Origin of the sequence: Shewanella sp., from assembly GCF_048265805.1 — a bacterium.
In the GTDB taxonomy this organism is placed as follows: Bacteria; Pseudomonadota; Gammaproteobacteria; order Enterobacterales; family Shewanellaceae; genus Shewanella.
On the sequence record NZ_JBLXAT010000001.1, the window covers coordinates 115,344 to 280,259 of the forward strand.

General features: G+C 49.4%; 148 protein-coding genes, 4 tRNA genes, 1 rRNA gene and 4 pseudogenes (1 of these 157 cut by a window edge). 63 read left to right on the plus strand and 94 right to left on the minus strand.

Annotation, left to right across the window (positions count from 1 at the left end; all coding sequences use genetic code 11):
• From ACN0TT_RS00455 to ACN0TT_RS00470, 4 genes are all read right to left on the minus strand, one after another.
• Window positions 1-275 carry the beginning of a TonB-dependent receptor gene (locus tag ACN0TT_RS00455; protein ID WP_417760185.1) on the minus strand. It extends 1,774 nt beyond the left edge of the window, so the window shows 275 of its 2,049 coding nt (coding positions 1-275); the start codon lies at window positions 273-275; the stop codon falls past the left edge of the window.
• Window positions 276-883: 608 nt separating this feature from the next.
• Window positions 884-3,130, minus strand: coding sequence for a DPP IV N-terminal domain-containing protein (locus ACN0TT_RS00460; protein ID WP_417760186.1), 2,247 nt, complete (start codon window positions 3,128-3,130; stop codon window positions 884-886).
• 235 nt (window positions 3,131-3,365) lie between these two features.
• Entirely contained in the window at window positions 3,366-3,824 is a 459-nt protein-coding gene (locus ACN0TT_RS00465) for a YaiI/YqxD family protein (protein ID WP_417760187.1), read from the minus strand.
• Between the two features lie 8 nt (window positions 3,825-3,832).
• Window positions 3,833-4,198, minus strand: a complete 366-nt coding sequence (locus ACN0TT_RS00470) for a hypothetical protein (RefSeq protein ID WP_417760188.1) — start codon at window positions 4,196-4,198, stop codon at window positions 3,833-3,835.
• Between the two features lie 355 nt (window positions 4,199-4,553).
• Between ACN0TT_RS00470 and ACN0TT_RS00475 the strand changes: the two genes are divergently transcribed.
• On the plus strand, window positions 4,554-5,117 hold the full coding sequence (locus ACN0TT_RS00475; RefSeq protein ID WP_417760189.1) for a cytochrome b: 564 nt from the start codon (window positions 4,554-4,556) through the stop codon (window positions 5,115-5,117).
• On the opposite strand, the gene ACN0TT_RS00480 is transcribed toward ACN0TT_RS00475, so the two are convergent.
• Window positions 5,094-5,351 (minus strand): hypothetical protein, encoded by a 258-nt coding sequence (locus ACN0TT_RS00480; protein ID WP_417760190.1) that lies wholly within the window; start codon window positions 5,349-5,351, stop codon window positions 5,094-5,096. The two genes, ACN0TT_RS00475 and ACN0TT_RS00480, sit on opposite strands and share 24 nt — an antisense overlap.
• Before the next feature lie 70 nt (window positions 5,352-5,421).
• Between ACN0TT_RS00480 and ACN0TT_RS00485 the strand changes: the two genes are divergently transcribed.
• Window positions 5,422-7,311: a M61 family metallopeptidase gene (locus ACN0TT_RS00485; RefSeq protein WP_417760191.1), complete on the plus strand. Its 1,890-nt coding sequence runs from the start codon at window positions 5,422-5,424 to the stop codon at window positions 7,309-7,311.
• 86 nt (window positions 7,312-7,397) lie between these two features.
• On the opposite strand, the gene ACN0TT_RS00490 is transcribed toward ACN0TT_RS00485, so the two are convergent.
• A complete protein-coding gene (locus ACN0TT_RS00490) occupies window positions 7,398-8,858 on the minus strand; it encodes a diguanylate cyclase domain-containing protein (protein WP_417760192.1) in 1,461 nt (486 codons plus the stop codon).
• Window positions 8,859-9,065: 207 nt separating this feature from the next.
• On the opposite strand from ACN0TT_RS00490, the gene ACN0TT_RS00495 reads away from it, so the two are divergent.
• From ACN0TT_RS00495 to ACN0TT_RS00510, 4 genes are all read left to right on the plus strand, one after another.
• Entirely contained in the window at window positions 9,066-10,253 is a 1,188-nt protein-coding gene (locus tag ACN0TT_RS00495; RefSeq protein WP_417760193.1) for an MFS transporter, read from the plus strand.
• A gap of 96 nt (window positions 10,254-10,349) precedes the next feature.
• On the plus strand, window positions 10,350-12,017 hold the full coding sequence (ettA, locus tag ACN0TT_RS00500) for an energy-dependent translational throttle protein EttA (RefSeq protein ID WP_417760194.1): 1,668 nt from the start codon (window positions 10,350-10,352) through the stop codon (window positions 12,015-12,017).
• Between the two features lie 220 nt (window positions 12,018-12,237).
• Entirely contained in the window at window positions 12,238-13,347 is a 1,110-nt protein-coding gene (locus ACN0TT_RS00505) for an efflux RND transporter periplasmic adaptor subunit (protein ID WP_417760195.1), read from the plus strand.
• Window positions 13,334-16,453, plus strand: a complete 3,120-nt coding sequence (locus ACN0TT_RS00510) for a multidrug efflux RND transporter permease subunit (protein WP_417760196.1) — start codon at window positions 13,334-13,336, stop codon at window positions 16,451-16,453. Before ACN0TT_RS00505 ends, ACN0TT_RS00510 begins: the two co-directional genes overlap by 14 nt.
• 401 nt (window positions 16,454-16,854) lie before the next feature.
• Here ACN0TT_RS00510 and ACN0TT_RS00515 read toward each other — a convergent pair whose 3' ends face one another.
• Complete coding sequence (locus ACN0TT_RS00515) at window positions 16,855-18,363, minus strand: putative bifunctional diguanylate cyclase/phosphodiesterase (protein ID WP_417760197.1); 1,509 nt, start codon at window positions 18,361-18,363, stop codon at window positions 16,855-16,857.
• 133 nt (window positions 18,364-18,496) lie between these two features.
• On the minus strand, window positions 18,497-19,339 hold the full coding sequence (locus tag ACN0TT_RS00520; protein ID WP_417760198.1) for an HDOD domain-containing protein: 843 nt from the start codon (window positions 19,337-19,339) through the stop codon (window positions 18,497-18,499).
• 428 nt (window positions 19,340-19,767) lie between these two features.
• On the opposite strand from ACN0TT_RS00520, the gene yegQ reads away from it, so the two are divergent.
• From yegQ to ACN0TT_RS00535, 3 genes are read left to right on the plus strand one after another with little or no spacing between them, the layout of a single operon-like run.
• Window positions 19,768-21,135, plus strand: coding sequence for a tRNA 5-hydroxyuridine modification protein YegQ (yegQ, locus tag ACN0TT_RS00525; protein WP_417760199.1), 1,368 nt, complete (start codon window positions 19,768-19,770; stop codon window positions 21,133-21,135).
• A 10-nt stretch (window positions 21,136-21,145) separates the two neighbouring features.
• On the plus strand, window positions 21,146-21,397 hold the full coding sequence (locus ACN0TT_RS00530; protein WP_417760200.1) for a YfhL family 4Fe-4S dicluster ferredoxin: 252 nt from the start codon (window positions 21,146-21,148) through the stop codon (window positions 21,395-21,397).
• Between the two features lie 37 nt (window positions 21,398-21,434).
• Complete coding sequence (locus ACN0TT_RS00535) at window positions 21,435-21,632, plus strand: hypothetical protein (RefSeq protein WP_417760201.1); 198 nt, start codon at window positions 21,435-21,437, stop codon at window positions 21,630-21,632.
• A gap of 70 nt (window positions 21,633-21,702) precedes the next feature.
• Here ACN0TT_RS00535 and ltaE read toward each other — a convergent pair whose 3' ends face one another.
• Window positions 21,703-22,722, minus strand: coding sequence for a low-specificity L-threonine aldolase (ltaE, locus tag ACN0TT_RS00540; RefSeq protein WP_417760202.1), 1,020 nt, complete (start codon window positions 22,720-22,722; stop codon window positions 21,703-21,705).
• Between the two features lie 229 nt (window positions 22,723-22,951).
• Between ltaE and ACN0TT_RS00545 the strand changes: the two genes are divergently transcribed.
• Complete coding sequence (locus ACN0TT_RS00545) at window positions 22,952-23,581, plus strand: trimeric intracellular cation channel family protein (protein ID WP_417760203.1); 630 nt, start codon at window positions 22,952-22,954, stop codon at window positions 23,579-23,581.
• A gap of 60 nt (window positions 23,582-23,641) precedes the next feature.
• Here ACN0TT_RS00545 and tpx read toward each other — a convergent pair whose 3' ends face one another.
• The 3 genes from tpx to ACN0TT_RS00560 all read right to left on the minus strand — a co-directional run bounded on the left by tpx (window position 23,642) and on the right by ACN0TT_RS00560 (window position 25,889).
• Window positions 23,642-24,211 (minus strand): thiol peroxidase, encoded by a 570-nt coding sequence (gene tpx, locus ACN0TT_RS00550; RefSeq protein WP_417760204.1) that lies wholly within the window; start codon window positions 24,209-24,211, stop codon window positions 23,642-23,644.
• A 47-nt stretch (window positions 24,212-24,258) separates the two neighbouring features.
• Window positions 24,259-25,089 carry a mechanosensitive ion channel domain-containing protein gene (locus ACN0TT_RS00555; RefSeq protein WP_417760205.1) on the minus strand — a complete coding sequence of 277 codons (831 nt, stop codon included), beginning with the start codon at window positions 25,087-25,089 and terminating at the stop codon, window positions 24,259-24,261.
• A gap of 251 nt (window positions 25,090-25,340) precedes the next feature.
• Entirely contained in the window at window positions 25,341-25,889 is a 549-nt protein-coding gene (locus ACN0TT_RS00560) for a DUF4136 domain-containing protein (RefSeq protein WP_417760206.1), read from the minus strand.
• A gap of 175 nt (window positions 25,890-26,064) precedes the next feature.
• On the opposite strand from ACN0TT_RS00560, the gene ACN0TT_RS00565 reads away from it, so the two are divergent.
• The 9 genes and pseudogenes from ACN0TT_RS00565 to ACN0TT_RS00605 all read left to right on the plus strand — a co-directional run bounded on the left by ACN0TT_RS00565 (window position 26,065) and on the right by ACN0TT_RS00605 (window position 34,656).
• Entirely contained in the window at window positions 26,065-26,385 is a 321-nt protein-coding gene (locus tag ACN0TT_RS00565; RefSeq protein ID WP_417760207.1) for a hypothetical protein, read from the plus strand.
• Between the two features lie 161 nt (window positions 26,386-26,546).
• Window positions 26,547-26,876: a stress response translation initiation inhibitor YciH gene (gene yciH, locus ACN0TT_RS00570; protein WP_417760208.1), complete on the plus strand. Its 330-nt coding sequence runs from the start codon at window positions 26,547-26,549 to the stop codon at window positions 26,874-26,876.
• A 24-nt stretch (window positions 26,877-26,900) separates the two neighbouring features.
• The gene (locus tag ACN0TT_RS00575; RefSeq protein ID WP_417760209.1) at window positions 26,901-27,461 is read left to right on the plus strand and encodes a YqgE/AlgH family protein; all 561 of its coding nucleotides are present in this window, start codon (window positions 26,901-26,903) and stop codon (window positions 27,459-27,461) included.
• Window positions 27,462-27,502: 41 nt separating this feature from the next.
• Window positions 27,503-27,931 carry a Holliday junction resolvase RuvX gene (gene ruvX, locus ACN0TT_RS00580; RefSeq protein WP_417760210.1) on the plus strand — a complete coding sequence of 143 codons (429 nt, stop codon included), beginning with the start codon at window positions 27,503-27,505 and terminating at the stop codon, window positions 27,929-27,931.
• 141 nt (window positions 27,932-28,072) lie between these two features.
• Window positions 28,073-29,977, plus strand: a complete 1,905-nt coding sequence (locus ACN0TT_RS00585) for a methyl-accepting chemotaxis protein (RefSeq protein ID WP_417760211.1) — start codon at window positions 28,073-28,075, stop codon at window positions 29,975-29,977.
• Window positions 29,978-30,180: 203 nt separating this feature from the next.
• The gene (locus ACN0TT_RS00590; protein ID WP_417760212.1) at window positions 30,181-31,641 is read left to right on the plus strand and encodes an aminoacyl-histidine dipeptidase; all 1,461 of its coding nucleotides are present in this window, start codon (window positions 30,181-30,183) and stop codon (window positions 31,639-31,641) included.
• 208 nt (window positions 31,642-31,849) lie between these two features.
• Window positions 31,850-32,548 (plus strand): annotated as a pseudogene (locus ACN0TT_RS00595) (PAS domain-containing protein); the annotation flags it as partial.
• A gap of 168 nt (window positions 32,549-32,716) precedes the next feature.
• Window positions 32,717-33,085 (plus strand): annotated as a pseudogene (locus ACN0TT_RS00600) (methyl-accepting chemotaxis protein); the annotation flags it as partial.
• Between the two features lie 236 nt (window positions 33,086-33,321).
• Entirely contained in the window at window positions 33,322-34,656 is a 1,335-nt protein-coding gene (locus ACN0TT_RS00605; RefSeq protein WP_417760213.1) for a methyl-accepting chemotaxis protein, read from the plus strand.
• A gap of 153 nt (window positions 34,657-34,809) precedes the next feature.
• Here ACN0TT_RS00605 and gabD read toward each other — a convergent pair whose 3' ends face one another.
• Window positions 34,810-36,252: an NADP-dependent succinate-semialdehyde dehydrogenase gene (gabD, locus tag ACN0TT_RS00610; protein WP_417760214.1), complete on the minus strand. Its 1,443-nt coding sequence runs from the start codon at window positions 36,250-36,252 to the stop codon at window positions 34,810-34,812.
• Between the two features lie 220 nt (window positions 36,253-36,472).
• Here gabD and ACN0TT_RS00615 point away from each other — a divergent pair, with 220 nt between their 5' ends.
• On the plus strand, window positions 36,473-36,802 hold the full coding sequence (locus tag ACN0TT_RS00615) for a DUF3634 family protein (protein ID WP_417760215.1): 330 nt from the start codon (window positions 36,473-36,475) through the stop codon (window positions 36,800-36,802).
• A 3-nt stretch (window positions 36,803-36,805) separates the two neighbouring features.
• On the opposite strand, the gene ACN0TT_RS00620 is transcribed toward ACN0TT_RS00615, so the two are convergent.
• The 9 genes from ACN0TT_RS00620 to ACN0TT_RS00660 all read right to left on the minus strand — a co-directional run bounded on the left by ACN0TT_RS00620 (window position 36,806) and on the right by ACN0TT_RS00660 (window position 45,781).
• Window positions 36,806-38,053, minus strand: a complete 1,248-nt coding sequence (locus ACN0TT_RS00620; RefSeq protein WP_417760328.1) for a class I SAM-dependent methyltransferase — start codon at window positions 38,051-38,053, stop codon at window positions 36,806-36,808.
• On the minus strand, window positions 38,049-38,855 hold the full coding sequence (locus ACN0TT_RS00625; protein WP_417760216.1) for a DUF1365 domain-containing protein: 807 nt from the start codon (window positions 38,853-38,855) through the stop codon (window positions 38,049-38,051). The genes ACN0TT_RS00620 and ACN0TT_RS00625 overlap by 5 nt, the downstream gene beginning before the upstream one ends.
• Window positions 38,852-40,129, minus strand: coding sequence for an NAD(P)/FAD-dependent oxidoreductase (locus ACN0TT_RS00630; RefSeq protein ID WP_417760217.1), 1,278 nt, complete (start codon window positions 40,127-40,129; stop codon window positions 38,852-38,854). Before ACN0TT_RS00630 ends, ACN0TT_RS00625 begins: the two co-directional genes overlap by 4 nt.
• 15 nt (window positions 40,130-40,144) lie before the next feature.
• The gene (locus ACN0TT_RS00635) at window positions 40,145-40,852 is read right to left on the minus strand and encodes an SDR family NAD(P)-dependent oxidoreductase (protein ID WP_417760218.1); all 708 of its coding nucleotides are present in this window, start codon (window positions 40,850-40,852) and stop codon (window positions 40,145-40,147) included.
• Window positions 40,849-41,304 (minus strand): nuclear transport factor 2 family protein, encoded by a 456-nt coding sequence (locus ACN0TT_RS00640; RefSeq protein WP_417760219.1) that lies wholly within the window; start codon window positions 41,302-41,304, stop codon window positions 40,849-40,851. The genes ACN0TT_RS00635 and ACN0TT_RS00640 overlap by 4 nt, the downstream gene beginning before the upstream one ends.
• Before the next feature lie 13 nt (window positions 41,305-41,317).
• Entirely contained in the window at window positions 41,318-42,763 is a 1,446-nt protein-coding gene (phrB, locus tag ACN0TT_RS00645; RefSeq protein ID WP_417760220.1) for a deoxyribodipyrimidine photo-lyase, read from the minus strand.
• Complete coding sequence (locus ACN0TT_RS00650; RefSeq protein ID WP_417760221.1) at window positions 42,760-43,653, minus strand: MerR family transcriptional regulator; 894 nt, start codon at window positions 43,651-43,653, stop codon at window positions 42,760-42,762. Before ACN0TT_RS00650 ends, phrB begins: the two co-directional genes overlap by 4 nt.
• Window positions 43,643-44,602, minus strand: coding sequence for a YbgA family protein (locus ACN0TT_RS00655; RefSeq protein WP_417760222.1), 960 nt, complete (start codon window positions 44,600-44,602; stop codon window positions 43,643-43,645). The genes ACN0TT_RS00650 and ACN0TT_RS00655 overlap by 11 nt, the downstream gene beginning before the upstream one ends.
• A gap of 255 nt (window positions 44,603-44,857) precedes the next feature.
• Window positions 44,858-45,781 (minus strand): DUF368 domain-containing protein, encoded by a 924-nt coding sequence (locus ACN0TT_RS00660; RefSeq protein ID WP_417760223.1) that lies wholly within the window; start codon window positions 45,779-45,781, stop codon window positions 44,858-44,860.
• A 399-nt stretch (window positions 45,782-46,180) separates the two neighbouring features.
• Between ACN0TT_RS00660 and ACN0TT_RS00665 the strand changes: the two genes are divergently transcribed.
• Window positions 46,181-47,731 carry a S10 family peptidase gene (locus tag ACN0TT_RS00665; protein ID WP_417760224.1) on the plus strand — a complete coding sequence of 517 codons (1,551 nt, stop codon included), beginning with the start codon at window positions 46,181-46,183 and terminating at the stop codon, window positions 47,729-47,731.
• Between the two features lie 284 nt (window positions 47,732-48,015).
• Complete coding sequence (locus ACN0TT_RS00670; protein WP_417760225.1) at window positions 48,016-49,032, plus strand: LLM class flavin-dependent oxidoreductase; 1,017 nt, start codon at window positions 48,016-48,018, stop codon at window positions 49,030-49,032.
• 73 nt (window positions 49,033-49,105) lie between these two features.
• Here the strand turns inward: ACN0TT_RS00670 and ACN0TT_RS00675 are convergent, their stop codons facing one another.
• Window positions 49,106-50,389: an MFS transporter gene (locus ACN0TT_RS00675; RefSeq protein WP_417760226.1), complete on the minus strand. Its 1,284-nt coding sequence runs from the start codon at window positions 50,387-50,389 to the stop codon at window positions 49,106-49,108.
• Window positions 50,390-50,500: 111 nt separating this feature from the next.
• Here ACN0TT_RS00675 and ACN0TT_RS00680 point away from each other — a divergent pair, with 111 nt between their 5' ends.
• Window positions 50,501-51,451 carry a LysR family transcriptional regulator gene (locus ACN0TT_RS00680; protein ID WP_417760227.1) on the plus strand — a complete coding sequence of 317 codons (951 nt, stop codon included), beginning with the start codon at window positions 50,501-50,503 and terminating at the stop codon, window positions 51,449-51,451.
• On the opposite strand, the gene ACN0TT_RS00685 is transcribed toward ACN0TT_RS00680, so the two are convergent.
• Window positions 51,429-52,268: a hypothetical protein gene (locus tag ACN0TT_RS00685; RefSeq protein WP_417760228.1), complete on the minus strand. Its 840-nt coding sequence runs from the start codon at window positions 52,266-52,268 to the stop codon at window positions 51,429-51,431. The two genes, ACN0TT_RS00680 and ACN0TT_RS00685, sit on opposite strands and share 23 nt — an antisense overlap.
• A 240-nt stretch (window positions 52,269-52,508) precedes the next feature.
• Between ACN0TT_RS00685 and ACN0TT_RS00690 the strand changes: the two genes are divergently transcribed.
• From ACN0TT_RS00690 to ACN0TT_RS00710, 5 genes are read left to right on the plus strand one after another with little or no spacing between them, the layout of a single operon-like run.
• On the plus strand, window positions 52,509-52,934 hold the full coding sequence (locus ACN0TT_RS00690) for a curlin (RefSeq protein WP_417760229.1): 426 nt from the start codon (window positions 52,509-52,511) through the stop codon (window positions 52,932-52,934).
• A gap of 12 nt (window positions 52,935-52,946) precedes the next feature.
• Window positions 52,947-54,431 (plus strand): hypothetical protein, encoded by a 1,485-nt coding sequence (locus ACN0TT_RS00695; RefSeq protein ID WP_417760230.1) that lies wholly within the window; start codon window positions 52,947-52,949, stop codon window positions 54,429-54,431.
• A gap of 44 nt (window positions 54,432-54,475) precedes the next feature.
• Window positions 54,476-54,853 carry a curli production assembly/transport protein CsgE gene (locus ACN0TT_RS00700; protein WP_417760231.1) on the plus strand — a complete coding sequence of 126 codons (378 nt, stop codon included), beginning with the start codon at window positions 54,476-54,478 and terminating at the stop codon, window positions 54,851-54,853.
• Between the two features lie 7 nt (window positions 54,854-54,860).
• Complete coding sequence (locus ACN0TT_RS00705) at window positions 54,861-55,241, plus strand: curli assembly protein CsgF (RefSeq protein WP_417760232.1); 381 nt, start codon at window positions 54,861-54,863, stop codon at window positions 55,239-55,241.
• A 5-nt stretch (window positions 55,242-55,246) separates the two neighbouring features.
• Window positions 55,247-56,023, plus strand: a complete 777-nt coding sequence (locus tag ACN0TT_RS00710) for a CsgG/HfaB family protein (protein WP_417760233.1) — start codon at window positions 55,247-55,249, stop codon at window positions 56,021-56,023.
• Here the strand turns inward: ACN0TT_RS00710 and ACN0TT_RS00715 are convergent.
• From ACN0TT_RS00715 to ACN0TT_RS00825, 23 genes are all read right to left on the minus strand, one after another.
• A complete protein-coding gene (locus ACN0TT_RS00715) occupies window positions 56,020-56,679 on the minus strand; it encodes a response regulator transcription factor (protein WP_417760234.1) in 660 nt (219 codons plus the stop codon). The two genes, ACN0TT_RS00710 and ACN0TT_RS00715, sit on opposite strands and share 4 nt — an antisense overlap.
• A 339-nt stretch (window positions 56,680-57,018) precedes the next feature.
• The gene (locus ACN0TT_RS00720; protein ID WP_417760235.1) at window positions 57,019-57,570 is read right to left on the minus strand and encodes a phosphatase PAP2 family protein; all 552 of its coding nucleotides are present in this window, start codon (window positions 57,568-57,570) and stop codon (window positions 57,019-57,021) included.
• A gap of 276 nt (window positions 57,571-57,846) precedes the next feature.
• Window positions 57,847-58,491, minus strand: coding sequence for a DsbA family protein (locus tag ACN0TT_RS00725; RefSeq protein ID WP_417760236.1), 645 nt, complete (start codon window positions 58,489-58,491; stop codon window positions 57,847-57,849).
• Between the two features lie 107 nt (window positions 58,492-58,598).
• A complete protein-coding gene (locus tag ACN0TT_RS00730; RefSeq protein ID WP_417760237.1) occupies window positions 58,599-59,132 on the minus strand; it encodes a GNAT family N-acetyltransferase in 534 nt (177 codons plus the stop codon).
• The gene (locus ACN0TT_RS00735) at window positions 59,132-59,476 is read right to left on the minus strand and encodes a hypothetical protein (RefSeq protein WP_417760238.1); all 345 of its coding nucleotides are present in this window, start codon (window positions 59,474-59,476) and stop codon (window positions 59,132-59,134) included. Before ACN0TT_RS00735 ends, ACN0TT_RS00730 begins: the two co-directional genes overlap by 1 nt.
• Before the next feature lie 313 nt (window positions 59,477-59,789).
• A complete protein-coding gene (locus tag ACN0TT_RS00740) occupies window positions 59,790-60,335 on the minus strand; it encodes a DUF3833 domain-containing protein (protein WP_417760239.1) in 546 nt (181 codons plus the stop codon).
• A complete protein-coding gene (locus ACN0TT_RS00745) occupies window positions 60,335-60,874 on the minus strand; it encodes a chalcone isomerase family protein (RefSeq protein WP_417760240.1) in 540 nt (179 codons plus the stop codon). Before ACN0TT_RS00745 ends, ACN0TT_RS00740 begins: the two co-directional genes overlap by 1 nt.
• A complete protein-coding gene (locus tag ACN0TT_RS00750; protein WP_417760241.1) occupies window positions 60,874-61,356 on the minus strand; it encodes a DUF2878 domain-containing protein in 483 nt (160 codons plus the stop codon). The genes ACN0TT_RS00745 and ACN0TT_RS00750 overlap by 1 nt, the downstream gene beginning before the upstream one ends.
• A 203-nt stretch (window positions 61,357-61,559) precedes the next feature.
• Window positions 61,560-63,095, minus strand: coding sequence for a phospholipase D family protein (locus ACN0TT_RS00755; protein WP_417760242.1), 1,536 nt, complete (start codon window positions 63,093-63,095; stop codon window positions 61,560-61,562).
• Between the two features lie 318 nt (window positions 63,096-63,413).
• Window positions 63,414-63,656: a hypothetical protein gene (locus ACN0TT_RS00760; RefSeq protein WP_417760243.1), complete on the minus strand. Its 243-nt coding sequence runs from the start codon at window positions 63,654-63,656 to the stop codon at window positions 63,414-63,416.
• A 465-nt stretch (window positions 63,657-64,121) separates the two neighbouring features.
• Window positions 64,122-66,299 (minus strand): formate dehydrogenase subunit alpha, encoded by a 2,178-nt coding sequence (gene fdhF, locus ACN0TT_RS00765; RefSeq protein ID WP_417760244.1) that lies wholly within the window; start codon window positions 66,297-66,299, stop codon window positions 64,122-64,124.
• A gap of 13 nt (window positions 66,300-66,312) precedes the next feature.
• Window positions 66,313-66,861 carry an electron transport protein HydN gene (gene hydN, locus ACN0TT_RS00770; protein ID WP_417760245.1) on the minus strand — a complete coding sequence of 183 codons (549 nt, stop codon included), beginning with the start codon at window positions 66,859-66,861 and terminating at the stop codon, window positions 66,313-66,315.
• A 207-nt stretch (window positions 66,862-67,068) separates the two neighbouring features.
• The gene (gene hycI, locus ACN0TT_RS00775; protein WP_417760246.1) at window positions 67,069-67,569 is read right to left on the minus strand and encodes a hydrogenase maturation peptidase HycI; all 501 of its coding nucleotides are present in this window, start codon (window positions 67,567-67,569) and stop codon (window positions 67,069-67,071) included.
• Window positions 67,562-67,966 carry a formate hydrogenlyase maturation HycH family protein gene (locus tag ACN0TT_RS00780; RefSeq protein WP_417760247.1) on the minus strand — a complete coding sequence of 135 codons (405 nt, stop codon included), beginning with the start codon at window positions 67,964-67,966 and terminating at the stop codon, window positions 67,562-67,564. Before ACN0TT_RS00780 ends, hycI begins: the two co-directional genes overlap by 8 nt.
• Entirely contained in the window at window positions 67,963-68,736 is a 774-nt protein-coding gene (locus ACN0TT_RS00785; RefSeq protein ID WP_417760248.1) for an NADH-quinone oxidoreductase subunit B family protein, read from the minus strand. The genes ACN0TT_RS00780 and ACN0TT_RS00785 overlap by 4 nt, the downstream gene beginning before the upstream one ends.
• On the minus strand, window positions 68,733-69,281 hold the full coding sequence (locus ACN0TT_RS00790) for a formate hydrogenlyase complex iron-sulfur subunit (RefSeq protein ID WP_417760249.1): 549 nt from the start codon (window positions 69,279-69,281) through the stop codon (window positions 68,733-68,735). Before ACN0TT_RS00790 ends, ACN0TT_RS00785 begins: the two co-directional genes overlap by 4 nt.
• 19 nt (window positions 69,282-69,300) lie before the next feature.
• Entirely contained in the window at window positions 69,301-71,031 is a 1,731-nt protein-coding gene (locus ACN0TT_RS00795) for an NADH-quinone oxidoreductase subunit C (protein WP_417760250.1), read from the minus strand.
• Window positions 71,024-72,619 carry a hydrogenase 4 subunit F gene (locus tag ACN0TT_RS00800; protein ID WP_417760251.1) on the minus strand — a complete coding sequence of 532 codons (1,596 nt, stop codon included), beginning with the start codon at window positions 72,617-72,619 and terminating at the stop codon, window positions 71,024-71,026. The genes ACN0TT_RS00795 and ACN0TT_RS00800 overlap by 8 nt, the downstream gene beginning before the upstream one ends.
• Before the next feature lie 17 nt (window positions 72,620-72,636).
• Window positions 72,637-73,287 (minus strand): hydrogenase 4 membrane subunit, encoded by a 651-nt coding sequence (gene hyfE / locus ACN0TT_RS00805; protein ID WP_417760252.1) that lies wholly within the window; start codon window positions 73,285-73,287, stop codon window positions 72,637-72,639.
• Between the two features lie 9 nt (window positions 73,288-73,296).
• Entirely contained in the window at window positions 73,297-74,736 is a 1,440-nt protein-coding gene (locus tag ACN0TT_RS00810; protein ID WP_417760253.1) for a hydrogenase 4 subunit D, read from the minus strand.
• A gap of 15 nt (window positions 74,737-74,751) precedes the next feature.
• A complete protein-coding gene (locus ACN0TT_RS00815; protein ID WP_417760254.1) occupies window positions 74,752-75,699 on the minus strand; it encodes a respiratory chain complex I subunit 1 family protein in 948 nt (315 codons plus the stop codon).
• Window positions 75,700-75,711: 12 nt separating this feature from the next.
• Window positions 75,712-77,733 carry a hydrogenase 4 subunit B gene (gene hyfB / locus ACN0TT_RS00820; protein WP_417760255.1) on the minus strand — a complete coding sequence of 674 codons (2,022 nt, stop codon included), beginning with the start codon at window positions 77,731-77,733 and terminating at the stop codon, window positions 75,712-75,714.
• A complete protein-coding gene (locus ACN0TT_RS00825) occupies window positions 77,733-78,350 on the minus strand; it encodes a 4Fe-4S dicluster domain-containing protein (protein WP_417760256.1) in 618 nt (205 codons plus the stop codon). Before ACN0TT_RS00825 ends, hyfB begins: the two co-directional genes overlap by 1 nt.
• Before the next feature lie 690 nt (window positions 78,351-79,040).
• Here ACN0TT_RS00825 and ACN0TT_RS00830 point away from each other — a divergent pair.
• Window positions 79,041-81,140 (plus strand): sigma 54-interacting transcriptional regulator, encoded by a 2,100-nt coding sequence (locus ACN0TT_RS00830; protein WP_417760257.1) that lies wholly within the window; start codon window positions 79,041-79,043, stop codon window positions 81,138-81,140.
• 16 nt (window positions 81,141-81,156) lie between these two features.
• Here the strand turns inward: ACN0TT_RS00830 and ACN0TT_RS00835 are convergent, their stop codons facing one another.
• On the minus strand, window positions 81,157-81,648 hold the full coding sequence (locus tag ACN0TT_RS00835) for a GNAT family N-acetyltransferase (protein WP_417760258.1): 492 nt from the start codon (window positions 81,646-81,648) through the stop codon (window positions 81,157-81,159).
• 36 nt (window positions 81,649-81,684) lie between these two features.
• A complete protein-coding gene (locus ACN0TT_RS00840) occupies window positions 81,685-81,999 on the minus strand; it encodes a hypothetical protein (RefSeq protein WP_417760259.1) in 315 nt (104 codons plus the stop codon).
• A 363-nt stretch (window positions 82,000-82,362) separates the two neighbouring features.
• Here ACN0TT_RS00840 and ACN0TT_RS00845 point away from each other — a divergent pair, with 363 nt between their 5' ends.
• The 3 genes from ACN0TT_RS00845 to ACN0TT_RS00855 all read left to right on the plus strand — a co-directional run bounded on the left by ACN0TT_RS00845 (window position 82,363) and on the right by ACN0TT_RS00855 (window position 84,685).
• Entirely contained in the window at window positions 82,363-83,478 is a 1,116-nt protein-coding gene (locus ACN0TT_RS00845) for a DUF418 domain-containing protein (protein ID WP_417760260.1), read from the plus strand.
• An 8-nt stretch (window positions 83,479-83,486) separates the two neighbouring features.
• Window positions 83,487-84,098: a DUF1294 domain-containing protein gene (locus ACN0TT_RS00850; protein WP_417760261.1), complete on the plus strand. Its 612-nt coding sequence runs from the start codon at window positions 83,487-83,489 to the stop codon at window positions 84,096-84,098.
• 89 nt (window positions 84,099-84,187) lie between these two features.
• On the plus strand, window positions 84,188-84,685 hold the full coding sequence (locus ACN0TT_RS00855) for an FKBP-type peptidyl-prolyl cis-trans isomerase (RefSeq protein WP_417760262.1): 498 nt from the start codon (window positions 84,188-84,190) through the stop codon (window positions 84,683-84,685).
• 32 nt (window positions 84,686-84,717) lie between these two features.
• Here the strand turns inward: ACN0TT_RS00855 and ACN0TT_RS00860 are convergent, their stop codons facing one another.
• Window positions 84,718-85,491 carry an ROK family protein gene (locus ACN0TT_RS00860; protein WP_417760263.1) on the minus strand — a complete coding sequence of 258 codons (774 nt, stop codon included), beginning with the start codon at window positions 85,489-85,491 and terminating at the stop codon, window positions 84,718-84,720.
• Window positions 85,492-85,927: 436 nt separating this feature from the next.
• Between ACN0TT_RS00860 and ACN0TT_RS00865 the strand changes: the two genes are divergently transcribed.
• The 7 genes from ACN0TT_RS00865 to ACN0TT_RS00895 all read left to right on the plus strand — a co-directional run bounded on the left by ACN0TT_RS00865 (window position 85,928) and on the right by ACN0TT_RS00895 (window position 91,766).
• Complete coding sequence (locus ACN0TT_RS00865; protein WP_417760264.1) at window positions 85,928-87,715, plus strand: aminopeptidase P family protein; 1,788 nt, start codon at window positions 85,928-85,930, stop codon at window positions 87,713-87,715.
• A 117-nt stretch (window positions 87,716-87,832) separates the two neighbouring features.
• On the plus strand, window positions 87,833-88,099 hold the full coding sequence (gene ybeD, locus ACN0TT_RS00870; protein WP_037443561.1) for a DUF493 family protein YbeD: 267 nt from the start codon (window positions 87,833-87,835) through the stop codon (window positions 88,097-88,099).
• Between the two features lie 87 nt (window positions 88,100-88,186).
• Window positions 88,187-88,843 carry a lipoyl(octanoyl) transferase LipB gene (gene lipB, locus ACN0TT_RS00875; protein ID WP_238894261.1) on the plus strand — a complete coding sequence of 219 codons (657 nt, stop codon included), beginning with the start codon at window positions 88,187-88,189 and terminating at the stop codon, window positions 88,841-88,843.
• Window positions 88,840-89,805, plus strand: a complete 966-nt coding sequence (lipA, locus tag ACN0TT_RS00880; protein ID WP_238894260.1) for a lipoyl synthase — start codon at window positions 88,840-88,842, stop codon at window positions 89,803-89,805. The genes lipB and lipA overlap by 4 nt, the downstream gene beginning before the upstream one ends.
• A 623-nt stretch (window positions 89,806-90,428) precedes the next feature.
• On the plus strand, window positions 90,429-90,749 hold the full coding sequence (locus ACN0TT_RS00885; protein ID WP_417760265.1) for a type II toxin-antitoxin system MqsR family toxin: 321 nt from the start codon (window positions 90,429-90,431) through the stop codon (window positions 90,747-90,749).
• Between the two features lie 17 nt (window positions 90,750-90,766).
• Window positions 90,767-91,297: a type II toxin-antitoxin system MqsA family antitoxin gene (locus ACN0TT_RS00890; RefSeq protein WP_417760266.1), complete on the plus strand. Its 531-nt coding sequence runs from the start codon at window positions 90,767-90,769 to the stop codon at window positions 91,295-91,297.
• A complete protein-coding gene (locus ACN0TT_RS00895; protein ID WP_417760267.1) occupies window positions 91,290-91,766 on the plus strand; it encodes a hypothetical protein in 477 nt (158 codons plus the stop codon). Before ACN0TT_RS00890 ends, ACN0TT_RS00895 begins: the two co-directional genes overlap by 8 nt.
• A gap of 268 nt (window positions 91,767-92,034) precedes the next feature.
• On the opposite strand, the gene ACN0TT_RS00900 is transcribed toward ACN0TT_RS00895, so the two are convergent.
• Entirely contained in the window at window positions 92,035-92,529 is a 495-nt protein-coding gene (locus ACN0TT_RS00900; protein WP_417760268.1) for a GNAT family N-acetyltransferase, read from the minus strand.
• Window positions 92,526-92,801, minus strand: coding sequence for a DUF1778 domain-containing protein (locus ACN0TT_RS00905; protein ID WP_417760269.1), 276 nt, complete (start codon window positions 92,799-92,801; stop codon window positions 92,526-92,528). The genes ACN0TT_RS00900 and ACN0TT_RS00905 overlap by 4 nt, the downstream gene beginning before the upstream one ends.
• Window positions 92,802-93,024: 223 nt before the next feature.
• Between ACN0TT_RS00905 and ACN0TT_RS00910 the strand changes: the two genes are divergently transcribed.
• On the plus strand, window positions 93,025-93,420 hold the full coding sequence (locus ACN0TT_RS00910) for a hypothetical protein (RefSeq protein ID WP_417760270.1): 396 nt from the start codon (window positions 93,025-93,027) through the stop codon (window positions 93,418-93,420).
• A gap of 30 nt (window positions 93,421-93,450) precedes the next feature.
• Here the strand turns inward: ACN0TT_RS00910 and rimI are convergent, their stop codons facing one another.
• Window positions 93,451-93,936, minus strand: coding sequence for a ribosomal protein S18-alanine N-acetyltransferase (rimI, locus tag ACN0TT_RS00915; RefSeq protein ID WP_417760271.1), 486 nt, complete (start codon window positions 93,934-93,936; stop codon window positions 93,451-93,453).
• On the minus strand, window positions 93,906-94,241 hold the full coding sequence (locus ACN0TT_RS00920; RefSeq protein WP_417760272.1) for a DNA polymerase III subunit psi: 336 nt from the start codon (window positions 94,239-94,241) through the stop codon (window positions 93,906-93,908). Before ACN0TT_RS00920 ends, rimI begins: the two co-directional genes overlap by 31 nt.
• Before the next feature lie 175 nt (window positions 94,242-94,416).
• Here ACN0TT_RS00920 and ACN0TT_RS00925 point away from each other — a divergent pair, with 175 nt between their 5' ends.
• Window positions 94,417-94,890: a Dps family protein gene (locus ACN0TT_RS00925; protein ID WP_417760273.1), complete on the plus strand. Its 474-nt coding sequence runs from the start codon at window positions 94,417-94,419 to the stop codon at window positions 94,888-94,890.
• 249 nt (window positions 94,891-95,139) lie between these two features.
• Window positions 95,140-95,898, plus strand: coding sequence for a hypothetical protein (locus tag ACN0TT_RS00930; RefSeq protein ID WP_417760274.1), 759 nt, complete (start codon window positions 95,140-95,142; stop codon window positions 95,896-95,898).
• A 115-nt stretch (window positions 95,899-96,013) separates the two neighbouring features.
• On the opposite strand, the gene ACN0TT_RS00935 is transcribed toward ACN0TT_RS00930, so the two are convergent.
• From ACN0TT_RS00935 to ACN0TT_RS00980, 10 genes and pseudogenes are all read right to left on the minus strand, one after another.
• Window positions 96,014-96,090: transfer RNA gene (locus ACN0TT_RS00935), tRNA-Trp, on the minus strand.
• Window positions 96,091-96,438: 348 nt separating this feature from the next.
• Complete coding sequence (gene deoD, locus ACN0TT_RS00940; protein ID WP_238894236.1) at window positions 96,439-97,149, minus strand: purine-nucleoside phosphorylase; 711 nt, start codon at window positions 97,147-97,149, stop codon at window positions 96,439-96,441.
• Between the two features lie 49 nt (window positions 97,150-97,198).
• Window positions 97,199-98,422: a phosphopentomutase gene (locus tag ACN0TT_RS00945; RefSeq protein WP_417760275.1), complete on the minus strand. Its 1,224-nt coding sequence runs from the start codon at window positions 98,420-98,422 to the stop codon at window positions 97,199-97,201.
• A gap of 18 nt (window positions 98,423-98,440) precedes the next feature.
• A complete protein-coding gene (deoA, locus tag ACN0TT_RS00950) occupies window positions 98,441-99,763 on the minus strand; it encodes a thymidine phosphorylase (protein WP_417760276.1) in 1,323 nt (440 codons plus the stop codon).
• 3 nt (window positions 99,764-99,766) lie between these two features.
• Complete coding sequence (deoC, locus tag ACN0TT_RS00955) at window positions 99,767-100,540, minus strand: deoxyribose-phosphate aldolase (protein WP_417760277.1); 774 nt, start codon at window positions 100,538-100,540, stop codon at window positions 99,767-99,769.
• A gap of 257 nt (window positions 100,541-100,797) precedes the next feature.
• Window positions 100,798-101,205: pseudogene (locus ACN0TT_RS00960) on the minus strand (nucleoside transporter C-terminal domain-containing protein); the annotation flags it as partial.
• A 222-nt stretch (window positions 101,206-101,427) separates the two neighbouring features.
• Window positions 101,428-102,297 (minus strand): annotated as a pseudogene (locus ACN0TT_RS00965) (NupC/NupG family nucleoside CNT transporter); the annotation flags it as partial.
• Window positions 102,298-102,464: 167 nt separating this feature from the next.
• The gene (locus ACN0TT_RS00970) at window positions 102,465-103,280 is read right to left on the minus strand and encodes a TatD family hydrolase (RefSeq protein ID WP_417760278.1); all 816 of its coding nucleotides are present in this window, start codon (window positions 103,278-103,280) and stop codon (window positions 102,465-102,467) included.
• Window positions 103,281-103,284: 4 nt separating this feature from the next.
• Window positions 103,285-103,458, minus strand: coding sequence for a hypothetical protein (locus ACN0TT_RS00975; protein WP_417760279.1), 174 nt, complete (start codon window positions 103,456-103,458; stop codon window positions 103,285-103,287).
• A 78-nt stretch (window positions 103,459-103,536) separates the two neighbouring features.
• Window positions 103,537-103,899, minus strand: a complete 363-nt coding sequence (locus ACN0TT_RS00980; protein WP_417760280.1) for a hypothetical protein — start codon at window positions 103,897-103,899, stop codon at window positions 103,537-103,539.
• Between the two features lie 300 nt (window positions 103,900-104,199).
• On the opposite strand from ACN0TT_RS00980, the gene ACN0TT_RS00985 reads away from it, so the two are divergent.
• Window positions 104,200-104,895: a hypothetical protein gene (locus tag ACN0TT_RS00985; RefSeq protein ID WP_417760281.1), complete on the plus strand. Its 696-nt coding sequence runs from the start codon at window positions 104,200-104,202 to the stop codon at window positions 104,893-104,895.
• A 238-nt stretch (window positions 104,896-105,133) separates the two neighbouring features.
• Here the strand turns inward: ACN0TT_RS00985 and prfC are convergent, their stop codons facing one another.
• From prfC to pnp, 3 genes are all read right to left on the minus strand, one after another.
• On the minus strand, window positions 105,134-106,723 hold the full coding sequence (gene prfC, locus ACN0TT_RS00990; RefSeq protein WP_417760282.1) for a peptide chain release factor 3: 1,590 nt from the start codon (window positions 106,721-106,723) through the stop codon (window positions 105,134-105,136).
• Between the two features lie 360 nt (window positions 106,724-107,083).
• Window positions 107,084-107,998 carry a lipoprotein NlpI gene (gene nlpI / locus ACN0TT_RS00995; RefSeq protein WP_417760283.1) on the minus strand — a complete coding sequence of 305 codons (915 nt, stop codon included), beginning with the start codon at window positions 107,996-107,998 and terminating at the stop codon, window positions 107,084-107,086.
• 149 nt (window positions 107,999-108,147) lie between these two features.
• A complete protein-coding gene (gene pnp, locus ACN0TT_RS01000; protein WP_417760284.1) occupies window positions 108,148-110,250 on the minus strand; it encodes a polyribonucleotide nucleotidyltransferase in 2,103 nt (700 codons plus the stop codon).
• A 196-nt stretch (window positions 110,251-110,446) separates the two neighbouring features.
• Between pnp and ACN0TT_RS01005 the strand changes: the two genes are divergently transcribed.
• The gene (locus tag ACN0TT_RS01005) at window positions 110,447-112,480 is read left to right on the plus strand and encodes a putative bifunctional diguanylate cyclase/phosphodiesterase (protein WP_417760285.1); all 2,034 of its coding nucleotides are present in this window, start codon (window positions 110,447-110,449) and stop codon (window positions 112,478-112,480) included.
• A 909-nt stretch (window positions 112,481-113,389) separates the two neighbouring features.
• On the opposite strand, the gene rpsO is transcribed toward ACN0TT_RS01005, so the two are convergent.
• The 14 genes from rpsO to rlmE all read right to left on the minus strand — a co-directional run bounded on the left by rpsO (window position 113,390) and on the right by rlmE (window position 126,504).
• Window positions 113,390-113,659: a 30S ribosomal protein S15 gene (gene rpsO / locus ACN0TT_RS01010; RefSeq protein ID WP_417760286.1), complete on the minus strand. Its 270-nt coding sequence runs from the start codon at window positions 113,657-113,659 to the stop codon at window positions 113,390-113,392.
• Between the two features lie 96 nt (window positions 113,660-113,755).
• Window positions 113,756-114,706: a tRNA pseudouridine(55) synthase TruB gene (gene truB / locus ACN0TT_RS01015; protein WP_417760287.1), complete on the minus strand. Its 951-nt coding sequence runs from the start codon at window positions 114,704-114,706 to the stop codon at window positions 113,756-113,758.
• Window positions 114,706-115,116: a 30S ribosome-binding factor RbfA gene (gene rbfA / locus ACN0TT_RS01020; RefSeq protein WP_417760288.1), complete on the minus strand. Its 411-nt coding sequence runs from the start codon at window positions 115,114-115,116 to the stop codon at window positions 114,706-114,708. Before rbfA ends, truB begins: the two co-directional genes overlap by 1 nt.
• 60 nt (window positions 115,117-115,176) lie before the next feature.
• Window positions 115,177-117,855 carry a translation initiation factor IF-2 gene (gene infB, locus ACN0TT_RS01025; RefSeq protein WP_417760289.1) on the minus strand — a complete coding sequence of 893 codons (2,679 nt, stop codon included), beginning with the start codon at window positions 117,853-117,855 and terminating at the stop codon, window positions 115,177-115,179.
• Window positions 117,856-117,885: 30 nt separating this feature from the next.
• Window positions 117,886-119,385, minus strand: a complete 1,500-nt coding sequence (nusA, locus tag ACN0TT_RS01030) for a transcription termination factor NusA (RefSeq protein WP_417760290.1) — start codon at window positions 119,383-119,385, stop codon at window positions 117,886-117,888.
• A gap of 26 nt (window positions 119,386-119,411) precedes the next feature.
• Complete coding sequence (gene rimP, locus ACN0TT_RS01035; RefSeq protein ID WP_417760291.1) at window positions 119,412-119,867, minus strand: ribosome maturation factor RimP; 456 nt, start codon at window positions 119,865-119,867, stop codon at window positions 119,412-119,414.
• A gap of 167 nt (window positions 119,868-120,034) precedes the next feature.
• Window positions 120,035-120,111 (minus strand) — tRNA-Met (locus ACN0TT_RS01040).
• 81 nt (window positions 120,112-120,192) lie between these two features.
• Window positions 120,193-120,279 (minus strand) — tRNA-Leu (locus ACN0TT_RS01045).
• A gap of 9 nt (window positions 120,280-120,288) precedes the next feature.
• Entirely contained in the window at window positions 120,289-120,624 is a 336-nt protein-coding gene (gene secG, locus ACN0TT_RS01050; protein ID WP_417760292.1) for a preprotein translocase subunit SecG, read from the minus strand.
• Between the two features lie 2 nt (window positions 120,625-120,626).
• On the minus strand, window positions 120,627-121,409 hold the full coding sequence (tpiA, locus tag ACN0TT_RS01055; RefSeq protein WP_417760293.1) for a triose-phosphate isomerase: 783 nt from the start codon (window positions 121,407-121,409) through the stop codon (window positions 120,627-120,629).
• A 179-nt stretch (window positions 121,410-121,588) separates the two neighbouring features.
• Window positions 121,589-122,926: a phosphoglucosamine mutase gene (gene glmM / locus ACN0TT_RS01060; protein WP_417760294.1), complete on the minus strand. Its 1,338-nt coding sequence runs from the start codon at window positions 122,924-122,926 to the stop codon at window positions 121,589-121,591.
• A 30-nt stretch (window positions 122,927-122,956) separates the two neighbouring features.
• On the minus strand, window positions 122,957-123,790 hold the full coding sequence (gene folP, locus ACN0TT_RS01065; RefSeq protein WP_417760295.1) for a dihydropteroate synthase: 834 nt from the start codon (window positions 123,788-123,790) through the stop codon (window positions 122,957-122,959).
• Between the two features lie 98 nt (window positions 123,791-123,888).
• A complete protein-coding gene (gene ftsH / locus ACN0TT_RS01070; RefSeq protein WP_417760296.1) occupies window positions 123,889-125,832 on the minus strand; it encodes an ATP-dependent zinc metalloprotease FtsH in 1,944 nt (647 codons plus the stop codon).
• Between the two features lie 42 nt (window positions 125,833-125,874).
• Window positions 125,875-126,504 (minus strand): 23S rRNA (uridine(2552)-2'-O)-methyltransferase RlmE, encoded by a 630-nt coding sequence (gene rlmE / locus ACN0TT_RS01075; RefSeq protein WP_417760297.1) that lies wholly within the window; start codon window positions 126,502-126,504, stop codon window positions 125,875-125,877.
• A 90-nt stretch (window positions 126,505-126,594) separates the two neighbouring features.
• Here rlmE and yhbY point away from each other — a divergent pair, with 90 nt between their 5' ends.
• On the plus strand, window positions 126,595-126,894 hold the full coding sequence (gene yhbY, locus ACN0TT_RS01080) for a ribosome assembly RNA-binding protein YhbY (RefSeq protein ID WP_417760298.1): 300 nt from the start codon (window positions 126,595-126,597) through the stop codon (window positions 126,892-126,894).
• Between the two features lie 109 nt (window positions 126,895-127,003).
• Here yhbY and greA read toward each other — a convergent pair whose 3' ends face one another.
• From greA to ACN0TT_RS01105, 5 genes are all read right to left on the minus strand, one after another.
• Window positions 127,004-127,480, minus strand: coding sequence for a transcription elongation factor GreA (gene greA, locus ACN0TT_RS01085; protein WP_238895618.1), 477 nt, complete (start codon window positions 127,478-127,480; stop codon window positions 127,004-127,006).
• A gap of 276 nt (window positions 127,481-127,756) precedes the next feature.
• Window positions 127,757-130,981 carry a carbamoyl-phosphate synthase large subunit gene (carB, locus tag ACN0TT_RS01090; RefSeq protein ID WP_417760299.1) on the minus strand — a complete coding sequence of 1,075 codons (3,225 nt, stop codon included), beginning with the start codon at window positions 130,979-130,981 and terminating at the stop codon, window positions 127,757-127,759.
• A 21-nt stretch (window positions 130,982-131,002) separates the two neighbouring features.
• Window positions 131,003-132,172, minus strand: coding sequence for a glutamine-hydrolyzing carbamoyl-phosphate synthase small subunit (gene carA / locus ACN0TT_RS01095; protein ID WP_417760300.1), 1,170 nt, complete (start codon window positions 132,170-132,172; stop codon window positions 131,003-131,005).
• Between the two features lie 153 nt (window positions 132,173-132,325).
• Window positions 132,326-133,144 (minus strand): 4-hydroxy-tetrahydrodipicolinate reductase, encoded by an 819-nt coding sequence (gene dapB / locus ACN0TT_RS01100; protein WP_417760301.1) that lies wholly within the window; start codon window positions 133,142-133,144, stop codon window positions 132,326-132,328.
• A 57-nt stretch (window positions 133,145-133,201) separates the two neighbouring features.
• Window positions 133,202-133,819: an FKBP-type peptidyl-prolyl cis-trans isomerase gene (locus tag ACN0TT_RS01105; RefSeq protein ID WP_417760302.1), complete on the minus strand. Its 618-nt coding sequence runs from the start codon at window positions 133,817-133,819 to the stop codon at window positions 133,202-133,204.
• 368 nt (window positions 133,820-134,187) lie between these two features.
• Here ACN0TT_RS01105 and ACN0TT_RS01110 point away from each other — a divergent pair, with 368 nt between their 5' ends.
• From ACN0TT_RS01110 to ACN0TT_RS01150, 9 genes are all read left to right on the plus strand, one after another.
• Entirely contained in the window at window positions 134,188-134,388 is a 201-nt protein-coding gene (locus ACN0TT_RS01110; protein WP_417760303.1) for a DUF1656 domain-containing protein, read from the plus strand.
• A gap of 4 nt (window positions 134,389-134,392) precedes the next feature.
• Window positions 134,393-135,253 carry an efflux RND transporter periplasmic adaptor subunit gene (locus ACN0TT_RS01115; protein WP_417760304.1) on the plus strand — a complete coding sequence of 287 codons (861 nt, stop codon included), beginning with the start codon at window positions 134,393-134,395 and terminating at the stop codon, window positions 135,251-135,253.
• 6 nt (window positions 135,254-135,259) lie between these two features.
• On the plus strand, window positions 135,260-137,314 hold the full coding sequence (locus ACN0TT_RS01120; RefSeq protein WP_417760305.1) for an FUSC family protein: 2,055 nt from the start codon (window positions 135,260-135,262) through the stop codon (window positions 137,312-137,314).
• Between the two features lie 295 nt (window positions 137,315-137,609).
• Window positions 137,610-139,919, plus strand: coding sequence for an FdhF/YdeP family oxidoreductase (locus ACN0TT_RS01125; protein ID WP_417760306.1), 2,310 nt, complete (start codon window positions 137,610-137,612; stop codon window positions 139,917-139,919).
• 245 nt (window positions 139,920-140,164) lie between these two features.
• Window positions 140,165-142,135 carry a M1 family metallopeptidase gene (locus tag ACN0TT_RS01130; RefSeq protein WP_417760307.1) on the plus strand — a complete coding sequence of 657 codons (1,971 nt, stop codon included), beginning with the start codon at window positions 140,165-140,167 and terminating at the stop codon, window positions 142,133-142,135.
• Between the two features lie 112 nt (window positions 142,136-142,247).
• Window positions 142,248-142,949, plus strand: a complete 702-nt coding sequence (locus tag ACN0TT_RS01135) for a hypothetical protein (RefSeq protein WP_417760308.1) — start codon at window positions 142,248-142,250, stop codon at window positions 142,947-142,949.
• Between the two features lie 294 nt (window positions 142,950-143,243).
• On the plus strand, window positions 143,244-144,674 hold the full coding sequence (locus ACN0TT_RS01140; RefSeq protein WP_417760309.1) for an ATP-binding cassette domain-containing protein: 1,431 nt from the start codon (window positions 143,244-143,246) through the stop codon (window positions 144,672-144,674).
• Window positions 144,675-144,852: 178 nt separating this feature from the next.
• The gene (locus ACN0TT_RS01145; protein ID WP_417760310.1) at window positions 144,853-145,311 is read left to right on the plus strand and encodes a DNA polymerase III subunit chi; all 459 of its coding nucleotides are present in this window, start codon (window positions 144,853-144,855) and stop codon (window positions 145,309-145,311) included.
• A 13-nt stretch (window positions 145,312-145,324) separates the two neighbouring features.
• Window positions 145,325-148,186: a valine--tRNA ligase gene (locus ACN0TT_RS01150; protein WP_417760311.1), complete on the plus strand. Its 2,862-nt coding sequence runs from the start codon at window positions 145,325-145,327 to the stop codon at window positions 148,184-148,186.
• A 197-nt stretch (window positions 148,187-148,383) separates the two neighbouring features.
• On the opposite strand, the gene ACN0TT_RS01155 is transcribed toward ACN0TT_RS01150, so the two are convergent.
• The gene (locus ACN0TT_RS01155) at window positions 148,384-148,698 is read right to left on the minus strand and encodes a DUF1289 domain-containing protein (RefSeq protein WP_417760312.1); all 315 of its coding nucleotides are present in this window, start codon (window positions 148,696-148,698) and stop codon (window positions 148,384-148,386) included.
• A 242-nt stretch (window positions 148,699-148,940) separates the two neighbouring features.
• Here ACN0TT_RS01155 and purT point away from each other — a divergent pair, with 242 nt between their 5' ends.
• Window positions 148,941-150,116, plus strand: a complete 1,176-nt coding sequence (purT, locus tag ACN0TT_RS01160) for a formate-dependent phosphoribosylglycinamide formyltransferase (RefSeq protein WP_417760329.1) — start codon at window positions 148,941-148,943, stop codon at window positions 150,114-150,116.
• Between the two features lie 182 nt (window positions 150,117-150,298).
• Here the strand turns inward: purT and ACN0TT_RS01165 are convergent, their stop codons facing one another.
• The 5 genes from ACN0TT_RS01165 to ACN0TT_RS01185 are packed head-to-tail and all read right to left on the minus strand — an operon-like array spanning window position 150,299 to window position 154,464.
• Entirely contained in the window at window positions 150,299-151,264 is a 966-nt protein-coding gene (locus ACN0TT_RS01165) for a D-2-hydroxyacid dehydrogenase (protein WP_417760313.1), read from the minus strand.
• 33 nt (window positions 151,265-151,297) lie between these two features.
• Entirely contained in the window at window positions 151,298-151,903 is a 606-nt protein-coding gene (locus ACN0TT_RS01170) for an outer membrane beta-barrel protein (RefSeq protein WP_417760314.1), read from the minus strand.
• 27 nt (window positions 151,904-151,930) lie between these two features.
• Window positions 151,931-152,704, minus strand: a complete 774-nt coding sequence (djlA, locus tag ACN0TT_RS01175; protein ID WP_417760315.1) for a co-chaperone DjlA — start codon at window positions 152,702-152,704, stop codon at window positions 151,931-151,933.
• A 50-nt stretch (window positions 152,705-152,754) separates the two neighbouring features.
• A complete protein-coding gene (murU, locus tag ACN0TT_RS01180) occupies window positions 152,755-153,429 on the minus strand; it encodes an N-acetylmuramate alpha-1-phosphate uridylyltransferase MurU (RefSeq protein ID WP_417760316.1) in 675 nt (224 codons plus the stop codon).
• A gap of 6 nt (window positions 153,430-153,435) precedes the next feature.
• Entirely contained in the window at window positions 153,436-154,464 is a 1,029-nt protein-coding gene (locus ACN0TT_RS01185; protein ID WP_417760317.1) for an aminoglycoside phosphotransferase family protein, read from the minus strand.
• Window positions 154,465-154,596: 132 nt separating this feature from the next.
• On the opposite strand from ACN0TT_RS01185, the gene lptD reads away from it, so the two are divergent.
• The 8 genes from lptD (at window position 154,597) to ACN0TT_RS01225 (ending at window position 164,098) form a co-directional block, all read left to right on the plus strand.
• A complete protein-coding gene (gene lptD / locus ACN0TT_RS01190; RefSeq protein ID WP_417760318.1) occupies window positions 154,597-156,912 on the plus strand; it encodes an LPS assembly protein LptD in 2,316 nt (771 codons plus the stop codon).
• Between the two features lie 111 nt (window positions 156,913-157,023).
• On the plus strand, window positions 157,024-158,328 hold the full coding sequence (surA, locus tag ACN0TT_RS01195; RefSeq protein WP_417760319.1) for a peptidylprolyl isomerase SurA: 1,305 nt from the start codon (window positions 157,024-157,026) through the stop codon (window positions 158,326-158,328).
• 5 nt (window positions 158,329-158,333) lie between these two features.
• Window positions 158,334-159,317 carry a 4-hydroxythreonine-4-phosphate dehydrogenase PdxA gene (pdxA, locus tag ACN0TT_RS01200; RefSeq protein ID WP_417760320.1) on the plus strand — a complete coding sequence of 328 codons (984 nt, stop codon included), beginning with the start codon at window positions 158,334-158,336 and terminating at the stop codon, window positions 159,315-159,317.
• 16 nt (window positions 159,318-159,333) lie between these two features.
• Window positions 159,334-160,140 (plus strand): 16S rRNA (adenine(1518)-N(6)/adenine(1519)-N(6))-dimethyltransferase RsmA, encoded by an 807-nt coding sequence (rsmA, locus tag ACN0TT_RS01205; RefSeq protein WP_417760321.1) that lies wholly within the window; start codon window positions 159,334-159,336, stop codon window positions 160,138-160,140.
• Window positions 160,141-160,186: 46 nt separating this feature from the next.
• Window positions 160,187-160,567, plus strand: a complete 381-nt coding sequence (apaG, locus tag ACN0TT_RS01210; protein ID WP_417760322.1) for a Co2+/Mg2+ efflux protein ApaG — start codon at window positions 160,187-160,189, stop codon at window positions 160,565-160,567.
• An 8-nt stretch (window positions 160,568-160,575) separates the two neighbouring features.
• Window positions 160,576-161,391, plus strand: coding sequence for a symmetrical bis(5'-nucleosyl)-tetraphosphatase (locus ACN0TT_RS01215; protein WP_417760323.1), 816 nt, complete (start codon window positions 160,576-160,578; stop codon window positions 161,389-161,391).
• Between the two features lie 68 nt (window positions 161,392-161,459).
• Window positions 161,460-163,490 (plus strand): methyl-accepting chemotaxis protein, encoded by a 2,031-nt coding sequence (locus ACN0TT_RS01220; protein ID WP_417760324.1) that lies wholly within the window; start codon window positions 161,460-161,462, stop codon window positions 163,488-163,490.
• Between the two features lie 233 nt (window positions 163,491-163,723).
• Window positions 163,724-164,098, plus strand: coding sequence for a winged helix-turn-helix domain-containing protein (locus ACN0TT_RS01225; protein ID WP_417760330.1), 375 nt, complete (start codon window positions 163,724-163,726; stop codon window positions 164,096-164,098).
• A gap of 409 nt (window positions 164,099-164,507) precedes the next feature.
• On the opposite strand, the gene rrf is transcribed toward ACN0TT_RS01225, so the two are convergent.
• Both rrf and ACN0TT_RS01235 read right to left on the minus strand, forming a co-directional pair.
• Window positions 164,508-164,623, minus strand: a 5S ribosomal RNA gene (gene rrf, locus ACN0TT_RS01230).
• Between the two features lie 73 nt (window positions 164,624-164,696).
• A tRNA-Val gene (locus ACN0TT_RS01235) sits at window positions 164,697-164,772 on the minus strand.
• Between the last annotated feature and the right edge of the window lie 144 nt (window positions 164,773-164,916).

A 164,916-nucleotide genomic window follows, 5' to 3' on the forward strand; every position in this document is an offset into this window, starting at 1 on the left:
AAGGAACCAGCAACGGCGACCACGTTAGGGATCTCAGACACGGCTTCAGTCACCGATTTATACTCGGTACTGTTCAGTATCTCTTCTGAAAGAACCGCCACTGAGGAACTGGTTTCTTTAAGGGATTTAGGGGCTTTCTCACCAATCACCACGATTTTTTCAATCGATTGCACGTTGGCAGGGACTGCATCATCGGCTAAAGCACATTGGCTGATAAAAGCGGCGGATACCGCTATAGCAAGCGGTAGTTTTCTATGTTGCTGGGGTTTGATCATCAGTTCTAACCTATCTGTTTCGGTCTATGTCAGCCTGCTCCAACCAGACAGCAGCATAAATAATCTGCTGAATACCACCATGAAGAAAAGGCTTATCTATTTTAAAATCAATTAGTTGCTTAGTACGTTTTCGCTTACGCTGCGGCTAATTTGGTTGGAACTAGTTTAATCTTTAATTAATACCCGTTAAATGAGTTTGATTCTCATTTGTGATCACACCCACGCGTACATCGATAAACACGTCATTATTTACCTTTGTTGCAGGCAACTTTTTACGTTAAAACCGTAACTAAGGGGGCCGTATCGATGCCGCTGACGCTTTGGCACAAGTTTCGAACGCGGTGTCTGAGTGTCTGAGTGTCTGAGTGTCTGAGTGTCTGAGTGTCTGAGTGTCTGAGTGTCTCGCACCCTAAGTCATCTCGAGCCTAGAACTAAGCTCTATTCCGAGCAGATATTTCGCCCATAACCGCCGATACCAAAAGGCGCATTGCTGATGCAGTTCCAAAAAACGCCGTCCAGCGGTAATCACTCTTCTCATCTGCGGTCATACCGTCACATACATTTTATCGGCTGATACACCTTACCAGCCGAGCAACTTTTGTGAATAATTATGGTGATAGAGCAGCATTCCCGTTAGGCGTATGACCTTGCTGGAGTTGCTCTACAAAAAACATAAACTGGCGCCGCTGCACATAATCAATCGGCCCAGTGGAACGCCCCACACTGTGCTCACCGCCGGGCACTTCGAGTAGATCAAAATCCTTATCGGCGTTGATCAGTGCATTGACCAATTGTAATGAAGACGATGGATCAACGTTACTGTCTTGCTCGCCAAAGATAATCAGCAACTTGCCTTGTAGTTTGTTGGCGTTGACCACTGCCGATGCACGTAAATAGCTGTCATCCACAGGCCAGCCCATCCACTGTTCGTTCCAACTCATTTTATCCATGCGGTTGTCATAACAGCCCGCGTAGGCCACGCCAACCGTATAAAAGTCAGGATGGAACAGCAACGCGCTCAAGGTACTTTGACCACCAGCTGATGCACCGTAGATGCCGACGCCTTTATCGATGTCATACCAAGGGTATTTTTTCGCAGCCGCCTTATGCCACAAAATGCGATCGGGAAAACCGGAATCACCAAGATTTTTCCACGCCACATCGTGAAATGCTTTGGAGCGATTTTTGGTGCCCATGCCGTCCATCTGTACCACGATAAACCCGAGGTTAGCTAACGCTTGCATCCCTATCACTTTGTCACCGCCGGAGTGATAACCAAACGGCCAAAAATCTTTTGGCACAAAGCTATCGTGTGGCCCTGCGTAGATATTCTCAATCACTTGATAACGCTTATTAGGGTCAAAATTTTGCGGCTTGACGATAATGCCCCAAATGTCACTTTTAGCATCGCGTCCTTTAGCGACAAACACCTCTGGCGCTTTAAAACCTGCCTTAGTCAACAAGCTGATATCGCCTTTGGCGACGGTACGCACTGGCCGACCATCCGCATGATTTAGCGTCATCACATTGGGTAAGTCGACCCGCGAATAACTATCGACAAAATACTGCATATCGCTAGAAAAACTCAGATGATGATTGGCGGGGACCGATGTCAGAGCGGTCAAACCAGTCCCGTCAAAATTGATGCGGTAGTAGTGGATAAAATACGGATCTTCACCTTGATTAACACCGCTGGCGGCAAACCAGATTTTGCGTTTAGCATCATCTACATGCACCACCTCGCGCACAGGCCATGCACCGCCAGTAATCTTATTTTTCACTTGACCACTGGCACCATCAAGCAGATACAACTGCGCCCAGCCATCACGCTCCGATAACCAAATAATCTCGCTACCTACGCCGTTAACTTCATGGGCATAGCTGCCGCCCCATTGATTGATAAAGGTGTCGGTTTGTTCATCCACCACTGTCCGCGGTTTACCGCTGCTGACATTGACCTCAATTAACTTACTGCGTTGATGGCCGCGCTCGGTGTAGGTGAAGGCGAAGATTTGGCTGTCTTGACGCCAGTGCAAATTTTCCAATAGGTAACCATTTGGAAAGCTATCGCGGGGGATGAAGGTTTGTTTGCCCGTTTCTGTATCAAACAGCACAGGTTGCTCAACATCAATCACATCGCCGGGTTTAGGGTAGAGCTGCTTAATCACTTTCGGTTGCAACTGCTCATCGGGTGACGACAACACCCGCGTGACATAACGCGCCTCGCCGGGAGTGACTTTTAACGCCAGCAGATAGCGAGAATCCGGCGACCATTGCAGCGTTTGTGCATCATAGAACTGCACGGCGCTGCCATCTTGGCTTAGCAGTTGTGGATGACCGTTGCTATCCAGCAGCTCGACATTATGCGCTTGAATATGCGCCTTGAACTTACCGTTGGGTGATGGCCGTAGCGGATTGTCTGCCGCTACCCGCAAGTCACGCACTTCGCCATCCGCAATCGGGCGGGAGTTATCCGTCACTGCCGCACAGCTGGCGTTAGTTAAGCTGCAATGCCATGGCTCATAATGTAGATAAAAGCCGATGCCATCCGCTTCATACCAAAAGTCATCAAAGGGCAACTGCCATGCTGTCACCGCTTCACCAGTTGCGCTGGTCATGCCCTTGGCGACCAGAGTTTGATCAAACGCCGCAGCTTTAGCGCCGCTGTCAGCATTCTCTTTAATAAATGCAAAACCACCGAGCACAGTTTTACGGTAGTAGAACTCATGGGAATCTGGCACCCAACGTGCAGGAAACGCAATATCGCGCGTCAGCCCTTGCCAGTTCTTACGCAGATCAACACTGGCTTGCAACTGCGCAGCGGATATCGATGTATCAGTCTCCAGCGCCTTCACAGGAAAAGCTGCAGCAATAGCGACCGAAAAGAGTGTTTTGATACAACAAGTTAAAACAAGAGGCTGGAATAATTTCATCAATGTGTCACTGTCGTTATTTTGGGCAAGGCTGAGCAATACAGCACATTACTGGTGGATAGCTATACCTTTTCACAATCGCATAATTTATACAAAAGTTTAACCGTTTCGAAATATGACAGATGGGAGGTGAGTTGCGAGATTCGAGCGGTAAAGCTCAGCTTTTTTGACGGGCAGCTTTCGCCAAAATCGTGTCGAGTTTATTGGCGAATGCTTGGCGGTCGGCCTGACTCAAGGCTGGCGGCCCCCCCGATTCAATGCCACTGGCACGCAAGGTATCCATAAAGTCGCGCATCGTCAGACGAGATTTGATGTTGTCGTCAGTGTATTGCTCGCCTCGCGGTGTCAGTGCCAACGCGCCTTTGGCCAGCACATCGGCGGACAACGGAATATCACTGGTGATCACTAAGTCACCCGCTCGCGCCCGCGCCACAATTTCGTTATCGGCCACATCGAAGCCTTTCATCACCTGCAGCGTGCTGATGAACTTTGATTTTGGAATACGTAGCGGCTGGTTTGCCACTAGCGTCACCATCACTTGGCAGCGCTCGGCGGCGCGAAACAGCACTTCTTTAATCACCACCGGACACGCATCAGCATCTACCCAAATATGCATCGACTGATTTACTCCGCTAATGGAGGCACTAAGCCCCACAGTAATACGGCTGACACACAGGCAACTAACAACGCCAGCTTACTATACAGATTCGCTTTGGCTGGTACCTTTAGTGCAAAACGCACCCGCAGCAACATCACCAACATAGTAAAACCACTCATGTAAGCGAGTTCGACTAAGTTAGCCAACGATTTACCGCGCATATCAACGGCAGACATCAAAGCCCAGATCAGGAATGGCACAAATAGTAAGCCCCAATCCCAAACAAACAGTTCAGCACGGCGCTGATTACGCCACCAAATAGCCAAGCCAACAATGGCGGTGGGCAACCCAAAAAAGGGATACCAAACAAATAATGCGTTGAGATGATCCATGAAATATACAACTCAGAAAAACGGCGGCGGATATTGTGACCTAATCTGCCCTGAATTCCTATTGTTGGCAGGAGTTGTGTGTCACGCCTCAACAGCAAGAGCTGGGTTCATCGACAGCAAACACCGAAAATCGCTACTTACCAAGGCTCTGCTAAACTGATGAATTGTAGTAGGAAGGTGCCGACGATTCAGCCAAGCTGAACTGAGTTACGCACTAGCATACACTGTGCTAATTCTCGTATACCAATGCAGATATCATCGAAAAAATACATCTATTACTTCAATTTAATGCTGTTTTTTTACGGCTTAGTCGAAGGTATTATGCAGCCAACTTAATGTTACAGGATGTAATTCAATGACAACTCAACGTTCTTATACGGGTATTGCTAAGTTGCTTCACTGGACGATGGCAATCGATATTCTGGTCGCTATGGCGATTGGCGCTTATGCCGCATTATTTATGAGCTACGGTATTGATGCCGCTCATGATGCGGCCAAAGGTGAAATGATCACACTGCACAAACAGATTGCTACTGTCAGTATCTTTTTGATTGTGCTGCGTATCATCTGGCGTGCCACCCATCGCCCACCAGAATTGGTCGGTATGAGTAAATTTATGCAAAAAGCAGCGCACGGTGGTCACCACTTGCTGTATTTGCTGATGGTATTAGTCCCTATTTCAGGATGGGCATTTAGTTCAGCAGCGGGTTACCCCATCCCAGTAGCGGGCTTATTTACGCTGCCACCGCTGTTAGATAAATCACCAGAACTGCAACCTGTGTTTGCCAGCATCCATGAAGTATTAACTTATGGCTTGCTGGTGGTGATTGTCGGTCACGTGTTCTTTGCGCTGAAGCACTACTTCATCGACAAAGATAAAAGCCTGCAATCTATGCTACCCGGTAAAATCAAAGATTAATGCTTTGATAAACCAAAAGAACGCCAGCGCAAGCTGGCGTTCTTGTTTACGCCACAGCGCCAATACCAGCACAACAACCAGCAAAACCACGCGTAGCAAATGTTCATCCACCGCCAAAGCATCGAAACAAACAGCAACACTTGCAGGCGGTTCGCGGCTTTCATTCCATAGGCTACAGCGGTATTGTGTCTGCGCGACACAGATTGCTTCAGCAATCACTAAACTAACCAGCAAGTGCTATGCCTTGCATCAAAAATAGAGGCGTCAACGAACGCCCACTAGATAATAAAAATCAGGAGCCCCTGTGAAAAATGCTGCTATCGCACTGGCAGTAGGCGCAGCTTTGGCTGGCATACAGTTTTCTGCCAAAGCCGAGGTGCCTGCACCAGTTGATCAACCCTATCAAGGCAATATTCAACTGCATGTTGATGCCACCGATTTGTCTCATCGTATCTTCAACATTACTGAAGTTATTCCGGCAAAACCAGGACAAATGACCTTACTGTATCCATCATGGATCCCCGGTCACCACTCGCCTACTGGCCCGATTGATAAAGTCGCTGGTTTTGAATTTAAAGCTAACGGCAAAGTGCTCGCTTGGGAGCGTGATGCGGGCAATGTGAATGCGTTCCACATTGATGTGCCAAAAGGCGCTAACAAAGTTGACGTGAGCTTCAAATTCCTGTCGCCACAAAATCGTGGCCAAGGCCGCGTGGTGATGACGCCAGAAATGCTCAACCTGCAATGGAACACCGTCGCGCTCTACCCAGCTGGTTACTACACTCGCCAAATTCCGGTAGATTCTTGCGTTACCTTGCCAAAAGACTGGCATTACGCCACCGCGTTGGAAAACAAAAGCAGCAAAGGCAACAGCTACTGCTTTAAAACCATCGACTTTGAAAACTTGGTCGATTCCCCAATGTTTGCTGGTAAATACTACAAACGCGTAGATTTGAACCCAGGTGCGGACACGCCAGTTCACCTGAACGTGTTTGCCGACCGCGCGAAAGATCTCGACATCAGCGATGAAGGCTTAAAAGCTCACCGCGAGTTAGTGCAACAGATGTACAAACTCTACGGTGCGCACCATTACAACCACTATGACTTCCTGCTGGCGCTGACCGATAAACTCGGTGGCATCGGCTTGGAACATCACCGTTCAAGCGAGAACAGTGCTAAGCAAGATTACTTCACTAAGTGGGATAAATCTTGGTTAGGCCGCGACTTGCTGGCGCACGAATTTAACCACTCGTGGGATGGTAAATATCGCCGCCCAGCTGAGTTATGGACGCCGACCTACAACCAAGTGAAACGCGATATGGGCTTGTGGGTTTATGAAGGCCAGACCCAATTCTGGGGTTATATTGTTTCTGCTCGCTCAGGCCTGATGAGCCAAGATAACACCATGGACATGTTGGCACTGCTCGGGGCCACCTATGATAAAGGTCGCCCAGGCATGCAATGGCGTACTATTTTGGATACCACTAACGATCCAACCATCGCCCAACGTTCGCCGTTGGCATTCCGCAACTATCAAATGAGCGAAGACTACTATCAAGGTGGTCAGCTGATTTGGTACGCAGTGGATGCCAAACTGCGTAATCTGACCAACAACAAAGTATCAGTGAACGACTTTGCCAAAGCCTTCTTTGGTGTTCACCCAGGTGCGTGGGATATCAACACCTATACCTTTGATGATGTGGTCGCGACGTTGAACGGTCTGCAACAGTATGACTGGGCAACCTTTATCAACGCCCGCTTGAAAGGCCATGTGAATCTTTCTGATTCCCTGAAAGATCAAGGCTGGCAACTGGTGTACAACGACACGCCATCTGCCGCAGTTAAAGCGATGGAAGACCGTTATAAACGTGTCGACTTTACCTACTCGTTGGGTTTTAGCACCAACAAAAAAGGAGAACTGAGTGATGTGTTGTGGGATAGCCAAGCATTCAATGCGGGGTTATCACCAAGCATGACACTGATCGCGGTAAACGGCGAAAGCTACAAAGCGGAACTGCTGCAAGATGCGGTAACTGACGCGAAAGATAGCAAAGCACCAATTGAGTTGCTGGTAAAAGATTTCGATCAATACCGCACCATCAAAATCGATTATCACCAAGGGCTGAAATATCCGCATTTAGTGCGTATCGAACAACAGCCAGACTATCTATCTCAGATATTGAAGCCACTGTAATCGGTTAGCGCAATTGCGCAACTAAAGGAACCAGCGCTTCCACTGAATAAGCCCGCATTAAGCGGGCTTATTTTTTATCTCATCAGTCATTCGGTCACATGCCAGATGACCCGATTACGTCCTTGTTCCTTAGCACGATATAACGCTTCATCCGCTTGATTCACCCAATGCGCAAGTTTGCCTTGTTCACCCACCATCACTAATCCGGCACTAATGGTCATTTGCAATCGTTTTCCGTCAAGGTTAAATGCCAGTTGCTCAACCCCTTGACGGATACGTTCGGCTAATTCATTAGCTTTAACTTGCTCGCATTGAGCAAACAACATCACAAACTCCTCCCCGCCCCAGCGGCAGATAATATCGGACTCACGCACATGACGACGGCAGTGCTCAACCAATCGCATCAACATTTGATCACCCACTTCATGCCCATGACTATCGTTAATCTGCTTAAAATGATCGATATCAACCAGCATCAGCGCTATCGGTAACGAGTGACTATGTTTACGCATAGTGCTAAATATCGCCTCTCCAGCGCGACGATTACTCGCGCCAGTCAGTGGATCAAAACTGGCGGCGCGTGCAAGTCGACGCTGAAAACCACTTTGAGTGAGCAAACTGACCAGTAACACAATCGCCGTCACCACTAATGCGATACCGATATTGATGAGAAACTGCAAAAATAGTCGCGTTTGCGAGCTATTCTCGCGCTCTTCAACCACTATGTACCAACCGAACTCCTCAACCAAACGCATATGTAAATAGACTTTGCCTTCACTATCATAGAAGTGATAACTGTTGCTCTCTTGCTGAAATAGCTTTGGATAAATCTCACTTATCCCTTCTCGCTGTGCCAAGGAGCTCAGATGGCTCGCATGACTTTGCAGCACCACGGTGCCCTCAGCATCAACAAAGTAAATGGTGCGTTGATATTTCTGCTGATAGCGCGTAATCAGCTTACGCACTTCATTGACAGATAGACCGACACCAGTAATGCCAATTTGATTGCCATCGTAGTCATATACCAGATGATCAATATAGATATCGGTGCGCTCCGGATGGTCTGGGTCATGACCAATATCAACGCGATAATATTGTTCTGCAGGTAACTGTTTAACTTGCTGATACCAATCTTTATTACCTGGCAACTGTGTAACATCGAGCACACGATCGGGCAGAAAGTAGCGGTTGTCTTTTTCCAACACGAAGAAGCTCAAGAAGGTACCAAAACGCTTATTAATCTCGGTTAAATAACGTTGCATTGGTTCTGCTGCTGGCGTGGTTTGCAATGCCCAATCACGCACAAAAGTGTCGTGCGCCATTAAGCGAGCAATGAAGATCGGCGTCACTAAATCACGTTGGATCTGGGAATAGACATTATCACTGGTCAATGGCAGCGAATTTTTCTCTATCTGATGAGTGACTGCTGAAGTGGCCACTTGATAGCTGCTCCAGCTCATCACAAAAAACACCGCAAACAACACGCCACAAAACAGCAGCAAAGTTTTGAGCCGTTTCTGCGCTAACCATTTTTCTGTTGCAGGCATTCAACCTCTCCAACAATGAGCGAATAAGCGGGCTAACTTATTCAAATCGCGATTAGAGAAGTAAAGCACAAAATTTCGCTTTGAGTTCTTACGCTAAGCAAAATCATTTAAGACGGTTAAGCAGTAAAAAGCGCATTTACAACAGCTATTCCCAAGTCCATGATAGGCTCCTATTCCTACCGTTACTGAGTTGTACGGAGTACCTCGTTGTTTTCCCAACACACATTATTTTCTCGCTTTGGCATTGTCATCCAGTCCATTTCATTGTTTTTAGTTTTTGCCACCGCAAATGCGACAGTGCCGCTATATCCTGAGTGGCAACACAAGATTGGCTTTTCTCACGTCGGTATTTCCGTCATTTTTATCGCCTATCACATTGGTGTGATCTTCGCGTTATTGACTTTTCGTAAAGCGACGCAACCGCAGACGATTAAGAAATTATTATTAGTGGGTTTAGGCAGCGCAATGCTGGCGGCGATTGGTTTTGCCAGCGCAAATATCATTGAGTGGTTGGTTATTTCCCGCATGTTCGTCGGTATTGCCAGCGGCATTTTTGCCAGTTTGGGGGTGGCGCAAATTCTGCGGATTGGCAACTACCTCAATGTTAGCTACACGCCGCTGTTAGTCACCGTTGCCACAGTGCTTGGTTTTGGTGTCGGCCCGCTATATTCAGGTATTACCGCTGACTTATCGACACATCATTTGCTGATTATTTTCGGTCTATTTTTCGGCGCAATGTTGATATGTTCACTATTGATTGTGACGGCCAGCAGTGACGGTGTGGCTGCCAGTAGCGCTACCCAACCACCGGCACCGGTTAACCTTGCCAAAGCGTTAATGGTGACAGGCATGTTTGCCGGTCCGTTTGCACTTTCAGGCTTGTTCCTATCGTTAGGTCCATCAATGATTTCGCGTCTCATGGACAACGACAGCCGCGCACTAGCGGGCACAATTCCTTTTTTGCTGTTCGGCTTTGGTGTCTGTGTGCAATTTGTATTGAAAAAACTCAGTTATCGACGGATGGTCATCTACAGCCAGCTGCTTTCGTACGCGGGAGCCATCGTTATTATTGCCGCTGAATCGTTGCACAGTTTGGTGTTAATGATGCTGTCAGCGCTGCTTATCGGCAGTGGTCAAAGTTTGTCGCAATTAGCGGGATTAACCATGATTAAATTGTGGCGACCACTTGGTACGCTGGAAAAATCGAGCGGATTCCTGTTCTTTGGTGGATATGCGGTCGCGGCCTGCTCCATCATGATGTTGGGCGAAGTATCAGCTCACTTTGGTTTGATGTCAGCAACGATTGTGTTTCTGCTGATCTGCCTATCAATAATGACTATCGCCTTTGCTAGATTCATTCAAGACACTGCAAGAAATTCCGCGTGTTCTTTATAGTAAGTAAGGCTTTTAATCTTAGTTAGACCGATGTCGTTGGCAGCCTCTCACGCAATTTAGTAAACTGCCGCCAGCAGAAAAAACATAGGAATGTTTATGGCACAATTTGTCTACAGCATGCTGCGGGTGGGAAAAATCGTTCCCCCTAAAAAGCAAATTTTGAAAGATATTTCATTGAGCTTTTTCCCTGGCGCCAAGATTGGTGTATTGGGTCTAAACGGCTCAGGTAAATCCACCTTATTGCGCATTATGGCGGGTATCGACACCGAAATTGAAGGTGAAGCACGGCCAATGCCGGGGCTGAAAATCGGTTATCTGCCACAGGAGCCACAGCTTGATCCTGAGCAAACGGTGCGCGAAGCGATTGAAGAAGCCGTGGGTGAAGCCAAAGGCGCACTGACTCGTCTCGATGAAGTATACGCCGCCTATGCCGATCCTGATGCCGACTTTGACGCACTGGCCGCTGAACAAGCTAGGCTAGAAGCGATCATCCAAACCACTGACGCCCACAACCTTGACCACATTTTGGAACGCGCCGCCGATGCGCTGCGCCTGCCTGAATGGGATGCCAAAATTGGCGTATTGTCAGGGGGGGAACGCCGTCGTGTCGCACTGTGTCGTCTGCTGCTAGAAAAGCCAGAGATGCTGCTGCTCGACGAACCGACCAACCACTTGGATGCCGAATCGGTCGCTTGGCTGGAAAACTTCCTGCATGAATATTCAGGTACCGTAGTGGCAATTACCCACGACCGTTACTTCTTGGATAACGCAGCAGGCTGGATTTTGGAACTGGACCGCGGGGAAGGTATCCCGTGGGAAGGTAACTACTCGTCTTGGCTGGAGCAGAAAGACCAACGTCTGCAACACGAAGCTTCAACCGAAAGCGCGCGCCAGAAAACCATTGCGAAAGAGTTGGAATGGGTACGCCAAGGCAGCAAAGGCCGTCAGTCAAAAGGTAAAGCGCGTATGGCGCGTTTTGAAGAGCTGAGCAGCCAAGATTACCAACGCCGTAACGAGACGAACGAACTGTTCATTCCACCTGGCCCACGCTTGGGTGACAAGGTGATTGAAGTGCGTAACCTCACCAAGAGCTACGGTGACCGTGTACTGATTGATGATTTGAGCTTCTCAATCCCGAAAGGCGCTATCGTCGGGATTATCGGCCCCAACGGTGCGGGTAAATCCACCCTATTCCGCATGCTGACTGGTGCGGAGCAACCTGACAGCGGTGAAGTGGAAATCGGTGATACCGTACAAATCGCCTCGGTTGATCAGTTCCGTGACGAAATGGACGACAAAAAAAACGTATGGCAAGAGATCTCTGACGGCCAGGATATCATCCGTATTCATGGCACCGAAATTCCAAGCCGCGCTTATGTTGGCCGCTTTAACTTCCGCGGTGGCGATCAGCAAAAGATTATCGGCAGCTTGTCAGGCGGTGAACGTAACCGCGTGCACTTGGCTAAATTACTGCAATCTGGCGGTAACGTGTTGCTGCTTGACGAACCCACCAACGACCTCGACGTAGAAACCCTGCGGGCACTGGAAGAAGCGTTAGTGGAATTCCCTGGCTGCGCTATGGTGATCTCGCACGACCGTTGGTTTCTCGACCGTATCTGTACCCACATTCTGGATTACCGTGATGAAGGTAAAGTGAACTTCTACGAAGGTAACTACACCGAATACTCAACGTGGTTGAAAGAACATTACGGTGCCGATGTGATTGAACCGCACCGTTTGAAATACAAACGTATGTCGAAATAATGCACTGATGCAGCGGGAGCCTAAGCTCCCGTTTTTTTACCGCTGACACACCTTGGACGCTGCGCAGGGCGCGCCACTGCTAGCTTTTTCTACAAATGTAAATAAATGCAGTTTTGCAGAGTATTTATTTACACTTTTCCCACCTAAGTCACTTAGCTTTTAGCCGCCGCTTCCATAGAATAACGCCATCGATCCAGGGGAAGATCTCAAGACGGCATTTATGAAAAAACTCATCACCGCGCTAATCATTTGTGCGCTAGGCAGCGCCGCCATTTATTATCGAACGCTTCAACCCCCAGCCAGCAGCAATGCGCATGGGGCTGAAGAACGCACCATTCCAGTAGTGACCGATATAGTCAGCGAACATCCACTCTCAGCCGATCTGCGGTTGATCGGCAAACTGACTGCAGAGCACTCCGTATTTATTGCACCACAAGTCGCTGGCAAAATTGAAAAGATTGCCGTCCGCTCTAACGAGCAAGTCAAAGCTGGGCAGACCTTGATTGTGCTGGATGACGCCAAAGCCAAAGCCGCCGTTATGGAGGCCGAAGCATACTTAGCGGATGAAGCACGTAAACTGCGCGAATATGAAAAACTGGCACACAGTGATGCCATCACCCAAACAGAAATTGATGCCCAACACGCTAGCGTGGATATTGCCGCCGCGCGCTTAGCATCGGTAAAAGCCGATTTGGATTATCACTACATCAAAGCGCCATTTGACGGCGTGATCGGCTTAATCAGTTTCAGCCGCGGTAAAATGGTGTCGCAAGGCGATGAGTTACTGACCCTAGATGATCTCAGTGAGTTACGGGTCGATCTGCAAATCCCTGAATCGCGTTTATCTCAGCTCAACCTCGGTATGGAAGTCGCCGCCGAAAGTGCCGCATGGCCGCTCGAAAACTTTGCTGGCAAAGTCACCGCCATCGATCCACGCATCAACGAAGAAACACTCAACGTGCGCACCCGCGTGAAATTTCGCAATCTGAGCCACAAGCTGCGGCCAGGCATGATGCTCAACACCACCATTCAATTTCCACCAGTGTCGATGCCCGTCATTCCAGTACAAGCCTTGGAATACTCAGGCACCAAACGTTACGTCTACAAGTTGGATGGCAAAAATATTGCTCATCGTACTGAAGTACACCTTGGCACCCGAGTGAACAACGAAGTGTTGATCACCGACGGCGTGCAGGTCGGCGACACCGTTGTGGTGCAAGGGCTAGTGAACATTCGCGATGGTATGCAAGTGAAACCACTGAAACCCACCAAGCCAGTCACCGAAACCGGTAAAACTGAAGCGCAGGAGCCAAGCGATGTTGCTGTCTGATGTTTCAGTAAAACGGCCGATTGTGGCCATTGTGCTTAGTTTGCTGTTGTGTGTCTTTGGTATCGTATCGTTTAGTAAATTATCAGTGCGCGAGATGCCAGATGTGGAAAATCCGGTGGTCAGTATCCGTACCTCCTACAGCGGCGCATCAGCGGCGATTATGGAGAGCCAAGTTACTAAAAATATTGAAGATCAATTAACAGGTATCAGCGGTATCGACCAAATCACCTCTACCAGCCGTAATGGTTCCTCCCGTATCACAGTGAACTTCAAAATTGGCTGGGACATCATGGAAGGCGTCAGTGACGTGCGCGATGCGGTTTCACGCGCGCAACGGCGATTGCCTGAAGAAGCCGATGAGCCCATTGTGTATAAAGATAATGGCTCTGGCCGCCCTGCTATCTATATCCGCTTACGCTCCAGCGAGATGGATCGAACCCAACTCACCGACTATTCGCGCCGCGTATTGGAAGATAAGTTTAACCTGATCAGCGGGGTAAGCTCGATCAACATCTCTGGCGGTTTAACGCAGGTGATGTACATCAAACTCAAACCAGAAGAGATGGCGGGTCGCCAAATCACCGTGAGTGATGTGATCACCGCACTCAACAATGAAAACTTAGAATCGCCCGGCGGCCAAATCCGTAACGATGCCACCACCATGACAGTGCGTACCGCGCGGCTATATATGCAGCCGGATGATTTTGATTATCTGCAAGTGCGCAGTTCAAGCGACGGTTCACCGGTATATCTGAAAGATATCGCCCAAGTGTACATTGGCGCCGAAAACGAAAACTCCACCTACCGCAGCAACGGTGTATCCAACGTGAGCTTAGGGATTGTGCCGCAATCCGATGCTAACCCGCTAGAAGTCGCCAAAGGCGTGCGCGCTCAAGTGGAAGCGATGCAAAAGTTTTTGCCTAAGGGCACTAGCTTAGCTATCGACTACGACTCCACCATTTTTATCGACCAAGCGATTGATGAGGTGTACAGCACGCTATATGTCACCGGCATTCTGGTTATATTGGTGCTGTACGTATTTATTGGCCAAGCTCGCGCCACATTGATCCCCGCGGTCACGGTACCGGTATCGCTAATCTCCGCCTTTATGGCGGCCTACTTCTTTGGTTTCTCAATCAACTTGCTCACCTTGATGGCACTGATCCTCGCCATCGGTTTGGTGGTGGATGACGCCATTGTGGTGGTAGAAAACATCTTCCACCATATCGAGCAAGGAGAATCCCCCTTAGTCGCTGCCTATAAAGGCACGCGCGAAGTGGGGTTTGCCGTTATCGCCACGACGGCTGTATTGGTGATGGTGTTTCTACCTATCTCGTTTATGGAAGGCATGGTCGGGCTGCTGTTTACAGAGTTCTCGGTATTGCTGGCAGTATCGGTGATTTTCTCCTCGATTGTGGCACTGACGCTGACCCCAGTATTGGGCAGCAAGCTCTTGAAACCACATCAGCAACACAGCGCCCTCAATCGCCTATTGGATAACCTGTTTAGCCGTTTAGAGCGCCACTATCGCCGCGGGGTGCAGTATTGTGTGAAACACAAATTTGTTGCACCGATAGTCATCGTCGCCTGTATCGGCGGTAGCTTTTCATTGATGAATAACGTGCCAGCACAGTTGGCACCGCCGGAAGACCGTGGGGTGATCTACGCCTTTATCAAGGGCGCCGAAGGCACCAGTTACAACCGTATGTCAGCCAACATGGACATCATCCAACAACGGTTAATGCCGATGCTGGGTAAAGGAGTATTACGCTCATTCAGCTTAGAAACGCCAGCCTTTGGTGGTGCGGCGGGTGACCAAACCGGCTTCATCATTATGCGTTTAGAAGATTGGAAAGTACGCACGGTCTCCGCAGCGCAAGCCTTGACGCAAATAACCCAAGCGTTAAAAGATATTCCTGACGTGATGGTACGCCCGATGTTGCCCGGCTTTCGCGGTAGCTCAAGTGAATCGGTACAGTTTGTCATCGGTGGCTCGGACTATCGTGAGCTATTTAAGTGGGCGCAGTTGCTACAAACAGCAGCTAATCAGAGCGGTATCATCACTGGCGCGGATCTCGACTATGCCGAAACAACGCCGGAATTGATGGTTCGAATTAACCGCGAGCGTGCCGCAGAACTGGGCGTAAGCGTGGCCGATATCGCCAATACCTTGGAAGTGATGTTGGGCGGTCGCCGTCAAACCACGTATGTAGAACGTGGCGAAGAGTACGATGTGTATCTACGTGGTGATGAAGAACACTTCAACAGCATGACCGATATGAGCCAGATCTATGTGCGTACTCGCAGCGGCTCGTTAGTGACATTGGACTCAGTAGCGCAAATCCGTGAAGAAGCCTCAGCACAGCGTCTAGCACACACCGATAAGAAGAAATCGATCACACTCGCCGCCAACGTGGCCGATGGGCACACCTTAGGCGAAGCGCTCAATTTCTTGGATAACTTGGTGATTGAAAAACTGCCGGGTGATATTAGCGTGAGCTACTCGGGTGAGTCCAAAGACTACAAAGAAAACCAAAGCAGCATTTTCATTGTGTTTGGCTTGGCCCTGCTAGTGGCTTATCTGGTACTGGCGGCGCAGTTTGAGAGCTTTATTAACCCATTGGTGGTGATGTTTACGGTACCTATGGGGGTATTTGGTGGTTTCTTGGGCTTATGGTTTACCCACCAAGGCATGAACATCTACAGCCAGATTGGCATGATCATGCTCATTGGTATGGTCACCAAAAACGGCATTTTGATTGTAGAGTTTGCTAACCAGCTGCGTGACCGCGGTTTGCCATTTGAACAAGCGATTGTTGATGCATCAGCCCGACGACTACGCCCGATTCTGATGACCGCCTTCACCACTCTGGTAGGCGCAATTCCGCTGATCCTATCAACCGGAGCAGGTGCAGAAAGCCGTATTGCGGTAGGTACTGTGGTGTTCTTTGGTATGGCGTTTGCTACAGTGATTACCCTGTTTGTCATTCCTGCGATGTATCACCTATTATCCTACAACACGAAATCGCCAGGTTGGGTGGAGCAGCAGTTGCAACAAGCGTTGGTAGAACAAAAGCCACCTGCCACTACCGCGAACGAGTCATAACGCGATTGTTTGCCAAAAGGAAAAGGGATGCCGTTAGGCATCCCTTTTTTCACTCAGGGTAAAAACCGACAATCTAGCCGGGAAGGTGTTGGCTACTCAATGGCAACCAACCGAATGTGGCGCCAATAGCCTGTAACCCTGACACTTGAGTTACAAACGTCACCAACATTCTGCGATATCAAAGCTCGTCCAAGTCACCTCAATATCATTGGCAAAGATTATACGCATAACAAAACAGTTATGTATAGTGTTATTCAGTAATATGTAGATAAAGTCATATAATATTGCCACTCAGCTGACCAGCTTGCGGATATCTGGGGATTTACGCACACTAATTGTTGATGGATTTTGGCTAGTTAGCGGGAAAACAGCAAAAAATGGCAAGCACTTATCGGAGCAGACTAGTCAGATGGCAATATTAAATCACCGTCCATATTTGAGAACAGGTGCAATTCTCTAGCATGGTAAACTAATTCAGCGGCACGCATCGGTTGCGAATAAATGAGTCCTTGGATCACATCCGCCCCCAATTTTACCAAGAGCTCACGCTGCTCAGCAGTTTCTACCCCTTCAACAGTAACGCTAAAGCCCAACTGATGTGACAGTTGAATACTACAGCGCAGGATTTTCAACGCGTTGGAGTTGGTGGTAAACAAGCCATCGAGAAACGCTTTGTCGATCTTGATTTCGTCTACAGGTAAGTCTTTGAGATAGGCCAATGAGGAGTGGCCGGTACCAAAATCATCAATAGCGACTTTAATCCCCAACGCTCGCAGCTCGCGTAACTTCTGCTGAGTATCGGCCAGATTAGCCACTAAGGTGCGTTCTGTCAGTTCTAGCGCCAGTAAGCGGGCATCCACTTGGTACTCGGCTAACTTAGCAGAGATTTTACTCACTACGTCCTGCTCAAAATCGCTGCTACTGAGATTGATTGCCACGGGTAGATGCACACCTTGCTGTTGCCAACGTGCCAACTGGGCGACCGCGCCATCTAACACCCAATCACTGACCAAGCCCAACATACCGGCACATTCGGCCAACGGAATAAATTCCGCGGGCGAGATGTGCCCGAGTTGCGGATGTTCCCAACGCATTAACGCTTCGGCTTGCACACATTGGCCACCAGCCAATGCCTGCTTTGGCTGGTAAACCAGATAGAGTTGTTGTTGCTGCAACGCTTTCGGCAAACTGTTAATTATGCTCATCTCGCGCTGATTGGCTTGATCATCCCCTTGCTGATAGTAAGCAATAAAAGGTGGTTGGATAGCCTTCTTCAGTGCCAAATCGACGCGCCGCAGCATCTGCGAAACATCGGCATGGTCGGTCGCTAATTGCAGCACGCCAATTTTTACTTTTAAACCGATAGGCGCGTTACCAACTAAATAAGGTTGTTGCACCAATTGCTGCAACGCCAATAGCTGCGGTTGTGCCACTTCACTTCCAAAAAACAGCAGAAACTCATCGCCATCCATACGGGCGATAAACCGCGGTTGCGGCGTAAACTGCCGTAGGCGCAGTGCCACCGCTTGTAGCACTTTGTCACCGGTATGAAAGCCAAACAGATCATTGACGAACCGAAACTGCTCAATATTAAGCAGCACCAGCGCGCCTTGGGTGAGCGGCATTAACGGCACTAAAGTCTTTTTAAGGCTGGCACGATTAGGTAAGCCCGTGAGGGGATCACGGCCAATATTGGCTGGCAGTTGGCGTAATAACGCTTTAAATGCGGTGTACAACGGCAGCATCAGCGCGGGCACATCGGCAAAGTCGAGTGACAGCGTCTGCTCGGTTTGTTCACGTAAATTATTGGCGAGGCGGTTGATAAAGCGCTTAAGCCGGTAATGTCGCCAAAGGCTTATGGCGGTTACCATGCTCAATAGCACTACCGCGCTAATTAGCAGGTATATCATCTATCCCTCAAAGCGACTCAAACCAACACCGGCGCTATTCTATTGCTGCAAATAGCGACAACACTTAATTGCTGCACTTTGCTTAGCCAAACGCAGCAATCAATTACCCCTTACAGCATAACGACTATTAAGATTAATGGTAGCTAGCTTTAATCGAATGATATTGCTCAAGGAATTGCTCATTGGCGAGATCATCAGGCGTCACCGGTAATCCTTTACTGACGAACACATCCAAGCGTTGCTCCAGTTCATTGCCCGCACGCAGCTCTCCGGCATAGAACGCAGCAGCACGGATAAAGTCGAGATAGGTGACATGGTCTGGTAGATAGTGCAAGTCAGCCCAACGTTCCACCACTTCGGTAACTTCTGGTGCAAAATCCCAACTGTTGAGTACCGCACGACCGATCGGCCCCTGCAGTTTTCTTACTAGCGCACGCAACTGCTCAACGCTAGAAAACAATTCAGGATGCGACTCCGCCTCAGTTAACACTGGCAGCGCACCAATATTGTGAACCAATCCAGCCAGCGTCAGCGTATCGTAGTTCAGCGGCGACTTGGGATGCTGCACTTTATACATCTGCAACATCGCGCAGGCGGCGGAGGTCACCTCAATTGAGGTGGTCCACACTTCGTCCATCACTTCCCATACCATCTCGTTGGTAGAAATGAACAGCTGTTCCATCGCGATAGACGTCACAATGGACTTAATTTGCGTTAAGCCAATACGGGTGACCGCGTTATTGATATTTTCCGCTTTGACACCGCGGCTATATAACGCGCTGTTAGCGACTTTAATCAGACGCGCAGAAATCGCCGCATCCTGACCAATAACTTCAGCCACCTCTTTGAGACCGGAATTTGATTGTCCGACAACTTCTTGTACGCGAATTGCCACTTCCGGCAGGGTTGGTAAAACCAGCGTATCGCTTTTTAATTTTTTAAGCAGACCGACCAACAGCTGGTGTTCAGTAGACATGCACGCCCCAATTGTTAGCTAGGGGCTGCTGAAAAAAATCAACAATAGTCAGCAGCCTCTAAATGTTAAAATGAGTTTATCAAGTATATCAGTTCTAAAAAGAATCAACGGAAAGATAATCCAATCACCGTTCGAATCCAACCATAATTATTAAGGATTTGAACCACCTCTAGCTTTGTCTCGCTAATGAATGACCAGCAGCAGTAAAAGTGATGCTCACGCCATCTATTAACATTACTGCAAGCAAACTGACGGACAACAGCCAGCAAAACTATGCCCTAGTAACCGCCAGCTATAAACCAGACTAATTTAATCAACTTTTTGATTTGCATCACTTGACCAATGTTCAGTAAAATGCCGCGCCTGCGGTGCTAAGCACTAAAACTGACATGTCGTCGCTGCCTAATTCACATCATTGAGAGAGTGTTATGTTCAAACCTGAGCTGTTGTCCCCTGCTGGGACCTTAAAAAATATGCGCTATGCCTTTGCTTACGGTGCCGATGCGGTTTATGCCGGTCAGCCGCGCTACAGCTTGCGGGTACGTAACAACGATTTCAAAATGGAAAACTTGGCCGCGGGCATTGAAGAAGCGCACCAACTGGGCAAAAAGCTCTATGTGGTAAGCAACATTGCTCCACACAACGCTAAGCTGAAAACTTATATTAAAGATATGGAACCTGTGGTGAACATGAAGCCAGATGCGCTGATCATGTCTGACCCAGGTTTGATCATGATGGTGCGTGAAGCCTTCCCCGAACAAGTGGTGCACCTGTCTGTACAAGCTAACGCCATTAACTGGGCGTCAGTGAAATTCTGGGAATCTCAAGGCATCAAACGCGTCATTTTGTCACGCGAACTATCGTTAGATGAGATCGAAGAGATCCGTCAACGCTGCCCTGACATTGAGCTGGAAGTGTTCGTTCACGGCGCACTGTGTATGGCCTATTCCGGTCGTTGCCTGCTGTCTGGTTACATCAACAAACGTGACCCGAACCAAGGCACCTGCACCAACGCATGCCGTTGGAAGTACGATGTACACGAAGCCAAAGAAAACGAAACTGGCGACATCATCGCCGCCAACCCAGTGCAGATTGAACAGCCACAACCGACTCTTGGTGAAGGCTCGGCCACTGACCGCATCTTCCTGCTGCAAGAAGGCAACCGCCCCGGCGAATACATGCCGGCGTTTGAAGATGAGCATGGCACTTACATCATGAACTCTAAAGATCTGCGTGCGATTCAACACGTTGAGCGTTTAGCGAAAATGGGCGTAAATTCATTAAAGATTGAAGGCCGTACCAAATCTTTCTACTACGTGGCTCGTACCGCGCAGCTGTATCGTAAAGCGATTGATGACGCGGCCTCTGGCCGTGGCTTTGACCCGAACCTGATGTTGCAATTAGAAGGTTTGGCACACCGTGGTTACACTGAAGGATTCCTGCGTCGTCACGTCCATGACGAATACCAAAACTATGATTACGGCTATTCTGTAAGTGATAGCCAACAGTTCTGTGGTGAGCTGACTGGCAAACGAAACGCGGCAGGCATGGCAGAAATCGACGTGAAAAACAAATTCAGTGTCGGTGATAGCGTTGAATTGATGACCCCGCAAGGCAACATCAGCTTGACCATCGAAACACTGGAAAACCGCAAAGGTGAACAGATTGATTGTGGCCCAGGTAACGGCCATACCGTCTATCTGCCAGTACCTGCAGAAGTCGATTTAACCCACGCAATTTTGCTGCGTAACCTGACTGAAGGTCAGGATACCCGTAATCCACATCAGGTAGGCTGAGACTCAGTAAATGGCGCTGTTAATCGACGATAGCTGCATCAATTGCGACATGTGTGAGCCTGAGTGTCCTAATCAGGCAATCAGCATGGGCGAAGAGATCTATGAGATAGATCCTGAACGCTGTACTGAATGTGTCGGCCACTACGACAAGCCAACATGTGTGTCGGTGTGTCCTATCGACTGTATCGACAATGATCCACAGCAAGTCGAATCGCAAGACGAATTGCTGATAAAATACGCCAAACTGACGGGTCGGTTGTAAACCTGCAACACGGCCACAAGTCACTAAGGAGACCAACATGAGTAAGCTAGTGCCACTGTTTGCCTTATTAGTACTGAGTGGCTGTGCCGATTTAAAACATGCCGGACAAGACATCGGCCATGCGACCAAAAAGACGACGACCGCTATTGGTCACGCGACACGTGATGCTACGCGCGAGATTGGTCATGCATCGCGCGATGCGGTGAAATCCGTCAAAGAGGAGCTGAACGACTAACCTCGGTCGCTCATCAACACAAAAAAAGCCATCGTTCATCGATGGCTTTTTTAATTGCTTCCGCAAATGACTATTTGGGTTGTGCTGCGAAAAACTGCTTCACTGCCGCAATCACTTTAGTTACATCGGCTACTGTCACGCCATGGTGTAGCACTAAGCGCAACCGTTTAGCAGCGGAGATACGGATCCCCTGCTCGGCTAAAGTTTCTACCAATAGCTGAGGCACCAATGCTGCTGGCAAATCTGCAAATACCATATTGGTATGTACTTCAACACTGCCCGCCAGCTCATCAATATCGGCTAAACCCGCTGCCAACGTTTGCGCATTGGCGTGGTCATCAGCCAAACGTTCAACTTGCTGCGTTAGGGCAATCTCGGCCGCAGCAGCCAAAATCCCCGCTTGGCGCATACCGCCACCCAGCATTTTGCGCCAGCGACGCGCCCGCGCGATAAAGTGTTCATCGCCCAACAACAGTGAGCCGACTGGCGCGCACAGTCCTTTAGAGAGACACACAGAAACTGAGTCAAAATGCTGGGCGATATCAGCAATTTTGATGCCTTGCGCTACCGCCGCATTGGCAATACGCGCGCCGTCTAAATGAATTTTTAAGCCATGGTAAAACGCCAACTGCTGCGCTTCAGCCAAATAATGCTGTGGCAACACTTTGCCACCAATGGTGTTTTCTAGGCTGAGCAATTTAGTGCGGGCAAAGTGGATATCGTCAGGCTTAATCGCCGCAACGACATCGGAAAGTGCAATCGTACCGTCCGGTTGATTGGTGAGCGGCTGAGGTTGAATACTGCCAAGCACTGAAGCACCACCCGCTTCAAACTTATAGTTGTGCGCTTGTTGACCACAAATGTACTCGTCACCACGTCCGCAGTGTGACATCAAAGCCAATAAGTTGGCTTGCGTGCCAGAGCTGGTAAACAGCGCATCCTCAAACCCCAACGTCTCAGCAGCGAGCTGCTGCAGTCGGTTCACACTCGGATCATCACCGTAAACATCGTCGCCAACTTCTGCGGCGGCCATGGCTTTACGCATGTCACTGGTAGGTTGGGTAACGGTATCACTTCTTAAATCAATCATTTCAATTAACTAATGCGGCCGAAAAACGTCACTCTACCGTGCTGCCAAGCAACTGTACAGTCGAGGGCTACGTTTCAGCAATACACCTTGCTTTGTTGCTATTTCCACCATGAGTCGACATGGGCCAATGTTGCATTAGATTTTCTTATCTAAAAATAAGAACTTTTCATTGTTCATTTAGCCTAGATTGCGCCAAAATGCGCTCCCTTTATTTTCGCGGATTGATGCAATGCAAGAGACGCAATTTGTCATGGTGTTATGGTTTGTCGGCATTATCGCAGAAGCGATGACAGGCGCCCTCGCCGCTGGCCGTAAACGCATGGATCTGTTTGGTGTCATGATTGTTGGCTGCGCTACCGCGATTGGCGGCGGTACCTTACGTGACGTATTGCTGGGCAACTATCCACTTATCTGGATCGAGAACTCCCACTTTCTGTTAGCCATTATTGTGGCATCATTAGTGACCGTGGTCGTGGCACCGCTGATGCGTTATCTGGCAAGACTGTTCCTGACCATTGATGCACTGGGGCTAGCGGTATTTTCAGTAATTGGCGCACAAAAAACCTTAGCTTTAGGTTTTAGCCCTTCAGTCGCCATTGTGATGGGGGTCATTACTGGCGTATTTGGTGGGGTAATTCGCGATATTTTATGTAATGAGATACCGCTAATCTTCCATAAGGAATTGTATGGCATTGTCTCCATTGTTACGGCAAGCTGCTATGTCATTTTACAGATGGCCGATGCCAATCCGTGGATCAGCTTAGGTGTGAGCCTGTGGCTCGGCTTTAGCTTGCGCTTATTGGCGATTCGCTTTAGCTGGTCGGCACCGACGTTTTACTATTTTGATAAAGCGCATTAGCACACGAACCATGCCCATAAAAAAGCGCCTCTTAAGGCGCTTTTTTGGTTTCAGAAGCATTTACTGGCTAATCTTCTTCAGCTCAGCCAACGCTTTATCATAATCTGGATGGTGTGACACATCAGATACCAACTCTTGGTATTGGATCTTGCCTTCGCTATCGATAATGAAGATAGCACGCGCTAATAAGCCCATATTCGGGATCATCAAACCATATTGCGCGGCAAAATCACGCCAAACGGAATCAGATAGCACTTTGATTTTGTCTACGTTTTCCACTTTGCAAAAACGTTTCTGGGCAAAGGGCAAGTCTTCACTGATTGTCAGCATCACCACGTTACTGTCAAAGTTAGCCACTTCTTTGTTGAAGCGCTTAGTTTGCAACGCACATACGCCGGTGTCTAAGCTAGGCACGGCACTGATCAGTACCGTTTTGCCTTTAAAGTCTGCCAGCGAGACTGGGGTAAACTTATCATCAACCACTTTAAAGGTTGGAGCGGGTTGACCGACATGGGGTAAGTCACCCGCTAGCGTGACCGATTTGCCGCCCATGGTCACTTCCGCTGCCATGGCTGACGTTGCCAATAGTGCCGCAAAAATCAAACTACTACTTTGCCAAACTTTTTTCATAAAACGCTCCCTTGAGGCAGCCAACTAACACTGACCGCCGTGAAAAATTAGTGAGTTTGCGCCGCAGGTATCTCTTTGACATGAACATCCATCTGCGGATATGGGATACCAATACCATGCTCATCAAAGGTCAATTTAATGGTCTCGAGCAATGCAAAACGTGTTGTCAAAAAGTCAGCCGAGTTGACCCAAGGACGCACCACAAAATTGATAGATGAATCAGCAAGGTCGTTTAACCCTACAGTGTATGCAGGGTCTTTCAACACCTTGTCATTGTTTTCGAGGATTTCAATCAGCAGTTGCTTGGCTTTCTTGATATCCGCATCGTAAGACACCCCAATAACCAGATCCAAGCGACGTGTGCTCATCATGGAATAGTTGGTGATGCTGCCGTTCATCAGTGATGAATTAGGCAAAGTGATAACTTTGTTATCTGGAGTTTTGAGGCGAGTAGCAAAAATAGTGATTTCATCTACGACACCAGCAACACCGCCCGCTTCAATATAATCGCCCGCACGACAAGGACGGAAAGTGACCAGCAGTACGCCAGAAGCAAAGTTAGACAGTGAGCCTTGCAGCGCCAAACCTACCGCTAAACCCGCGGCACCGAGAATCGCTACCAGCGATGCGGTTTGAATACCGAGCTGCCCCAAGGTTGCGATCACCGTAAAGGTGAACACTACCGCCCAAGCAAGATTACCGACAAAAAACGATACTGTCTTATCCACTTTGCGACTTAACACATTGCCCGTCACTCGCTTAGCCAATGACGCGAGATATTTACCTATGTAGAAAATGACAATGGCAAAGATGGCTTTGACACCATAAGCCATCACCAAATCAGGTAGGTGTTCCATAAAACTCTTTAGGTTTTCCATTCACATGCTCCTATATGAACCTTGCTCTCATCCACGTTGAATCTGTATTGAAGCGCTACTACAGGCAAACACCCGAGTTAACTTACCGCTTAGGCGATAAAAATTCACTCCAAAAGTCTCACCATGGTGTGATGTATTATAGTTATCCGCTATTAAAACCTAGTTTGCGATGATTAAATACGGAGTATTTGTATGGATATCAATAAAAAGGCTGGCAAATCACTGCCAGCCTTCGTTATCAAAGGGTTGTGCTATTTTGCTTTAGGCGGGAAGTTTTCTAACACGGCCTTAGCCGCTTGATTCACTTTATTGATGCGCTGTTCAGGCGTTTTGTATTCACGTACCACATTCTTAGCAGTACCACGCCATACTAATTGGCTCGATTTGGCATCAATTAAATCCAACACTAAGCTACCCACGTCGTACTCGCGTACTTGTGAGTACGAGTTGCTAGCGCCCCACCATCCACGATACCCGTAGGGGCCATAACCCATACCAGCATTGAATGTATCAACAGTGGCTCGCTTATCAATTTTGGTTAAATAGTTCACCAGCAATTGCGCTTCCTCTGGTGCGACTTTAACAAAGCCTTTTGCAGCTAACTCGTTATCGACGGCGTTATGTACGCGCTGAGACAGTAATCCATCATGTTGGTACTCTTCAGCTGACACTTTGTCATCAACCCAAGCATAGGTTTTATACTGCGAAAAATTGGCGGCGGGATCATAATCCCAGCCAGTATTGACCGATGCACATCCGGCCAAAACTAACGCTACGGCGGCTAACATTAGATATTTCATAAAAATCACCTAGTTGCTTTGATCGTCTATTGCGTAACCACACCAGCTTACCGCCAGCGCTACCAATCTACAACTGCAATTAAGTATCGAATAATTTCAGATTACCCATTGCATTTTTTATTTTTTAAATGATAATGATTATCATTAATTATGAAGCGTAAGGGAGTGCTGACTCATGGCATGGATTGTTAGCATGGTAATTATCGCTAGTCTGATGTTTCTGTTCACGCCGCAGCGCGCAACTCGCGAATCTGAGTCACGCGTTGCGGGGCTGAACGCCACCAACCAGCCCAAACTATTGATGATACTTCCCTTGCTGGTGATGACTTGGGTGGCAGTGAAAGCGTTTTCAATGCCCTTATCCTTTTTCAGCTTGGCCATGATCAGCTTTGCGGCAACGCCGATGGTGTTATTGATCCCCAAATGGCGTAACGCCCTACCGCCGCTGGCATTACTATCGCTAGTCAGCGTGATTCTCGGCATTGTGCTCAACTAAACAGCCGTACCTTCTTTCATCTTACTCCCTGCACCCTTGAGATGACTGCGCCGCTTCAATTGAAGCGGTTTTTTTATGCCTGTCAAAATCGGTTCATAGACTGCGGTTAAACATAGAAATCTGTTAAAATCGACGCATTATACGCAAAAATTGAGTATGTCATGAAGATAGATCCCAATGTGTTGCTGGTGTATAGCACAGATAAAGGCCGCATTGAGCAACCTCAAACGCCCGAGGAAGTGCCACAAGGTGATGGCGTTGTACGTATCCATCGCGACAGTAAAGGCCGTAAAGGCAAAGGGGTTTCGGTCATCACCGGTTTAGGGCTAAATGCCGATGAACTCAAACCGCTAGCGCAAAAGCTGAAAAAACAGTGTGGTTGTGGCGGCACGGTAAAAGACTTTACTATCGAAGTTCAAACCGATAATCGCGAACAACTAAAAGCCCTGTTAGAAAAGCTCGGCTATCAGGTAAAGCTTGCTGGCGGTTAGTCGCCAACTTTTAGGAGCTGTTAAATGGAAAGTTTGCAGAATCACTTTTTAATTGCCATGCCATCGTTGAACGACTCTTTTTTTGAGCGCTCACTCATCTACATTTGTGAACATGATGAGAAAGGCGCAATGGGAATTATGGTTAACCGTCCCATTGGTATTGATGTCGAAGAGTTATTGGCGCAACTAGAGTTTACTGACGAACAACAGTTGGCCGCCTCAGCCGACCAACAAGTGTTAGTCGGTGGTCCAGTGAATCCAGAACGCGGCTTTGTATTGCACACCACACAAGCTAACTGGGCTAACAGCAGTAAGATTTCTGACGACATTATGCTAACCACTTCGCGGGATGTGCTAGCGGCAATCGGCACCAACAAAGCCCCCAAACACTGTCTTGTGGTATTAGGTTATGCGGGTTGGAGTCGCAATCAGCTAGAAAAAGAGCTGGCTGAAAACTCGTGGCTCACGATTCCAGCCACCCCAGAGCTGCTGTTTGATACGCCCTATGATGAACGTTGGGAAGCAGCCACCAAATCCCTCGGGTTTGATCTTTGGCAGATGTCGACCGATATTGGTCACGCCTAATCGCACTTGTTAAAACGCGCTGTTGTAAGGAATGTGAGCGAATGTCGACCAACACCATTTTAGGGTTTGATTTTGGCACCAAAAGTATCGGTGTCGCCGTTGGACAAGCAATTACCGGCAATGCTCAACCACTAAAGGCGATTAAAGCCACTGATGGCACTCCAGACTGGTCACTGATTGAAGCGTTGTTAAAAGAGTGGCAACCGGAACTCGTGGTCGTTGGTCTACCGCTCAATATGGACGGTACCGAACAAGAGATGACCCAGCGGGCACGTAAATTTGCCAATCGCATCCACGGTCGCTTTGGTGTGCCTATTACCACACAAGATGAACGACTAACAACGGCTGATGCCAAGTCGCGCCTGTTCGAATATGGTGGCTATAAAGCATTGTCTAAAGGTCAGATCGATTCCGTATCAGCGGTACTGATTGTTGAGAGCTACTTCGAAAATCAACTTTTTAGCGAATAACCTCCATCTCCCCGTTTAATTAAAAATCTAACTTTCAAGAAGTTATTCAATTTTTCTTTTAACTGCCGATAATGAAATATCACCACTAGGGACTAAACTTAATTTTAGTCCCTATATTTCAGCTATATCGGAGCATTGTTCATGAGACAAATCGGATTAAAAAAAGCGCTGATGTTTTCCATTATGCTTTTAGTCGCAGTGTCCGTTGCGGTTTCTAGCGTTATTCTCTATTTGCAGCAGAAATCTTCGTTAACCACAGCCATCATCAACCAAAGCAGTAATTACGTTGATGGCCGCGCCGAAGTGATTGAGGCGATGATTAATGAAAAGGTCAACGGCATCCGCAAGATTTCCCAGCAATACAAAGACCAAGCGCTCAGCGGCACTCCCGATGAAATCATTGAGTTAACTAAGCTAGTTGCCAATGCGATGAACTCCAGCAGTACCGTGATTGCCTTTGATAATGGCGACGGCTATTGGAACCAAGCTACCCCCAGTTGGCCCAACCATAAATATAACGGCAATGTCACCGAACGGCCTTGGTACCAAAGTGCCATGAGAGCCACCGATGTGACAGTCACCGAGCCCTACCAAGGCACTGACGGCGCCTATTGGGTCACCATTGTTAATCGCATCAAAGGTGGGGCAATTTCAGTTGACTTAGAACTGTCCTTCTTAAACAAGTTAGTCACCCCATCGGCCGATATGCCGGGAGCTGTGGCGATTATTCTTAACCATGACACCACCTTGCTAGCCTCCTCCTCTGATGCCATTAAAACGGGTCAGAAAGCCGACCAGTACGCATGGTTCAAACAAACCGTAAATAGCGTGGTTAATAGCGACTCTACCATGGCGGACTACAGCTTGAATGGTGAAGAAAAAACCATGTTTTCCCATCGCATTAGCGTAGGTGATAAATACTGGTATTACGGCTTAGGATTAGAAAAATCAGTGATTTTTGCTGAGTTAGATAAAGCCCGCAACAATGCCATAATTGTCACAATTATTGCCACCGTATTGTGCGTGTTTATCGCGTTTAGCTTAGTCAATGTACTCTACCGTCCAATTATTTTGCTGCGTGACACCATACAGAGTTTGTCTAGCGGTAATGGCGATTTAACCCAACGGCTCGCCGTAAAAACCGATGATGACATCGGTAAAATATCCCATGGCGTCAACCTGTTCATTGCTAGCTTACAAACGATGATGAGCGATGTAAAAGACTCAACGCACTCACTGCACAGCAGCATTGGCCAATTGAAAAACCAAGCGGCAACCAACAGCGATATTTTGCAAAATCACGTTAAAGAGACCGAGCAGATAGCTACGGCAATTGAGGAGATGGATGCAACGGCCAACTCAATGGCCACCGATGCCGCCGACACCGCGAGATTGACCGAAGAAGCCAATCACACCAGTGAACAGTCGCGCGCGATTCTGTCTGCGTCGCAAGCAACTGTTATGGCATTGATATCTGACGTTGAAACCGCAGTAAACGATGTGCAAGCCATGAATGACCAAACGAAAAATATCAGCACGATTTTATCAGTCATCGGCGATATTGCAGAGCAAACCAACTTACTGGCATTGAATGCCGCCATTGAAGCTGCTCGCGCGGGAGAGCAGGGCCGCGGTTTTGCGGTAGTAGCAGATGAAGTTCGCTCACTGGCCACCCGCACAAAAGAAAGCACCGAAGAGATTGAGCAAGCCATTGAAAGCCTGCTTCGAGGCAGCCAGCGAGTGGTGAAATCTATGGATGAAACCAAAGCTCGCTGCCAAGAAACAGCAACAGGCTCAGAAGAAGTCTCGCAAAGCCTTGATACACTTATCGCCTTTATTGGCAACATCAGTGCGCTGAGCACCCAAATCGCCACCGCAGCAGAAGAGCAAAGCTGTGTGACCAAAGAGGTTAGCCGCAATATGTCGGCCATCAGTGAAATTGTGCAGGAACTGGATCAATCGGGTCAGCATTCGCTGGAAAATACCGCCAGTATTGAGCAAACCAATAATGCTTTGGTCAGCATTGTCGGGCGCTTTAAAATCTAAGCCGCAGCGCTAACCAAAGGGACAGCCATTCGGTTGTCCCTTGTTATCGCAGCACACTGCCAAACTGTTCATCTCAGTTTGCAGTTTTACACACGCTGTTCACCTTGCAAAAACACGAACATTTCTCACTTGTGATAGACTGAAGCCATCTTCGCTGAGACGACCTCAGCGACCATGTTAAATTCAGTTATCAGGAGTCCAATGTGTCTCAACTCAGCCAATTAGCCCCTCAGCCTTTGTGGCAATGGTTTGAAAAAATCTGTGCAATTCCTCGTCCATCAAAACACGAAGCCGCGTTAAGCCAATTTATCCAAGATTGGGCCAAGTCTCGCGGCCTAACAGTTATTGAAGATGCCACTGGCAATCTAATTATCCGTAAGCCCGCCACCGCAGGCATGGAAGATCGTAAAGGCGTAGTGATTCAAGCGCATATGGATATGGTGCCGCAAGCCAATGCAGATAAAGTGCATGACTTTACTAAAGACCCAATTGAAGCATGGGTTGATGGCGATTGGGTTAAAGCCAATGGCACCACACTGGGCGCCGACAACGGTATTGGCATGTCGTCAGCACTGGCCATTTTGGAAAGCACTGACATTCCGCACGGCCCATTAGAAGTGCTGCTGACCATTGATGAAGAAGCTGGCATGACTGGTGCATTTGGCCTGCAAGCTGGCGTACTGCAAAGTGATATTCTGATCAACACCGACTCAGAGCAAGAAGGTGAAATCTACATGGGTTGTGCTGGCGGTGTTGATGCCAGTTTTACCCTGCCGTTGCCTAAGCAAGCCACCAACAGCCAAGCACAAGCGTTTAAACTGACCATCTCTGGCTTGAAAGGCGGCCACTCAGGGGTCAACATTCACTTAGGTCGTGGCAACGCTAACAAACTGCTGGCACGCTTCCTGTTTGATCACGCCGATGATTTTGGCTTAGCACTCACTGATATCACTGGCGGCTCACTGCGCAATGCTATTCCGCGTGAAGCGCACGCAACGGTGACGGTGGCAGCCGATAAAGCCGATGCCTTAGCGTTAGCCGTTAGTGATTATCAAGCGCTGCTGCGCCAAGAATTAGCGGTAGCCGATGCCGACGTTAAGTTCAGCCTCAGCCCTGTTGCCCTGCCTAGTGAGCAATTTGCTACGGCAGCACAGAGCCAACTGCTGGCGCTTTTGCACGCTTGCCCTAATGGTGTGATCCGCATGAGCGATGAAGTCGAAGGGGTGACCGAAACGTCACTGAACTTGGGCGTTATTACCACCAACGCCGACAACATCGTGGTGTTGTGTTTGATTCGGTCACTGATCGATTCTGGTCGTGACAACATCTGCAGCCAGTTGGCCGCACTGGGTAAATTGGCACAAGCCGAAGTGAAATTCAGCGGTGCTTACCCAGGTTGGAAGCCGGACAGCAACTCGGAAGTGATGGCGATTGTGCGCGATACCTACCAAGATATTTATCACAAAGAGCCCGTCATCATGGTGATCCATGCAGGTCTTGAATGTGGCCTGTTTAAAGAACCTTACCCAACCATGGATATGGTATCGATTGGCCCAACCATTCGTTACCCACACAGCCCCGACGAAAAAGTGAATATCACCACGGTCGGACAATACTGGCAATTGCTATTGGCCGTGTTAGAGCGAATTCCAGTAAAAGCTTAAAAAGCAATATTTTTTAAGAACCTCCAGTCAATACTGGAGGTTTTTTATCCTTACAACTAGGCAAATATTCCGTTTAACTCCTAGACTAATATATCGACTAGCGCGCCGCATTAGGTCACTAATCAGCCAGAAGGAAATGACGATGTTCTGGAGAAAGAAGAGCAACAACGAGCATTCACTCAAAGCAGAACATGATGCACTGCTGGCGATGAGCCAATCAATTAACCAAAATTTAGCCACTGTTTCCTTCAATCCCGAAGGCAATATCATAGAGGTGAGTGAGCCATTCGCCAAGGTGATTGGCTACAACGTGGCGTCGCTGATTGGCATGCATCACCGTGAGCTGTGTTTCCACGAATTTGTTAATTCTCCCGCATATAGCGATCTTTGGAATCGGCTACGCCATGGCAAATCTTTCTCCTCACAAATCAAACGTCGTCATGCAGATGGCCGAGCATTGTGGCTAGACGCGACTTACTTTCCTGTTGTTCAAAACGGCAATCTGCTTAAAATCATGAAGTTTGCTTCAGACATCACCGAAAAATATGAAGACCTACTCGATAAAATTGCCTTGGCAGACGCACTGGATTTGTCACGTGCGACAATTGAGTTTGACCCGCAAGGCAATGTGGTTGACGCCAATCGTAATTTTCTCGATTTGATGGGCTACAGCTTGCATGAGATCAAAGGTAAACATCACCGCATGTTCTGCGATGACAAGTTTTACAGTAAAAATCCAACCTTCTGGAAAGACCTAGCATCAGGCCACTATAAATCAGGCGTATATCGCCGCTACAACAAACACGGCGACACGCTCTGGTTAGAGGCATCTTATAACCCGATCAAAGATCAAGACGGCAAAGTTTACAAAGTGGTGAAGTTTGCCAGTGATTTAACCAAACGGATGCTGCGTAACGAAGCCACCAAAGAAGCGGCTAATGTCGCACGTGAATCAGCCATTGAAACAACGGCCAAACTACAAGATGCCACTTTACTGCTAGGCAATGTGCAAGACACTTCTAATGCTAACTATCAGCAGGTACAACGTGCATCGTCAGCGATTGCTGAACTCAACGAGCAGTCGCGTAATATTGAGGCGATTGTGTCCACCATCAGTGGTATTGCCGATCAAACCAACTTGCTGGCGCTTAACGCAGCGATTGAAGCAGCCCGTGCCGGGGAGCAAGGCCGTGGCTTTGCCGTGGTGGCCGATGAAGTGCGGCAACTGGCAGCGCGTACTAGCGAATCCACTAAGCAGATCAGCAATGTGGTGAAACAGAATGGCGCATTGACTGAGCAAGCGACCAAAGAGATCTCCTCCGTTGCCGAAGCCACCACCAAAGGCAAGGAACAGATCAACGCGGTTAGCCAAGTGATGAATGATATTCTTACCAGCTCGCAAAACGTATCAGCTACTATCGCAGCGCTGCAAAACACCGATTAAGCTTACCGAAGGGGCATCTATAGTGCCCCTATCAAAATAGTGCTCGACTCAACATTAGCTATCACTGATAATACGCGCCGCCGATAAATTAGCCGAATAATTTTAGCAAATTCGAAAGTATTGGCTACACTCTTTATCCTAGATGACTGCCGTTGGTCATCTAGTTATCTCAATCAAAATATGCTTTTCAAGGACGGAACAATTTTGTTAACCAATCAACAACTTAAAGGGTTAATATGTTCTGGAACCGCCACCGTCTTCAGGCTGAACAGCAAGCCAAAGACCTAGCCACTCAGCACGCCTATTTAACAGCCGTTACCGACTCTATTGACAATAATCTTGCCAGTATCAAGTTTGAGTTGGATGGCACTATCATCACCGCCAGCCAACAGTTTGCTGATACCGTAGGATTCAGCATTGAGCAGCTGCGTACGATGAAACATCGCCAGCTGTGTGAACCTAATTACGCGCAATCGGCTGACTATCAGCAGTTTTGGCAGCGTTTACGCAATGGTCAGCCCTATAGTGGCGTGGTCGAACGCCGTCATGCCAATGGTCAACGCCTCTGGTTACAAGCGACCTATTTTCCCATCATGGAAAATCAGCAACTGACGCAGATTATGAAGCTGGCAGCGGATGTGACAGAGACACAGGAACAGCTGAAAAACCAACGCGCGATTTTCCAAGCGTTAGAGCATTCGCAAGCGATTATTGAGTTTGATACTCAAGGCCATGTGATCACCGCTAACGATAATTTCTTAGCAACCATGGGCTACCAACAGCACGAAATCATCGGTAAGCATCACCGCATGTTTTGTGATGATGCCTTTTACCGTAAGCAACCTAACTTCTGGCAGGAGTTAAGTGGCGGTAAGGTTTACAGTGGGCTGTTTAAACGTATCAATAAAGCTGGGCAGGAGGTCTGGTTAGAAGCCTCATATAACCCAGTAAAAGACTGTACTGGCAAGGTTTATAAGTTGATCAAGTTTGCCAGTGACGTCACCGAACGGGAACTCAGAGCCAGTGCCACAAAACGCGCTGCTGATGTGGCCCACCAGTCGGCGCTGGAAACCAACGCCGAAGTCCAACAAGCATTGAGTTTGCTGCAATCGGTATCGACCAGTTCACGCAATAATGTGCAGCAAGTGGAACAAGCAGCACAAGCTATTGCTAAGCTGAATGAGCAATCGCGCAATATCGACGCCATTGTTGCGACCATCAGCGGCATTGCCGACCAAACCAATTTGCTGGCGTTAAATGCCGCAATTGAAGCTGCACGCGCAGGAGAACAAGGGAGAGGTTTTGCCGTGGTGGCTGACGAAGTACGACAACTGGCAGGCCGTACCAGCGATTCCACCAAACAGATAGGCAGTGTGGTGCAACAAAATGGTGGGCTGACCGAACAAGCCACCAAAGAGATGCAAGGTATTAATCACATAACCATTCAAGGCCAGCTCCAGCTTGAGGATGTAGTGCAAGTAATGCACGCGATTTTGCTCAGCTCTGATCGCGTTGCTAGCACGGTAGCGGCATTATCCAGCGGAGATGAGCTCAGTATCGACTTTGGCTAGCGGCAGTGGCGGTTGGCTGAACGTTTTACCGCTAACGGAGCGTGATTGAGGCATGACGGATGATGCGTCATGTCGTCATGTGCATCAACAGCTCTCGTGACTAGAAAAGCAAACAGCCGCAACTAAGTTGCGGCTGTGGTTCTTATTAGCAGGTTATACCGACATACACAGATACTTCATTTCTAAGTAATCATCGATGCCGTATTTAGAACCTTCTCGGCCTAAACCGGAGGCTTTAATACCACCGAACGGTGCCACCTCATTAGAGATAAGCCCAGTATTGATGCCGACCATGCCATATTCCAACGCCTCAGCCACGCGCCATACGCGCGACAAGTCTTTGGCATAAAAATATGCGGCCAAGCCAAACTCAGTGTCATTGGCCATAGCTATCACTTCTGCCTCATCCGTAAAACGGAACAAGGGTGCAATCGGACCAAAGGTTTCCTCTTTCGCCACTTTCATCTGCGAGGTCACGTTAGTTAGCACGGCTGGCTCAATAAAATTGCCTTCAAGTGGCTTGCCGCCATAGGTCAACGTTGCCCCTTTCGCGAGGGCATCAGCAAGGTGAGACTGCACTTTTTCACAGGCTCTCGCATCAATCAGCGGCCCCACATCAACGCCTTGTTCAGCACCATTACCGACTTTTAGCTGCGCCACTTTTTGCGCGAGTTTGTCGGCAAATTCGTCGTAGACACTGTCGTGTACATATAAGCGGTTAGTACACACACAAGTTTGGCCCGCGTTGCGGTATTTCGACAGCATGGCCCCTTCGACAGCAGCATCAATATCGGCATCATCAAATACGATAAACGGTGCATTTCCCCCCAGCTCCAGCGACAGCTTTTTCAGCGTCGCGGCGCTTTGTTCCATCAGTTTGATGCCAACTGGCGTTGACCCAGTAAAGGTCAATTTGCGTACTACTGGGCTATCGCACAAGGTTTTACCAATGGCTGCGGCGTGCCCCGGCAACACGTTAAATACCCCAGCTGGAATACCTGCCAATTCAGCCAACTTAGCCAGCGCCAGCGCTGTCAGTAGCGTTTGTTCGGCTGGTTTAAGCACCATGGTACAGCCGGCAGCCAAGGCGGGCCCCGCTTTACGGGTGATCATCGCTGCCGGAAAATTCCACGGGGTAATCGCCGCACAAACACCAATGCTTTGCTTGATAACCAACAGACGTTTATCGGCCTGATGACCGGGTATGACATCGCCGTACAAGCGTTTTGCTTCTTCGGCAAACCACTCAATAAATGATGCGGCATAACTCACTTCGCCTTTGGCTTCTGCCAGCGGCTTGCCGCCCTCGGAGGTCATTAGCAGTGCCAAGTCGTCGGTATGTTCGGTGATTAACTCGAACCAACGGCGCAGCAGTTGTGCACGTTCTTTGGCGGTTTTGGCACGCCATGCAGGTAGCGCGCGTTCAGCCGCTTCAATCGCGCGTTGAGTTTCTGCCGCATCAACAAAGGCAACTTCAGCGATCTGTTCGCCAGTAGCAGGGTTCACTACAGGATGCGTCTCTTGCTTATCTGCGGCGACCCACTGGCCGTCAATGTACGCTTGGGTTTGCAGTAGTTGTGGATTATGCAGTTGCATAGAAGACTCCTATTATGGGCAGGTTTGACTCTGGCTGAATACCATAGCACAAACAAACTAAGCATCAGCTGAATAACCCGCCTTGCCAGCGTCCAACTGCTGGCAAATAAGTCGAAGGTAACCATAAGGTAAATTTGCTAACGCTATGTGATGAATTTAGCAGTCTATGACGGAATGCCCCGCTATATTTAGGGCATCTCTTTGATAGTGGAACTTCATTATGGCTAATCTGATTAAATTGCTGGCGCTTGCTGCCATTCTGTGGGTGATCTACAAACTGGTTTTTGGCCGCAAACCCAAAAACGTTATCTTTGAAATGCATTTTAAAAATGGGCATTTACAACAACATAGCGGCAAAATCCCTGAGCGATTTGCCAAAGAATGCCGCGCTATTGCCAAAAAGGGGAAGCTGAGTTGCGTTGTCAGAGCGCAAGATTCCCCCCCCGTAAAACTGCATGTATCACCGAGTGCTGGGGCGAAATATGCCGAGCAGATCCACGCAGCATTTCCGCATCAGCAATATCAAAGCAATAGCCCCGCCAAAGCCTAAACGTTAATTCATTGACTGTGGCCGATACTCTGCTTTGGCCGCAGTCAGGTGTACCACACTGATCGCCCTAGCCAAAAATGCCCCTTCGCAATAACTCAGGTAGAAACGCCACATACGAATAAAATCTTCGCCGTAGCCAAGCTGACGCACCGCAGGCAATGCCGTCACAAAGCGCTGCTGCCAATCGGCCAGCGTACGGGCGTAATCGCCACCAAAGTCATACAAGCTATCCATTACCATCTGCGTGTTAGCCGTCAGTTGTTGCGCCATCACCGTCACCGACGGCAAACAGCCACCGGGAAAGATGTAACGTTGAATAAAATCGACGCTGCGGCGGTAACTGGCATAACGCTGATCGGCGATAGTGATCGCTTGTAACAGCAGCTTACCGTGCGGCAACAACAACTCATTCAACTTGGCAAAAAAGCCCGGCAGATAGGCATGACCGACCGCCTCTATCATCTCAATTGAGACCACGCGATCGTATTGACCTTGTAACAACCGATAATCCTGCTGCAACAGAGTGATCTGCTCAGTAAGCCCTTCTTGTGCTATGCGCGCCTTGGCGTATTGATACTGCGCATCGGAGATGGTGGTGGTGGTCACTTGCACGCCATAATGTTTGGCGGCGTAGATAGCTAGCGCCCCCCAGCCAGTGCCAATTTCTAGCAACGTTTGCCCTGGCCGTAGATCCAGCCGCTCGCATATCAGTTGCAGCTTGTGTTGCTGCGCGGCTTCCAAGCCTGCATCGGCATGAGGATAGATAGCACTGGAATACAGCATCGAGTTGTCGAGAAATTGCTGGTACAAGCTGTTGCCCAGATCGTAATGCGCCAAAATATTGCGTTTAGATCCCGCCACCGAATTGCGACTAAAGCGATGCTTCAACAAGTGCAAGCTGCGACTTAACCAGCTAAAACGCTGTTCCACTTGGTCAAGTAGATGCAAGTTCTGCGCGAACAACTGCACTAACGCGGTTAAGTCATCACTGTGCCAAAATGCTTGAATAAACGCTTCGGCCGCACCAATGCTGCCGCCGAATAACAATTGGCGGTAACAGCGCGGATCACGAATATGCATCGAGGCATGCAGCGCCGCTTGCGGTTCACCAAACTGATGTGACACACCGTTTTCAATCACAGTAAGCCGCCCACCCTGCAATGCCGCCAACGCCTTAAACAGTAGTTTACGTGCTATTTTCTGCTGCCAATCTAATTTGAGCGCGGCGGGCTGGCTGGTCGATAACTCAATCTCGCTTAGTGGCATGAGAGGACTCCTTGGCGTTTGAATAATTAGGATGAGCAACAAACGGCACTTTGTAGCGCCATAATTTAAAAGCTTGCCAGTAAATCAGCGCAACAATGCGCAGCGTCATCAACGGAAAGCGCATCACATAGCGGCGAATGGCTTTGGCTGACATCAACTGACGCGTGAGTAACATACTCGCGCTAAAACAGGTTTTTCCAGAATGAGTATCTACGGCGGGACGCACGTTACGGATCACACATTGCAGTTGTTCGTTGGGCACATTGAAATGCCAGCGGTAGCCCATGTGGCTGTCCATAAACGGCGACACGTGAAAATCTTTCGGAGTCATCTCACGGCTGGCAAACGGCACCAGATAATAATGACGCTCATTCCAAGGCGTATTGCTGACTTCAGCCAAAATCCAGCGCAGTTGCTGCCCAGCCACACAGTAGAAAAAATTAACTGGGCTGAAGTACAGACCAAAATGGCACAGCTGTCCGGCATAAAACACTTGCTCGACCTCACCGCCACCTAAGGCAATCACCCGCTGCTGCACCCGTCGTTTTAACGCGGTAACGCTGTGCTGCGGCGGCTCGGTCAGCCCATCGGCGAGATGAACATCAGGATTAAAACTCAGTGGCCGCCAACGTTCAGGCCCAAACCAACGGCTCAATTGATACAACTGCGGCAGCTCATCAAGATTGAACAACGCCAAACCAAACGGATAGCGGAACTGATGGCGCACAACTTCTTGCCGTTGATGGCGCACTTCTCCGAGATAAAAGCCGCTGTCGATAACACTCATAGGTGCGCTCCAAAGCGTTGGCACACATCCAGCGCACTGCGCACACCATCTTCATGGAAGCCGTTGTACCAGTAGGCACCGACAAAGTGTGTGTGGCGTTTACCGCAGATCTGGTCGCGATGCTGCCGGGCTCGCAATCCCGCCATAGAAAACTGCGGATGAGCATATTGAAACCGTCGCAAGATTTTCTGCTCATCAACGCGTTCGCTTTGGTTGAGTGTCACCAAAAAGTTGGGCGAATTAGGCGGCAGGCACTGCAAGATATTCATGTTATAGGTCACGCATGCGGGACGCTGTTTGTCGCCATCTAAACAGTAGTTCCAGCTGGCCCACGCCGCGCGGCGTTTTGGCATCAGACTAGTATCCATGTGCAGCACCACATCATTCATCTGGTACGGCAAGGCACCAAGCACCTGTTTCTCTAGCGGATCGGCGTCACTTAACAGCGCCAACGCTTGGTCGCTGTGGCAGCCTAAAATCACCTCATCAAATTCATGCCACTCACCGTTGACTAACAGCGCCACGCCATCATCATGACGCCGAATACTTTGCACCGGAGAGTTAAGATGAATGCGGTCAGCAAAGGCTTGCGTCAACGGCGGAATATAACTGCGTGAGCCATTTTTCAGCACATACCATTGCGGCCGATTGCTTACATCTAATAAACCGTGATGGTGGAAAAACTCGATAAATGCTTGCAGCGGAAATTGGGCAATATCATGCAAGCTGGCCGACCAGATCGCCGCGCCCATTGGCAGAATGTAGTGTTCACAGAAGAATTCAGAAAACGCCTCCTGTTTTAAGAACTCGCCCAAGGTGTCATCGGGATAAACGCCATCGGCATAAATCGCTTTGCAGCGGCGATTAAAGCGTAAAATTTCGCTTAAAAAACGCCAAAATTTAGGCCGAAAGAAGTTGCGTTTTTGGGCAAACAAGGTGGCGATATTGTGGCCGTTATATTCCAACCCGGTCAGTTGATGCCGCACCGAAAAACTCATTTCTGTCGGCTGCGCCGCCACACCAAGACGCGCTAGCAAGCGTTCAAAGCGCGGGTAGGTGCGGTCATTAAACACAATAAAACCGGTATCAATGGCGTAGTGTTGCTTAATCGCATCGATATCCACCGTGGCGGTATGGCCACCAAGATAGTCGTTGGCCTCAAACAGGGTAATTTCCGCAGTAGGCGCCAGTAGATAACCACAAGTAAGAGAAGAGATGCCTGAACCAACAATGGCGATACGTTTAGGCGGTGACGATGCATCGGGTTGCGTCATAGTTTGGCTCCTTGGTTACATCCGATGTAAAAAGCGGTGTTGCCACGACATAGGCAGCAAAGACAGTAGCTTGAGACTCCAAATCAACCGACGCGGAAAGGCGATGGTCGTTTGTCGCCGTGCTAAGCCGCGACGAATACGCATCGACGCTTCAGCGGGCGTCATCAGCCACGGCATATTAAATTGGTTACGAGCAGTGAGCGGGGTCGCGACAAAACCGGGTTGGATTTCGCTGACAGCAATCGCACGTGAGGCGAGATCAAGCCGCAAACTGCCAGCGAGATAGTGCACGGCGGCTTTAGAGGCACCGTAAGCTTCAGCACGAGGAAATGGCAGATGCACCACCGCTGAGCCAGTCAACGCCAGCTGCCCACCGTCATTCAGTTTGGTTAACAACTGCTGCAAGCAGTAACCTAACGCGACTAAATTGGTGTTAATCACTCGCGCGAAAGCAGCACCATCAAACTGTTGGGTATCCAAATACTCGCAGGTGCCAGCGTTGAGGATCAGCAGATCTAACGCTTGATCAGGCAATGCGGCAAAGGCTTGTTCAACCTGCTGGGCGTCGGTGATATCAACGGCAATCGCGCTCACATTCACCAACTCACTCACAGCAGCAATGTTGCGTCCAGCCGCCAGCACCTGCCAACCGTCAGCGGCATAGTCGCGCGCTAACTGCAGCCCAATGCCTGAGGTGGCGCCAACTATCAGCACTTGTTTCATGTTTGTGCCCTCTTTTTGATCAGCCGTACCAATCCGCCCACCAGCGGCAGTTGCTCATATAACATCTGTCCAACATCAAAGTAGTCACGGTGGAAAATAATCTTGTCCGCCAGCGTCAAATGGCTCATACCATCGACTTCAATGAGCTTACCTGCCGCCAATTTGGGATGAGCAAAAAACATACGCCAGCTAATGGCTGCCTGTTCACCCGTCATCAACACCTGCTGAATATCAAAATGGATGTCAGTGATGTTGCGGTACAACCCCGCAAAATAATCCGTCAATAACGCTAACCCCTGCAGCTGATGCAGCGGATCTTGAAAACGAATGTCGTCATCGTATATCTCAGCCAGTAGCGCTAAATTATCTGCACGCAACGTGGGATAGATGTTGATGAATTGTTCCAATAATAGCTGCTGCGCCGAACTGGCGTGTCCACAAAAATTAGCCATCACTGACTCCTTGTTAGTTGGCTTTTTTCAGTACCGATAATCGGTCTAACGCCCGCGCTCTCGCAGCGCTATGTTCCACTATCGGGAGTGGGTAATCGCTCACCGTAAACAACTGAGCATGACTGCGTTGTTCTGGATGATGGATCTGTTTTAATGACCAATCCGCCACCTCCGGCACATATCGTTTAATAAAACTCGCATCGGGATCGAACTTCTCGCTTTGAGTCATCGGATTGAAAATACGGAAATAGGGTTGCGCGTCACACCCCGTGCCAGCCGACCATTGCCAACCACCATTGTTGGCGGCCAGATCGCCGTCCAGTAGTTGCCGACGGAACCAACGCTCACCACGGCGCCAATCGATCAACAAGTGTTTGGTAAGAAAGCTGGCAACAATCATCCGCAGTCGGTTGTGCATCCACCCTATTTGATTCAACTGACGCATGGCGGCATCGACTATCGGATAACCGGTGCGGCCTTCGCACCAAGCGGCAAAGTCCTCATCCGCCTGACGCCACTGAATATCACTACCAAGTGGATTAAAGCTCACTCCCATACACAGATGAGGAAAGGCCACCAGCAGATGGCGATAAAACTCACGCCAAACCAGTTCAGCTAACCAAGTGCGTGCGGGACTGGTGTCATCCACAATCGCTTCAGGAAATGTAGCCAACAGCGTCACTAAACATTGCCGCGGGCTAAGTACCCCCAGCGCCAGATAGGGCGACAAGCTGCTAGTGCCATCAATGGCTGGGAAATCTCGTTGCTGCGCATAGTCTTCCGCAGCTTGCAGGACAAATTGTTGTAACCGTTGCTTAGCTTCGCCCTCACCTGCGCGCCACGACTCACTGTTGCCGAGTGCCACCGGAAGAGTAATCGGCGCTGGCACACTGATAGCACTTGCCAGTGGCGCGGGCGGCGGTAGTGGCACAAACGCTTTGCGAGATGCCATTTCACGCCAACGTTTAAAAAATGGGGTAAATACTCGGTACATTTCACCACTTTGATTCCGTACCGAGCCCGGCGCTAACAAACAGTGCTCATCGGTAAGATTTAGCGGTAGTCCAGCATCCAGTAGCTGCTGATCGCGACGTTGCTCATTAATCTCTGGCTCACGTCCAGCGAAAATAGCTACCGCACGTTGTTGCTCCAGTTGTTGTTGCCACAGCAGCAAGACGTCCTCAAACGTGTCGCAACACCATAAGCTCAATTCAATGCCCAACATCGCTAGCGCTTGTTGCAAACAACGCAGATGCCGCTGCATAAAATCCAGTTGCCGTGGGCCAACATCGTGCCGTTGCCATTGCACTGGGGTGGCAATATATACCGCCTTTAATGGCAAGCGCTGCTGGCGTGCCATCTTGACCGCAGCGGTTAGGGCTTGGTTATCGGTGATACGTAAGTCCTGCCGAAACCAGATAAACACGGTCTTCTGTTGCTGGACGCTAGTTGAACTCATAACTGCAACTCCTTTGCTTGCGCTGGCCACGTGGCCAACTGCGTAACGCTATCCAAAACGGTTAAGCTGGCTAACTCGCTAACGGCCTGCTGCAACAGCGGTGCGTATGGCCCGCCGAGCGCGATGGGCACCGCTAGTTTTTGTGCTAATTGGTCTAAATGAGACAAGGTGCTTTGATGAGTGTGTGCCGCAGGCAGCGCTAACACAGCAAAAGGTTGTAGCCGCTCGCTAACGAGACTGAGCGCATCGAGGTTGTCGGCCAGCGTAAAACTGTGCGGCACAACATTTTGCGCCAGCAATGCTAATTGCCACAGCCACTGCTGATAGTCTGGCTGTTCGCCTAAGCTCACTAGCAGCAGATTGCGGCTTTTCTGGCGCATCACCGAATCACAGCGCAGTGCTAAATATTGCTGTAACTGCTGCTGTAACCAACTACGTAGCAGCTCTCCATCAACACGTGCAGCCAAGCCGCTATTCAAGGCGATTAGCCATTGCAACAGCTGTTCGCCACACAGCGGTAGCGGATACAAACTGGTAAGCTCGTCGAGCCGTTGTCGCAACGTGACCGCCTTCATCGCCAGCACGGCGTCGGTTAGGCCTTCTGTCAGTTGCAGCCAATCTTTATCAACTTCAACGGTTGCCGCGACGACTGGCGCCGCTTGTTTTAGTAGCGGTTTAACGCGACTAATTGCCACCCCTTGCTCCAACCAGTGCAAAATCTCTTTAATCTCTTCCACTTGCTCAGCGCTGTACAGGCGGTGACCTTTGGGAGTGCGTTGTGGCGTCACTAACCCAAAGCGGCGTTGCCATGCGCGCAGGGTGACCGGATTTACGCCGGTAAGCCGCGCGACTTCGCCAATGGTTAGGTTAAATTCAACTTCAGTAGCCATAACGCAGCTTTAACTCCTGTGGATGGGGATTGAGATACACCTGCTCGGCGATATACGGCGTGGGGTGCTCAGCTAAGTAGTGATTGATCAGCGTCAGTGGCGCTATCAACGGCTTGAGGCCATTGCGATAATCCATAATGGTTTGCGTCAGCTCCGCCTTTTGCGTCTTGCTCAAGCTACGTTTGAAATAGCCTTGAATATGCTGCAGCGCGCTAGTGTGATTTTTACGGCTCGCCTTCTGACGTAACGCCGCCATAAAACCTTGAAAATACTGCTCGGCCACTGCATTGATATCGTCACTGGAACGCGCTACCAATGGGCCGAGTTGGCGATAATGCGCCGGCGAATGTGCCATCAACAGGTACTTATAGCGCGCATGAAACTGCATCAACTTATGATGCGTTAAGCCACTGGCGAGCTGCCGATGCCAATCATGATGGGCGTACACACGGGTGAAAAAATTTTCACGAATAACGAGATCATGCAGTCGCCCTTCCTCTTCTACCGGCAACTCGGGCCAACGCGCCATCAAGGTTTGGGTGTATAAACCCACGCCATCTTTGATGCCATTGTTAGTACCATCTTTGTACACCGTTACCCGCTCCATACCACAGGTAGGCGACTTGGCGCAGACAATGTAACCACTGATGAAGTCCAACTGCTCAACTTTATCGTTGCTGAACTGCTGCAGTTTTTCGGTAACATCTAGGTTGCCATCAGCCGACTTCACGCTGATTCGCTTATCAGCCATACGATTAAGACGAATCGATTTACGCGGTGCGCCAAGACCAATGGCCATTTCTGGGCAAACTGGAACAAATTCAAAATGGGGCGTTAGTTCGTTCTGACAATAAGCAGAGCGCTTATGGCCGCCATCAAAGCGCACCTTTTCACCGAGCAAACAGCTGCTGATACCAAGACGGATCTGCTGTGGATCAAACTTGTACATTTATCTGCTCCTTGTATAACTTTGTATTAATTACGGCACAAAGTTGTACAAGGATCAAATTTTTGTACAAATATTTTTTCAAGCACAAAAAAAGCACCCGTAGGTGCTTTTATGACATGAGCGTCGAGCGCTTCACTCGCCTTTCACTCGTAACTCGTAGCTCGTAGCTCGTAGCTCGTAACTCGTAACTTACAGCTTATAGCTTATAGCTTATAGCTTATAGCTTATAGCTTACAGCTTACAGCTTACAGCTTATCAAGCCTTCTTCCGCTGGCCGACATATTCCAGCGCCAGCACCAACACTATGGCGGCGCAGGCGTAGATCAACGCCAACCACAACTGGTGCGAGTGTCCAGTAATATGCTCAAACGCCATCGGTGACAGGTTCTGCTGGGCGAAGGGGACTTGCTCACCATGGGAGTTGGTGCGCCACGTCAGCGTTTGCTTCCACGGCCAAATTTTACCGAGCGTGCCAAGCATCAAGCCGATGAGAAAGATAAAGGTGGCATCACGCTGACGTTTCAGCAGCATCGACAGCAGGTGGCTAAAGCTCAAAATGCCGCATACAGCGCCGACGGCAAAACACAGTAAGATATCGATTTGCAGGTCTTTTGCCGCCGCTAATACGGCCGGATACAAACCGATTAACAGCAAAATAAAGCTGCCGGAAATGCCCGGGAGAATCATCGCGCAAATCGCCACGGCGCCCCCCAAGAAGATATTGAGATAGGTGGCTTCCACGTTTACTGGTGACACCACGGTGATGCCCCATGCGACAACAACGCCAATACCAAATAATACAATGCGCGCCAGCGACACTTGCCCTTTCACTTGGCGCATCATATGCACTGCAGAAATAATGATTAAGCCAAAAAAGAACGACCATACCGGAATGGGTTGGTTGACTAATAACCAAGAGATAAGCTTCGCCAGCGTTAAAATACTGGTGAGAATGCCAGCAAATAAGCTCACTAAAAAGCCCGCGTTGATATGGGTTAATACCGCCTTAAATCCCTGCTGGCGAAATACCTTCCACAAGTTGGGGTTAATGCGACGAATGCTTTCCAGTAGGGTGTCATAAATACCGGTTATAAACGCAATCGTTCCACCAGAAACCCCAGGAACCACATCGGCTGCGCCCATGGCCAGCCCTTTAAAATAGGTTAATAAGTATTGCACCTTATATCCTTGAATCACTCAATCTGTAGCAAATTATACGGAGGTGAGCTGCAAATATTAATGCATGATGACGTCCGTTACTTTAACTTTTCCTAACAAACACTCTGTTAATTTATGAATTTGTGACAACCGATGTCATTCAGGGCATCCCTACGCGTCAAACTGGGATAATTAATAACTTTTCTAACGTAAAAACAATAACGTAACTATTTCCGCTTAATCATTACTCATTAATAAATTGCTACATTTGCGTGGCCGAATTCGCTTTACCATGGTGAAAAAAATCAGTTACAACCACCAAGGAGAGTTGGCCGCAACTTGTCACCCATCAGTTGCAACCACCTGCCGCTGACTTTCATTTCGCAATCAACAAATACAATTAAAATATTGGAGCTAACCATGCGTTTATTACCCATAGCAGCGGTTATTGCTGCTGCTCTCGCCACAACGCCGCTGTTGAGCAACCACGCATTCGCTGCTGAATCCGCCGCCACTAGCACCGCCGTGGCCGCAGTAAAAGATCAAGCTGTTACTACAGAGCATAGTATTCGTCTAAATGGCGATAAACTAGCGTATTCTGCCACGGCTGGCACGATGGTGATTCGCAACGACAAAAATCAAGCTGACGCCAGTGTCTTTTATGTGGCGTACACTAAGCCAGCTAAACATGGCGAGCAACGGCCGGTGACCTTTTTATTTAATGGTGGCCCCGGTTCATCCAGCTTGTGGCTACACATGGGCTCATTTGGCCCTAAACGCGTAAAAACTGAAAATGCCGCTCCCACAGGTGCCGCACCATATCAGCTGATAGATAACCAATATACCTTGCTCGATAAAACGGACTTAGTGTTTATTGACGCCTTTGGTACTGGGTATTCACGCGGCATCGCCGCTGCAGATAATACTGATAGCAAAGATGACCCAGCTAAACCCTTCTGGGGCGTTGATGGCGACGTAGATGGTTTTGCCCGCTTTATTACACGTTATATCAGTGAAAACCATCGCTGGAATTCCCCTAAATTTCTGATTGGTGAATCATACGGCACAGTGCGAGCCCCTGCACTAGCCAACAAGCTACAAGGTGATGGTATGGCCTTTAACGGCGTGGTGTTGGTGTCGAGTATTCTAAACTATGGTGCCAATGCACCTGGGCTGGATCGCCAATACATTGGGTTATTGCCAACGTTTGCCGCCACAGCTTGGTATCACAACAAACTACCCCACAAACCCGCTAAACTGAAACCATTCCTCGATAAAGTTCGTGCATTTGCTGATAACGAATTCACCCGCGCTTTAGCGCAAGGCTACCACCTACCAGCAGATCAACTGCAACATATTGCTGAGCAACTGCATGAATACACTGGCCTTGATGTCGATTACCTCAAACAAGCCAATCTGCGTGTGGGTCAATCACAATTCCGTAAAGAGTTACTGCGAGACGATCGCCGCACACTTGGGCGTTATGATGGTCGTTATCTTGGTATTGATGATGCAGCTAATGGCGAGACACCAGATAGCGATCCATCTGATACAGCCCCAAGCAGCGCATTTATTTCTACGTTACATAACTACTTAGAAACTGAGCTAAACTACACGACCACTGAACACTATAACGTCTTTAGTATGGATGCCTTCAGAAACTGGGATTGGAGTCATGCTCAAGGCTATAAAGGCAAAACCCGTTCCCCCTATGTGGTGAGAGACCTAGGTGATGCTATCCGTACCAACCCTGACTTACGTGTGTTATCGGCCAACGGTTACTTTGATATGGCGACACCGTTTCACGCAACCGAGTACGACTTAGCCCATATGAACCTTGACCCAACGTTGCAAGATAACGTTAAGATGACCTACTACCCATCGGGTCACATGATCTATCTTAATGAAGACGCCATGGCCGATTTCCATAAAGACGTGGCTAACTTCTACGATGCTGCGATGAAGAAGTAAACCGTAATCCCACTAACAGGCTCAAATGGGGCCTGTTAGTTTTACTCACGAGCAAATCCCTCTTTCTGCCCACTGCTACAGCACATCAATACATTTTTGCGACATCTCAAACTGTTCACTTTTTACCCACAAAACGTGAACCCCGCTACAAATATGCATTAATAACCACAATTAATGATTAATTATTCTTCAATCAAAATGGTATAACCCATAGAGACTCACTCTAAATCGCCATGGATTTTTTGTGATATCGTAAAATCACGTTTTACTAAAATGGATATCTCATGACTGTTTCATATTCAGTACTCGACCTCGCGCCGGTTGTCGAAGGCAGTGCTCCAACAGTTTCATTTGAAAATTCAGTGCAGCTTGCACAACTGGCAGAATCATTAGGTTATCGCCGCTATTGGTTGGCTGAACACCACAATATGCCGGGCATTGCCAGCGCTGCTACCTCGGTATTGCTGTGCCATATTGGTGACAATACCAGCACGATTCGCATCGGCTCTGGCGGTATTATGTTGCCCAACCACTCGCCGTTAGTGATTGCCGAACAGTTTGGCACACTCGCCACCCTGTTTGGCGACCGTATCGATTTGGGGCTGGGTCGCGCACCGGGTACCGACCAAGTCACCATGCGGGCATTGCGCCGCCAACCACAACAAGCGGTGGATAGTTTTCCGCAAGATGTGCTGGAGCTGCAGCACTATTTTGATGATCCCTCCCGCACCATCAATGCTGTGCCCGGCCAAGGGTTGCATGTACCGTTATGGTTGTTAGGCTCCAGCCTGTACAGCGCTCAATTGGCGGCACAAATGGGCTTACCTTTTGCGTTTGCCGCCCACTTTGCGCCAGATATGTTGCTGCAAGCGCTGCGGATCTACCGCGAGCAATTCAAACCGTCAGCCCAATGTCCTACGCCATACACTATGCTGTGCGTTAATCTCATTGCCGCTGATAATACCCGTCAAGCGGAATATCTGTTTACCTCGTTGCAGCAGCAATTTTTGCAACTCTACCGCGGCACCCCAGGCAAAATTCCGCTGCCACGGCAGCCGCTAACAGGTTATGAGTCGTTTGAAATTAACGCCATGGAGCGCACATTGAGCCGCTCTTTGGTGGGGAGTCCTAACCGGATACGTGCAGGTATTGAAGCGTTGCTAGAAGAAACGCAAGTCAATGAGTTGATGTTTAACGGGCCAATCACCGATCCAACCGCCCGCCTAGAATCCTTCGGAATTGGTGCGCAAGTGATGCAGGATATTAATGCTGGCGTACATACCAGCGAAATGGCCAAGTAACCCCACAAACAACCACAGCCCCAAACGGGGCTGTGGTTGTGACTAACGATTGCGGCGCAGTCAACTTACTCGATTAAAAGGCTTGCCCCTGCTCAGCATGTTTGGCGCGCCATACACTGACATACAGCAGCAACAAGCCAGCCAAGGCATAACTGCCAGTAAACATTACCACTGACGGCCAACCACCATGCTGCCAAAACCAGCCGCCGACAGTCCCTGAAATACTTGAACCCATGTAATAAAACAGCAGATAAAGCGACGAGGCATGGCCTTTAGCTTTTTTGGCATGCGCGCCCACTGAGCTACTTGCAGCCGAGTGACCGACAAAAAATCCGGTGGTGATTAATGCCACCCCGCAAACAATCATAGTAATCGCGCTAAACAGGGTTAGCATGGCGCCAGCGAGCATTAAAATAAACGCCGCAAACAGCAACTTAGTGCGACCGAATTTATCAGCTAAGCTCCCCGCCATTGATGATGACACAATGCCAAAAGCGAACGCTAAGAAGATCATACTCACTTGGGTTGGGTTAAAACCAAATGGCTCAGCAGACAAACGGAACGTGGTGTAGTTAAACAGCGTCACAAAGATACTGATCAACATAAAGCCCACCGCATACAGCTTCACCAAGCGTGGATTACGCAGATGACTCCTCCACGATGCCACATGAAAACCTAAGTTCAGCCCAGGTTTGCGCACAAAGTTGCGCGAATTAGGCAGGAGATACCAAAAGCCAATAGCAGAGATTAAGCACAGCAGGCCAAGCACGCCCATGGCCACGCGCCAAGAGGCAAACTCAGTGAGTAGCCCCATCGCCACCCGTCCCATCATGGCACCAAACGCAGTACCACCAACATAAAGCCCCATCGCTTTACCCAGATCTTTTGGAGCGATTTCTTCGGCAAGCCATGCCATCGCCACCGCAGGCACACCGCCTAACACAATCCCTTCCAACGCGCGGCCGAACAGCACACCATGCCATTCAGGAGAAATTGCCACTAAACAGTTCAATACCGCTGCGGCGGCCATCGAACAGAACATAAGCCCTTTACGCCCTAGCGCTTGTGAGAAAGCGCCAGCCAGCACAATTGCTATCGCCAAACAGCCAGTAGTCACCGACAGCGCTAATGAGCTTTCTGCTGGCGTAACACCAAAACTGCTTGAAAGATCAGGCAACAGCGGCTGCACACAATAGATGAGGGAGAAGCTAGAAAAACCGGCGAGGAACAGAGAGATACTGGCATTTTTAAACGCTTTGGTACCTTTTTCGATTCCGGCATAACTTGCGCTGTCAGCCGCAACAGAATCGGCGGTGGCGCTGACAGCGCTGGAAGGGCTAGGGTCAGAACTATTCATAATATCTACGACTTTTGGCTAATAAGTGGAGTCAACGCGCTTATTCTATGAAGCCAGCCTTAATAGTTCTAATATATAATAAATCCACTCTCGATATGTTTTGGATATAGCATGGAGCTACGTCATATCCGCTACTTTTTAGCGGTAGCAGAAGAGCACAATTTCACCCGCGCGGCTAACCGTTTACACATTGCCCAGCCGCCGCTTAGCCAGCAGATCCGCACCTTAGAACAGGAGATAGGCACGGCATTGTTTGTGCGTACCCCGCACGGGGCAGAGTTAACTGATGCGGGACACGCGCTATATCAACAACTGTCGGGCTTGCCGCAACAACTGCTGCATGCAAAAGATGTGGCACTGAAAGCGGCCAAAGGTGAAATAGGTAAATTGCGCTTGGGCGTGACAGGCACCGCAGCGCTGCATCCCGCCATTCCGGCGGTGATCCGCCAATATCGACGCCGTTATCCTGAAGTGGAGCTCACCATTGAAGAGGCCAACTCATTGGCCTTAGCGGAAGGACTTGCTAGCGATCGGCTCGATGCCGCAATTTTACGGCCGTCAGATTCCGATCCAACGCATCTGACGGTGCAACACTTTTTAGAAGAGCAGTTAGTGATCGCGCTGCCTGCATCTCATCCCATCGCCCGCGCCCACGAAACCATTGATGTGATTGACCTGAAAGATGAACCCTTTATTCTGACGCCGCGGACACTCGCCGTTAGCTTGCACGATGCTGTGGTACACGTGTGCCAAGAGGCGGGCTTCGCGCCGATTATCGGCCAACCTGCGCCGCAGATAGCTTCAATTCTATCGATGGTATCGGCCGAACTCGGCATCTCCATGTTGCCGGAATCGATGCGACAACTGTCAGTCAAAGGGGTGGTCTATCGGCCGATTAAGCATACGGCCATTAAAGTTGAGTTGGCGGTAGCGCATCGTTCGCTCAATCCAGCACAGTCTGCGATTAATTTTGCCGCTACCGTCAATCAGCAGCGGCTAGCACGTGAAGCGCTGTTAGCAGACAAGCCCACCAGCGAGGTTAACGCGCCGTCAACTCGTTAACCACTGGTTGATTCACTAACTTACGCTCGCCCCGGCTCACGGTTAAATATCCCGCGGGCGAGTTGTCAGTGCCGATAACGACCACATCCAAACGGTAGCGATATTTACCATTGCTAAACAGATAGTAGTGATTGCCACCATTGCCATCGTATTTCAGCTTACCGTGATGTAGCACTAAATCGGGTTGGAGATTCATATCCGCGTTAACGGGCCAAACGGCGTAACGCAGCTCACCATCCGCTAACGTATCGACTCGTACTCGATAATCTTTGGTCTGCCACAGCAGATTATTTAGTTTAATCGGCAATAATTCGGCCGGAAGATTTGCAGACATCCGCTGTTGCAACTGTTGCTGTGCCTCGTGACCAAACGGCTGTTGATAAAACTCAGGGTTATAAAATGAAGTTATCGCCACCGTGACCTGCTGACATTGGTCATCATCGCAAAGACCACTCAACCAAAATGCGCCATCACCAATGCGCGCACCGCGCCAATTGATACTTGGCGAGCTAGCACTCGCGATCACCTGTTGCCGCAATTTATCAGTAAACAGGTGCGGATAATATTCAACAAATTCTTTGGCATTATGCACCGTGACAGCAGGCTCGCTGCCACCTATGGTAACCGGGTAATGCACCACATCAGCCAATGCGGCAGCATCGTTAGCTTGCACGAGCGCCAAAACCTGCTGGCTGGCATCTTTCAAATAATTCTGACGTGAAGCACTGCTGGGATACGACAACGACGCAGCAGACAGCTGTGTTGCGTACATGATTAACCCAACCGTGACTGCTGCTAATACTCCCTTACTACTCATTTCCAACTCCCTAAGTCTCACCATGTAATTAATTGACCGTAATTCGAATATTTTTTGTACAAAACTAGGCCTTTTGGGCTATTCATTAAAAATTCAAATTCCACTAACACCATGATTTTTATCGGTTAAGTAAATCATTCTAACATTCATTCAAGATAAAAATCGCCCATTGTTCTAATTGTGCGACCGATGTAGCCCTATATGCTGGCTTTACAAAAAACGGATAGTTTGGACATCAGAGTGAAAGGAATTGCCATCATAGCACTGCTATTTGCCACCGTTTGTGCATCTAGCAATGCCGCCGATCTCATGGCCACCGATAATCAGCTCAGCCCAACTTTGGCCGCGCTGCTGGCACGACAACAGCTCGCCAATGTCACCTTAATTGGTCAACAAGGTACCGCTAACGACCTGATGTTATTTCAGGCTGGTCAGAACAATGTCGCCCTGCTGGATCAAGTCGGTGACAGCAACCAGATTACGCTAACGCAAATAGGCGCAGGCAACCAAACCAATGTGTTGCAGGCTGGCAGTGATAATCAAGCGACCCTGACTCAAATCGGCAACAACAACCAAATTACGCTGGGACAATGGGGTCAAACCTCTGGAATTACCGTTGAACAGCTAAGCAACGGGGCGGAAATATCCGTCCTTCAATATCGATAGGGAGAATCTCAAATGCTTACATTTAAGCACCGTAAACACCTGTTGGGTTTAGCCATCAGTGTTGTTTTATGTGGTCAAGCATACGCAGCCAGCAATGATGCGTCTGTTACTCAACAAACCCCACTGAATGCAGCAACGGGTAACATCGCCGTGGTAAACCAGGACGGTACACGCCACATCGCTGATGTTGAGCAAAACGGTCAAGCGAACGTCACCGATGCAGCACAATCAGGTGATTGGGCCGAGGCTTACATTTATACCGACGGTACCAGCAACGTTATCACCACCACCCAAACTGAAGATTGGCATGTTGCCCAAGTTGAAGTTGTCGGTAACGGTAACCAAGCCAGCGTGACTCAAGCGGATCTTTTCAACCAAGCGTTAGTTGTACAACAAGGTGACTACAACACTGCTGAAGTTGTACAAGATGGCGTAACCAACCAATCAACCACGATTTTGCTGGGTAACAACAACGATAGCTACCAAGAGCAAACTGGTACTGGTAACTGGACTGAAGCCAGCTTCCAAGGCAATGGTAACAGTATGGACAGCGTCCAAACTGGTAACTATAACGAAAGTGGTCTGATGGATGTTTACGGTAACCGTAACAGCATGACCATTACACAAGACGGTTCAAATAACGTCGGCGGTATTGTTACCGTAGAAGGTAACCGCAACACCGCAGTGGTTGACCAAGCAGGTGATGTGAACGCATTTATCGCTTATGACACCTATGGTAATGGCAACGATTTTGACGTTACTCAATATGGTGAATACAACGAGTTTATCGTTGAAACTGTTGATGGTAACAACAACAGCATCACTGCAGATCAAGAAGGCTATGCCAACTTAATCACCCTGCAAGATGGCTTAGTCAGCAACGGCACCTCGTTAGATGTCACGCAAGTTGGCGATCTGAACGATGCTTATATCGCTGTACAAAGCGGTAACGACCATGATGTCACTATTGTGCAACGCGGTGACTACAACATAGCAGACGCCTATGTATATGGCAGCGCTAACACCATTCAAGCTGCAAGCCTTGGTGATGAAAACACCACATTTACTCTGGTAGATGGCGCTGATAACACTGCGATCACTGTACAAATTGGTGACCTTAACGAATCAAACATCAACATTGGTGGCGATGACAATATCGTGCTCGTAGCACAAGTTGGCGATCAAAACCTCGCAGAAGTTGACGGTAAAGGCTCTTACGGTGCCGTGGTTGATGTAACCCAAGTAGGCGACGTCAACTTGGTTGACCTGATGGTGGCAGAATACAACAACACAGTGATTGTTAATCAAGTCGGTGATAGCAACGTCGTTCAAGGTATCGACGGCGGCGACTTCGCAGTGACTGGCGATGATGGTGTTGTCAGCATCTACCAAAACGGTACTAACAACTTAGCTATGGGCGCCCAAGCGGGTGCCAACAACTATATGCAAGTATCTCAAGTAGGCAGCCAAAACACTGCCACTGTTGTACAAAACTAAAGGTTGTAAGACCTACATCAGTGATGGTGTAGGTCTTTTTTGATATGAAGAAATGGTGGTTAATACTGGCGTTACTGCTAAGTAGCAGTATTCACGCACAAGAGATTGAGCTATCCGGCCTAGTCATGGATCGCACCCTAACTCGCTTTGGTAAGGACTTTGTCTTTTACTACTCAAGTTATTGGCGTGATGTACCACAGACAGGCGGGGTGAGCGTTGTGATTTATGAACAAGTCTATCCGCAAGCTGGCACCTATCTTTGGGTGGAGATAAATCAGAAGAAGATTTACCAGACCTATTTCGGCCGTCGCTATAACGATATCAAGCAAAAAGCTGAAACCGCGATTGTCATTTCGGTCAATCAACTCGCCCAGATTAAAGCCGACGCCATTACCGATGAACTGCTAAAACAAGGGTTGTGATCACATCATGAAAGCATTTCTTTTTACCCTATTTGCCCTGAGTATGTCTGCTCAAGCTACTGAATTAGTCTATACACCAGTCAATCCGAGCTTTGGTGGTAACTCGCTCAATGCCAACTTTCTGCTCAGCAAAGCCCAAAGCCAAAACAACCATACCGACGATGCTAACGAGTTGGGGTTTGAGGATCAGTTTCGTGCTGCATTGGAACGCAACATCATCAACTCTCTTACCCGCCGCATCTCCGATGGTGAACTGGTGGAAGGCTCTTATAACACCGGTGATTATCAGATCGATGTAGCAGGCGCTGGTGGCACTGGCGTAACCGTCACCATCACCAATCTCGCCACAGGTGAAGTCACCGTCATTACCATGCCATCTATGGGATAAGTACTATGCGTACCTTATTTTTACTTTGTTGCACAGCATTATTAGGTGGCTGTGCCGCATTTAACAACCCTCAACTTAACATTGCCGATGCGGAGATCGACCCGCCATCACGCGCAATGATTGAACTACAAAAAGAGCCTAAACCGCTGCACGCCATTCCCGTGTCGGTTTACGCGTTTCGCGATCAGACTGGCCAATATAAACCACAGCAAAACGTCAGTTCATTCTCTACTGCTGTCACCCAAGGTGGCACCTCAATGCTGACGCAATTGTTACTCGAGTCAGGTTGGTTTACCCCGGTAGAGCGCGAAGGCTTACAAAATTTACTGACTGAACGGAAAATCATTGGTGCCAGTCGTGAAAAAGGTAACGACCTGCCCAATTTGATGGAGTCTCGCATCATCTTTGAAGGGGGCATCATCAGCTATGAAACCAACGTTAACACGGGGGGAATTGGCTTAGGGTATTACGGTATTACCGCCTCGGAGTTGTACCGCGAAGATCAAGTATCGGTCTATTTACGCGCCGTTGATGTGTATACCGGACGAGTACTGCTGTCAGTGTCTGCATCTAAAAAGGTACTGTCGCAACAAGTTGACGCCAGTTTCTTCCGCTACGTCAGCCTCAGTCGGCTGGCAGAAGCAGAAGCTGGCTACACCACTAATGAACCGGTACAACTTTGCGTACGCCAAGCGATGGAAGCCGCCATCACTGGCGTTATCCATCAAGGCATTGAACGTGGCTATTGGCAAGCGAATGTAGCCGCAGAGGTCAAAGGTTAAATCACTGCTTGCGAAGCAAATTGGAACTGCTGCGCCCAGCGCAGCAGCTCCACGCGGTTGCGTGATTGCGTCTTTCTGAATATTGAAGAGAGATGCGCCTTCACCGTATGGGCACTGATATTTAAGTGCGTCGCAATCTCCTTGTTGCGCGCTCCCTCACCCACTAACTCGATGATGCGTTTTTCTTGCCGCGTTAACTGCATCAAGCAAGATGATGGTACGTCCTCATTGGCTTGGCGTTTAAACTTCAGCATTTTATCTAACAGTTTAGACAACTGCTCTCGGCCATAATAGAGCTCACCCTGCATTAAGATTTTTAGCGCATGCAGCACTTGGTCGAGTTGCTTGTCGGCACCAATAACGCCACGGATACCAGAGATTAACGCCACTTGTTGATCAACAATATGTTCGTCGACCCGGTAGAGAAAGACGGGAGCAAACTGTAATGCGTGTTTGACGACTATTGGCATAGTGTACTTATCAAGTCGCATGCCTTGAATTGAAATGGCTACCAAAGCGCCCTCGGTATCTAAAAGCGCCAACTGCTGATCATCCCGTATCACCTCTGTGATAAATCCCATGGATTGTGCCAGAAATGGTAACTGCCCAACGGTAGCACTTTCTGCTACTACGATTAATTTCTTAAACTCTTCCATGATTACCCCGAGTTTTATCTAGCTAATTATCCCTAAATCTCAGGTTTCGCCTTCCATATGCTTAAGGAAACCTGAAGGGGCATAAGTCTGACGAAATATTAACCTTTTTTCTACATTTTTGTACTAAGTTAGCCATTGGAACTAAGCCAAATGGGCTATATATCACTTAGACATGATGCCATTAACGAGTTAAATCGATGATGCGCACAGAAACAGCCAACAAACTGCGACATTTGTAAAAAAAATGATAATAAAAGATAGCAGCGTCAGTGTAGAGATGACTAATAAGGAGAAAGCAGCACTGCGATGAGACCAGCGCAGTGCTAAAGCGATGAGCAATTACCAGTTAAACGATACCGCAATCCCAGCCGCATCGCGGTCGACCCAAGGTGTTATTTGGACATTGTTATCAAACGCATCAGTGAAGAACCAGCCTGAAATAGAGCCAATCACCGCGCTGGCAGCGACATCGCCCCAATGGTGCTTGTCTGCCTCCACTCGACCATAAGCAGTTAACGCCGCCATACCGTACGCAGGGAAGCCATATTGCCAACCATAGCGTTTTTGCAGAGTAGTCGCCGCAGCAAATGCCATCGCGGCATGATTGGAAGGAAAGCTATCGTTATCGCTGTGATCTGGCCGTTGCTCATGGATCACTGATTTGGCCAACATGCTGGTGCCGGTTGCAACACCCACGCTGAGCCCAGCTTGTTTAACCCCTTGCCAATCGTCCTTATAAGCGGGAATGGCTAACGAGGCCGCTACTAATCCATAAGCGGTCACATCGCTGAAGGTATCCCAATTATCGTTGGCCTGAGCCGCAGTAGTCGTCAAAGCCGCAGCCAATAGTACTGTAGACCCCATTAATCCGCGGGTAACTCCGTTTATCATTTCACTATTCCTAAGTTGAAAATTATGGCGAGTTGCCTGTCGTTAAAGCACTTTGCGGGCCACACCTTAGCAAATACTTAAGGTGTGAGCGATAGCTTTGGTCGAACTGACTTATCAAGCCTAACTTGGGCGAAACTCATCGCGATGATAACGGTAGACTTGTAAAGAGAGTGGTAAGGTAACAGCGATGCTAAGATAGCAGAAGCGCTGAATTTGACGCGGTAAACAACGGGGAAATAGGAAGTTTGCCGCACCGACAAACTTCCACATGCAGGATTATTTTAGCTTGAGTAGGTAATCCACCAACGCCACGAATCGAGCTTCGGGCTCGGTTACACCGGCAAAGCCATCAAAGCGGAGCTGATATTTACCATTAACAATGAATACTGGCACACTTTTCAAGCCTAGCGCCTGCTGATCACGATAAGAGACCGACAGCTTATTCAATGTGGCATCATCATCCATCGCCTGCTCAAATTTTTTCGCATCGATGCCCTGTTTAGCCACATACGCTTTAATTTCAGTAAGATCGGGCAAACGCCGTTCCTCACTGGCAATCTGATGATAATATTCCATTAAATCATAGACTAACTTACCCTCCCCCATAGCTTGCAAGGCGTAATACACGTGGGCATCAAACACCCAGCGATCATTACCTAAACCGGGGCGACGGACAACGCTCACCTTTGGATGAGCGCTTTCAAACTGCTGCACCATAGGGTTCATAGCCCGACAATGCGGACAGCCCAACCAGAAATATTCCATCAAAAATGGCCCTTTAGCTTCGGGGGCTTTGATCGGCGCTTTAAGAACGGTGTAATCCACATCCGCTTTAAATTCATAGGTCTCAGCTTGCGCCAAGTTAACGCTGGCCAACCACGCCAGTACCACCGTAGCTAGCGCCAATAACTGCCGTTTCATCTTGTTAAAATTCCTTTAAAAAACATCGAATTTAATAGTGCCGAAATTCGCTAGACAAAGCTAGCCAACAAGCCACCGAGAAGTACTAGCTTTTCGTTAAAATTTGTTTAACTTGGCGAGGAGCTAAGCCATTTTTCCATGGTGAAATTGACCAACTGTTCACCGTTGCGTTCAACCACATTCTGCTGCCGCTGACGAAAGCCCTGCTTGAAGAAAAACGGCCGTGCGAGATAGGACGCCTCCACGTACAAACGTGGTAAAGCGAGCGCGATAGCATGTTGTTCAAGCACAGCATAAAGCGCACTAGCAATACCATAACGCTGGTAATTAGGAGCCGTGTACATGCAGTCGATATGACCATCATCGTCTAACTCAGCAAAGCCCACCACTTGCCCTTCTGCCAAGGCAAGCCAAGGTCGCTTTCGAGTTAGGCGTCGTTGCCACTTGGCATAGTCGATGGGATATGGCGCCCAAGCGTGCCGCTGAGCAGTTGAATAGACGACATCATCAATGCTATGCACTGCCGCATAAAATAGTTCGGCCACGGCAATAACCTCAGCTTGAATCACAGCAGACGTTGCCGAACTTAAACTGGCTGATGCGTCAGCACTCGCCGAATAACGCACAAGGGTGATGTCCATCAGTTGAAACCTTGTCGTAAGATCCGTTTGATTTTCGGGCGCAACAGCAACACCTCCAACAGATTGTGTACCGACCTTAACGCCGTCAATGCGCAGCCGATTAACGCGGCGCCCAACCACAGTAAGCCAATATTCACGGAGGTATTTTGCTGACAAAACATCTCGACAATGTCTGGTCGTGCCCACAGCGGTGCGACAAACATAAATACACAAATTAACAAGGTCAGAATTCGTAAGTGCCACAGCATACTCAAACGCGCCTCAATCACTAATCGGTCAATCTGGGTATCGTTTAAATACGCGCCTTGCGGCGTTTGATGTTTAACCCAATAAAAATGCTGCATAACAGGTGTCCGTCCTCCCTGACGTAAGTAGCTGGCGACATCGCTGATGCGGTATTGATGATAATTCAGTTCAATATACTTGCAACGCCGCCAGGAGTGTGCAGGCATTCTGCAAAAATTAGCGATAAATCAACATGTCATTGGCTAGCTAACGGCTGTTGACCGTTGCCATTTGATATAGGTGCAATAATTTGGTGCTGCTAGTGACACTTAGGCAACACAGCAAGCTAGATACACAAAGGTCAGCGTGGAGAGGGATGAACGTGTCGGGCTGAGACCGAGGTCAACAGCCCGCAAGAGCAGTTAACTCAAATTACTCCGCTTTACTAAAGAACAGCGTGACTTGGCCAAGGGTGACGCCCCACTTTGTGATTTTTGAAATATTAAACACATGCTTATCATCTTGGCGATACATCCAATCGTCAAAATGGACTTCCAGTTCATGCTCATCAGTTTTTAGCAAAAAGTCATAGCGCCAGCGCAACGCATTGCCGACCTCTTCACCTGCGGCAGTGCCGATAATATCGTCTGCGGTACCAAGATAACGGCCATCTGGCTGACGGGTGATAATCCACACGCGGGTAGAAGTTTCACCATCGTGATAACGAAAATCCTCATGTAGGGTGAGCGTATCGCCATTAACCTCGCCGCGGATCTTTACGTCAAAACGCCGAGTTTGTTTATTGGTGTAATCCTGCACCATACCCCACGCGGTTATATTCCCTTGAAAATAATCAAACAGCGCAAATTGCGGTGTACTAGCACGATAGTCGGTCAGGTCGGTACTGCAACTGCTCAGCAACATCACTGCGGCCGCGATCCCCCCTATTTTCCACCAGTCCCTGAAACGAATACGCATTAGCTTGCTCCTATGAGTTGTTGTCGTAATTTGGGATATTCAGTCTGCGGAGATAACCAGATGGCAATAAAAGCCTGATTCAATGCCGCCTCGGTAATCTGCCCTACCCGCTCGAACTGGTGTTGCCGCTTAGCTTGATAATAGAAGTGGCCACTGTTGCCAGCCGACACATATACCAGTTGATCCCCCTCAGTAACATTAGGAAAGATCGTGGCAAGTTGCCTTAGCCACGGCTCAATTTGCTCAGTGGTATAGCCCAATTTTTGCCATTGTTCGCGAGTAGCATCCAGCAGCTCTTGGGCGGAGATTTCACGTTGATAGCGGATCTGTAACGCCAACGGCGCTTGCAACCCCGCATATTGCCCAGATGGGGTGCGTAGCGTTGAATGATAAATATCAAACCATAGCCAGCTAAGACTCGCCTGCCCCACACTCGGCCATTGCGACCAAGTCGACGACGCTTGTGCCGACACCGCTAAGCTCATCAACAATGATAATAAGCCCACCGAGAACCCAAAAAACTTAACCTGCAGCTTCATCAACATTTCCCTCGTAACCACAACATAAAGGCCAGCAAGATGCCCCACTCACACAGCAATACCATGGCGGTTAAACTTTTACCAAACGGCAGCATCACGGCGTCGAGTTGTGCCCCAGCAAGATAGCTTAGTGCGCCAGCCAGCGCGGCTACCGGCACGCTCAGCAGCTTTGAGTGGCCTTGCAGCACCGGCAGTAACCACCAGCTGTACCAAGCAAACGCCAGCCACAACGCCATCAGCCAGATAGGCAACTTCGGGCTAGTAAATACCATCAGACCAGCCAATAAATTCACGCTATCTAACACGATGCCGAGTAACGCGATGCCTAAACACCACAACCAAGGTTGCCACCGCCATCGCAGAGTGAGCACACTCGTCAACAACACCAGTATCAACGTCCACCATTGCCAAGATTCACGTCCCAGCACCGCCAGAAACCATAAACTTTGGAACCATAGCGATGTCAGTAACAGGCCTTTCATCAACGAGCGCCTCAATGTAATGAATAGTCTTAGTAGCCATTTGGGCGAGTGATAAACACGCATTAACGCCGCCCAATGAAACTTTGGGTTGGCCTTATAGAAACGAATGTGAAGGGAAAATCGATCAGTTTTTCAGAGCAAGTACAGCGCTAGCACAATGTAAACACCTAAGTACCGTGGTGGTTATACTCCGCGAGCAGAGCCTAAAGTTGGCTTTCAATCGGTAACACCTGCAGTAGCCCCACCATAAACCGCTGCCACGCCGAGCTGTGCGGATCGCTATCGTAGCTGACAACTTGTCCTTGTTCGATGGTGGTCCAGTGCAGGTTGCCATCGGCATTGCGTTCAACGTGGTAGCTATTTTCCGGTTTGACACCGTCTTCCATAAACTCGGTCAACTGCTGTGCGAGTGCATCACTGTTGATGGCTAACACCGTTTCAGTGTTGATAAAGCTAGAGCGGGGGTCGAGGTTAAAACTGCCGATATAGACAGTACGGTTATCAAACACCATCGCTTTAGTGTGCAGTGCGGCGCGGGATTTTAACGAAACAATTTCCGTTCGGCGCGCCAAGGCATCCGGCCGTAACTCATACAAATTGGCGCCATTTTCGAGTAACTGTTCACGATGTTTAGCGTGGCCTGCATGTGCCGCGAGCACATCATTAGAGGCTAACGAATTGGTCAACACCCGCACACTAACGCCAGCGCTACTCAGCTGCTTTACCATTGCCATTGCCCGTTCACCCAACACAAAATAGGCTGATTCAATCAATAAGGAATGCTTAACTTGCTGTAGCTCTTGGTATAGCGCGTTGACGATTTTTGCCTCATCCAGCTGTGCCGGATCGTCCCAAATAAACTGACAATCGCCCCAACGTAACTGACCAACAATCTGCTGTAACTGATTGAACAACTCGGTGTAGTTGCTCGAAAGTGGATAGGGATAGTGATCTTGGCTTATTCGCTGACGCATCTGCAGCAACCTTTGTTTTTGCTCATCAACCGCGGGAAACTCCACCAGTGCGGAGATAGGCACAGACCATGTACCGTTCCAAAAATAGTCAAACTGTTCAGAGACTTTGCGTACCACGGGGCCCGCAGCCAATACGTCTAAGTCTCTAAAATTGGATTCCGGTGACACACTAAAATAATGGTCACCAATATTACGTCCCCCTACCACTGCAAGTGCGTTATCAATGATCATCGTTTTATTGTGCATGCGGTGATTCACTCTCTCTAAATCACCGAGAAAATCTGCCACATGGAAATCACGATTCGCGAACGGATTAAAAATGCGAATCGACACATTGGGTAGCGCATCTAATGCGACGAGCAGCTCATCACGCTCATGCAGATTATTGTCATCGAGTAACACGCGCACTCTGACTCCGCGCGCCGCCGCTCGAATCACGTTATCCGCCAGCAGCCTGCCAGTCGCATCCGCCTCCCAGATGTAATACTGCAGGTCTAGCGTCTTCTCCGCTAAGCCCGTCATCGCCACTCTGGCGGTGAATGCATCTGCACCGTTATCCACCAGAAAAAAGCCGGATTGCGGCGCATGTTGCACTGACACATCCGCCAGCACACGCCCAACCGCAGAGTGTTGGTAATCATTAGTGGCAAATGACGATGGCTTGTCTACATGTTCAGGAAGCGAGGAGCAACTGTTGAGCAGCGGCATAAGCAGCAGTAACAGCGCAATACGGAACAGAGGTGAGAGTGTCGTTGTTGAATACATGAGCTATCCATGGATGATGTTCAACTGCCTGTAACACAAGGTAACAACGACAAACCTTGCAGCGATTTTGCTAGCATAACGTTATTTCAACATACTGCACCGTTTTTGATCACACTTTGGCTGTTGATGGCAAAAACGATGCTGCTGCGTTGCGCCAAAAGCCGCTCTCACCATTCGGTGGTGTGCCACCACAGCGCATTATGCATGGCTCATCAGCCACTGCTCACATACACGCTATTGTCCGGCCGTCGTTACCGCTTAGGCCCAGCCATAACGGTTCCAGTCCACTAGAGGCATAGCATCACAGCGCTGACGACGTTAATTTTCCGTCGAATTGTCACAATGGTCAGCCATCATCTGTTCAAACTGCAATTTATAGAGATTATCATCCGGCAAGCTGACAATAAGCGGGGCATAAGCGTTATTCCACACCGTCGTCCATACACTACTAAGGGGATGTTCCGCGCCGAAATAGTGAGGGAAAATGATAAAGGGTGCGCCCAGATACGCCATCACCAGCACAGCCAGTGCAAAGACAGTTATAAGTAGTAGTTTTAACACACTAACTCCTTTTGTGTGTCACGGTTCCACAAGCATTCAACCCTTGAAAGCGCCGTGATGCCGCACATTGCATTAGCAAACTGACTCGCAGCAAGCGACTGTTTATCGTTGCAGTAAAGATGATGCCTCACCGCGGAAGTAAGTCATGTAAAACAGAAAGGTAGCTATGCTTGATAGGCTGTAATATGTTGGCAATTCACCGCCAAAACGCTTGTTCACTGCATAACCTAGGTGCTGATAAGCGACATCACCTCTAACCCTAACACTCAACAGCTGCGGTGTTATTCGATATTTATCACAAAGTGATATATCAACAGCTTAAGTCGTCCTAAGCGTTGCCAGCGATAGTTGGAAGTTACTGTCTTCATATAAAGTGGTAATTTCCCCGGTGGTGCCAACAAAAAAGGGACAGCGGCAGCTGTCCCTTTCACTTTGACGGTTATGTAGTTTTGCAATAATTGCAAATCATGCGATAGAGGCGGTCGCCGGCTTGGCCTCCTCTACGGCATTGCGTAAGCGCGCTTTCATTTCGCTATAGATCTGAGCTGCATGGTTTTCAGCCCAATGTTGATCTTCAATAGCAACAACTTTCACCGCGCAATATTTGGTTTCTGGTGTTGCGGTAACTGAGTCGACGTTATCTTGGGTTAACTCGTTACACGCGCCAATCCACCATTGATAGGTCATGTACACCGCATTGCGGTTAATACGCTCACTCACACTGGCACGACTGATCACTTTACCGCGGCGAGATTCCACCCACACCAGTTGCTGATCTTTAATCCCCAACACTTGCGCATCCGTTGGGTTGATCTGCACATATCCTGGTTCATCGGCTAAGGTACGCAACGCAGCACAGTTACCTGTCATGGAGCGGCAAGAGTAATGGCCGACTTCTCGCACGGTACACAGCACCATTGGGAAGTCTTCATCAATCACTTCACCCGGTTTACGCCATTGCGTTGCAAACAACTGACCTTTACCGGTAGGTGTGGCAAATTTATTGTCAGTGTACAGGATGGGTGTGCCCGGATGTTCTAGGGTTGGACATGGCCATTGTACGTGCCCCATTTCACCCATTTTGTCGTAGGTAACACCGTAGTAAATTGGGCACAGTTCACGCAGTTCGTCCCAAATTTCCTGCTCATCGTTATAGTGCATCGGGTAACCCATCTCGGTCGCAATTAAGGAGATGATGTCCCAGTCACGTTTAACGTTGTACTTAGGTTCAACGGCTTTGAAGAAGCGTTGGAAACCACGGTCACAGCAAGTGTAAACACCGCTATGTTCACCCCAAGAGGTCGATGGCAAAATCACGTCAGCGACTTCGGCGGTTTTAGTCATAAAGATATCTTGCACCACCAGCAGATCCAGCGCTTCAATACCTTTACGCACCATGCTCAAGTCCGCTTCGGTTTGTAGTGGATCTTCACCCATGATGTAATAAGCTTTGACCTTACCTTCCAGTGCCAGATGTGGCACTTCAGTAATTTTCACGCCGGGTTCTTTATCCATCTTGTCAGCATCGACACCCCAACGTTTAGCAAATTTCTCACGTACAGCAGCATCGGTTACTTTTTGATAGCCTGGGAACAGATCGGGCAGCACGCCCATGTCGCAGCCACCTTGTACGTTGTTTTGACCACGTACCGGAGCCACACCCGCGCCTGGACGACCGAGTTGACCCGTTAGCAAGGCCAGCGTAGACAAACTTTTAACGGTTTCAGTACCTTGACCAAATTGGGTTACCCCCATACCCCAGCAGATAATCGCCGTTTCGGCCTTGGCATAAGTGCGCATTGCTTGACGCACCTCAGCAGCAGGCACACCGGTAATAGGTTCGATTTTTTCTGGCGCGTAGTCTTTTACGACTTCCCACAAAGCATCAAAGCCTTCGGTGTAGTTAGCGACGTAATCTTTGTTATAAAGATTTTCTTCCAGAATGGTGTAAATGAAGGAGTTCACCATCGCCACGTTGCAACCGTTGTTCAGTTGCAAGTGTTGGTCGGCAATGCGGGCAGCTTCAATACGGCGTGGGTCACAAACGATGATTTTGGCACCGTTTTGTTTAGCTTTAACCACACGGCGCGCCACAATGGGGTGCGAGTCAGCACTGTTGTAACCGAAGATCAGCAAGCATTTAGACTTTTCCAAATCCCCCACTGATACGCTCATCGCGCCGTTACCTAAAGTGGTACGCAAACCCGCGACTGATGGGCCATGACACACACGAGCACAGCAGTCGACGTTGTTAGAGCCGAGCACTGCACGGGCGAATTTCTGCATCACAAAGTTGGTTTCGTTACCGGTACCGCGTGATGAGCCGGTGGTCATAATTGAACGAGGACCATATTTAGCTTTGATATCTGACAGACGATGCGCCACAAATTTGATCGCTTCGTCCCAGCTCACAGTTTCAAACGGTGCGCCTTTTTCGCGACGGATCATAGGTTCACGCAGACGTGGGGTGAGCAACTTGGTGTCGTTCAAAAAGTCCCAGCCATAGTAACCTTTGAGGCACAGCTCTCCTTGGTTAGTTTTACCATTGGCGGCTTCAACTTTGATGATTTTGCCATCATCTACCACCATCTGCATTTTGCAGCCCGCACCGCAATACGGACACACTACGGTTGCTTTTTCCATAAGTTCCTACCTTTTACGCGTAAACGTTGTGGGCACCGGCTTCAAGCGCGGTACGGCGACGTTTTTCAGCTGTCAGTTTTTCCAATTCAGCGCGATCAACACAATGCAGCGCTTCAGTTGGGCAGACCTCAACACAGGCAGGCCCTTCGGCGCGGGTATGGCACAAATCGCACTTGTGGGCTTGTGCCTTAGTGACTTGCACATTCACGGCGGCGCCAGTGTCACGTACGGTTTGGTAGGTTTTCACCTCCATCGCCCCGTAAGGACAAGCGACCACACAGGTTTTGCAACCGATGCAATGTTCTTGCAACACATGCACAAAGCCATTTTCAAGGCGGATCGCGTGGTTTGGACAAACATTGGCACAAGGAGCATCTTCACACTGACGACACGTCGCCGCGGTGGAGATATAAGCTCCTTTGATAACGTGAATACGCGGTGTGAAGTTAACTTCATTCAACGCGCTAACATCCCCATCAGAACGATGCGCCACAGCGCAGGCGACCTCACAAGTGCGGCAGCCGATGCACTTATTGGCATCTGCGAGAATAAATCGATTCATTGATCTTCTCCGTTTAACAAGCAGTTACTGCTTTGGTTCCTGCAGTTTCAAAGCACTTTGCTACACATTACTTCCGGCTTAGTAAGGCATAATCCAAGCCAACATTTTTATTATTAAAATTCATATAGTTACAAAAGAGTGTCGACATTAGCATCTTTTAACGGGCACAACTTTGATGTCGATTCGACAAAACTGACGAAAGTGACGTCACCACTGCTCCGATGTGTCGACCAGTTCCGCTATCTCACGCCAGCGGTTTTGTCGCAGCAGTTGCTCCAGTTGCGCTACCGCGTCAATCACCGCCGGTGACATGGGATAGCAAAATCCAACGATGTCTGGCTGAATGCCGAGCATCACCACCTCGTCCACCGCCTCTTTTAAGTCATCAATCAGATAATTCAGCGGCATCGAGTGCGTGCTCATCAGCATCATTTCGCTGATGCAGTCCGGGTCGACCGTGCGGATCTCGCCGGGGTTAAGCCCCATTTCGGTGGCGTCGATAACAATCAAGGTATGTGGCTTAAGTTCGCGAATGCGCACGGTTTCAGTTTCTGGCGCACTGCCACCATCAAGCACTAACCAATCGGACAGCGGTTGGGCGGCCAGCTTTTGCGCCAATAACGGCCCCGCGCCGTCATCCCCCATCATGCTGTTGCCAACACATAATATGATCTGGCGCGCAGTGGCGTTGTTGCTGGTGTTAGTCATTCAGCCTCCGCACAATCAGTTGGATCGCTGGTTCGTTCTGTATCATCTCCAGCATGGTCATGAGCTGATCACGCCAGTGCAAAAAGTCTGGCTCGACATCGTTCGCCATGGCCGCCAGCCCTTTAGCCAGCATCACCACATGGCTACTGTCGATAACGATCTCGCCATACTTGGGAATGCCGTCTAACTTGCGCCGCGCATCGTCATTAGGGATAAGCGTTAGCCACTCTAAATAACGTGGCAGCGGGCAGCTCATGGCGGGTTTGAAACAGTCGATCACCCCTAGGTGATGACCGATCGCCAAACCGTAATACACCAGTTGTTGGGTTTCCGGTTTGGCATCCTTGTCGTCAACAAACTTCTGATTCAGGATGAAAAAGGTGACTGTTTCACTCATGCGCGTAGCTCCTCGGTCACTTGTTGCAGATAGCCGAAAATCTCGCTCAACCGTGGGTCGGCTTGCTCGCCGAGATACTGCTTAAACGCCTCAAATGGATTGGGTGTCACTAGCAGATCCAGATATTGATTAGCGATCTGGCGGCCGTAGCGATAACCCGCTAGTTCGCGCGCTTTGCGTTCAACGGCTACGCGCAGCTGTGGTGCCACTTGAGGGTGCAGCAGTTGCGCGGGCTCACTATCAATAGCCGAAGGTTCGCGGGCATGAATTTTCTGCTCCAATAATCCGAGCGCCATGGCAAAGCCGTATAACGTCGCTTGCGGTGTGGGTGGACAACCGGGAATGTACACATCGACTGGCACAATTTGGTCAGTGCCGCCCCATACGCAGTACAGATCGTGGAAGATACCGCCACTGTTGCCACAGGCGCCGTACGACACCACGATTTTTGGATCAGGTGCCGATTCATACGCCCGCAGTGCAGGCACACGCATCGAACGAGTCACAGCACCCGTATACAGCAGAATGTCGGCGTGGCGTGGTGATGGCACCACTTTGATACCAAAACGTTCAGCGTCAAACAGCGGCGTAATACTGGCAAAAATCTCGATTTCGCAGCCGTTACAACCGCCGCAGTCCACCCGATAAACATAAGCAGAACGGCCGATATTTTTCAGCAATGCCGCTTTCATTTTGGCAATGCTTTCATCCACGGTCAGTGGCACTGGCATGCCATTGGCGTCACGGGTGTTTTGAATAGTCAGACTCATGATGCTTGCTCCCGTAACATACGACTGAGGGCAATCCGCTGCCCTTGGGTAATATTGTGCTGGCGTTTGCAGTGCGGGCAGGTATGTAGCTGCGCGTGCAGCTCGGCACTATCGGGATATTGTCCAGTCGCCAGTAACAACTGTTCGGCGTATTGCAGCTCTTTTTCCACCGCAAACGGCTTATCGCACGCAACACAATGTGCCAGCGGGAAGGCCGATTTCTGATACATATCTTCCTTGCGCCATACCGCCAGTTGTACCTCTTGGCTCAGCTCAATCGCCCCCGTTGGGCACACCTCTTCGCAGCGAGCGCAGAAGATGCAGCGGCCAAGAAACAGCGACCACTCCTGCATGCCCGTATCAAGATTAGTTTGCACTGTCAGCGCATTGGCTGGACAGGCATTCATGCACGCAGCACAGGCGATACACTGCGCCGGATTGTGCTCTGGCTTACCACGAAAGTTTTTATCAAAATCCGGCGCGGTCAGCGGGTCGGTGCCAGTTACTACGCCAACGCTCAGTGCTTTTTTTAAGAATTTCAGCATGTTTTGACTCCTTGGCGCGCTACTTTAGCGGTGAATTAGTGCGCTCGATGCCATAACGTTCCACCTCTTTATAAGGCACGGTTTTACTGGTGCGCTTATTCACATCGACGAAAGTGACGCGGTCGGTGCAGGAGTAACAAGGGTCGAGACTACCGATGATCAACGGCGCATCGGATACCGTGTTGCCACGCAACATGTAACGCAACGTGGTCCAGTTGGCATAGGTGGCGGCGCGACAACGCCAGCGGAACAGTTTCTGGTTATCGCCCGTCATGCTCCAATGCACATCATCGCCGCGTGGCGCTTCGGTAAAGCCAAGGGCAAACTTATGCGGTTTGTAGGTAAAGCCATCGCTTTGCAGTGGGCCACCGGGCAAGTTATCTAGGCCGTAGTCGATCATATTGAGGCTGGTAAACACCTCATTGATACGTACTTTCACCCGTGACAGCACATCGCAGCCCTGTTCACTGTGTACTTCCATCGGCAGCAAACCGTAACCCACAAATGCGTGGTCAAAACGGGCATCACGGGCGTGACCACTGGCGCGCACCATCGGCCCAACGTTACTGAAGTCGCGGGCGATTTGTGGGTCAAGCCGCCCCACCCCAACGGTACGTTGTTCCATGTTGGGTGTGCTCAGCAGCACATCGACTAAATCGTTCACTTCACGGCGCATCTCTTGCGCCAGCTTACGAGTGGTGATCATGTCGTCTTTCAGCAGATCGCGGCGCACGCCACCAATCAGGTTCAACCCATAGGTTTTACGTGAGCCAGTGAGTACTTCGGCCATCTTCATCGACACTTCACGCACGCGGAAGAACTGCATAAAGCCGGAGTCAAAACCGGTAAAGTGGCATGACAAGCCCAGGTTCAACAGATGGCTGTGCAGCCGTTCCACTTCCAATAGAATTGAGCGGATCATCTGCGCTCGCTCGGGCACGTTGATGCCGAGCGAGTTTTCCACCGAGGTGGAGTAAGCGGTGCTATGGGCAAAACCGCAGATGCCACAAACGCGGTCAGACAGGAAGGTGACTTCGTTGTAGCCCATGCGTGATTCAGCCAGTTTTTCCATGCCACGGTGCACATAGAACAAGCGATAATCGGCATCGACAATCCGTTCACCATCGACGAATAAGCGGAAGTGACCCGGCTCGTCCGACGTCACGTGCAACGGGCCAATCGGCACGATACGGTCTTTGTCGCTGCCCAGTTCATTCAAGAATGGGTAAGTTTCATCATCAGTAGTAGGCGCTGGACGTTGGCGATAATCCATGCTGTCTTTACGCAGCGGATAGAGATTTTCAGGCCAATCGTCAGGTAATACTAAGCGGCGTTCATCGGCTAGTCCGACAGGACGCAAGCCGTACATATCGCGCACTTCGCGTTCGCCCCACACCGCTGCAGGCACCCGTGGAGTGACGGCCGGATATTCCAAGGTGTTGGCGTCCACCAGCACTTTGACGGTGATCCAGCATTTCTCATGGGCTTCCATCGACAACACGTAATACACCGCATAGTGGCCGTTGAGTGTGCGTTCATCGTTACCAAACAGCACGCTGAGCCAACCACCGTGTTGGTAGTACAAGCTCTCAACCACCTCCGGCAACATATTGGTTTTGACGGTGATAGTTAGCTGATCCTCGGTTTGTCGTTCTTCTTCGAGGATGGCTGTTGGAAACTGCGCCCGTAGCTGCGCGATATAAGCGCCGCCGCGATTTTGGGCATTAGCAACAGTGGTTAGATTAGTCACGATACATCTCCTGCGCGGAAGAATGGGAAGAAGTGGCGGATGCCGTGGTGCTGTCGTCAGTGGCAGCGCCTGGCAGTTCGAGCGCACGCAGCTCATCAATGCCCGCCTGATCGCCATTTAGCACAATGGTGGTGGCTTGTTTCAGTAGTTGTTGTACAGGTTGTGGAATATGCGTGCCCATCAGCACCATTAACACCATCAGCACGGCCAGTGGCGCAGTGGTTAACCATCCCAGTTCGCCCTTGCTGACGTTATCAGGTTGTTTACCGAGTACGGACATCACAATCATGCGCACCAGCCCCGCCAGTACGATAGTCAGCAGTAGCAACAGCAAAATCACCAGCCACAAGTAGCCACCGCGAATACCGGCAGTTACCGTCATAAACTCACTGAGGAACAGGTTAAACGGCGGCATACCACCGAGCGCCAACGCGCCCCCCGCCAGCAGCGCACCAGACAGCGGCGCGACCCGCAGCAAGCCTTTAACAGCGTTCATATCACGGGTGCCATATTTCAGCAGTACGTTACCTGAACCGCAAAACAGCAAGGTTTTGCCCAAGCTATGGTTGAGGGTGTGCAGCATGGCAGCAAAGATGCCCAGTGGCCCACCAATCCCCAGTGCAACGGCAATCAAGCCCATGTTTTCCACACTGGAGTAAGCCAGCAGCCGTTTCATATCGCGCTGTACCAAAATCAAGAAGGCCGCCACAGCAACCGACAATAGGCCGAACACCAACAGCAAACGTTGTGGGAATTCAGGGCCGATAGCGGCGCTGATCAACATGGCGTAACGAATGATCACTAACAGCGCGCAGTTGAGCAGCACGGCGGACAGTAACGCCGAGGTTGGACTTGGCGCTTCAGAGTGCGCATCGGGCAACCAAGCATGCATCGGGAACAGACCCGTTTTGGTACCAAAGCCGATCAGAATGAAGATAAAGGCAAGGTGCATCAGGCTGCTATCAAGCAGATTGGCATGTTGCAGCACTTCACTCCAAAAGATGGCATCGCCCGGATTGGGCATCACGTTGGCGGCATTGGCGTACACCAGCACCGTACCGTACAGGCCAAAGGCCACCCCGACCGTACAGATGATGATGTATTTCCACGCCGCTTCCAGCGAGGATTGCTGACCGTATAAGCCCACCAAAAACGCCGAACTTAAGGTAGTGGCTTCAATGGCCGCCCACATCAAGATCAGGTTGTTACTGGTGATCACCAACAGCATGGTGAACAGAAACAGGTGGAAGAAGCCGTAGTAAGTGCCTAAAGATTTTAGGCTCACTTCACCCTCTTCCAACTCATGGTTCATATAACCGATAGAGTAAATCCCGGTGATAAAACCAATCACCCCAAGAATGGCGAGAAACAGCGAACTCAAGCTATCCAGATGCAGCCAGTTATGCCCAGCCAGTAGTTCGCCTTGCTGGTATACCGTCCACACGGCGTACAGCGAGATCAGCAGCAACAAACTGGAGCCAATCGTGTGTACCGCCGTCAATACTGGTCGAGCGGCGCCCACCAAGCGGCAGCCAAAGGCCACTAACGCTGTGAGCAATGGAATCGCCAGTAGGATGAGAAACAACATAAAAGTATCCATAGTCATCACCCTTTCAACGAAATCAGTTTTTGTACATCAAGGGTGTTCATTGTGCGGTAGATGCGCCGCGCCATCAGCGCCATGATGATCACTGCAAAGATGGCGTCAGTGGCGATACCAATTTCCACCAACTCCGGCGCTTTATAGGCCAGCAGCGCCAGCGTTAAATGCGCGCCGTTTTCCATCAGGCAGTAACCAAATACCTGCTTGAGAATGTTGCGTTGGCTAACAATGCACAGCAGCCCAATCAAGAAATGCCCCAGTGACACTGCCAGCACAGGTTTGAGGTCAGCCAACATCGGCAACTCAACCGGTGCGGTGGCAAAGTAGCTCACCAACACGATGGCGGCGGCAATCATCATCAGCAACGCCGTGCTGATAACGCCACCGTCAGCGTTAGGGTCGGCCATCTTGCGAAAGGCGCGATACATAATCAGCGGCACCAGCACCACCTTGGTAATAAAGGCGCTGATTGACCACATATACAGCTCGTGAGCATCAAACAACGAGGCAAGGCTCAGGAAAATGCCCACCAGCACCAGTGACTGCAGTGCATAAAGCCCCGCCGACACCGTAGGTTTTTTGGCGGCTATTACCATCATCGAAGTGACGATCATCAGCCCGGCCAGATTGTTGACAAGAAGTGTTCCAGTCATGGTGATTCCTCAATTTAGCCAGTTGGCTGCAATAACGCTGGATACCAGCGACATCACAATCAGCACTAACAACACCAGTTTCATCGACAGCGGTACCGGTTGCGCACTTGCCAGCTCAGGCGAAGGCTCTCCGGGCACGGTGCGACCAAACCACATCAATAACCAGGCGAAGCTAGCCACTGATTCAATCAATGCCACAATCAACAGCGGCATCAGCCACCAATGTTCACCAGTCAAACTAAAGCCCGCAGCAAACAGTGGGAATTTGCTGAAGAAGCCGTTAAACGGTGGCACCCCAGCAATCGCCATCGCCGCCACGCAGAAGCCAATCCCCAGCAGTGGCGTGCACTTCAACATGCCGCACAGTTTTGGCAGCATGCGAGTACCGCAGGCATAGCTGAGCGCCCCGGCCACCAAGAAGAACAAGCTCTTGGCGTAAGCGTGGTTGAAGATGTAGGCAACGCCCGCATCAAACGCCATCTTCGAATTGAAAGTGGACATGGATAACGCGAGGAAGATGTAAGACAGCTGCGCGATGGTGGAGTAAGCCAACAGGCGTTTCATATCCTTTTGGGGCAGATACATCAGGAAGCCATACACCATAGTGATCGTCGCCATCACCACCCCAACCACGCCGATTTCATGCGGTACCGAGTCAGATGACATAATGGCGCGGGCAAAGATGTACACACCCACTTTCACCATAGATGCAGCATGTAAGTAAGCACTCACAGGAGTGGGCGCTTCCATCGCATCTGGCAGCCACATATGCAGTGGCAGTTGCGCGGATTTACCCCAAGCGGCAAACAGAATACCTCCGAACACCACCAGCTTATCGGCATCGGTCAACTGCGCGATGGCGGTTAACTCAAAGGTGCCGGTTCTGGCAAATAACCATGCCGCCGCCAGATACAAACCGACTGAGGCGATGTGCGTCACAATCAAGGCTTTCAGCGCCGAGCGCAGTGATTTCGGACTTTGGTAATAACCAATCAAGCCCCAAGAACAACCACCAGTGATTTCGAAAAACAGCAGTTGGCCAAGGATAGTAGATGACAAAGTTAAGCCCGCCATCGCGCCGATAAAGATCAACAGCAGCGCGTAGTAACGGTTATTACCATCGTGGGGATGCTCGCGGTTTAGCGCAGTCAAATAACCGCAAGAGTACAAGCTGATTAAAAAGCCGAGCGATACCACCGCAAAGCCAATCAAGGTACTGACGCGGTCAATCACAAACCCGAAGATTTGGGTATGACCAAAGCTATACAGCGGAATAGTGACATCGGTTTTACCACTGCCCAAATAACTCAGTGCTAACCAACCCATGCCAAGGGTGGCCAACAACGCAAATGCCGTACAAAGCACTTTGGCATAACGTTGCGGCGATAAGGCGATCAGCAGCGCCCCGATAAAGGGCAGTAGCATGGTCGCAAGCGCAATAGTTTCCATAGAATGCTGGTCTCCTTACAACCCAGTGAGATAGAACACGAACGCCAGCACCGCGATGCCGAAGCCCAGCCAAGTAACGCGCCCTGTTAGCAAGAACCGGCCACGCGCTAAGGTGTTTTCAATCACCGACGCAATCACAAACATCAGCAGCAGTTTGAGTAAAAACGCCACAGTGCCCACAACCACGCTGACGACGCCGATATCTGCGGCTTTGCCAAAGGGCACGAAGATCGCTAAAAACAAGCCAGCAACCACCACCTGCTTGAGGCTAAGGCCCCATTTCACTAGGGCTAAACCTGAGCCTGAGTATTCAGCCAACGGGCCTTCTTGCAGCTCCTGCTCCGCTTCGGCTACATCAAATGGGATTTTGCCCATCTCAATAAAGGCCGCGAAGGCACAAGCAATCAGCGCCATAGCGGTGGCGGTGGGTGCATGCCAATGTTCTGCCGCAAAGCTGCTGCTGATATTGCCGATATTGGTTGAACCCACAATCAGTGCGACCACCAGCAAACTCAGCATCAAAATCGGTTCCACCAACACCCCAAGCGTTAACTCGCGGCTAGCACCAATACCTGCAAAGGTGCTGCCGGAATCCAACCCAGCAAGTGAAAAAAAGAAGCGAAAAATAGCGAACATGTACACCACAGTGATTAAGTCTGCCCCGGCCGCAATCGGCGCTGTTTGGCTAACTAATGGCAGTGTTGCCCCAACGGCTAACATGGTGCCAATCAGCACAAACGGCATCACTCGGTAGATGTTACCGCTGCAGCTTGGTGCGACTTCTTGGCGCGTCAGCAATTTGAAAATATCGCGGTACTCCTGCAACACACCCGGTCCTTGACGCGAATGCATTTTGGCGCGAATGACGCGAGAGACACCGGAGAACAGCGGTGATACCGCCATCAGCAGTACCGCTTGCAGCAATCCGGCCAGCAGCGTTACCACAAAGGAACTTTGAGTCATCATCATCTCCTCCTACGCCATGGTGACCAGTAACAGCGCCACCAATGCAGCGACCACGTACAAGCAATACACGCGGAAATCACCGTACTGAATGAGCTGCACTACGCGACTCAACCGCTGTACAGCACCAACCACTGGCATCACAATGTGGTCATCCCATACAGGTTCCACTCTGGCCGCCGCGTCGGTAGTTGCATCTAATGAGCGATGGAACATCGGTGCGGGGTCGAGGGTTTTACGCATGCGATACAGTGGGGCAAACAACACTTTCAGCGGCTGAGCAAAGCTGCCCGCTGTCAGTGACATACGTTGTTCATAACCGTAACCGCAAGCCCAAGGGGTGCCACGTTGGATAAAGTTGAGCCGATTGTTTTTGCCGGTGAAGCTAAACAGCAGCAGCGGCAGTAATGGCAGTGCCAACAGCATGATGAACAGCAGTGGCGTATTGAGGCTGGTTTGGTTTACATCACCAGGGAATACCGTAGCCGCGGTGGCCACACTGGTAGCGGTTTGGCCACTTAGCTCAGCCGCAATCTGGGTGATCATGGGGGCCACTTGCGCCGCCCCGATGCCGAGCACAATACACAGCAGCGCGAGCAGCCACATGGCAATCGTCATCGACGCAGGCACCTCAGTGGCACGCTCCACTTGTTCACTACGTGGCGCACCGCAGAAGCAGATACCGTAAACCTTAACGAAACACATTGCCGCCAACGCCCCAGTAATCGCCAACATCACAATGGCGATAGGCCCCGCCAGTTGCAGACCGATGCCACCCGCTTTACTCATGGTGAACAGTGATTGATAGGTAAACCATTCGCTGACAAAGCCATTGAGTGGTGGCAGTGCCGAAATCGCCATACAACCCATCAGGAATGCCATCGCGGTGCGAGGCATTAACTTGCCAAGGCCGCCCATGATCTCCATGTTTTTAGTGTGAGTGCGATAGATCACCGCTCCCGCGCCCAAGAACAGCAATCCTTTAAACAGCGCATGGTTGATGAGGTGGTACAAACCACCGAGCAACCCGAGCAACGCCAATAATGGATGGTTGGTTGCCATGCCAATCATGCCAGCGCCTACGCCCATCAAAATAATGCCGATGTTTTCCACAGTGTGGTACGCCAGCAAGCGTTTGATATCGTGCTCAGCCAAGGCATACAACACCCCAAGCACTGATGACACGGCACCAAAGGCCAACACCACAATGCCCCACCACGCTTCGGTCGCGCCGAGCAGGTCGATACCCACTTTGATAATGCCGAACACGCCGATTTTGACCATCACGCCAGACATCATCGCGGACGCATGAGAGGGTGCTGCGGGGTGCGCCCGTGGTAACCAGCCATGTAGCGGTAACATCCCCGCTTTGGCACCAAAACCAAAGAACGCCAACAGGAACACCGCCGAAGCTTCACCCACTGGCATATCTGCCGCACGAAACGCGGCAAAGTCGAGGCTGCCCGCGTGGCGATACATTAAGAAGAACGCCAGCATAATCAGCACTGAGCCCGCATGCGCAATCAGGAAGTACAGCAAACCCGCGCTAACCGCCTCATCGTCTTGCTCTGAAATGACCAAGAAGTAAGAACTCAGCGACATCGCTTCAAACAGCACAATAAAGTAGAAGGCGTTATCCACCGCCACCAGCGCGACCATTGATGCGATAAACAGGTTCATAAAGAAGCCCATCGCCCACGCGCCTTTGCCGCGATACTCTTCCAAATAAGCAAAGGAGTAGATGGCGCACACCACGGTGAGAATGGAGATCACCAGCACCATAAAGGCGGCCAGTAGATCTAAACGCAAGGTCAAGTGCGCAAATGCCGCAAACGGCCCCGCATATTCCGCGGTGACGGTTTGACCGCTAAGCAGCACTGGCAGCGCGCAAAGCACTCCCGCCACGCCACCCAGCAGCGAAAACGCGCCACTGAGTTTAATCGCCAAGCCTTCATTGCGATTCAGTAGCAATGACAGCAGCGAGCCTATCAAAAACAGCAGCAAGGCTGTGCCTAACCAACAGATAGCTGTCATTATTTGTTTCCTCCCGCCGCAGTTTTTGGCGCCGATGTCACTGGCCATTCCACCAAGTTGCTCACCGCAGTGAGCTGACGCTTGCGATCGCTCGCCAGCGCTAATGCTTCATCGCATACCACCATGATGGCTTTGGTTGGACAGGTTTCGACGCAGGCTGGTCCCTCAGCACGGAAACTGCAGAGGTCACACTTCACCGCCACGGAACGGATGCCTGGGCGCCAATCCAATAGCGGACTGACGCTAGGTGCCGGCCGTGGTGGTAATGCCGCTAACGGTGTGGCGACATCATCAGCGATGTTGATTGGTTTGGAGCCACTCAAAGTGATTGCCCCAAACGGACAGGCAATGGCGCACAGCTTGCAGCCGATGCAGCGGCTCTCGTTGAGTACGATGGCTTCGCCCTCATGGCGAATTGCGTTTACCGGGCACACAGTGGCACACGGCGCATCCTCACATTGGTGGCACATATGCGGCGCCGACTCATCGACACTGCGCATGATCACTAACCGAGGTGCAGCCTGTAACCCTTGTTGCTTGTGGGCCTCTGAACACGCCGCCATGCAGGTATTGCAGCCGAAACACAAGTTGGGATCGGCAATGACAAAACGGTTCATATACTCTCTCTAAGCACTTCATCCCGAGGCGTGAGTCACTTCGTCACTTTTGACGACAACGCCATCAGTGACGAAGCTGTCGACAGCAGTGATTGACTGCAAAAACATCGAGATAACTTCCCATAACACCGACAAAGAACACTGCTCTGTTGCGGGTTTACGCTAAGTAAGCGCTCGCGAGAAAGCGGGTTTGTCGGACATGCGGCTTAGTCATGCTGATTAAGCCAATGTCCATAGGGAGCATTTTCTGCGCCAAGTAAGAAAATAAACAAAATATTCAATAAAAACATACAATTGAACACAAACCAATGGCAAAACGTTGTGCAACAGCCGTCGTCAGCAACCGCAAGGGTAACTGGCCTCGTCGTCATGTAGCGTGTTATTGATTCATGGTGAGATTAATTAGCGAACAATTATCAATTAAAGTTGGCAGCGGGTCGCATTTTGTCGCTTGCGCTTATGCTTAAATAATGTCTCGCCGTTGCGGTACGACCAGTGAGCAAGCGTTTATGACCGCAGCGACATTTAAGGAAGGCACGAATAAGCCATAGTGACACTCTGAGTGGGGGAACATTTGGAGTGAGATACCGTTAACTTGAGTCCTGCAGCGATAGGTCAACGTTAATTCACATCAAGGGCTAGCCATACTTCCTTAGTGAGTAGGCCGACAAAAAGGGGACGACGTCGACTATGACGCAACGACTTGAGTATCTGCATGAACAAAAAAACTGTTTACGCCTGACCCATCAATTACTGGATCAGTCGAGTGTTGCTCAGTTACTGCAATCGATGAATGCCTATCTGCATGAATCCCCTGCGCCTTATCAATGCAGCGTGCTGGTGGACGATCCGCTAAATGGCCCGCTGCTCTACCGCCAAACGCAAGATGACGTGCAATGTTTTAGCGATGAGATGCTAGCGAACGGCCCACTGCGACTGATAGCCGCCACCCGCGCACCGCTGCATTTGTGTGCGGATGAATATCAACAACGCTATCCCGCCCTGTATCGTCTAACCAATACTCCAGCTTTTTGTGATGCCCTGCTGCTGCCGATTTTGAACCATCGCCGCCTACTGGGATATTGCGAACTACGCCGCGCTGACGGCCGCCGTTTTGATAGCGAAGATGTCGCCTGCGCCGAATTGCTGAGTGAATCACTCGGGGTCGCGCTGGAACATCTACAAGCGCGTTTATCGCTGGGGCTAGAGCAACACCAGCTCTGTGAAGAGCGCGACGATTTTCATGTACTGGTCAACGTAACCAACGCGGTGATTACCGAGCGTTCAGTGGAATCTTTAGTGGAGAAAATTGCCCACGAAATCCATGTTTACTTTGGCATTTGTGCGGTGAGTGTGTGCTTACCCGATACCGACCCATCACTGCTGAATCTATATAACGCCTTCTTTACCGAACCTGGGCGGCCACAGCGCTCTCATCTGCGCATTACCGCCGCCAACAGTATCTGTCAGCGGGTGCTGGAACATGGCGAGATTGAGTTGTGCGAGCTGGAGGCCGACGATCCGCTAGCGCGAAACGAAAACCTACTGTTTCAATATTGGCCCGCCGATAGCCATGAGCTGTGCCTCGTGCCGATTAAGTTTGCCGGCCAAATGCTCGGCGTACTCAAATTGGCGCAGGCCGATATGCACTGTTTTCAAGGCTCACGACTGCAACTGCTGGCACAAATTGCCGAACGCACCGCCATCGCGGTAGATAACGCCCGCGCCTATCAAGAGATCAACCGCCTCAAAGATAATCTGATGCGGGAAAATCACTACCTCAGTGAGCAAGTTGAAAGCCTCAGTCATCAGCAGTTTGATGAGATCATCGGTAGCAGTCACAGCATTCAAGCGGTGCTCAAGCAGGTAGAAATTGTGGCCAGCACCGACTGTTCGGTATTGCTGCTTGGCGAAACCGGCACCGGCAAAGAGGTGTTCGCCCGAGCGATCCATCGTCTCAGCCCACGGTCGCACAAACGCATGGTTAAAATGAACTGTGCCGCCATGCCTGCGGGGTTGCTGGAAAGTGACCTGTTCGGTCATGAAAAAGGGGCCTTTACTGGGGCCAGTAAAGATCGCCAAGGCCGTTTTGAAATGGCGCACCACAGCAGCTTATTTCTTGATGAAGTGGGCGATATGCCACTGGAACTGCAACCCAAATTGCTACGGGTACTGCAAGAGCAAGAATTTGAACGAGTCGGCGGCAACCGCTTAATCAATGTCGATGTCCGTTTGATTGCCGCCACTAACCGCAATCTGCAAAAGATGGTGGTGGATAAAGAGTTCCGTAGTGACCTGTTCTACCGCCTCAATGTATTTCCTATCCGTTTGCCATCGCTCAACGAGCGCCGTGACGATATTCCGCTACTGACCAAGTTTTTTGTCAGCCGCGCGTGCCAACACATGGGCCGTAATATCGATAGTATTCCCACCCGCGTGCTACGCCGTCTGCAAGAGTTAGAGTGGCCGGGAAATATCCGTGAATTACAAAACGTGATTGAACGGGCGGTGCTACTGAGCAGCGGGCATACATTGCAGTTGCCACCAGAGATTGAAAGCGCTAACGATAACGACGCTAACTTTTTGCGGGTTACGCCCTCACCGTTAGCCACACCGAAACGCAACAATGAAGAGGACGATGAATATCACCGCATCATCAATGTGTTGCAGGAGACCAACGGCATTGTTGCTGGCCCACGCGGGGCCGCCCATAAGCTAGGGCTGAAACGTACCACCTTGCTGTCACGGATGAAGCGCCTCGGCATCGATAAAGACGCAGTGTTGGAATAACGCTGCAATGATGGGGTTACACACCCACCACATCACTGCGGCGCTCCATCAGCACCACATCGCGCCATTCACCATTGAGCTGGCCGAATTTTTTATGCACACCCAGTAGTTGAAAACCGTTGCGGCGGTGCAACGCCACGCTGGCTTGGTTTTCAGGAAAAATGCCCGCTTGTAATGTCCAAAAGCCCTGCTGTTCCGAGTCCGCGACCAAACGCTGTAACAGCTGATGCCCAACGCCTTTACCACGTGCGTTCTTGGCAATGTAAATACTGACGTCGGCCACACCGCGATACACAGGCCACGAACTTATTGCCGATAACGCTGCCCAGCCAACCACTTGCCCATCCAATACCGCCAGCAATCGACATCGGGGCAGCATGTATTTGTCCCACTCGGCCCAGCTCAACACAGAGGTTTGAAAAGTGGCAAAACCGAAATCGATGCCCTGCTGATAAATGGCTTGCACCGAGGCGTAGTCTTGCGGCAATAACGGTTTCACCTGCAACATATTCGGGGTTCTCAGATAATTGCGTGGCAGTAAGCCCTACGCTTGCAGCGTCGCGGCAACGGCAAAGCCGATCACTAGCACCATAATTGGCAAGCAGCTTAAACAACGTAGTTGCCAAACCAGTTGCCCAAGATGCTGGTCGTCACAATGAGCTAACTCACCATGTTGAATGGCGTCCACCAGCACCCGATGTAACTCATCTTGCGGTTGTTGCTGGTATAACAACTGCGCAGTGTGGCCATAATACTGCTGCACATACTGCACCAGTTGCTGTCGCCTAAATTGACGTAATCCTAAAATAACCGCCACCAGTACACTGGACAGCGTGATATAGATTTCAACGTAATTCATGGGTCCCTCTCATGTGTTGACTGCGCCCGCTAAAGCGTCAACACTCCGTGCTAGCAAGACGTTCCGAGATGTCTAGTCGATGTCCTTTAGCCGCAAATGGTGCAGCTAAGCGGATGTACAAGTTAGTGGCTTGCGCCCACAATTAATGCGATCTACCACAGGTTTTACCACCTTGTTTGTGTAACTATCGCGCGATATTTTGCCAACGTCACAGCAGGCTGGTCGCTCGCAACATCGCCGCCGTTAAACACAGATAAAATCCCCAAGCTGAACCTTCCAATAACATGGCGCGGGATTTGTTCGCACCGCAGGTAACGCTCGGCTATGATAGTGACTCACATGTTTATTTAGCCGAGTTATCAATTGCCTAGCTCTAGTCGCATTCACACCCTCGATATAACCCGCGGTGTCGCCGTGTTGGGTATTCTGCTGCTGAACATCTTTGCCATGGGCGTGAGCTACTATGACTACGTGCCATTTAACCAACCAAGTTGGAGCGATAAACTCGGCCAAGTGCTGTACTACTTTGTGCTGCGCGATCGTTTTATCACACTATTTGCCATGCTGTTTGGGGCGGGGCTGTACCTGCAATGGCGCAGTTTTGACGGCCAAACCGCCCTACTCAAACGGCGACTTTACTGGTTGCTACTATTTGGATTACTGCATCGTATTTTTGTCTGGCCGGGCGATATTCTATTTAACTACGCGATTTGCGGCTTAATCCTATTGCGTTATCTGTCGCTGTCGCCCCAACAGCAGCTATCAATGGCGCTGAGGTTTATCGCCATGGGTATCTTACTGACGATAGCCTCCTCGTTACTGCTGTATGACTTCACCCCAGTATCACGTGAATCAGCCGAGTATCTCGACAGCTTTGCGGCTTGGACGGGGAGCTATCAAGGGCAACTGCAAATGCAGTGGACGCTGGCGCTGGCGGATGCATTAATCTTTCCACTCACTTACATGTGGTTGTTATTGGGGCTTATGCTGCTGGGCTGCTACGGCTTCCGTCAGCACTGGTTTACCGAGGGGCTAGCGCAACAACGAGCTTGGCTGTTGCCTTTGTCACTGCTGCTTTCTGGCATCGCCTACCCCATTGGGCTACAGCACAACGCTCACCTGCAAGCACTGTCAGAAGCCTTGCTCAGCCTAGCCGCCATGCCGATGTCACTGTGGTTAATTCATTGCATTGCTCACAGCCAAGCGCAAGGCCAGTTAGCGCAACGGCTGCAGGCGGTAGGGAAAATTCCGCTGAGCTTATATCTGCTGCAATCGCTGCTGGGCACTTGGCTACTGCGCGACCTAGCACCACAGCTCAATTTGAGCCTCAATTGGTTTGGCTATATTGGCATCGCCCTGTGCGGTTGTTTGCTGCAACTCTGGCTGGCACCGTTATGGTTACGTTACTTTGCCCAAGGGCCATTGGAATGGCTCTGGCGCCGCTTAGCATTTGGCGCCAGCTATCAACCCCATAGATAAGGATTAAGATGAAAGGCAAAGGCCATTTAAGCCAATGGAATGATGAACGTGGCTTTGGTTTTATCACCCCAGTGAACGGTGAGCAGCAGGTATTCCTGCATATTAACGCGATGGCAAATCGCAGTCGCCGCCCGACAGCGGGCGAATTACTCAGTTACGATTTAGCGCAAGATAAACAAGGCCGCTGGCAAGCACTCAACGTCATGACCATTAGCGACAAACAACAACGGCAACAGCCAAGTAACCGCCGCCGTCACCAGCAAAAGCAACGCGGCAAGAGTCAATATTTACTGCTGTTTTTCAGTCTGTTGGCGCTGGCCAGTTGGCAGCATTGGTTGCCGATATACGCGCCAGTTTGGTATTTGCTGCTCAGTCTGGTGTGCTACATCACCTATGCCGTTGATAAACGCGCCGCCAAGCAAGACCGTTGGCGCATTGCCGAAAGCACCTTGCAACTGCAAGCTCTGTTAGGTGGCTGGCCTGGCGCACTATTCGCCCAACAACGTTTGCGGCATAAGTCTGTTAAAGCGGCTTTTCGGCGGGTGTTTTGGCTATGCGTATTGCTCAATCTGGCGGCATTGTTCGCCTTGTATCACTACCGCAGTTGGCTACCCGCGTAGTTATATTAACGCGGTTTAATCAATGCCATTTGGCGCAATTCGACGACGCTGGTAACATATCCGCTCTTTTTATGTTGCAGGAACTTGCTATGAGAATTGTGCTGGCCGTTATCATTATCGCTTCGGTTATTTTTTACTTTTTTATTGATCGGCAGCAGCGCGTAGGAATGCAAGAGACGATTGAAGCAAGCCAAGCATTCTTGCAAGCCAATAAGACGCAAGACGGCGTCATCACTACCGATTCTGGCCTGCAATATCAGTACCTGCGTCATGGTAATGGCACCGTGCATCCACAAGCCACCGACACCGTTAAAGTGCATTACGAAGGCCGCCTGATTAACGGCCGCGTTTTTGATAGTTCATACGCCCGAAACGAGCCGATTGAATTTCCACTCAACAAAGTGGTGAAAGGTTGGAGCGAAGGGGTACAGCTGATGGTTGAAGGCGACACTATGCGCCTGTTTATTCCTGCCGAGCTTGGCTACGGTAACCGCGCTGCGGGCCCTATCCCAGCAGGTTCGACCTTGATATTTGATGTTGAGCTGTTAAAGATTAACCCGACGGCAGAACCGCCTGCGGCTAAGTAACCAAGATAGGCGCGGACACACCCGCGCCTTCCTCAGCACTGCAGCAACATAGTGTGTAACCCACGGCACACAATGGTTTCTGAATCATCAACGCGGCTTATTTGGCAATGGCTCAACGCTGCTGGCATCGCCATCTCTTTAATGCTCGCCACACAGCCTTTGTAATAATCCGCCTGATTTAAGGTACTGCCCGCCAACCAGATCCGCTGCGGGTTAAGCAGATTGACTGCCCACGCAATTCCCATTCCCAGATAGGCGCCAGAACGATACAGCTCCACCGGGTTGCGGAAACGACGTTGACGAATCGACTCCCCACTCGCCATTTGATCTAAGCTGAATTCGCCCGATTCTGTCATTACTCGGCAGTTACCTAAATCGCCAGCAATGCCCTCAGCCCCAATAAACACTTGGCCGTCAAACGCCACAGCCATGCCCATGCCAGCCGAACAGCCGACTAAGATCTCGCAGCGATATTTGTTGCTGGCAACCGCATGCAGTGCCGCTTGTACGTCGTTACTGAGCAGTACACGGCTAGCTTTGCAGTGAATTTTATCTGGGCTCAAGCCCATCAATGCAGGAAGATGGCGGCAGGAAAATAAGCTTTGATGACGCACCATGCCCGGCACGGCCAGCGCCAATTGATAATCACTTAACTGGTAATCACTTTCACAATCAGCAATAAATTGATTGAGATCTGCCAGAGAGAACCCCTCCCCCGTTGGCACTTTGTACTGTTCGGTCACGCCGTTGTCGATAAATTGCAACAGTGCGGTATCAGCACCAATCTCAATGGTTAATTCAGCCATTGCCCCTCCATCGTGCTCTGTCAGCGAGCTATAACTGCGGCACATATTAGCATAATCCCGTTACAGCGGCGATGTAAGCATATATTAATTATCGATAAAACAGTTGATTAACTCAGCAAATGGCTCATGAGTCTCAGGCTGAAGTATATAAACACGGCATCCAAAACACTAACCATGGTGCGAACAAGTCAATGTCTCGGCATCAGCAGCGCCATTACAAGACCATGGCACGTTAGCAACTCAACATCATGCGCAAGCGCAGACGCAGCGAACATCGCTGATCTAGCTAATGCCTGCTCAGCTTTACATTCAGCAACGCTTTTTCTTACGGCTTATCTTGCGAAGCCCATCACACAGTTGCCATAATCCACGCACTTAAATGCTCATCTTATCGCGCGCGGCCGTTCGGCTACGTGCCACCAGTAACGGAGTTCATATGTCCAATTCTATCGCTGCTCGGCTGGACGCCATTCGCACCGAAATGGCCAAGCTCAAGCTTGATGCCTTTATGCAACCACGTGCCGACGAATACCTCGGCGAATATGTGCCCGCCCACAACGAACGCTTGTGGTGGCTGACCGGCTTTACCGGTTCCGCTGGCATGGCGATTGTGATGCAACAAAGCGCAGCGGTATTTGTTGATGGCCGTTATGTGGTGCAAGTACGCCAACAAGTGAATGGCAAACTGTATAGCTACGAAAGCCTGACCGAAATGCCGCAATACGAGTGGCTGGCCGATAAACTACCCGCTGGCAGTCGCGTCGGTATTGATGCACGCTGCGTCACGCTGGCTTGGTTTGAAGCGGCACAAACCCGCCTCACCAAAGCCGATATCGAGCTGGTGCGCTTGCCAGAAAACTTGGTCGATGTTTGCTGGCATGACCGCCCAGCGGCGGCCGTCGATCCTGCATCATTGTTTAGCGATGATGTCGCTGGCAAAACCAGCCTTGAAAAACGCCAATTCATTGGCGAACTCGTTAAGAAAGAAGGTGCCGATGTCGCGCTCATTAACGCGCTCGATTCTTTCTGCTGGTTGCTGAACATTCGCGGCCAAGATATTCCGCGCATTCCGGTGGTATTGGGCTATGCCTTACTCAACACCAATGGCGACATGACCTTGTACTGCGACCAACGTAAACTGCCTGCCAATGTCGCCGCCCATGTTGGCACAGGCGTAAGCTTTGCCGATGAAGCCGAGCTGGCCGATGCCATTAGCGCCCTCAAAGGCAAGAAGCTATTGGCTGACCCAAGCAGCGCCAACGCCGAATGCCAACTGCAAGCACGTGAAGCTGGCGTAAAACTGCTTGCGGGCCTTGACCCTGTCGCTTTGCCAAAAGCCTGTAAAAATCCAGTCGAACTGGCAGGCATGAAAGCCTGTCACGTACGTGATGGTGCCGCAGTGAGCCGCTTCCTCGCGTGGTTAGATCGCGAAACTGCCGCCAATCGTTTGTACGATGAAGCGACTTTGTCCGATAAGCTGGAAAGCTTCCGCAAAGCCGACCCGCTGTATCAAGAACCCAGCTTTGACACCATTTCTGCGGCTGGCTCAAACGCGGCCATGTGCCACTACAATCACTTGAACGGCACCCCAGCACAGGTCGAGATGAACAGCATCTACTTGGTCGATTCTGGCGCACAATATCTTGATGGCACCACCGACGTAACGCGCACCATCGCTATCGGTGAGGTGACTGACGAGCAACGTAAGATGGTGACCTTGGTACTCAAAGGCCATATCGCGCTTGACCAAGCACGCTTTCCAAAAGGCACCACCGGCCAACAGCTGGATATTTTGGCGCGCCAATATCTGTGGCAACACGGCTTTGATTACGACCATGGCACCGGTCACGGCGTGGGCCATTACCTCAGCGTGCACGAAGGCCCGCAACGCATTGGTAAGAACCACAACGCCATTCCATTGCAAGTGGGCATGGTGATCTCTAACGAGCCAGGCTATTACCGTGAAAATGGCTTTGGTATCCGCTTAGAAAACTTGGTCACCGTCAAACCTTGCGCCGCCTTAGCAGGTGCCGAACGCGAAACCTACCAGTTTGAAGCGATTACCTTGATCCCAATGGATAAGCGTCTATTCGATAAGTCCTTGCTGACAGCCGCCGAGATTGACTGGGTCAATCACTACCATCAACGGGTGTTCGATGCCTTATCAACCACCCTCGAAGGTGACGATTTGGCATGGCTAAAACAGGCCACCAGCGCGCTTTAATGCTGATAAATCAAGCCGGTAGCAATACCGGCTTTTTCTTACCTGATCCGCGCCTTGAATTCGGTTATAATCGCCGCCATATTTGCCCATATCCCTGTATTTTTGGAATAGCGTTTTATGTTGAATACCGAGTTCGATAAGTACCTAGAGTTCCCTACCGATTTCCCATTTAAAGTGGTTGGCGATGCCAGCGATACTTTGGCGGAAAAAGTGGTATTGGTGGCTCAACGTCATGCACCGGGCGATTACACGCCTAGCACCAAAGCATCGAGCAAAGGCAGCTACCTCTCAGTCACCATCCGCGTGATTGTAGAAAGCAAAGAGCACATCGAAACACTCTACACCGAGTTTGCCGCCATCGAAGGCGTGCGCCGCGTGCTGTAATCTTTACAGGCAAAAGTGTGATCTATATTACATTTTTGCCTTGAGCGCGTATAATAGCGCCACGGTGAAACTGGAGACAATTTTCTCTTGTCAGACAAAACCTTACACATTTGCCATCTGGGCATGATGGATTATGAAACCGTTTGGCATGCCATGCAGCAGCTAACGGATGACCGCGACGAAACTGTTGAAGATCAGTTGTGGTTAGTCGAGCACCCACCGGTGTTCACCCAAGGACAGGCAGGCAAAGCGGAACACTTGCTCAACACCGGCGATATTCCGGTGATCCAAGTTGACCGTGGCGGCCAAGTAACCTATCACGGCCCCGGCCAGATGGTGGCTTACCCGCTGTTAAATGTGAAAAGACTCAAAATCGGCGTGCGCCAACTGGTGACCGACATTGAGCAAACGGTCGTGTCTGTGCTCGCCAAATATGACATTGAAGCCTATCCCAAAGCTGATGCGCCGGGCGTATACGTCAACGGTGACAAAATCGCTTCACTGGGGCTGCGCATCCGTCGCGGCTGCTCTTTCCACGGTGTGGCGTTCAATATCAATATGGATTTAGAGCCGTTTCACCGCATCAACCCCTGTGGTTATGCTGGGTTAGAGATGACCCAAGCCAAACAACTTGGCGGGCCGCAAACCGTTGAGCAAGCTGCCAACGAATTTGCCGAAATTTTCAGTCAGCGCCTAGGTTACACGCAGCTGATTCATCACCAAGGATTACCGAAATCATTATGAACAGGCCAGAACGTTTACAACCCGGCGTCAAGCTACGTGATGCTGACAAGGTTGCCCGTATTCCCGTGAAAGTGGTGCCATCGGAACGCGACACTATGTTGCGTAAGCCGGACTGGTTGCGCGTGAAACTGCCCGCGTCGAACCAACGCATTTTAGATATCAAATCTGCACTGCGTAGCCACGGTTTGCACTCGGTGTGTGAAGAAGCCTCTTGCCCAAACCTAGCGGAATGTTTTAACCACGGCACCGCCACCTTTATGATTTTGGGCGCTATTTGTACCCGCCGCTGCCCGTTCTGCGACGTGGCCCACGGCCGCCCACTCAAGCCTGATGAAAACGAGCCAGTCAAACTCGCTGAAACCATTCGCGATATGAAGCTCAAATACGTGGTAATCACCTCGGTTGACCGTGACGACCTACGTGATGGCGGCGCCCAGCACTTTGCTGACTGTATTCGTGAAATCCGCAAACTGAACCCAGCAATCAAAATTGAGATTCTGGTGCCAGACTTCCGTGGCCGTATCGACCAAGCATTGGATATTCTGGCTACTGAGCCACCCGATGTGTTCAACCACAATCTGGAAACCGCGCCAATGCACTACCGCAAAGCGCGCCCAGGGGCGAACTATCAATGGTCGCTCAATCTGTTGAAACGCTTTAAAGAACGTCACCCGAACATTCCAACCAAATCAGGTTTGATGATGGGCCTCGGCGAAACCAATGAAGAGATTGCCGACGTGCTGCGTGACCTGCGCGCTCACGACGTCAACATGCTGACCTTGGGGCAATACCTGCAACCATCAAAATTCCACCTGCCGGTAGAACGTTATGTGACCCCAGCTGAGTTCGACAAAATGCACGAACTGGCAACGGAACTTGGCTTCACTCACGCCGCCTGCGGCCCGCTGGTACGCTCTAGCTACCATGCGGATTTGCAAGCACAAGGGAAGGAAGTGAAGTAACGCTCTTGTTTTAGCGTTACAGGTTGGTTCTGAAAAACCGCGCAATGCGCGGTTTTTTTGTGTCATTCCAAAGGTGGAATGACACATAGGTGCCTTTTTGTTCCGTTTGTTTATTTTAGATTTTGTGTCGTTTGATAGTCTTGATGTACTAAATCACCTGCGGTGTGCAATGCACACGCATCCTTGTGGCACGCTGCAAGTACATCCGTGTAAGCTCGACGCCAGCATCCATGCTGGCGACGGCCACAAGTCTGCATGTGCTGGGGATTCTCGGCGTTATCCTGTCACTACCAAGTTGAAAGCTAGCTGTGATAACTAAAAGCTGGACAGGCATGCGGTCATATTCAATAACATGGCAACTCTTATCCCGACTTTTTGCAAGCCTTTACATTTAAGTATAAAAACACATTATAATCAAACACATAAAAACACATTTGATTAGGTAATAGATTTGGTAAACACGCATGTGTACTAAAAATCTGTTAGGTATATGGGAGTTGCCAACGAAAATTACTAGCTTCGTTTCTCAAAGAGTGTCTAAGAAAGAGGCATTTTGGGTTCCAATTGCTACACATTGTGGTAGCATGCACTAAACTAACCATTATGGTTACATGGGAGTGGTTGTGGCTGAATACAGTCTTGAAGATGTAAAAAAGGCAGCTCACCAATTAAATATTGAATATAGAGGCAGAAAGGTATATCGAGATGCAGCAAATTTAGGCTATGAGATTCAAGATGTCGCAGATTGTTTGTGTAGATTGACAGAGTGTGACTTCAGAAAGACCCATTATAGAGAAGTAGGTCCTCCTGATGACGAGTATATTTGTCGCTATACCAAAGCCGTTGACGATGAAGAGCGAGTAGATGAGCTGTATGTTAAGTTTTGCCTGATTGAAAACTGTTTAGTTGTTGATCTAGCATCGTTTCATCTACCTCAATATTAATTGAGGAGGATTAAAGAATGAGTGAGTGTAAAGTTTGTAAAGGTAATGCGGTTGAGGCTTTAACTGATTACGAAAATATCGGCTACAAAGGTAGCACTTTAAGAATAAAAGTTGAATATTCTTTGTGTAACACCTGTGGGCGAGAGTTTTTATCTAAAGAACAAATTATGAAAAATGATCGTATTCTTAGAGATGCGAAAAAAGTTCATGACGGTTTGTTTAGTTCAAAAGAAATTGCTCATGCTCGCATTAAGTTAGGCTTAACCCAAGAGCAAGCTTCAGTTGTTTTTGGTGGTGGGAGAAATGCATTTTCAAAATATGAAAGAGGCGAAGTTTCTCAAAGTGTAGCTATGGACAAATTGATTAAACAAGCACTAAAACATCCTATTGTATATCGAGACTTACTAGAGTCTGCTGGAATAAGTAATTCTCGAAGAAGTATTTCTTATGAAAATAATATAGTTTCATATTCGTCATTTAAAGCAGCCTATCAGAAAAGGTCTACTCCTGTTAAATGTGTAAAAATGCAAGAGGTATCATATGGATAAAATACTTATATCTGAAGCGATTGATGCGCTTGAGTTATTAGATGTGTATTTATATTCCACCTCTATATCTAGATTCCAAGATATTACATCAGACTCATTTCCTAAAGAAATGAAACAACAGAATAAACTCTCTATTAGTGCGGAATTCTTGGAAGCAGAAAATGATAAAGATGAGCAAAGAGTTATAAATGCCAAGGTAGTTCTAGGGTATCGATATATTGTGGAAGAAGAGGAGGGAGAGAAAGTTTTATCTGAGTTGGAAGCGTGTTTCATAGCTAAGTATCATCAAAGCAAACAAATATGTGAAGAGGCTATTGAGGAGTTTATGAAATATAATGTTATTCACAATGTATGGCCTTTCTGGAGAGAGCATGCTTTTAGGCTTTCTACAGAAGCAAATCTCCCAAAGCCAATAATTTCTCTTTTTAAACAACAATCTACACAAAAACAATGCCTCAAAAATGTTTAAGAGTGATGCGCAACGTGTGGAATTTTCGCTATGCGTTGTGCGTTGCGATTTATATTAACGTGGTATCTGGAGCTTCCGTATTGCGTTGTACACACCTTAACAGGGCATTATCACTGATGAATCTATCCACTAACTACTAGCTAAATCGCTTTGGTATCAGTACAGCCTTTTGCTCTCGTCGGCGGCGTTTTCGCTTTGGAAAAATAAGAAACACGAGTAATACGTTACTTTCACTTTAGCTGGGCGTTAGTCTGCGGTAATCGTTCCTTTAGCTTAGGCTGGCGCGGACGTCTGCGATGGTGATGAAGAGTTTGTTTTCAGTGTCTTGAAATGCGGTGAAGCCATATTTTTCGTAAAAGTGCGCGGCGCCATCTTTGGCATCAACGATTACGATGGGAAAGGCGACGGTGTCGCTGGCGGCGAGTAATTTACGCAGGGCGTCGATCAGTAACCATTCACCGAATCCTCGGCCTTGGTAACGATTATCTACGGCTAAGCGGGCGATGAGTCCACCAGACATCGATGCCTGGTGTTTTTTCTGTAGTTTGCTGGGCAAGGTGTTCAGGTCAATCGGAGTCATGGTTAGCGTATAAAACCCAATCACGGCCGAGTTGTCGGTGTCATCTTCCAACACAAAGGTTCGGGTGTTGTCTTTTTTGGCTTGCTGACTGGCCATCACTTTGAAGTAGTTATTTAGCGCGTCGATACCACAATTGAATCGGTTTCTATCGTGTTTATCTTTGTCGAGCAGCACGGTATTCATTGCTGGCTTTTACCGTCATAGCGCTTGGCGGCGGCTTGCAGTTTGGCATTGGCTTTGGCGGGTTGGTCGAGCGCATCCATCAGTGCCATAGCGTCAATTCGGCTGAGTTTGAGGGTTTCTTCACGCTCAATCACCTGCTTAGCTTTTTCAATGGCGGCGTTTAGCACAAAAGAGTTAATGCTAGACATACCAGCAATAGCGGCGGCTTTGGTCAGTAAATCTTGGGTATCAAGGTCTACTCTGGCGGTAATACGCGGTAATGTTGAGGCCATTGTGTTCTCCAATGTGTCAAAGTGGCACAGCAAGCATTATGGTATCAAACTCAAAAATGATCAATTTAAGTGTCACTTTGGCACACTAATGGTTATCGGTTAACGCAGACAGGTAACATGTTTACCACCGTCACGTGCATTGCTACTCGCCTGTATTACGCCAAAAAAGATAAACAGCCCCTAGCGATGTAACTAGATTCAACAACATGAAAAAGATTAGCTAATGAACATAGAAGCAATACTAACGGCGTTGCAGTCGGCCGATGATAAATTGGCCATCAGCTGCGCCATTTCCAGTGCGGGGGTGAGATCGCGCATCGATATGGTTGGGCAGGTGAAAAGTGACTCGCCCGGTGCGGCGATTGGTGAACGAGAACCCTATCTTCGGGAAAAGACGGTAGCTGAATTCAAGCAGGAATTGCAGAGCTTCGGTGCGGCTTACCAAGGTAATGACTTTTTGCTGGTGTTAACTCACGAGCTTAATCAAGCGGAGTATGAGCTGCGCTACTTTGCGCTAACGCAGATCAACATTGCCGCCAATGAAGTGCTACTGCTCGCTGAAAAAGGCGAACTGGTAGCACTGAGAGAGCACTACCATGAGCCTGAGATCGAAGAATGAATCACCAGCCGCTGATCATCCGCAACTCAATTATGCGCTAAACCGCTTTGACATCAGCACGGCCGTTTCGCGGCCAGTGGCGGTTTCGTAGTAGTTTTTGCGTTCACCGTCGATGGTGAAGCCGAGTTTGTGATACAGCGCGATGGCGGCTTGGTTGCTTTGGCGCACTTCTAAGAACACCACTTCAATGGCGGCATCATCCACCAGCATTTGCATACTTTGGCTGAGGAGTGTGTTACCTAAGCCCCTGCCCTGTGCGTTGGGATTGATGCAAATATTCATCAGCGTCGCCTCTTCAAACAGATATTGGTAGATGGCGTAACCGACCAACTGCGGCTGCCCAGTTTCCTCTTCAATAAACAGCCCGAATACGCGATAGCGTTCGCCAAAACAACTGGCAAGTACGGCTTCACTCCACGGATAAGCATGGGCGGCTTGTTCAATCGGCAGCATGCTGCCGAGGTTATCAATCGTCAGCGGTTTGATCATTGCTGTTGCTGCCAGATCTGTTGCCATAGCTCACGTTTGGCGGGGGCGCTTTGGCACAGCATCGGCAACGGTTGGCTGCGCAGGCGGCCGGTTTGTGGCTGGGCGCGCATGTCCCATAACACTTGGCTTGGGGCGATCTTGTCGGCGGTCTCACTGCTGGCAATCTGGCAGTCGCGGCTGTCCACTTGCAGCAGCTTTAATACTTCTTGCACCAGCGGATGCTCAAGGCTGACATCATTGCCGCTGTCGGCCAACAACCATAAGCCATCGCTTATTTGCTCAGATTTTGGCTGCCATTGGGTAATGCCCATGGCGTGAAGATAACTGTTCATTTAACACCCGTTAACATCCAATTGGCGACAGTTTACCAGAATCCCCAGCACAATGGGGCTTAGCCGTTATTCAAGCAAGTTCCACTAAAAATCCGATTAGTAACATCGATTCTATCCACTTTAAACTCTCAGCGTGAGCGTTAGACTAATCACATCAACTTAACAGGAGGTCAATATGAGTCAGATTAATATCGGAATCGATCAAGCGAATCGTCAAGAGATTGCCAAGGGTCTATATAAAGTGTTGGCCGACACCTACGGCCTGTACCTGAAGACCCACAGCTTCCATTGGAACGTGACCGGGCCAATGTTTAACAGCTTGCACCAGATGTTTGAGGATCAATACCTCGAACTGGCAACCGCAGTCGATGTACTCGCGGAGCGTGTGCGTGCCTTGGGCGAACGTGTGCCAGGCTCCTACAGTGCCTTTGCCGCAGTAACCGGCATTAAAGAAGATAACGGTGTGACTGATGCTAACCAGATGATTCAAGAATTGCTGGAAGGCCAAGAAGTGATTATTCGCAACGCCCGTAGCCTCTATCCGTTGGTTAACCAAGCCAATGACGAAGCGACCGCCGATTTGCTAACCCAGCGTATCCAGCTGCATGAGAAAACCGCTTGGATGCTGCGTTCGCTGCTACAGCGCTAATCAGTTTTCTCTGCATATTCATCTATCTATCATTATCTGAGTTATGTTTTGGGCCACGCAATGTGGCCCTTTTTTTGAGCAGTCCAAAACGCCAATGCATACGTCATGCTGCAACACTCTATCCGAGCATGCGCCCACACTTCGTTCAGTTACGCCGATAGATTCCACCCATTTTATTCAACTAACCGCTGGCGAGATCTCTGCTAGTATGAAAGCTCACAAATTAGCTGTTAATAATGGAATATGACTATGACGCATCTTCATCGCACTTTACCGCTACTCGCAGCCTTACTATTAACGCCTTCCCTCGCCGTTATTGCCGCCGATAACAGCCAAGCCATCGCCAACGTGCAAGCCCAATTAAAAACACCGTTCCATCAAACCGAGCTAGAGCAAGATAAAAGCCGGTTACCGCTGAAAATGGTGGAATTTTTGGGTATCACGCCGGGCATGACCATCATGGATATGGGCGCAGGTTCGGGATACAGCACGGAGATTTTATCCGCCGCCGTGGGGAGTAAAGGCATGGTGTACGCCCAAAACAATCACCACATGGAAACCATGGCCGATGGCAAGTATCTTAAACAGCTACATGACCGCATCGACGGTGCCAAGCTGACGAATGTGCAAGCCGTCATTTGGGAGATGGATGCCATTCCGCTGCATAATCAGCTGGATATGGTGTTCTGGGGCAATAATATTCACGATTATTACAACAGCTTGGGCGAAGCAGAAACGCTGAAGATCCTTAAAAACGTCTATCAAGCACTTAAGCCCGGTGCCACCTTTGCCGTTGTTGACCACGTTGGCAGTGCCGGTAACAACAACGACAAACTGCATCGCATTGAACCGCACGTCATCACCGAGTTGTTAGAGCAAGCAGGCTTTATTGAGCAAACCACCTCTGACATCTACCACAACCCGCAAGACAACCATCAACTCTCAGTATTTGATGAGCAGATTATGGGTCACACCGATCGTTACTTCGTCAAGGCAGTCAAACCGTAATAGGCTGTCATACTGAGCACTCGCCATAGATAGTTTGGCGAGTGCTTGGGCGCTCATGTTACTGATGCCTGAAAAAGGAAACGGCCCGCATATTGCTATGCGAGCCGTTAGAATATGGCAGGGGTGGCAAGACTCGAACTCGCAACCGTCGGTTTTGGAGACCGCTGTTCTACCAATTGGAACTACACCCCTTCGAACGGGACGCATTATGCAAAAACCCCCGTTAAAGGTAAAGGACTTTTTCAGGATAAACTCACCAAATGCAGCTTTTTCAGTCAAACAACCGTTAACTGGCGGTTTTTACTGCATATTATGTGCTTTTTAGTGGGCATATTGAGGGAGGTAGTAATTCTACTCGGTATTTGTGCCCGCCAAATAATGATGCTTTTAAGACTGTAATTAGGGAGGATTTTCTCGAAGTCAGCGCAATTGGCTATTTTCGATACGTGGTAGAAAATCACTATCGCAGGTCTGTTAAAGAGACAACTAACAAAAAAGAGGCTCGAAAGCCTCTTTTTTAATCCGTCACTGCCATAACGATTACAGCTTCAGGGTCGCTTCCAAGGTCATCACGATCATGTCGTTAAAGGTGGTTTGACGCTCTTCAGAAGTGGTTTGTTCACCAGTGCGGATGTGATCAGATACGGTCACCACACACAAGGCGCGGGCGCCGAATTCATGGGCAACGCCGTACAAGCCAGCGGCTTCCATTTCTACGCCGAGTACACCCATTTTTTCCATCACGTCGAACATTTCGCCGTCTGGTGTGTAGAACAGATCGGCAGAGTAAACGTTACCGACGCGTACTGGGATGTTGTGCGCTTTAGCCGCATCAACGACGGTGCTCAACAGGGTGTAATCTGCTACTGCGGCAAAGTCGTGGCCTTTAAAGCGAGTGCGGTTAACTTGTGAATCAGTACAAGCGCCCATGCCGATGATCACATCGCGCACTTTGACGTCTTGGCTGATAGCGCCGCATGAACCAACACGGATCAGGTTTTTCACGCCGTAATCTTTGATCAATTCAGTAGCGTAGATTGAGCAAGATGGAATGCCCATGCCTGAACCCATTACCGACACTTTTTTGCCTTTGTACGTGCCAGTGAAACCCAGCATGTTGCGTACGTCGGTCACTTGTACCACGTCTTCCAAAAACGTCTCTGCAATGTATTTAGCACGCAGCGGATCACCAGGAAACAGAACAGTTTCGGCGAATGCGCCATCAGCGGCGTTGATGTGTGGTGTAGCCATTAAAATTAACCCCTTAACGTTAAATTCGTCGTTACCTAACTAACGGGTGCTAGCGCGGTAAAAATGAGGAACCGTATTGCATCGGCTCCAGCTCAAAGTAGGCTGCTATCGTTTGACCGATATCAGCAAAGGTATTGCGTAAACCCAGCGAACCCGCCGGTAAACCCGCCCCATAAGCGAGCACAGGCACATGTTCGCGGGTATGGTCGGTGCCGCGCCATGTTGGGTCACAACCATGGTCGGCAGTTAAAATGACTAAATCATTTGGTTGTAGCTTAGCCAATAGCTCAGGCAAGCGCGCATCGAAATACTCTAACGCCGCAGCATAACCTGCTACGTCGCGGCGGTGACCAAATTGCGAATCAAAATCGACAAAGTTGGTAAACACTATGCTGTTGTCTGTCGCTTGGTTCAGTTGCGCTAATGTCGCATCAAACAACGCAGGTAAGCCTGTGGCTTTGACCTTAGCGGTGATGCCACAATCGGCGTAAATATCGGCAATCTTGCCCACACTCACCACCTGACCACCTGCGGCTTTGAGTTTATCCAGCACGGTTTTTGCTGGCGGCTCCACCGCGTAATCATGGCGGTTACCGGTGCGCTCAAACTGGCCTTTGCCACTGCCAACAAATGGACGCGCAATCACGCGGCCAATGTTGTACGGTTCCAGCACTTCACGGGCGATTTCACATAATTCATACAGTTTTTCTAGGCCAAATGTCTGTTCGTGACAGGCGATCTGAAATACCGAGTCAGCAGAAGTGTAGAAGATAGGCAAGCCAGTTTGCATATGCTGCTCACCTAACTCATCCAAAATCACCGTGCCGGAGGCGTGACAATTGCCTAAAAAGCCCGGCAAATTGGCGCGGCGCAAAATCTCATCGGTCAGCTCAGCTGGGAACGAGTGGGTTTTATCGGCAAAGTAGCCCCAGTCATACAACACGGGCACGCCCGCCATTTCCCAGTGACCGCTTGGGGTATCTTTGCCAGAACTCAGCTCGGCCGCATGACCATAAGCGCCGACAATTTCAACCTGGTCACTAAATCCTGCGGGAAATTGACCAGTGCTTTCTTTGGCCGCGTGCGCTAAACCAAGCTTGGCAAGATTCGGCAGTTGCAGTGCGCCACTACGCTCGGCGTTATCCGCCAGCCCCTGCGCACATTGCTCAGCAATGTGACCGAAGGTATCAGCTCCCGCATCACCAAATTTAGCAGCATCGGCGCTGGCGCCAATGCCGAACGAATCGAGCATCAAAATAATACAACGCTTCACTAACGGTTCATCCCTCGATTAATCAGCCCGAATCACTTGGTAAACTTGCTGAGTGGCAGGCGCGCTATCATTCACTTGCACCGCGGCTTTCACGGCGGCGGCTGCCTGTAAAAAATCATTTTCTGAGTTGGCGTGGATCAGCGCCAAAGGCTGCGCAGCATCGATGGCATCGCCCAAGGCGCATACTTGGCTCAGGCCCACGGCATAATCCAATGTATCGCCGCTCTGTCGACGACCGCCGCCTAACGTGACCACTGCCATGCCAAGCGCGCGGGTATCCATGCTGCTGACAATGCCTGACTTATCCGCATATACCGGCTTAATGACATTAGCGGTTGGCAGATAGTGTTCGGCACGCTCAACAAAGTCGGCAGGGCCACCAAGTAACCGCACCATGCGACCAAACCGCTCTGCCGCAGCCCCCGATTGCAAGGCGCGTGTTAACTGCGTCATTGCCTCGGTTTGTGAGTTCGCCAGCTTGCCTTGCAGTAACAGTTCGGCGCTCAAGGCCATAGTGACCTCATATAAACGCGAATTGGTGTTCTCGCCTTTCAGAAACCGTACCGCTTCCAATACTTCAACGGCGTTACCCGCTGACGATGCCAGCAGTTGGTTCATGTCGGTCAGTAATGCCGAGGTGCGCGTGCCTGCACCATTGGCTACGGTCACGATCGATTCGGCTAAGGCTTTAGCGTCTTGGTAGGTTGGCATAAATGCCCCTGAGCCGACTTTGACATCCATCACCAACGCGTCGAGGCTACAGGCGAGCTTCTTCGACAAAATAGAGGCGGTGATCAGCCCCATCGACTCAACCGTGGCGGTGTTGTCACGAATGGCGTAAAAGCGTTTATCGGCAGGTACTAATGCTGCGGTCTGCCCAACAATTGCTACACCCGCTTCACGCACGGTGTGGCGGAACAGCTTACTGCTGACACTGGTTTGATAACCGGGAATGGCATCGAGTTTATCGAGCGTACCGCCAGTGTGGCCGAGACCACGGCCGGAGATCATTGGCACATAACCACCGCAGGCCGCGATAAGCGGCCCTAACATCAAACTGGTCACATCGCCAACGCCACCGGTGCTGTGTTTATCTAACACTGGGCCATCAAAGGCGCAATCTTGCCAACTGAGCACATCGCCTGAATCGCGCATGGCGCGCGTCAGCGCCACACGTTCATCCATATTCATGCCTTGGAAATAGGTCGCCATGGCAAAGGCAGCGATCTGTCCATCGCTGATGCTGCCGTCGGTAATGCCCTGCACAAAGAAAGCAATCTCTTGCTCGCTCAGTGCCGCACCATTACGTTTTTGGCGAATAATCTCTTGCGCTAGCAACACGGCTTAATAGCCTTTGCTGGCGGCTGGCGCATCGGCCAGTTCCAAAGTGTGCAACAAGTTGTTGAGCAAGCTAGAAGCACCAAAACGGAAATGACGCGCACTGATCCAGTCTTCACCGAGGATACGGGCTGCTGCACCTAAGAATTCGGCCGCTTGGGCTGCATCACGTACGCCACCCGCAGGTTTAAAACCCACATTGCGGTTTTTCTCACTGATGACCGTCAGCATGATTTCAGCCGCTTCAATGGTGGCGTTCACTGGCACTTTACCGGTAGAGGTTTTAATAAAATCAGCACCGGCGTCGATAGCGATTTCCGATGCCTTGCGGATCAATGCAGCATCTTTCAACTCACCCGATTCGATGATCACTTTGAGCAATGCTCTATCGCCACAGGCTGCTTTACACGCTTTAACCAGTTCAAAACCTACGGTTTCATCGCCAGCCATAAACGCTTTGTAAGGGAACACGACATCCACTTCATCGGCACCGTAAGCCACTGCGGCACGGGTTTCTAGTACGGCGATATCAATATCGTCATTACCGTGCGGGAAGTTGGTCACTGTCGCGATACGCACGCTGTCTGCGCCGATAGCAGCTAAGGTTTTACGCGCAATAGGCACAAAGCGTGGGTAAACACATACGGCAGCAGTGTTACCTGCGGCGGTTTTGGCTTTGTGGCACAGGTCGATGACGCGTTGGTCAGTGTCGTCATCGTTCAGCGTGGTCAAATCCATCAAGCTAATAGCCTGACGTGCTGCTAATTTAAGATCTGTCATGCAATGTTCTCCGCATTCGGTATCAGCTCAACGGCTGCACCTTGCTATATAGGTAATATCCAGTCCAATAAACCGGTTTTTATGGGACTAAACACTCTCAATATGCGGCGCTAATAATATACCCGCATTTACCTCAAATCCAGAACCGCCGTTCAAATATCGTGAACAATTAACGGAAGCTAGGGTTTCCATAAAAACAAAACCCGGCGAGGAAGCCGGGTTTTGTTGTTACATGCTAGCGCTGCTGCGTAACGCCGTTATGACAACGCTACAAACAGACCTGCAATCGTCGCGCTCATCAGGTTAGCCAATGAGCCTGCAATCACAGCACGCATGCCCAAACGGGCGATGTCGTGACGACGGCTAGGCGCCATAGCACCAAGACCACCGAGCATAATGGCAATAGAGGACAAGTTGGCAAAACCACATAGGGCGAATGACACAATCGCTTTGGTTTTGTCGGTCATCACTAGACCAGTTTCAGCCACCAGCTTACCGCCATCAACCACATCTTTGAGGTATGGGGCAAAGTTAGAGTACGCCACAAATTCGTTGACGATGATCTTCTGGCCAATAAATGAACCTGCCAGCATCGACTCGTTCCACGGTACACCGATGAGCCATGCCAGCGGCATAAAGATGTAGCCAAGGATTAGTTCCAGCGAAATTTTATCGCTTGCTGCCGCAGCAACGGCAGTGGCGGCATCATGCAATGGTGCCTGTTTGGCCAGCTCAGTGAATTGGCTAATAACTAAGTCACGGTCAATATCAGTGATCGACAAATTCGCCACAGTTACGCCCGCTTGCTTCGCTATTTCAGCCAGCGTGCCATCAAAGGCGACTTTCATATCTGGCGCACTGGCGACCACACTTTGCAGTGCCACAAACGCTTGCTGCAGACCGCTATCACCATAGCCAAACATTGAACCGATGCCGCCAATGATGGAGTTAATCAACGCAATCAGGGCAATAAATGCTAGCAACATCGCACCGACGTTCAACGCTAGATGCATACCAGAAGACGCGCCTGAAGCGGCGGCATCTAATACGTTAGATGGCTTATCAGGATCATCACCAATCTCTGCGACGTCGTCGTGCGGGGTTTCGGTTTCTGGATGGAAGATCTTGGCCATCAGCAAACCGCCCGGTGCGGCCATAAATGATGCGGCCACCAGATATTCCATCGGTACGCCCATCTGTGCGTAACCGGCCATCACTGAACCTGCAATCGACGCCATACCGCCGACCATAATGGCAAACAGTTCAGACTCACTCATCTTAGGAATAAACGGACGTACCACCATCGGGGCTTCAGTTTGCCCCACAAAGATATTCGCGGTGGCCGACATTGATTCGGTACGGCTGGTGCCAAGCGCCTTTTGCAAGCCGCCCCCAATAATGCGGATAACCCACTGCATGATGCCGAGGTAATACAATACGGCGATCAGTGAAGAGAAGAAGATAATGACGGGCAGTACATGGATCACAAAGATAAAGCCCAGCTTAAACTGTGCTAAACCACCAAACAGGAACTCAATGCCCACGTTGGCTTTTTGGATTACGCTGTAAACACCATCAGATACCCCTTTGAGGATATCTTTACCAATAGGAACGTAGAGGACAAAGCCGCCAAAAATGGCCTGAATGGCAAATGCGCCGCCTACGGTACGGAAGTTGATCGCTTTCTTATTTGCGGATAGCAGATATGCTATCGCCAGTAGGACCACAATGCCTACCAAACTCATGACGACGCTCATTAATCAGCACCTTTATTATTTATTTTTATGGCGTTCCCGCCTCGAACCGCGCGCATTATAACGGACAGTGGGGGTGAAATCGCCTCGTTAACATGACTTTTTACAGTTGTCTGCCTTTGCGCAACAACGACTTAGCCAACCTATTTATGGCGTTTACCGAAAATTATTTAGTAGTCAAACAATTGAATGGCATTATTACTAAGCTGTTCTGTTACCTGAACAACTGATAATTTTCGTAAACGCGCAATTTCCGCGATCACCGCTAAGATTGTCAACGGTGTGTTACGCGGGCTATCGCTAGTTACGGGCGTCATGTCGGGCGCGTCGGTTTCTACCAACAACGCAGCTAATGGCAACTGCTCAACCACCGCGCGTAACTTCTTCGCTTGTGGGTTGAGTAGCAAACCACCAATCCCTAACCGCCAACCACTGTGCCAGTATTGCTGTGCAATTTCTACACTGCCGCTAAATCCGTGGATCACCCCAGCGCGCGGCAACCGATATTTTGCCAGCAGTTCCAGCATGGCACCATGGCACTGCACCGCATGGATAATCAGTGGCAGTTGGTAGTGTTCGGCCAACTGTAACTGCCGCTCAAACAGCGCCAGTTGCCGCATCCAATTGTCCGCATCGCCCTGCTCTGCCATACGCTTAGCGCGCAACTTATCAAGGCCACACTCGCCTAGCGCCACCAGCTTTGCCGCGCTTGATGACACGGCATCATCAAGCGCCTGAGTCAGCGCCGAGATAGCAGGTTCAAGTTCATTCGGCAGATACCACGGATGGATACCTAAGGCGTACGGCAGTTGATACTGCTCAGCAATCGCGCGCATTTTTGGCCATTGCTCAGGGCTAACCCCAGGCAGAACGCAGCCGCCAATGCAGTGCTGCTGCATCTGCGTTAGTAAGGCATCACGGTCATGGTCAAAATCGGCAAAATCGAGGTGGGCGTGGCTGTCGAGCAACCTATGAGTCGTCGACATGGGGTTATTCGGCAAAATTGTTGGTCGTATTGTCCGGCTTGGCGTTGGAGTTACGCTCAAGTGGTGGGTCGCTTAGACGCGGCATACAACAGCGGCGACAGTCTTCGGTTAGCCCCATGCGGTCACACCAAGCAGTATAACCGTGCCAACCTCTTTTGATCAGTTCAAATATGTTCATAGCCTTGCCCAATAGAAAAAGCGGAGTCATCACTCCGCTTTTGTAACAAGCTTCCAGCCGTTTAGCAAACGGGTAGCATTATTCTATGCGTACCAGCTTGTAGCTGACCATGCCGTTTTTCATCAACAAGGTGTTGTCATCAATGATTTGCCAAGCCTCTTCGTCCCCCTCGTTTTTGAACACGAGGAATTTTTTGCCGTGGCTGTCACGCACAAAGATGTCGTCAAACTGACTACGCTTACCATCGCTCTCAATATAGTCATCACCAATTACCAACGTGGGCTTTTCGACCATATCGCCAGCCATTTTAAGCAGAGCGCCCAACGGATTATCATTGTTACCACCAAGCTCTACTTGGTAAGTACCTTCGTAATCGTGGCCACCACACGCCGTTAATAGCCATAGCAACGCCAATATCGATGACAATTTAAATAGTTTCATACAACCCGTTACCTGTTAAGTGAGTGCTTACCTGAATGCGCCACGAATATTAAGCTTTTTTCATCTACCGCTTCAATGAACCATGCCTTAATCGCTGCCATTCACCCACCGACTGCTGGATTAATACGCTAGGCTTCAGGCAAAGATTGCTGAAAAGTAGCAATGCTACGCAGTAAAAACAACACGTTATGGTATGTTGGCACGCAATTGTTATAATCGCCGCAACCGATGTTAGCCGTATTGCAGCAGCTTTCGCGCAGATACGCGCCATGGATGAGCAAGATAAAAGGAAACATGATGATGCAAGGTTTGCCCCTCGCCACCCTATTACTCAGCGTGCCATTGCTGGTCAACGCCGCAGAGAAAACAGCCTCTGATACTTACAGTGACCCGCAAAATTATGCGCAACCAGCACGCATTTTAGCGGAAGCCTACGGCGATTTAGATGAAGACAACTTGCCAGAAAAGGTGGTGGTGCTGGACTCAGGTGTTAACGGCGGCATGGGCACTGGCCGCGATCTGCTGATCTATAAAATGGATAACGATGAAATTTGGCACCTATGGCATACCAGCCACGGCCAAGTTATGGAGAGCGATGCTGGCGGCATGATGGGCGATCCGTTCGAAAGCCTCAGCATTGTGCGTGGGGCAATTGTTATCAGCCATTTTGGCGGCAGTCGCGACAAGTGGAATTACACCCATAGATATCGCTACCAAGACAACGACTGGTATCTAATTGGCGCGACTATTTACCAAGGTGCTCCATGCGATACGTTTATGAGCTTTGACTACAACCTGTTGAGTGGCAAAGCCATTTACGAGCAAGGCAGCGAATACAACCAAGGGGATTGTGGCCCCGATATGGGCATGCCGCAGAAAGCACTGAAAAAAACGCTATCATTACCGCTAGCGACCTTACCCAAAATGGATAGTTTTTATCCGGCGGGAACCGCAGTAAAGCTTGAGCAAGGCATCGACCGCACCGTGTATTACTAGCGGCCGCTAAACCTTGTTGCCTCAAGTTGACTTAGTTACATAAGCGTCACTAGCCACGCCTTGTTCATAGCGCTTTTGATCGGAATAAAAATAAAGCACTAAAGGTCAACCACAACGACTAACGGCGGTACTGCGTGGTCAGCGATGGTAATTCTGGCATTGGGTGGCACTCAATCCAATGGTGCACTCGCCAAGCAGGCAAAAAGAAAGCGGCTTAATCGCCGCTGTCTTTTTAGTATTAATGTTCGCGTGTTTTGGCGAACTCAACGTCGGGATAACGTTCCACCGACAAGCTCAAGTTCACCATGGTGGGGGCGATATAGGTCAGGTTATCACCACCATCCAATGCCAAGTTTGGTGAGCACTTACGTTGGAACTCATCCATCTTCTTCGCATCGTTACAATATACCCAACGCGCGGTTGCCACGTTGATAGCTTCGTAAATCGCTTCAACGTTGTATTCCGATTTTAGACGCGCCACAACCACTTCAAACTGCAGCACACCCACCGCGCCTACGATCAAGTCGTTGCTATCCAATGGACGGAACACCTGCACAGCGCCCTCTTCAGACAGCTGCACTAGACCTTTGAGCAGTTGCTTTTGCTTCAACGGGTCTTTCAAGCGGATGCGACGGAACATCTCTGGCGCAAAGTTTGGAATACCGGTGAATTTCAGCTCTTCGTTTTGGGTGAAGGTATCACCAATCTGAATGGTGCCGTGGTTATGCAGACCGATAATATCACCAGCATACGCCTCTTCAGCGCGTTCACGATCGCCCGCCATAAAGGTTACCGCATCGGAGATACTGACGGTTTTGCCAGTACGTACATGCTTCATCTTCATGCCTTGCGTGTATTTACCCGATACCACACGCATAAAGGCGATACGGTCACGGTGTTTAGGGTCCATGTTGGCTTGGATCTTAAACACGAAGCCTGTGAATTTCTCTTCTGAAGCTTCAATAGTGCGCACGTCAGTTTCACGCGGTTGCGGTGCTGGCGCCCATGCCGTCAAACCATCAAGCATGTGGTCAACACCAAAGTTACCCAGTGCCGTACCAAAGAATACGGGGGTTAATTCACCACTGAGGAACAGTTCCAAATCAAACTCGTTTGACGCGCCTTGCACCAGCTCCAGTTCATCACGCAGTTGCGCGGCCAGATCGCTACCAACCGCAGTATCTAACTCTGGGTTGTCCAATCCTTTAATGATGCGGACGTCTTGAATGGTGTGACCGTGACCCGTTTGATACAAAATGGTCTCATCACGGTGCAAATGGTATACGCCCTTGAATGACTTACCACAACCGATTGGCCAGCTAATCGGCGCACACATCATGTTGAGCTCGCCTTCCACTTCGTCGAGCAGCTCCATTGGGTCGCGAATATCACGGTCCAATTTGTTCATGAAGGTCACAATCGGTGTATCACGCAGACGGGTAACTTCCATCAGTTTGCGGGTACGGTCTTCCACACCTTTAGCGGCGTCGATCACCATCAAGCACGAATCCACAGCGGTCAGCGTACGGTAAGTATCTTCGGAGAAGTCTTCGTGCCCTGGGGTATCGAGTAGGTTGACCAAACAATCGTTATATGGAAACTGCATCACCGAGGTGGTTACCGAAATACCACGCTCTTTTTCCATCTCCATCCAGTCAGATTTAGCATGGTGGCTTGAGCCGCGACCTTTCACCGTACCGGCTTGTTGGATCATATGACCGTGCAGCAACACTTTCTCAGTGATGGTAGTTTTACCGGCATCGGGGTGCGAGATAATCGCGAAAGTTCGGCGTTTACCGATTTCTGTGGTGATGGCTGAGTTCGACATGAATTAACTATCTTCTATTGGACTGGAAGCTCGTCAAACACTGCGAAAGTGGCCGAGCTTCAAACGCGTAAAATTTAAAGTGCGGTATTTTCGCTGATCTGCGCCGCAGAAACAATCAACACAGTCAGAATAAGCCATCTATCCGTGGCAAATAGCGCTCACTCGGCGGCTAAACGGCATCAGAATTCAAAATGTTGGCGGATATTGCAGAGCAGCAAACGCATTGAGGCTGCTTTGCCTAAATCCCGCTCTGCCAGCAGCGAAACCGTGCAACAAAGATCCACAGCCCCTCGACCATGTAAGTCGCGTAACCGCATCATATTGCATTCAAAAAAAAGCGCACCTGAGTGCGCGTTTTGATTAGTCTTCCGTTTGTGGGGCTGGCTGCGCGGCGGCTTGTGGCTCTGGCTGAACTAATCGTGCCATTTCAACACGAGAATAGCGGTACTCCACAAAGTCATAAATATTGGTTGCCAATGCCAAGCGCAGGTATTGAATCGCTTTTTCAGGCTGTTGCTGGTGCTCAGCAATCTTCGCCATATAGAAATACGCTTCGCATAGACGTTCCAGATATACCCGTGGATGTTTCAGATTTTTCTTGGCTAGCTCCAGTAACTCGGCATCACTGTATTTGCCTGCCACGTAATCGACAATGGTGGTTGCCCAATCGTCGTTGCTCAACAGCGTTCGGTTAAGTAGCAGTTGTGCTTTAGCTTGTTCAGCATTGACTTCGTATTGGGCGAGATACAGCCACAGCACGCGGTAACCATCTTGCTTGTCAGCCTCAAAGAATGTGTTCAGGTCTTTAACTGCTAACGTTTTCAGATCGGCGTAATATTGCGCAATCCCACGGTTAAGATAGGCGTAGTCATAATCCGGCATCAGTTCCAATACGGAATCAAACGCTTCAAACGCCGCTTCGTAGTCACCTTCTTGGGTGAGATAGATGCCCATGAAGTTATAAGCATCAGCCAGGTTCGGCATGAGTTTTAGCGCTTCATGGAACTGAATACGTGCCATTAAACGCAAACCTAGACGGTCATAAATCACGCCACGCTCATATAAGAAACGCGCCCGTTGTTCGCTAGTGAGCTTGGCAGAGTCAATAATTTCACTCAGTTTAGCTAAGGTGACTTCAAGTTTGTAATCATTGGGCGCTGGCGCGACTAATAGTTCACCTTGAGTATTCTGTCCGGTTGTCGCCGCACAGCCTGACAACAGCAAACCTGAACCAGCGATCAGTGCCATAGTGACGGCACGCACTTTCCCGCGCATTAACTCTTCCTTATTTTTCACGTTAGGGCAGCTATCTTATCAACTACCGCTTGGGCTAACTATAGTCCATCACCCTACGGGATAAACTTTATCTCGGCAATAAAAAAGGAGATCCGCGGATCTCCTTTTCATATCAACTAGAACGCTACTTATTCAGCTTGTTCTGCTGCCGCAGGTTTCGCTTCTTTGATAGACAAACGTACGCGACCTTGACGGTCAACTTCCATCACTTTGACATCAACTTCTTGGTTGATTTCCAAGTGATCAGATACGTTAGCTACACGCTCTTCAGAGATTTGCGAGATGTGTACCAGACCATCTTTGCCTGGCAGGATGTTAACGAACGCACCGAAATCAACGATACGGATAACTTTACCTTTGTAGATGCGGCCCACTTCAACTTCTGCAGTGATCTCTTCAATGCGGCGGATAGCTTCTTTAGTCGCTTCGCCATTGCTTGACGCAATCTTCACAGTACCGTCGTCTTCCAGTTCAATGGTGGTACCGGTTTCTTCAGTCAGTGCACGAATAGTTGCGCCGCCTTTACCGATAACATCTCGGATTTTTTCTGGATTGATTTTGATTGTAGTGATACGTGGGGCATGCTCAGAGATATCAGAACGCGCAGTGTTAATTGCTTGGTCCATCACGTTCAGGATATGTACACGGGCGCCATAAGCTTGGCGCAGTGCAATTTCCATGATCTCTTTGGTGATACCTTCGATCTTGATGTCCATCTGCAGTGCAGTCACACCATCACGAGTACCAGCTACTTTGAAGTCCATATCGCCCAAGTGATCTTCATCACCCAGAATGTCAGACAGCACTACAAAGTCGTCGCCTTCTTTTACCAAGCCCATTGCGATACCCGCAACAGAAGTCTTGATTGGTACACCAGCATCCATCAGCGCCAGAGAAGTACCACACACTGAAGCCATAGAGCTTGAACCGTTAGATTCAGTGATTTCTGATACTACACGTACTGAGTATGGGAACTCTTCAGCAGTAGGCATTACTGCATTAACGCCACGCCATGCCAGTTTGCCGTGACCGATTTCACGACGTTTTGGTGAACCAACCATGCCGGTCTCACCCACTGAATAAGGAGGGAAGTTGTAGTGCAGCATAAAGCGGTTGGTGCGCTCGCCCATGATAGAGTCGATTTTTTGCGCATCACGTTCTGTACCCAGCGTACAAGTCACCAGTGCTTGAGTTTCACCACGGGTGAACAATGCACTACCGTGAGTACGTGGCAATACGCCCGCCATCACGTTCAATGCACGGATCATGTCTGGTTCACGGCCATCAATACGTGGCATACCTTTAAGGATACGGCTACGTACAACGCGTTTTTCCAAGCTACCCAGCAAGTTATCAGCTTCTTGAGTATCCAGTTCTGGATCTTCACTCAGCAGTTGCTCAATCGCTGCTTTTTTCACGTCAGCCACTTTAGCGTAACGCTCTTGTTTAGCAGTGATTTGGTAAGCGTTAGTCAAACCTTCTTCAGCCAAAGTTTTTACTTTGTCTGCCAGAGTTTCGTTTTTAACTGGTGCGGTCCAATCCCATGCTGGTTTAGCTGCTTCAGCAGCAAACTCATTGATGGCATTGATAACGACTTGCTGTTGGTCATGACCATAAACTACCGCACCGAGCATCACTTCTTCTGCCAGTACTTTAGCTTCAGATTCAACCATCAGTACCGCCGCTTTAGTACCAGCAACAACTAAGTCTAGTTGGCTGTCGACTAATGCTTCAGAACCTGGGTTCAGAATGTATTCGCCATTCACGTAACCTACTCGGGCAGCGCCCAGAGGACCGTTAAATGGAATACCAGAAATTGCCAACGCAGCAGAAGTACCAATCATTGCAACAATGTCTGGCTCGATCTGTGGATCAACCGATACTACAGTCACGATAACCTGAACTTCGTTGGTGAAACCATCAGGGAAAAGTGGACGGATAGGACGGTCGATAAGGCGGGCGATCAAAGTTTCATCTTCTGATGGACGTCCTTCTCGCTTAAAGAAACCACCCGGAATCTTACCAGCTGCGTAAGTTTTTTCCTGATAATTCACTGTAAGAGGGAAGAAGTCACGGCCAGGATCTGCCTGTTTTTTACCGACCACAGTGACCAAAACTGTGGTGTCACCCATGCTTGCCATAACGGCTGCATCGGCTTGACGTGCGATAACACCTGTTTCCAGGGTGACAGTATGCTGACCATACTCAAAACTCTTAACTATTGGATTCACGTGACCCATTCCTTAATTAATAACCTTAATTTTCGGGCGTAAGTATACAGCATTGCTTCTACGCGAATAAAGCACTTGGGCAACTTTGCAGCGATAGAATTTTTTAAAAAATCAATGTAGCTTCACTATGAAACAACCCATTATAGGCTAGGCTTAAGTATTAATTAGATGCGGCGAGCTGAGTAGGAATCCGCCAATGACGAAAACGCGCTTTAAGTCTCTGACGTTTAAACAGACAATCTTGGTAGTGTTAACAGCGCTATTCTTCGCCATAGCCATTTTTATCTTAGAAGTGTTTCTGGTCGTAAAAGCCGGTACAGCAGAGCTAAAACAAGATCAACAAGAACTGCTGGACTCCGTTGAACAACCGCTTGAGAACGCGCTTTGGGGCATCAACGTTGAACTTGGCAGCCAAACACTCGAAGGCATTATGAAAGTCGACCACGTTGCCAGTGCAGAAGTACTGCAAGATGACAATGTGTTGTTCGTGCAAGCGGGCGAAAGCATGAGCAATAAAGGTGACTTTTTAGCTGTGATTGGCAATCAACTGTTTGGTCCGTATGAGCAGGTTAGCCGACCATTGATGAGCCCTAGCGGTTTTGATAGTCGAGCGCCGGAACTTATCGGCCATCTCTACATTAGTTATAACACCCGTGAATTAGCCCAGTCACTGTTTGACCAACTCAAGTTAAGCTTCTTTGCGACCTTGGCACGCGCACTATTTATCACGCTAGTGCTGTCCTACATCTTTCACCGTTTTCTCACCCAGCCGATTGCTAAGATTGGCGAAGCGATTGATCAGATCGACCCAGAGCAGCCTGACAATGCCCTGCTGCCCACCTTCAGTAATCATAAAGATGACGAACTGGGGCTGGTGACTACTAAACTTAACCAGATTTTGGTGCAGTTTAGCCAAACCCAAAACAAGCTGCGCAAGATGGCCACTCGCGACAATCTCACCGGCCTGCCCAACCGCACATTGCTGCTAGAAACTATCGCTCTAGCCATTCAACGCGCTAAACATAATCAACAGCAAATGGCCTTGTTCTTTATCGACCTAGACCGCTTTAAAAACATCAACGACTCACTCGGCCACGCGCTGGGCGATCAGTTTTTAGTGAAGGTAGCCGGGCTGCTACGCCGCTTTGTGGGCAACAAAGGCACCGTCGCCCGCCTTGGTGGTGATGAGTTCGTCATTATGCAGGAGCATATTCGCTCAGCGAACGAGGCGGCCGAGTTTGTCGGCCAATTATTAAGGCAACTACAAAGCCCGATTAAGTTAGAAGAACATGCAGTGCATCCTGCCGCGTCGGTGGGTATTTCGATTTTTCCTGACGATGGCACGACGGCGGAAGATCTGATCCGTCACGCCGATATGGCAATGTATAGTGCTAAAGCGGCGGGATCTAATCAGTGGGCCTTCTTCAAGCAGCAGATGACAGAGAAAGCCGCCGTCATGTTACGTACAGAAGCTTCACTGCACGACGCTATTATCAATGATGAGTTTCTGTTACACCTACAGCCTAAACTCGATATCCGCACCGGTGAACTGCTAGGTTGTGAAGCGTTGATCCGCTGGCAGCGTGATGGGCGGCTCATCAGCCCGATGACCTTCATTCCTGTCGCCGAAGAAACTGGCATTATCATTCCGATTGGTCGCTGGGTGCTGGAGCAGAGTTGCAAGATACTCAGCAAATGGCAAAAGCTGTATGGCAAGACCACCATCATTGCTTGCAACGTGTCGTGTAAGCAATTTAGTAGCAGTAGCTTAGTGCCAGATATCAAACGCTTAGCAATGCGCTATCAAATCGATCCTAAACTGTTAGAGATTGAAATTACTGAAACTTCATTGATGAATGATATTGAACCAGCGATTGATAAACTACGCCAGTTAAAATCAGCGGGATTTGGTATCGCCGTGGATGATTTTGGTACGGGCTATTCATCGCTGTCTTACCTACGTCATCTGCCGATTACTACGCTAAAAATTGACCGAGCCTTTATCTCAGATTTGCCAGAAGACAGTGCGATTGCGTCGACGATTCTGATGTTAGGGCAGCAACTGAAATTAAATATTGTGGCAGAAGGGATTGAAAACGAGGCGCAAGTTAAGTGGTTACAGCAGCATGGGTGTGTGATTGGCCAAGGCTTTTACTACAGCAAACCGCTGTCGCTTGAGAAGTTCGAACAGCGTTATTTGGTGCCAACAGCACAAAAAAAATCAAGCTAAAAGGTGTTAGTTAGGTAACAACAAGTAGGGTGAGGCGTTTCCGCCTCTTCCCTCTTACAGAACTGTACGTACGGACCTCGTATACGGCTCATGCACACTTCCATTCAGCGTAATTGCTGAACACATACCCTGTCTCCTCGGGTTGTGCGCTGCGTGGGGGCAAGATGTTTTCTTCTCGTGTCGGTCTGTTTCACTCAGCTCTGTAGTCTTCTAGCTCAATGGCAATCTACTACAGTGAGACTAAGTTACTCCCATGTACGGTTTCTCGTTTCAGTACTCTGTTTCCACAGCGTACCAATTCGGAATACCCCAATAGCGAATTGGTTTGTGTACCACTAAAAAAACATCTGCTCATCACAGACTTAAAGTATGCTTCCTCCCTTCGCAACACTGATAAGCTTTTGGCTAGTCAGTGTCCCACCAAACGCGGTGCTGATGGTCAGCTCGGTTTTCTCCTCCACACCATTACTGGGCTTCAACGGCCGTGCCTTACTCACTACTACGGATCCATCTGCCACCTCGCACCAACGTGCATCTTGAGTCTCCTCTTGATGGACACTTCCGGCATTTGCCCGGATGTGGTGTCAGGCTTCCCCAGTTACTGCACTGGCTCCCTGTAAGAAACGCCACCCTCAAGCACAGCATTGGCCTGATTAAGTATTGGGCTTTGCGTTATTTCGCACGCTTACCCACCAATGCTGCCGAAACAGGTTACGGTTAGTTGTGTACATCTAACTTCCTATGGCTTCCTTCAGACCCCATCGTTAGCCAATGACGCCCTTGCCATTCGGCTTGTCTTCCCCTTAGTCGGGCGATTCAGGTTTCTTTCAACCTGACGGGTTTGCCAGCTTCGCTGGGCAAACAAAAAAGGAGGCTAAAAAGCCTCCTTTTCTTGTTTCAACAACCGGATTAGCGACGCAGACCCAGTTCTTGAATCAGAGCAGCGTAACGAGTGTTGTCTTTCTTGCTCAGATAAGCCAACAGTTTACGACGTGAGCTAACCATGCGCAGCAGACCACGACGTGAGTGGTGATCTTTCTTGTGCTCTTTGAAGTGGCCTTGCAGGTGGTTGATCTGTGCAGTCAACAATGCAACTTGAACTTCTGGTGAACCAGTATCGTTTTCGCCACGGCCGAATTTAGCCAGAATTTCTGCTTTTTGCTCAGTACTTAGTGACATGAGTATCTCCAAAATAAAATTTTAATATAACTTCAGCCGATCACTAACTCAGCCGAAGGTTGCGCATAATACCGTGCTAACAGTAGTACCGCAAGATTAGTTAGCGCTTTTTTCTTGAAAAACCACTAACCGTTTCGGTGCAACGTAACCATCATCATTCATGGTACCCACACCGATAAATCGACGTTCCGCGCCGCATGTTAACCGCACCATAGTACCTGCGGTTGGGCCATTAACCCGCACGGGATTACCGTGCAGTACGTAACCTGCTACGGCTTCCTCTAAATGGCATTCAGGCAAATCGGCAACGGCGGTATCCATGGGTAATAACTGGCTATCAAGCAAGCTAAAAGGCGCACAGTCTGAACTTTTCTCTTGCTCAACTAATGCGGCCAACTGCTCAATGGTCACCATTTTGTTTGTCGGATAATCAGCAACTTCAGTACGGCGCAGCATAATCACATGGGCACCACAACCTAGCTTTTCACCGAGGTCATCAATGATGGTACGAATATACGTGCCTTTTGAGCAGCGAATATCCAGCGTCAGCTCGTTACCTTCAAGCGCAATAAACTTCAGCTCATACACGGTGATTGGACGCGCCTCACGCGGCACTTCCACGCCTTCTCGGGCATACTTGTACAGCGGTTGGCCTTGATATTTCAGCGCGGAAAACATCGATGGCGTTTGCATGGTTTCACCACGAAAACTGTTCAATGCGGCATCCAGTACTTCTTGGCTGAAGTTTATGGCACGCGTCTGTACCACTTCACCGTCTGAATCGCTGGTATCGGTACGCTCACCCAATTTGGCGGTCACCAAATAACGCTTATCAGACTCCAGCAGGTGCTGAGAGAACTTGGTCGCTTCGCCAAGACAGATAGGCAACATGCCTGTTGCTAGCGGGTCAAGTGCGCCAGTATGGCCCGCTTTCGCCGCTTGATAAAAACGCTTTACTTGTTGCAACGCGTGATTGGAGCTAACGCCTGTAGGCTTATCCAACAACACAATACCATCGATAAAACGGCCTTTCGGTCGTCTTGCCATTAATCTTTTTCCTCAGTCTGCTCATCATCTGAGCCAAACTGTTCCTGTTTGGCTTTATCGGTGCTGATCACTTGGCTAACTAGGTTAGACATGCGCATACCTTCAACCAGAGAAGCGTCATACACGAACTTCAGTTCAGGCATTACGCGCAGTTTCATGCGACCAGCCACCAGAGTACGTACATAAGGCGCTGCCTTCATCAAGGCTGCCATTTTGTCGTTGATCACTTCTGGATCTTCTTCGAACAACGTTACGTACACTTTGGCAAAGCTCAAATCGCGTGAGACATCAACGTCATTCACCGTCACCATGCCAATACGTGGATCTTTCATATCGCGTTGCAGCACCAGCGCAAGCTCTTGCTGCAGCTGCTGGGCGATACGCCGGGTACGGCTAAATTCTTTCGCCATGTTTTTACCCTCTTAAACCAACAAGGGCGGCCGTAGCCGCCCAAAATCTGTTGTTACCGCTTAGAGGCTACGTGCCACTTCAACGGTTTCAAACACTTCGATTTGGTCACCAACACGAACGTCATTATAGTTCTTAACGCCGATACCACATTCAGTACCGTTACGAACTTCGTTAACGTCATCTTTAAAGCGACGCAGTGACTCAAGTTCACCTTCGTAGATTACCACGTTGTCACGTAGTACACGGATTGGCGCACTACGTTTAACCAGACCTTCGGTAACCATACAACCAGCGATAGAACCGATCTTAGGTGATTTGAACACATCACGTACTTCAGCCAGACCGATGATCTGTTGTTTGAATTCAGGCGACAGCATACCGCTCATCGCTGATTTCACTTCATCAATCAGGTCATAGATCACGCTGTAGTAGCGCAGGTCAACACTTTCAGCATCAATCACTTTACGTGCTTGTGCATCCGCACGAACGTTAAAGCCAACCATGATAGCGTTAGACGCTGCTGCCAAGGTGGCATCGTTCTCTGTCAGTGCACCCACACCGCTAGCAATGATGTTCACTTTCACTTCATCGGTAGACAGTTTAGTCAGTGAGTCTGAAATTGCTTCCAGAGAACCTTGTACGTCTGCCTTCATGATGATGTTCAGTTCTTGAACTTCACCTTCAGTCATGTTCGCGAACATGTTTTCCAGTTTCGCTTTCTGCTGACGTGCGAGTTTCACTTCACGGAACTTGCCTTGACGATACAGGGCAACTTCACGCGCTTTACGCTCATCTTTAACAACAGTTGCTTCGTCGCCCGCTGATGGCACACCAGACAGACCTAAAATTTCTACCGGAATAGAAGGGCCAGCTGATTTAACTTCGTTACCGTCTTCGTCGCGCATTGCACGAACTTTACCGTATTCGAGACCGCACAGTACGATGTCACCTTGATGCAGTGTGCCTTCTTGAACCAGTACCGTTGCAACAGGGCCACGGCCTTTATCCAGTTTAGATTCAACCACAACACCGGCAGCCATACCGTCACGAACCGCTTTAAGTTCGAGCACTTCAGCTTCCAGCAGAATGCCTTCCAGCAATTCATCAACGCCTTGACCAGTCTTAGCAGAAACATAAACAAACATGTTTTCGCCGCCCCAGTCTTCTGACATCACACCGTGTTGCGACAGCTCGCTCTTCACGCGGTCTACGTCAGCTTCTGGCTTATCCATTTTGTTCACAGCAACAATCAGTGGCGCGCCACCGGCTTTTGCGTGTTGGATAGCTTCGATAGTTTGTGGCATTACGCCGTCGTCAGCCGCAACAACCAGTACCACGATATCAGTAGCTTGTGCACCACGAGCACGCATAGCGGTAAACGCCGCGTGGCCTGGAGTATCCAGGAAGGTGATCATGCCGTTGTCGGTTTCAACGTGGTATGCACCGATGTGCTGAGTAATACCACCAGCTTCGCCTGAAGCCACTTTAGTACGACGGATGTAGTCAAGCAGCGAGGTTTTACCGTGGTCAACGTGACCCATGATGGTAACAACCGGTGCGCGTGGTTCTACTTTCACATCTTCGCCGTCACGGTCAGCCAGTACTTCGTGCTCCAGTTCGTTTTCACGCACCAGAATCACTTTGTGGCCCAGTTCTTCCGCAACTAATTGCGCAGTTTCTTGGTCCAGTACTTGGTTGATGGTAACCATAGAGCCCATCTTCATCATCGCTTTGATGATTTCAGTGGCTTTAACTGCCATACGTTGAGCCAAGTCAGCAACAGTGATGGTTTCACCAATACGTACGTCACGGTTTACCGCAGCAACAGGTTTGTTAAAGCCATGCTTGTTGGCTTTAGCTGCCTTCTTGTTGCGAATATCGCGCTCTCTGCCGCCTTCGTTACTTTGACGTGCGTCTTTAGAACGTTTTTTACCAGCGCTCTTATGACGACTACGACGACCTTGCTTCTCTTCTTCCATGTCACTGGTATCTTCTGCAGCGCGAGCTACTTTAGAGGTAGTGATGTGGTGGTCGTTACGCTTTTCAGCTTCGACACGTTCTTTCTCTTCCAGCTCCCAACGCTTAGCGTTTTGCTCAGCCATTTTGCGCGCTTCTTCAGCGGCGCGAGCCGCTTCTTCATCCGCTTTGCGTTTCACAGCTTCTTCTTGTGCTGCTTTGATGCGGGCAGCTTCTGCTTTGCTCACTTGATCTTCTTCTGATTCAGGTTTTGCAGCTGCAGGTTGCGCTTGGTTATCATCCGCATTAGTTTTTGATGCTTTGGCTTTAGCATCGGCTTCAGCTTTCGCCTTGGCTTTTGCTGCTTCAGCGTCGGCTTTAGCTTTGGCTTCTGCCGCCGCTTTTGCTTCTGCTGCGGCTTTTGCCTGAGCTTCTGCTTCGGCTTTCGCTTTTTCTTCAGCTTCAGCCTGACGTTCCAATTCGGCTACGTCACGTTTAACAAAGGTTTTCTTCTTGCGAACTTCAACCTTCACGTCTTTAGACTGGCCACCGGCACCTGAAACACTTAAAGTCGACACAGTTTTACGCTGCAACGTCATTTTTGAAGGCACGTTTTCTCCACCATGCTGCTTGGTTAAATAGTCAAGCAGGCGTTGTTTTTCATCTTCAGCTACTGCGTCATTACGGCTCTTTTTGATGCCAGCTTTAGCAAACTGTTCGATAAGACGGTCAACGTCTTTGCCTACTTCTGTGGCCAACTGTTCTACGGTTGTATCTGCCATCCGTTTCCACTCCCCTATCTGTTGACCGACTTACTCATCTTCACCGAACCAACAGATATTACGGGCAGCCATGATCAGCTCGCCTGCTTTCTCTTCTGTTAGTTCTTCAATATCGATCAAGTCGTCAATACCTTGCTCAGCCAGATCTTCCAATGTCTTCACACCTTTACTTGCTAATACAAAAGCAAGATGGCGTTCTAATCCTGGCAATGTGAGCAAATCTTCACTTGGCTGGGCTCCGTCCAGCGCTTCTTCTGAAGCTAGCGCACGAGTCGCAAGAGCTTCTTTAGCACGTTCACGTAGCGCTGCGACGATGTCTTCGTCCAAACCATCGATAGACAGCAGCTCAGATGCTGGAACGTAGGCAATCTCTTCTAAAGAGGTGAAACCTTCGTCTGCCAGAACTTGAGCAAACTCTTCATCGATGTCGAGCGTATTCACAAACAGTGAGGTGACTTTCGCGCTCTCAGCTTGGTGCTTAGCGTTCAGTTCATCCACTGTCATCACGTTCAGTTCCCAACCTGTCAGTTGCGTTGCTAAACGGATGTTTTGACCGTTACGGCCAATTGCTTGCGCTAAGCTATCTGCTTCAACCGCAATATCCATTGAGTGGTTATCTTCATCAACAACGATAGAAGCCACATCAGCTGGCGCCATAGCGTTGATAACGAACTGTGCAGGATTGTCGTCCCACAATACGATATCAATACGCTCACCACTCAGCTCATTGGTAACGGCTTGTACACGTGCGCCACGCATACCCACACAAGCACCAATAGGATCGATACGACGGTCATTTGATTTCACCGCGATTTTCGCGCGGCTACCTGGGTCACGCGCAGCACCAATCACTTCGATCATTTCGTCCGCGATTTCTGGTACTTCAATGCGGAACAATTCAATCAATACGTCTGGTTTGGTACGGCTCAAGAATAGCTGCGCACCACGTGCTTCTGGGCGTACTGCGTACAGCAGTGCGCGAACACGGTCACCAGGACGGAAAGATTCACGTTGAATGATATCTTCTTTGTACAACACACCATCAGCGTTGTTGCCCAAATCCACTACGATGCTGTCACGGTTGGCTTTTTTAACAATACCGGTAACCAGCTCACCTTCTTTGTCGATGAACTGCTCAACCACTTGAGCACGCTCAGCTTCACGTACTTTTTGTACGATAACCTGTTTAGCTGTTTGGGTAGTGATACGGTCGAACTGTACTGACTCGATCTCGTCTTCTACATATTCGCCGGGTTGGATTTCAGGTTCATCTACGCGAGCAGCTTCTAACGTGATTTCACGATAGGGATTTTCCAATATTTGGCCTTGATCATCGACCACTAACCAACGTCTAAAGGTTTCGTAATCACCGCTTTTACGGTCAATTGCTACACGTACGTCAATGTCGCCTTCGTATTTTTTCTTAGTCGCGGTGGCCAGTGCGATTTCCAAGGCTTCAAAAATCTTCTCACGGGGTACGGCTTTCTCGTTAGAGACCGCTTCAGCGACCAGCAAAATTTCTTTATTCATGTCTTGCCTCGTTCACCTTGAATCCATCAAAATTTAGCTATCAAGTTGCCTTTGCGGATATTATCCAAGGCAATCGTCAGATCTTTTCCATCTACTTTAAGCGTCAACATCTGCCCTTCAACCTGAGTAATCACCCCTTTCAGGTTGCGGCTGCCGGCAACCGGCATTGTGAGCTGTACTTTAGCATCTTCGCCAAGATAGCGTTGATATTGAGTGGCGTTAAATAGAGGTCTATCTAATCCGGGAGAGGATACTTCCAGGGTGTATTCGGCTGGGATGGGATCTTCAACGTCAAGAAGAGCCCCTACCTGCCGACTAGTAGTCGCGCAATCTTCCACATTGACACCGTTTTCACCGTCAATATAGATGCGTAGAGTTGAATGCTTACCCGCTTTGACGAATTCAATTCCCCAGAGCTGATAGCCCAACGCTTCAACGGTGGGAGTCAGCATCTCTTCGAGTCTTGATTCTAATGTTGCCAAATGACTACTCCTGAAACTAAAAAAGGGCATAAAGCCCCGATATCACACTGCCGAACAATGCTGTAAAGCATTTAGGCTCAGATAACAAAAAACCCCGTTTAATACGAGGCTGTTGCTGTTCCGAGAACCTGTATTAGTGTAATCAATTACTTGCTTACACTTGGAGCTGGTTGCGGGGGCCGGATTTGAACCGACGACCTTCGGGTTATGAGCCCGACGAGCTACCATGCTGCTCCACCCCGCGTCAACTGCTGCAATTCTACTTATCCTCAGTAAAATTTGCAATAACTCTGTGTAAACTAACCAATTTAAACAGAGCTAATTATGGTGCCGAGAGCGGGACTTGAACCCGCACGACCGTTAGGTCACAGCCACCTCAAGGCTGCGCGTCTACCAATTTCACCACCTCGGCTAAAAGGTCTTACTCTGGAACTTTCTCTTGTTGAGCAGGTGCACTTGGCGCAGAAGGTTGAGTTTCAACTGCAGCACCAGAACTTAAGTCATTCCAGCTTTCTTGTTGCTGAGCATGGTTGGCACTCAAGTTACCAATGGTCAAGCTCAACACAAAGAATAAAATCGCTAATATTGCTGTGGTTCGAGTCAGGAAGTTACCTGAACCTGATGAACCGAATAAAGTTGCTGATGCACCGGCGCCAAAAGAGGCTCCCATATCAGCACCTTTACCTTGCTGGATAAGAATTAGCCCGATAAGAGCTAAAGCGACCAACAGATAAACTACAATCAGTACTTGGTACATAATTACGCGCTCGTTGCTATGGCACACAAACTCAAGAACTCGGTAGAGTTCAAACTTGCGCCACCAATTAATCCACCATCCACATCGGGCTGGGCAAATAAATCAGCCGCGTTACTCGGTGTCACACTGCCACCGTACAGAATTCTTATGCTTTCACCGATAAACGGTGAAACTTCAGAAAGTCGTTTACGAATAAACGCATGCACTTCCTGCGCCTGCTCAGGCGTTGCGCTCTTACCTGTTCCTACTGCCCATAATGGCTCGTAAGCGATAATTGCGTTATCAAAAGCCATGGTGCCATTCTTTTCAATGACCACATCAAGCTCTTCAGCCAGCACCTCAAACGTGCGTCTAGCTTCACGAGCTGGACCAGATTCACCCACACATAGGATGGGGGTTAGGCCGTGCTTTTGTGCTGCAGCGAACTTTTCTGCGACTACATCACTGGTTTCGCCGTACATCCTACGACGCTCAGAATGTCCGATAATGACGTATTTACAACCTGCGTCATGAAGCATTCCGCCAGAGATTTCCCCTGTGTACGCACCAAAATCGTGCTGACTCAGGTTTTGCGCGCCCATCCTGACGATGGAGCCGTTTAACGCATCTTTATGGAGTTCGAGCTGCTGCCGAACGCTTTCTAGATAAACAGTTGGTGGACACAATACAACTTCAACAGCATCGTTGTTGAGTTTAGAGGCAAACTTTTTAAATAACTCTTGTGCTAACTGCGCACTACCGTTCATTTTCCAGTTGCCGGCGACCATCGGGCGTCTAAGAGCCATTGACCATCTCCTTAGAAAGCGGCGTGAATAATAGCGGACCAATTATCAACTTACAATACCCAGCCCGACAAATTTTAAGTTTTGGACCACGTTCGCACACTTTTTACTCTTAGCGCGTAAAACATGGTCGTATGTCGCGATTAAACAACAGATTTTATGAATTATTTTATTAGCTTAGCTTACACCGCTGCCTTTACGGCTGCAGCGATAAACTCAGCATGCGCTGTAACTACCGCTTTGTCAGTACCTTCCACCATCACACGGATCAGAGGCTCAGTACCTGACTTACGCAGTAACACTCGGCCAGTATCACCAAGAGCCTGCTCCACGGTAGCAACCGCCTGCTGCACATCGGCTGACTCGACCGGGTTATTAGCTCCTTCAAAGCGCACGTTGAGTAAGACTTGAGGCAACAAGGTCAACGGCGCAATGAGTTGTTCCAAACGCATGCCTCGACGACACATAGCGGCCAAGACTTGAATGCCTGCAACGATACCATCACCGGTTGTGCTGTGGTCCAAATGGACAATGTGGCCAGAGTTTTCACCACCAATACGCCAATCGTTAGCCGCTAGCATTTCCATCACATAACGATCACCCACTTTAGAGCGAGCAAATGGAATATTCAGTGCTTTTAATGCCAATTCAAGGCCAAGATTAGACATTTGTGTGCCAACGACACCGCCGCGTAACTGACCGCGATATTGCGTATCAGCCGCTAAGATGTAGAGGATTTGGTCGCCATCAATCACTTCGCCATCGCGAGTAACCATCATGATACGGTCACCATCGCCATCTAACGCGATACCGAGGTCAGCTTGCTCAGCAACGACTTTGTCGCAGATGGCTTGCATTGCGGTAGCACCGACTTTGTCGTTAATGTTGGTGCCGTTGGGCTTGTCACCAATAACGATCACTTCAGCACCCAGTTCGCGAAACACATTAGGCGCAATGTGGTATGTCGCACCGTGTGCGCAATCGACCACAATTTTCATACCTTCGAGAGTTTGGTCGGTAGGGAAATTACCTTTGCAGTATTCAATATAACGACCAGCTGCATCAGTAATACGCGATACTTTACCTAGCTGTTGAGACTCGACACACTCCAGAGGTCGTTCTAATTCCGCTTCAATCTCTAACTCCAACGCGTCATCTAACTTAGTCCCGCGTGAGGAGAAGAACTTGATACCGTTATCGTAGTAAGGATTATGTGACGCGCTAATCACAATCCCTGCTTCAGCACGGAATGTGCGGGTCAAATAAGCGACAGCAGGAGTAGGCATTGGCCCCATCAGCATAACATCCAGCCCAGCTGAGCATAGCCCAGCTTCTAATGCAGACTCAAACATATAGCCGGATATACGGGTATCTTTACCGATAAGCACCTTTCGGGTGCCTAGACGAGATAGCACTCGGCCGGAGGCCCAGCCAAGTTTAAGTGCTAGTTCAGGCGTCATTTTCCCTGCGCCAACTTTACCGCGAATACCGTCGGTACCAAAAAACTTCCGTTTTCCCACGAGATATAACCTTTATAATAGTATCTGTTATTAGTTCGCTGCTGCAGTCGCTGCGAGCACTTTCAGTACATCAAACGTTTCATTAACGTCGTGTACTCGAATAATATGCGCACCTTGTTGTGCCGCAATCATTGCTCCAGCTAGACTTCCCGCCAGACGTTCGGTGACAGGACGATTCAGCAAATTGCCAATCATACTCTTGCGTGACAGCCCAATAAGCAGTGGCTGACTCAATTCATGAAACCGATTAAGCTCGGCCAATAGGCGATAATTATGCGCCAGAGTCTTACCAAATCCAAACCCTGGATCCAGTAATATCTGTTCTTTGCTCAATCCTGCGGCAACACATTCATCGGTACGCGTTTTACAAAAATTAAAAACTTCATCTAACACGTTGTCGTACGCTGGCGCCTGTTGCATCGTTTTTGGCTGCCCCTGCATGTGCATAATACATACTGGCACCTGCGCAGCAACCGCAGCTTGTAATGCCCCTGGTTCAGTCAGTGACCTTACGTCATTGATAAGATGCGCGCCGAGCGCGACCGATGCTGTCATTACCGCAGCTTTGCTGGTATCCACTGAAATCCATACATTCGAATTATTAGCAATGTACTCCACCATAGGTAACACGCGACTTAACTCTTCATCTACCGAGACTTCTGCCGCTCCTGGGCGAGTAGACTCTCCGCCAATATCGATAAAGTCGACACCAGCGGCAATCATTTCATCAGCATGCTTACGTGCCAAATCAAACTGAGAATAGCGCCCGCCATCAGAAAATGAATCCGGAGTGACATTCAAAATACCCATCACTTTGGGCGAATCCAGAGTTAACTGCTTGCTACCTGATTTCAGCGTAAACACATAACCTCCAACACGCACGAACCATCTCGTGCCATAAAATTAACCAGAATAAAAAGGAAAACCCCTAAAAAGGGGTTTTCACTAATATCGCTAAACGGTTAGTGACGAGATTCACCAGGATTGGTCAAATCTGAGTCAGGTTTAGTCGTTTCATCCAAAGGTGACGTTTTATTACCACCATGGCTGCCATCGTCTGAACCTTTGTCATCCATTTGCCAATCAACAGGTGGACGCACTTCACGACGAGCCATCAAATCTTCAATTTGACGAGAGTCGATGGTCTCGTATTTGATCAATGCGTCTTTCATGGCATGCAGGATGTCCATGTTGTCACGCAGCAATTTTTCTGCCCGTTGATAGTTAAGCTCGATAATCGCTTTCACTTCAGCATCGATAATGGCTGCGGTTTCATCAGACATATGCTTAGCTTTTGCCATTGAGCGGCCGAGGAATACTTCCCCTTCCTCTTCAGCATAAAGCAATGGGCCCAATTTTTCGGAGAAGCCCCATTGCGTCACCATGTTACGAGCAATAGCTGTTGCTTGTTTGATATCTTGCGATGCACCAGTCGATACTCTTTCTGGACCATAAATGATCTCTTCGGCCAAACGACCACCGTAAGCCACCGAAATACGACTCTCCAGTTTACGGCGGTTTTCGCTGATAGAGTCACCTTCAGGCAAGAAGAACGTCACGCCCAATGCGCGGCCACGCGGAATAATGGTGACCTTATGTACCGGATCGTGCTCAGGCACTAAGCAGCCAACAATCGCGTGACCAGCTTCGTGATATGCGGTTGACTCTTTTTCTGGCTCAGACATCACCATAGAGCGGCGTTCTGCGCCCATCATGATCTTGTCTTTAGCACGTTCAAACTCTTCCATGTTAACAACACGGCGATTACCACGTGCAGCAAACAGCGCGGCTTCGTTGACTAAGTTTGCCAAGTCAGCACCCGAGAACCCGGGTGTACCTCGGGCAATCACACTGGCCTTAACATCATCGCTCAACGGGATCTTGCGCATATGCACTTTAAGGATCTGTTCACGACCACGCACATCCGGTAAGCCAACCACAACTTGACGGTCAAAACGACCTGGACGCAACAACGCTTGGTCAAGCACGTCTGGACGGTTGGTCGCAGCGATCACGATAACACCTTCGTTACCTTCAAAGCCGTCCATTTCCACCAGCATTTGGTTCAAGGTCTGCTCACGTTCATCGTGACCACCACCTAAACCTGCGCCACGTTGACGACCTACAGCATCAATTTCGTCGATGAAGATAATACATGGTGCTGACTTTTTCGCTTGCTCAAACATGTCACGCACACGAGACGCACCGACACCCACGAACATTTCTACGAAGTCAGAACCTGAAATGGTAAAGAACGGTACTTTAGCTTCACCCGCAATGGCTTTTGCCAGCAAGGTTTTACCCGTGCCTGGTGGGCCAACCATCAGCACACCTGTTGGAATACGGCCACCCAATTTTTGGAATTTAGTTGGGTCACGCAAGTAATCCACCAGCTCTTTCACTTCCTCTTTGGCTTCATCACAGCCCGCCACATCAGAGAAAGTGGTTTTGATTTGGTCTTCGCTCATCAGTTTGGCTTTACTCTTACCAAACGACATTGCGCCCTTACCGCCACCGCCTTGCATCTGACGCATGAAGAAAATCCACACACCAATCAACAGCAGCATCGGGAACCAAGAGATGAAAATCTGGGTTAAAAACCCTGATTCCTCGGCTTCCTGCCCTTTCATGGCAACACCTTTACGATCTAAGTCATTCAGCAAATCACGATCGTATACCGGCATAATGGTGACAAACTTCTCGCCCGTTTTACGCATACCTTCAATGGTGCGTTGGTCACTTTTCACTTCCACAGAAGCGATTTGCCCGGAGCGAACGTCATCCAGAAACGTTGAATATTCTATCGACTTAGATGAAGAAGACGACGGAGAAAAGCCTTGAAAGACCGACATCAACACTACGGCGATGACGACCCACAGGATTATATTTTTTGCCATGTCACTCAATTATTGAACCTCTCAGTATTGAGACCTACATCATTCAGGGTACTACAACTTATACCCTGTCGCTACCAGATACACTTCCCTTGAACGTGCTCTGGATGACTCCGGTTTGCGGGTTTTTACTACTTTAAATGCATCACGCACCGCTTTCATGTATTCGTCAAAGCCTTCCCCTTGGAACACCTTAACGGCGAAGCTACCATTCGGCGCCAATACTTGGTGACACATATCTAACGCTAATTCAACAAGATACATTGCTCTAGGCTGATCAACAACATCGGCACCACTCATATTAGGCGCCATATCAGACAGGACTATATCGACCTTTTCGTCACCAACTCGCGTTAACAGTGCTTCAAGCACTTTCTCTTCACGAAAGTCACCTTGAAGAAAATCGACGCCAACGATTGGGTCCATCGGCAAAATATCACAAGCGACCACTTTGCCATGGTCGCCGACCAATTTAACCGCCACTTGTGACCAACCGCCCGGCGCGGCGCCAAGGTCAACGACGGTCATTCCCGGTTTTATCAACTGATCTTTTTGCTGTAACTCTTCTAACTTAAACGCTGCGCGAGACCGTAATCCTCGCTTTTGTGCCAATTTGACATAGTGATCATCAAAGTGTTCTTGCATCCAGCGTGTGGAGCTAGCTGTTCGCTTTTTTCCTGACATTTAAATTCCGCAACAAATCTGAGTTACACGAAGGCTATATAAGGGTAGAATAGCGCGTTTTCAACAGTAACTCGTCGAAAGTTGGTAAAAATGAACTTAACAACCAAACAAAAACAGTACCTCAAAGGACTGGCTCACCCTTTAAAGCCAGTAGTACTGCTTGGTGCCAATGGCCTGACTGAGGGAGTACTGGCTGAAATTGATAATGCCCTGTCACACCACGAACTGATTAAAGTTAAAGTGGCTTCAGAAGACAGAGAATTGAAAGCAGCTATCGTTGATGCCATTGTCCGGGAAACTCAGTCCGTCAAAGTCCAGTTAATCGGTCACGTGCTGGTTATCTTCCGTCAGTCGGAAGAAAAGAAAATTGCTTTACCAAAAGCAAAATAAGCGCTAAAGACCTAAAACGAAAGGAAGCCAATTGGCTTCCTTTTTGTTTTAAGCAATATTCTCAGCAACATGCATTAACACAGCCTTAATCAATCGACGATTTTGCTGCTTAGATGTATTCCACTTCAGTGATTTCATAGTCAGCAACCCCACCTGGGGTTTGAATGCTCACTTCATCACCAACGTTTTTACCGACCAAACCGCGAGCGATTGGCGAGTTAACTGAGATCAGATTCGCTTTAATATCGGCTTCATCATCGCCGACAATACGGTAAGTCACTTCTGCATCAGTATCGAGATTCAGAATGGTCACCGTAGCACCAAAAATCACACGGCCAGTATTAGCCATCTTAGTCACATCAATTACTTGAGCATTTGAAAGCTTGCCTTCGATATCACGAATACGGGCTTCACAGATACCCTGCTCTTCACGCGCTGCGTGGTATTCAGCATTCTCTTTCAGGTCGCCGAGTTCACGTGCACTAGCAATTGCTTCACTCAATTCTGGGCGATGCTCAAATTTGAGATAGTCCAGTTCTTTACGTAACTGTTCAGCACCCGTAAGCGTCATTGGTACTTTGTTCATGAATTTTTCGCCTCCTGTAAAGCAAAAGCGTCCCGTGCAGACACATTGGTCAGCACAGATGGAATAAGAGTAAATTAGGCGCGCAACCAATTAAAACGGCGCCAAGAAGTACTTATGAGTGTCTTAAGCGACAGCTATCGACATAAAGTCATCTTGCTAACAGCTTACCTAAGCTCATGACGGCATGCTAGTGCTGCTCGATAAATTTATGTTACATACGCCGGATAAATAAAAAAGGCCGCGATGTGTTCGCGGCCTTTTCAACCTATTTAACCGTTATTTACCGATGCGAGCATGCAACTCTTGCACAGACTCAACATGGTTACGGTCATCAGCACGTAGCGAGGTACAAGTAGCAAACGCACCGTTCAACGTGGTGGTGTAGTTCACTTTGTAGCGCAACGCGCCACGACGCAGTTGCTTCGAGTCTTCAATCGCTTGACGACCTTCAGTAGTGTTGACGATGTAGGTATATTCGCCGTTCTTCATTCGGTCAAGAATGTGTGGACGACCTTCGTGTACTTTATTCACCAAACGTGGGTTGATACCCGCTTCACCAAGCACAACGGCGGTACCGTGTGTCGCATCGATTTCAAAGCCCAGCTCAATCAGCTTAGTGGCCAAGTCCACCACACGTTTTTTATCGCTGTTACGCACTGACAGCAATGCGCGACCTGAGCGAGGAGAATCTTTCGGTGCCGCACCCAGTTGTGCTTTAGCATAGGCTTCGGCAAAGGTTTCGCCCGTGCCCATCACTTCACCAGTTGAACGCATTTCTGGGCCGAGCAATGGGTCAACACCTGGGAACTTGTTAAATGGCAGTACCACTTCTTTTACGGAGTAGTATGGTGGAATCACTTCTGCCGTAAATCCTTGCTGTTCCAGTGATTGACCAGCCATCACCCGCGCCGCGATTTTCGCTAGCGGTACACCGGTAGCTTTAGATACGAACGGTACGGTACGCGCGGCACGTGGGTTCACCTCAATCATAAAGATGGTGTTGTCTTTCACGGCAAACTGTACGTTCATCAAGCCAATAACACCCAGCTCAAATGCCAGTTTACGCACTTGCTCACGCATCTCATCTTGGATCTGTTTGCTTAGCGAGTATGGTGGCAATGAACAACCTGAGTCACCTGAGTGAACACCAGCTTGTTCGATATGCTCCATAATGGCGCCAACCACCACAGTTTTGCCATCAGATACGGCATCAATATCCACTTCAATCGCATCATCGAGGAAGTGATCCAGCAATACTGGAGACTCGTTTGACACCTTAACCGCTTCGTTGAAGTAGCGACGCAAGTCTTGCTCTTCATAAACGATTTCCATCGCGCGGCCACCCAGCACGTAAGATGGACGAACCACCAGTGGATAACCGATTTTTTCTGCCGCGGCTACTGCACCTTCAACGGTAGTTACCGTATCGTTTTCTGGCTGTTTCATCTCTAAGCGACGGATCGCTTGTTGGAAACGTTCACGGTCTTCAGCGCGGTCAATCGCATCTGGGCTAGTCCCAATGATGGGTACACCGGCGGCTTCTAGCGCACGCGCCAGTTTCAGTGGTGTTTGACCACCGTACTGTACAATAACGCCTTTAGGTTTTTCCAGACGGGCAATTTCCAGCACGTCTTCCAGTGTTACGGGTTCGAAGTATAGACGGTCTGACGTATCGTAGTCAGTCGATACGGTTTCAGGGTTACAGTTAACCATAATGGTTTCGTAACCGTCTTCTTTCATCGCCAATGCTGCGTGAACACAGCAGTAGTCAAATTCGATACCTTGGCCGATACGGTTAGGGCCACCGCCGAGTACCATGATTTTTTCACGGTCACTTGGGTTGGCTTCGCACTCTTCTTCATAAGTAGAGTACATGTACGCAGTATCGGTGGAGAATTCCGCCGCACAGGTATCTACCCGCTTGTAAACTGGGTGAATTTCTAAGCGATGACGCAGTTTACGCATCTCTGTTTCGCTGATGCCAAGCACATCGGCTAAACGTGCATCGGAGAAACCTTTACGTTTCAGTTTGAACAGAAAGTCAGCATCAATACCGGCTAGGCCAACCGACTCAACTTGCTGTTCCAGCTTGATCAAATCTTCGATCTGCACCAAGAACCAATGGTCGATATTGGTCAGCGCAAAAATATCGTCGATGCTCATACCTGCGCGGAAGGCATCAGCGATGTACCAGATACGCTCGGCACCTGGCTCTTTCAACTCTCGACGAATACGTTGTTGGGCATCGGTATCACTTAAGTCGATGATTGGGTCAAAACCGTTTTTACCAGTTTCCAAACCGCGCAATGCTTTTTGCACCGATTCTTGGAAAGTACGGCCGATAGCCATCACTTCACCCACAGATTTCATCTGTGTAGTCAGACGGTCATTAGCACCAGCAAACTTCTCAAAGTTAAAGCGTGGCACTTTAGTCACAACGTAGTCGATTGATGGCTCAAACGATGCTGGCGTCAAGCCGCCAGTGATGTCGTTCATCAATTCATCAAGTGTGAAACCGACAGCCAGCTTCGCTGCAACCTTGGCAATTGGGAACCCCGTAGCTTTTGATGCCAACGCTGATGAGCGCGATACGCGCGGGTTCATCTCGATAATAACCATCCGGCCATCTTTCGGGTTGATACCAAACTGTACGTTTGAGCCGCCAGTTTCTACGCCGATTTCGCGCAGTACCGCCATCGAAGCGTTACGCATCAGTTGGTATTCTTTATCGGTCAGCGTTTGCGCAGGTGCAACAGTGATTGAGTCACCGGTATGCACGCCCATGGCGTCAAAGTTTTCGATAGAGCAGACGATGATGCAGTTGTCGTTGCGGTCACGCACCACTTCCATCTCGTACTCTTTCCAACCGATCAGGCTTTCATCAATCAGCAGCTCGTTGGTTGGTGATAGGTCCAGACCACTGGCACAAATCTCTTCAAACTCTTCGATGTTGTACGCGATACCACCGCCTGAACCACCCATAGTGAATGATGGACGGATGATACATGGGAAACCAACTTGGTCGAGTACGCGGTGCGCGTCTTCCATGCTGTGCGCAATACCAGCACGAGGACATTCCAAGCCAATAGCTTTCATCGCTTCATCGAAACGCGCACGGTCTTCAGCTTTGTCGATGGCGTCGGCAGTCGCACCAATCATCTCAACATCAAACTCCTGTAGCACGCCGCGCTCTTCCAGTTCCAACGCACAGTTCAGTGCCGTTTGGCCGCCCATCGTTGGCAGGATGGCATCAGGACGCTCTTTGGCGATGATGTTGCGTACCACTTCCCAGTGAATCGGCTCGATGTAGGTCGCATCAGCCATTTCAGGGTCTGTCATAATGGTGGCAGGGTTAGAGTTCACCAGAATGACGCGGTAACCCTCTTCACGCAGCGCCTTACATGCTTGGGCGCCAGAGTAGTCAAATTCACACGCTTGACCGATAACAATCGGGCCGGCGCCGAGGATAAGAATACTTTTTAAATCAGTACGTTTTGGCATTGCTAAAATTTCTCCCGACGATTACTGCTTTTGACGATTGGCTTCAATCAGTTCGATAAAATGGTCGAACAGTGGTGCACAATCGTGCGGGCCTGGGCTGGCTTCTGGGTGACCTTGGAAGCTAAACGCTGCCTTATCAGTCAAGTGAATGCCCTGTAACGAGCCGTCAAACAGCGATTTGTGGGTCACTTTAACGTTGGCTGGCAAGCTTGCTTCATCCGCCGCAAAACCGTGGTTTTGGCTGGTAATCATCACGTTGCCTTTGGCGATATCACTCACTGGATGGTTTGCACCGTGGTGGCCAAACTTCATTTTCAGCGTTTTAGCGCCAGTCGCCAGTGCCAGCAATTGGTGGCCCAAGCAGATACCGAATACCGGAATATCTGTGGTCAGAAATTGTTGGATAGCCGCAATAGCATAGTCACATGGCTCTGGGTCGCCTGGGCCATTTGACAAGAAAATGCCATCAGGATTCATTGCCAAGACTTCGCTCGCTGGCGTTTGGGCGGGAACCACAGTGACATCACAACCGCGATCCACCAGCATACGCAGAATATTGCGTTTCACGCCGTAGTCGTAGGCAACGACTTTGTATTTTAATGCTTCAGCAGGTGTCTCAGCTGGCAAACCACCGACTAATTTCCAAGTGCCGTAGCGCCATTGGTAGGCTTTATCCGTGGTGACTTCTTTCGCTAAGTCCATGCCTTTTAAGCCAGGGAAAGCTTTGGCTTCCGCAAGGGCTTTCTCGACATTGTCTTCCCCCACCAGAATACAACCTGCCTGCGCACCTTTTTCGCGCAGAATACGCGTCAATTTACGGGTGTCGATGTCAGCGATGCCGACAACGTTATTGGCAGTGAGGTATTCACTTAGGGTTTGCTCAGAGCGGAAGTTGCTAGCGACAAGAGGCAGGTCACGAATAATCAGGCCGCAAGCATGAACTGCGCTAGATTCGGTGTCTTCACTGTTAGTGCCAGTGTTGCCAATATGAGGGTATGTGAGGGTAACGATTTGTCGAGAATAGGAAGGATCAGTGAGAATTTCTTGATAGCCAGTCATGGAAGTATTAAAAACGACTTCCCCAACAGCTATGCCATCAGCACCAATTGCTGTTCCTTTAAAGACAGTTCCATCTTCGAGTACAAGTAAGGCAGACTTAGTCAACGCGACCTCCGTAAAGAGCCAAGTCATTGAAATTATATATTTTTAAAGTATTTGTACAGTTATTTTCCGCAATTTACGAAATTTTGACAAATTCATGGGATTATACAAGCACAAACCCACCTCGTCTAGCCCTTGCGACTAACATTCATAAAAAAACCGCCAACGGCGGTTTTTAAATAACTATAAAGGTTTTAACCCAAGTACTTGCTGCATATCGTAAATACCGGGTTTCTGATCGTACAACCAACTGGCGGCTCGCATCGCCCCATTGGCAAAGGTCATACGACTCGATGCTTTATGGGTTATCTCTAAACGCTCACCAATATCGGCAAACATGGCGGTGTGTTCACCGACCAAATCGCCAGCACGAATCGTGGCAAAACCAATCGTGTTGCGATCACGTTCGCCAGTAATGCCTTCACGGCCATATACGGCGACTTGCTCAAGATCGCGACCTAAAGTCTCAGCAATTACCTCGCCCATTTTAAGCGCGGTGCCCGACGGTGCATCTTTCTTAAAGCGGTGATGGCCTTCGATAATTTCGATATCGGTGTAATCACCCATCACTTCGGCAGCCACTTCCAGCAGTTTCCACATTAAGTTAACGCCCACTGACATGTTAGGCGCAAACACTAGTGGCAGCTCTTCGGCAAAAGCTTCTAATTGCGCTTTCTGTGATGAATTAAAGCCGGTAGTACCAATCACCATAGGTTTTTCATGGCGGCGACACCATTCAAGATTGAGTAAGGTGCCTTCGGGGCTGGTGAAATCAATAAGCACGTCGAAATCATCAACAATAGCATCAAGGCTATCTGTCACTATGATGTCCAACTTACCCACGCCAGCCAGCTCACCGGCGTCAACGCCCACCAATGATGAACCACTGCGCTCAATAGCAGCACCAAGTGCGATATGCTCAAATTGAGTGGTTGCTTCGATCAGCGTACGGCCCATACGTCCGCCACTGCCAGCAACGGCAACTCTAATGCTTGAACTCATATTCACTATCCTCCAAGGCAAAAAAATCGCCTGAGATAATCTCAAGCGATTTTGTCATTAGATGATGTCCAACAACTCAACTTCAAATACTAACGCTGAGTATGGAGGAATCGCTGCACCAGCGCCTCGCTCACCGTAGGCCAACTCATGTGGCACGTACAGACGATATTTAGCTCCCACTGGCATCAATTGCAGCGCTTCAGTCCAACCGGCGATAACGCCAGACACTGGGAACTCAACAGGTTCACCACGAGACACTGAGCTGTCAAATACGTTACCGTCGATGAAAGTACCGTGATAATGCGTACGTACTGTAGAGTTGTAGGTAGGTTTTTCACCTGAACCTTCATTAATCACTTCGTATTGCAGGCCTGACTCAGTCACAACTACGCCGTCACGTTTAGCGTTTTCAGCTAAGAATGCAGTACCTTCAGCAGCAGCAGCTTCAGCCGCTTCTTCTTGTGCTTTCTTGATACGAGTGCTGATCTCAGTAAATGCAACGTGCAAATCTTCCGTAGATACTGCGCTTTCATTGCCGGCAAATGCATCGGCTAAGCCCGCTTGTACAGCTGGAATATCCAAGCCTTCAAATGAATTCGCGGCCAGTTGTTCGCCGAGTTGACGACCAACACCGTAGCTGGCTTGTTGTTCAACAGTTGTGAACTTCTCAGACATAATCGGTTTACTCTCGGTTTTATGATTAATTTCAGCGGCGCAGTGTAGCATGATTGTGCTCCCGATGTGGTGCAATTTTTCAATCCATGTCACGTCATTCTTGGCCACTTTAATCGTGGCTTGTTAAGTTGCGAATGTAAGCTGATATTGACAGCCACAATTTATTAACGATTTTTAGCGACTTGCGATTTCACTTATGACCGTCGATCATGAGCCCCGTCACACTTTCAACCGTGTAGCGGCAATTTCGTTTTTGAGTTCTCTAGCTCCCGAGACAGTAGCTGTCGAGGATTGCTCAAATGCGGCACTCCGGCAAAAATACGCTAAAATTCATCTACTTTTCACGCCCTAAAGGGGTGAGTCATCCTATGCTTGAAGAAATATCTTTTGGGGGACTACTGTTTAGCCCGTTGGTGCTATTTGCCCCGATTGCACTGCTGTTGTCATTTGCTACCCGCTCAGTGCTGTACCGCAGCGGCCTTTATCAGAAGATTTGGAAACCCGCGTGGTTTGAAATTGGCCTATTCGTTAGTTACTTAGCTTTAGTCGTTTATTTTTTAGGAAAATAATTTCATGACAGGACAAATTACGCGCATTGCTATTACCCTCATGGTGGTTGTTGTCGCCGTACTGTGTGGTCGCTGGATATGGGATCATTACCTCTATTCACCGTGGACACGCGATGGGCGTGTCCGCGCAAACATTATCACCATTGCACCAGACGTTTCCGGCTGGGTGAATCAACTGAATGTGGCAGACAATGCTAACGTTGAGAAAGGGCAGTTACTGTTTGCGGTAGACGACACGCGCTACCAAGCGGCGCTAGCAGAACTGCAAGCCCAGCTTCGTAGTCGCGAAATCGCCCTAGAGCTAGCCAAACATCGCTACGAACGCCGTAAGAAGCTCACCAAAACTGAGTTAATTAGTGATGAAGATTTAGAAACTGCTCGCATTAATACCGAATCAGCCAAGGCGGATGTCGCGCAAATCGAAGCAGAACTAAACACCGCCAAAATCAACCTTGAACGCGCTAAAGTGGTGGCTCCAGAAAGTGGCAACATTATCAATCTGACATTGCGCCAAGGTAACTACGTCCATCAAGGTACTGCGGTATTATCACTGGTACAGCAAGGCTCGTTTTATGTCACCGGTTACTTTGAAGAAACCAAGTTGCCGATGATCCACATAGGGCAACAAGCCAAAATCACGTTGATGAGCGATGAACCAACCTTGAGTGGTCATGTCGTTAGCATTGGCAAAGCCATTGCCGATACTAATACCTCAAGCAATGGTCAGTTATTGCCGCAAGTACAGCAAACCTTCAACTGGGTGCGTTTGGCTCAGCGTATTCCGGTAGATATTGCGCTTGATCCGTTGCCGGAGAATGTCAGCATCAGTGCGGGGATGACAGCCTCCATCCACCTGCAAGAGTAACATCTAATGCAGCTGTCTCCAGTCCAAGCGGTATTTCTAACACCGAATAAGCGCAGCGTGATCTTTGCCACTAAAGGCGTTATTGCGATGGCGATGAGTTTATTTGTGGCGATGTACCTCAATCTTGATCGTCCCTATTGGGCGCTGATTTCGGCGGTGTTTCTGCAGATCCGTCCGGAAAGTGGTTTAGTGCTCGAAAAATCGCTGTGCCAGATCTTCGGTACCTTAGTCGGTGGCGCTGTCGGCATCTGCATCCTCGAATTCTTTGTCGGTTATCCAGCGGTTGCTATCGGTTTGCTGGCGTTGTGGCTTGGTATTACCTCCACCGCATCCGCCATGATGCGTTCCAGTAACTTTATCTATGCCTTTGCCATGGCGGGGCTGACCGCTGGGATCATTGTATTATTGGTGATGGTGAGTCCGGCCAACGCCAGCTCCCAAACTATCTTCAATGTGGCACAAGCTCGCATCAGTGAAATCGTGGTGGGCTCAATCTGTGCGGCGCTAGTAAGCCAATTATTGTGGCCAGTAAGCGTGGCGCAAGTGCTGCAACAACAAGCGCGTAGTGTGGTTAACCAAACCTTAGATTACCTTGCCGCCGAGTTAGACAAAAACAGCTCACATGAGCAACGTCATAAGCATATTGATACCATCATGACGTCGCTGACATCACTCACTGATGACTCCAGCGCCGTGGTCTACGAAGGCCCATTGGGGCCAGGCAAAAGCCGTGCGGCAAACTTGCTGTGTAACAAGGTAATGTCCCTGCTGGCGGTCATCCAAATCTTTGGCCGTATGCAGCGTAACCACCCCGAGCAAATTCCTTCGGCGCTCAATGGCATGTTCGAATCGCTCAGCCGTGATTTTTCCCGCATGTCCGCATCGCAGCATTTTGATGAATGCTATCAAATCGCCAAAGCACAGCGCAGCCAGTTCTTGCAGCAGCGCAGCGACACTATTAGCCAAAGTCCATTGGAATCGCGTCTGTTGCGCGTCGCGTCGGAGCTGATTTCAGACCTGATGGTGGTGCTAAAAGCCTACGACGCGTTGCTCAATAGCAACAACGCGCGGTTGAACGCCCCCGCATTGAAACCGCATCGTGATCCGTTAGTTGGCTTAACCACCGGCTTGCGTACCGCCTTGATGTTTCTTGCTGGGGCCGGCATTTGGATTGGCACTGGCTCGTCATCGGCACTGATGATCATGCTATTACCGGTAATTTTTTCGGTGATGATGGCGCGGTTACCGCTGGCCATCTTGATGTTTGTGCTGAAACGATTGCTGATCGGCGTGGCGATTTCGACGCCGCTCGCGATATTTTTTGCGCTTAATTTACTGGCACAAAGCAGCGGTGATTTTGAGTTGCTGGTCATGATTCTGGCCGGACCGTTTTTCATCGGCCTTATTGCGTTAGCCAACCAAGTGACACTGCCTTATGGCCTTGGGATATGTATTCCGTTTGTGATTTTAGTGCAACCGGGTAACGACATGTCGCGTGCCTTTTCTGTTGATTATACCCTCAGCAACGCACTGGCCATTGTGGTCGGGGTGACCATCCTTATCTGCCTATTTAGGATGATTACCGGACCGAGCAACTCAATGATGCAAGCCTATTTGATTAAGTCGACCGTCAAAGATTTACGGCAACTGCATAAACATCATAATCCCGAAGATTGGTTTAACGCGCGCATGGGTGATCGCTTACTGCGACTCACCAACGCCGACCAAGCCACGCCAGCTAACGATCATCGCCTAACCGACCTCGGTTTAACTGGCCTCAATCTGGGGCATATTTCCGCGCGGCTACAACGGCTGTTGCGTGGGCTAAATGAACCCGAGATTTTGCCAATGCTAACCGAGTGGCAAAATGCCCTCGCGAATGCCTACTTTGCTGCCAGCCGCGGTGAAATCTCTAGCCAATTTACCAATGCCAGTAATGCCTTGATGATAGCGCTTAAGCAAACCGAGCTACCGCAACAGCAACGCAATGTCATTGAAGGCATGTGTGAACGCATCGCCATGACCTTTGAGCGCACCGCTGAGGGATTTCGCAACCTCTAAATCTGTGATTCCCATCGTGTTTGGCTGAGGCATCACTCAGCCAAACACGGGTGCACTATGACTATTTATACCGTATTACAACCGCCCAGCCTTTCCATTAGCCATCGTTAAACATCCAGTTAACATTAAATGATATTTTGTTAACCATTGTATTTAAAGGCTTATTTATTGCAGCATCCTTGCCATTTTGTGACCAAAGGCGTAGATTACCGCCCAATGTGACACAAATCTCATTTTATGCGTAATCATTGCTAGACTTCACAGTCCGAGGCGTGGTCACGTCAGGAGAACTGTAATGAGTATCAAACAATATGATGGTTCAGCAGGCGGCTGGGGCGCATTGAAAGCGACCACCGAACATCTGCTGAAAAGTAACAACGTTGCCAAGAATATCCTCAACTTGCTGCGCACCAACCAAGACCATGGCTTTGATTGCCCCGGTTGCGCATGGGGAGAAAAAGGTGTGCCTGGCCGCTTCCGTTTTTGTGAAAATGGCGCCAAAGCTGTTAACTGGGAAGCCACCAGCAAACGTGTTGACCGCCATTTCTTTGCTGAACACAGCGTGAGCTATCTCAATCAGCAAACTGACTACTGGTTGGAGTTTCAGGGGCGCTTAAGCGAACCGATGAAATACGACGCCGCCAGCGACCACTACCAACCGATCAGTTGGGACGATGCATTTAGCGAGATTGCCAAGCATTTGAACGCGCTGGAAAATCCAAACCAAGCCGAGTTCTACACCTCTGGCCGCGCCAGTAACGAAGCTGCATTCATGTATCAGCTGTTTGTGCGCCGTTTTGGTACCAATAACTTCCCAGATTGTTCAAACATGTGCCATGAAGCAAGTGGCGTGGCATTGATTGAAGCCATCGGCATTGGTAAAGGTACCGTCCGTATTGAAGACTTTGAAAAAGCGGACGCGATTTTCCTGTTTGGACAAAACCCTGGCACCAACCACCCACGTATGCTGGAAACGCTCGCTTCGGCCTACAAACGTGGTGCACGCATTGTGGCCTTTAACAACTTAAAAGAGCGTGGTTTGGAACGTTTTACCAACCCACAGCATCCACTTGAGATGTTAAAGAACGATTCGACCCCCACCACCAGCGATTACTACCTGCCTAAATTGGGCGGTGATATGGCCTTGGTCCGCGGTGTGGTAAAAACCTTGTACCAACGTCACCAAATAGCGCAGCAACAAGGCAAATCAGTGTTCGATATGGCGTTTATCGCCGAACATACCGATGGTATGGATGACTACTTAGCGCAAGTAGATGCTACGCAGTGGGATGACATCACTGAGCAATCTGGTCTGTCTCGCGCCGGTATCGAGAACATTGCCGATATCTACCAAAACGCTGAGCGCGTGATCGTTACTTGGGCAATGGGCATTACCCAGCACAAACACTCCGTAAACACCATTCAAGAGTTGGTTAACCTGCAACTGTTGTTTGGGCAAATCGGTAAAGAAGGTGCTGGTTTGTGTCCGGTGCGCGGTCACTCCAACGTACAAGGCGACCGTACCGTTGGTATTAACGAAAAACCGAATGCTGCGTTTCTCAGCCGTTTTGAAAAAGTGTTTGGCTTTGCACCACCCGCAGAGCGGGGCCACAACGTGGTAGAAGCACTGCAAGCATTAGCTGCGGGTAACAGTAAAGTATTTATCGGCCTTGGTGGTAACTTGGTCGCAGCAGCGCCGGATACCGCCAAAGTGGCGGCAACCATGCGCAATGCTGAGTTGACCGTGAATATCGCCACTAAACTGAACCGCACTCACGTCAATCCGGGGAAAGACGCTATCATTCTGCCGTGTCTTGGCCGTACCGATATTGATATTCAAGCGGCTGGCGAACAAAAAATTACCGTGGAAGATTCTTTCTCTATGGTGCATGCATCTTCAGGCCGCGTTGATATGCGTGAAGAGCAGATGCGTTCTGAAGTTGCCATTATCGCGGGTATTGCCGCTGCCACATTAGGCGCGCGTAACCCGGTAGATTGGCAAGCGATGGTCGATAATTACGATCGTATTCGCGATCTTATCGAGCAGACCATTCCAGGTTTTGAAGATTTTAACCAACGCCTCGATCTCCCTGGTGGCTTCTATTTGGGTAACTCCGCTGGTGAGCGCTCTTGGAACACGAGCAACGGCAAAGCACGTTTCTTTGGTCACGCGCTGCCAGCACAGATTGTGCCGGTGACCGCCAATGCTGATGAGCACACGTTCCTAATGCAAACCATGCGTTCTCACGATCAGTACAACACCACCATCTACGGTTATGATGACCGTTACCGCAGCGTGTTTGGCGAGCGTAATGTGGTGTTTTTCAACGAAGCTGACATGCAGCGATTGGGGCTTAACACTGGTGACTTAGTGGATATTACCTCACTGTGGCACGATGGCGTTGAACGTAAAATCACCGGCTTTAAAGCCGTACCGCACGAGATTGCCCAAGGCAACTTAGCGGCTTACTTCCCAGAAGCTAACGCGCTCATTCCGTTGGATAGCTATGGTGATCGCAGCTTTACACCCACCTCTAAATCGATTTTAGTGAAGGTGAATAGCAGTAACCAAAGCGCGCCATTAGTCAGCACTCGCGCGAGCTAAGGCCAACGGGCGGCAAACCTGTTCGTGCCAACAGCAGCCATTAAGGGCGTGTGATAGTCACTACACGCCCTTTTTAATTGGCCATCACACCATTTGTAACAATTAAGCCTTGGCTAAATTCCACGTCAGCGTTGATGACACTCGTCTGGTCAAACAGCAATTGTTATCGTATGGTGCTGTGTCACCTCGCCCGAGTAAACTAGCCCTCAGCGCGAGTAACTAAAAAAACAATAAAAGGAAGTGATATGTCATTCAACTGGCCGAAAACTGTGGTTCACGTTGTGGCTGTGAGCTCAACCATCTTGATGAGTGCTAGCACCATCGCCGCCCCCTCTTCTTACGATGCGCGTGAATTGTTCGCGCCATTAAGCTTGCCCACCTCGGTATCGGCATATCGCAATGGTGCTGGCAAGCCGGGTGAACTGTATTGGCAAAATAAAGTGGATTACAACCTGCAAGCGCGTATCGATACCGACACGCAGCAGCTGCATGGTAATGAAGTCATCACTTACACCAATAACAGCCCAGATCAACTGGACCAACTTTGGTTGCAGCTTGACCAAAACATTTACAAAAAAGACTCCCGTGCCAGCATTGCGTCTGAATGGCACCGCAGCAAATATACTGACGGCTATGAAATTGCCTCAGTTGAAGTGCTTTATCGCGGCAAAACTTATCCTGCCGATATTTTGATTGATGACACTCGTATGCGGGTGTCACTGCCTCAGCCATTAGCGGCAAAAGGCGGCAAGTTGCAGCTAAAAATCAGCTATAGCTACCAAATTCCAGGCACTTGGGGTGGTCGTACCGCAGTAACACCAACGCAAAATAGCAAGATTTTTGAGATGGCTCAGTTCTACCCACGCATGGCGGTGTATGACGACCAACACGGCTGGCACAACAACCCGTATGTTGGCTCAGAATTCTATTTGGAATACGGCACTATCGATTACACCGTTACCGTACCTGACAACTATTACGTGGTCGGCTCTGGTGAGTTGATCAACCCGAAAGCGGTGTTGAGCAAGACCGAACAGCAACGCCTAGCCAAAGCGAAAGAAAGCGATAAAACTGTGTACATTCGCACCGCTGCCGATGCACAAGCCGCGGTAGCTAAAGGCAGCCGAGGCACTCAAGACTGGCATTTCCGCATGGAGCATACCCGCGACGTAGCGTTTGCCGCCTCACCGGATTTCATCATTGACGCAGCGCGAATCAATCTGCCCGATGGCAAAAGCTCACTGGCAATGTCAGCGTATCCGCCAGAGTCTATGGGTAGCAATAAATGGGATCGTTCGACTGAATACGTCAAAGGCTCGATTGAACACTTCAGCCAATGGTATCCCTATCCTTGGCCTGCCGCGGTTAACTTAGGTGGTCACGGTGCAGGTATGGAATACCCCGGCATTGTGTTTGATGGCATGAACGACAAAGACGACCTGCTCTTTTGGATTACCGCTCATGAACTAGGTCATACCTGGTTCCCAATGATTGTCGGCTCTGATGAGCGACGCCATGCCTTTATGGATGAAGGTTTTAACACCTTTATCGATGTGTATGCCTCCGATGCATTTAACCAGGGTGAATTTGCACCTAAGCGCGATAGTGAATATGCGCCTAAGGGTGGCAATCCCGTCGATGAGATCCTACCGCTGCTGGCCGATGCTGAAGCACCAAGCTTGATGGCCCCCGCAGAAGCGGTTGCAGAGAAGTACCGCCATTCCGTCAGTTACTTTAAAGGCGCGCTGGGGTTGATTCTGCTACGTGAACAGATTTTAGGGCCAGACCGTTTTGACCCTGCGTTTAAGGCGTACATCAAAACTTGGGCGTACAAACACCCTACCCCATCGGACTTTTTCCGCTTTATGGAAAGCGCTGCTGGTGAAGACCTCAGTTGGTGGTGGCGCGGCTGGTATCTCAACAACTGGCAGTTAGATATGGCGATTACTGGCGTAAACGATGTGGATAACAAGCGCATCAAAGGCACTGAAATCCATTTCGCCAGTGAGCAAAAACTGGTGATGCCAGCGACGTTACGTTTGCAGTTCAAAGATGGCACCAGCGAAGATATGCGCCTGCCAATTGAAGTGTGGATGAACAAAAACGCGCCAAGCATCGTCTTGCCTCTAACAAAACCGTTGCAATCGATAACGTTAGACCCTGCTCACAAGCTGCCTGATGCCAATCGCGCGAACAACACCTTTACGGTGAAGTAACAGCGCCGTCCGCATTAACGCCTTGATAAAGCCCCAGCCCAACGACTGGGGCTTTACCTTTTAATATCAATGAGTAACTATAAAGCGCTAAGTCGTTAAATTATGTGAACTCATGACACCAGATTACAGCAGCTACTCAGACCAAGAATTGCAGCAGGTAAAATATGCGATTGATAAAGAGGCCTACCCTGAGCGCTATCAAACCCTCTGCGCTGAAATAGCCCAACGCCAACAAGCCGCAGCAGAAGCGGCCGCACCGCTAGCCGCCAATGTGAGGCAGTTACGTCCGATTGGTGTTGGCGAATACGTTATTGGCGGGCTCGGCTTTTTCCCATTCTTAGGTCTGCCATTATCGATTATCGCATTAGTGTGGGGGCTAACCACCAAGCGTAAAGATGGTAAAACGTTAGCGTTGGTAGGTGGACTAGGCATTGTCTATTTTGTATTGCTGTGTGTGATGGTATTTATCCAGTACCACCAATTGAAGGATGCCGATGCCGACATAGTCGATGAGCCAACCGTGGTGAAGATGGAGCCAACGCCCGCAGCAGCACCCGCTGGTGATATTGATGAAATAGCCCGACTCATTGAGTTATACCATTATCGCCAAGGCCAATATCCTGAGTCGCTGGACGACGTTAAAGCCGCCTTTCCGCTAGCGCAGGTATCTTATGTTGATAGCTCAAACAGCGATACCACAAGTGACTTCATTTATCAGCGCAACACAGATGGCTATCAACTACTTGGAGTTGGTAACGATGGCATTGCTAGCACCGATGACGACCTACACCCCATCAAAGGCCCACAGTACTAATTCTCTAACTTGCTCAGCTACGGTCGTTAGCTGAGCAATCGCTTAGCCACTGAGCACGCATAGTCGGTAAGTCATCACTATGCGGATAGGTAACGGCGGCGATAAGTACCTTAACAGCAAGCACTAGCGTTTATTGTCTTGATACCGTGTCAGTATTTTGGCCAATCATGCATCGCCAACAGACATTAAATTAACCAACCACAAGCGGCCGACTCATGTTATCCATTGCTAGCAATTGCACATAGTTTGTTGCAGTATTAACCGCCTGCCTTGTTGTAAGCCGTTGTTCGTCAAATGCATATTGAAAACCTCAAATACCAAACCGCCTCTACCGCCCTATTTATTGATGATTGGCATATCCAGCCTAATGAACATTGGGGCGTATTTGCCAGCCATGGCCAAGCGGCTGAGCTATTAGTCGGCATTCTTACCGGCGAACTGACTGCCCGCAAAGGACATATAGAGGGGCTACCGAATAAGGTCGCCTGCGTATCTCTGCATCAACAGCAGCAACTGTTGGATGAGCAGATCGAAGATGATGAAAGTGATGCTCAAGCGGGCGATAGCGTCGTTGCGCTGCTGCGTGCCGAAGGCATTGATGACACAACGCTCAATGACTTACTGGAAAAAACCGACTTAGTGCGTCTGCAACAGCGCGGTTTTCGCATGTTGTCCACCGGTGAAACTCGTCGCTTGATGTTAGCACGGGCGCTGGCTCGTAAACCGCAGTTACTGATTTTGGATGAGCCCTATGCTGGCTTAGATGTGGCCCACCGCGCCGCGCTGACCGAGTTGCTACAATCGCTGCTGCCAACCACACAAATCATCATTCTCACCTCACGTGAAGATGAACTGCCGGAATTTATCAGTCACATCGCGCTGTTTGACGAGCAAAAGCTGACGCAAACCATGCAGCGTGATGAGTGGCATAGCCACCCGCTGCTGGCACAGATGCAGGCATTATCCGCCGAGAAAAGCGAGCAAATACTGGCGCTACTCAAACAGCAAAACGATAGCGACTATCCCGATCCGCGGGTGGAACTACACAACGTGCGGGTGGCCTACACTGACACCCTCATTTTTGAGGATGTGAATTGGACCATTCGCGCTGGCGAGCATTGGCAACTGCGCGGCCCCAATGGCGCGGGTAAAAGTACCCTACTCGGCTTGATTCTGGGCGATCATCCGCAGTGCTACAGCAACAACATCACCATTCTTGGCGTGAAACGCGGCAGCGGCGAAAGCATTTGGGACATCAAGAAAAATATTGGTGTGGTCTCGTCGTCACTGCATCTGCAATATCGAGTGAACTGCAGCGCGCTAGAAGTGCTGTTATCGGGCTTCTTTGACTCAATTGGCCTGTATCAAAAGCCATCATTAGCGCAAATCGAACAAGCCAAAACGTGGCTCACCATGTTGGAGATGCAAGCGTTTGAGAAAACGGGTTTTCGTTCGCTCGATTACGGCCAGCAACGCTTACTGTTAGTGGCGCGTGCACTCATCAAACAACCGGCGTTGCTGATTTTGGACGAGCCTTATCAAGGGCTAGATTACCTCAACCGCAAGTTGGTGTTTCATGCGCTTAACCGTATTGCCAGCAGTAATATCACCCAGTTGTTGTATGTGACCCACCATCACGAAGACTCGCTTGATGCGATTCATCATTTCGCAGATTTCGTCCCAAGTGATAATGGCGGCCATAAACTGCAGTTGAGTCATGACTAACCGCTAAAATCTGCTGCGCCAAACGATGCTTTCCCGCCGATGTTAGCCAGTGATGCTCAGTAGCGGGCAAAACTCCGTCCAAACCAGCAGCAATTAGCGCTATCTATTTAACCTACCTACGGCTTTAGTGTAGAATCCATCCTTCGCGACTCGATCCCCAATAAGGCATGCCACGACAATGACCCAAGCACTGTTTTACTTGCTGCCCTCCACGGTTAATCTCCAGGAACAGCCACAGTTGCTTGCCTGCCAACTCGCGCAGTTACATTATCGCAGCGGCCAGTGGATCTACCTGCACTGCGAAGACCAAGCGCAGGCTTATCAAGTAGATGAACTGCTATGGCAGTTTGAACCGAGCGCCTTTGTGCCGCACAACCTTAAAGGTGAAGGCCCCGCCAAAGGTGCGCCGGTAGAGATAGGATTTGACCGTGTTGGCCCCAATTTACGGCGGCCAATACTGATTAATCTGGCCAATGAGATCCCGCCATTTGCGGCGAATTTTAGCCAGATCATCGATTTTGTTGCCGGTGATGACGCCCGAAAGGCGATTGCGCGCAACCGTTACCGCCAGTATCGCGACCAAGGCATTGCCTTGAGCACGCAAGACTTGGCAACACAACCCATTAATTTTGTTTGAGAAAACTGGTTCCATGGATAAAACATACAACCCGCAGTCGATTGAACAGGCACTGTATAAAGCCTGGGAAGAGAAAGGCTACTTCAAACCAAGTGGTGACAGCAGCAACGGCAACTACAGCATCATGATCCCGCCGCCAAACGTCACTGGCAGCCTGCACATGGGCCATGCGTTCCAAGACACCATCATGGACACGCTGATCCGCTACCAACGCATGAAGGGCAAAAACACCCTGTGGCAAGTGGGTACTGACCACGCGGGTATCGCCACCCAAATGCTGGTTGAGCGCAAACTGGAAGCCGAAGAAGGCAAAAGCCGCCACGACTTAGGCCGTGACGCGTTCATGGAAAAAGTATGGGAATGGAAAAACCAATCCGGTGGCACCATCACTAAACAGCTGCGCCGTATGGGTGCGTCTGTAGATTGGGATCGCGAACGTTTCACCATGGATGAAGGTTTATCCAAAGCGGTACAAGAAGTGTTTGTCCGTTTGTACAAAGACAACCTGATCTATCGCGGCAAACGTTTGGTGAACTGGGATCCAAAACTGCACACCGCGATTTCCGATCTGGAAGTTGAAAACCAAGAAAAACAAGGTTCCATGTGGCACTTCCGCTATCCGCTGGCGGGCGATGCGCTGACTGCTGATGGCAAAGATTACTTGGTGGTAGCAACAACTCGTCCAGAAACCATGCTGGGCGATAGCGCGGTAGCCGTGCATCCTGAAGATGAACGCTACGCGTCATTAATTGGCAAAGAGATCATTCTGCCGTTGGTGAACCGCCGTATTCCCATCGTAGCCGACGAATATGTTGACCGCGAATTTGGTACGGGCTGTGTGAAAATCACTCCAGCGCACGACTTCAACGACTATGAAGTGGGCAAGCGCCACAGCCTGCCAATGTTCAACATCATGACCTTGAACGCTGACATCCGTGCCACCGCTGAAGTGTTGAACACTGACGGCAGCCAAAACACCGAACTCGATAACAGCCTGCCGAGCGAATACGCAGGCATGGAACGTTTTGCTGCCCGTAAAGCGGTAGTTGAAGCGTTTGATGCCCTAGGTTTACTCGAAAAAATCGAGCCACACAGCTTGAAAGTGCCTTATGGCGACCGTTCAGGCGTAGTGATCGAACCGCTGTTGACCGACCAATGGTACGTGGCAGTAAAATCTCTGGCCGAGCCAGCGATCAAAGCGGTTGAAGATGGCGACATCAAGTTTGTGCCACAACAGTACGAAAACATGTACTTCTCGTGGATGCGCGACATTCAAGACTGGTGTATTTCACGCCAGCTGTGGTGGGGGCATCGCATCCCTGCATGGTACGACGATGCCGGTAATGTTTACGTTGGCCGCAGCGAAGATGAAGTGCGCAGCGAAAACAATCTAAGCGTCGACATCGCCCTGCGCCAAGACAACGACGTACTAGATACTTGGTTCAGCTCGGCGCTGTGGACTTTCTCTACGCTGGGCTGGCCAGAAGACACCGAAGAACTGAAACTGTTCCACCCATCTGATGTGTTGGTCACCGGTTTCGACATCATCTTCTTCTGGGTCGCACGCATGATCATGATGACCATGCACTTCGTTAAAGATGACGATGGCAAACCACAAGTGCCGTTCAAAACCGTGTACGTCACCGGTCTTATCCGTGACGAACAAGGCAACAAGATGTCGAAATCTAAGGGCAACGTGCTTGACCCATTAGATATGATCGACGGTATCGACTTGGAATCACTGGTACAAAAACGTACCGGCAACATGATGCAGCCACAACTGGCCGCCAAGATCGAAAAGAGCACCCGCAAAGAGTTTGCCGACGGCATTGAAGCCCACGGCACTGACGCGCTGCGCTTTACGTTGGCCGCCATGGCATCTACTGGCCGCGACATCAACTGGGATATGAAACGTCTTGATGGCTACCGCAGCTTCTGCAACAAGTTGTGGAACGCATCGCGCTACGTGTTGATGAACACTGAAGAGCAAGATTGCGGTCAAGCGGGTGGCGAAATGACCTTGTCACTGGCCGATCGCTGGATCATCAGCCTATTCAACGAAACCGCGAAAACCTTTGATGACCACATCAACGCCTTCCGTTTCGACTTGGCCGCCAACACCCTGTACGAGTTCACTTGGAACCAATTCTGTGACTGGTACTTGGAGCTGACTAAACCAGTATTGAATAGTGGCACTGACGCTGAGCTGCGCGGTACACGCCACACACTGGTGACAGTACTGGAACAACTGCTGCGCCTGATGCACCCGCTGACACCATATATCACTGAAACTATCTGGCATCGCGTAAAACCGCTGGCAGGTGTGGAAGGTGAAACACTGATGTTGATGCCGTTTCCTGAGTATCAAGCTGACAAAGCCGACACGGCTGCGCAGGCAGATCTGGAATGGGTTAAACAAGTGATTGTGGCGGTACGTAACATCCGTGCCGAGCTGAACATTGCGCCATCAAAACCACTGAACGTATTGCTGAAATACGTGAGCGAAAAAGATGCCGCCCGTTTGAACGCGAACCGCACCTTCTTGATGGCACTGGCGAAGCTGGAAAGCATTACCGTATTGGCTGATGGTGAAGTCGCGCCAATGTCGACTACCCAGTTGGTGGGCGAAATGGAACTGCTGATCCCAATGGCTGGTTTGATTGACGTTGCCGCCGAAATGGCCCGTATCGACAAACAGCTGGAAAAACTGGCGCAAGAAGCTGGCCGTATCGAGAAAAAACTCTCGAACGAAGGCTTTGTTGCCAAAGCCCCAGCGGACGTTATCGAAAAAGAACGCGCAAAATTGGCCGACTACCAACGCGACCAAGACAAGCTGACTGAACAGAAAGCGGAATTGGCGAAGCTAGAAGCGTAAGCTGGTTGAAAATGCAGAAAAGCGGCTAGGTAAGCCGCTTTTTTATTGTCTGAACTTTCCATTGCTCAACTAGGATCCAACTTGCTCAGTTGACTACGCGCCATTGGCTGCGCCTCATTCATCACGCGTTTTATTTGCACAAAAATCAAATATGAAAGGCCAGCAGTCCCTGATCAATGCCATGGCAAAACATGGGATTAATCGAGTGAAAAATCACTGAGATCCACGTCATCCGCAGGCTTATCTTCAAAGTTCAACTGCTGATTTTGCTGACTCAGCTCGGCACTCGCCGCTTGTTGGGCTTGCTGTTTTTGCTTGAAAGCAGCATAAGCGCGACGCCGCTTGCGGTCTTTGCACAGTCGCACCACCTCTTCTTTTTGTGCATTGGTAAGATTAAGCCAACCAAAACGTTCATCACGACTGCGCATACAGCCCTTACAGTAACCGCGTTCGTCGGTTTGGCAGATGCCAATACAGGGACTTGGAATTTCAAAAAACGCTAACTGTTCCATACCTCACCTGTGATGTGTTGCCGAATATCATGATGCCAACGACATATTATCGAACGCTAACGTATAGCACTTTGCTAGCTAAAAGGCGATTTTTTCAACACTCATGCGGGATTATTTCGAAATCCGCACAGAGAGTTTGACATGAGATACGCCGCTTTAGCTGCAGCGTAACGGCGAAATCAGTACACTAGCGGGCATCGCGCGCACTGCGCTACTAAAAATGAAATAAAGGTACCCGAATGATGTTAGGCACTCCACTGTGTGAAGGCGCAAAACGCGCTATGTTGCTGGGCTGTGGTGAACTCGGCAAAGAAGTCGCCATTGAGTTGCAACGCCTTGGTGTTGAGGTAATTGGTGTTGACCGCTACCCGAACGCGCCAGCGATGCAAGTGGCTCACCGTTCGCACGTGATCAATATGCTCGATGGTGCTGCGCTGCGCCAAGTGATTGCAACCGAACAGCCACACCTGATCATTCCTGAAATCGAAGCCATCGCCACTCAAACCTTGCTGGAATTGGAAGCGGAAGGCTTGCACGTAGTGCCAACGGCGCGTGCCACTCGCCTGACCATGGACCGTGAAGGTATTCGCCGCTTAGCTGCGGAAGAACTCGGCCTGCCAACGTCACCTTACCAATTCTGCGACACCGAAGCTGAGTTCACTGACGCGGTTAACCGCATCGGTATGCCATGTGTGGTGAAGCCAGTGATGAGCTCTAGCGGTAAAGGCCAGAGTGTCATTCGTGAAGCTTCGCAAATCGCTAAAGCTTGGCAATACGCGCAAGAAGGTGGGCGTGCTGGGCAAGGCCGTGTCATCGTCGAAGGCTTTGTGGCGTTTGATTATGAGATCACTCTACTGACTATCAGCGCCGTCAACGGCGTTCACTTCTGCGCGCCAATCGGCCATCGCCAAGAAGACGGTGACTACCGTGAGTCATGGCAACCTCAAGCGATGAGCGCGCTGGCATTAGAACGAGCGCAAGCCATTGGCCGTAAGATTGTGGATGCGTTAGGCGGCTATGGTTTGTTTGGGGTTGAGCTGTTTATTCAAGGTGACGAAGTGTACTTCTCTGAAGTGTCACCGCGCCCACACGATACGGGCATGGTGACCTTGATTAGCCAAGATTTGTCAGAGTTTGCGCTGCATGTGCGCGCGATTCTTGGCCTGCCAATCAGCAATATCCACCAGCATGGCCCAAGCGCATCGGCGGTGATCCTGCGTGAAGGTAGCTCAACGAATATTCACTATGACGGTCTGGCGGACGCATTGGCGCAAGCTAACACGCAACTGCGCTTATTTGGTAAGCCTGAAATTAATGGCCGTCGCCGCTTAGGTGTCGCATTAGCGCGGGATGAAAACATTGATGCCGCCGTAGAAAAGGCGCTAGCCGCTGCCGCTAAAGTGACGGTGACGTTCTAAGCAAGCAGATGATTAGTCGCTGAGACTAAGTGATTAAACAGTAAAAAGCCCAACCGTTCAGCGTTGGGCTTTTCATATCTGTTCAAGCTCGTAGCTCTTGGCTCGTAGCTTATAGCTTATAGCTTATAGCTTATAGCTTATAGCTTATAGCTTATAGCTTATAGCTTATAGCTTATAGCTTATTAGCGATTCACGCAGTTCACCACTTTACCATCCATAAAGGCTTGTACGTTGTTGATGGCAATATTGAGCAGATTCTGCCGCGCTTCAGTCGTCGCCCAAGCACTGTGTGGCGTAATACTGATATTCGCTGCGGTCAGCAACGGGTTATCCGCTTTAGGTGGTTCTGTCGATAACACATCCACCCCAGCGCGTACTTTGCCCGCATTTAACGCCTCAGCCAGCGCCGCTTCATCCACCAAACCACCACGCGCAGTATTAATGATGATACAGCCGTCACGCATCAGCGCCAGCGTATCACGATTGATCATGCCTGCGTTGGCATCAGTCAGTGGGCAATGCAACGAGATAGCGTGAGACTCGCGATACAACTGGTCGAGCGGCGCCCAAGTCACGCCAGTCGGTAAGTTTTTACGCTCGGTGCGAGTATTCAGCAGTACCTTCATGCCGAGCGCCAAGGCGATATTCACGACACGGGAACCGATATCACCGTAGCCCACCACCCCCATGGTTTTGCCCGCCAAAGAGGTTAAAGGCGATAGCGTAAAACAGAAATCGATGCTGTTCTGCCACATACCATTGACGACCGCTTGGTGATGTGCAGCCACTTGTTGAGTGTGATGCAATAAGTGGGCAAATACCATTTGCGCGACCGCATCCGGCCCATAACCAGGTACGTTGGTCACCACAATGTCGCGTGCTTTAGCTGCAGCCAGATCAACCACGTTATAGCCCGTCGCTAATACACCGACATAGCGTAGCTTTGGTAGTTGCGCCAACACATCGGCCCCCATCAGCGTCTTATTGGCCAGTACAATCTCAGCGTCCTGCGCGCGCGCTACGGTATCTGCGGCGCTAGTGCGATCATAGACGGTCAATTCACCCAGTTGTTGTAACGGCGCCCAAGATAAATCGCCAGGGTTTAAGGTAAATCCATCTAACACCACAATTTTGGTTTTGTTGGTCATGGGTGTTACTCCATTACTTAATGAAAAGCTTAGTTAAAAATGAAATTGCAAACCGAGATTGGCTTGCCCCTGCCAGAAGGTGTCGCGAGAAATGTACCAAGTACACCGTTCATCGCTACGACATGCAATACTACTATCGTCACCAAAGAAGGTCGCAAAACCGCGAAACTCAGCAAATAACGCCAAATTAGTGGTGAATTGATAGTTCAGCCCGGTAGCTAAACCTAACGAAAACTTGTTGGTGGTGTCGCGGGCAGAGTCGGGAGAAAAGCGGCTTAAGCCGATACTGGATGAAACATAGGGACGCAATGCGCTGTCGCTAAAATATAAAGTCCCTGCGAGATGCCAGTATTCGATAGTCATCTGGTCAAGCGGCGCTGTGGCATCACGGTGTAGCAGCAGGTCACTTTGCTGGCGACTATAAAAGAGATAAACATCACCGTAGCCACGCTGTGCCAGCCCAAGCATAACGCCACCGTGAAATGAATCTTGCTGTTTCGCATCACCGTTATCGTAGCGAGCGAGATTGACACCGTCCGAACCGAGGCTGTAGCCAGTAAATGGGGCAACAAACGCATCGGCCCAAGCGGAGCTACACACAGATAAACCCATTAACAAACTGCTAAGTTGTGCCTTCATCTGCTGCTCCTCAGAATGAACAGGGCGTTAACGCATGCCTCGAGTATTTTTGATCTTGTCGTAGGCAACTTGGATATCCTGCGCTTTGCGTTTGGCGATTTCCATCATCTCTTGTGGCAGACCTTTAGCCACCAATTTGTCGGGGTGATTCTCAGCCATCAGCTTACGGTATTTACGTTTCAATTCTTGGTCGGAGATATCTTCATTGACGCCTAACACGCTGTAAGCATCTTTAATGGATGGGCCAGAGTTATTCGCGGCACCACCTTGGAAACGGCTTTCTGCTTGCCAGCGCTGTAACATCGCATCAAGCTGCACTTGACCAAGCCCAAGACGGTTAGCAATGATTTGCAGGATGCTGTATTCGCGTGGGTGCAGGTCACCATCGGATAACGCAGTTTGGATCTGGATCTCCAAAAACATCAACTGCACTTCGCGGCGGCCAAAGGTGAGATCACGGAAACTGCGCAGATGGGCTTCAAGGTCAAAATCGCTGGCTTTACCGCGACGAAATGCGGCCTGAGCTTCACGGCGGGCATCGCCGTCTAAACGCAGATTATCCATCAACGCGGTTGCCATGCGGATATCATTTTCGGTCACTCGGCCAGAAGCTTTAGCCATATGGCCCATCACCGCAAATGTGGTATTGAAGAACAACGCTTGTCGTTCCTGCATCCCTTGTGGTGCACCGGATAAACGTTTATCAAACTGGTGGCCGAGCCAAATACCTAAGACAGCGCCAAAGAAACGGCCAAACATAAAGCCTATCACACCACCAAAAAACTTACCCCAAATCTGCATGGTTATTCCTGTGTTACAGCGGGTTGCTGCGGATCATAATTGTATTATTGCTAAGAAATTATCTGTTGCTTGGCAAAGGCCTCGGCCTCGGCCAAGCGTGTAATGGTGCCCACATCACACCAGTAATCGGACATCATCTCACCTGAGACTTGGCCATGTGCCATGGCATTACGCAGTACGGGCCCTAAAGCAAATCGTGCCTGCTGACATTCGGCGAACAACGCCGGATGATAAATGCCAATACCGGAAAAAGTGAACTTATCCGTACCATCGCTGTGAACTTTGCCGGACTGTAGAGCAAAATCCCCTGCCGGATGATGCGGCGGATTAGCGACCAACCATAGATGTGCAAGGCAATCAGGGGCTAACTGCTGCGGCAATGCGGGCAAATGGGCGATAAAAATATCGCCATTAATGACTAGAAACGGCTCATCTCCTAATAGCGGCAGCGCTTTTTTAATGCCACCACCGGTTTCGAGCGCCTCTGTCTCCACGCTAAAATGCAGCGCCACGCCGAAACGTGAACCATCACCGAGCTGCTGCTGTAACACATCGGCCAGCCAAGCGCAGTTAATCACTATGTCAGTGAAACCTGCGGCCGCCAAACGCTCAATATGATATTCAATCAAAGGCTTACCCGCTACTGCTACCAAAGGTTTAGGTAAAGCATCGGTCAGTGGCCGCAACCGTTCCCCTCGACCAGCGGCTAAAATCATCACTTTCACAATCAGCTATCCCTTTAATGCTCGTGGTAACAACGTCTCATCCACCCAATCACCTAGCGCTTGTAGCTCAGGATAGCGGCGACAAATGTCGACAATATACTGCAGTGTTAGCGGAATATCCTTGATATAACCTGACTTGCCATCGCGATGTAGCAGGCGTGCAAAAATCCCCGCAGCTTTGATATGACGTTGCAATCCCATCAAATCAAACCAACGGCGAAACTGTGCCAAACTGACGTCTGCATTTAGTTGCTGCTGCGCCATACACTGTTGGTAAAACCGCGCTAATAACGCATCAACAATATAATCTGGCCAGCGCACATAGCAGTCACGTAATAACGACACGGCATCGTAGGTGATGGGGCCATGTACCGCGTCTTGAAAATCGATCACTGCCAATTCATCGCCCATCACCATGAGGTTACGACTATGATAATCGCGATGCATCCCCACTTTAGGTTGTACTAAGGCGTTATTGACGAGCAACTTAAAGCTCTGTTGTAGCAGTTGTTGCTCAGCACTAGACAAGCTAATTTGCCAATGTTCAACCAATAGCCACTCGGGGAAAATCGCCAGTTCGCGTTCAACGAACGCGGCATCATATTCTGGCAAAGGGCCCAAAGCTGAACTGGTCACCGCCGCAATCTTTGGCAAAATAGCCAACGCTTGCTGATACCAATGGCTTACATTATGTTCATCAAGTAGTGACAATAGCTGCGTATCGCCACAATCTTGTTGCAAAATAAATCCTTGTTGTTGATTTATCGCCACAATTTTTGGCACCTTAATACCCGCCGCTAAGTAAGCATTTGCTAACGCGATAAATGGCTGATTATCGACTTTTTCTGGTGGCGAGTCGGCGACGATATAGTGTTGCAGCCCTTGTTCGACGCGAAAGTAACGTCGAAAACTGGCATCACCGGAAATCAGCGTAAGTTGCGCAGGACTGCCAAAAAATTCAGCAAGCCATTGCTGTAGGTGTAGAAATCTAGGATCAGACAAGGCAACCTCGTGGCTCTTGGCGTAAAATTGCATTATTATAGCGGCGGAAAACACTAGGAAACAGTCGAGTTTGCGGATGATTTTTCGCTGACTGCGCTGCATGCAGCGAAGCAACTTTTCCCCACCTAAACTTGTCCAGATGAGAATCCAGCAATAAGACCAACGATGCTGAAACGAACTTTAGTGACGCTATGCCTTTTGCCTACTGCGACCACACTCGCAGCAGAGGCACCGCAGAATGACGCCAGTAGTGATGACCAATGCATCATTACTCCGCCGGTATCACCATTAGCCAAGTCAAATAACTTGGGCAAGGTGGCCAACCAAGTCATCCATATCCAGTCGAATCAATCTGAAGGTACTTTAGGTGATAAGGCGACCTTCGATGGTGAGGTGACTTTCCAACAAAATGGCCGCCAAATTAAAGCCGATCAAGCCATTGTTGACCAAAAACAACAGCTTTTTGAAGCCAATGGGCAATTGGTATTTCAAGACGGTGTAGTAACAGTTACCGCTGATTCGCTTAACGCGCAGATGAGTTCTAAGGTCGCGACCTTGGATAGTGCTCAGTACTGGCTCAACGGCCAACAGTTGCACGGTAGCGCTGAAAAACTTGAGATCACTAAAGACAGTAAGCTGGTGCTAAACAACACGAGCTTTACGACCTGTCCTATCGGTGATGAGTCGTGGGCGCTGCAGGCCAAGCGCATCAAGATCGATCCTGATGAGGAATGGGGCGAGATCTGGGATGCCAAACTCAAAATTGGTAATGTACCGGTGTTCTACATGCCTTACATGACCATTCCAATTTCTGACAAGCGCAAAACGGGTTTTCTGTTTCCTAAGTTCAGTTCCAGTACCACCAACGGTGTTGAGTTTGCGGCACCGTTCTATTGGAACATCAGCCCAGAATACGACCTGACCTTTACCCCAGATTACATGACCTCTCGTGGTATCTATACCAAGACCGAATTCCGTTATTTAGCGGGGGAACGTCAAGCTGGACAAGTCAACTTAGAATACCTCGGCAAAGATGACATGCTGTCGAATCATGCCGACCGCTGGTTAGTAAACTTTAACCACCAAGGGGCGATCGACAAAAACTGGCGTGTGATGGCCAATTATGTCGATATCTCCGACAACAACTACTTTACCGATTTAGATTCCGACGTCAGTCGTGCCACCGAAAACCAACTGTCACGTATTGGTGACATCAGTTATTTGACTGATAACTGGGATTTCAGCGCCCGAGTACAAGACATTAAAGTATTGGGCGAAGTAGTCAGCCCGTACCAAGTCATGCCGCAGTTAAGCTTTGCTTACCGTGCACCGTCGTTCTGGAACAAAGTCGATTTCAATCTGTACTCAGAGTTAACTAACTTTGAACACCGCGGCAATGGATACAACACTGCTACCCGTCTGCACGTTGAACCTAGTTTGTCACTGCCGATTCAAGGCCCAGCTGGCTCATTAACCAGTGAAGTTAAACTGTTCCAAACCAATTATGTGCAGCGTAACGTCGATGTGGATTTCGCCGATACGGACTACCTCGACGAAAATGTTAACCGTACCATTCCAGAAGTACGAGTACATGGCCAAATCAACTTCGAACGCTTCACCGACTACTTCGATCAAAATTACCGCCAGACGTTAGAACCGCAGTTCCAATACTTGTATGTGGGGCATCGCGACCAGTCAAACATCGGCATTTACGATACCGCTGAGCTACAGCAAGACTATATTGGTCTATTCCGAGACCGCCGTTTTTCTGGCCTTGACCGTATTGCCGATGCTAACCAGTTAACCCTCGGTTTAACCACCCGTTTGTTCGATGAACACAACGTGGAGCAATTCCGTTTTAGTCTGGGTCAGATTGCGTACTTCGAAAATAGCAATGTGAACATGTACGATGAAGCTTTGAGAGATGACACCTCAACCTCTGTACTTGCAGCGGAGATGGATTTGCATCTGTATGATGACTGGTTCTTTAGTACCGCTATCCAATATGACACGCGCCATCACGATAACAAGAAAAGCGAAGCAACCCTCGACTACCGTCCTGGCCCTAACAAGCTAGTGCAGTTGAGTTATCGTTATGTACCTGATTTAACGAACCGTAATACTAATGACCAAGTCGATATCTCACAGGCGGGGATCCGTACCGCATGGCCATTGACCGATAATCTCTATTTTGTCGGCAACTACTACTACGACCTCAACGAGGAGCGCTCAGTAGAAAACTATACCGGCTTACAGTATGAATCCTGTTGTTGGGCTGTACGATTTGCGTACCACTATCGCATCAAAACTAACTACGAAGATAACTACAACCCAGTGTTAGATAACCGCGAGTTATTCGAGACATCGTTCACCCTAAACTTTGTGATCAAAGGCCTTGGTGGCACTGGTCCGCTTGGGGTATCCGATATGATGGATGACGGGGTGTTCAGCTACCGCAAACCACTTTATCTAAGGAATTAGATAACTTTTGTGTTAGATTGCTGAACCTCGAAATGAACTCGTAGTCAAAACTGAACGACATGGCAGCAGAGCGTCTGCGGCTAGATAAAAAATGTGGCAAGGATTTTTTTAATGGTACCTGGTAAAAAACTGATATTCGGATTGTTTGCACTGGCGTTGAGCCATGCCGTTCTAGCAGACCCACAGCCTTTGGACCGGATTGCGGTACAGGTGAATGATGGGGTGATTCTGGAAAGTGAAATTCAGAACATGCTCCAGCAAGTACAAAGCGATGCGCTGAAAAATAAGCAAGAGCTACCGTCTTCGGAAGCGTTGCGTCGCCAAGTCATTGAACGCCTAATTTTGACCCGTTTGCAGATGCAAACTGCTGATCGTATTGGTCTGCATGTCGGCGATCTGCAACTGGATGAAACCATCGCTAACATTGCTAAACAGCAAAATATGACCGTACAACAGCTGCAAGCGCAAGTGGAAGCTGATGGCGAAAGCTTTAGCCATTATCGTGAGCAGTTACGCCAAGATGTCACCCTCGGTGAAATCCAACGTATTCAAGTACAACGTCGTATCCAAGTTTCGCCACAAGAGATCAGCCACTTAGTTAAACTGATCCAAGAGCAGGGCTTGAAAGATGTTGAATTCCAAATCGGCCACATCCTTATCGATGTGCCTGAAAACGCCACCACAGAACAACTGGACTCAGCGCGTAATCGCGCCGAAACTGTGCTGAAGCGTCTGAATGACGGTGCAGATTTCCGCACAACAGCGATTGCAGCGTCCTCGGGCCCGAAAGCACTTGAAGGTGGTATTTGGGACTACATGAACATCAACGAAATGCCAACCCTGTTTGCTGAAGTGGTCAATGGTGCCAAAAAAGGTGACATCATTGGCCCCATCAAGAGTGGTGCAGGCTTCCACATCATTAAAGTGATGGATGCTCGCGGTCTTGAAACACAAGAAATCAAAGAAGTTAAAGCGCGCCATATTCTCCTGAAACCATCACCAATTCTGTCAGAAGAACGTGCTAAAGCCATGCTGCAAGAGTTCTTGAAAAAAATCCGCAGCGGTGATGCTAAATTTGAAGACCTTGCACGCCAATATTCAGAAGACGAAGGTTCAGCTGCCAAAGGTGGAGAACTGGGTTGGTCACAAACTGATGTGTATGTACCGGCTTTTAAAGACACCTTAGACAATATGAAAGTAGGCGAAATCAGTGAACCATTCCGCTCTACTTTTGGTTGGCACATCATTGAGTTGGAAGATACTCGTATGACAGATGCTACCGAACAATTTAATACTAACCGCGCTCATCAGTTGATTTTCAGAAGAAAGTTCAACGAAGAGTTGCAAGCCTGGCTCGACGAAATGCGCGCAAGTGCCTACATTGAAGTCTTTGAGCCTGCGCCTATCAGAGGTTAATCAGTTTGACTACCAAACGTATCGCGATTACCGCCGGTGAGCCTGCCGGTATTGGACCAGAGCTAGTGGTACAGCTAGCTCAACACGACTGGCCCGTAGAGTTAGTTGTCTGCGCCGATCCGTCGCTACTGCAAGCCCGCGCCAGAATGCTTGGCCTGACGCTGCAACTGCGCCCGTATCAGCCGTCCATGCCGCCTAAGCCACAAGAAGCAGGTTCTCTTACCATCGTGCCATTTAGTATGGCGGTGGAATCGCGCTGCGGAGTGTTAGACGAGCAGAACAGCAACTATGTTGTCGACACGCTGGCATATGCGGGTGAAAAGAATATCAGTGGTGAATTTGACGCTGTAGTTACGGGGCCAGTCCACAAAGGGATTATCAACCAAGCGGGTATTCCCTTCTCTGGTCATACCGAGTTTTTTGCTCATCAAGCTGGCTGCAAAGATGTGGTGATGTTGCTGTCTTGCCCTAAATTGCAAGTCGCGTTAGTTACCACTCATATTCCGCTGGCTTATGTGTCTAAAGCCATCACCCGTGAGCGTTTGCATCAAGTGATTCGTATTCTGCACCATGATTTGGTGTCGCGTTTCGCCATTGAGCAACCTAAGATTTACGTGTGCGGCCTTAATCCTCACGCGGGTGAAAATGGCCATCTTGGTCGCGAAGAACTCGATGTCATGATCCCTGCGTTAGATGAACTCCGTGCAGAAGGTCTGAGTTTGATTGGCCCACTACCTGCCGACACCTTATTCCAGCCAAAATATCTTGAAGATGCTGACGTGGTGCTATCTATGTATCACGATCAGGGGCTACCCGTGCTAAAATCCATGGGTTTTGGCCAAGCGGTAAACATTACCCTCGGTCTTCCTTACATAAGAACGTCGGTCGATCACGGTACCGCACTAGACCTCGCTGGCACAGGCACAGCAGATCTGGGCAGCTTTACTTGTGCATTGAATAAAGCCATTGAGCTAGCGACTAAGAACTGATTTAGATTGAGAGTTAATGAGCAATAAAGTCCATCTTGGCCACACGGCCAGAAAACGCTTCGGTCAGAACTTCCTAACTGACGACAATATCATCAGCCGTATTGTGGGTGCGATTTCGCCAGATAATGATCATGTCATGGTAGAGATAGGCCCCGGTTTGGCCGCATTGACAGAACCGGTGGCCGAGTCTATCGACAAGTTGACGGTAGTAGAGCTGGACCGCGATCTGGTTGAGCGTCTAAAGCAACATCCCGTATTGAAAGACAAACTGGAAATTCACCAAGGCGATGCACTGCAATTTGATTTTCGTCAGCTAATACAACCTGGCAAAAAGTTAAAGGTGTTCGGTAACCTGCCGTATAACATCTCTACACCTCTGATGTTCCACCTGTTTGAATATGCTGAACATATTGCTAGCATGCATTTTATGCTGCAAAAAGAGGTGGTGTTACGTCTGTCTGCAACGCCGGGAAGCAAAGCCTATGGCCGCTTAACCGTGATGGCACAGTACTACTGCCAAGTGATTCCAGTGCTGGAAGTACCGCCAGAAAGCTTTACACCACCGCCTAAAGTGGACTCAGCTGTGGTACGTTTAGTGCCCTATGCCAAACCGCCATATCCAGCGGATGACATTAAGCAGTTGCAGCATGTCACCAGCACCGCCTTTAACATGCGTCGTAAAACACTGCGTAATAACCTCAAGGGCTTATTCAGTGATGAAGAGTTTACCCAACTGGATATCGACGCCAGCCAGAGGCCAGAGCAGATCAGCGTGGCACAATATGTCGCACTGGCCAACCTGCTAACCAGTAAAAACGCTTAACAGCATTGGCCGCAATCATTGCGGCCATTTTGATCATGGGAGAGATATGAGCAACGAAGATAGCGCCATTAAAGTCCAAGTTGAAACCAAGTATCTGGATGATCAATCATCACCACAACAGCATCGCTACCTCTTTAGCTACACTATCACTATCGTCAACTTGAGTGACCAAGCGGTAACACTTAAGACTCGCCACTGGGTCATTACCGACGCCAACGGCAAAATCAGTGAAGTACAAGGTGAAGGTGTGGTCGGCGAAACGCCGCGTATAAAACCGAACGAAGCTTACCGTTACTCAAGTGGTACCGTGCTGGACACCGCGGTGGGCGTCATGCATGGTAAGTATCAGATGGTCGACGATAATGGCGAACCATTTGATGTACAGATCGCCCCTTTTCGTCTCGCTGTACCCGGTATTATTCACTAGGAGTTGTTTTGGCTAATTATTTTGTTGGCGATATTCAAGGTTGCTTCACCGAGCTACAGCTACTGCTTGATAGCGTTGCATTTAACCCAGCCAAAGATGTATTGTGGGCCGTGGGGGACTTAGTTGCACGAGGCCCTGATTCATTGGCTACGCTGCGCTTTTTTAAAAAGTTAGATAATGCCGGCCGCGTGGTGCTGGGCAACCATGACCTCAACTTGCTAGCAATTCATGCAGGTGTTCGCCGCGTAAAAAACTCCGATAAGCTCACCAAGCTATTGGCGGCAAAAGACATCAACCCATTGATCGATTGGTTAAGACAACAACCGCTACTGCAACAACTCCCAGAGCATAACATTGTGATGACCCATGCAGGTGTACCACCACAATGGGACGTAGCAACAGCGCAGCAAGAAGCAGATATAGTCTCCATCGCGCTGCAACGGCCGGACTATGTACCAGAAGTGCTGCAAAAAATGTATACCAACGAGCCAGAAGGCTGGAATGAGCAACTGAGTGGCTTTAGCAGATTGCGATATTGCATCAACGCTTTAACCAGAATGCGCTATCTTTATTCTGACGGACGGCTGGATTTTTCATGTAAGTTACCACCGGCCCAGAGCACCCGTGCAGACCTCAAACCTTGGTATAACTTTCCTTCCAACAGTCAAGGCACCACCAAAGTGTTTGGTCACTGGGCGGCGCTGATGGGACAGTCGACCAAGCGAGAGTTTATGCCGCTAGATACCGGGTGCTGTTGGGGAGAATTTATGACCATGTGGCATCTGGAAGCTGATCAGTTTATCACCCAGAATGCGATCAAATAGCATGTAGCTCATAAGCCGCTCCGTATTTGCCAAGCCGTGCTCGACTGACAACTATTACGGAGTCGCTTATGAAGCTCAACGTTTCCACCCGCATAATCGCTGGATTTGCCACACTGACCATTTTGCTATTGTTATTAGGCATTGTTAATTGGCTGAGTAACCAATCACTCAAAACTACTACCGCTATTACCCAGCAACTCACTATTCCCACCTTAACTAGCACAACTCGCCTGAGCGCCACCCTTGGCGAGGCACAACGCATACTGCTAGTGGGTTACTATAACGATAGTGTTTCACTCATGCCGGACATCCTCAAGCAGTATGCCGAAGAGCAAGCCCTCTTTAATCAAGAAATCCAAACGCTAACAACCTTAGTACAGCAACAGCCTAAGGTGATGGAGAATCTGCAAAGCCTCAAGCAGCAATACCAGCAATTCAGTGAGATAAGCAACCGACTGCTGAACGACCGCAAACAGATACTTGATACGCAAGAGTCGCTTGTTAAACAGCAGCGCCAGTTAGAACGTGAGCTAGATGAAGAGCTTGGCACCACAATCATGACTCTCACGGACCTAGAACTTAGTGATGATCTTGCCGAACAACAAGCCGCAAAAACAGCCAGTGTCATCGACAATAATCTCAGCAAGATGATGACCAGTGTCTACGATATGGTACTGGTCACGGAACAAGGCAAATTTGAACTGCTGATCAACGAGCTTAGCTACATCGCCAATAACGTTATAGAAACCGTCAACCGACTGCAGCAACAAGCAACAACCAACGGACCTGCAAGCGCGCCTAACCTCACCAAATTCAAGCAAGCGATTCAGACATTCACCTTGCAAATTAATGGTGAACAATCGATACAAGCCCAAAAAGCCGCGCAACTAAAACTCACACAAAATGCGGCTAACATACTCAGCGAAACCGCCGAGCTTAAAAAGACCATGGTGGCGAAAATGAAGCAGCTCTCTGAGGAGCTTAAACAGCTGTCGGAACAGCTTAACGCCCAAGCCATGGCTAAGATAGATAACTCAGCCTTAAACACGTTAATCGTCGTTCTAATTGCTATTATCGTTGCCATCGGTGTCGCAGTGGCCGTTATCGTGCCGTTAAAACGTTCGCTGAATAACATCAACTCGGCCCTAACTGTCATTGCCGGCGGTGATCTCACGCATAAGCTCAACGACATCGGAGAAGATGAGCTTGCCGACGTTGCCAAAAACTGCAACACGCTCATTAACAGCCTACGGGATGTCATCAGTAGCATCATTGATCGCTCAAGCCTGCTCACCCGTACAGCAGAGCAAACCTCGCAAGTCACCGACAATGCGGTAGGCCATATCCAGCAGCAAAAGCAACAGATCGTACAAGCTGCGGCAGCAACCGACCAACTGGAATCTAGCGCAACCCAAGTATCAGACAGTGCTGATAGCGCACTGATGCAAATCCAACTCGCCAGTGAACAAACGCAAAGCATGACCAATGTCATGGAGCAGAACCAACAAACCATTTTGGTCTTAGCCCAAGAGGTTATCAAAGCGACCGAAGTAATTGATTCGCTACACCAAAATACCAACGCCATCGACTCAATTCTCGAGGTAATTCGAGGGGTAGCCGAGCAAACCAATTTGCTGGCACTCAATGCCGCCATTGAAGCGGCACGTGCTGGCGAGCAAGGACGAGGTTTTGCCGTGGTCGCCGATGAAGTACGTAATCTTGCCTCACGCACACAAGAGTCCACTAACGAGATCCGCCAAATGATTGAGATGCTGCAACAAGGCGCCCTACAGGCCGTGAAAGTCATGTCGCAAGGACAGCAGCAAGCGCAAGCATGTGTTGAGACCACGGCGACCACACAAGACGCTCTACGTGCCATCACCGAAGCTGTGCAGCAGGCGCATCAAGCAGGTTCACAGATTGCGGCAGCCGCGCAAGAACAACGCCGAGTCAGCAACCAGATCTCCACTATGCTTAGCGATATAAGCCAACTGTCCGATGAAACCACCGCTGGGGCGAGTAAAACTGCTGACTCAAGTAACGAAGTGGCACAACTGGCTGAAGCACTACAAGCATCAGTGAGACAGTTTAGGATTTAGGGTTGCGGGTTGCGGGTTGCGGGTTGCGGGTTGCGGGTTGCGGGTTGCGGGTTGCGGGTTGCGGGTTGCGGGTTGCGGTAGCATTTGACCAAAGGCAACTGCGAATGTAAACCGCAATACGGCGTTCTAATCGAAACTATTTTTATATAGTCTGCATTAGTTAGTAAGCCTAAATAGAGCAACTTAAAAAGTTTATTGAAAAGAATGCTATCAAGCAGGATGGTGGATGCTTAATTGCTGAAGATATCAGAGTTTATATCTGTAACGACCTGCATGTGAGCTATCGTTTGGCCAATGTGTACCGCTTACTCCATGCGCTTAATTTTAGTTGGATAATCAGGCGTTCAAAATACCTATGGCAATCTGATGAAGCTCAAGAGGCTTTTAACAAACTTCCTGAGGGAACGATACTTCACATCCCTAGTCATCTTCCACTTGAGCGCGTTGATGGGTGGTTTCAAGCCGAAGCGAGATTTGATCAACGAGACCAACGACAAGACTTTGGGCAAAGCCGGGCTGTCGTCCCCGTGTCGTCAAACAGCAGCCATTTGATTATGGGTATCTGCTTGGGGCGGTGTGCCCAAGTCGTGGTAAAACGGAAACATTGATTACGCTGTTGGTAAACAAAGATGCCATGATGCTTCACCTTGAATTGATATCATTGGCCACCGAGAGCGACCAGCATGCAGTGATCATCGTTGATGGCTATGGATACAGCAATGCTTTTTTTCAATCTCGAGTATTCTATTGCTACGAGCAAATTGTTGACCAAGCATCCCGATGCCTAGAATACCTTCATTGAAGGTACTAGCACTACAGAGATGGTGGAAACAGGTTAGGATTTAGGCTTACGGCTTACGGCTTACGGCTTACGGCTTACGGCTTACGGCTTACGGCTTACGGCTTACGGCTTACGGCTTACGGCTTTGCAAACTAATATCCATCTTCGAGCCAAATCAACAAATATTAAAAAGCAAAAAGGCCACCCGCTTGGGTGGCCTCTTTGACTAATTAGGCGCTTGGCGATGACCTACTCTCACATGGGGAAGCCCCACACTACCATCGGCGCGATTGTGTTTCACTTCTGAGTTCGGGATGGGATCAGGTGGGACCACAATGCTATTGTCACCAGACAAATTCTTTTTTGTTCTCGCCTTCTGGCAAAAACAATAATTCGGAAAGCTGTTGCTTGTAGTTTGTTTGAAATGGTGGTCGCTACTGGGTTCGAACCAGTGACCCCCTCCTTGTAAGGGAGGTGCTCTCCCAGCTGAGCTAAGCGACCCCTTTTCAAATTATGTTAAGCTGTGTTCTCATACTTCTAATCAAGTATTTCTCTATTCTATCAAGGTCATAAAACCCATCGGGGTTGTATGGTTAAGCCGCACGAGTCATTAGTACAGGTTAGCTAAACGCGTCACAACGCTTA

Coding starts and splice junctions, on each gene's coding strand:
- ACN0TT_RS00465 (WP_417760187.1), bottom strand. CDS start 3,824: ATGCATATTTGGGTAGATGCTGATGCGTGTCCGGTGGTGATTAAAGAA.
- ACN0TT_RS00470 (WP_417760188.1), bottom strand. CDS start 4,198: ATGGATCATCTCAACGCATTATTTGTTTGGTATCCCTTTTTTGGGTTG.
- ACN0TT_RS00475 (WP_417760189.1), top strand. CDS start 4,554: ATGACAACTCAACGTTCTTATACGGGTATTGCTAAGTTGCTTCACTGG.
- ACN0TT_RS00490 (WP_417760192.1), bottom strand. CDS start 8,858: ATGCCTGCAACAGAAAAATGGTTAGCGCAGAAACGGCTCAAAACTTTG.
- ettA (WP_417760194.1), top strand. CDS start 10,350: ATGGCACAATTTGTCTACAGCATGCTGCGGGTGGGAAAAATCGTTCCC.
- ACN0TT_RS00505 (WP_417760195.1), top strand. CDS start 12,238: ATGAAAAAACTCATCACCGCGCTAATCATTTGTGCGCTAGGCAGCGCC.
- ACN0TT_RS00510 (WP_417760196.1), top strand. CDS start 13,334: ATGTTGCTGTCTGATGTTTCAGTAAAACGGCCGATTGTGGCCATTGTG.
- ACN0TT_RS00515 (WP_417760197.1), bottom strand. CDS start 18,363: ATGATATACCTGCTAATTAGCGCGGTAGTGCTATTGAGCATGGTAACC.
- ACN0TT_RS00520 (WP_417760198.1), bottom strand. CDS start 19,339: ATGTCTACTGAACACCAGCTGTTGGTCGGTCTGCTTAAAAAATTAAAA.
- yegQ (WP_417760199.1), top strand. CDS start 19,768: ATGTTCAAACCTGAGCTGTTGTCCCCTGCTGGGACCTTAAAAAATATG.
- ACN0TT_RS00530 (WP_417760200.1), top strand. CDS start 21,146: ATGGCGCTGTTAATCGACGATAGCTGCATCAATTGCGACATGTGTGAG.
- ACN0TT_RS00535 (WP_417760201.1), top strand. CDS start 21,435: ATGAGTAAGCTAGTGCCACTGTTTGCCTTATTAGTACTGAGTGGCTGT.
- ltaE (WP_417760202.1), bottom strand. CDS start 22,722: ATGATTGATTTAAGAAGTGATACCGTTACCCAACCTACCAGTGACATG.
- ACN0TT_RS00545 (WP_417760203.1), top strand. CDS start 22,952: ATGCAAGAGACGCAATTTGTCATGGTGTTATGGTTTGTCGGCATTATC.
- tpx (WP_417760204.1), bottom strand. CDS start 24,211: ATGAAAAAAGTTTGGCAAAGTAGTAGTTTGATTTTTGCGGCACTATTG.
- ACN0TT_RS00555 (WP_417760205.1), bottom strand. CDS start 25,089: ATGGAAAACCTAAAGAGTTTTATGGAACACCTACCTGATTTGGTGATG.
- ACN0TT_RS00560 (WP_417760206.1), bottom strand. CDS start 25,889: ATGAAATATCTAATGTTAGCCGCCGTAGCGTTAGTTTTGGCCGGATGT.
- ACN0TT_RS00565 (WP_417760207.1), top strand. CDS start 26,065: ATGGCATGGATTGTTAGCATGGTAATTATCGCTAGTCTGATGTTTCTG.
- yciH (WP_417760208.1), top strand. CDS start 26,547: ATGAAGATAGATCCCAATGTGTTGCTGGTGTATAGCACAGATAAAGGC.
- ACN0TT_RS00575 (WP_417760209.1), top strand. CDS start 26,901: ATGGAAAGTTTGCAGAATCACTTTTTAATTGCCATGCCATCGTTGAAC.
- ruvX (WP_417760210.1), top strand. CDS start 27,503: ATGTCGACCAACACCATTTTAGGGTTTGATTTTGGCACCAAAAGTATC.
- ACN0TT_RS00585 (WP_417760211.1), top strand. CDS start 28,073: ATGAGACAAATCGGATTAAAAAAAGCGCTGATGTTTTCCATTATGCTT.
- ACN0TT_RS00605 (WP_417760213.1), top strand. CDS start 33,322: ATGTTCTGGAACCGCCACCGTCTTCAGGCTGAACAGCAAGCCAAAGAC.
- gabD (WP_417760214.1), bottom strand. CDS start 36,252: ATGCAACTGCATAATCCACAACTACTGCAAACCCAAGCGTACATTGAC.
- ACN0TT_RS00615 (WP_417760215.1), top strand. CDS start 36,473: ATGGCTAATCTGATTAAATTGCTGGCGCTTGCTGCCATTCTGTGGGTG.
- ACN0TT_RS00625 (WP_417760216.1), bottom strand. CDS start 38,855: ATGAGTGTTATCGACAGCGGCTTTTATCTCGGAGAAGTGCGCCATCAA.
- ACN0TT_RS00630 (WP_417760217.1), bottom strand. CDS start 40,129: ATGACGCAACCCGATGCATCGTCACCGCCTAAACGTATCGCCATTGTT.
- ACN0TT_RS00635 (WP_417760218.1), bottom strand. CDS start 40,852: ATGAAACAAGTGCTGATAGTTGGCGCCACCTCAGGCATTGGGCTGCAG.
- ACN0TT_RS00640 (WP_417760219.1), bottom strand. CDS start 41,304: ATGGCTAATTTTTGTGGACACGCCAGTTCGGCGCAGCAGCTATTATTG.
- phrB (WP_417760220.1), bottom strand. CDS start 42,763: ATGAGTTCAACTAGCGTCCAGCAACAGAAGACCGTGTTTATCTGGTTT.
- ACN0TT_RS00650 (WP_417760221.1), bottom strand. CDS start 43,653: ATGGCTACTGAAGTTGAATTTAACCTAACCATTGGCGAAGTCGCGCGG.
- ACN0TT_RS00655 (WP_417760222.1), bottom strand. CDS start 44,602: ATGTACAAGTTTGATCCACAGCAGATCCGTCTTGGTATCAGCAGCTGT.
- ACN0TT_RS00665 (WP_417760224.1), top strand. CDS start 46,181: ATGCGTTTATTACCCATAGCAGCGGTTATTGCTGCTGCTCTCGCCACA.
- ACN0TT_RS00670 (WP_417760225.1), top strand. CDS start 48,016: ATGACTGTTTCATATTCAGTACTCGACCTCGCGCCGGTTGTCGAAGGC.
- ACN0TT_RS00675 (WP_417760226.1), bottom strand. CDS start 50,389: ATGAATAGTTCTGACCCTAGCCCTTCCAGCGCTGTCAGCGCCACCGCC.
- ACN0TT_RS00680 (WP_417760227.1), top strand. CDS start 50,501: ATGGAGCTACGTCATATCCGCTACTTTTTAGCGGTAGCAGAAGAGCAC.
- ACN0TT_RS00685 (WP_417760228.1), bottom strand. CDS start 52,268: ATGAGTAGTAAGGGAGTATTAGCAGCAGTCACGGTTGGGTTAATCATG.
- ACN0TT_RS00695 (WP_417760230.1), top strand. CDS start 52,947: ATGCTTACATTTAAGCACCGTAAACACCTGTTGGGTTTAGCCATCAGT.
- ACN0TT_RS00700 (WP_417760231.1), top strand. CDS start 54,476: ATGAAGAAATGGTGGTTAATACTGGCGTTACTGCTAAGTAGCAGTATT.
- ACN0TT_RS00705 (WP_417760232.1), top strand. CDS start 54,861: ATGAAAGCATTTCTTTTTACCCTATTTGCCCTGAGTATGTCTGCTCAA.
- ACN0TT_RS00710 (WP_417760233.1), top strand. CDS start 55,247: ATGCGTACCTTATTTTTACTTTGTTGCACAGCATTATTAGGTGGCTGT.
- ACN0TT_RS00715 (WP_417760234.1), bottom strand. CDS start 56,679: ATGGAAGAGTTTAAGAAATTAATCGTAGTAGCAGAAAGTGCTACCGTT.
- ACN0TT_RS00720 (WP_417760235.1), bottom strand. CDS start 57,570: ATGATAAACGGAGTTACCCGCGGATTAATGGGGTCTACAGTACTATTG.
- ACN0TT_RS00725 (WP_417760236.1), bottom strand. CDS start 58,491: ATGAAACGGCAGTTATTGGCGCTAGCTACGGTGGTACTGGCGTGGTTG.
- ACN0TT_RS00730 (WP_417760237.1), bottom strand. CDS start 59,132: ATGGACATCACCCTTGTGCGTTATTCGGCGAGTGCTGACGCATCAGCC.
- ACN0TT_RS00735 (WP_417760238.1), bottom strand. CDS start 59,476: ATGCAGCATTTTTATTGGGTTAAACATCAAACGCCGCAAGGCGCGTAT.
- ACN0TT_RS00740 (WP_417760239.1), bottom strand. CDS start 60,335: ATGCGTATTCGTTTCAGGGACTGGTGGAAAATAGGGGGGATCGCGGCC.
- ACN0TT_RS00745 (WP_417760240.1), bottom strand. CDS start 60,874: ATGAAGCTGCAGGTTAAGTTTTTTGGGTTCTCGGTGGGCTTATTATCA.
- ACN0TT_RS00750 (WP_417760241.1), bottom strand. CDS start 61,356: ATGAAAGGCCTGTTACTGACATCGCTATGGTTCCAAAGTTTATGGTTT.
- ACN0TT_RS00755 (WP_417760242.1), bottom strand. CDS start 63,095: ATGTATTCAACAACGACACTCTCACCTCTGTTCCGTATTGCGCTGTTA.
- fdhF (WP_417760244.1), bottom strand. CDS start 66,299: ATGGAAAAAGCAACCGTAGTGTGTCCGTATTGCGGTGCGGGCTGCAAA.
- hydN (WP_417760245.1), bottom strand. CDS start 66,861: ATGAATCGATTTATTCTCGCAGATGCCAATAAGTGCATCGGCTGCCGC.
- hycI (WP_417760246.1), bottom strand. CDS start 67,569: ATGACTAACACCAGCAACAACGCCACTGCGCGCCAGATCATATTATGT.
- ACN0TT_RS00780 (WP_417760247.1), bottom strand. CDS start 67,966: ATGAGTGAAACAGTCACCTTTTTCATCCTGAATCAGAAGTTTGTTGAC.
- ACN0TT_RS00785 (WP_417760248.1), bottom strand. CDS start 68,736: ATGAGTCTGACTATTCAAAACACCCGTGACGCCAATGGCATGCCAGTG.
- ACN0TT_RS00790 (WP_417760249.1), bottom strand. CDS start 69,281: ATGCTGAAATTCTTAAAAAAAGCACTGAGCGTTGGCGTAGTAACTGGC.
- ACN0TT_RS00800 (WP_417760251.1), bottom strand. CDS start 72,619: ATGTTGTTTCTCATCCTACTGGCGATTCCATTGCTCACAGCGTTAGTG.
- hyfE (WP_417760252.1), bottom strand. CDS start 73,287: ATGACTGGAACACTTCTTGTCAACAATCTGGCCGGGCTGATGATCGTC.
- ACN0TT_RS00810 (WP_417760253.1), bottom strand. CDS start 74,736: ATGGAAACTATTGCGCTTGCGACCATGCTACTGCCCTTTATCGGGGCG.
- ACN0TT_RS00815 (WP_417760254.1), bottom strand. CDS start 75,699: ATGACTCAAAGTTCCTTTGTGGTAACGCTGCTGGCCGGATTGCTGCAA.
- hyfB (WP_417760255.1), bottom strand. CDS start 77,733: ATGACAGCTATCTGTTGGTTAGGCACAGCCTTGCTGCTGTTTTTGATA.
- ACN0TT_RS00825 (WP_417760256.1), bottom strand. CDS start 78,350: ATGAACCGTTTTGTCATTGCCGATCCCAACTTGTGTTTCGGCTGCAAT.
- ACN0TT_RS00830 (WP_417760257.1), top strand. CDS start 79,041: ATGACGCAACGACTTGAGTATCTGCATGAACAAAAAAACTGTTTACGC.
- ACN0TT_RS00835 (WP_417760258.1), bottom strand. CDS start 81,648: ATGTTGCAGGTGAAACCGTTATTGCCGCAAGACTACGCCTCGGTGCAA.
- ACN0TT_RS00840 (WP_417760259.1), bottom strand. CDS start 81,999: ATGAATTACGTTGAAATCTATATCACGCTGTCCAGTGTACTGGTGGCG.
- ACN0TT_RS00850 (WP_417760261.1), top strand. CDS start 83,487: ATGAAAGGCAAAGGCCATTTAAGCCAATGGAATGATGAACGTGGCTTT.
- ACN0TT_RS00855 (WP_417760262.1), top strand. CDS start 84,188: ATGAGAATTGTGCTGGCCGTTATCATTATCGCTTCGGTTATTTTTTAC.
- ACN0TT_RS00860 (WP_417760263.1), bottom strand. CDS start 85,491: ATGGCTGAATTAACCATTGAGATTGGTGCTGATACCGCACTGTTGCAA.
- ACN0TT_RS00865 (WP_417760264.1), top strand. CDS start 85,928: ATGTCCAATTCTATCGCTGCTCGGCTGGACGCCATTCGCACCGAAATG.
- ybeD (WP_037443561.1), top strand. CDS start 87,833: ATGTTGAATACCGAGTTCGATAAGTACCTAGAGTTCCCTACCGATTTC.
- lipA (WP_238894260.1), top strand. CDS start 88,840: ATGAACAGGCCAGAACGTTTACAACCCGGCGTCAAGCTACGTGATGCT.
- ACN0TT_RS00890 (WP_417760266.1), top strand. CDS start 90,767: ATGAGTGAGTGTAAAGTTTGTAAAGGTAATGCGGTTGAGGCTTTAACT.
- ACN0TT_RS00895 (WP_417760267.1), top strand. CDS start 91,290: ATGGATAAAATACTTATATCTGAAGCGATTGATGCGCTTGAGTTATTA.
- ACN0TT_RS00900 (WP_417760268.1), bottom strand. CDS start 92,529: ATGAATACCGTGCTGCTCGACAAAGATAAACACGATAGAAACCGATTC.
- ACN0TT_RS00905 (WP_417760269.1), bottom strand. CDS start 92,801: ATGGCCTCAACATTACCGCGTATTACCGCCAGAGTAGACCTTGATACC.
- ACN0TT_RS00910 (WP_417760270.1), top strand. CDS start 93,025: ATGAACATAGAAGCAATACTAACGGCGTTGCAGTCGGCCGATGATAAA.
- rimI (WP_417760271.1), bottom strand. CDS start 93,936: ATGGCAACAGATCTGGCAGCAACAGCAATGATCAAACCGCTGACGATT.
- ACN0TT_RS00920 (WP_417760272.1), bottom strand. CDS start 94,241: ATGAACAGTTATCTTCACGCCATGGGCATTACCCAATGGCAGCCAAAA.
- ACN0TT_RS00925 (WP_417760273.1), top strand. CDS start 94,417: ATGAGTCAGATTAATATCGGAATCGATCAAGCGAATCGTCAAGAGATT.
- ACN0TT_RS00930 (WP_417760274.1), top strand. CDS start 95,140: ATGACGCATCTTCATCGCACTTTACCGCTACTCGCAGCCTTACTATTA.
- deoD (WP_238894236.1), bottom strand. CDS start 97,149: ATGGCTACACCACACATCAACGCCGCTGATGGCGCATTCGCCGAAACT.
- deoC (WP_417760277.1), bottom strand. CDS start 100,540: ATGACAGATCTTAAATTAGCAGCACGTCAGGCTATTAGCTTGATGGAT.
- ACN0TT_RS00970 (WP_417760278.1), bottom strand. CDS start 103,280: ATGTCGACGACTCATAGGTTGCTCGACAGCCACGCCCACCTCGATTTT.
- ACN0TT_RS00975 (WP_417760279.1), bottom strand. CDS start 103,458: ATGAACATATTTGAACTGATCAAAAGAGGTTGGCACGGTTATACTGCT.
- ACN0TT_RS00980 (WP_417760280.1), bottom strand. CDS start 103,899: ATGAAACTATTTAAATTGTCATCGATATTGGCGTTGCTATGGCTATTA.
- ACN0TT_RS00985 (WP_417760281.1), top strand. CDS start 104,200: ATGCAAGGTTTGCCCCTCGCCACCCTATTACTCAGCGTGCCATTGCTG.
- prfC (WP_417760282.1), bottom strand. CDS start 106,723: ATGTCGAACTCAGCCATCACCACAGAAATCGGTAAACGCCGAACTTTC.
- nlpI (WP_417760283.1), bottom strand. CDS start 107,998: ATGCGCGGGAAAGTGCGTGCCGTCACTATGGCACTGATCGCTGGTTCA.
- ACN0TT_RS01005 (WP_417760285.1), top strand. CDS start 110,447: ATGACGAAAACGCGCTTTAAGTCTCTGACGTTTAAACAGACAATCTTG.
- rpsO (WP_417760286.1), bottom strand. CDS start 113,659: ATGTCACTAAGTACTGAGCAAAAAGCAGAAATTCTGGCTAAATTCGGC.
- truB (WP_417760287.1), bottom strand. CDS start 114,706: ATGGCAAGACGACCGAAAGGCCGTTTTATCGATGGTATTGTGTTGTTG.
- rbfA (WP_417760288.1), bottom strand. CDS start 115,116: ATGGCGAAAGAATTTAGCCGTACCCGGCGTATCGCCCAGCAGCTGCAG.
- infB (WP_417760289.1), bottom strand. CDS start 117,855: ATGGCAGATACAACCGTAGAACAGTTGGCCACAGAAGTAGGCAAAGAC.
- nusA (WP_417760290.1), bottom strand. CDS start 119,385: ATGAATAAAGAAATTTTGCTGGTCGCTGAAGCGGTCTCTAACGAGAAA.
- secG (WP_417760292.1), bottom strand. CDS start 120,624: ATGTACCAAGTACTGATTGTAGTTTATCTGTTGGTCGCTTTAGCTCTT.
- tpiA (WP_417760293.1), bottom strand. CDS start 121,409: ATGGCTCTTAGACGCCCGATGGTCGCCGGCAACTGGAAAATGAACGGT.
- rlmE (WP_417760297.1), bottom strand. CDS start 126,504: ATGTCAGGAAAAAAGCGAACAGCTAGCTCCACACGCTGGATGCAAGAA.
- yhbY (WP_417760298.1), top strand. CDS start 126,595: ATGAACTTAACAACCAAACAAAAACAGTACCTCAAAGGACTGGCTCAC.
- greA (WP_238895618.1), bottom strand. CDS start 127,480: ATGAACAAAGTACCAATGACGCTTACGGGTGCTGAACAGTTACGTAAA.
- carB (WP_417760299.1), bottom strand. CDS start 130,981: ATGCCAAAACGTACTGATTTAAAAAGTATTCTTATCCTCGGCGCCGGC.
- carA (WP_417760300.1), bottom strand. CDS start 132,172: ATGACTTGGCTCTTTACGGAGGTCGCGTTGACTAAGTCTGCCTTACTT.
- dapB (WP_417760301.1), bottom strand. CDS start 133,144: ATGAGTTCAAGCATTAGAGTTGCCGTTGCTGGCAGTGGCGGACGTATG.
- ACN0TT_RS01105 (WP_417760302.1), bottom strand. CDS start 133,819: ATGTCTGAGAAGTTCACAACTGTTGAACAACAAGCCAGCTACGGTGTT.
- ACN0TT_RS01110 (WP_417760303.1), top strand. CDS start 134,188: ATGCTTGAAGAAATATCTTTTGGGGGACTACTGTTTAGCCCGTTGGTG.
- ACN0TT_RS01115 (WP_417760304.1), top strand. CDS start 134,393: ATGACAGGACAAATTACGCGCATTGCTATTACCCTCATGGTGGTTGTT.
- ACN0TT_RS01120 (WP_417760305.1), top strand. CDS start 135,260: ATGCAGCTGTCTCCAGTCCAAGCGGTATTTCTAACACCGAATAAGCGC.
- ACN0TT_RS01125 (WP_417760306.1), top strand. CDS start 137,610: ATGAGTATCAAACAATATGATGGTTCAGCAGGCGGCTGGGGCGCATTG.
- ACN0TT_RS01130 (WP_417760307.1), top strand. CDS start 140,165: ATGTCATTCAACTGGCCGAAAACTGTGGTTCACGTTGTGGCTGTGAGC.
- ACN0TT_RS01135 (WP_417760308.1), top strand. CDS start 142,248: ATGACACCAGATTACAGCAGCTACTCAGACCAAGAATTGCAGCAGGTA.
- ACN0TT_RS01140 (WP_417760309.1), top strand. CDS start 143,244: ATGCATATTGAAAACCTCAAATACCAAACCGCCTCTACCGCCCTATTT.
- ACN0TT_RS01145 (WP_417760310.1), top strand. CDS start 144,853: ATGACCCAAGCACTGTTTTACTTGCTGCCCTCCACGGTTAATCTCCAG.
- ACN0TT_RS01150 (WP_417760311.1), top strand. CDS start 145,325: ATGGATAAAACATACAACCCGCAGTCGATTGAACAGGCACTGTATAAA.
- ACN0TT_RS01155 (WP_417760312.1), bottom strand. CDS start 148,698: ATGGAACAGTTAGCGTTTTTTGAAATTCCAAGTCCCTGTATTGGCATC.
- purT (WP_417760329.1), top strand. CDS start 148,941: ATGTTAGGCACTCCACTGTGTGAAGGCGCAAAACGCGCTATGTTGCTG.
- ACN0TT_RS01165 (WP_417760313.1), bottom strand. CDS start 151,264: ATGACCAACAAAACCAAAATTGTGGTGTTAGATGGATTTACCTTAAAC.
- ACN0TT_RS01170 (WP_417760314.1), bottom strand. CDS start 151,903: ATGAAGGCACAACTTAGCAGTTTGTTAATGGGTTTATCTGTGTGTAGC.
- djlA (WP_417760315.1), bottom strand. CDS start 152,704: ATGCAGATTTGGGGTAAGTTTTTTGGTGGTGTGATAGGCTTTATGTTT.
- ACN0TT_RS01185 (WP_417760317.1), bottom strand. CDS start 154,464: ATGCAATTTTACGCCAAGAGCCACGAGGTTGCCTTGTCTGATCCTAGA.
- lptD (WP_417760318.1), top strand. CDS start 154,597: ATGCTGAAACGAACTTTAGTGACGCTATGCCTTTTGCCTACTGCGACC.
- surA (WP_417760319.1), top strand. CDS start 157,024: ATGGTACCTGGTAAAAAACTGATATTCGGATTGTTTGCACTGGCGTTG.
- rsmA (WP_417760321.1), top strand. CDS start 159,334: ATGAGCAATAAAGTCCATCTTGGCCACACGGCCAGAAAACGCTTCGGT.
- apaG (WP_417760322.1), top strand. CDS start 160,187: ATGAGCAACGAAGATAGCGCCATTAAAGTCCAAGTTGAAACCAAGTAT.
- ACN0TT_RS01220 (WP_417760324.1), top strand. CDS start 161,460: ATGAAGCTCAACGTTTCCACCCGCATAATCGCTGGATTTGCCACACTG.